Origin of the sequence: Rhizobium mongolense subsp. loessense, assembly GCF_900099775.1 — a bacterium.
Classification (GTDB): Bacteria; Pseudomonadota; Alphaproteobacteria; order Rhizobiales; family Rhizobiaceae; genus Rhizobium; species Rhizobium loessense.
This window is the reverse complement of record NZ_FMTM01000003.1, coordinates 496228-721461: the sequence shown is the minus strand read 5'-3', so window position 1 is coordinate 721461 and position 225234 is coordinate 496228. Positions and strand designations below refer to the sequence as shown.

Genomic DNA, 225234 nt, shown 5'->3' with positions numbered 1-225234 from the left:
TGCGCGCATATTCCAGCGCGTCGGCCAACGCATCGACCTCGGCACGTGTATTGTACATGCCGAAGGATGCACGGCATGTGGCGGTGACGCCGAAGCGTTTCAAGAGCGGCATGGCGCAATGCGTGCCGGCACGCACCGCAACGCCTTGCCGGTCGATGACCATCGAAACGTCGTGAGCGTGAAGACCGGCGAGTTCGAAGGCAAAGATGCTGCCTTTGCCGGGTGCCGTTCCGAAGACACGCAGCGAATTGATCGACCGCAGCCGCTCGGCAGCGTAGGCCGTCAGGTCGGCTTCATGACGCGAAATCGCCTCGCGGCCGACCTTCTCCATATAGTCCAGCGCATAACCGAGGCCGATCGCCTGAACGATCGGCGGCGTCCCGGCTTCGAAGCGGTGCGGCGGGTCGTTGTAGGTGATCGCATCCTCGGTCACCTCGAAGATCATCTCGCCGCCACCCTGGAATGGACGCATCTCGCGAAGCCGGTCCTTCTTGCCGTAGAGAACGCCGATGCCCGAGGGACCGTAGAGTTTGTGGCCGGTCATGACGTACCAGTCACAGTCGATATCCTGGACATCGACCGGCAGGTGCACTGCACCCTGCGAACCGTCGATCAAAACCGGAATGCCGCGCTCATGAGCAATACGGCAGACTTCCTTGACCGGAACGATCGTGCCGAGCGCATTCGACATATGCGTGATCGCTACAAGCTTGGTGCGCTCGGTCAGGCTCTTCTCGAAGTCCTCGATATGAAAGGCACCTTCGTCGTCCACCGGCACCCAGACCAGCTTGGCGCCCTGTCGTTCGCGGATGAAATGCCAAGGGACGATGTTGGAGTGGTGCTCCATGATCGAGACGACGATCTCGTCGCCCTCGCCAATCTTCGGCATGCCCCAGCCATGCGCGACCGTATTGATCGCCTCGGTCGAGGATTTCGTGAAGACAATGTCGTCGACCGACGGCGCATTCAGGAAACGGCGCACCTTTTCACGCGCGCCTTCATAGGCTTCGGTTGCGGCATTGGAGAGGTAATGCAGGCCACGGTGCACATTCGCATATTCGGTCGAATAGGTCCGCGAGATGGCGTCGATGACGGCATGCGGCTTCTGTGCGGACGCGCCGTTGTCGAGATAGACCAGTGGCTTGCCATAGACCTCCCGCGCAAGGATCGGAAAATCCTTGCGGATGGCTTCGACGTCGTAGGCGGCTGCCGGTACTATCTTGTCCATGGCGATTATCCGATCAGGTGTGCTTTTCGAGCCAGGCCGAGATGACGCCTTCCAGCGCCTCGACCAGGGCTTCGTCTTCCAGTTCTTCGACGATCTCCGCAACGAAGGCATTGACGAGCATCGCGCGCGCCTTGTTCTCCGGAACGCCGCGCGCCATCATGTAGAAGAGATGATTGTCATCGATGTCGGTAACGGTCGCGCCATGGCCGCACTGGACGTCGTCGGCGAAGATCTCAAGCTCCGGCTTTGTCGAAAAGTCGGCATCGTCCGACATCAGCAACGTGTTGCAGGACATCTTCGCATCGGTCTTCTGCGCGTCGGGCGCAACCCGGATCATGCCCTGGAAGACCCCCTTGGCGCGGTCGAAGACGACGTTGCGGATGATCTCCGTCGAACCGGTATGCGGAACGTTGTGACCAAGCACCATCGTCACGTCGGTATGCGTATCGCCGCCGAGCAGGTTGATGCCCCGGAGCGTCAAGTCCGCGCCCTCGCCCGTCACCTTGATATGCAGTTCCTGGCGCACCAGTTTGCCGCCAGCGTTGATGACAAAGAGCTTCAGCTTGGCATTGGCGCCGAGATCGATACGGATCTGACCGAGATGCGTATCCTCGCGGCCCTGCTGCTGCAGGATGATCCAGATAAGTTCCGTGCCCTCGCCGATCGTGATGTCACTGACATGAGACACAAATGCCGCATCTCCGGTCACCGACAGGTGACGCTCGATCACGGTCGCCTTGACGTTTTCGCCGAAGGATACCGGCAGGCGTGTATGGATCTGGCCGCCGGCGTGGACGACGTCGATCTCCAGCGGCTTATCGAACTCGGTCTTTGCAGGGATATCGACGACATAGCCGTCGCGCACGAAGCTGCCATTGATGCGGCCGACGGCGTCATCCGCGCCGAGCGCACCGAGCGCGGCGGCAGCCGAACCGTCGATCAGGCGCTGCGCATAGCTGGAAATTACGAGGTCCCCCGCTCTTGCGCTAGGATCCGCATGGCCCTGCACGATCGAAAGAACCGACGAACCTTCGATCAGCGGCTCGATCTCTTTCGATGCGGCGTCCCCGGCAGGTGCCGGCACCTCGCGCAGAAGGTTCTTAAGGTCGGTATAGTGCCAGGCCTCGATCCGCCGTGTCGGCAGGCCGCCCTTCTTCAGGTCGTCGAGCAGCCGGTCGCGGGTCGCCGTCACGGCCCCGTCGCCCGGCAGTTCGCCGAATTGATTGTTGAACGCCTCAACGAGCGCCGCTTCCGCGGCAGTCAGGCGGCTCGTCGTCTGCATGTTCATGAGACCCGTCCTTTCCGCCTGAATCAGGCTGCCGCTCCGATGATGTCGGCGTATCCGTTGGCTTCGAGCTCATACGCCAGCGTCTTGTCGCCGGACTTGATCACCTGGCCCTTGTAGAGGACGTGAACGGTGTCTGGAACGATGTAATCGAGCAGGCGCTGGTAATGGGTGATGACGACCACCGCGCGGTCCGGCGAGCGCAGTGCGTTGACGCCATCGGCGACGATCTTCAGCGCGTCGATGTCTAGGCCGGAATCGGTCTCGTCGAGCACGCAAAGCTGCGGCTGGAGCAGCGCCATCTGCAGGATCTCCGCGCGCTTCTTCTCGCCGCCGGAGAAGCCGACGTTCAGCGGACGCTTCAGCATTTCGGTATTGATCTGCAGCTTGCCGGCCGCGTCCTTGACGAGGCGCATGAAATCCGGCGTCTTCAGTTCTTCTTCGCCGCGCGCCTTGCGCTGCTCGTTCATCGCGACCTTCAAGAACTGCATGGTGGCGACACCCGGGATTTCAACCGGATACTGGAAGGCGAGGAAAATGCCCTTGGCGGCGCGCTCGGCAGCGTCCAGCTCGAGGATGCTCTCGCCGTTGTAAAGAATGTCGCCTTCGGTCACTTCATAGTCTTCGCGACCGGCGAGAATATAGGAGAGCGTCGACTTGCCAGAGCCGTTCGGGCCCATGATGGCAGCGACTTCGCCGGCTTTCACCGTAAGGTCCAGGCCGCGGATGATTTCGGTGCCGTCTTCGGCGATGCGGGCGTGCAGGTTTCTGATTTCAAGCATGGTTATGTCCCATAAAAAGCAATCGTAGAAAGGCGCGACGCGCGCGCCATTGCGTAGTCATATCGGTTGGCTCAGCCCACACTGCCTTCGAGCGAGATGCTGATCAGCTTCTGCGCCTCGACGGCGAACTCCATCGGCAGTTCCTGCAGGACTTCCTTGACGAAGCCGTTGACGATCAGCGCGATCGCTGCTTCTTCCGGAATGCCGCGCTGCAGGCAATAGAAGAGCTGATCTTCGGAGATCTTCGAGGTCGTCGCCTCATGCTCGAAATGAGCCGTCGAATTCTTCGCCTCGATGTAGGGCACCGTATGCGCGCCGCACTTGCCGCCGATCAGCAACGAGTCGCACTGCGTGAAGTTGCGCGCGTTCGAGGCCTTGCGGTGCGCCGACACCTGACCGCGATAGGTATTCTGTGACACGCCGGCGGCAATACCCTTGGAAATGATGCGGCTCGAGGTGTTTTTGCCGAGATGGATCATCTTGGTGCCGCTATCGACCTGCTGATGGCCGTTGGACACGGCGATCGAATAAAACTCGCCGCGGCTATCGTCGCCGCGCAGGATGCAGGACGGGTACTTCCAGGTAATGGCGGAGCCGGTCTCGACCTGCGTCCATGAGATCTTCGATCGGTGGCCGCGGCAATCGCCGCGCTTGGTGACGAAGTTGTAGATGCCGCCCTTGCCCTGGGCATCGCCCGGATACCAATTCTGGACGGTGGAATACTTGATTTCGGCATCGTCCATCGCGATCAGTTCGACGACGGCGGCGTGCAGCTGGTTTTCGTCACGCTGTGGCGCCGTGCAGCCTTCGAGGTAGGATACATAGGCGCCTTCCTCGGCGATGATCAGCGTGCGCTCGAACTGGCCGGTATTCTTCTCGTTGATGCGGAAATAGGTGGAGAGCTCCATCGGGCAGCGGACGCCCTTCGGCACGAAGACGAAGGAGCCATCCGTGAAGACCGCGGAGTTCAGCGTTGCGTAGTAATTGTCGGTTGGCGGAACGACAGAGCCGAGATATTTCTGCACGAGATCGGGATGTTCCCGGATCGCTTCGGAGATCGACATGAAGATCACGCCGGCCTTCTTCAGCTCTTCCTTGAAGGTCGTCACGACCGAAACGGAATCGAAGACGGCATCGACGGCGATCTTCGGCCTCTCAACGCCGGCAAGGATTTCCTGCTCGCGCAGCGGGATACCCAGCTTCTCGTAGACCTTCAGAAGCTCCGGATCGACTTCAGCCAGCGACGACGGGCCGGATGTGCTCTTCGGCGCAGCGTAGTAGTGGATTTCATTGAAGTCGATCTTCGGATAGTCGACGCGCGCCCAGGTGGGCTCGTCCATCGTCAGCCAGCGCTTGTAGGCCTCAAGGCGCCATTCGAGCATCCATTCAGGCTCCCGCTTCTTGGCGGAGATGAAGCGAATGATCTCTTCGGATAGGCCCTTGGGTGCCTTGTCCATCTCGATGATGGTTTCGAAACCGTATTTGTACTGGTCCACATCGATCTGGCGGACGCGTTCAACCGTTTCTTGGACGGCGGGCATGTCGTTCTCCAATCTCGCCGGGTAAAGGTCCGGCAGCTTGTCTTGGGGCAATTTTCCTTACCCCGTATGTAGGTGGCCAAAAGGCGCTTTTCAGCCCGATTGGCAAGCGGAAATTTGCGTTTCCGCAATTTAGTGAGGCCGTCAGGCCGCCTCTCCGGCCGGCCTGCACCGCCCGGCTATCTTCGCAAAGGCGGCGAGCGCCCTGTCGATTTCCTCTTCCGTCGTCGCAAAACCGAGCGATATGCGCAGAGCGCCCATTTTCGCGTCGCGGCCCATGGCCACAAGAACATGGCTTTCACCGACCTTGCCGGAGGAGCATGCAGAGCCTGCAGAAAGCGCAACGCCTTCGAGATCGAAGGCGATCTGGCCGGTCTCGGCCTTGAGGCCCGGAAGCGTGAAGAAGCTCGTATTCGATACCCGCGGCTCGTCCGCGCCATAAATCACCAAACCGGGCGCTGCGCGCCGCATTCCGGCCTCGAGACGGTCGCGAAGCCTTTCAAATCTGCTATTGCGCTCGTCGAACTCGGCAAGTGCCGCAGCTGCGGAGGCACCGAAGCCAATGATGGCGGTGGAATTTTCAGTCCCCGAACGGTGACCTTTTTCCTGGCCACCACCGCGGATGAGCGGCCTCGGCATCAGAGCCTCACCGCGCGAAACAAGCGCACCGGCTCCTTTCGGCCCGCCGAGCTTGTGTGAAGACACGATCAGAAAATCAGCACCGAGCTCGCTGATATCGAGCTTCAGGCGTCCTGCTGCCTGCACCGCATCCACTATGAGAAGTCCGCCATAGGTCTGTACGATCTTGGCGGCTTCGCGGACCGGCTGGACGATACCCGTCTCGTTGTTGACGAGCATGATCGCCACCATCGGCAAGCCCGAGGTCCTGTGGTGCCCGGCAAGCAGTCTCTCCAGCGCTGCCAGATCCACGACACCTGTCGACGTAACCGGAATCTCGGTCGTCTTCTCCCTAGGAAAGCGGCCGCCCTCGCGCACGGCCGGATGCTCGATCGCCGAATAGTAGAGATGGTCGATCGCAAGCGGCGTGCGCCCCATGCGGAAATCCGGCGTCAGCACCATATTGGCCGCTTCCGTCGCGCCGCTGGTGAAAATCACATGTGCCTGTTCGGCCCCGGTCAGCGCCGCAATCTGGCGGCGCGCACCCTCGATCGCAGTGCGTACGGCGCGCCCTTCGCCGTGAACAGAATTCGGATTTCCAAAGAGATCGAGCGCGCTTAGAACCGCCACGCGCGCTGCGGGATGCAGCGGCGATGTCGCGTTCCAATCAAGATAAAGGCGGGGCGGCGCCATGCTCTTTTGTCCTGCGCTTGATCCTGCTAGGCTGCCGCGGTTCATTTTCCTTGAAATTTCCGCCGGGCTTGCCTTATGACACGTCCACGATGCGTGGATCGCATGCAAGTTTCGAATTGTTCTAAACTGCGTTTTAGAAAAGCTGACAACGTTCGTCAAGTCTAAGCAGCAGGAACGCGAAAATAAAAACCCGGAGTACCGATGCCCGAAGTCATTTTCAACGGCCCAGCCGGCCGTCTTGAAGGCCGCTACCAGCCCTCCAAGGAGAAAAGCGCGCCGATCGCCCTTATCCTGCACCCGCACCCGCAGTTCGGCGGCACAATGAACAACCAGATCGTCTACCAGCTCTTCTACATGTTCCAGAAGCGCGGGTTTACGACATTGCGCTTCAACTTCCGCGGAATCGGCCGCAGCCAGGGCGAATTCGACCACGGCGCGGGCGAGCTTTCGGATGCCGCTTCCGCGCTCGATTGGGTGCAGAGCCTGCATCCCGATTCGAAGACCTGTTGGGTCGCTGGCTATTCCTTCGGCGCCTGGATCGGCATGCAACTACTGATGCGCCGCCCGGAAATCGAAGGTTTCATGTCGATTGCGCCGCAGCCGAACACCTACGACTTCTCGTTCCTGGCGCCCTGCCCGTCTTCCGGACTGATCATCAACGGCGAAGCCGACAAGGTCGCGCCGGAAAAGGATGTCAACGGTCTGGTCGAAAAGCTGAAGACCCAGAAGGGCATCCTCATCACTCACCGTACGGTGCCGAATGCCAATCACTTCTTCAACGGCCAGGTCGAAACACTGATGGCGGAATGCGAGGACTATCTCGACCGCCGCCTGAACGGCGAACTGGTGCCGGAACCGGCAGCGAAGCGCATTCGCTGACAATCAAATATCAGTGGCGCCGAGCTCGAATGTCGGCGCCACAAAGCCGTCGATCAGCCGCGGCGCGACCGGCCGCATTCCGATCTTCTTCAGTACATGCTGCGAGGCGAAGTTTTCCGGATGCGTGAAAGCGATGAACCGCGTAGCGAAGCCCTTGTCGAAGAACCACATCGCAAGCGCACTGGCCACTTCCGTCGCATAGCCCTTTCCCCATTCTTCCTCGCGAAGCGCATAACCGAGTTCGAATTCGTTCTCATCGCGGTCATGCATCGAAATCCCAGCGCGACCGATGAAGCGACCGTCATCTCTGCTCAGGAGTTTGTACTTTGTCGTACCGTCCCGTGCATTCTCTTTAAACCAGCTGGCAAGCCGCTCCTCGCACTTGTCGATGCTCCAAGGCGCGCCGCCGGACATATAACGCGTTGTGCCGATCGTCGAATGCAGCGTGAGGACAAGTCCCGCATCGCTTGCGTCCCACATCACCAGCCGCAGCCGCGACGTTTCGAGAATAAGCGTTCCCACCATCATGGCCTCGCAAGAATGCCGCCGCTGACTGGTTCCTTGACGCCGGTCGTACCCGGAAAAGTCAGCGGCAGTCCCTCCAGCGACCGGACTGCTAGGTAGGCCCAGGCTTCAGCTTCCATGGCATCGCCATTGAAGCCCGCAACCTCAGCCGAGATCACGTTGGAATTCTGGCGGGCAGCGAGATCAGCAAGATCGCGCATGATCGCGCGGTTCAGCCGTCCGCCGCCGCAGACGATGTAGAGCGTTGGCGTCACCGGCAGGTGACCGGCCGATTTGATGATCGAGGCGGCAGCCACATAGGCGAGCGTCCTTGCACCGTCCGCGAGCTCGGCATCCCTTCCGCTCGGCGGTAGGAAGTCATTGCGATCGAGCGAACGGCGTTTCCCGGCAGTAAAGAACGGGCTTTCCAGATACAGGTCGGCCAGTTCGGGGACGATCTTGCCTTCCGAAGCAATCATGCCGCCCTGGTCGAACGGAATTCCCGCATTTGTCTCGACCCATTGGTCGATCAAGGTATTTCCCGGCCCGCTGTCATAGGCGACGATCGAGCCGTCGGCGCCGATATAGGTGAGGTTCGAGATGCCGCCGATATTGACGAAGCAGACCGGCAGCTTGGCATCTCGAATAGTCCCCGAAAGCGCCGCATGATAGGCCGGCACGAGCGGCGCACCCTGCCCACCATGGACCATGTCGTTCGCCCGCATGTCGTAGACGATCGGGATGCCGGTCTCGCTCGCAAGCAACGGCCCGTCGCCAAGCTGGACGGTCAGCGCATCGTCCGGCCGGTGCAGCACGGTCTGGCCGTGGAATCCGACGACATCGATCGAGCTTCGATCCAGACCGCAACGATCGAGAAACTCCGTAACGGCAGATGCATGACGCAGCGTAAGCTCTCGCTCGATTGTGGCAAGTTCGCCGGGGCGTTCCTTGCGCCTGAGTATGGATTTTGCACCTTCAAGCGAAAGCTTCAGACGGTCGCGAAAGGCCGGATCGTAAGGCACACCCAGAAACGGCCCGCGCTCCACTCTGGCTTCACCGTCGGTCCGAACCAGGGCGACATCGATCCCGTCCATCGACGTTCCGCTCATCAGGCCGATTGCGGTTTTTATTTTACCCATCCATCCTCCAAAACATTCCGAACGGAATAGTGCACTTTCGGCAAAACAGTGCTAAACGCGCCGCGGCAGTTCAACAAGTATCAATCCGACACCCCCGAAGAGACGAAGTCATGTCCGAGTTCAAATCCGATTTCCTGCGCATCCTAAAAGAGCGCGGCTTCATTCATCAAATCTCCGATGAAGCAGGCCTCGACGATCTGTTCGCCAAGGAAACCGTGACTGCATATATCGGCTTCGATCCCACGGCGCCGAGCCTGCATGCAGGCTCGCTGATCCAGATCATGATGCTTCACTGGTTGCAGAAAACCGGCCACCGCGCGATTTCACTGATGGGCGGCGGCACCGGCATGGTGGGCGATCCATCCTTCAAGGAGGAAGCGCGCCAGCTGATGACCGTCGAAACGATCGAAAGCAACATCGCCTCGATCAAGCGTGTCTTCTCGAACTACCTGACCTACGGTGAGGGTCCGAAGGACGCCTTGATGATCAACAACGCCGAATGGCTGCGTTCGATCAACTACCTCGATTTCCTGCGCGATGTCGGTCGCCACTTCTCGGTCAATCGCATGCTGGCCTTCGACAGCGTGAAGACGCGTCTTGATCGCGAACAGTCGCTCTCGTTCCTCGAATTCAACTACATGATCCTGCAGGCCTACGATTTCGTCGAACTGGCAAAGCGCTACGGCTGCCAGCTGCAGATGGGCGGTTCCGACCAGTGGGGCAACATCATTAACGGCATCGACCTCGGTCACCGTATGGGGACTACGCAGCTCTATGCCCTGACCTCACCGCTTCTGACGACATCTTCCGGCGCCAAGATGGGCAAGTCGGCGACCGGTGCCGTCTGGCTGAACGCCGATATGTTTTCCGCCTATGACTTCTGGCAATACTGGCGCAATACCGAAGATGCGGACATTCCGCGCTTCCTCAAGCTTTACACCACCTTGCCCATGGACGAGGTCGCACGCTTGTCTGCGCTCGGTGGCTCGGAAATCAACGAGGTAAAGAAGATACTCGCAACCGAAGTAACGGCGATCCTGCATGGCCGCACCATTGCCGAAGAGGCCGCGGAAACGGCTCGCAAGACCTTCGAAGAAGGTGGAATTGCCGAGAACCTTCCCTCCGTCGATGTTCCCGCATCCGAACTCGACGCCGGTATCGGTCTGCTTTCGCTGATGGTCCGCGCCGGCCTTGCGGCCTCCAACGGCGAAGCCCGCCGTCACGTTCAGGGCGGAGCCGTGCGCATCAACGACCAAGCGGTCAGCGACGAGCGTAGGCTGATCGGCAGCCGTGAAATCACCGCCGATGGCGTCATTAAGCTTTCGCTCGGCAAGAAGAAGCACATCCTGATCCGCCGCGCGGCCTGAGCCCCGGTTCGAAACCAAAAAAAGCCGGCCTTCGCGCCGGCTTTTTTATTGGAACTCGAAGATGTTGCGGAAAACGCCCGGCGCAATGATCGACAGCGGATTGATCTGCATGGCCGGATGGTCGAACTTGCCGGTCAGCTTGAACGTGATGCCGATCAAACCACGATCCGAACCGTTCCCGAGAATGATGCCAATGACGGGCAGCTCGGCGAACAGCCGGTTCAAGCCATAGGCCGGCATGAAGGTGCCGGTCATATCCATATTGCCGCGCTGATCGCGGATCACGCCCTGGAACGTGGCCCCGATCTGATCGCCGCGCACCACGCCGTTTTCGATACCGACCACGCCGCCGCGGGACACGACGCGCGCGAAGCCGCGCTGGAAGCGCTGCGCGGAGGTGTCGATATTGCGTTTGACGGCGGAATTGAGGCTGCGCTGGTTCTCGCCGACCGGTGTTGAAACGATCGAGTGCAGGCGCTGTTCGTTGACGATGGCGAAGCGGCGTATGTCGACCGAGCCATCCCAATTGCCGCCGTTGCCGAGCCTGATCGACATGTTGAGCAGGCCGCCCTGCATATGCTGATAGAGATCGGCGAAGCGCGATACGGCACCGGCATCGCCGCTCGTGATGTTCAAGGCACGGCCTTCCCTTGTCTGACTGACGACCGCCTCGCCGCTGCCGGTGATGCCGGAAAAGTTCAGCGCTTGCAGCCGGCCGCCGCTCGATACGTATCTGGCCTCGAAATTGCCGATCTTTTCATCGTTGAAGCCAACGACGCTGTTGAGATTCGCACGGACCGAAACGCCGGCACTGCCACCACCATTCTCGTCGCTGTCGCCCTGTCCGCTCTTCAATCGTGCAAGGATTGGACGCGCATCGGCAGTGTTCCCCGATACCGAAACGTCGAAATTGCCCCTGTTGCGCCGGATCGATATCGCAAAGTCATCGAGGGACGAAAGTCTCACGCTGTCGAAATCGGCAGACTCGAGGTCTCCCTTGCTAAGGGCAAACGAGCCGCTGGCGCCAAAGCCGTCGCCCTTCAGACGGAAATTCCTGATCTGCGTTTTCTCGGGTGGTCCCGATACTTCGAATTCCGCCGTTGCGCCGATCCCGCTTCCCTTCGCCCAACCGATCCAGGGAAGCTGCAACGACGCCTTGTCGAGATCGATCTGAACATTCTGGCGTTCCTCATCGATTTTCGTCAGCTGCATCGTCAGGCTACCGTCGATGATCCCGGATAGGCCAGGAAGCACCTTTGCGCGCTGAGCGTTGTTCAGCGTCGCCGTGATGACGCGCTGCGGCTTGACACCGGACGACTTATCGGTCGGCTCGACAAGCTCTATTTCAGCGGGCACGCCGTCGATCTGCCCCTCGGCATCGAGCGCCACTTGCTGCGGATCGGCGTCGAGTGCGCCGTTCAGATTGGTAATCATCCGGCCCGACACCGGCTTGCCGACATCGACGCCGCTAAGCTGCATGGCCGCCTTCCATTCGGGCGGCGGAGGATCCTGCGACCTCAGAAGGCCGAGCCGCGCCTCGACGTCGGCGGTAATCTTGCCCTTCAGGTCCCCAGGTTCGAGGCCGGCGCGCTGCAGGACCTGGACCGGCTTGTAGGTCAGGAGTTCGCCCACCGCATCGGCATCGCCAGAGATCGCGAGCTTGATTTCCGCCATCAGTGGCTTCTGGTAAGTTGAGGGCAGTACGAACTGACCCTCTCCGAGGCTGACGGAACGGCCCGACGCGAAATATGACGTGCCGCTCTTGATCGAAATCGTCGCCCTCTGGCCGGTCAGATCGAAATGGGCGGACGTATCGCGGATCGGCGGAATATCGCCCGCCACATTCATGCGCGCATTCGCGATATCGAAATTGATACGGATTTGCTCGTCGCCGAGTCTCAGCCCCTTGCCGACGGCGTCGTCCAATTTCCCGGACGGAATGAATACCGAGATTGACGCGTTCGTGACCGTGCCGCCGAAGAGATTTCCCAGAACCCATTCGCGCGCCCTGGGCGCCATCCAAAAGGGCCAGAGCTGCTTGATCGCAGCCGTCTGAAGCTGCTGCGATTGTCCGACGAAGCTGATTTCCGGCGATTTGTCGCCGAATTTGACATGAAGCGATCCGAACAACTGCCCCAGAGGGCTGGAAACTGTCATGCCCGCGAACTGCAGCTCCCGTGAGGCGACAAGGTAGCGGCCCGTTGTCTGGATATCGAACGGGAGCGGCTGTTCGCCCGACCCCACCGGCGCAGCCGTGCCGCCGCTGATCAGCAGATCGATGCCAAAACCCTTGCCGACGGCCGGATCGAGCTTGTCGAGGTCGATTATTGCGCCGTTGAACGGGACGGCGGTGTTGCCGAACTGCGCTTGCGATCTTGCGATCTCAAGCGTCTGCTTCGTGAAGTCATAGCCGAGATTGATGCGGCCGCCGGAAAGCTGCTGCTCGTCTCCGTCGACATAAATCGACCCGGGCGCAAGATCCGCCCTGGCGGCCAGGGACGGCGCAACATCGCCCGCACCGCGCACGGCGGAAACGGCAACGTCTGCAAAACTGTTCACGCCCTGCCGAATTTCCCCGAGCCCGTTCCTCTTCAAGGTAAATGGCGTCAGATCGGCATGGGTGAGCTTTGCCGTGAACCGCGACGCTTTCCCGGCGCTCTTTTCAGCAAGCACGTCCAGCATCGCCACTTCGCCGTTGATCGCCACCTCGCCCGTCAAATGCAGCGAAGATGGGCCCGCATGCGCAAAGACCAGATTGTCGACCACGATCGAAAGCGGACCATTCGCGGTATCGGCGAGCTTGATGTCGATGCCGGAGAGACGCACGGTATCCGTACCCGCGCGCTCAACAAAATCGTCCAGGATATCGAGATGAGAAAATGCAGCTTCCATCGCGTGCGGAATTGCGTCGATGCGAAGCTTGCTTAAGTCCAGCGGGCCGCCTGACGGCAGAAGGGCCGTGTCGAGCGCAATATCGTCGGCTTCGATCGCCGTCACGGCCACACGGCCGCGAAAAAGCGCAAACGGATCGAGCGCCATGCGCATCGCGCCGGTCGTCGACAGATGCTGCCCGCTTTCCTGATCGACCATATTGACGTTACGGGCTTCAAGCGCGAGCTGTGCACCGGATGTGAAACGGATGACGGTGGACCCCACCTCTGCCCGGTAGCGGGGACCTATCGCCGAATTCAACGCGGTCTGCGCCTGGCGCGACAGCGTCGCGTCGAACATTCCGCTTTCGACAATGAAAATGATCGCTGCCAGAACAAAGAGACCGGCGGCAAAGCAACCAGCCGTCACATTGGCCGCACGCCGCATGCGTGAACGCTGCGGCGGCGGGCAATGCACGATGATGGGGTCTTCGGCCTGTGCGGAGGGAAGCTCATGCAGCGCGACGATGTCTTTTTTGCGAAACGTAACCTTTTCGCCGCGGATCACCGACATGCGCTTTGGATAACCCCGAGTTAGAATGTGGCCGCCCGGTCTAGCTGGACGATCTGAGCTTCAATATATATCCGCGGAACATAGTGTCATCCATAAACCCGGCAAAAGAAAGGTTTCCACATATGGCGGTTCTCGGCATCGGCGCCACGGCGCCGGATTTCAACCTCCCCCGCGATGGCGGCGGGCGGGTATCGCTTTCCGATTTCCGCGGAAAACCGCTGGTTCTGTTCTTCTATCCGAAGGACGATACGACCGGCTGCACCGCCGAATCGCTGGCTTTTACCGCTCTGGCCGACGAATTCGATGCCGCGGGAGCGGCCGTCGTCGGGATGTCTCCCGATTCGGTCAAATGCCACGAACGCTTCATCAAGAAGCACAGTCTTTCCGTTGCGCTCGCCTCGGACGAGGAGAAAACGACACTGCAGGCCTATGGCGTTTGGAAGGAAAAGAGCATGTACGGCCGCAATTTCATGGGCGTCGAGCGCACGACCTTTCTGATCCGCGCCGATGGTACGGTCGCGATGATCTGGCAGAAGGTCAAGGTACCCGGCCATGCCGAAGACGTTTTGAAGGCCCTCAGGAACCTTGCCGCGTGAGCACGCTTTCGATCACATCGCTGCGCGGTGGTGCGATCGAGGCCATCCGGTCCCCCGATCTCGATCGCAAGACAGCTCTGGCGCAGGAAGCTGCGACCCGCTGGTTCGCACGAAGGATTTCCCTACGTTCGCCGCGCGATGCGTCGCTGCCGGATAGGCCGGGCCGCCCGGAAAAGCCGGCACTGGTACCCCCGACGCAGGTCGAGAGACGCTCGCTGCATACCATCAACGGCCGCATCGCGCTGCTGCACGCAATCGCCCATATCGAGCTCAACGCCGTTGACCTGGCCCTCGATATCGTTGCGCGGTTTGCCACCGAAGCGGTCCCCAATTCTTTCTTCGACGGATGGATGCAGGTTGCCTTCGAGGAGGCGAAGCACTTCCGCCTGGTGCGCGGGCGGCTGCGCGATCTTGGCGGCGATTACGGCGATATGCCCGCGCATGACGGCCTTTGGCAGGCGGCGCACGCGACCAGAAACGATCTAACGGCGCGGCTTGCCGTCGTTCCCCTGATTCTCGAGGCCCGCGGCTTGGACGTCACGCCCTCGCTGCAGGCAAAGATGCGTGAATCCGGCGATCTCGAAAGTGCCGCCGTCCTCGATGTTATCTACCATGACGAAAAGGGGCATGTGGCAATCGGCGCCAAATGGTTCCGCTTTCTCTGCGCCCGCGAGCGCCGCGACCCGGCCCAGACCTTCAAGGAGCTGGTGCGTGCAAACTTCCGCGGTCCGCTGAAGCCGCCATTCAACGACCTGGCGCGCGCCGAAGCCGGCCTCACGCCTTCTTTCTATCGCTCGTTGACGTCGATGAGCAATAATTAAACGTATGCGTGCATTAACATGCACACTAAGGCATTTGTTAACCATAACAGTGTGTAATCATTCCTGATCGAAGCACGGGCGCATCAATTGGGAGATTCTCCGTGGCGCATGCACAGCATAATCGCGTATTCGGCAGGCGTTCGCAGGAACATATCCTCATTCTCGCTAGCGGCGACAAGGTCCGGCACGTAACCATAAAGCCGTGGATGGCAGCCCTCGGCTTCTGCTTTTCCGGCGTTTTCGTGATCGGCTATCTGCTTGCAACCTCCTATCTCGTCCTTCGCGACGACCTGATCGGTGCCACCATGGCGCGCCAAGCCCGCATGCAGCATGATTATGAAGATCGTATTGCGGCCCTTCGTGCCCAGGTCGATCGGGTCACCTCGCGTCAGCTGCTCGACCAGCAGCTGGTGGAAGACAAGGTGGACAAGCTCATGCAGCAGCAGATGGCGCTGACCTCACGCCACGGTAAGTTTGGCTCCCTCCTCGACCGTGCGGAAAATTCCGGCCTGACGAGGAAGGATGAGATGATACCGGCACAATCGCTCGTGCCCGAAGCCAAGGACAAGCGTGCGTCGCTTTCAGTCGGTGCCCGGGCGATCGACAGGCTCCTAGCAGGCGCCGACGAACCCGCCGACGCAACGCCCGACAATTCCACGCTCGCCTATGTCCCCGCACCCGAAACCGTCGGCGATCGTGCCGACCGCCTGTTCTCGAAGGTCACGCTTTCACTGAAAGGCGTCGAGGAAGAGCAACGCGCCCGCGTTGAGCAGCTGACCGTGGATGCGGGCGATGCCGCAAGCAATATCGAGAAAGTCCTGACCCGCTTCAGGATTGCCGTACCGGAGCAGGCAGCCGTCAAGCCCGATGATGACAGGGCCGTCGGCGGTCCCTATGTCGAGCCGGAAAACGGCGACAACTTCAACAATTCCCTCGCGCAGCTCGATACTGCCCTGACACGGCTCGAAGCCGTCCGCAGTACGGCGGAATCCCTGCCGTTCCGCAATCCGGCCATCGGCAAGGAAATCACCAGTCCCTTCGGCAATCGGCGCGATCCCTTCCTCGGACGTCTCGCCCTTCATTCCGGCGTCGACTTTCGTTTTGCTGCGGGCGAAAAGATCCGCCCAACAGCCCCCGGCAAGGTCGTCAATGCGGGCTGGACGGGCGGCTACGGCAACATGGTCGAGATCGATCACGGCAACGGCATTTCTACCCGTTACGGCCACATGTCGCAGATCCTGGTGGAGGCCGGCGACATGGTCGGCCGCTCGGATGTGATCGGTCTTGCCGGAAGCACCGGCCGCTCGACAGGCACGCATTTGCATTACGAGGTACGCCAGAACGGCCGCGCGGTCGATCCGGTGTATTTCTTGAACGCAGGCTTGAAACTCGCGACTTATATCAAATAACCAATTGCAGTAACCACAGTTTTACCTGTTCGACGGCTGCAGAGCCCGTATTCCTTGACTTACAAGCCGTTTGGGACTATGTCGCGCTGCATTGCGGCATGCAATCCCGCCGACTCAACCAGAGTATGGCCGAACCTGAACGGAAATAGTTTTCCCCTTGACGACATTCGCTGACCTTGGCCTGAGCCAAAAAGTGCTTTCCGCCGTTACCGACGCCGGCTACACGATCCCCACTCCTATTCAGGCAGGAGCAATCCCGTTCGCCCTGCAGCGCCGTGACATTTGCGGGATCGCGCAGACAGGAACGGGAAAGACGGCATCCTTCGTATTACCGATGTTGTCGCTGCTGGAAAAGGGCCGCGCCCGGGCCCGCATGCCACGAACGCTCATCCTCGAACCGACGCGCGAACTTGCCGCGCAAGTCGCGGAGAACTTCGAAAAATACGGTAAGAACCACCGCTTGAACGTCGCGCTGCTGATCGGCGGCGTTTCCTTCGAAGACCAGGACCGCAAGCTCGAGCGCGGTGCAGACGTTCTCATCTGCACACCAGGCCGCCTGCTGGACCATTTCGAGCGCGGCAAGCTTTTGATGAGCGCCGTCGAAATCTTCGTCATCGACGAAGCCGACCGCATGCTCGACATGGGCTTCATCCCCGATATCGAGCGCATTGCCAAGCTCATCCCCTTCACGCGTCAGACACTGTTCTTCTCGGCGACCATGCCGCCGGAAATCCAGAAGCTCGCCGACCGGTTCCTGCAAAATCCGGAGCGAATCGAAGTCGCAAAGCCGGCCTCCGCCGCCAAGAACATTACGCAGCGTTTCGTTGCTTCGCACGGCAAGGACTATGAGAAGCGCGCCGCACTGCGCGATCTGGTCCGCGCGCAGGAAGACTTGAAGAACGCCATCATCTTCTGCAACCGCAAGAAGGACGTGGCCGACCTCTTCCGATCCCTCGAACGCCATGGCTTTTCCGTCGGCGCGCTCCACGGCGACATGGACCAGCGCTCGCGCACGAATATGCTTCAAAGCTTCCGTGATGGACAGCTGCAACTGCTCGTCGCCTCCGACGTCGCGGCCCGCGGCCTCGACATTCCGGATGTCAGCCACGTCTTCAACTTCGATGTGCCGATTCATGCCGAGGATTACGTGCACCGCATCGGCCGTACCGGCCGTGCAGGCCGTTCCGGCGCTGCCTTCACCATTGTCACAGGCCGTGACCAGAAACATGCCGACGCGATCCAAAAGCTGATCGGCGAGAAGGTAGAGTGGCTGAATGGCGATCTTTCCACTCTCCCGCCTCCCGAACCCGGCCGCGAAGACGACCGTCCACGCCGCGCAGGTAGCCGGGATCGCGACAAGGGCCGTGGCCGCGTCAAGGAGCGCCGGGGTCATAAAACTGATATCGGCGCCGATGATAATGCCGCCGAAGCCATCGAAGCAGCAGCACCAGCAAAGGCCGAAAGCGTGAAGCACGAGCGCAAATCAGAAAACAAGCCGCAGAACAACGCGCGCAACTCTCGGCCCTATCCGGCAAACGACGATAATCGCGAGCGCCGCCGCTATCGCGACCACGACGACGGCCCGACGCCGGTCGGCTTCGGCGACGATATTCCCGCCTTCATGCTGATTGCGGCAAACGCTAAGGTTTGATCTTCCGATGGGCAAGCCTGGCGTTCATTTTCCAGGTCTCGGCGTCGGCCTGGTGATTTTGCGCGACGGCAAGATTCTGCTTTACAAGCGCATTCGTGTGCCTGAGGCTGGTCACTGGAGCATCGTCGGTGGCAAAGTAGATCATATGGAGCCGATAGCCGAAGCCGCGCGCCGCGAAGCCGAGGAAGAAACCGGATTGACGATTGGTCGAACCGAACTTCTCGGTCATGCCGAAGTGATTTCAGGCGCCGATGCGCAGCATTGGGTCTCGTTTCTCTACATAACTAGAGAAGTCAGCGGCGATCCGCAGTTGACTGAACCGGAAAAACTCTCGGATTTCGGCTGGTTTACGCGATCACAACTGCCGGCACCACTCTCCGACTTTGCCAAGGCCGCAATCGGTTATCTCGACAACGAAAACTTCCGCTGATCATTCAGCTCTGAGCGCCGCCTCATAGGCAAGCCGCACCCATCTCGCCATATCATCCGGATCGTCATAAGCCGCGTCCGGGATCGACCAGTAAGGCATTTTCACCGGATTGCCCTTCTTGCCCTCATAGAACCATTGGCTGGAGCCTGCTGCGGCAAACTCCGGCGAGCTCTTGTCATCGGCCTTGAGCAGCACCTCGCCCCCAACTTCGACCGCGACGATACGGCCGAGGTGATAGATGCCCTTGCCGCCGAACATGCGCTTGATCGTCACGGGGCCGAGCCCCTGAAACATTTCCTCTATACCGGCCGCGTCCATTGCTATCCCTTCAATATGCCGCCTGCTGCGACAATCGCCTCCGGCGTATCCACGTCAAGATGCGCACTCTCGCCGATATCGATATCGACGACAGGCAGCCGCGCCGTCTCAACGATGTGGCGCGCGCCGACATCGCCTTCGAGTGAAAGCACTGCATGATACAGTGATCGCGGCAGAATGACCGGATTTCCACGTTTGCCTCCACAGACCGCCCGAACGATCGCCCGGCCCTCGGCCTGCTCGAATGCGCTGATCAAAAGATCGAGGTCCGCCGTCGAGACCCCCGGCATATCAGCAAGCATGACAAGCACCCCATCGGCGCCGCTCGCGTGGACATGGGCGAAGCCGGCCGCGAGAGAGCTTGCCATGCCGGAAGCATAATCGGCGTTGAATACCGGCTGCACGCTCAAGCCTTCAAGGGCTGCTTCAATCTCAGCACGGCGATGCCCCGTTACAGCCGTAACCGATAAAGCCTTGCTGGCAACAGCAATGGATGCAGAGCGGCGCACCAGCGGCATGCCATCGAATTCCGCCAGCAGCTTATGCTGGCCGCCCTCGCCCATGCGGCGCGCCCTGCCGGCGGCAAGCAGGACGATCGCAACGGAAGCCTCGGCATGTTTCCTGGCGGGCACATCGCGTGGCTGCGGCCGCGATTGTATCTCCATCAGCAGGCCCCCGACACCCATTCCGGTCACCTCATGCGCGCCCGGCTCTTCACCGGCCAAAATGCGGTCGAGAACCCAGTCAAAACCGTTTTCCTTCGGACTGCGGGCGCAACCAGGCGCGCCGACGACATAAGTCTCACCGATGCTGCCGAGGACCATCAGGTTTCCCGGATCGACGGGCATGCCGACGCTCAAGATACGCCCGCCCGCCTCGCGTATTGCCTGCGGAATGACATCCGCTGCATCGATGACCGCCGAGGCACCGAAGACGATGACGAGCTTCGGCGCCTTCTCCGGAATCGTCATGATATCCTGGATCGAAGCAGCAAGAGCCTTGGTCTCATGCGGCACACGCCGCTCCCGCAGCAGACGATTGCCGCAAGCAGCCAACCGCCGCTCAAGGATGCGCGCCGTCTTGTCCATCACCGACACTTTCAGCGAAGGCAGTTCCGTGGCGATCAGCGAGACGGCATGATCGGCAAACGGCTTCACTTGAAATGGTCCAGTCGCGCGAAGCTCCGCACAGGCGGCATTTATCTTCGCGCCCGGAACCGCCAGGGGAATGATTTTGAAGGTCGCCACCATATCGCCGGCGCTGACATGTGTATGATCGGCAAGACAGGCGAGCGTGATCGCCGGATCGATGCGGTTCAGCCGATCGACGGCCTCCCTGTCAGCTACGAAAAGCCCGTCCGCGGCAGCATAGATGTTGACGCGGCCGGTCGCAGCCTCCGAAAAGCGGAGATGATCGGGCGCGATTGCCTCGCTCAGCCGTGCCGCCGCTTCGTCCTCGCCGAGATCGCCGTCCTCCAGGCGCGCCGCGGCAATCTTCTTGATGCCCGAGCTCTTCAATCGCTCCACGTCGGCAGCGTCAACCACATGCCCTTTGGGCAGAGTCCCATCCGGCATCTTGACGGAATGGGCGAGGACGAGCCCTTCCGCACCATCGACATCGAATTCGCCAAAGATCATGCCTTGTCACCTTTCGGAGACGCGACGTCGCGCGAGCGCAAGGCTTGGATGATCTGAGCAAGGATCGCAACGGCAATCTCCGCCGGACTGGAGGCGCCGATATCAAGCCCGATCGGGCCATTGATCCTCGCAAGTTCGCCGTCGGAAAAACCCTCCTTCTTCAGCCGGTCGAGACGCGAACCGTGGGTCTTGCGGCTTCCGAGCGCACCGACATAAAAACAGCCCGTTCGAAGCGCCTCGGCGATCGGGAAATCATCGATCTTCGGATCATGCGTGACCGCGACGACAGCCGTATAGGCATCGAGCGGACGGTCCTTCACCACATCGACGGGCCAGTCAGCGGTGAGATCCATGCCGGCGAAACGCTCCGGCGTTGCAAAGGCGGTTCGCGGATCGATGATGCGGACGTCGAAGCCGGCAAGCGTCGCCATCTGCGCCAGGACCTGGCTGATATGGACCGCGCCGATGATGACGATATGGGCTGGCGGCAGGTGCACGTTCAGAAAGTACCTACCGCCGTCGATGTCGCAAATGCCGGACTTGCCGGAGCGGAATGCCGCAGCGACGGTATCGTTCAGTGCGCTATCGACCGGCCCGCCTTCGACGATCACGCGATCCGTTCCATGCTCCAAGTTGGTGACGAGTATCACGGCCTTGCGTGCCCGGCGTGCGGCGTTCAGCCGCTCCAGATTGGCGGCGTCCATCAGGCAAGCCTTTCGACAAAGACGCGGATGCGCCCGCCGCAGGATAGTCCGACGCGCCAGGCGGTCTCGTCGGCAACCCCGAATTCCAGCATCTTCGCCTTGCCGTCGCCGATGACGTCCATCGCCTCCGCGATCACCGCACCTTCGACGCAACCGCCGGAGACCGAGCCCTCGAAATTGCCGTCACCGTCGATCACCAGATGGCTGCCGGCAGGACGGGGCGCCGAGCCCCAGGTCTCGATGACGGTCGCGATCGCCACACTGCGGCCGCTTTTCATCCACTCCTCCGCCGTCATCAGCGGATCGAGGCCGAAAGACGTCTCGCTCATCCAAAACCTCTCATTCTGTCGAGATAGCGCCGCGGATCGTGCGCCGGTGATCTGCCCGCGCCGAGCGCCGCAGCAAGGTCACTCAAGGATGATAGATTGTGAACCGGACGGAATTCGTCAACATGCGGCAACATGGCGCGAACGCCGCGAGCTCGCGGCTCGAAGCCCTCGAAGCGCAGAAGCGGGTTCAGCCAGATCAGCCGCCGACAGGATCGGTGCAGCCGGTCCATTTCTTCGGCCAGCAATTCGATGCCTTCCCGCTCCAGTCCGTCGGTGATCAGCAGCACCAACGCGCCCTGCCCGAGGACGCGGCGTCCCCACAGCCGGTTGAATTCCCTCACCGTTTCTCCGATACGGGTGCCGCCCGACCAGTCCTTCACCGCGGCTGCACATTCGTTCAGTGCCTCGTCCGGATCCTTGTGGCGCATCTGTCTTGTGACATTGGTGAGCCGCGTTCCGAAAAGGAACGTATGGACGCGGCGCCGGCTCTCCGTCAGCACGTGCAGGAAATGCAGGAATATGCGGGTGTACTGGCTCATCGAGCCCGAAATATCCGCAAGGACCACCAAAGGCGGCTGGATCTCTTTCTGTTCGCGATAACGCGGCAGGATCAGCGACCCGCCGGTGCGCAGCGCCGAGCGCATGGTCGCGCGCGGATCGACCTGCCGGTGAACATGCGATTGCCTGAAACGCCGAGTTGGAACGCTGTCGAGCGGCAGTTGCAGCCGGGTCAGTTCCTTTCTCGCCAGGGCAATTTCTGCCGCCGACATTTGCGCGAAATCCATCCGGCGAAAGACTTCGTTCCCGGAGGTGGTGAACCGCGCATCGATTTCGATATCCGGCTCATCGCGAGCGGGTCGACTGTCGCGCCGATCACCGAGAAGCGCATCGCTGGCGCGCGTTTCGCCCGCCTTCGCCTTTTCTCTTTCACGGTTATCCGGCGCCTGCGGCAACATCATCGCAATCATCTTCTCCACGAGATCGCGGGAGCGCCAGAAAAGCCGGAAGGCTTCGTCGAAGACAGGCTTGTCCTCGTGCCGTTTGACGAAGACCGAAAAGAGCGCCGCGTGGAATTCCTCGCGCGAACCCATACCGATCGCCTCGACGGCTTCGATAGCATCGGCAATGGATCCCGGACCGATCTTTAGCCCGGCGTTACGGAGCGCCCTGGCGAAGAAGACGATATTGTCGGCAAAGCGCCCCGCGGCCGGCGGCAGCGGCGGAACGACGATCCCATCCTGCACCGGTTGCGTTTTCATTTTTAACTCGCTGCCCTCAGCTCGTCCTTGACCTCGGTCAGGACACGAGCGCCTTCGCCGCCCTGAATGCGCGCAATGTCGTCCTGGTATTTCAAGAGCGTGCCGATCGTGTCGGAAATGGTCTGCGGATCGAGCGCCAGGCGGTCGAGTTCGGTCAGCGCCGTCGCCCAGTCGATCGTCTCTGCTACGCCGGGATTCTTGAAGAGATCGAGCGTGCGCAGCTTCTGCACATAGGCGATAATCTGCTGGGAGAGAGCCTCGTTGCAGCCGGGCACCTTTCGCCGGATGATCTCCAGTTCCTGCGCGGCCTCCGGATAATCGACCCAGTGATAGAGGCACCGGCGCTTCAACGCATCGTGCACTTCGCGCGTCCGGTTGGTCGTGATGATAACGATCGGCGGCTCGGCGGCCTTGATGGTCCCGAGCTCGGGGATCGTCACCTGGAAATCCGAGAGCACTTCCAGTAGGAAGGCTTCGAAGGCCTCGTCGGTACGATCGAGCTCATCAATCAGGAAGACCGGCGCACGGCCTTCCGCTGACGAAAGCGCCTGTAACACAGGGCGGCGGATAAGGTAGCGCTCGGAAAAGATATCGGATTCGATACGGTTGCGATCGGTCAATCCAGAGGCCTCCGCAAGCCGGATCTCCAGCATCTGCGCCGGATAATTCCACTCGTAGACGGCGGATGCGATATCAAGGCCTTCGTAACATTGCAGCCGGATCAGCGGCCGGTCGAGCGCCTTCGACAGCACCTTCGCGATCTCGGTCTTCCCGACACCGGCCTCTCCTTCGAGAAACAGCGGCCGCTTCATCTTCAGGGCGAGAAAGAGTACCGTCGCCAGGGAGCGGCCTGCGAGATAATCCTCTCTTGCCAGCATGGCGATCGTCTCGTCGATAGACGCGGGCGGCAGCGGATGATCGGGCATATCTCCTCCCTTTTTAGGGAGTTATAGCGTGTGGTAGTCCCGGTTCATATAGAGCAGCGCCGGTTTTGTTTCGTTGAACCGCACGGCCACGACCTCGCCGAAGATGATGTGGTGGGTCGACATCTCCTTAATCTCCATCACCCTGCAATCGAAGGAGGCAAGCGAATCCCAGAGCACGGGCGCACCGGTGATCAGCTTGTCGAATTTGCCGGTCGCAAACCGCGCGTCGTTGCTCATCGGCATGCGTCCGGAAAAGGCGTCGGCCAACGCCTGATGGTGCGCGCCGAGCGTGTTCAGCGCGAAAATGCCGCTCTGGAAGAAGATGTCGTTCTTCGGATTGCTGTTGTTGAGGCAGACGAGCACGCAGGCCGGATCGTCGGATACCGAACAGGCTGCGGTGATCGTCACCCCGCGGCGTGTCTCGCCAAGCACCGTCGTTACGAGCTGCACATGACCGCCGAAACGGCTCATGGCATCGCGATAAAGCTGCGGATCGATCGGCTGCCTGTTCAACAAATGCGGTCTCCTGCGGCCGCGCCGCCCATTCTTGTGCCGCTAATATGGATGCCATCGGTTACCTTTTCTACAATGAAGCCGACGAAATGCGGCGCATTCCGCCTGTTTTTCTTTGACGATTGCCGCCGGGCAGCTAAAAGGGCATGAAGGGCGACAGGAAAACGGCGATTTTCATGAATATTCTGCGTGGCATAGCGGCTTTTTCGATGCTGTTTCTTGCAGCAGCCGAAAGCCATGCCGCGGGGGTTACGATTGGCGTCGTCGCTCCCCAGGGCGGCAACCTGCAGCAGCTTGGCGCGCAGGTTTTCGCCGGAGCGACCTATCAGATCACCAAGGATGGTAATACCGTCGTCACAATCGACGAGCCTTGCGAGGAAAACAGTGGTGCGGCGATTGCCGATGCGCTGGTGAACGCCAAGGTGCAAGTCGCAATCGGCTTTCTTTGCAGCGAAACGCTGGAAAGTGCACTGCCGAAGCTCAAGGATGCGAACATTCCGGCGATCACCGTCTCGGTGCGCGCACGCATCGTGATGGAAGACGCGTTGAAGAACGGCTGGCCGCTGTTTCGTCTGGCGCCGGCCGATGGCGCCGAAGCCGCACGCATCATCGAAGCGATCCTCAACGACTGGGAAGCAGCGCCGATCGCCCTCATCGAGGACGGCACCATCCATGGCCGTGAACTGACCGAGGCCATCCGCAATGCGCTTGAGGAAAAAGGGCTGAAGCCCGTTTTTACGGACACCTATCGCCCGGGTCAGGACCAACAGATCGCCCTCGTCCGCCGCCTGAAGAAGGCCGGCGCCACCAAGGTTTTTATCGGCGGCGACCGCGCCGACGTCGCGGTCATCGCCCGAGATGCCGCAGCGGAGAAAATTCCGCTCGCTATTTTGGGCGGAGATGCAATGCGCGCAGCAAACCAGCCGCTGCCGCTTCCGGACGGCGTGCGTGCGGTCACCATGCCGGAATTCGACACTTTGCGGCCCGCGCAAGCCGCAGCGGCGGTATTGCGCGCACAAGGCATCGAGCCTGAAGGCTATGTCCTGCCGGCAGCCGCAGCAGCGGCCATCGCGCAGCAGGCGGCAACGGCCGCCACGGCAGAAGGAAAGGCTGTGGCGGAAAAACTCGTCGGCACGAGGTTCTACACGCCGATCGGCGATCTGACGTTTACGGCTGGCCACGAGCTTTCGGAGAACCCTTACCAGCTGCTGGAATGGCGCCGCGGCACCTTCGCCACGCCTGCCCCGCCTGGCGATTAGCCTGAGACGAGAATGCCGTTTACGCAGAGTTCACGAGTGCAGCGATGATGCAGTTGCCCGTTCGATTGAGCCCTGCTAAACCGCCGCGAGTTCCCCAAGGAGAGAGAAGAGTGCCATGACCCTGCCGATCCGGATTGCCCCCTCCATTCTGGCTGCGGACTTTGCCAAGCTCGGACAGGAAGTGCGCGATGTGACGGCGGCAGGCGCAGACTGGATCCATCTGGACATCATGGACGGCCATTTCGTGCCGAACATCTCCTTCGGCGCCGACGTCATCAAGTCGTTGCGCTCCTATACTGATGCGACCTTCGATTGCCACCTGATGATCTCACCGGCCGATCCTTATCTGGAGGCCTTCGCCAAGGCTGGCTGCGACCGCATCACGGTTCATGCTGAGGCAGGACCGCATCTCCACCGCTCGCTGCAGACGATCCGCAATCTCGGTAAGAAGGTCGGAGTGACGGTCAATCCGGCAACGCCGCTGTCGGCGATCGAGAACGTACTCGACGACATCGACCTCATCCTCATCATGTCGGTGAACCCCGGCTTCGGCGGCCAGAAATTCATTCCCGCGATGGCCGGGAAGATTGCGGCCGCGAAATCCCTGATCGGTGACAGGCCGATCGAGCTTGAGGTCGACGGCGGCGTCACCGTCGAGACCGCGCCGATCGTCGGCAAGGCGGGTGGCAATGTGCTCGTCGCCGGTTCGGCGATCTTCAAGGGCGCCTCCGTCGAAGCCTACCGCACCGCCATCAGCGACCTGCGAAGCGCTGCAGGGGCCGGGCGGTCATGACATTCGCGTGTCGTTGACGATGGACCGGATACGCGCTGCCAGACCACCCTATTTCGAGCTGTTTGGCGGCGCCGCGCTGTGGGGCCTCATGATGATGGCCTCGGCGATGTCGGCGCTTTACATGCGCAACCGCTTCGAGTCGGAACACACGGCCGAACTGGCGCTTCTCTATTTCGCCGGCGGCCTTTTCTCCTGGCCTTTCATGCTGCCGATCGGCCGCTTCTTCGCCTACCGGCGGCGGATCGAAACGCGCTTTGCCTCCTTCTTCGTCTGCTTGACGGCGGGCACGATGTTGATGACGGCATTTCTCTTTTCCATGGACTACCGCATTTTCTATTCGCGCTGGCATGCGCCGTTCGGCAGCCTCCTATGGACCTACCAGTTCATCTTCACCGGCGCCAACGCCGTCTATCAGTTCCTGGTCCTCGGTCTGAGGCTCTTCCTACCGTTCGGCCTCGTCTGCCTGCTTGCAACCAGCTACGCGCTTGCAAAACGCATGCGTTGAGATTAGCGCGCGTCTTTGCTACAGGGGCGCCAGAAAGTCTTCCTCGCAACGAAAGCAGTGAGCCATGATCCCGCGTTACTCCCGCCCAGAGATGGTCGCCATCTGGTCGCCCGAAACCAAGTTCCGCATCTGGTTCGAGATCGAAGCACATGCCTGCGACGCGCTTGCCGAACTCGGCGTCATTCCAAAGGAGGCAGCAAGGACGATCTGGGAAAAAGGAGGCGCGGCAGAGTTCGACGTTGCCAGGATCGACGAGATCGAAGCCGTCACAAAGCATGACGTCATCGCCTTCCTGACGCATCTTGCCGAATTCGTCGGACCGGACAGCCGTTTCGTGCACCAGGGCATGACATCGTCCGACGTGCTCGACACAACATTCAACATCCAGCTGGTGCGCGCCGCCGACATTCTGCTCGCCGACGTGGAGCGCGTACTCGCAGCGCTCAAGACACGCGCCTTCGAGCACAAGGACACGGTCCGCATCGGCCGCAGCCACGGCATCCACGCCGAGCCGACCACCATGGGGCTCACCCTCGCCCGCTTCTATGCCGAGATGGGCCGCAATCACGCCCGCCTCGTCGCCGCACGCGCCGAGATTGCCACCGGAGCGATCTCCGGCGCTGTCGGCACATTCGCCAATATCGACCCTCGCGTCGAAGAACATGTCTGCGCCAAGCTCGGCCTCACGCCTGAGCCGGTTTCGACCCAGGTCATTCCGCGCGACCGCCATGCGATGTTCTTCGCCACACTCGGCGTCATCGCTTCGTCGATCGAGAACATCGCGATCGAGATCCGCCACATGCAGCGCACCGAGGTTCTGGAGGCCGAGGAATTCTTCTCGCCGGGCCAAAAGGGCTCGTCTGCTATGCCGCACAAGCGTAACCCGGTGTTGACCGAAAACCTTACCGGCCTTTCCCGCCTGGTACGCATGTCGGTCGTTCCGGCACTGGAAAACGTGGCGCTGTGGCACGAGCGCGATATCAGCCACTCGAGCGTCGAGCGCGCCATCGGCCCGGATACGACGATTACGCTGGATTTTGCCCTGAACCGCCTGGCCGGCGTCATCGAAAAACTCGTGGTCTATCCCGAGAACATGGAGAAGAACCTCAACAAGTTCCGCGGCCTTGTGCATTCGCAGCGTGTTCTCCTTGCCCTCACCCAGGCAGGCGTTTCCCGCGAGGACGCCTATCGCCTCGTGCAACGCAACGCCATGAAGGTCTGGGAACAGGGCAAGGACTTCCTCGAAGAACTGCTCGCCGACCAAGAAGTCCGTGCGGCACTTTCGGAAGATGATATCCGGGAGAAGTTCGACCTCGGTTACCACACCAAACACGTCGACACGATCTTCAAGCGCGTTTTCGGCTAACCCTCGGCTGCATTCGAAAACGGCGCCGGAGCTACGGCGCCGTTGTCATTTCTGCTTGCGCGATTGAGATGGTGCAGCGCGTTTGCTTCCCTGCGATCTTTTGCGGCGTCCTTCTTCTGCCTGCGCTGCATTGCTCGCCTCCGTCTGGCCTTTCCCTCTGGCGGCTTTCGCCACCAGCCGGTCTAGATGTTTCAAATCCTCCTCGTCGAGGTTTTCGATACCGATGAAGCGGTTCTCGGCATGGCTGGTCAGGATGAGCTCATCGAGCTTGGCCTGGATGGCACGCGTGTCGCGCATCTGCGCGTTCTGCAGCACGAAAACCATAAGGAAGGTCACGATCGTCGTGCCTGTATTGATGATCAGCTGCCATGTTTCCGAATAGTCGAAAAACGGACCCAACACTGCCCAAACAAAGACGACCGCGACCGCGAGAACGAAGATAGCCGGCTTGCCCGCCCATTCCGACACGTTGGTGGCAAAGCGGGTAAAGACGTGCCTGGATGCTGGCATGGAAGCCTCCTTCAAAGACATCGCCAGATTAACTTTGAAGGAGGTTGCAGGTTCCGCTCGCTTAGCGCGCAGACTGCATCGTGCCCTATGCAGGCGTGACCAGTTTTCTATAGAGATGCCATGTTGCGTGGCCGAGGATAGGCATCACCAGTGCTAGCCCGACAAATAGCGGGATCGTGCCGATGACCAGCGCCGCAGCAATGATCAGGCCCCACAGCATGACCGGTACCGGATTGACGACAGTTGCGCGGATCGAAGCCGCCATGGCAGCCACTAGCCCTACATCGCGATCGAGAAGCAAGGGGAACGTGACGACGGTCGTCGCCAGAACCACGATGGCGAAGACCAGTCCCAAAAGATTGCCCCAGATCATCAGTTGCATGCCTTCGGGCGTACCGAAAATCTGCGAGGTGAACACTTCGACCGACCGCGGGAAAACATCGCCAAACAGGTTCGTGTAGAGCGTCTGCGCTGCGACGAGCCAGACGATGAAGAAGCCGAACAGCAGCAGCCCGCCGACGATGATCGACGGCAAGGCCGGCGATTGCCTGACTTCGAGCGCATGCGTCCACGACGTATCGAGACCCGCCTCGCGGCGCCGGCTGATCTCGTAGAGCCCGATGGCGGCAATCGGCCCGATCAGCGCAAACCCGGACATCAGCGGAAAGATCATCGGCAGAAGGTTTGCGTCCGATGATGCAAGGGCAAGGAAAATGCCGGCAATCGGATACATGAGGCATAAGAACACGTAATGGGAAGGCTTTTCGCGAAAATCGTCCAGCCCGCGACGTAACGCGTCGAATACGTCAGCCGTGCTGATCTTGTTGATAGCGAGACGTGCGTAGCGTTCGCCTGATCCTGTCATAACATGAAATGCCGACATGGCTTTCTCCTCCGTAAGCCGATCGGCCGGCGGCGGAAATGCATCGGCATTGACGCAGCCGACACGAGAAACCGCAACCGGCAATGGCGCGATCATAACGAATTTCACCGCCCTTGTCGCGCTTTCCCTTGACAGAACGGCCAAGCTTTCTCACATCGGCGGGATCATGAAAGCTTCTGACGTCGATATTCTCATCATCCCGGGCTACACGAATTCCGGTCCAGACCACTGGCAGACCCGCTGGGAAACCAAGCTCAGCACCGCGCGGCGCGTCGAACAGGCGGAATGGTCAAAGCCGGTCCGCGAAGATTGGGTTGCCCGCATTGCCGAGGAGGTGAACGCCTCGTCCCGCCCCGTCGTCCTTGTTGCCCACTCGCTCGGAATACCCTCGGCGATCCATGCGATCCCGCATTTCAGGAACAAGGTGGCCGGCGCTTTCTTCGTGGCACCGCCCGATGTCGCCAACCCGAAGATCCGCCCGAAGCATCTCATGACCTTCGGTCCCTACCCGCGCGACCCGCTGCCGTTCCCTGCGATCACAGTGGCAAGCCGCAACGATCCATTCGGCAGCTACGAGCATGCCGATGACGTTGCCGCAAGCTGGGGCTCGCTTCTGATCGACGCTGGTGAATCCGGCCATATCAACGCGGAGTCGGGTCACGGCCCCTGGCCCGAGGGAACGATGGTCTTCGCGCAGTTCTTGAGCCGCCTGAAGCCTTAGGCTCTGAAAAACCGAAAGTTTTCCACGTCTTTCAGGCACTGCTTAACAGTTATTTTATTCAATGACTTCAGACTGCCTGCACGCGAATTGGGCGAGTGCGCAGTGAAGCAGCGAAAACAGGTCAGCGCGATCAATACCGTCAACAAGTCTGCGATAAAGCAGGCACCGGATACCTCCGATCTTGCGGAGCGCGAGAGCCGTTGGAACTATGCGCTCGTCGGCTCTGGCCTCGGCGTCTGGGACCACAACAACCTAACCGGCACCAAATACTACTCCGATACTTGGAAAGAAATCCGCGGCATGGCTCCGCACGAGGAAGCCGACGGAGACTACGAGGCATGGCTCAAGCTTCTTCATCCCGATGACCGCGATTTCGTCATCCGGGCCATTGAGAAGCAAATCGCAGGCGACCCGGATTATCACGTCTTCGAATATCGGGAGCGTCACAAGGACGGCCGCTGGGTCTGGATCGAATGCCGCGGCGCCTGCGTGGAATGGGACGAAAACGGCGCCCCTGCCCGCATCGTCGGCACGGATACGGACATCACGGCCCGCAAGCGATCCGAGGAGATGCTCGAGCATCTGTCGCGCAGGCTGGATCTCGCTCTCGAAATCTCGCGCATAGGCGTTTTCGAGGCCGATCTCGATGCCGGAACCGTCGAGTGGGACGACCGCTTGCTGGCAATGTACGGGCTTGAAGGCACACCGCGCGTAAAGCTGAGCGAGGCATGGGAGCAGGCGCTGCACCCGGACGACCGCGAGCGCACGCTGAGGAACCTGGAAACAAGTCTCGAAAAAGACCGCGGCCTGCTGCAGGAGTTCCGTATCATCCGCGGCGATGGCGCCGAACGCGTCATTCGCTCCCGCTCGGCATTCTTCCTGGATGCCGACGGCAAGCGCAAGCTCATCGGCGCAAATTGGGATGTCACCGAAGAGGTCAGTCTTCGCAACGATCTGCAGAAGGCAAAGGATCTCGCAGAAGCGCGCAATCAGGAACTCGAAGCCGCCAGGGAAAGCATCGAGCATCTGGCGCTTCACGATTATCTCACGGAACTTCCCAACCGCCGCTATCTCGACCGCATGCTTGACGAGCGTTCCGCCGGATGCCGCGAGAATGGCTTGACGCTCGCGATCCTGCATATCGACCTCGATCGTTTCAAGCAGATCAACGACACGCTCGGCCATCGGGCCGGCGACGCCATGTTGAAACATGTGGCCAGGGTGCTGAAGGACAGCGTGCGCGCAAGCGATTTCGTTGCGCGCATCGGCGGCGACGAGTTCGTCGTACTTTGCACGATCGAGAGCGCTCCGAAGAAGCTTTCCAATATGGCAGCCCGCATCATCCGCGAACTCAGCAAGCCGGTCCGCTACGAGGGCCATGACTGTCGCTTCGGCGCCAGCATCGGCATTGCCGCGGAAAGCGGCAAGGATCTCGATGCAAAGCAGTTGTTGCTCAACGCCGATATCGCGCTTTACCGCGCCAAGGGCGCAGGCCGCAACCGCCATGAATTCTTCTCGAAGGATGCCCGCCGCACCATCATCGCGGCGAAGCGCCTGTCGGACGAAATGCTGCTGGGACTGGAGCGCAACGAATTCATTCCCTTCTATCAATTGCAGTTTCATGCCCAGACCCTGGAGGTTGCCGGCGTGGAGACTTTGGCGCGCTGGCGGCATCCGGAGCACGGATTGCTGACACCAGGCCACTTTCTGACGATTGCCGAAGATCTTGACGTCGTCTCAGCGATCGACGGCCTGATCCTCGAAAAAGGCCTGGCCGATCGCGCCGCCTGGGCGAGAGACGGTTTCGTCACACCGAAGCTTTCGGTGAATGTCTCCTCTAGGCGCTTGGCCGATCCCGGCCTCGCCAAGAAGCTGCGGGTGCAGAAGATCGAGCCGGGGATCCTCTCCTTCGAGCTCCTGGAATCCATATCGCTTGACGATTGCGATGATGCAGTCCTGACCAATCTCAGGCAATTCCGCAAGCTCGGGATCGATATTGAGATCGACGACTTTGGTACCGGTCACGCCTCGATCGTCAGCCTGCTCAAGCTTAGTCCGCGCACGCTAAAGATCGACCGGGAGCTGATCCGCATGCTGCCGCAGTCGGCCGAGCAGAGAAAGCTCGTCCGTTCCATCATCGATATCGGCCGTTCGCTGAATATCCTCGTCACGGCCGAGGGTGTCGAAAGCATGGATCATGTCCGCATCCTTAGCGATCTTGGCTGCGACATGCTGCAAGGCTATGCGCTGGCGCGGCCGATGCCGGCCATGCAGATTCCGGCTTTTATACGCAATGCGGCCTGGCGGCGGCACGACAGTGGCGCCCACGCCCTTCAGGGCGTTCTTCGCCAGCAGATGAAAGGCAACCGCAGCAAATAAAGCCTGCATAAGCGGCCGCGCTGGCGCCTTTGATTCCACCGCATCACAAAAAACTGTAAGCTTATCTCCAGAAAATCTTCGATTCTCTTGGGCCGCGTTCCTACATATCTGGAATCCGGGGAAGGAGTGACAGGCGCATTGTGAAACTCCTTCTTTTCCTTTATGGGGACGCCACGAGATCCATCCACTCGCGCTATCCCAAGAGCGCCAACGACAGAGAACACCTAAAATGAACCGTCGCCGCCGTATCTACGAGGGCAAGGCCAAGATTCTATACGAGGGACCGGAACCGGGGACGTTGATCCAGTTCTTCAAGGATGACGCCACTGCCTTCAATAAGAAGAAACACGAAGTCATCGATGGCAAGGGCGTTCTGAACAACCGCATTTCGGAATACATCTTCAGCCATCTGAACAAGATCGGCATCCCGACGCACTTCATCCGCCGGCTCAACATGCGCGAGCAGTTGATCCGGGAAGTGGAGATGATCCCCCTCGAGATCGTTGTGCGCAACGTCGCTGCCGGTTCGCTGGCCAAGCGCCTCGGCATCGAGGAAGGCGTGGTTTTGCCGCGCTCGATCATCGAATTCTATTACAAATCCGACGCTCTCGACGATCCGATGGTCTCGGAAGAACACATCACCGCCTTCGGCTGGGCAAACCCTGCCGAGCTCGACGACATCATGGCGCTCGCTATCCGCGTCAACGACTTCATGACCGGCCTCTTCCTTGGCGTCGGCATCCAGCTTGTCGATTTCAAGATCGAATGCGGCCGGCTGTTCGAAGGCGACATGATGCGCATCATCCTTGCCGACGAGATTTCGCCCGATTCTTGCCGCCTCTGGGACATCGAAACCCACGAGAAGATGGACAAGGACCGCTTCCGCCGCGATATGGGCGGGCTTCTTGAAGCCTATTCCGAAGTCGCCCGCCGGCTCGGCATCATCAACGAAAACGAGCCTGTGCGCGGCACCGGCCCGGTTTTGGTCAAGTAAGACGTTCTGGTCAAAGACAGGGAAGAAGAAGTGATCAAGGCTCGTGTAACCGTCACGCTGAAAAACGGCGTTCTCGATCCGCAGGGCAAGGCAATCGAAGGCGCGCTGAGCGGCCTCGGCTTCACAGGCATCGGCCATGTCCGCCAGGGCAAGGTCTTCGACCTCGAGCTCGAAAGCGCCGACAAGGCCAAGGCCGAAGCCGACCTCAAGGCCATGTGCGAAAAACTCCTCGCAAACACGGTGATCGAAAATTATAGTATTTCTCTCGACTGACGGTTGCGGAGAATGCGATGGCTGACCTGATATAGGAATTGCTGTTTGAAATCTTGAGGAAAAATTCAGTCCGATGTCTCTACATTGACGGAAGGACAGAGGGACTTTCGTCGAGATATCAACAGCTGCGCAACCATACCCACGCTATGCAGGGCGACATCAACAATCTGCATGGCACGATAAGCCAGGCACTTGATCGCCTGGACCGCATTGAAAATCGTCTCGAACTTCGAGAATTGGCAGAAGCACAAGCAAGGTTTGAACCGCACCCATGAAATCAGCCGTTGTTCAACTTCCGGGCCTCAACCGCGATCGCGACATGATCGCAGCGCTGACGAAAATTTCCGGCCACGCGCCGGTGACGATCTGGCAGACGGAAACCGACATTCCCGACGTCGATCTGATCGTCATTCCGGGCGGCTTTTCCTATGGCGATTATCTGCGCTGCGGCGCGATCGCGGCCCGCATGCCGGTAATGCAGGCAATCGTCGACAAGGCTCAAAAAGGCGTCAAGGTTCTTGGCGTCTGCAACGGCTTTCAGATCCTCGTGGAAGCCGGCCTGCTGCCGGGTGCGCTGATGCGCAACGCCTCGCTGAGGTTCGTCTGCCGCGAGATCAAGCTTGAGGTCGCCAACGCCGATACGGATTTCACCCGCGCCTATGCCAAGGGTCAGGTCATACGTTGCCCGGTCGCCCACCACGACGGCAACTATTTCGCGGATGAAGCGACGTTGGCTGAGATAGAAGGCAATGGCCAGGTGGTTTTCCGCTATGCGGAAGGCACCAACCCGAACGGTTCGATCAACGACATCGCCGCGGTGATGAACGCCAAGGGCAACGTTCTCGGCATGATGCCGCATCCGGAAAATCTGATCGAAGCAGCCCATGGCGGCTCCGACGGCCGCGGGCTGTTTGCTTCGGCTCTCGACGTAATCGCTGCTTAACCTTCGCCGCGTAAGACGCACTCAATAGGTCCACCGGAGCAAGATTGATGCGCCCTTCCACGAATATCGCAGCGGTTGCGGCGGCAAGCACGCTGTGCATTTTGATCGCGTCGTGCCAGTCCAGGGCACCCGCATCCGGCCCGGACCGCAGCGCGCTTTCCACCATGGAGCGCGTTGCCGTCGGAGCAAATTCGTGCTGGTTCAAATCCGGCGATGCTGCATTTTCAGCCTACCGCCTGGCGCCGGAACTCAATTCCTTTTCCGGGCGCCCGCGAATCCTGGTTGTCCACAAGAACAGCCCGGAAGGCAGGCCGCTGCTCGTCGTTCAGGCCGAAGGCAATCCTGCCCGCCTCCAGGCCTTCGGACCGATGATGTCCGAGCCGGTTTCCACCCGCATTGCTAGCGACGTGACCCGCTGGTCCGGCGGCGGCAAAACCTGCCGCTGATCAATCCCAAAAGCGCGACTTGCTGACTTCTTTCGCCGCATCGGCAGGCGAAAGCCCGATATCGCGCAGCTGCCAATCCGCCATCTCGCGCAGAGCTCGCCGCCCTGCGCGTTTTACGCTCCAGCAAGAGAGCACGTCCTTGATCTTGGCAAGCGGCCCCTGCGTCGGCCCGGGTTGCATTTTGTACCGTTCGCCAATGGGAACAATTGATACAATATGCTGATCGATCTTCTGATTGATAGACATCGTCATGAAGGTCCGCTTCGTTACTGACGATTGTTCATACTCTTGACAGACTAAGGGTGACAATCTATCAAATTGTTACCATGACAAATTGGCTCCCTGATCTTTCGCGCGGTTCCGGCCCGGTCTATATGCGTCTGGCGGACAGCATCGAGTCCGCCATCGCTAGCGGTGCCCTCCCCGCAGGCAGCAAACTGCCGCCGCAGCGCAACCTTGCCTACGATATCGGCGTGACGATCGGCACAATCGGCCGGGCCTATGCTTTGGTGCACGAACGTGGACTGGTGGCGGGCGAAGTCGGGCGTGGAACCTATGTGCTTGATCGCGCCGAGACGGCGCCGGGCGAACAGGCCGATCCGCTGACGATTTCGCTTGGCGGCACACGGGTTCTCGACGCGCCGCCAAACAAAATCCGCTTCGACACCACCGCGGCTCCCGATCTCGGCCAGGGCCGCATTATCGGTCAGATCCTCGCCGAAATCGGGGAGCAGAACATTTCGGAGATATCCTCCTACTCCCGCAATTTTCCGCGAAACTGGTTCCTCGCCGGGCAGAGGTGGCTGGCGCGAAATGGCTGGACGCCGGAAACGGAGAATATCGTTCCGACGCTGGGCGCCCATGCGGCCGCGGTGTCGATCATCTCGGCTGTGTCCTCGCCCGGCGATAAGATTGTCTTTGAGAACCTGAGCTACACGCAAGTGAGCCGCAGCGCGCGCCTACTGGGTCGACGGACGATCACGGTCGATTCCGACGAGAACGGCGTCCTTCCTGATGACTTCGAGCGGCTATGCCAGCAGCAGCATCCCAAGCTCGCCTTTCTGATGCCAACCGCGCACAACCCAACGCTTGCAACCATGCCCTATGAGCGCCGCGCCGCGATCGCTGCGACGGCCCGCAAGCATGGCGTCTGGCTAATCGAAGACGACCTTTATGGCGGTATGACGGGTGACGAAATCCCTTTGCTGGCGTCGCTGGCGCCCGACCGTACATTCCTCGTCAACGGGCTTTCCAAATCGGTCGCTGCCGGCGTCCGCGGCGGATGGGTCGCCTGCCCGCCGCATTTTGCCCAGCGGATCAAGGTCACCCACAAGATGATCACGGGCGGCTTGCCCTTCATTCTCGCGGAGACCTGCGCACGCCTCGTCGAAAGCGGCATCGCCCATGCCATGCGCAAGGCAAGTATCACCGAACTTGCCGCACGCGAGCAGCTCGTCCGCGAATTGCTGGACGGGTTCGATTTCGAATCACATCCCCATGTTCCCTTCCTCTGGCTGAAGCTTCCCGATCCCTGGATGTCCGGCACCTTCAAGAACGCCGCGTTTCGCGATGGCGTGCTCGTCGATGACGAGGATGAATTCAAGGCAGCCCGGGCCGACAAGGTCTATCACCGCGTGCGCATCGGCTTCTCATCGCCGAAGAGCAAGGACGCGCTCAAAAACGGCCTGATCATTTTGAGAAGCCTGCTGGAAGGCGGCGGCTCGGCCTATGTGGGGGAAATTTAACATCTTCCCCGCCGGAAAGGACGGGGACCTTCAGGGGCGGCTCAGGCCGCCCTTTGGCGTTCCCGGGAGACGGATTTAACCGCCTTCGATGGCCGTGTTCCAACCACCAGGATGTTGACCGCCGCGTTGACGTCGGCATGAACATAAGACAGCGTGCCGGCTTGGCTGCGACTCATGCTACCAATTCTCCTGTTCTGCCCATGGCGCGGAACAAGGAGGACACCGGATGACGACCCCTAGTCGCGGGTTGGTGCTGCGTTCCTTGAGTATTCTGCTGGCGTCATTGATCGCCGGCGTCTCGGACGTCTCGGCATCCGCTCATGCGGAGGAACGGATTTTCGATGAACTGCGTTTCGGCGCGTCGTCCTCGACGCAGGGCGGCGGCGAGCGCGAGGACGGCGTCTTCCCCGAAGTTACGGGTTTCTTCGATCCCTTCGGCGCCGATTCCGCCACCGATTGGAAGCAAAAGCTGTCGCGCCCCCGCATTCACTTTGGCACGTCGATCGGAACCGGCGGTGAAGCGAGCCAGGTCTTCACCGGCCTTTCCTGGACCGCAAACATCAATGACACGCTTTTTGCCGAAGCCGGTTTTGGCGGCCTTATCCACACTGGCGATCTCGATGACGACGGCAACGGACCGGCACTTGGCTGCCGACTGCTATTTCATGAATATATTGGCCTGGGGTACCGTTTCGACACCCACTGGAACGTCACGGCGCAAGTTGCCCATTCCTCGCACGCAGATCTTTGTGACGGTCCGAACCACGGCATGACGCGCGCAGGCGTCCAGATCGGGTATAAATTCTAGGCGAACGCCTGGCCTTAAAAGGCACTTCGTCCGCTCTTTGTTGACGGTAGGCATTTTCCTGTCGCGTGCCGCCCTTACATAGGTTAAAGACACCGCAAAACGCGCAACGGCAGGGACTTCCGAGAGCTCATGACCATTTCCAATACCCGTCCGATCACACCCGAACTCATCGCCAGCCACGGCCTGAAGCCGGATGAATATCAGCGGATACTGGACCTGATCGGCCGCGAGCCGACCTTTACCGAACTCGGCATCTTTTCGGCCATGTGGAACGAGCACTGCTCGTACAAATCTTCCAAGAAGTGGCTGCGCACACTGCCGACCAAGGGACCGCGTGTCATCCAGGGCCCAGGCGAGAACGCCGGGGTTGTCGATATCGACGACGGCGATTGTGTGGTCTTCAAGATGGAGAGCCACAACCACCCCTCCTATATCGAGCCGTATCAGGGTGCTGCGACTGGCGTCGGCGGCATCCTGCGCGACGTTTTCACCATGGGCGCCCGCCCGATCGCAGCGATGAACGCTCTTCGTTTCGGCGAGCCGGATCATCCGAAGACCCGCCATCTCGTCTCTGGCGTCGTCGCCGGCGTCGGCGGATATGGCAATTCCTTCGGCGTTCCAACGGTCGGCGGCGAGGTCGAGTTCGACGCCCGCTATAATGGCAACATCCTCGTCAACGCCTTTGCAGCGGGGCTCGCGAAATCGAACGCCATTTTCCTGTCGGAAGCCAAGGGCGTCGGCCTGCCGGTCGTCTATCTGGGCGCCAAGACCGGCCGCGACGGCGTCGGCGGCGCGACGATGGCCTCCGCCGAATTCGACGAGTCGATCGAGGAAAAGCGCCCGACCGTCCAGGTCGGCGACCCCTTCACCGAGAAGTGTCTGCTGGAAGCCTGCCTTGAACTGATGCAGACCGGCGCCGTCATCGCCATCCAGGACATGGGCGCGGCCGGCCTCACCTGCTCGGCAGTCGAAATGGGTGCCAAAGGCGATCTCGGCATCCTGCTAGAACTCGACAAGGTTCCAGTCCGCGAAGAGCAGATGACCGCTTACGAGATGATGCTCTCAGAGAGCCAGGAGCGTATGCTCATGGTCCTCGAGCCGGACAAGGAGGCGGTCGCCAAGGCGATCTTCGTCAAGTGGGGCCTCGATTTCGCGATCGTCGGCAAGACCACCGACGACTTGCGCTTCCGCGTCGTGCATCAGGGTGAGGAAGTCGCCAACCTGCCGATCAAGGACCTCGGCGACCAGGCGCCGGAATACGACCGCCCCTGGCGGGAATCCGGCAAGCGCGCTCCTCTCCCCGCCGAGCTCGTAGCAGCACCGGACGATTATGGTAAGGCGCTGCTGCAGCTCGTCGGCTCGCCGAACCAGTCCAGCCGCCGCTGGGTCTACGAACAATACGATACGTTGATCCAGGGCAATTCGCTGCAGCTTCCAGGCGGCGACGCCGGCGTTGTCCGCGTCGAAGGCCATCCGACCAAGGCGCTCGCCTTCTCGTCCGATGTCACGCCACGTTATGTCGAGGCCGATCCGTTCGAAGGCGGGAAGCAGGCGGTTGCCGAATGCTGGCGCAATATCACCGCGACGGGAGCCGAGCCGCTGGCTGCGACCGACAACCTCAATTTCGGCAATCCGGAGAAGCCGGAGATTATGGGCCAGTTCGTCGAAGCGGTAAAAGGCATCGGTGAAGCCTGCCGTGCCCTGGATTTCCCGATCGTTTCCGGCAACGTCTCGCTCTACAACGAGACGAACGGCATCGCGATCCTGCCAACCCCGACGATCGCAGGCGTCGGCCTGCTGCCAGACTGGCAGGCGATGGCGCGCATCGGCGGCGCATCCGAAGGCGATCAGCTGATCCTGATCGGCACCGACGGCAGCCATCTAGGCTCCTCGATCTACCTGCGCGATATCCTCGGCAGCATCGATGGTCCCGCGCCGGAAGTGGATCTCTTCGCCGAACGCCGCAACGGCGATTTCGTCCGTTCCGCAATCCGCAACGGCCAGGTCACCGCCTGCCACGATATCTCTTCCGGCGGCCTCGCTCTGGCGCTCGCGGAAATGGCGATGGCATCGGGCAAGGGCCTGATGGTGACGCTTGCCGAAGGTAAGGGCGCGCCGCACGCCCTCCTCTTCGGGGAAGACCAGGCACGCTACGTCATCGCGGTCAAACCCGACGTCGCCGATTTCGTCTGCGCCAATGCAGAAGGCGCCGGCGTGCCCTTCCGCCGCCTCGGCGCCCTTGCCGGCAGCGACCTCGTTGTCGATGATCTTTTGTCGCTCCCCATTCAGCAATTGCGCAACGCCCATGAATCGTGGTTCCCTGAGTTCATGGATAGCGCAGAGGCACTTGTCGCTGCGGAATGATGTGCAAGGAGTTACGATCATGGCCATGAAACCCGGCGATATCGAAGACATGATCAGGGCCGGGATACCCGGTGCCAAGGTGACGATCCGCGACCTTGCTGGCGACGGTGATCATTACGCCGCTGAAGTCGTGGCCGAAGCCTTCCGGGGCAAGAGCCGCGTCCAGCAGCATCAGATGGTGTATGAGGCCCTCAAAGGAAATATGGGCGGCATCCTGCACGCACTGGCGCTGCAGACATCGGCCCCGGAATGATGCGTCGATAATTGGGAATGCCCGGTCACAATCCGGGCATTTTTTGCAGTCCGCCGTCGGCGACACGAGCGGCGGGCAAAGGTCCGGCCGTCAGCAGCGTGAAATCGAAGGCTGCGCGCAAGTCCGGCCCCAGCACGTATTGTCGGTGCACCCGCAGGAAATCCAGCTTGATCTTCTTGTAGTGTTCCGGCGTCAGCATCTGCTTGACACGGATGAACTGCATTCTTGCCTGCGGCGCGTCCTGATGGCCCGCTGCGGCCACAACCGGCACCTTGTAGAAATGGATGGCGTCCGTCAGGCAGTGCACGTCGAGCCAGAAGACGGATCGGCAGCATGCGATCAGCCCGACACGGGCTCGCAGCGCTTTTGCGGGTGACAGCAGCGCGCATTGCAGCACAGCCGAACCAAGCGAAGCAAAGACGACCTTCTTGCCGTCGAAAAGTGCCGGCTCCTTCTCAAGCAGCAGACCGACGACATGCGCGGCAACGCTCGAGCCCATGCTGTGCGACGAGATCACATATTCATCAGCATCATCCAGCAGCGCCTCGCGCGCCGCAGTCGCACAGCGCTCGAGCCATGCGTCGACCTCGGGGCGATCCATGCGCCCGAGCGCAACCGCCATTTCCCAATCCGCGAAGAGATGCAGGGTGTAGAAGCGTTCGGCGAAAGGCAGGAAGAGATAGACGAAGAAGGCAGCCGCCGCCGGCAGGCTCCAGACGATATGCCAAACCCCGAGACCGAAGCCCATCGGCACCCAAGCGATCGTGGCCATCAGCATGAGGCCGAGCAGCATCAGCACGAACGGAAAGATGAAGAAAAGGCCGAAGCGCCAGGCATGGCGGAAATAGCCGACCAATCCTCCGTCCACGATGATGCGGCCGCAGGCGGCAAAGCCGGCGACTATCCGCTTTGCCGCCGGTTTGGCGCTAAGATGCTGTACCAGCACGTCATGATCGAAAACATGAACCCTGCTTGCGGTCTGCCAGAAATCGGAAGCGGCGAGTACGTCGAATTTCGCAAACTCGTGGCAATCGTCTATTTCGCCTAATTGGGCCTGGAAGCCCCAAACCTTTCCGCTTTGTCTGGCGGTTCGCTCGTAGCGCGCCCGGTGAGCCTTCCCATCCAGCGGTTCGAAACCCGGGAAGTGAAGCACCACCCTCTTCTTGATCAATTCCATAAATATCTTTCCGGCGATCTCGGCCCGCCAATTCGCAAAACGCGCATGCATGTGAAATGTGGCGGAAAAAGCTCTCGTGCTGTTGAAGAGCGCTTGCTAACCGAAAGCATCCGGAATTCAATAGCCACGAAGCGTTTCGAGTGCTGGAGGGCTGAATGGCTGATTTCGTGAAGGAACTCGTGAGCGGCGTTGTCGAGACCGTGCTCAAGGAAATCCTCAAGAAGACTGCGGTCCGAACCACCACCAAGCGAAAGAAGCGCCAGACGCGCTCTTCCTCGACGGGGCGCTTCACCCGCACTGCCTCAACGGCGAATAAGCCCGCCCGCAAGCAGGTCAGCAAACGCCGCACCGCCACTGCCCGCAGCAGGCAGCGCAGCCGCTAGGCGTTCCGGCATCGTGCCATTATCCACCGTAAGCATGCTTATCTTTTTTTGATTTTGGCGGCTGGAATTTGAGCCATCACATGCTATCTAAGGCTCACGATTGAAACGGCAGGCCTTTAACCTGCCTGTTGAAAGGATTAGGTCCCATGAGCGGTATCAACGAATTCATCGACAACGAAATCAAGACGAACGACGTCGTCCTTTTCATGAAGGGCACGCCGCAGTTTCCGCAGTGCGGTTTCTCCGGCCAGGTCGTCCAGATCCTCGATTACCTCGGTGTCGACTACAAGGGCATTGACGTGCTCGCCGATTCGGAAATCCGCCAGGGCATCAAGGACTATTCGAATTGGCCGACAATCCCGCAACTTTACGTGAAGGGCGAGTTTATCGGCGGCTGTGACATCGTGCGGGAAATGTTCCAGGCCGGCGAGTTGCAGCAGCACTTCCAGGAAAACGGTGTGACGGTCCGCGCCGCCTGACAGGTCACCGGGCGTCCGTCCGGTTTCCAAATCTGTTCTAATTCGAGTTCAAGGCGCTGTGCTCAACAGCGCCTTGACCTGTTTATGGGATTTTCATTGTGACAGATTCATCTCAAGCCGTGTCCGCGGGCCAGACGCCCATGGGCAAGCGTGAATTTATCGCCCTCGCCGCCTTTTTGATGGCAACCAATTCGCTGGCAATCGATATCATGCTGCCGGCTCTGCAGCAGATCGGCGCCAATCTGGGCGTCGAAAGCGAAAACCACCGGCAATTCGTCGTCTCGTCCTATCTTCTCGGCTTCGGCGGCGCTCAGCTCTTCTATGGCCCGATTTCCGACCGCTTCGGCCGTCGCCTGCCGCTTCTCGTCGGTCTGGCGATTTACATCACTTCGGCGATTGGGATTGCTTTCATACCCTCGTTTGCCGGCTTACTCGTTCTGCGTTTCATCCAGGGCATCGGCTCTGCCGCAACGCGCGTCATCACAATTTCGATCGTCCGCGACATCTACGGCGGCCGGCAGATGGCCGAAGTCATGTCGCTGATCATGATGGTGTTCATGATCGTACCCGTCGTCGCGCCCGGGAGCGGCCAGATCATCATGCTCTTTGCGAGTTGGCACATGATCTTCGTCTTCATCGCCGCAATGGGGGCGGCAATCGCCGCATGGACCTTCTATCGCCTGCCGGAGACGCTCGATCCACGCAACATGCGCCCCTTCACCGCACGCTCGATCCTCAGCGGCTTCCAGCTCGTTCTGACGAACCGCATCGCACTTTGCTATACGCTTGCAACCACCTTCATCTTCGGCTCGCTGTTCGGATTCATCAACTCCGCGCAGCAGATCTATGTCGGCATCTACGATCTCGGCGTCTATTTCCCTTTCGCCTTCGCCGCTGTCGCGGTCTTCATGTCCATTGCGTCGTTTCTCAACTCGCGCTTCGTCGGCAAGTTCGGAATGCGGCGGCTGTCACATGGATCGCTGCTCGGTTTCGTCGCCGTCAACACGCTCTGGATGATCGTGCAGGTCGTTGGCCCGCAGCCGATGCCTTTCTTCCTATTCATCGGCTTCTTCGGCATTGCGATGTTTCAGTTCGGCTGGATCGGCTCGAACTTCAACTCGCTCGCCATGGAGCCGCTCGGCCACGTGGCAGGCACCGCCTCCTCCGTCCTTGGCTTCATGAGTACGATCGGCGGCGCAATCATCGGCGCGGCTATCGGCCAGGCCTTCGATGGGACGGCGCTGCCGATGGTCTCCGGCTATTTCGCCGTGTCGATCATCGGACTCGTCTTCGTCCTGATCGCCGAGAAGGGCCGTCTGTTTCAGCCTCACAATCCGCGTCTGTGAGCGGGCCGTCTAACCATTTTACATTGACTGGATTTGAAGAATGATCCCGCAGCATAAACCGCACACTGAAAATCAGGGCTCCAGCCGAATCGGCATGGGCTTCACGGAATTTGTCATAACCATCGCGATCATGACCGCCAGCATCGCCATGGCAATCGACAGCATGCTGCCGGCGCTTCCCGCCATCGGCCGCTCGTTGAGCGTGACGAGCACTAACGATGCCCAACTCATCATCGGTGTCTTCTTCTTCGGCTTTGGTGTCTCGCAGATCATCTTCGGCAGCCTTTCTGACACCTTCGGCCGCCGCCGCATCCTGCTCGGCGGCCTCGCCGTCTACGTGCTGGCGATGTTCGGCGCGGCACTGACCGGCAGCTTCGAGATGCTGCTCGTCATGCGCTTCATCCAGGGTATTGGCGGTGCCGCGGTACGCATCACCACGATGGCGGTTGTCCGCGACTGCTTCGGCGGCCGCGAAATGGCCCGCGTCATGTCCTACGTGATGATCGTCTTCATGATCGTGCCGATCGTCGCGCCTTCCGTCGGCCAGCTGATCATCAGCTACGCCGACTGGCACTGGATCTTCATCCTGCTCGGCATCGTCGGCGCAGTCCTATTCCTCTGGGCACTGCTACGCTTGAAGGAGTCGCTGCCGGTCGATGAGCGCATCCCGCTCTCCGTTGGTTCGATCGTCGAAGGCTTCAGGACGGTTCTCACCAACCGCATCACCTGCGGCTATATGATCGGGCTCACGATGTTCACGGGCGTAATCAGCGCCTATGTGATCTCCGTCCAGCAGGTATTCGGTGAAGTCTACGGCCTCGGCGATTGGCTGCCGATAGCCTTTGCTGCAACGGCAGGCGGCATTGCCGTTGCCAACTTCGCCAACGGCTTCTTCGTGCGCACCTTCGGCATGCGCCGCATCTCGCACACAGCAATGATCCTCTTTACGGTGATTTCGGCATTCGGTTACGTCATGGCGCTCGATGCCAACGTCAATTTCGCGCTGGACTACGCCTTGTTCTCCATTCTGCTGATGATGTTTGCGGTCATCGCCACGAACTTCACGGCAATCAGCCTGGAACCGATGGGCAATCTTGCAGGGACGGCGACCGCCATCACCGGCTTCGTCTCGACCTCCGTCGGCGCGCTGCTGGGAGGAGGCGTCGGCCAGCTCTTCAACGGCACCGTCCAGCCGCTCTTCGCAGGCTTTGCGGTTTTCGGCGCGATCACCATCGTCGCCACGCTCTTTGCCGAAAAGGGCAAACTCTTCACCCACCCGGGCGACAGCCCGCAACTCGAACCGGGTGCTGCGCATTTGTGATGGTGTGCCATGTCAGCCTTCGCCTTGCGCCGGCAGCGGGAACTTCGATTTGGAGAATTTGCGATTGGCGCGCGATCAGATATCTGACCAGTTCGCGCCAGCCATGCGGATCAGTTCGTCTTCTTCCTTCGAAACTCCCTCTGCCAGCCGGGCCGCGGCAACAAAGGGCAACCAGGCGAAAATATCGCCAAGGGCAAGGCCGCCGGCTCTTGCATAGGTTTCGACATACCAAGCAGCTATTTCGGGCGCTTCATGACGTATTAGGACATAGGTGCGACAGACATCGGCGGCCGGGCTGCCGGCGCATGCGTCCAACCAATCCACGACCATCGCCTGACCAGGAGAGCCGAGGATGTTCCAGGGATGAAAATCTCCGTGACAGAGAACGTTCCCCTCCGGCAGGGTATCAAGCCCCGCCAGAAGCCTTTCACGATGTGCTCTATTTAATGATGGCGCATGCCAAATATTCGAGGCCAGTCTCGCCTTAAGCCCGGGAAGGGCGTGTGCGGATTGGCGGTGGATTTCCCTGTGCAGCCGCACCATTTCATCCAGGTATTTTGGAATCAGCGCGGGTTGTGAGATCATCGCGTTGGCAAATGGCTGACCGCAGGCCCGGGTCATCACCAGTCCCCAGCGGTCCCCGTACTGTCTGACGTCTGAAACCTTTGGCGCTGGCAGGCCAAATGGCTCGATGAGCGCCAAAACCGCGGCTTCTCTCAACGCAGCACTTTTGGACGCGGTGACCCTGTAGAGCTTAAGGACCAGCGCCCCGTGCTCATAGACCTCCGCCTCTTTACCGGTACCGAGCAGATTGCCAATATCAGTGGAGCTCATCACGCCGAATCAGACAACATATTCCAGGTGCGCCTCGCTTGCCGCGACCAGAAACTTCTTCCGCACCTCAGCGGCCGGCGTCGCATCGTTGAAGGCATCCAGACATGTAATCTCGGCGCGGTAGAGCGCCGGGCCATCATGGATCGGCCACTCGGTGACCATCAGCTTGTAGGCATCGTGAACCGTCCTGACGACGCGATAGCGTCCGCCGAGTTTGATCCTGACGGGCGGGAATTTCCGGATGTCCTCTTTCTCCATGACGCAATACCTCACGCAAAACATTCGACTCAACGAATCACCGGGCGACTCGTTCCAGCGCATTCGCTCGGGTACCGAGCAACCTGACGGCACGCCGCTTGCGACGATCAATAGGCTTTCCATGACGTTTTGTTCATCTGGCGTTCATATTTCTTGTGGCCATCGCCCTTTCGGGCTAATCTGCCCTGGCAACGATGGAGCAAGAGATGATCAAGACCACCGTCGCGGCTTCTGTATTTGCCGCTTATGCCTTTGCGATGTTCGCAATCGCATCCCTCCCGCAAAACTCGCCGGGCATCCCGGTCGATCAGGTGACGACAAGTTCGACGAACTAAGCCCGGCCTGACACGAAAAACCCCGCTTAGAAGCGGGGCGGATCTGATCAAAACAGCTTGGGAGGAAATATGCATTTCTCCCTATATGTCGGGCATGGATCGAGGCTTACGCCCTCAGTCCTCAGACCGTGAAAACCTCCCGCCGTAGCAACTCCCACGACGCCCTGTCCGGAGCGATCAGCAAGCCGCCGTCGACGTGGTGCGGCAGGTAGGCCGATCCGTCGAAACGGGCGGCATGGGCGCCCGCCTCCTGGCAGATCAGCGTTCCCGCCAGATGATCCCAGGGCATAAGCTTATTATACATCAGGTAATGCACGTGTCCTGCCGCGAATGTCCGGTATTCATGCGCGGCGCAGCGGTAGTTCACGAGGAATCGTACCTTTGCGAGATTTGCGAGAATTTCCGGACGCTTCTCCTTCGGCAGGTAGCCGGTCGAAGCCATTCCGACCATCTGTTCCAATGCCACCGGCGCTGCCACCGAAAGCCGCTCGGCCTCGCCTTCCGGCCGTCGCAGCCAGGCGCCGCCCCCCTTTTCCGCCATCACCCAATCGTCGCCCATCGGGTCGTAGATGACGCCGGCAACGGTTTCACCCTTCGACACGACCGAAGCCATGACGCCGAAGGCGGGAATGCCGGAAGCGAAATTGAAGGTGCCGTCGACCGGATCGACGACGATCGCAAGATCTGCTCCCTGCAGCTTGCCGAGCAGCGCAGGGTCGGCAGCAACCGACTCCTCGCCGACGAAGACTGCGTCCGGCCAGCGTTTTGCCGCCTCCACCTTCATCATCCGCTCAGCCTGCTCGTCGGCCTCCGTCACCAGGTCAGTCGCCTCGGTCTTGACCCGCACGTCGCCGCTGCCGAGCCGCCGGAAGCGCGGCAATATCTCGGCCTTCGCCGCCCGCCTGAGGAGATCGCAGAGCGTCGTCACATCAATTGTCGAAGTCATGGCATTTCCTTACTTTTGAGCGTTAACCCAGTTATGCGCTCTTCGGTGACGGCTCTGTGACCATCAGGCTGGAAAAATCGAAAAGCTGCGGATCGAGCAGGTGTGAGGGGTTCACATGCGCGAGCGCCCGCAGCATCGTGTCCTTGCGCCCCGGCATGCGCTGCTCGATATCCGCAAGCATATCCTTCATCGCATTGCGCTGAAGGCCGTCTTGCGAGCCGCATAGATCGCAGGGGATGATGGGAAACCGCATGGCCGCTGCAAACTTCGCCATGTCGTCCTCTGCGCAATATGCAAGCGGCCTGAGCACCATAAGGTCGCCTTCGTCGTTAAGCAGCTTCGCCGGCATAGAGGCGAGACGCCCGCCGTGGAAAAGGTTCATGAAGAAGGTCTCGAGGATATCCTCGCGGTGATGGCCGAGCACCAGAGCATCACAGCGCTCCTCCCGCGCGATGCGGTAAAGGTTGCCGCGGCGAAGACGGGAACAGAGCGAGCAGTAGGTCGCCCCCTCCGGCACCTTTTCCTTTACGATCGAATAGGTATCTCGATATTCGATGCGGTACTTCACGCCGATCTTCGTCAGATAGTCCGGCAGGATTTGTTTCGGAAAGTTCGGCTGGCCCTGGTCGAGATTGCAGGCGATCAGCTCGACAGGCAGCAATCCACGCCATTGCAAGTCGAGCAGCAGCGCCAGCAAACCATAGGAATCTTTGCCGCCGGAAATGCCGACCAGCCAGCGCTTCTGGCCCCTCAGCATGCCGAAATCGTCGAAGGCTTGGCGAACCTGCCGGAGCAGGCGCTTGCGCAGCTTGTTGAACGAGACGGAACGCGGGGCATCGGCAAAGAGCGCATGGCCGATCACGCCCCCTTCTGCAGCCTCCCCGAATGCCTCATCAATGTTGGCTGCGATATTCATCTTTCTACCAAATCCAATAACTCTGCCTTAGCAGAAAGCCGTGCGTGAACGAAGCATCAATCGCCGAAAACCGACCAGCCTGTGCGCGTTGCAAGCATCTCCAGCGCCACGGCCCCAAGCTGCGAATTGCCCACCTTGTTCAAACCCGGCGACCAGGCGGCGATCGAGGCGACTCCCGGGGCAACGGCGAAGATACCGCCGCCCACGCCGCTCTTGCCGGGAAGACCGACATGATAGGCGAAATCACCCGAACCGTCGTAATGGCCACAGGTGAGCATCAGTGCATTGATGCGCCGCGCGCGCTTCGGCGACACGACCGAATGGCCGGTCATGGGATTGCTGCCACGGGCTGCAAGAAACAGCCCCGCCCTTGCCAGTTGCTCGCAGCTCATAGACAGCGCGCATTGATGGAAATAGACGCCAAGCACATGTTCGACCGGATGATCGATGTTCTTATAGGCGCGCATGAAATTGGCGAGCGCGAAATTCCGGTATCCGGTCAGTGTCTCGGAGCGAGCCACCTTCTCATCGATCGTCACTGACTCGTCGTCCGCCAGATAGCGAACGAAGCGCAGCAGTTCGCCGATAGCCTCGCGCGGCGCATGACCGGCCATCACCACGTCGGTGACGGCGATTGCCCCGGCATTGATGAAGGGATTGCGCGGGATTCCGTGCTCATGCTCGAGCTGGACGATGGAATTGAAGGCTGACCCGGAGGGCTCGCGCCCGACGCGCTTCCAGAGTCCCTCGCCGACCTTGCCGAGCGCTAAGGTCAACATGAAGACCTTTGAAATGCTCTGAATGGAAAACGGCACATCGGCATCGCCGGCGCGATAGATCTTGCCGTCGACCGTCACGACCGCCATGCCGAACTGGTTCGGATCGATCTTTGCAAGCTCAGGGATATAGTCCGCGACCTTGCCCTCGCCGATGCGCGGCGTCAGCTCCTTGTAGATGCTGTCGAGGACGGCCTGCAAATCCACCATGGCTTCTCTCCAGTGAACAAAAAAGCCGCCCAGGAGGCGGCTTTTCCGTATGCGAAAACGCCTCGCGTTGATTAACGCGAATAGAATTCGACCACCAGATGCGGCTCCATGACGACCGGATACGGAACGTCGGAGAGCGAAGGAACGCGTGCGAAGGTCGCAACCATCTTGTTGTGATCAACTTCGATGTATTCCGGAACGTCACGCTCAGCGAGACCGATGGATTCCAGAACGATTACGAGCTGCTTCGACTTCTGGCGAACTTCGATGACGTCGCCGGCCTTGCAACGGTAGGAACCGATGTTGACGCGGACGCCGTTCACGGTCACGTGGCCGTGGTTCACGAACTGGCGGGCAGCGAAAACGGTCGGAACGAACTTGGCGCGATAGACGATCGCGTCGAGACGGGACTCCAGAAGACCGATCAGGTTTTCCGAGGTGTCACCCTTGCGGCGGTTAGCTTCGTCGAAGATCGCACGGAACTGCTTCTCGCGCAGGTCACCATAGTAACCCTTCAGCTTCTGCTTGGCGCGCAGCTGCACACCGAAGTCGGAAAGCTTGCCCTTGCGGCGCTGACCATGCTGGCCCGGGCCGTATTCGCGGCGGTTCACCGGGGATTTAGGACGGCCCCAGATGTTTTCGCCCATACGGCGGTCAATCTTGTACTTGGACGATTCGCGCTTGCTCATCGTATTTCCTTTCAGTATGTTAGGACGGTTTGTTATCAAACCGCGCGAAGGAAACACGCCCTCCTTTGGCTTTCTTCCGAAAGCCCGACAGGACTATCCCATTACGCGAACAGGACAAATCCACGGGACATGTCAAATGAAACACCGGACATTGCTGCCCGGTGCTCACGCGCTCTTTAGGGGCTCGTCATGGAAATGTCAACAGCGGAGCGCGTGGAGGAATATCGCGTTTATGGATGTATTCAGCTGCTCGTTGATCGCAAGTGCGAACATCACAAAATTCTCAGGTTGGTTGGCACATTCTGGCAACGTTCGACCGAGGCATCAGACCGATGCCGTCATCGGCGGTGGCGAAGCTCTCCATCGGATTGAAGCCTAGCTGTCCATCATTCCGCCGCTTGTCGCGCATCATCAGGCGCATTCGCATCGCCTGGCGCAGTCTGGCAGTTCATATCTGGGAAAGCCACGATGCGTTTGCCCGCGAAATCGGTGTGCACGACGATCGTACCCTGCTCCTCGAAATAGCCGAGGAGACGCCTTGCCCGGCGAGCCGAATGCGTGCCGTAGGCGCGCGCTATCCGGGCGTCGGAGGGGCAAGGCTCGCCGCAGACCGCGGCCTTGGCCAACATCAGGAACACGCCCTGCAGATCGTCGGTCACGCCGGTGGAAAGCGACAGCGCCGTCGCCCAGGCTTCCGTGCCGGCCGTCGCGGCATCGACGCCCGACCGCGAGATTGCCACGTGCCGGCGGAACTCCGGCAGCGACATCGGCGGTCCGGGCAGGCGGCGCATGCGCAGCCGCACCAGGAATTCCTGATAGAGTACCGAATCCGTCCGGAAACTCGAAGCCGGATCGTCGAGGATTTCCAAAAGCACAGCCGAAAGCCGTTCCTCGCGTTCCTCCGTGGAGAGATCCGGATGGTTTGCACGCGGCTCGGCCGGCGTCGCCGTCGCAGCGGGCGCCGAGCGCGAAAGTTCTGCCAGAATGTCCGTCGTCGGCCGTGGTGCCGGAGCCGTTCGGCGCATGATTGGCCGCTGGAATTCCTCAGGGTCAGGCGTGAAGATCAGATCCTCGACATCCCGCGGCGCATTCGGCAGCGGCATGAGCTTCGGGCTCGACGAGCGCGCTGAGGTTTCTACGGCACCGATCTGGATCGGCAGCGGACGGCGCGACAATGCCGGACCGAGGGCCACGAAGTTACCACGCTTCAGATCGCGGAACATTTCAGCCTGGCGACGGTCCATGCCCAGAAGGTCGGCGGCACGCGCCATGTCGATGTCGAGGAAGGTGCGGCCCATCAGGAAGTTCGAGGCTTCCGCGGCAACGTTCTTCGCAAGTTTCGCGAGGCGCTGCGTGGCGATCACGCCCGCCAGTCCGCGTTTGCGGCCGCGGCACATCAGGTTCGTCATGGCGCCTAGCGACATCTTGCGGGCGTCTTCGGAAACATCGCCACCGACCGACGGGGCAAACATCTGTGCCTCGTCGACGACGACGAGCACCGGGTACCAGTATTCGCGATCGGCATCGAACATACCGTTAAGAAAGGCGGCCGCAGCCCGCATCTGCTGCTCGATGTCGAGACCTTCCAGCGTCAGGACGCAGGATACGCGATGCTGGCGGATACGGTTGGCGATGCCTGCAAGCTCAGCCTCGGTCCGTTCGCCATCGACGACGACATGGCCGAATCGGTCCCTGAGCGTGACGAAGTCGCCTTCCGGATCGATGATGACCTGCTGGACCCACTGCGCGGACTGTTCAAGCAGCCGTCGCAGCAGATGCGACTTGCCGGAGCCGGAATTGCCCTGGACGAGAAGACGGGTCGCCAGAAGCTCCTCGATATCGAGCGTCGCCGGGGTGTTCCCTGACGCCATTCCCATATCGATACCAACCTGCAATGCAATGACCTATTCAGATGAGACTCAATGATACGAACGCCATTGTCCTGAAACGGCGCGCTTCCGTCTATCAAAGATTTCAAGGCATTTCGCCCACGCGTTTGCACAACCCACAGCGAATGCGAATATTCCGCCTACGCGGTCTGGCGTTCATCGCCGGGCCGGCTTTCCAGGCTGCGCATGCATCCACGCCATGCGCAATGCATTCTCGAGATCCTCCTCGCCTAGCCGCGACAGATCGGTGGCCGTCCAGCCCCGCCTGCCCCAGGCATTCGGTACCGGCGAGAAGGCATCGGGCAACATCATGCATTTGAATTGCTGTTCGTCGGGCGTGAAATTGAAGTTTGCCATGCGGCCGTCGGCGGCGAGTGTGACGTAGATCCGCGCGACCTTGAATGCCATTCGGTCGAAATGCGGGGCCACAACCGTACCCTCAAGTGATAGCGCGATGCGCCGCAAGTCATCGCCCGTTGCCATTGCACGCCCACCTTCGACGTTGATCCGATCGTGCACAGTATCCTATCACGACTGAGCGCCAGAATCGTCACCTGACTGTCAGCCCGAAGCCTTGCATCAAGCGCGTTGTGGCGAAATCCGGATTACCAGAAGTGAAGACCGCAAAGTCGAAATTGTCGGGGTGAACGCCATCGGCCACCTGCGGCACAAGGCTGCGCGCCCGCCGAGCGATTGCCTCCGCCGGATCAAGCCAATCCACGGGCCATGGCGCCAGCCTCCGGAAAAGGTTCGCCATGAAGGGATAATGCGTGCATGCAAGCACGACGATGTCCGTCTTGCGGCCGTCCTTTTCGACGAAGCACTGGTCGATTTCCGTCATGATCGCCTCGTCCGAGACGGCATCACCGCGGATATAGACCTCCGCCATGCGCGCCAGGTTTTCCGAGCCCACGAGGCGTACGTGGCATTGCTGCGCGAAGGATTGGATCAGATCCCGGGTATAGGCGCGTTTAACCGTGCCAGGGGTGGCAAGCACGGAGACGAGGCCGGAGCGCGTCCGCTCGGCGGCGGGCTTGATCGCGGGCACCGTGCCGACGAAGGTCTTCTGCGGAAAGGCGGCGCGCAGGTCGGCACCGACCAGGGTGAATGCCGTATTGCAGGCGATGACGCAGACTTCCGGATCGTATTCCCCGAGCAGTTTGCCAAAGAGCGTGATGATACGCTCCTTCAGCGCCTGCTCTTCCCAGCCTCCATAAGGAAATCCCGCATCGTCGGCGATGTAGATGAAGCCACGTTCCGGCATCAGCACGCGGGCTTCGCGCAGCACAGTCAGCCCCCCGATACCGGAATCGAAGATCAAGACCGGTTTCAGCTCATTGGCCGCTGATGTCATCGTTTGGCTGTTCCTTGGCGTCTGCAGGCGGCCGGCTTCCGCGCGGATACTTGCGCGAGAAGCGGTCAAGGGAGGATATCACACCGCGCAGCACGCTGATTTCCTGTTCCGTGAACGCGCGGCGGGAAAGGACTGCACGCAGATTGTCCACCATTTTCGGCTTTTTCCCGGCAGGATGGAAATAATTGCGCGCCTCTAGCGCCTCTTCCAACTGGTCGAAAAGGCCGAAGAGCTGCTCCTTCGTCGATTGCGTCTGCGACGTCGCCTGGAACGGCACGGCACCTGTATCCTCCATGCCGGATTTCATCCATTCGTAGGACATCAGAAGCACAGCCTGCGCGATGTTCAACGAGGCAAAGGCGGGATTGACCGGGAAGGTCACGATCTCGTCGGCGAGCGCTACTTCCTCGTTGGTCAGACCCCAGCGTTCACGGCCGAAAAGGATGCCAGTGCCCTCGCCCGAGCGAAATTTCGCCCGCAGCGTTTCGGCGGCTACCACCGGGGAACGCACCGGCTTGAAGCCATCGCGTTCGCGCGCCGTCGTCGCATAGACGAAATTGAGGTCGGCCACCGCCTGCTCCAGCGTCTCGAAGACCTTAGTGCCTTCGATGACGTGATCGGCTTTCGAGGCGGCGGCCTGTGCCTTCTCGTTCGGCCAACCGTCGCGCGGATTGACGAGGCGCAGTTCGGCAAGGCCGAAATTCGCCATCGCGCGCGCCACCATGCCGATATTCTCGCCCATCTGCGGCTCGACCAGAATGATGACCGGTCCTTCGGTTAAAAGTTTACGCTCGCTGTTCGTGCCTGCCATGAATGCTGTCCTTGCTTTCATGCGGGGAATAGCTTTGCACAACCGAAACGGCAAGGCCCATGCCGCAGGATAGACCTGTTTGGGGTACCGCCGATCAAATCGGGCGTCGCCGTTACTCGCCCTTTGCGATGGTCACCATTTCCGCCTTGAGCGAGCGCATTTCCTTTGTCTCGGCACTCTCCATCACGATGTCGTCGATCAGTGGCTTACCGCCGTCAGTGACCATTTCGAAACGCACGGTCGAGATCGTCTGCGCCTCCGGGCCATCGCCGCAGGCCATTTTGCGGAAGCTGACGACGACCTCTCCCTTGCCGTCCGCAGCTACCTGAGGTGTCAACATCAGGTCCTGGAGCGGGCATGCGTCCTGGGCGTTGACGATCACGTCGTAGTCGAAGGGCGAGATGCCGTCCTCCATCGCCGGGTGCTTCTCAGCCTCGTGATACTTCGCGATAAAATTCTTGCTGTAGAGTTTGTCGAGCGTTTCGGGGCCGAAGATGTCGATCCATTCGGTGTCGTTGCCCGACCAGTTCTTGACGGTCGCATCCATGATTTCCTGCACCGGCGCCGGAATCTCCGCTCCATCGCAGATGGTCGGAAGACCAGCAAAAGCGAGAAACACAAGGGCGATCGTCTTCATGTTGAAATATCCGGTTCGAAGTGCAAGAGCGACGGACACTAGCCGAATCTTCAGACTTGGCAAAGCACGCCAAAATGCGCTTTGAATGGCGCTTGCGGCTTTGCGTTCCCGGCTCGCAATGCTATAGCGCTCGGGATTTTTTCGTCACCCACCCGGGACACGCGTCCCCATCCAGCTTACGAGGCAGATACATGAAGAAGATCAAGGTCGCCAATCCCGTCGCCGATCTCGACGGCGATGAAATGACTCGCATCATTTGGCAGCTCATCAAGGATAAGCTGATCCATCCGTATCTCGACCTCGACATCGACTACTACGATCTCTCGGTCGAAAACCGCGACGCGACCAACGATCAGGTCACGGTGGACGCCGCCAACGCCATCAAGAAATACGGCGTCGGCATCAAGTGCGCGACGATCACGCCGGACGAAGCCCGCGTGAAGGAATTCAGCCTCAAGGAAATGTGGAAGAGCCCGAACGGCACGATCCGCAACATCCTGGGCGGCGTCATCTTTCGCGAACCGATCATCTGCAAGAACGTTCCGCGCCTCGTTCCGGGCTGGACTCAGCCGATCGTCGTCGGCCGTCATGCCTTCGGCGATCAGTACCGCGCAACCGACTTCAAGTTCCCGGGCAAGGGCAAGCTCACCATCAAGTTCGTCGGCGAAGACGGCCATGTCATCGAGAGGGAAGTGTTCAACGCGCCGGGCGCCGGCGTTGCCATGGCCATGTACAACCTCGATGAATCGATCCGCGAATTCGCCCGCGCCTCGATGATGTACGGCCTGATGCGCAAGTGGCCGGTCTACCTCTCGACGAAGAATACCATTCTCAAGGCCTATGACGGCCGGTTCAAAGATATCTTTGAGGAAGTCTACGAGGCCGAGTTCAAGGATCAGTTCAAGGAAGCCGGCATCACCTACGAGCACCGCCTGATCGACGACATGGTCGCTTCGGCACTGAAGTGGTCCGGCGGCTACGTCTGGGCGTGCAAAAACTATGATGGCGACGTTCAGTCCGACACCGTTGCCCAGGGCTTCGGTTCGCTCGGCCTGATGACCTCGGTTCTGCTCACGCCGGACGGCAAGACGGTCGAAGCCGAAGCCGCACACGGCACGGTCACCCGCCACTACCGCCAGCACCAGAAGGGCCAGGAGACGTCGACGAACTCGATCGCCTCGATCTTCGCCTGGACCCGCGGCCTCGCGCACCGCGCTAAGCTCGACGACAATGCCGAGCTCGCCCGCTTCGCCTCGACGCTGGAAAAGGTCTGCGTCGACACCGTCGAAGCCGGTTTCATGACGAAGGACCTGGCACTGCTGATCGGCCCTGACCAGCCGTGGCTCTCAACCACTGCCTTCCTCGACAAGATCGACTCCAATCTGCAGAAAGCCATGGGCGCCTGAGGCACCCGAAGACATCGAACAACAAAACGGCGGGTTCTTCCCGCCGTTTTCATTTCAGCGACAGAATGGGGAGCACGAGAATGACCACGACCATCCGCCCGCTGCAGCCGTCTGACCGCGCCGCCTGGGAGCCTCTGTGGGCCGCCTACCAGCGCTTCTACGAAGTCGTTATTCCGCTGGAGACCACCGACCTGACCTGGAGCCGCTTCCACGACCGGGCCGAAGAGATGTACGCGCTGGGCGCCTTCGATGGCCATGGCCGCCTCACCGGCATCGTGCACGCCATCTTCCACCGCTCCTGCTGGCTGCCGCAATGGACCTGCTATCTACAGGACCTCTATGTCGAAGCCGACCAGCGAGGCCTTGGAACTGGAGCGGCCTTGATCGAGGCAGTTGCCGACCTTGCGCGCAAAAATGGCGCCGGACGCCTCTACTGGATGACACATGAGACCAATGCGGCGGCGCGGCGCCTCTACGACCAGATCGCTGAGCGCTCCGGCTTCATCCAGTACCGCAAGGCGCTTTGAGCGGAAGGCTTGATTTTGCTTAGGCGCACGCTAAACCGGAATTAGAATAAGAGGAGGAGAACATGGCGGAAGAACTGATATTCTATACGAACCCGATGTCGCGTGGCCGCATCGTCCGCTGGATGCTGGAGGAGACCGGCGTTCCCTACCGCACGGAAATCATGACCTTCGACGGCACGATGAAGGCACCGGAATACCTGACCGTGAACCCGATGGGCAAGGTGCCGGCGATCCGGCATGGCGATACGGTCGTCACCGAATGCGCCGCGATCTGCGCCTATCTTGCCGACACCTTTCCGCAAAAGGAGCTCGCTCCAAAGCCGAATGAACGCGGCAGCTATTACCGATGGATGTTCTTCGCCGCCGGCCCACTTGAGGCCGCTGCCACGAACCGTGCACTCGGTTTTGTGACACCCGCCGAAAAAAGCAGGATGGCTGGTTACGGCAGCTTCGGCGACGTCATGGATACCCTCGAAAAAGCTGTCAGCGCCTCGCCGTATATCGCCGGCGACCGCTTCACGGCCGCCGATGTCTACGTCGGTTCGCATATCGGCTGGGGGATGGGCTTCGGCACGTTCGAAAAGCGCCAGGCCTTTGCGGATTATCTTGGCCGCGTGACCAACCGCGAAGGCTACAGGCGAGCCACCGCACTGGACGATGAAGTCATGAAGCAGATGCAATAGGCTTCATGCGAGCGGCATGTAGATATCGGTCAGCAATTCGGTCGGCGGAACGTCGCGAGGATTGTTAAGATATTCCTCGAACATCAAGCTATCCTTGATCTGCCTGCCAGATTTCGGAAGCCATTGCGCGTAGAGCCATTGATAGGCCTTGTGCATATCGGCGTAGGGACCTTTATGGCGGAGAACGGCATATTCGCCGCCCTCGATCGTCTGCCGTTCGAACGGCGAGTCTATCGGAACGCCTGACCCGCCAGTCGCACAGGCGATGGAGCGCAGCTTTTCCGCCGGCACGATATCCGGATCGTCGAAATAGACACCGATCATCCGCATCTCCGGCTTTGCCAGGTCGCGGGCATGGAGCGCGCCGAAGAGCGTCTCGAACGCCTTGCCGATCTGCATATAGGAACCGGTATGGCGTACGCCAATCAATTCGATCGGCTCTATCTTCCGTAAGGTTATGTCGAACATGGACGCTGTCTTTCCGTTAGGTGAGGGTTCAAAGGCTTTATGGCTTCCCTCTTTCCGGTAGCGCGCCGGCGGCATGCCGTAGACCGACTTGAAGATGCGGTTAAAGGATTGGAGATTGGGATAGCCGGATCGCTTCGCAATCTCGCCGACAGTGAGATTCGTCCGGACGATATCGCCCGCCGCACGATGCAGCCGCAGCCGCTTGACGGTCGCCGCCAGCGTCTCGCCGTAAATCGCGCGATAAATCTTATGCCAGTGATAGCTCGACATGCAGGCAATTTCGGCAAGGCGCTCCATGTCCAGATCCTCATCGAGATGATCGTGGATATAGGCCGAAACCCGCCGCAGGCGGTTTTCATAGAGTGCCCATGCCGTTTCGCCATTCATGTCAAAGCCTCGTGCAAATCGATCGGCTACAGAAAACCATGACCCGATTTGACAAATCCTGCGCAATTGCGTGGATCAGGGGCACGCACACAAAGGCGGAGGACTAGCCCCCGCCTTCAAACTCATCGGCAGAGATGAAATCAGCTTGCAAGTGCTGCCGCCACCGCCTCGATCGCCTCGTCGGCCTTGGAACCGTCTGGGCCGCCCGCCTGCGCCATGTCCGGCCGGCCGCCACCGCCCTTGCCGCCAAGGGCAGCAGATGCGACGCGCACAAGATCGACGGCGCTGAACCGCGCCGTCAGGTCCGACGTTACGGCAACGACTGCGCTCGCCTTGCCGTCGTCGGAAACGCCGATCAGCGTTACGACGCCCGAACCGATGCTGGATTTGCCATCATCGGCAAGGCCCTTAAGATCCTTCGGATCGACGCCAGTAACCGCCTTGCCGAGGAATTTCACGCCGGCAACCTCACGCGCCGCGTCCGTCGAGCCGCCCTGCCCGCCACCCATGGCAAGCTTGCGCTTGGCATCGGCGAGTTCCCGCTCGAGCTTGCGACGCTCGTCCATCAGCGCTTCGACGCGCGAAAGCACGTCGGCAGGCTGAACCCTCAGCGACGAAGCAAGCGCTTTCACGCGCTCGTCCTGTTCGGCCAGATATTCGCGGGCGTTCTCACCGGTGACCGCCTCGATGCGGCGGACACCCGCGCCGACGGCACTTTCTCCGAGGATGCGCACAAGCCCGATCTGACCGGTCGCGGCGACATGCGTGCCGCCGCAGAGTTCGATCGAATAAGGCTTGCCGGCCTTCGTGCCGCGCACGCCCTGCCCCATAGCGACGACGCGCACTTCATCGCCGTATTTCTCGCCGAACAGCGCCATGGCGCCTTCGGCAATCGCGTCGTCGACGCTCATCAGCCGCGTCGTTACCGCCGCGTTCTGCAGCACGATCTCGTTTGCCATATCCTCGACGACTTTGAGCTCTTCGGCGGACATCGGCTTCGGGTGCGAAACATCGAAACGGAGGCGTTCGGGTGCGACCAGCGAACCCTTCTGCGCCACGTGCGTACCCAGCACTTCGCGGAGCGCCTCATGCAGCAAGTGCGTTGCGGAGTGATTGGCGCGCAGCCGCGACCGGCGGGCATGATCGACGGTCAGCGCGACGGCCTCGTCGGCCTTCAGCGAACCTTCGACAACAGTCCCTGAATGCACGAACAGGCCTTCGCCCTTCTTCTGCGTATCGGTGATCTCCACTTTCGCATGGTCCGAGCTGATGATGCCTGTGTCGCCCATCTGGCCGCCCGATTCGCCGTAGAACGGCGTCTGGTTAACGACGATCTGCACCTTGTCGCCGGTCGAGGCGGATGCGACTGCGGCACCGTCCCTGACGATCGCCTGGACGACGCCTTCAGCGGTCTCCGTGTCGTAGCCCAGGAATTCGGTCGCGCCATGCTTCTCCTTGAGTTCGAACCAGATGGTCTCGGTCGCCTTGTCGCCTGAGCCGGCCCAATGAGAGCGGGCTTCGGCTTTCTGACGCTCCATGGCATCGGTAAAGCCGGCGAGATCGACACCGATCTCGCGGGCGCGCAGCGCATCCTGCGTCAGGTCGAGCGGAAAGCCGTAGGTGTCATAGAGCTTGAATGCCGTCTCGCCGTCGAGCATATCGCCCTTGCCGAGCGAGGTCGTCGCGTCGGAAAGCAGCGACAGGCCGCGCTCCAGCGTCTTGCGGAAACGGGTTTCCTCGAGCTTCAGCGTCTCGGAAATCAGTGCTTCGGCGCGTGCGAGTTCCGGATAGGCTCGGCCCATCTGCTGGACGAGCGCCGGCAGCAGCTTGAAGATCAGCGGCTCCTTGGCGCCCAGAAGCTGCGCATGGCGCATGGCCCGGCGCATGATGCGGCGCAGCACGTAGCCGCGGCCTTCGTTCGACGGCAGCACGCCATCGGCAATGAGGAATGCGGACGAGCGCAGATGGTCGGCGATGACGCGGTGGCTCGCCCGGCGCTCACCATCGGCCCTGACGCCCGTTGCCTCCTCCGAAGCTTCGATCAGCGCGCGAAACAGATCGATATCGTAATTGTCGTGCTTGCCCTGCAGCACCGCCGCCACGCGTTCCAGTCCCATGCCGGTATCGATCGAAGGACGCGGCAGGTCGACGCGCTCTTCTTTCGTCAACTGCTCATACTGCATGAAGACGAGGTTCCAGATCTCGATGAAGCGGTCGCCGTCTTCCTCCGCAGAGCCGGGAGGGCCGCCCCAGATCTGATCGCCGTGATCGTAGAAGATTTCCGAACAGGGACCGCACGGGCCGGTATCGCCCATCGCCCAAAAATTATCGTTGGTCGGAATGCGGATGATCTTGTCGTCCGAAAGCCCGGCGATCTTCTTCCAGAGGTCAAAGGCTTCGTCGTCCGTGTGATAGACGGTCACCAGCAGGCGCTTGGCGTCGAGACCGAATTCCTTGGTGATCAGGTTCCAGGCAAGCTCGATCGCCCGTTCCTTGAAATAATCGCCGAAGGAGAAATTGCCGAGCATCTCGAAAAAGGTATGGTGGCGCGCGGTATAGCCGACATTGTCGAGGTCATTGTGCTTGCCGCCGGCGCGGACGCACTTCTGCGCCGTCGATGCCGTTTTGTAGGGACGCTGTTCCAAGCCGGTGAAGACGTTCTTGAACTGTACCATGCCGGCATTGGTGAACATCAGCGTCGGGTCGTTGCGCGGCACGAGCGGGCTCGACGACACGATCTCGTGGCCGTTCGTCTTGAAATAGTCGAGGAAGGTCGACCGGATATCGTTCACGCCGCTCATGCTATGCCCTTCAATGCTGCCCAAGGCAGGTCAAACTCAAATCCAGTGGCTTTTATCGTCCGCATTAACCACTGTCCAGCAGACAAAGAGAACCGGCCGCATTCTGATCAAGGAATGCGGCCGGTTTCGACACATCAAAACTAAAGCTGCAAATTACATGTCTGCGTCTGTATCGCCATCGTTGGCGTCCGGCCCACCATTCTGCAGGAAGCGGTCGGCAATCAGCCCCGCATTCTGCCGAAGCGCCATCTCGATCTCGCGGCCGAGATCCGGGTTGTCGCGGATGAAGAGCTTGGCATTCTCGCGGCCTTGGCCGAGGCGCTGGCTGTTATAGGAGAACCAGGCACCGGACTTCTCGACGATGCCGGCCTTGACGCCGAGATCGATCAGTTCGCCAGTCTTCGAGACACCCTCGCCATACATGATATCGAATTCCACCTGCTTGAAAGGAGGCGCCATCTTGTTCTTGACGACCTTGACGCGGGTCTGGTTGCCGACAACCTCTTCGCGCTCCTTGACCGCGCCGATACGGCGGATGTCGAGGCGGACGGAGGCGTAGAACTTCAGCGCGTTGCCGCCTGTCGTCGTTTCGGGCGAGCCGAACATGACGCCGATCTTCATACGGATCTGGTTGATGAAGATGACCATGGTGTTCGACTTGGAGATCGACGCCGTGAGCTTGCGCAGCGCCTGGCTCATCAGGCGCGCTTGAAGGCCCGGAAGGCTGTCGCCCATCTCGCCCTCGATTTCGGCGCGTGGTGTCAACGCTGCAACGGAGTCGACGACGAGAACGTCGACGGCGCCGGAGCGCACCAGCGTGTCGGTAATTTCGAGCGCCTGTTCGCCGGTATCCGGCTGCGAGATCAGGAGGTTCTGGAGATCGACGCCGAGCTTGCGGGCATAGACCGGATCGAGCGCATGTTCTGCATCGACGAACGCGCAGATGCCGCCCTTCTTCTGCGCTTCGGCGATCGTCTGCAACGCAAGCGTCGTCTTGCCGGAGCTTTCCGGTCCGTAGATCTCGATGATGCGGCCCTTGGGCAAACCGCCGATGCCGAGCGCGATATCGAGGCTGAGAGAACCGGTCGAAATAGTTTCGATCTCGACAACATTCTCGTTGGAGCCGAGTTTCATGATCGAGCCCTTGCCGAACGACCGCTCAATCTGTGAGAGTGCCGCTTCAAGCGCCTTGCTTTTGTCCACCGATTTGTCCTCTACGAGCCGCAATGAATTTTGAGACATCCGATCCACCTTTAGGTTATTGAAGCCGCTTGAGCAATGTCTGGTTTGTACCCTATTTGTTCCAGGCGCGCAATAGGTGCCCAAACAATTGAAAGAAAAAGGTAAAACAGCCCGTGTTCTATATATGTTTTATCAATGCAAAGCAACGCCTTAGGAGGCGAAACGCCAAGGCTGTCGCATCCGGCGCCCTGCTACGATTCGTTTCTTCCATCGGCTGGGAGCATTCAGGGCGATGAAAAGAATCCTCGTTCTTGGCGGCGCGCATATCGATCGGCGCGGGCGCATTTCCGGCGAGACGGCGCCCGGCGCCAGCAACCCGGGCGCTTGGTTCGAGGAACCGGGCGGCGGCGGCTTCAATGCTGCGAGAAACCTCGCACGGCTCGGCCTGGACGTCACCATGATCTCGCCGCGTGGCGGCGATCCGGCGGGCGAGATGGTGACGGAGGCGGCATATGCAGCCGGCATCAACGACCGGCCGTTCGTCTTTCTCGATCGCAAAACGCCGAGCTACACGGCCATTCTGGAGCGGGACGGCAACCTGGTGATCGCGCTGGCGGACATGGAGCTTTACCGCTACTTCCTCCCGCGCCGGCTGGCGATCCGCTGGGTGCGCGAAGCCTTCGCGGCAAACGATCTGATCCTTTTCGATGCGAACCTGCCGGAAGAGACGATCGCGGCAATCGTCAGCCGCGCCAATGCGCTCGCCGTACCCGTGGCCGCGATTGCCATATCGCCGGCAAAGGTGGTCAAGCTCAAGCCCTGCATCAGCGGGATCGACCATCTCTTCCTCAACGAGGCGGAGGCCGCAGCCCTGACCGGCCAATGCCCGGACAAGCCGGAGGATTGGGTGTCACTGCTCGGTGATATCGGCCTAAAGAGCGGCGTCGTCACACGCGGGCAGCGCGAACTGATCGCCTTCGGCAAGGGCGGCACCTTCTGCCTGCGGCCGCCCGTGGTCGAGACCATCGCCGACGTAACGGGCGCCGGAGATTCGCTCGCAGCCGGCATCCTCTCAGCCTTGATGCAGGATCTGCCGCTCGAGGAAGCCCTGAGGCACGGCGTGGCCGCTGCTGCCCTCACGGTCCAGTCGCCCTATGCCGTCAACGAAAAACTCTCCGCGGAACTGCTTGCGGAAACACTTGCCCTTGTTCAGCGTGCCAGAATTCTGCATTGAAGCGGCAACATCGATGAAACGGAAGAGACAATGACGAAACCGATCTCCCCCCTCCTGCCGGTCTCCTATTCCAAGGAGGTTGCCGCCGCAAAGCAGCGCGGTGCGCCGCTGGTGGCGCTTGAATCGACGATCATCACTCACGGCATGCCCTACCCAGGCAATATCGAAATGGCTCGCAGTGTCGAGGCGATAATCCGCGAGCAGGGTGCCGTTCCGGCAACGATTGCCGTCATTCACGGCGTCCTGCATATCGGTTTGGAGCCGGAACAGCTTGAGAAGCTTGCGAAGGAAAAGGACGTGATGAAAGTCTCGCGCGCCGACCTCGCCTTCGCGATCGCCGAGCGCCGCACCGGTGCCACGACGGTTGCTGCCACGATGATCGCCGCTGCCCGTGCCGGCATCAAGGTCTTTGCGACGGGCGGCATCGGCGGCGTGCATCGCGGTGCCGAAGAGAGCTTCGACATCTCGGCCGACCTGCAAGAACTTGCCCGCACCGGCGTCATTGTCGTCTGCGCCGGCGCAAAGGCGATCCTGGATATTCCAAAGACGCTGGAAGTGCTGGAGACCAGCGGCGTTCCTGTCGTCACCTACGAGAGTGCCGAGTTCCCGGCCTTCTGGTCCCGTTCCTCGGGCCTGCGCAGCCCGCTGACGTTGAACAGCCCGGCCGCCATCGCCAATTTCCAGATCACCCGCGAACAGCTTGGCATCGAGGGCGGCATGCTGATCGCCAACCCAGTTCCGGAAGAAGATGAAATTCCGCGCGAGGAGATGGAGATCTATATCGAGCGGGCACTCGACAGCGCCGAGCGCGACGAAATCAGCGGCAAGACCGTGACACCTTATCTTCTCAGCACGATATTCGATCTTACCGACGGACGGAGCCTCCAGACGAATATCGCGCTAGTCGAGAACAATGCCCGGCTGGCGGCAGAAATTGCCGTGGCGCTCGACGATTGAGATTTTGACGGGAGGCGCTTGCCGCCTCCCTATTCGCCTTCCAGGGTTTCCTTGACGACGACGGCGAGCTGCTTCAGCGAGAAGGGCTTCGGCAGGAACCCAAACTTGGCGTCCGGCGGCAGGTTGCGGGCGAAAGCGTCTTCCGCATATCCGGAAACGAAGATGAATTTCAGGTCCGGATACCGCTTGCGCAATTCGCGCAGCAGCGACGGCCCGTCCATTTCCGGCATGACGACGTCAGAAACGACGATGTCCACCTTGCCGTCCAGCTCGTCCATGATGTCGAGCGCTTCCACGCCTGAGCCGGCCTCGTGCACGGTGTAGCCGCGGGTTTCCAGCATGCGTTTGCCGCCGCGGCGCACCGCTTCCTCGTCCTCAACGAGCAGAATGACGGCGTTGCCCGTCAGATCTTCCGATTGTTCCGGCTGAGCTGCGGCCGGCATTTGTGGAGCCGCACCGGCCTCGGCTGCGGCAACAGCGTCCGCCTCGGCGGCGACAGCCGGGTCGATGGCATGGCGCGGCAGGAAGACCCGGAAGGTCGTTCCCTTCCCGACTTCGGATTCCGGCTGAATATAGCCGCCGGACTGTTTGACGATGCCGTAGACCATCGCCAGCCCGAGACCTGTGCCCTTGCCCACCTCCTTGGTCGTAAAGAAGGGCTCGAATATCTTGTCCATTATGTCGGGCGCAATGCCGGTGCCGGTATCGGCCACCTCGATCAGCACCATGTCCTCATGGGGCATGTAGGAATAATTGAAACCGGCCACTTCCGCCGCCGTCACGTTGCGGGTGCGCAGCGTCAGCTTGCCGCCTTCGGGCATCGCGTCGCGCGCATTGACGCAAAGATTGATCAGCACCTGCTCGAACTGCGACAGGTCAGTCTTCACCGGCCAGAGATCACGGCCGTATTCGACATCGAGCTTGACGTTGGTGCCGGATAACAGCCGGTCGACAAGCATGCGCAGATCGCCGACGACATCCGTAAGGTTCAATACCGTCGGACGCATCGTCTGCTTGCGCGAGAAGGCAAGCAGCTGGCGGACGAGAACCGCGGCGCGATTCGCATTGCGCTTGATTTCCATCAGGTCGGCAAAGCTTGCATCGGATGGCCGCGCTTGCAGCAGCAGATGGTCGGACGACAACAGGATCGCCGTCAGCACGTTGTTGAAGTCGTGGGCGATTCCGCCGGCAAGCGTGCCGACCGCATTCATCTTTTGCGTCTGCGCCATCTGCGCTTCCAGCGCCTTCTGCTCCGTCATCTCGACGGCATAAACGATCGCGGCCTCTTCCGGCGCCTCGTCGCTCTGGTCGATGACAGCGTTGACGTAGAAACGGAAATGACGCGCTTCATCGTTCGGCATGCGCGAGTCGATCGGCGGGATATCGCCCTGGCGATCCTTTGCCGCCACCAGGGCATCCTTCAGCCTTTGTCGATCGCTTTCCTGAAGGATGACTTCGAGCGCTGCGCCATTTTCGACGTCATCGCGCGAAACGATGCCGGAGAAGAGCTTGAGGAATGGCGCATTCGTGCGCAGGATCCGACCGTCGCCGTCGACAGAGGCGATCGCCATCGGCGTGTTGTTGAAGAAGCGCGTGAAGCGCATTGCCGCGGCGGAAGCGGACTGCTCGTTCTCGTCGCCACCCGATTGCCGCCTGAGCACGATCGTCCGGCTCTCGCCCGGTGCGCCGTCGCGCATGGACGTCACGCTATGTATGATCTGCACCGGCAGGCTCTGTCCGTTCGCCTTCTTGAGGTCGAGGTCGAGCGTATCGGTTTTCTTGAGGCCGGGCTCGGCCTGCACCGATTGGATCAGTGCCAGGCCGCCGCCCGCCACGAGATCTCCGATCGTCATCGAGCCGGGCACGAACTTCGTGAGATCGAGGCCCAGCCATTCGGCAAGTGTTGCGTTCAGGTAGAAAATCTCGCCCTTGCGCCCTGCCGAGAAGAAACCTGCCGGCGCATGGTCGAGGTAATCGATCGCGTTCTGCAATTCCTTGAAGAAGCGCTCCTGGTCATCGCGTTCGGCGGTGATGTCGCTGATTTGCCAGATATGCAGCGGCTTGCCGGCACCTTCCTCGGTTCGCAGGGTTCGCGCCTTGAGACGGTACCAATGAGCGCCAGAATTGTTCGTTGCCGGGCCAAGGCTGCGCAGCAGACGGAACTCCTCCTGGCCTTCCTTGCCCTCGCGCAGCCCGTTCGACAGACGATAAAGCGCCTCGTTCGATTCCCGGTGGCGCGAAAGCAGTGCTTCGAGCGTCTGCACTTCGGTCGGTTTGCGGGCGCCGGTCAGCTTTCCATAGGCCGCGTTGGCATAAATGATCCGGCCCTTCCCATCGGTAATCAGCGAACCGTCCGGATGGCTGTTGAGAAATGACCTGGCGAGACTATCCGATTGCCGCTGGGGCATGACCTCGATGAAGCCGATGACCGAGGAAACGAGGAAGAAGATGCCGACCATGGCAAGCACGCCCAGCACGCCGAGGACCATTTCGTTTTCGAGAGAATCCTTGAAGTACACAAAGCTGCCTGCGGCTGCGACAAGCACAAGCGCGAGAAGAATGATGCGAACAGCCGTTCCCGAGCGTCCTCCGCGATCCACGATCGGGGCATTGTAGTCATCAGCCTGACGTGGTGTCGTCATCTATTCCTCACATAAGCCTGTCCAACATTCGCTTATAATCTCAAGACAAAGCAGGAATCAGGCGTTCGTTCCTTCTTAGCAAGTTGCTGCGTCCGCAAAAACACTGTGAAGAGCCAAGAATGGTTGAATTCACAACGAACGGCGCCACTTTCGACAACCATGCGCCGCAGAAACATATCCTGGCGTTCGGACATGACTGGACAATCAGGCTGCCTATTGCCTAAGGAACTGAAAAGCCGTCATGTTATGGCGAACGCGGCAACCGGAGTAGAAGATCATGTTCGACGAAGTAATGGGCGCCTATGGCAGCCGTTTCCTCCTCGCAGCGGGCGGCGTCGGCATCGCGCTGGTGCTCCTGATCGGTATCTTGTGGATCCTCCGCAGCCGAGCGCCCTCGCCCTTTGTACGCGGCGGCAAGAACCGTCAGCCGCGATTGCAGGTGCTGGATGCCGCAGCCGTCGATACCCGCCGTCGGCTGGTGCTTGTGCGCCGTGACGACGTCGAGCATCTGATCATGATCGGTGGTCCGACCGACATCGTTATCGAAAGCCGCATCCTGCAGGAGAAAGATGAAGGGTCCGACCACGCCTTCATACCCACCACGCTCCCGCCGGCGCCTCGGCCGGAGCCTGTCGTTTCGACGCCCGTCGAGCCGGCAAGACCCGTCACAGCTTTCGAGCGCGAACCGGAACCTGACGAACCCTATGCTCCGGCTCCGGCCCCCGCGCCTGTCGTCGAGCCGCGTCTGCATCCTGTAGCAACCGCTCCTGCCGCAGCGCCCGCAGAACAAGCGCCCGCAGCGCCGTCTGCGGCAACATCGGCCGTGGCGACAAAAATAGAGCGGGAGCCCGCCAGCCCTGCTGCTTTGTCGCCGATCATTCCAAGGCCTGCGGAGCGGGCCGCCGCCCCGGTGATCGAGGCAGCCAGCGCCGCCGACATCCTCGACGCGGCGCGCCAGCGCGTTCTGCCTCAGCAGCGGATGGAGCCGCAGGTCTCGACGCCGCCAGCACAGAGCCTTCCGACCGTAGCCGAAGGCATACCTGTCGTGACGGGCGACGCGGCCGCCCCCTCGAAGGCAGCACCCAGCGACTTCGAGCGCATTCTCCAGGAAGAGATGAACAATACGCTTGCGGCGCAGCGCATTGTTCCCGCTGCGAGCGCCCCTGCCCGCCCGGTTCCGCCGCAGCCCGGCAACCCGCAGCGCCGCGATCCGGAAATGGCACCGATCACCGGCGCCGATGCCGACCTTCAAAAGGAAGTGGCCCGCATCTTTGGCGAAATGAGCGTCAATCGCGAAAAGTAAGCCGCCCTGCCTGCAGGAAAGCTCTCGCAAGAAAAAAGGCACCGTAGACTGCGGTGCCTTTAATTTCTACGAAGAACTTTGAAAGCTCACTCGTCGCGGTAAACCTTCTCCCGCCGCTCGTGGCGCTCCTGCGCCTCGATCGACAGCGTTGCGATCGGACGAGCGTCGAGACGCTTGATGCCGATCGGCTCGCCGGTTTCCTCGCAGTAGCCGTAGGTGCCGTCTTCGATCCGCTGCAATGCAGCATCGATCTTGGAAATCAGCTTTCTCTGGCGATCGCGGGCGCGAAGCTCGATTGCCCGATCCGTTTCGGAAGAAGCTCGGTCCGCGAGGTCCGGATGGTTGGCGCTTTCTTCTGCGAGATGATCAAGTGTCTCGCGCGCTTCTCTAAGGATATCGTTTCTCCAGGCAACAAGTTTGGCTCTGAAGTAGGCCCGCTGGTTTGCGTTCATGAATTCCTCGTCTTCCGAGGGAACGTAGCTGCTAAGATCGATCTTCTCACTCAACGCGATTCTCCTGAAGAACATCTCATATGGCGGGGTGTATATCCCAAGCGCTATCGCGGGTTCAAGCCAAATACGACAGGTAAACAGATTTTTAAATCTGTCATATTTTTAAGCTAACAGTCTATTTTCGCACCGCTATTAGGAATGCTGGTTTTTGCTTCCCGTTCAAGAACGCGTGTTGAGCTTACTGTTTTGAGCCATCGCTATGCCGATGCGGTTGACGGCGGTGATCCGCGGACGCTACTGAAAAGGCTCCTTCGATCGTGGAATCTTCTATGGCCGCAACCTTGCCTTCGCCCTCACGAATCTATCTGTTGCGGCATGCAGAAGCCGCCTGGGCGCAGCCCGGCGAACGGGATTTTGACCGGCCTTTGAATGAACAGGGCTATGACGACGCGGAACTCGTGGCAGACCGCGCAGCCGACAAAGGCTACCGGCCGGAGCTTTTGATAAGCTCCACTGCGAGGCGCTGCCGCGAGACCACGGACGCTGTGCATCGCGCTATGGGATTGTCGCTCGACATCCGCTACGTCGACCAACTCTACAACGCGACCCCTGAGGTCTATCTCGATATCATCGACAGCCAGACCGTTGGCTCCGTCATGCTTGTCGGTCACAACCCGACAACCGAGCAGACGCTTGAAGCGCTCATCGGTCACGATGCCCTGCTCCGTGCATTGCCGGACGGCTTTCCCACGGCGGGCCTTGCAGTCCTTGATTTCGACGGCGCGTCCGCAGGGTGGAAGCTTATCGACTTCGTGCACGACTGACGTCTTTCGCGCCGCTTCTTTTTCGGACAGCATCCGCGTCCTATATGCTTGAGCACTGACAATCGGAAATCCGCCTTGCCGCCAAGCCTGACATCCCTTACCGGCGACGCGCGTATCGCGCTCGACAACCTCGCAGACCGCGCCTCGAGTCTCGTCAAACCGACTATCCGCCTCGGCGTCACCGGGCTTTCCCGGTCCGGTAAGACGGTCTTCATCTCGTCCCTCGTGCATAACCTGCTGCATGGCGGACGCCTGCCGCTTTTCGAGCCGGTTCAGTCCGGCCGGGTGTCGGCCGTGCGACTGGAACATCAGCCCGATGACGCTGTGCCGCGCTTCCAGTACGAGGATCATATCCGGGCGTTGGTGAAGGACCGTGTCTGGCCGGATTCGACCCGCGCCATATCCGAACTGCGCATCACGCTGGATTATCAGAGCGCCAGTGGCTGGAACCGTCTGTTCTCGCCCGGCCGTCTCTCGATCGATATCGTCGATTATCCCGGCGAGTGGCTGCTTGATCTACCGCTGCTGGCCAAGGACTACCGGACCTTCAGCGGGGAGACGCTGTCGCTCGCCCGCAGCGGCATCCGCGCGAAACTTTCTCGCGGCTGGTTGGCACTGACCGGAGCCACCGATGTCAAGGCGCCCGCCGATGAGATGCAGGCGCGCGATCTCGCGACGGCCTTCACCGCTTACCTGAAAGCCTGCAAGGCCGACGAGCGCTCGCTGTCGACATTGCCGCCCGGCCGCTTCCTGCTTCCCGGCGACCTTGAAGGTTCTCCCGCGCTCACCTTCGCGCCGCTCGCTTTGCCGTCCGAAGGCAAAGCGCCCAAAGGTTCGCTCTGGGCAATGATGGAGCGCCGCTACGAGGCCTACAAATCCGTCGTCGTCAAACCCTTCTTCCGCGAACATTTTGCCCGGCTCGACCGCCAGATCGTTCTCGTCGACGCGCTGCAGGCGATGAACCGCGGCCCGGAGGCGATCCAGGATCTGGAGCGCGCGTTGACGGATGTGCTTGCCTGCTTCCGTCCCGGTACGAACTCGCTGCTTTCTTCGCTCCTTGGCCGCCGGATCGACCGCGTTCTCGTGGCCGCCACGAAAGCCGATCATCTACACCACGAAAGCCACGACCGTCTCGATGCGCTGACGCGCCGCCTTGTCGAGCGCGCCGTCCACCGGATCGGCATGGCAGGCGCCGGCATCGACGTCATGGCGCTTGCCTCGGTGCGCGCCACGCGGGAGGCGACCGTCAAGCGCGACGGCCACGATCTGCCGGTGATCGTCGGCACGCCGATCGATGGCGAAACGATTGCTGGCGAACGCTTCGACGGCATAAGGAAGACGGCGGTTTTCCCGGGCGACCTTCCGGAAGACCCCGAAAGCCTGTTCGACGGCATTGAATCTGCCAGCCGCGATGTCCAATTGCCGGATGTGAACATTGTGCGCTTCCGGCCGCCGCAACTCGAGGAAACAGGCGGCGGCATCAAGCTTTCGGTCCCGCATATCCGGCTCGACCGGGCCATGCAGTTTCTGTTTGGAGACCGCCTCGCATGAGCAAACCCGCTTCTGGAGATTCGGACCGGCCGCGCCGCACCCCGGCGGCCTTTGCCTATGAGGACGATCCGCGCCCCGTCGAGACGGACAGGAAGCAGGATGCCCGCAAGCCGGCAAGCTTCGGCGGCGAAGTCGTCCTCACACCGGACGAAGACGACCCCTTCATCACTTCGGACAAGGATATTTCCCCTTTGCCGGTCGCAGTGCCGCGCAAACGGGGCACCTCCTTTGCCAAGATCGCACTAACTGCTTTCGGCGTTCTGCTTTCGCTCGCCTTCGGCCTGTGGACCGACAGCCTGATCCGCGACCTCTTTTCCCGCGCCGACTGGCTTGGTTACACGGCGTTGGCGGCGCTCGCGATCGGCATACTAGCCGTCGTCGCCATCGTGATCCGCGAAACGGCGGGTATAATGCGCCTCGCGGCGGTGCAGACGATCAAGGCCGAGGCGGAGGCCGCCATCCTGGAGACGAAGCCCGCAAAGGCACGCACCCTTGTGAAGAGCCTTTCAAACCTGCTTGCCGGCAAGCCAGAAACCGCCAAGGGCCGGGCAACGTTGAAAGCCGCCGAAGGCGACATCATCGACGCGCCGCATCTCGTCGCGCTCGCCGAACGCGAATTACTGGCGCCGCTGGACCGCCAGGCAAGAGCGCTGATCGTCAATTCATCGAAGCGCGTTTCGATCGTCACCGCTGTCAGCCCGCGCGCGATCGTCGATCTGCTCTACGTGCTTTTCGAAGCTTCGCGCCTGATCCGCGCCATGGCGGAGCTCTATGGCGGCAGGCCGGGCACGCTTGGCATGATCCGCCTGATGCGGGACGTTCTGGCGCATCTCGCCGTCACCGGCTCGATCGCCGTCGGCGACAGCCTCGTGCAACAGGTCCTGGGCCACGGCCTTGCCTCCAAGCTCTCGGCCAGGTTCGGTGAAGGCATTATCAACGGGTTGATGACAGCCCGTATCGGCATAGCTGCGATGGATCTGTGCCGTCCGCTTGCGTTCCGCGCATTGAAGCGGCCGGGAATCGGCGACTTCATCGGCGATCTGGCGCCCTCCGTAGTGCCCCGCACCGGTCGCAAGTAAACATTTTCGCACCCGGGCGCCTTCCGTAACGGAGGGAATTACAGAACGCAGGAAATTCATGGCACTGGCACTATGAATTGAATTTGGAGAACCTTCCGAAAGCCCTTCGTTTCCGTGCATTTCGGCACATTGGAAACCAAGCATTAACCATTATTCGGCAAGACTGCTGGCCAGTAACGGGTGGTGTTTGCCAAGGAAAATCCATGTATTCGCGCAAAGTTCTCTTCGTATGCGGGCTCGTCGCCGCGGCATTATCTCCGGCGGCCGATGTTGTCCCTGCTGCAACCGCCGCCACACGCGACAAGGCTTTCTTCGAGTCTGTTGCGGGCAACTGGAGAGGTCCGGGCGAAATCGTCGCCGGCAAATACAAGGGCACGAAATTTAGCTGCAACCTCATCGGTTCTGCCGTGAGCGACGGCGGCGCCGGCATCAAGCTCGACGGCTCTTGCCGCGTCGGCGTCTTCAAACAGCCGATGTCCGCCCTCATCACCCAGTCGCGCGGCGGTTATAAAGGCAAATTCCTTGATGGCGCCGCCGGTAAGGGTCTCGATGTTGTCTCGGGAACCGTGACACAGGACACCGTTGTCGTCGGCCTGAACCGCGCCAAGCTGAACGGCGCGATGATCGCCCGCGTCCGCGACGACAAGACGATGAACGTCACCGTGTCGGTAAAGGTCGAGGATCGCATGGTCCCTGTGATCGGCCTGACGCTGACCCGCCAGATCGATGAAATGACGGTCGGCTCCGTCGAGTAAGAGCTGTACGGTAGCAGACACCCCTAAGCGGCGGATTTTCCGCCGCTTTTTCATTTCAGGCGCGGTGCCACCACTCGCGATCGGCATCGGCGATCTCGATGCCTTGGATATCTGCTCGGGAAAGCCAATCAGCGACGGTGCGGCCCTTGACGATGACGTCCGCGGCAAAATCCGCAAGCGGCATCAGAACGAAGCCTCGCTCGGTCATGCGCGGATGCGGCAGTTCCAGCCTCGGCGCTCCCTGTTCGATGTCGTCGAATGTTAGCAGATCGATGTCCAGCGTGCGCGGTCCCCAACGCTCGATGCGCTCGCGCTTCATGTCGCGCTCGATGCCGAGACAGACGTCGAGCAACACCTCCGGTTCGAGCAACGTATCGAGTGCCGCGCATGCATTAAAGAAGAAGGACTGGTCCGTCTTGCCCCAGGGCGGCGTGCGGTAGAGCCGCGACACGGCGATGACCCGGCAATCGTCACGGCCGTCGAGCTCCCGCAGGGCGGCAGCCATCGATTTCACGGGATCGCCTAGATTGCCGCCCAGACCGAGCGTGGCGGGCCTGAAATGATCAACCGGCAAAGTGTTCAACGCTCACCTGTACGAAATCGAGGACGCCGGGTACTGGCGCGTTCGGCTTGCGCACCGTGATTTTGGCGCGCCTGACCTGATGAAACTTTTCGCAAAGGCCCTTGGCGATATCGAGCGCCAGCGCTTCGATCAGATTGCGCCGTTTGCCGGTGACGATCTCCTCGATCATGGTGAAGGCAATCCCGTAATTCACGGTATCGTCGATCGAGTCGCTTTCGAGCGCACCCGCTGCGATGACGTCGAGCTCGGCATCGACGAAGAACCGCTGGCCGAGAAACTCCTCTTCATCGTGAACCCCGTGACGCGCAAAGAAGGCGCAATTCTGCAGCGTGATTGTATATTTCATACCCATCAGCCTTCTCTTTGCTCGAAATCTCGGCGCGCCGCCAGCATAGCATCCGCGACCGCCAGCGCATCCCTGTTGATTGCGACATTGTGCACCCGGAAAATCGCAGCACCCTGTAGCCTGAGCAGTGCGCTGCTCGCCGCCGTCGCAACGTCGCGCTCAGCCGCATCCCGTCCTGTGACCGCACCGACGAAGCGCTTTCGCGACGTGCCGGCCAGCAGCGGCAATCCGAAACGTTGCAATTCGGCAAACCGAGCCATCAGCTCCAGGTTCTCGTCGGCATCCTTGGCAAAGCCGAATCCCGGATCAAGCACGATCCGCTCGCGCATGACGCCTGCCTTAGCGGCGATCTCCAGGGAGCGAACCAAGAAATGATATTGGTCCGCAATCACGTCCGGAAGCTTCTCGCGTTCGCGACCCGTATGCATGAGGCAGAGTCCGGCACCGGTATCGGTCGAGACCTTCGCGATCTCCGCCTCTTTCTGCAAGCCGAAGACGTCGTTGATGATATGCGCGCCGGCCCCGACGGCGAGCCGTGCTGTCTCCGCCCGGTAGGTGTCGATCGAGATCAGCGCATCGCTCCTGCCGCGCAGAGCCTCGATCACCGGCAGCACGCGGGACTGCTCTTCCGCACGGCTGACTTCGGCAGCACCGGGGCGTGTCGACTCCCCGCCGATGTCGATGATCGCGGCCCCCTCGCTGACGGACTGAAGGGCATGCTCTACGGCGGCATCCACGCTTTCGTAGCGTCCGCCATCCGAAAAGGAATCGGGCGTCACATTGATGATCGCCATGATTACGCCGCGCGGCCCGAGTTCTATTTCGCGGCCATGCGCCACACGCCAGAAACTGTTTCGAAGCTGTAGCATCGGGGTTTATCCCATTGATAATAAAAAAAGCCGACGCCCTATATTGCGCTCGCGGTGGCTATGCCCCAAGCTCCGCCGAACTTCAACACAGGTAGCGTCAAGAATGCCTTCCGCATCGGGTAATATGCGTTTCGTCCTTGCTTTTTCCATGACGGCTGCCCTCTGCATTCCCGCCTCGGCTCAAGTCGTTGCGACCAAAAGCTACTCCTATTTCGACATCCGCGGAAAGAGCGCCGGCGAGCTCGATGAGGAATTGAGCCGCCGCGGGCCGACGGCGAGCGGCTCGTCCGCGCGCCACCCCGGCGCCACGAAAATCCGCTTCGGCGGCGAGGCCACCTACGTGCAGAGCAACGGCCGCTGCCGCATAGCCAGCGCAAAGGTGACCGTTCACACGCAGATCATCTTGCCACGCTGGCGAAACCGCAACGGCGCCAGCAAACAGCTGTCGACGATCTGGGATGCACTCTCGAGCGACATCAAGAGGCATGAGGAGCGGCACGCGGAGATCGCCCGCACACAAGCACGTGTCATGGAACGACGGATCCTCGCACTGCCCGCCCAGCGCAGCTGTGGAGCTATGCAAGAGCTCGTCACGGAAGAATCAAATCGCGGAATAGACGAACACGACAGGTTGCAGGCGCGTTTCGACCGCATCGAGGCGGTCAACTTTCAGAGCAGGATGATGCGCTTGCTTAACAAGCGAATCAGCTCGTCCGGCAGCGTAAGGTAGTCCAATTTTCGGAATAAGCACGCGATATCGTTAGCTGAGCAACGGAACTCACGCGAAGCTTTCCTCCTCCAAAGCCTGTTAATGATGAAAATTAGCGATATGCGACTCAACCCGCACGCGCTAATATGAACACATTCGGAAGTTCAGGTGGGATTGACCTGATCTTTTGTTACTGGGTTCTCCTGGCGCGTTCTAAGCCGCGGGCGGTCCTCCCTCGCCCGATGGTTATGCGCCCGCCTCGCCTCGCACGTCAGCCGGCGCGCGAGGCTTTTTTTGCGCAGATCAGGCCTGGCGCTCGGGAACCTGGACGATAAGTCCGTCGAGCGCCGCCTTCATTCTGATCTGGCATGAAAGCCGCGAAGTCGGGCGGACATCGAAGGCGAAGTCGAGCATGTCTTCTTCCATCGCTTCCGGAGGGCCAACGCGCTCGGCCCATTCTTCGTCGACATAGACATGACAGGTCGCACAGGCGCATGCGCCGCCGCACTCGGCTTCTATGCCTGGCACCGAGTTGCGCACGGCATTCTCCATCACGGTGGAGCCTTGATCGACATCCAGATCGAAGCGCGTGCCGTCGAAGGCGACGATAGTCAGTTTGGGCATGATGCTTTCCGGTATTACATGAAGAGGGAGGATCGAAATTTTTCTTCCAACAAATCCGATGGGCAGTCAACATCGACGGCCTTCACGGTTACATTCCATATTTAAAAGCGACGGGCTTTTCCATTTGCGTCATACCGCTGGCCACAAAAAGACCCGCTGTTCCGGAATGGAGCAGCGGGCCGAGTGCCTCAAAATGCCCGGCTCTAGCGGCTGAGCTTGAGAATGAAATTTTCGGCTTCGACGACGGCGGCTCCGACCGCGGCCATGCACGCTGCATCGCCGCAATTGTTCTCGAGCATGTCTGCCGCTTCGGATACCTGGAAGGCCCCAACCGCGCTCGCCGCCCCTTTCAGCCGATGGGCAGCGGCTTGCATCTTCTTTGCATCGCCCGAAGAAACCTCCTGCAGGCAGGCGCGTGCCTGGCGCGCAAATATCTTCAGGACCTCGACTTCAAGCGCCTTGTCGCCCATCGTCTGCTTTGCCAGATGAACAAGGTCGATCGGGCGACCCTTCGAGGGGCAAGGCCCGTTTGAATTATCCGGCGCCTCGAACGCAATACTGACTGCTGCCATGTGCCAATTCTCCCGTCTTCACCCCGCAGGTGGATTCACAGTGCGGTTGGAGAGTGGCGATCGCGTTAAATTCTGGCACATTGAGGGCGGAATTCTATCGCTATGGTTAACAACCGCTTAACGCCCCTAAATTATTGGTTTTTCGACGTCCGCCTGCGTTAAATTATGTTAACAACGGATTAATGGATGGTGATTAGCAAGGCTTCATTAATTGTCTCGGAAGCCCGGATGTGTCACTACGATACTAGTAGACTAGGTTTATGGTACGCGCCTTTGCTGGCCAATTGGATAGTGGTAATGTTTTGATACCGTCCGTTTGAAAAAGCGGCTATCTACTCTGAAATGACATGCTTATCCGTCCGTCGGCTCGGATGGGAAGGTCAGAGGCAAAGGTTGGCATCCGGACGCGGCACTGTCCGGGTAATGCGGCTGAACCGGCTGAGATGTAACGAGGCGTAACCGAATGGCGAACAACAAGTACAGCGAGTCGATCGAGGACAAGGCGTTCAAAGCATTGGACGAAGCTCTCCAGATCGACTTCAGCCAGCAGAAGGCGCCGTCTCGCGGCGCTAAAACGCCTGACGCCCCGGAGGCCAAAGTGTCCGATACGCCATCTGCCCGCAGCAATCAGCAGGACCAGGATGAGAGTCAGCGCCGCCGCGGCCGCGGCGCCAGGGCGGAGCAGGTGGCCCGCGCCCCGGCACTGGCTGCGGCGAACGATGCAAACCGCATGACGGCGGCCTCCATTCTGAAATCGCTGGACGGCGGGTCGACGCGTTCGGCTGTGCGCAACGCCACGCTCTTCTCGCTGCTGTGGATCGTCGGCGGCGTCGGCCTGATGGCCCTGCTCTACTCGCCGCAGATCTGGCAGATCCGTTCCGTCACCGATGTCGTTGCCCTCCCCGGCGTCATTGCCGGCATCATCGGCATCATCGTGCCGGTGCTTCTGTTCTATGCCTTTGCAATCATGATCTCGCGCGCTCAGGACATGCGCAACGCCGCCCGCTCCATGGCGGAAGTGGCATTGCGTCTCTCCGAACCGGAAACGATCGCATCCGAACGCATCATGACGGTCGGCCAAGCCGTTCGCCGTGAAGTCTCCGCCATGAACGAAGGCATCGAGCGCACGATCGCGCGCGCTTCCGAGCTTGAAACCCTGGTTCACTCTGAAGTCAACGCGCTTGAGCGCAGCTATGCCGATAATGAACTGCGCGTGCGGGGCCTGGTTCATGAACTCGGCTCCGAACGCGAAGCGATCGTCAATCACGCGGAGCGCATCCGCAGCTCGATCGTCGGCGTCCATGACCAGCTGAAGGAAGACCTTTCGCTCGCGACGGAAGAGATCGCCGTGCGCCTTGCGACGTCAGGCGAAGCCTTCGCATCGATGATCGACACCCGGGCTGCGACGCTGACGGAAAAATCGGAAACCGCAATCCAGTCGCTCGGTTCGCTTCTCGCAGCCAAGACCGACTCGCTGCTGCAGACGCTGACCTCCTCCGGTTTTGCACTGGCGCACGAATTCGACACGCGCCTGGAATCGCTTACCTCCAACCTCAATGATCGCGGTGAGCAGCTGCTCAGCCAGTTCGAAACGCGTGCGTCCACTATGGACAGCAGCGCCGAGAAGCTGAATGCGGCGCTGAACGACCGTGCCCGCCAGCTGAACGAGATCCTGATTGCCCGCACCCGCGAAATCAACGAAAGTCTGACCGGCGGCGAACGCGAAATCACCGGCACGCTCGACGACGTGCTTGCCAAGCTCAACGCGTCGCTCGACGATAAGAGCGCAAGCTTCCGTCAGAGCCTGCAGTCCAGCGCCGACGACGCCATCATGGACCTCGACCTGCGCTCCGGCTTCTTCGACGAGCGCCTGCAGGCAACCGTCGCCCAGATGTCGACCGCGTTCGATGAGCGCGTGGCGGAATTCGCAAACGCTTTCGACAAGCGCGCTGGTTCGCTCGATACCAAGCTGATGGAAAGCCTCGCGCGCATCAACGAGACGCTAGCCGGCGGCTCGGAATCGATCGACGGCATCCTCAATTCCAGCATCGAGCGCCTTGGCGCCTCGATGACCGACCAGTCCTTCGCCCTGGCGACTGCGCTGAGTACGGGTCAGGAGGTTCTCGAAAGCTCTCTCGGCAGCAAGGTCGACGAAATCTCCAACGCCCTTTCGGCCCGCACCAGCGAGATCACCTCTGCCCTTCAGTCTGCGAGCGGCGGGATTTCCGAGGCGCTCGCCACCGGCGTTTCCGAGCTGCATGGCAGCCTTTCGGCCCGCAGCAGCGAGATCACGTCTGCCTTGCAGTCCGCAAGCGGCGAGATTTCCGAGGCGCTCGCCTCGGGCGTCTCCGAGCTGCATGGCAGCCTTTCAGGCCGCACGAGCGAGCTCACCTTCGCGCTGCAGAGCGCAAAGGATGAAATTGCTGAGACTCTGGCGTCCGGTACCACCGATCTGCGGACGAACCTTTCGAGCCACACCGGCAAACTGACCTCCGCGCTGAAGAATGCTAAAGGCGAGCTCTCCGAGGCTCTCACAACCGGCACTTCCGAGCTGCAGGCGAGTCTTTCGGGCCGCACCAGCGAATTGGCATCTGCTCTGCAGAACGCCACGGGTGAAATTTCGCTAGCGCTCGCAACAGGTACGTCCGAACTCCACAACAATCTCGCGGCACGTTCGACGGAATTCCGCGAAACCCTGCTGTCGACCACGTCCGACCTTACGGCTGCCGTCTCGGCCGGCACGGAGCAGATAACCTCCGCATTCGGCCGCGCTGACGAACTCAACAACGTAATCTCCCAGCGCGCCGCTGCGATCACTCAAGCCCTGGATTCCGCCCATGAACGCATCGATGGTGTCATGGCGGAACGCAGCAGCGCACTCGTGAGCGCGCTCTCCAGCAATCACGACCGCCTGGCCGACGCCCTTGACGAAAAGACGATGGCACTCGCCATATCGCTCGACGATAGCCAGAGTCGCTTCGACAGCGCACTTGAAGCCCGCACCAACGCACTCCTCGATACCGTTGCAGGTGCTGAGGCCCGAGTTGCCGGCGCCTTCACCGACAAGGCAGAGGGGATCCGCAGCGCTTATACCGACAATCAGGAACGGCTCGAACGGTCGCTCAGCGAACACGTCGCAACGCTCTCCTCGACACTGTCCAGCAGCAACAACCGCCTTGAGACGTTGACGGGCGAAGCAGCCGCACGCATGGAATCGCTTACCAGCGAAGCTGCCGCCCGCATCGACGGCGGCCTTGCCTCTGCCCATGATCGCATCCGCGCAACGCTGGACGACCGTGCTAATGCGATCAGCCTTTCGCTTAGCGACGCGCATGCGCAGCTCAGTAATACGCTGTCCGAGCAGGCGACGACCATCGGCGCCTCGGTCGCCGCAAGCGCCAGCATGCTCGAAATGTCGCTGGAAGATCATGAAGCCTCCATCCGCCAGACGATCGACGGCAGCGCCAGATCCCTCGAAGAGCGCCTGCGTGAAGGCGCCGGCCAGATCGCCGGCCGCTTCCAGGATGCGGCAAGCGAAATCTCGCGCTCGGCCGAAACTTTCTCCACGCACCTCGATCAGTCGATCGACGGTATGACCGGCCGTTTTGCTGAAACCGGTTCGCGCGTCGAAGCGGGCCTTGCCGCTCTAGAAAACCGCATCCGCGACGGCGTCGGCGGTGTCGCAACGCAGGTGGATGCCGCAGGCAGCCGCCTTGCGGAAACACTTAACGACAGCATTTCGCAACTGCGCGAACTCGGTGATGATGCCGCATTGCGCGTTACGACAGTCCTGGAAAGCACGAGCGATACGCTTACCGGCGCCATCGATGAGCGCGCGGCAAGCCTCGCCGGCGCAATCGATGAGCGCACAGCACGTCTCGCGGCTGCGATTGGCGAGCGGACCTCGGCTCTGACTGCCGCTGTCGACGAACGCGCTGCAAATCTCACGATGACGATCGACGATCGTGCCGCAAATCTCGCGACGTCCATCGACCACCGTACGGCAAATCTTGCGCAGGCAATGCATCGCGGCAGCGAGCATATCGACGAACGCCTGTCCACCATGGACCGGGCGCTCACCCTTGGACTCAACGCCGTCAATCAGACGATCGAAGGCAAGGCCGCCGGCCTCGCCTCGACGCTGCGCAGCGCCGTCGCCGATGCTGCCCAGGGCATGGATGCCGAAGCCGCACGTACGGCCGAACTGATGGCCCGCACCGGCCAGCAGTTCACCGAAGGCCTTGACCAGAAGAGCGGCGAGTTCGCGCGTGCCATGGACGAGCGCTCCGAACAGATCGTCGGCCGGGTTTCCGAGGCGCAGAACCGCCTCGCGAGCCAGGCAGCCGCCGTCGCCCAGACCTTCTCCGAGGCGGGCAATGCGATCGTGAACAAGGTCGCCGAAGCCGAAACGCTCGTCAGCGGCCAGGTGAATGCCATTTCGCAGGCTCTCTCTGAAGCCCAATCTTCGCTGGAGAGCCGCGGCGACGCAATCCGCTCGACGATCGCAAGCGCCAGCGAAGGCATCGCCACGACCATGTCGGACGTCGACAGGGCTCTCGAAGCCCGCAGCAGCGCGATCCGTTCCGGTCTGGAAGAGCGCGCACGCGAAATCGATGCGACCTTGACCGACGTCGAAAAGGCGCTCGAAGCCCGCGGCCAGACGATCCGCTCGACGCTCGACGAGCGCACCCGCGAGCTCAACTCCATGCTCGCCGGCCGCTCGTCCGAGCTCTCGCGCCTGATCGACGAAACCGCGCATCCGATGATCGAGCGCTACACTGAAGCCGGCAAGGAGGCTGCGGCCCGCATCGCCGCCGCCGCCGAACAGAGTGCGGACCGCCTGCGCGCCGAAAACGCAGTCCTGGCGAATGCGATCGCGGCCCGCACCGAAAGCGCTTCCACGGCGGTCAATGCTATTGAAACGAGCCTGCTTGCCAACGTCAACGCCCTCATCGAGCGCCTATCCGAAAACAGCGCCTCGATGGCGATGATGATGAACAGTGCGGCGGAAGATCTTGCAAATGTCGACGGCCGCCTCGGCGAGACCACCTCGCGCTTCACTGACTCGGCGTCGAAGGCGGCGGAGATGGTTTCCGCCTCGACCCGACTTCTCGAAGGCAAGGTGGACCGCCTCTCCGACATATCGGGCCAAACCCTAGCGCAGGTCGGCGGCATCATCGGCCGCTTCGACGAGCACTCGAAGGTTCTAAGCCAGGCTTCAAACCTGCTCGCAGCTGCGCAGTCGAATCTCGTCTCGACACTCGAGGAACGCGAAGGCGCCCTGCAGAACCTCTCCGTTGGCCTCGTCCAACGTTCCGAAGAGATCGAAAAGACCATGCGTGCCCTCTCCAGTATGGTCGAGAATGCCTTCGAGCGTGCCGAGGAGCGCTCCAACCAGGTCACCGGAAATCTGCGGCAGGGCGTGCAATCCTCCTTCGCCGATATCGGCCGCGTGCTTTCGGAGACGGAAAAGCGCGCCGAGGAAGCCGCCGAGGCGATGCGCAGCTCGATCGTCAAGGCTGGCGAAGAAGCGAACGCAACGATCGAAGGCACCTTCGACAATGCCGAACGTCGCTCGAACGACCTGGTGAACCGCCTACGCGGCGGTCTGACCGCGTCGCTTTCTGATGTCGAGCGAATGCTCGGCGAGGCGGGCCGCGCATCGGACGGTGCTGCCCAGCAGCTGCGCGAATCGCTTCGCGAAGCCGTCGAGGAAGCGGTTACCCGCTTCTCCGGCGCCACCGACGAAATCCGCCGTTCGGCCGGCGATATCCGCAAGGAACTCGACATGACGCGCAGCGAATTGAAGCGCGGCGCATTCGACCTTCCGGAAGAAGCCAAGGAGAGTGCGGCCGCCATGCGCCGTGCCGTTGCCGAGCAGATCAAGGCGCTGCAGGATATTTCGCAGATCGTCAGCCGCTCCACGCAGCAGCTTGAAGTCTCCGAGCCGGTCGTGCGCGCCGCCCAACAGGCCCAACCCGCGCCGCGCCCGGCGCCCGCGCCCCCCCAGCAGCCTGCCCCAGCGCCCGCCCGCCAGCCCGTCGTCGAAGACGGCTTTGCGCTCCGCGGCACGATCGCTCCGCCGGCGGCCCCTGCGCCGCAGCGCGCCGCGCCTGTACCGGGCACGCCTGCCCGCCAGGAAACCGGCGGCTGGATTAGCGACCTGCTGCGCGGCGCCTCGCGCGATGAAGCCGCCGAGGAAGCGCCGACTGCACGCACGCCGGCCCCGAGCGCCCAGCCCGCGCCGGCACCGCGCAGCGCCGATACCCGCAATCCGCGCCACGTCGTCGAATCGCTGAATTCGCTCTCGGTCGATATCGCCCGCGCGATCGATCACGACGCCTCGGTCGATCTGTGGCGCCGTTATCAGCGGGGTGAACGCGACGTCTTCACCCGCCGCCTCTACACGCTGAAGGGCCAGCAAACCTTCGACGAGATCAAGCGCAAATACGATCGCGAGCCGGAATTCCGCACCGCTGTCGACCGCTACATCGCCGATTTCGAGAAATTGCTTGCCGACGTCGCCCGCACAGACCGCGACCGGACGATCACGCAATCCTACCTGACGTCGGACACCGGCAAGGTCTATACGATGTTGGCCCACGCCGCGGGGCGCCTGAGCTAACGGAAGCAAAGCAGAAGATTGCTGCACGAGGGCCGCCCAAAGGCGGCCCATTTCATGTGTTTTCTGCCAGACGGAAAGGACCGTTCTGTAGCAAAGCGGATATCTGATCGTCCAGTCCCCCGGCCTGATGGCTGAATGTGATGGGAGGAAAGAGGCGCGTCCCACTCGTCGTATTTGCCGCCGCCGCGTTGACAACCAGCATGGCGCAGGCAGGAAGCCAATCGTCGAACACGAGCTCGAACAGATCATCCAAAAGCGGCGGCGTGCGCGAGCGGATTGTCGATACCTACTGCGAAGACGGCGTTTGCCAGCGCTACGTCCGGCACAGTGTATATCGCGACGACTAGCAGAGTGGCCACGAACGCGAACGGCGCCACTATCGCGGACCCTGTTATGACGATGATGACGATAGAGCTCACTTGAAACAGCATGATCGTTCCAGGCGAGCACGTCCATGCTTCCGAGGAAAAGATCGCTCCGCTCAGCAAGGATATCCCGCAATCTTCACCAACTCGGCGAACTCCTCTCCAGCTTTGAGAATACCGACGGCCTCATGCAGGTTGAGATATGTCGCGCCAGCAGCGACTTAATGGAGCGGGTCGACCACGACATGGAGCATCTTCGTCGACTCGAAGGCTAATTGGGCGGCCCCCCCTGAACCGGCTCGGTCAGATCGATCGCAGCGTCCAATCGACGATTTCGCCAGTCACCGCTGCAAATGCGCGGTCGAGCGCCTTGACGTAACCCTGGCTCGATCCGCCGGCGGCGGGAACGGCCGCGCGAAAAACCTTCTGGGCACGGACCGTACCATTGCGATCGTTGAGGATATTCGCGGAGATTTCGACGACGGCCTGGCCGCCGGCGCTGTTGTCGATCTCGAAGGAGCGGATATCGGTCACGACCTGATAGTCGATCGCAAGGCCCTGCCCCGGCTTGCCGACGCCACCGAGCTTGCCGGAGTTTTCGAAGGCCTCGACCAGCTTCGACTGCACGATGCGGGGCAGCCTGTCGCTCCATTGGGAACGCGACAGATACTGGATTTCGGAGGGCGAAACGCGGACAACGATCTGTTCGCTGTCCAGCGCCTTCAGTGCCGTCGGCGCCGGCACGAGGATCTGGCTGCGCTTCGCAGCCGGGCCGTCAACGCTGACGGAGGCGGAAAGATCAAAGGTATCGTTTTTGGCCGCCGTGCCGCAACCGGTCACTGCCAGCGCCATAAGCGGCAAAAGGAACGCCGTCCTTGCCAGCAATGAACGGCGTGCCAACACATGCGATACGGCCATATTTTATTACCCCTGCTTCTCAAATATACATGTCAACGGCGCGTCCGGCCGTCATATTGCTTCACCGTATCGCCACCAAAAATCAGCCGCTGCGGATTTTGATCGAAATTACTGATCGCACTGTTGAGATTCTGCATGGTCCTGCGGGTATCCTCGACGAGCGACTGCACGTCGCGCAAGCCGCCGCTCGAGAATCGCTGCAGATTGTCCGCGATCGGACCGATGCGGGCGTTGAGGTTGTCCGCCATCTTCTTGAAGGATTCGAGCGTCGCGCGCGCTTCGGTAAAGAGCGACTGCGAATTGTCGGTGCCGAACAGCGCGTCGAGCTTGATCAGGATGCCATCGACGCGCGTGGAAGCCGAGTTCAGCTTATTGGCCATCTGCGAGACGTCTTGGATCGTCTGGTCGATATCCTTCTGGCGCGCCGAAACCGTATTGGCGACGTCCCGAATGGAGGCGACCGCGACGCGCGCATCCTTCGTCGCCTGCGCAATATCGTCGACCGACCCCTTCACCTTGGCGGGATCGATTTGCGCCACCAGCGTATCGACGCGATCGAGCGTCGTCTGTGCCTTTTTCCCGAAATCGTTGAAAGTCGTCGCCGTGTCGTTGAATCTCTGGATCGCACCCTTCAGGTCGCCGGAGGCATTCGCGATATCGCGGCTCACCTTCTCGGCATTGCTGAGGATAGTATCGATCTTCTTCGCATCGACCGCACGTACCAGCGCCTCGACGGCTCCCAGCGTAGAATCGACTTTGCCGGAAACATTGCGCACTGTTTCGGAAAGCTGGCCAACGCTCTGTAGGAAGGAATCGATGTTACCGGAATTCTTCGCCAGAGCGTCGGAGAAGGTCTCGGCATTCTGCAGCGTCTTCGTCAGCGGTCCGCGCGCGTCGCGGACAAAACCCTGAACCTCTCCCACCGCATCGTTCGCCCGGTCGAGGATCCTGTCGGCCGTCGCCAGGAGGTTCGTCACGCTCGATTGATCCGCGACGATGACCGCGCGCTTGCCGGTCTCGATGGCCTTCTGCAAGATGTTCTCCTCACCCACCTTGCCGCCCGAAAGCTCAATATAGGCCGCACCCGTCAGGCCCTGGATTTCAAGGATGGCCCTGGTGGAAGGATAGATCGGCGCATCCACGCGCACCTCGGTGAAAGCCAGCGAATATTGCGGGTCGTCGGCATCGATCGACAGGGACGTCACCGAACCCACCTGGATGCCGTTGAAACGCACCGGCGAGCCGACGCTGAGACCGTTTGCCGAGCCCGGAATGCGCACGACGAGTTCCGCCATGGGACCGCTGCGTCCGTACTCGGCCATCCAGTAGACGAAGCCGAATGCGGCTGCGATCACCAGAACAGTGAAAAAGCCGACGATCGTGTAGTTCGCTTTGGTTTCCATCGTTTCCGGTCACTTCCCGCGGCTGTCGCCAGTGCTTTCCGCACGACCGGCAGCTGTTTCTTCTTGCGGCACGATCGAGCGCGCGCGCTTGCCCTTGAAATAGGCCTGAACCCACGGGTCATCATAGGCCAGCATGTCGTCGATCGTTCCCTCAACCATTACTCGCTTGTGTCCAAGTACGGCAATACGGTCGCAGACGGAAAACAGGCTGTCGAGGTCGTGGGTTACCATGTAGACGGTCAGCCCCAGCGTATCGCGCAGCCGGGCGATCAGTTCATCGAATTCGGCAGCCCCGATCGGGTCGAGACCTGATGTCGGCTCGTCCAGGAACACCAGTTCCGGATCGAGCGCCAAAGCCCGCGCAAGAGCAGCGCGCTTGATCATGCCACCGGAAAGCTCGGAGGGATACTTGTCTGCCGCATCGGCAGCAAGACCCACAAGCCGGATCTTCAGGTGCGCCAACTCGTCCATCAGCGATTTCGGCAGATCCAGATATTCGCGCATCGGCACCTGGATATTCTCCCTCACCGTCAGCGAGGAAAACAGTGCGCCCTGCTGGAAAAGCACCCCGAGCCGCATGTCGAGCGCGTTGCGCTGGTTTTCATCGAGCTTATCGAAATTCTGGCCCAGGATCTCGATCGTGCCGGAGCGGCGCGGCAAAAGGCGCAAAATGGTCCTCATCAGCACCGATTTGCCGGTACCCGACGCCCCGACGAAGCCCAGGATCTCGCCGCGGTAGATATTCAGGTTAAGCTTATCGAGCACAATCTTCGGGCCGAAACCGACGGTCACGTCCCGCGCCGAAAGCACGATGTCCCGCTCCTTCTTCTCACCCGGCTCTGACTGCTGACCGTCCACGCTGAACCCTTAAAAATTGATGGCCGCATAGAACATGGCGAACAGCCCGTCCATGAGGATCACGACGAAAATCGACTTTACCACGGAAGCCGTCACGTGCTGGCCGAGCGATTCGGCGCTTCCACCGACCTTAAGGCCTTCCACGGCCGCGACAATACCGATGACGAGCGCCATGAACGGCGCCTTGATCATGCCGGAGAGCACCGTCGACAGCGTGATCGCCTCGTGCAGGCGCGAAAGGAAGGTCGCGAAGGTGATGCCGGAATAGGCCCAGGCGACCGCGGCCGCGCCGAACAGCGAGGCGAAGTTCGCCAGCACCGTCAGAAGCGGCAGCGCCACCGTCAGCGCCACAAGCCGCGGGAAGATCAGCACGCCCACCGGATTGAGGCCCATGACCTTCAACGCGTCGACTTCCTCACGCATCTTCATCGAGCCGATTTCGGCCGTGATCGCGCTGCCTGAACGGCCGGCGATCATGATTGCCGTCAGGAGCACGCCGATTTCGCGGAGCTGCAGGATGCCGACGAGGTCGACGACAAAGACTTCGGCCCCGAAATAGCGGAGCTGGAAGGCACCCTGTTGCGCGATGATGGCGCCGATCAGGAACGACATCAAAAGGATGATCGGAACGGCGCGCACGCCCATGTGGTCGATCTGGTTGACGATCGATGCCGGAGAAACACCGCTGCCGCGCCCGAACTTCATCTGCGCGCCGCGCACCGCCGAGCCCAGGATATACATCGCGGCCGTGAGGTCATTCCACAGGTCCATGGTCATCTTGCCGACCGGCGCGAAGATGCGCTCGGCAATGCCGCTTTTCATCGCAGCCTCAGTCACTTCCTCCTCCGGTTTCTCGGAGAATTCTTCGATCATCTCGTCGATGTGGGGATTGGTGCCTTCAAAACGAACCTGACGCCCGGCCGCCTCTTCCTGCAGCTTGAGCCGGCACAGCAGCCAGACACCGGCCGTGTCGATATCCGTGACGCCCGACAGGTCGAGCGTCAGATCACCTTTAGCACGGGAAATCTTCTCGAAGTCGTGGAGGACGAGGTGGATGTTCGCGCTGCGCCAATTGCCTTCGAGATGAACGCGGCGTCCTCCACCATCGGCTTGGTCGTCCACGTGCAGTGAGGCGGCTTTGCGGGTGTCGGGCTTCAAAATGCTTGTGTCTTTCAAGGCTTGCGGCGACATTGCCGACTCGCGAACATATCGCTCACGCCCGGCGCGTTAATATACCGAAGACACATAGAATTTCCATGCTCGCAGGATTGCAATTATGCCACGCTCGCTCGAAATCCAGAGGAACTCCTTCCCCATTGCGGGCACTTTCACGATCTCGCGTGGTGCAAAGACATCGGCGGATGTCATCACCTGCATTCTGACGGAAAACGGCAGGCGCGGCTGGGGCGAATGCGTCCCCTACCGACGCTATGGTGAAACGATGGAAAGCGTCGCCGCGCAGATCGAAGCCGCCCGGCCGCTGATCGAACAAGGCATTTCAGGCCAAGAGCTGCTTTCCGCCATGCCGCCGGGCGCAGCGAGGAATGCCGTCGATTGCGCGATATGGGACCTCGAAGCCAAGCTCGGCGGAAAGAGCGTTGCTGAACGTATTGGGCTTGCGTCCGCAAAGCCGCTCACGACCGCTTACACGATCTCGCTCGGCGAACCGGAGGTCATGAAAGCGCAAGCGCGCGAATATTCTGCAAGGGCACTGCTCAAGGTCAAGGTCGGCACCGGCAACGATGAGCGCCGCATACGCGCCGTGCGCGAAGGCGCGCCTGACAGCACCATCATCCTCGATGCAAACGAGGGCTGGCCCGAGGAAACGCTGGAACATCACTTGCGCATCGCCGCCGAGATGAACATCGCCCTCGTCGAGCAGCCCCTGCCCGCGGGCCGGGACGAAATGCTCGCCGGCATCGCGCGGCCGGTCCTCGTCTGTGCCGACGAGAGCGTCCATCATACCGGCGATCTTGCAAGCCTGCGCGACCGCTACGACGCGATCAACATCAAGCTCGACAAGACCGGCGGCCTGACGGAGGCACTAGTGATGAAACGGGAGGCGCAGCGCCTCGGCTTCCAGATCATGCTCGGCTGTATGGTGGGCACATCGCTCGCAATGGCGCCCGCCGTGCTCTTGGCGCAGGACGCGGAATTCGTCGATCTCGACGGCCCGCTGCTTCTTGCCCGCGACCGGGAATGCGGCCTGCGCTACACCGCTTCCCTTGTCTGGCCGCCCGAGACCAGCCTTTGGGGCTGAAGGTAGTAGGCGACGAAGACAAGAGACATCCCCAGCACCGCGACGAGTGCCATGACATAGAAACTTGCGAGGCCGAGCCAGGCATAGATGTAGCCGGAGGCGAGCGTCATCAGCGCCATGAACATACCGTTATAGAAGAAATAGGCGCCCTGAGCCGACGATTCCTGGGTCTCCTGTACCGTTGCCACGATCCGCCTCTGCACGCCGGTATGCACGAAGGCGAAGCTGCAGGAATGGAAACATTGCAGCACGAAAAAACCAACGAATCCCCAGTCCATCGGGAACAGGATCCAGCGGCAGATGCAGACCGCACAGCCGATGCGGATGAGCGTCCAGGCGTTGAAGCGGCGGTTCAAATGCTTCGAGACGAAGAACACCATGACTTCGGAAGCGACGCCTGCACTCCATAGAATACCGACCTCCGTTCCCGAAAAGCCGAGGTGATGCCAGTAAATCGAGGCGAAGGCATAAAGTAGCGCATGGCTCGACTGCTGGATTGCCACGCCCCAAAGCAGCACCAGCAGATGCGGCTGCCGCAGCGAACTGCCGGTGGCAGCCGGTATGTCGACCGGGGTACCGCGTCGGCGCGTCGGCCCGATGCGCGGACAGTAGATCGCCATCAGCATCGTCGTGACGAACCCGAAAATCATCACCGGCAGCACCATCGAGCCACCCCAATAGCCGATCATCTCGCCGCCGATCAGGGTGGATGCGATGAAGGCGATCGAGCCCCAGACGCGCATCGATCCGTAGTCGAGTCCCCATCGGCGAACGCCGGAAATGACGATCGATTCGACGACCGGCAGATAGGGCGCAAAGGTCGCTCCCTGCATGCTGAAAACGATCAGGACCGGCCAGAAACTTGTCGTCCAGCAGAGCGCGACCGCCGTCAGCAACGACAGCCCACCGGACCACAACAACACGTCGGCGCGCTCCTTCATTCGGTCGGCATACATGGCGACGATCGGCGCGACGAGGACGCGCACCACCATCGGCACCGCCAGGATGATGCCGATTTCATGATCGGTGAATTCGTGGAACGCCAGCCAGACGGGAAAGAAGGGAAGGACGACACCGTTGACAGTCAGCGGAGCGCAATAGGACAGGGCGCTGAGCAGCCGAAAGCGCGGTGGCGCCCCCTCTGTCGGGGCATTCTGGGCGGGAATCATCGGTGGACCTGCAGGAAACTGGACGTTGCCTAGCACATCAACCCAAGGGCGACTATGGCCAGAAATAGCCTTTCTGAAACGTTTTAAGAAAAAGCTTATCCCTTTGGCTCACAACCCATCGTAATTAAAGCCACTAACCTTCCCGTCGATTCCACCAAGTGCGGGGCCGCGCACGGTGTCGATGATTTTCAGCCAAGCGTCATGCGGCCGTTACCGTTACGTGGTTCGGTCGCCCTTCCAAAGAGAAAGAGGAAATACCGGTGTGCCCATACAAGATTCGCCGTCTCGACCGGAATGATGCGAAGTCTTTTAGGGAAATTCGCCTGGAGGCTCTCGCGAACCATCCAGATGCATTTGGCGCGTCATGGGAAGAAGAGCAGAGTCAATCGGAGGCCCAATTCGCTGACAGGCTCGAGAACGGTCTTGTGATCGGAGGGCTATCCGATGACGGAATGCTTGCCGGAACGATCGGTGTGTCGAAATCCAAAGGCATCAAGACGCAACATATTGGATCGATCTGGGGAATGTATGTCCGCCAAACGGTACGGGGCACAGGACTCTCACGCTTATTGCTGAGTGCTGCCGTCAACGAAGTTGGCACGATCTTACGCTCGCTCCGGCTTAGCGTCGTGTCGTCAAACGCTCCGGCCGTCCGGCTTTACAAATCCGTAGGCCTTGTAGAATGGGCCGTCGAGGTCGAAGCTCTAAAGGTGGGCAATACTTACTACGATGAAATTCTCATGCGGCTGGAACTAGGCCCACGATAATCGACGCCACGAGCCCGCTCGCTGATCGTACTAGGGTCCGTGCTATATCGCTTCAGTATTCACAGCAGAAAATCAGGCGGCCTGCGGCTCGAGTTCGCTGTCGCGGTGCTCGATCGCCAGCGGGATGGCTTGAGCGTCGGCTATCGTGCTCCAGGTGATGAGCTCGAACGTGCCGTCCTCATGCTCGGCGATCGCCGTACAGCTCTCCACCCAGTCGCCGGTGTTGATATAGCGTACGCCGTCCATGTCCTCGATCACGGCATGGTGGATATGGCCGCAGATGACGCCGTCGGCGCCATGCTTGCGGGCTTCGTCGACCACGACGCGCTGGAACTCGCCGATGAAATTGACGGCATGCTTCACCTGCAGCTTCGCCCAGGCGGAGAAAGACCAATAGGGCATGCCCATGCGGCGGCGGATCGCGGCCAGCACGACGTTGATCTTGATCGCCGTATCGTAGGCCCAGTCCCCGAGATAGGCGAGCAGGCGGGCATTGCGGACGACGACGTCGAACTCGTCTCCATGCAGGATCAGGTATTTCTTGCCGTCAGCGCCGTCATGCATCATTCGCTCGGCGACTTCGATGCCGCCGAAATGCATTCCGGGGAAGTCGCGCAGGAATTCGTCGTGATTGCCCGGGATATAGACGACCCGCGTGCCCTTGCGCGCCTTGCGCAGCAGCTTCTGCACAACGTCGTTGCAGACCTGCGGCCAGTACCAACTGCGTTTCAGTCGCCAGCCGTCGACGATGTCGCCGACAAGGAATATCGTATCGGCGTCGTGGTAGCGGAGAAAATCGAGGAGGAAGTCCGCCTTCGCCGCCTTCGAGCCGAGATGCACATCGGAAATGAACAGAGTACGGAAGTGTCGAGTATCCATATGTCTTTCACAAGCATCTTGCCTGCGTCCTATCGTTCATCTCGTCTTCCAAAATCAGACTCGTGTTTCAGGAAGATGACAGATGCGCGAATTGGCGCATCGCAGCGCTTATGAGTTTTCCGCCCGGATGCGAATTTCTGACTGTCCCTGCCAGCCGATTGATGTATGGAGAAGTCTTCAAAAGATGTGAGTGCGGCAGCGGAGACGGCAATGGATCATCAGGAAAAATCCAAGACGGAGAAGAACGAGACAGGCGGAAACCTCGACGAGCAGGCGCTTTTCTTCCATCGTTATCCCCGTCCCGGCAAACTTGAAATCCAGGCGATTAAGCCGCTCGGCAACCAGCGCGACCTGGCACTCGCCTATTCGCCCGGCGTCGCAGCGCCTTGCCTTGCGATCCGTGACAATCCGGAGACGGCGGCCGATTATACCTCGCGCGCCAATCTCGTCGCCGTCATCTCCAACGGCACGGCGGTTCTCGGCCTCGGCAACATCGGCCCGCTCGCCTCCAAGCCCGTCATGGAAGGCAAGGCAGTTCTTTTCAAGAAGTTTGCAGGCATCGACGTATTCGACGTCGAAATCGAGGCCCCCACCGTCGACCAGATGGTCTCCACCATCGCCTCGCTCGAGCCGACCTTCGGCGGCATCAATCTCGAGGACATCAAGGCGCCGGAATGCTTCGAGGTCGAGCGCCAGCTTCGTGGGAAGATGAAGATCCCGGTCTTCCATGACGACCAGCACGGCACGGCCATCATCGTCGCCGCCGCGATCCTTAACGGCCTGGAACTTGCCGGCAAGAAGATCGAGGATGTGAAGATCGTCGCCTCCGGCGCGGGTGCCGCAGCACTCGCCTGCCTCAACCTCCTGGTGACGCTCGGCGCGAAGCGCGAAAACATCTGGGTCCACGATATCGAAGGCCTTGTCTATGAAGGCCGCACCGAACTGATGGACGAATGGAAGGCTGTCTATGCACAGAAAAGTAAGATGCGTACGCTCGCCGATAATATCGGCGGCGCCGATGTTTTCCTTGGCCTTTCGGCTGCCGGTGTCCTGAAGCCGGACCTCCTGTCACAGATGGCGGACAAGCCGCTCATCATGGCTCTCGCCAATCCGACCCCTGAAATCATGCCGGACCTCGCGCGTGCCGCCCGCCCGGACGCAATGATCTGCACCGGCCGCTCGGACTTCCCGAACCAGGTGAACAACGTCCTCTGCTTCCCCTATATCTTCCGCGGCGCGCTCGATTGCGGCGCCACCGCCATCAACGAAGAAATGAAGATGGCGGCCGTCAAGGCCATCGCAGGGCTTGCCCGCGAGGAAGTGTCGGACGTCGCGGCCCGCGCCTATTCGGGCGAGACACCTGTCTTCGGTCCGAACTACCTCATTCCCTCGCCCTTCGATCCGCGTCTCATCCTGCGCATCGCCCCGGCTGTCGCCAGGGCCGCCGCCGAGACGGGCGTCGCGTCGCGGCCGATCGCCGATTTCGACGCCTATCTCGATCAGTTGAACCGCTTCGTTTGGCGTTCTGGCTTCGTCATGAAGCCGATCTTTACCAGCGCGAAGCTTTCGGAGAAGAAACGCGTCATATTCGCGGAGGGAGAAGACGAGCGCGTCCTGCGCGCGGCACAGGTTCTGCTGGAGGAAAAGACCGGCGAGCCGATTCTGATCGGCCGCCCCTCGGTCATCGAGGCACGTCTCAAGCGGTTTGGCATCCGCATTCGCCCGAACATCGATTTCGCCGTGGTGAATCCCGAAGACGACCCGCGCTACCGCGACTATGTCGAAGACTACTTCGCCCTCGTCGGCCGCGCCGGCATCAATCCGGAAGCCGCCCGCACGATCGTGCGCACCAACAACACGGTTATCGGCGCCTTGTCGGTGAAGCGCGGCGAGGCGGATGCCCTCATCTGCGGCGTGGAGGGCCGCTTCGACCGCCACCTGAAAGACGTCGGCCAAATCATCGGCAAGCGGCCAGGTGCCTGCACCTTCGCCGGTCTCAGCCTATTGATCACCCAGAAAGGGCCGGTCTTTTTTGCCGATACCTTCGTGAACTACAATCCGACACATGAGGAGATCGCCGAGATCGCCGTTCTGGCGGCCCAGGAGGTTCGCCGCTTCGGCATTACGCCGAAGGCCGCGCTGATCTGCCATTCGAATTTCGGCTCCCGAAACTCCGAGAGCGCGCGCAAGATGCGCGATGCCCTGCAGCTCGTGCGCCAACAAGCCCCCGATCTGGAGGTCGATGGTGAAATGCAAGCCGGTTCTGCATTGTCCGAAGCGCTGCGCAAACGCGCCATGCCCGATAGCTCGCTTGCCGGCGAAGCCAACCTATTGCTCTTCCCGAACCTCGATGCCGCCAACATCTCGCTCGGCCTCGTCCGCACCATGATGGATGCGCTTCATGTCGGCCCGATTCTGCTGGGAACCGCACAGCCTGCGCATATCCTGTCGACCTCGGTCACCTCGCGCGGCGTGGTCAACATGGCGGCGCTTGCCGTCGTCGAGGCTTCTCAGCCGGCGTAAGTTGTCGCAAAATGCGAAAATGCGTTACAATTGCGTCGCCAGCTTGTTAACGGAAGCAGGCTAGAAAGCCGGGATGCGGCGAATGTCACGCCGCGCTCTGGCCTGACTTTGCTGCGGATGATGCCGTGAAACGCCGAAACCTGACCCTTGCGATCCTGCTTGCTTTGGCCGCGCCTGCTGCCGCGCAGACGCATGCGATATGCGACGACCTGCGCGGCCGGATCGCCGATCTGCCCCATGTCATCGGCAACGGCCCCGAAGTCCGCCAATATGCAAGCGCGATCGCCGAGCAGAACCTCGAGCTTCGTAAAGTCCGCAACGACCTGCGCGGCTACGGCTGCTCGATGGACAGCATGGTCGTGATCGGCGGCGAGAATGCGGATTATTGCAGCGAGCTGCAGCAATCCGAGGCGCGCATGGTCGACAACATTCGATACCTGCAGGAGCGGCGTAACGAACTGCGCGATCAGGGCGGTGCCGATTATCGCGTGCGCCGCGAGCTGATGGCGGCGCTCGAAGACAACAGCTGCAACGACGAGCTCGACTATGCGCCGGAGGATCCGCAGGCCTATGCGCCGGCGCCAAGTCCCGAAGAACAGGCGATGCGGAGCGATACCTTCATTCCGCTTGGAGAAGACGAACAGGGCGACATGCAATATGGCGTGCCGCGCGGCGAGCTGATGTCGCATGTCAGCACCATGTGCGTGCGCACCTGCGACGGCGGCTTCTTCCCGATCACCACGAATGCAACGTCGATCGATTTCAACCGCGACGCAGCGACATGTTCGAAAATGTGCCCCGGTATCGAGACGGAGCTTTTCTATCAAGACATCTCGAATACCGAAGCCGCAAATATGATCTCGGCCTCGACCGGCGCGCCATACAGTGCCATGCAGAATGCCTTTGCCTACAAGAACCGCCCGCCCGGCCAAAAGTCCTCCTGTTCGTGCAATCTCCCCGCCTATTACGAGAATATGCGCAAGAACCAGGCGATCAGCGAACCCCCGAGGAAAGGCTCGATCACCAATATCAAGACGAAGCCGCCATCGGGCGCCGCCTCCACGCCTGTCCCGCAGCCGCAGGTGCCGGACCGCACCTATGACCCGGCAAACAGCAAAGTCCGCCAGGTCGGTCCGCAGTTCCTCGCCGGCGACCAGGGCGCGATCGATCTCAAGAACCCCGCAACGCCCGGACCGCAGCCGCAGCAGAACTGACGCGGCGTTACTGGCTTCCCCATCGGTCGGAGAAGACCAGTTCTTCCAGCGGCAGGCGCTGGCGCCAGCCTTTCACGGCCAGTTCCGGCGCGGTGTAAAGCTGATCGACGTAACCGACGCAAAGCCAGGCGACGATCTCGATCCGTTCCGGAATGCCGAGCAGTTCTCGAATGTCCGCATCGTGGAAGATGCTGACCCAACCGACCCCGATACCTTCGGCCCGGGCTGCAAGCCACAGGTTCTGCACGGCACAGACGGTCGAATAGACATCCGTGCGCGGATTGTGGGTCCGGCCGATGACCACCGGCCCTGCCCTGTCCGGATCGCAGGTGACGCAGATGCTAAGCGGTGCCTTGCGGATGCCTTCGAGCTTCAGGCTTCTGTACTTTTCCCGCCGCTCACCTTCAAACATCTCGGCCGCTTGCTTGTTGGCGCGCGAAAACGCCTGCCACGCGGCTTGGAGCACCTCCGAATCGCGGATCACGATGAAATTCCAGGGCTGCATGAAACCGACCGACGGCGCGGCATGCGCCGCGCCAAGCAGCCGCGACACCAGATCGTCAGGCACGGGATCGGGCAGAAACTGGTCGCGCACATCGCGGCGCGTTTCGATGGCTCTATAGACCGAGGCCCGGTCCTGTTCGGAAAACTCGCCGGCCGGCACCAGGGCGCGGGCGAAAGGATCAAGTTGCATCGTTAAATCCCCAACAATGCTTGAGCACCCGCGCCGCAGCGCGTGAAGCGTTAAAACCCCCCCGCCGTCCGCGCGGTTCAGTCTATCTTGCCAGGCCGGTCTTCTGACTTGGCGTCACCCGCTTTCTGCGGCCTTCCCGGCAGCGGCCAGTGACCATTGTTGCAGCAAGCGTCAGCCTCACAGCGTTGGGCACGTTCCGGTCCTTCACCGGATTCCCGATTCTCCTGCTGGATGCAGGCACCTGACGGCAGTCTCTATCTCCTAAGTCGGCTCCTCGTTCAAGTCTCCGCGAAATAACGCACATAGGCAAATTCGTCGCCATCGGGTGACCAGCAGGGAACATTGATCGTGCCCTGCCCGCCGAAGAGTTCGAACAGCGTAGTCAGGTTGCCGCCGTCTATATCCATCAGCCGCAGCCGCACATCAAGATCGCGCGGATGATCGAAGACCTCCGGATCGTAGGAAAGGATCAGCACCTTGTCGTTTTTCGGTGAAGGATGCGCAAACCAGTTGCCGTAATTGTCGTGCGTCACTTGCTCCAGGCCGGTTCCATCCGGATGGATGCGCCAGATCTGCATGAGACCGGTACGGCTGGAGTTGAAGTAGATCCAATTCCCGTCGGCCGAATAATCCGGCCCGTCGTTTCGCCCCTCGCCATGCGTCAGCCGCTTCTCGGGGCCACCATCGACGGAAATCGTATAAATGTCGAAGACATCGTCGCGAATGCCGCAATAGGCGAGCTCCTTCCCGTTCGGTGACCAGCCGTGCCAATAGGAGGGCAGATTGTCGGTGATCAGCCGCGGCGTCCCGCCAGCCGCCGGCAGAATATAGATCGCCGACTTGCCGAATTCCGTCTTGTCGGAAATGACGATTTGTGTCCCGTCCGGCGAAATGCCGTGATCGTTATTGCACTTTGTCGCAAAATCCGTATCGACCTGCTGGAGGCCGCCGGAGCCATCCGGCCGCAGTCGGTAAAGCAAGCCGTCGCCATTCAACAGCATATAGGTCCCATCGGGCGAAAAATTCGGCGCCTCGATCAGCTTTTCAGTCTGGACGACAATCCGGCTTTCGCCGGTGCGGATGTTGTAGATCTCGACCGAACTGCGCATTCATCCTCACGGGTTTTGATTACCGGTCGCGGAACCGGTTGGTGATCGGGTAGCGGCGATCGCGCCCAAAGTTCTTCTTGGTGATCTTCACGCCCGGAGCCGACTGCCGGCGCTTGTATTCGGCGAGGTAGAGCAAATGCTCGACGCGGTGGACGGTCGCCACATCATGCCCACGCGCGAGGATCTCCTCGACCGCCATCTCCTTCTCGACGAGGCATTCGAGGATGTCGTCGAGCACCGGATAAGGCGGCAGCGAATCCTGGTCCGTCTGGTCTGGGCGAAGCTCGGCGGACGGCGCCTTGTCTATGATGTTCTGCGGGATCACCTCGCCCGACGGCCCCAGCGCGTCCGGGGGCACGTGACCATTGCGCCAGCGCGACAGCGCATAGACCTGCATCTTGTAGAGGTCCTTGATCGGATTGAAACCGCCGTTCATGTCGCCGTAGAGCGTCGCATATCCAACCGACATTTCCGACTTGTTGCCGGTCGTGACCACCATGGAACCGAACTTGTTGGAAATCGCCATCAGGATCGTGCCGCGCGCCCGGCTCTGCAGGTTCTCCTCGGTAATCCCGCTATCGGTTCCTTCGAATAGCGAAGAGAGCGCCGAGGTGAAGCCCATCACCGGCTCCTCGATCGGCACGATGTCGTAGCGGCATCCGAGCGCCTTGGCGCAATCGGCCGCATCCTTCAGCGAATCGGTTGACGTGTAGCGATACGGCAGCATCACCGTTCGGACGCGCTCCTCGCCGAGCGCATCGACGGCGATCGCCGCGCAGATCGCCGAGTCGATGCCGCCAGAGAGGCCGAGGACGACATTCTTGAAGCCGTTCTTGTTCACATAATCGCGGAAACCGACCAGGCAGGCGCGATAGTCGGCCTCGTCGGGCTCGGGAATACGTGACATCGGGCCTTCGCTACAGCGCCAGCCGTTTTCGCCGCGCTTCCAGGTCGTCACCGCCAGCGCGGTTTCGAACTGGCTCATCTGGAAGGCCAGCGATTTGTCGCCGTTGAAGGCGAAACTCGCACCGTCGAAGACGAGTTCATCCTGGCCGCCGAGCTGATTGGCGAAGATTAGCGGCAGGCCGGTTTCGATCACCTGCTTAAGCGCCACCTGATGGCGCACGTCGACCTTGCCGCGATAATAGGGTGAACCGTTCGGCACGAGCAGGATTTCGGCGCCACTTTCGGCGAGTGTCTCGCAGACGCCGAGATCGTTCCAGATCTCTTCGCAAATCGGCACGCCGATCCGCACGCCGCGGAAATTCACCGGCCCCGGCATCGATCCTTCGGAAAAGACGCGCTTCTCGTCGAACTCGCCGTAGTTGGGCAGGTCGATCTTGTCACGCAGCACCAGGATCTGGCCGGCGTCGAGAACTGCAACCGAGTTATGCCGCCCCGTCTTTCCCTGCCGCGGGAATCCGACTATGACGCCGGGGCCGCCGTCTGCGGTATCGCCCGCAAGGTCCTCGACCGCCTTCAGGCAGGCCCTCAGAAAGGCCGGTTTCAGCACGAGGTCTTCCGGCGGATAACCGGAAATGAAAAGCTCCGTCAGAAGCAGCAGATCCGCGCCTTGGCGGGCCGCATCGGCGCGTGCTTCACGAGCTTTGGCAAGGTTTCCGGCGACATCGCCGACTGTCGGGTTCAACTGGGCAACGGCAATCTGGAGCGTATTCAAAGGAGCGTTTTCCTGTGTCATGTCATCCATTTAGCGCGGGCTGCCCGCCGCTTCAATTGCCCGCGCCATGAAAAGCCGCGGATCTGCCGGGCGATAAACTCAAACCATAGGGAAAAGCCAGGAAACCGCGAGGTTCATCTAGCGTTCATGACAGGCATGTGACACTTCGGTGAAGATTTTATGACGTCGGAGTATGCCGTTGATCGCGTTGATAATGAAGTCCGTACCGGCCGGAAAAGCAGCACTGCTTTCCGCCGGTTTCGGGTCGAGTGTACAGTCTCCGGCAGCGCGCGCGGCAATCGGCATCGTATTTTCGTTTTCTTTCGCGCTCCTCAGCGTTATCGCCGTCGAGTGGATTGCGCGCGGCACGTTGACCGATGTCGGCGAGTTCCTGACATCGACGGTCAGGCCCGGCATGACCACCGTCGCCATGCTGACGATCGTGATGCTGACTCTCGATGCCGTTTTTGGACGGCGCTACCAGTCGGCATTTGTATTGATCCCGCTTTTCCTGATCCCGGCCTTTGTCTCCAATCAGAAACAGCACTTTCTCTCCGACCCCTTCTATCCGTCCGACGTACTCTTTACCCGTCAGATCATGGAGCTGCTGCCGGTCATGGTGCGAGACAGGCCGTGGACGGCTGCAGCGCTTCTCGTCGGCATCGTGCTTTTCACCGCAGGCATCGTCTTCGCATGGCGTTATGCCTGGCAGAACTTCCCGAAACTCTCCCGCCAGGCGCGCCTCCGCCACCTCTGCCTTGGGCTTCCGGTAATAGCGGCCTTCGCCTCGCTCATGGACTATTCGCAATATTCCTACATTCGCGACCGCCTGCAGGTGGTACCGATGATGTGGGACCAGAAGGAGAACTACCGCAGCAACGGCTTCATACTGGCCTTCCTCTTCAATATCCCGATGGCCGATGTCGCAGCGCCCGCCGGTCTCAACGCCGATGCCCTCGACGCGATCCCCTCGCGCAACTACGGCTATCTAACAGGCCCGGAAGAAAAGCCGGACATCATCATGCTGATGAGCGAGTCCTTTTGGGATCCGATGAGGTTGAGAAACCTCTCCTTCAGCGCCGATCCGATGCCGAATGTCCGCGCCGCGCAGTCCGGCTACGTCTTCTCGCCGGAATTCGGCGGAATGACCGCCAATGTCGAATTCGAGGCACTGACCGGCTTCTCGAACGCCTTCCTGCCTTATGGCAGCATTCCCTACCAGCAATATGTCCGCAGCGACGTGCCCTCGCTTGCCACCTTCTTCCGCGGCGAAGGCTATATCGCCCGCGCCTTGCACCCCTTCAGCGGCTGGTTCTGGAATCGAAACCAGGTCTATAAGGATTTCGGTTTCGAGGAGTTCCGGACCGAAGAAACGATGCCACCGATGGAAAAGCGCGGCATCTTCGCCTCCGACGATTCCCTGATGAAGGAGATCATGCGCGAGGGCGACGGCCTCGATAAGCCGTTCTTCTTTTTCGCTGTCACCTTGCAGGGTCATGGTCCCTACGAGCCGTATCGCTACGCACGCAATACGATCGGCATCCGCGGCAACATTCCCGAGGCCGACCGTGCGACGCTTGCGACCTACACGCAGGGCGTCAAGGAAGCTGACGACAGTCTCAAGATGCTGATGGATTGGGCCTCGAAGCGTGAGCGCGAAACGATCATCGTACTGTGGGGCGATCACCTGCCGCCGCTCGGCAACGTCTATATGAGCGCCGGCTACATGGCGGACCAGGTCGCGACCCGCAGGGCGCCGCTCGACGTGATGAAGCGCGAGCATGAAACGCCGCTGGTCATCTGGTCGAACAAGAAAGGCGTGAAGGAGAACGTCGGCACGATTAGCCCGTCGCTGATCTCCTACAACCTCCTCAAGTTCGCCGGTTTCGAGCATCCCTTCTACACCGGCTTCCTCGGCCGCGTGCAGAAGAAATACGACATCATCGACCGTTACCAACTGGCGGCGCGCAACAACAAGGCGACGCCGGACTGGATGCGCGACCGGAAAAAGCTCGATCCTCTTGTGCGTGACTACGGCTACCTGCAGCACGACATCATGTTCGGCAAGGCGCGGACGCTAGAGCGCTTTTTCCCAAGGCACGACCTGCTAGCCGAGGGCTACCAAGGCCATTGATGACAGTCGGCGACTGCGTCCCACAGTCGCAGACGCTTGCCGCCCGTTGGTGGTGTGGAGCTTGACATTCCACCGCGTGAGCCGATCCGCGACCCACCGGATTTCGCCAAGTGATCGTTCTCGATACCAATGTCATTTCGGAACTGGTAATGCCGTCACCGAGCATGGACATCGTGACTGGCTCTCGGGATGCATCAGATGTCTTTGCGACCAATACCACGAACCGTCGCAAAGCCGGTCGACCGATCAGCCAATTCGACGCTCAGATTCCATTGCCATCTCCCGAGGCCCCACTTGCAACCCGCAACATGACCACTTCGATGGAATTGGCCTTGATGTTATCAATCCCTGGAGAATTCGGTGACGGTGGCAAAGGCGCAAGCTGAGCGCACCGTTCGCTGACGAAAATTCCGCCCGTGGTGCCAGATATCGGAGCCAGTCATGTATAATATCTCGAATTTCGTTCACCTGCATTTCGACAGGCCGACCGATGAACTCGGCGACATCGAAAAACGCGTCCTCAGAAGGACACACGAGCGCAAGGTCATCTCGACCGACGTCAACGAAGCCTTTGCCGCCGAGGCAACTTTCGGCGCGCGCATCGCTGACGGTCTCGCAAGGGTCGGCGGCTCCTGGTCCTTCATCATCGCCTTCCTCGCTTTCCTCGCGATCTGGGCGGTAGTCAATACGATTGTCCTTGCGACGCGCGCCTTCGACCCCTACCCCTTCGTCTTCCTGAACTTGATCCTCTCCATGCTCGCCGCAATCCAGGCGCCGATCATCATGATGTCGCAAAACCGGCAGGCCGAGCGCGACCGCTTCGAAGCAGCCAAGGATTACGAAGTAAATCTCAAGGCCGAGCTCGAGGTCCTGTCGCTGCACCAGAAAATCGACATGCACGTCGTGACCGAACTCGCTGCACTGCGCGAAGAGGTCGGGCGCCTGAACGCTTCGCTGGCCGCGAAAGGGGCTTAAACACCTTTGGCGTATTGCGGCGCGCCATCGTTGATCTCATAGAAATCGCCCTTGTCGGCGCAGTAGATATGATAACCGAAGGAAAGCCCGCTCGGCAGGTCGAAGGCGCCGGCCATCACGGAAACTTCTGGCGATCCCTTCCGCTGCCAAAAGAGCGCCGAGCCGCAGTTTGCGCAGAAGCCACGCTCAGCAGTCTCGCTTGACCGGTACCAGCGGATCGAGCTTTTGCCTTCGATCGTCAGGCTATCCAGAGAGACGTCGCAAGACGCGTAGTAGAGCCCTGTCTGCCGTCGGCACTGCGAGCAATGACATGCGACGATCGGACCGGGTTTGCTCTTGCTCATAAACCTCACCGCCCCGCAGGCGCAGCCGCCCGTATATTCCTTCGTCATTAGGCCCCCCGTTCTTGATGGACTGCGAGATTGGCCGCTCGCCTGGCGCTGCGTCAAATCGAATTCCTTGAGCAGAGCGTCAGAAATTTTGATGCCGAGCTTCTTGAAACGTCACGACCGGCAATCGGTGCATGCAATAAAAAAGCCCGGCGCAGGGCCGGGCTCTCGATGTCAGTCTTTCGGCTAGATCAGCCGTTGACGGCCATGCGCTTCTCGTCGCGGCCGCCCTTCATGCGCTCGGCGAGCAGGAAGGCAAGCTCGAGCGCCTGGTCGGCATTGAGGCGCGGATCGCAATGCGTGTGATAGCGGTCCTGCAGATCCTCGGCGGAAACAGCGCGCGCACCGCCTGTGCATTCCGTCACGTCCTTGCCGGTCATCTCGATATGAATACCGCCCGGATGCGTGCCTTCGGCACGGTGGATCTGGAAGAAGCTTTCAACTTCCGACAGGATGCGCTCGAACGGACGCGTCTTGTAGTTGTTGAGCGTGATCGTATTGCCGTGCATCGGATCGCAGGACCAGACGACCTTGCGGCCTTCGCGCTCGACCGCACGGATGAGACGCGGCAGGTGGTCGGCGACCTTTTCGTGACCGAAACGGCAGATCAGCGTCAAGCGGCCGGCTTCGTTTGCCGGGTTCAAGATGTCGATCAGGCTCAAGAGATCGTCCGCCTGCAGAGACGGACCGCACTTCAGGCCGATCGGGTTCTTGATCCCGCGGCAGTATTCGACATGCGCGTGATCGGCCTGGCGCGTGCGGTCGCCGATCCAGATCATGTGACCGGAGGTCGCGTACCAGTCGCCGGAAGTAGAATCGACGCGCGTCAGCGCTTCTTCGTAGCCAAGCAGGAGCGCCTCATGGCTGGTGAAGAAGTCCGTCTCGCGCAGGCTCGGGTGGTTCTCGGAGGTGATGCCGATCGCCTTCATGAAGTCCATGGTTTCGCTGATTCGGTCGGCAAGTTTGCGGTAGCGCTCGCCCTGCGGGCTGTCCTTGACGAAGCCGAGCATCCATTGATGCACATTCTCGAGATTGGCATAACCGCCCATCGCGAAGGCGCGCAGAAGGTTCAGCGTCGCCGCCGACTGGCGGTAAGCCATGGCCTGGCGTTCCGGGTTCGGAATGCGCGCTTCCTCGGTGAATTCGATACCGTTGATGATATCACCACGGTAGCTCGGGAGCGAGACGCCGTTCTGCGATTCGATGCCCGACGAGCGCGGCTTGGCGAACTGGCCGGCAATACGGCCCACCTTTACTACCGGCAGCTGTGCGCCGAAGGTCAGCACGACGGCCATCTGCAGGAAGGCACGGAAGAAGTCGCGGATCGTGTCGGCGCCATGCTCGGCGAAGCTCTCGGCGCAGTCCCCGCCCTGCAGCAGGAAACCGTTGCCTTCGGAGACATTGGCGAGATGCTTCTTCAGCCGGCGCGCCTCGCCCGCAAAGACGAGCGGCGGATAGGTAGAGAGCTGGGCTTCCGTTGCCGCCAAAGCGGCCTGGTCCGGATAATCCGGGACCTGCTGGATCGGCTTTTGCCTCCAACTGTTCGGGGTCCAAGTCTCTGCCATTTTAGTCACCTTTGTCTCGCCGGGATCACTGCCGGCGCCTGTCGTCCACAATAACGGCGGCTTATAAACCTTTAGCATCCGCTTGCCTAGCGCCGTTCGACACGTTCTGAACGGGTCGCGATGCCTGCCGCGCTTATAGGGAAAGCCTCTGATGGGCCTTCAATCCCGCCCTCCGATTTACGCTACGTATACCATGAATTTTGGGGGGTAATTCAGCAATTTGTGTCAAACCCGAAGCTGAAACTGCCCGCCATGAAGAGCGCGCTTTGTCTTCGCCGATGATCGGCCCGATCCTGGGGAATGGTATGAAGAAGCTGGCGCGCCGCCTTGTGGGCGATCGTTCGGGAAACTTTGGAATAATGACAGCATTGCTTGCCGTGCCGGTCCTCGGAGCGGCGGGCATGGCAGTCGATTTTGCCCACGCGCTCAGCCTCAGGACCCAGCTCTATGCGGCCGCGGACGCAGCGGCTGTGGGTGCCATTTCCGAGAAATCGCCGGCAGTGGCAAAAGCCATGACCATGCAGGGTGATGGGACCATCACCGTAGGCTCTGAAGACGCACAAACGATGTTCATGGGCCAGATGGCAGGCGAATCGAGCAAGTTACCGATCAACCTTGAGATCAACGTTACGAAGACCGGCAGCGTCATCGCATCACGCGTGGCCTTCAGTGCTGCTATGCCGACCACCTTCATGCAGCTTCTGGGCCGCGAAAGCGTCACGATCGGCGGCACGGCGACAGCGCAATACCAGACGCCGTCCTACATGGACTTCTACATGCTGCTCGATAACACTCCTTCGATGGGCGTCGCCGCGACACCGGATGATATCGAGCGAATGAAATATGCCACCCGATTTGGCAACGCTAAGGGCAAGGACGCTAAGTGCGCTTTTGCCTGCCATATCGTCTCCGAGAAAGGTGTCGAAGACAAAACCAGCTACTACAATGTCGCACTGAACAACAACATTCCAATCCGGATCGATGTGGTTGCGCAGGCGACAAAGGCACTTATGGAAACGGCAGAACAAACCCAGACGGTTAAGGGGCAGTTCCGCATGGCCGCTTACACCTTTGGCAAGACAGCCCAGGATGCGCAGCTTTTCAAGGTCGCAGAACTGGACGAGAATCTGTCGACAGTCGGCGAAGCGACCAAAAATATCAAGCTTATGAGCATCCCCTTTCAGAACTATAACCAAGATCAGCAGACAAGCTTCGACGATGCGCTGACCAAAATCGAAAAAGAGATCAAAGAAATTCCCGGCCAAGGCACAAGTAGCGCGGACCGCCAGAAGATCGTCTTCTTCGTCTCAGATGGTGTGGGTGACCACGCCAAGCCCACAGGCTGCACCAGCCCGAAAGGCCGGGTCAACAGCACTCGCTGCATCGAACCTATCGATACGAAGTTCTGCGAATATCTGAAGAATAAGAATATCAAGATAGCCGTTCTTTATACGACCTATCTGCCCCTGGAGGATAACGGCTTCTGGAAGGACTGGGTTAAACCGTTCGACGGCAGCATCGCCACCCGAATGCAAGAATGTGCGAGCCCCGGCTACTTTTTCCAGGTGTCCCTGACGCAAGGCATTACCGAGGCTATGGACACCCTCTTCCACAAGATCGTCAGCACGCCGCGCCTCACCGGTTGATGCGCGGCGCCACCCAACGCGAACCTCAAACCCGCTCACCACCCCGAATTCGATAGCTCGGCACATACATCGTCACGAGCTCTTCCGCCGCCGTCGGGTGCACCGCCATGGTGCGGTCGAAATCATCCTTGGTGCACCCCGCCTTCAGCGTAATCCCGAGAATCTGCGCCATCTCGCCGGCATCGTGCCCGAGGATATGGGCGCCGACGACCTTGCGGCTTTGTGCATCGACGATCAGCTTCATCAGCATCTTTTCGGACCGCCCGGAAAGCGTCGCCTTGAGCGGCCGGAACTGCGCCCGGTAGACCTCGAGCTCCCTGTAGCGTTTTGCCGCCTCCTCTTCCGAAAGGCCGACCGTGCCGATCTCGGGCTGGGAGAAGACAGCGGTTGCGATCTGCTCGTGATCTGGCTTCGTGGGATTGTTCTTGTATTCCGTCTCGATGAAGCACATCGCCTCGTGGATCGCGACTGGCGTGAGTTGTACCCTGTCGGTGACATCGCCGAGCGCGTAGATGTTGTCGGCGCTCGTCCGCGAATATCCGTCGACGACGATCGCGCCGCGCTCGTTCGTTTTCACACCGGCTGCATCCAGCCCAAGCCCGGAGGTATTCGGATCGCGCCCGAGTGCGAGCAACACGGCGCCGGCATTCAGCGTACCATTATTCAAAGTCTCGACGGCAAGCCCTTGCTCGCCCTTCGACACCATTTCCAGGGTGTCGCGGCACAGGATACGGATACCCTTGGCAACCATCGCCTCATGCAGGCCGCGGCGCAGATCCTGGTCGAAGCGCGAGAGGATTTCCGCCCCGCGGTAGACCAGCGTCGTCTCGACGCCCAGTCCATGGAAGATATTGGCAAATTCCACGGCAATATAGCCGCCCCCCGCAATCACGATCGCCTTCGGCAGGTCCTCGAGATCGAACGCCTCGTTGGAGGAAATGCAAAGCTCGTGCCCCGGCAGGGCCGCATGCGGGTTCGGCCGGCCGCCGGTTGCGATGACGATGGTCTTAGCGGTCACGGTCTCGCCGGTCTTCACCAGCCGGATCGTATGCGCATCGATTAGCTCGGCGCGCGTCTCGAGGATTTCCGCATTCGCGCCGGAAAGCCCCTTCTTATAGAGTCCCTCCAGCCGCGCGATTTCGGCGTCCTTGGCAGCGATCAGCTTCTTCCAGTCAAAAGTGCTTTCCCCGACCGTCCAGCCGAAGCCGGCGGCATCCTCGAAATGCTCCTGATATTGCGACGCATAGACGAACAGCTTCTTGGGCACGCAGCCGCGGATGACGCAGGTGCCGCCGTAGCGGTATTCCTCCGCGATCGCGACCTTCTTGCCGAGCGACGCGGCAACACGCGCGCTTCTCACGCCCCCCGAACCGCCGCCGATGACGAAGAGGTCGTAATCATAGGAAGACATGGAAGGTGCTCCGTTGGGAATCGGCGGGAATGGTTCGATGGATATAGTATCTATGCCTGCAAAAACAAAAGCCCGGACGATGCCGGGCTCTTGCGATCACATCAGCCCCTGTCAGGGCTTTGCAGCCGGAGCAGGCGCACCTGCCGGCTTGTCGCCAGCCGGCGGAGTTTCCGGCACAGGCTGTACCTTGATGACCTTGCTGAGTTCCGTATTGGCATTCTTCTGGAGGTCGCGGGCAATGCCCTGCGCCCAGATATCGGCTGCCCTGTTCGTCTCGCGCGAAGCGATGGGGCCGTCCTTCAGAAGCTTCTTGCCGACCGGCGAGTTGTAGAAGTCGGCGATGGCCTTCAGCTCTTCAACCGTGAATGCCTTCGCATAGTTCGTTGCGGCTTCCTTCTCGAGATCGGAGCGGCGCGGTGCGAGCGCCAGAGCCTGCGCGTCGACCGTGGCGCTGATTACGTCTTCGTAGTTCGGCGAATCCTGAATGAGGCCGGCCTTCAGGCGTTCGGCGAGGCCGGGCAGGATATTGTCGAACTGCGCCGTTGCACCGATGGCGGCAACGGCTGCACGCGCGGCCTTCAACTGCTCGTCGGAAATTTCCTGCGCCTGCGCAGCTGAGCCGAGAGCGATGCCGGAGAGAATAACCGTCGCGGCGGCAAAACGGCCAAGACCTGCAAATTTCTTCATGAGTTTCTATGCTCCTATTATCTGTTCGCCTGCAGCGTGCGCGCACCCGCTGGACCCGCGATGATCGCAAGTGACGCCATATTGAGAAAAAGCCCGTGCTCAACGACGCCGGGTATCGAATTCAGCTCGCTCGAAAGCGCGTCTGCATCAGGAATGCGGCCAAAAGATGCGTCGATGATGTAGTGGCCGCCGTCCGTGGTAAATTCTCCGTCACCGGATTGGCGAAGTGTCAGGCTGCCGGTCAGGCCGAGCCTGGCAGCCTTCCTTTCGATCGCGATGCGTGTGGAAACCAGACCGAAGGCATTGACTTCGATCGGCAGCGGAAACCTGCCGAGCGTCTCGACCAGCTTGCTCTCGTCGGCAATCACGATCACGCGGTCCGAAGCCGCCGCGACGATCTTTTCGCGCAGCAACGCCCCGCCGCCGCCCTTGACCAGGCGCAGGCTCGCATCGATTTCGTCGGCGCCGTCGACGGTCAGGTCGAGTTCCGGGAGTTCGTCGAGAGATTTCAGCGGCACGCCGAGCTCGACGCAAAGCCGCGCCGTGCGCTCCGACGTCGGAACGCCCTCGACCCTGAAGCCACCGGCAACCTTCTCCGCTAGCAGGCGAACGAACTCCTCTGCCGTACTTCCTGTTCCGATCCCGAGGCGCATTCCACTCTCGACGTGCGTAAGAGCCGCCTCGGCCGCCTTGATCTTCATTTCGCGGGCGTCCATGCGCCGCCTACTCCGGTTGTTTCGTTGGATGTGCTGTTTACACGGCTCGTATGGCAAACGAAAGCCAAAATAATAACACGAAATCGAAATGCGTAAGCATCGCCCTGCGGCGTTACGGCCATAGTCTTGGCGTTGCTTTTTCAATGCCCATCACCTACTCCGGGAAGACCGGATTTCATGAAGAGGCGATTTCCTTGACCCCTGCTCTTGTCGTATTCGATCTCGACGGCACGCTGCTCGATACCCATGCCGATCTCGTCGAGAGCCTGAATCTCACGATCGCCGCGCTGGATCTCGCGCCCGTGACTTATGCCGATCTGACCCATCTTGTGGGCCACGGCGCCAAGGTGATGATTGAGCGCGCCTGCGCGCTGCGCGGCCACCCGCTTTCGGAGACCGAGCTGCCACCGCTGCTGGAACGCTTCATCGCCCATTACACCGATACGATGCCCGGCCATACACAGCCATATCCCGGCTTGATGGCCGCCATGGATACCCTAAAAATCAAGGGGTACAAGCTCGCCGTCTGCACCAACAAGCTGGAATCGCTGACGCTCACGCTTCTGCGAAAACTCGATCTCACCGGTTATTTCGACGCCATCACCGGCGGCGACACCTTTCCGGTCCGCAAACCGAATGCGCAGCACCTGACCGGCACGATCGAACGCGCCGGCGGCACACTGGCACGCAGCATTATGATCGGCGACAGCCTCAACGACATCGCCGTCGCTAGAAACGCCAACGTCCCGTCGATCGCCGTCCCCTTCGGCTATTCCGACGTGCCGGTCGAAACACTGCGGCCGGACCGGATCATCCTGCATTACGACGAACTGACGCCCGAACTCGTCGAAACCGTCATCCGCGATTTTGCGCGGTCGAACGCGGTGGCTGCTTCTCGCTGAAATTCGCAATCAAGCGCGCGGCAAACTCATTTGGAACGCTCCAATATTTGCCGAATGGCGGCGATCCCGAAGACCGCCGCCGCCCATTCCGGATCGAAAACACTCAGATCTGTGCGTCCCGCGCCTTCGTCGTCGCCTCGAATGCCTTCTCGACATAGGCATCTCTGCCATAGACATCGTTGAAATATTCCACGACGCCGTCCTTGTTCGGCCATGCCGTGAAGTAGGACACGTAGACCGGAACTTTCTGCGGAACCGAGACCGCCTTGTTCTGGCCAACGGCGATCTGCCTTGCCACATCGGCGACGCTCGTGTTGAGCACGGCCGCCGCCATTGCGCGCGGATCGGCAAGACGCACGCAGCCATGGCTCAGCGCCCGCATGTCGCGCTTGAAGAAGCTCTTCGACGGCGTGTCATGCATGTAGATCGCATGGCTGTTCGGGAACAGTATCTTCAATTCGCCCAGGGCATTGTCGCCGCTCGGCGGTTGGCGCACGGAGACATTGGAGGTCGAGCCGTACCAATCGACGCTGGAAGACGGAACGGCATGGCCGTTGATCGCCACTTCATAGCCGAGGCGATCGAGATAATTCGGATCGGCGCGCAGCTTCGGCAGCATCTCGTTGATGATGATCGACTGCGGAACACCCCAGAACGGATTGAACTCGACGGTCTCGATCTCGTCCTGGAAGAAATAGGTCTGGTTGGACTTCTGGCCGACCACAACGCGCATCGACAACTGTTCCTTGTTGTCGTTGTGGTAGTAGACCATAAAGGCCGGCTGGTTGATGAAGACGTAGCGCGAGCCGAGATCTTCCGGCAGCCAGCGCGCCTGCTCCATCGCGACGGTGAGCTTCTCGATCTTCGAAGCGTTGCTGTCGCCGCCGGTCATGATGCGGATGGTCGCTTGGCCGATTACGCCGTCCGGCTTTAGATTGTGTTCCTTCTGGAAATCCTCGACCAACGAAACCAGCTCGGGCGAGTAGACGAAGCCGCCGCTATAGGAGGCGAGCGTTGCCGCATGCTGCGCCTTCAGCGCTTCCGAGCCATGCTTGCCGATGGCCTTGACGATATTGGCGACTTCCGGCGAGCTGTCGCCCGGGCGCAGCAACCGATCGAGCGAGATCGTGATCGGCTCGTCGCCAGCCGTCTCGACCTTAAGCTTGGCTAGCTCCTCCTTGAGTGCTGCAAATTGCGGGCCATCCGGCGTGCGGCTGGTAAGATAGGCGCCGATATCAGGGCTCATGCGTGCAAGCTTGAGAACCGGACCGAGGTTGACCTGCTTGCGCCTGAAATCGTGGTAGCCCGAAATCTTGTTCGGATCGATGCGTCCGCGCACCGTATCCTGGACATAGGCGAGCACCTTCGAGGAAAGCTGCAGCTCGAACTGGGTAAGAGCGCGATCGCGGGCGGCCGGATCCGGTTTGGCCGGGTCGACGGCCGGCAGGTCGACGGCGTAGTCGGCCGGGTCTAGGCCGACGGCACCGACACCGGAAAGGAAACTCATCGCCGCCTTGGCACGATCGTTTACCTCTGCGCCGGTCAGCCAGACAAAGGGGTTCTGGGAGCTGCCGTAATAGGTTTCGAGAGCCTTTGCGACATTTACGTCGGCGCGAACCTTCGCTTCGGCGAGGAACTGGCGTTCGACGACGACCGGCGCCATGGCCGCTTCACCGGACGCAGACGCGATCGCGCCCGTCACCGTCGGTTCGCCAAACTTGGCGATATTGACGTAGCGCATCGCGTCCGGCTTGTAGGTATAGTAGCGCGGACCGCTGACCTTCGGCAGCGGCATGGCCGGCATTTCGCCGAAATCTCCTGGATTGGCGGGATTGATGATCGGGGTCCGCTCGCGGTGGCCGCGGATCATGTCCATCAGCGTATAAGCATGCGCCGGCGCGGCCATCGCCGCAAATCCGCAGGAAAGTGCCAGTGCGGAGACCGCACCCTTGAAAAACGATGTCATGCTTTTTTCCAGTCTCAGTATCACGCTGTCCTTGGCATGGGCCAAGCCCATCTCAAAATTCAAATAGTCTGGCTTTCCCGGTCCATTGGCAGAAACCGGCTCCGAGCGCCAGAAGCACCGGCACAACTTGTGTGACCCCGTCAAAGCGTGCCGCCGGCATGCAGTTCACACAAAATTATGAAATTATTAGTTAATTTTTTACCGAATTTCGCGCGATTGCCACAGTGGTCAAACGCGCCCTCCGGGCATAAAGTTTCAAGCGTGTCCTAAAAACCACGAAGAACACCCTAAAACATGAATAACGCTCTCATATTCCGTCTCCGGCCCGGTTTTCTTGAGGTCCGTTCGGACCTATAAGACCGACCTGAAACGAACGCGCTTCGGCGCATGCGACAGGAAGGCATGGCTATGATCTCGACCCGTACCGAAACAGATACCTTTGGCCCGATTGACGTGGCGGACGACCGCTATTGGGGCGCCCAGGCGCAGCGCTCGCTCGGCAATTTCAAGATCGGTTGGGAAAAGCAGCCGCTATCGATCGTGCGCGCCCTCGGCATCGTCAAGCAGGCAGCCGCCAGGGTGAACATGGAACTCGGCCAGCTCGATCCGGCAATCGGCAAGGCGATCGTCGCCGCCGCTCAAGAGGTCATCGACGGCAAGCTCAACGACCATTTCCCGCTCGTCGTCTGGCAGACAGGCTCGGGCACGCAGTCGAACATGAACGCCAACGAGGTGATCTCCAACCGGGCGATCGAAATGCTCGGCGGTGTCATGGGGTCCAAGAAGCCGGTGCATCCGAACGACCACGTCAACATGAGCCAATCTTCGAACGATACATACCCGACGGCCATGCACATCGCCTGCGCCGAACAGATCGCCCACCACCTGTTACCGGCCCTGAAGCACCTGCATGCGGCCCTCGACATGAAGGTCGTCGAGTTCAACCACATCATCAAAATCGGCCGCACGCATACCCAAGACGCGACCCCGCTGACGCTTGGGCAGGAATTCTCCGGCTATGCGGCACAGGCAGGCTCCGCCATCAAGCGCATCGAGATGACGCTTCCCGGCCTTTGCGAACTGGCGCAGGGCGGCACCGCCGTCGGCACCGGGCTGAACGCGCCGGCCGGCTTTGCGGAAAAGGTGGCGGAGGAGATCGCGAAGATTACCGATATGCCGTTTGTCACCGCGCCCAACAAGTTCGAGGCGCTTGCCTCGCATGACAGCATGGTTTTCAGCCACGGCGCCATCAATGCCGCAGCAGCCGCCCTGTTCAAGATCGCCAACGACATCCGCCTGCTCGGCTCCGGCCCGCGTGCCGGCCTCGGCGAGCTGTCGCTGCCGGAAAACGAACCCGGCTCATCGATCATGCCGGGCAAGGTCAACCCGACGCAGTGCGAGGCGCTGACGCAGGTCTGCGCCCACGTCTTCGGCAATCACGCCGCCCTCACCTTCGCAGGCAGCCAGGGTCATTTCGAGCTCAACGTCTATAACCCGATGATGGCCTACAATTTCCTGCAGTCCGTCCAGCTTCTCGGCGATGCGGCTATTTCCTTCACCGACAATTGCGTCGTCGGCATCGAGGCCCGCGAGGACAATATCAAGGCCGGCCTGGAGCGTTCGCTGATGCTCGTCACCGCGCTTGCCCCAACGATCGGCTACGACAACGCCGCCAAGATCGCCAAGATGGCGCACAAGAACGGCACGACTTTGAAGGAAGAAGCACTCGCAAGCGGGCTCGTCACCTCCGAACAGTACGACGAGATCGTCCGCCCCGAACAGATGATCGGCCCGAAGTAAGCCGGCGCGAACTCGTCCACCTCCCAAACCTGTCCGGCAGACGAAGCTGATGGGCGGCTCGCTTGAAACCGGCTGCACGAAATAAAACAAAAAAGGCTCGCAGAGATCGCGAGCTTTTCGCCTTGTGATCGGTGTTGCGCTCGAGTGCAAGATCGTGGACAACCTTCCGACGAAGCTGACCGCCACCTACGTCAGCCGTGATCACGAAGCCGCTGAAGACATCGACTTCGTGGAGCGCTTGTTCCGCCTGCAGCGTGCGGTCCAGTCTGATTTGACAAGATTCGCCCGGCTGCGGTCCGGACGGGTTTTTACTGACGTGCTGCCGGAAGCTCCGGCCTCTTCAGGGAACCGGCATAGAAAACCCTGGCAGGATTAAGCCTTGCAAGGATTTCCGTGGGGAAGGCGCCGGTCAGAGAACCGCTGTTTTTGCTGAGGGCGTTTCCAGCGCCGCTGAGGATGACGAGAGCCACCGCCAGAAATGACGATGCTGAGATCTTTGCATCGTTGTATCTCTTTGCTCGGCCCGTTCGGCGTTCTGCCAGGCCCGCTTGCTGATATCTGTGCTCGCTTAAGTCCGGTTAGAAGCCGGTATAATTCACCATCCATGAACGCCGAATAATCACGCTGTGGTCGTCATGCGATGGGGGCAACGATGCCTGCTTGACGATTGCATTTGCCGTTCGGCCGATTTAGATCGGTTCCAAACTGTGCGATGCCAATTCTCAAGAAAGGTCACTTCGATGGCTGACGATCTCTTCCCGCTCGGCAAGGACACTACCCCTTACCGCAAGATCAGCAGCGGCCACGTCTCTGTCGACAGCTTCAGGGGACAAGAGATCCTGACGGTAGAACCAGAGGGCATGCGCCTGCTTGCCGAAACTGCCTTTGCCGACATCAATCATCTGCTGCGACCCGGCCACCTGAAGCAACTGGCCGCCATACTCGACGATCCGCAAGCAACCGAAAACGACCGTTTCGTCGCCTACGACCTTCTGAAGAACGCCAATATCGCTGCAAGCGGCATCCTCCCCATGTGCCAGGACACCGGTACTGCGATCATCATGGGCAAAAAGGGCCGCCGGGTGTGGACCGAAGGCGGGGATTACGCAGCACTCGCAAAGGGCGTAATGGACGCCTACGAAAAGAAGAACCTGCGCTATTCCCAGCTCGCGCCTCTCAAGATGTTCGAGGAGAAAAACACCAAAAATAACCTGCCCGCCCAGATCGACATTTATGAGGAAGGCACGGATTCCTACGATTTCCTCTTCGTCGCCAAGGGCGGCGGTTCGGCCAACAAGACCTTCCTCTATCAAGGCACGCCTTCGCTTCTGACGCATGACCGCATGATCGACTTCCTCAAGGAAAAGATCCTGACGCTGGGGACGGCAGCCTGCCCCCCCTACCATCTGGCGATCGTCATCGGCGGCACCTCGGCCGAAATGAACCTCAAGACCGTCAAGCTCGCCTCGACACGGTACCTCGACAACCTGCCGAGGGAAGGCTCCGAGAGCGGCCACGCCTTCCGCGATGTCGAGATGGAAATGGAAATCCACAAGCTGACGCAGCAAATGGGCGTCGGCGCCCAGTTCGGCGGCAAATATTTCTGTCACGACGTGCGCGTCATCCGCCTGCCCCGCCACGGCGCATCGCTTCCGATCGGCCTCGGCGTCTCCTGTTCTGCCGATCGTCAGGCCAAGGGAAGGATCACACGCGACGGCATTTTCGTCGAACAGCTGGAAACCGACCCGTCGAAGTATATGCCGGAGATCGACGAGACGAAGCTGTCGGAATCGATGGTCCGCATCGATCTCAACCAGTCGATGACTAACATCCTTGCCGAATTGACCAAGCATCCGGTCAAGACCCGCCTGTCGCTGACGGGAACGATCATCGTCGCGCGCGACCTCGCCCATGCGAAAATCCGCGAACGCCTCGAAAAGGGTGAAGGCATGCCCGACTACATGAAGAACCACCCGGTTTATTATGCCGGCCCGGCAAAGACGCCCGCCGGCTACGCCTCGGGTTCCTTCGGCCCGACCACCGCCGGCCGTATGGACAGCTATGTCGACCAGTTCCAGTCCTTCAGCGGCTCGATGGTGATGCTTGCCAAGGGTAACCGTTCCCGCGCCGTGCGCGAAGCGTGCAAGGCCCATGGCGGCTTCTATCTCGGCTCGATCGGCGGTCCGGCCGCTCGCCTGGCGCAGGATTGCATCAAGAAGGTAGACGTCCTGGAATATCCAGAACTCGGAATGGAGGCTGTCTGGAAAATCGAGGTCGTGGATTTCCCGGCCTTCATCGTCATCGACGACAAAGGCAACGACTTCTTCCAGGAGCTCAATCTCGGCTGAGTGCCATCAGTGAGCCGCCGCGGTCTTGCGCGGATCGATCCGCTGGGTGCTGGCCAGACCATTCAACGCCTGAAAATCGGCAGCGCCCAGCGATTCCTCGGCCCTTACGCTGGCGAGGATATCGGTGCGGAACGCGCCGTCAAGAAGCCGCTGTCCTGCAACAACAATGCCGAGCCGGCGACGATGGCGGCCGCAAGAATGACCGGGGACGTACGACGAGAGGTTTCCATAATCTCATGCCTTCTGTTGAACCGCTCCAGGTCCATTGAGAAGGAATGTGCACCTCGTCTACCGTTTACAACAGAGCACGTTTTCGACACCAATTGTCAACAAATCGAAGACGACTAAAGTCGTCGGAAATGCCCGCATAATTTGGGGTGTTTTTTGCGGCAAAATGCGCCAAAATATGAGAAAGACTCAGATTTTCGCCTGATTTCAATTGCCTAGTATTTCATCGTCGAGGAACCAGAATACTCACATCTAATCTTTAGTATATGTGCCTTTAATCCTTTCCCAACGAATTTAAGCTATTCAATAGAAGATTGCCTTCGAAATCTCATTGAGGAGTATGCCGAATGACTGCGGCTGCAGCGCCAAAGGCGCAGGTTCCCGACGTGGCAGGTCAGATCACCTATGCCATGCGCTCGATGGGGGTCGCGCCAATCCCGCGCAATTACGAGCTCTTCTATGAGGCTTACATCGGCTCCAACCCCGCCTTGACGCGCGATCTTGCTGCGCTTGGCAGCCAGGCGACGCAGCAAGAACTCGACGCGCTCGGCGAGCAGCACTTCACCCATTCGCCTGCCCGCGTCTTCGATGACGCTCATACGCGCATCGCCGCTGAGCTCGAAGGGCTCCTGCGCGTCCTGCGCCAGGAGCAGACCTCCCTGGAAAGCTACAACAAGCTGCTCGGCGAAACCTACAAGCGCATCAATTCCAAGAGTGCCGCGAGCGTTGAACTCATCGAAAACGCCATCACGATTCTGACCGAGGCGACCGGCGATACGATGGCGCATGGCGAAAGGACTGTCGAGAACTTCGCCCAGCGCTCGCAGGAGATGGATCGGGTCCGCAAGGAACTCGATGAATACAAGCGCATAGCCAATACCGACTCGCTGACGCGTCTTTCCAACCGCCGGGCCTTCGACGATCGCCTCGCCGCCGTCTTCGACAATCCGGCACTGAAGCCCATCACCGCGCTGGTACTTGCCGATATCGACAATTTCAAGAAGATCAACGACACCTACGGCCATCCGGTCGGCGACAAGATCCTCGCGACCGTCGCCTCCGTCATCCGCGCCAATGTCCGCCGCGATATCTTCGTCGCCCGCACCGGCGGTGAGGAGTTTGCGCTGATCGTCGACGGCAATACGCCGGAGGAAGTGATGAGCATGGCGGAGCGCATCCGCCGCACGCTCGAGGCAACCCCCTTCAAGAATTCCCGCACCCGCGTGAATTATGGCCCCGTGACCGTCTCCATGGGTGTCTGCATGGCATCGAACGCCGATGATCCGGGCGAGCTTTACTACAAGACCGACATCGCTCTTTACGGAGCAAAGAATGCCGGGCGCAACTGCTGCACCCTCTACCAGGACGGTATGCAGAAAGACTTCAGCAAGAGCTGGCTGATCTACAAGTCGTAGAAGTCACCATTCGGTGACAGCTGCCTACCACATCGTCTTTGCCGCACGGCCCGCCCACTCACGGTCATAGGTTTCGTGATCGAAATCTTCCGCCGCCGCCTTGAGCATCAGGCCGGGCGTCGGCAGCCTCGCCGGATCGGCAAAATTCTCCGGATTCCAAAGCTGAGCTCGTATAAGAGCGCGGGCGCACTGGAAATAGACCTCGTCGATTGTGATCACCACGATGGTGCGCGGATGCTTACCATCCATCTCGAAACTTTCGAGCAGCGCCTCGTCGTCCGACACCACCCCACGGCCGTTGATGCGCATCGTCGTGTTCGAACCCGGCACCAGGAACATGAGCGCAAGGCGCGGATCGCGCACGATGTTCGAAAGCGAATCAACGCGGTTGTTACCGCGCCAGTCGGGCAGATGCAGCGTCTTTTCGTCGATCACCCGCACGACACCGCCGATGTCGCCGCGCGGCGAGCAGTCGAGCCCTTCGGGCCCGACGGTCGCCAGCGCCATGAAGGGCGCAGCTTCGATCATCTGGCGGTAGAGCGGCGTCAGCACCTTGGTCACCTTGGCAAGGGACGCCTGCGTCAGGCCCCCCGCATAGATCTTGCCGAGTTCCTCAACCGTCCTGATGACTTTCATGATCGTCCTGCCCGTTCCAAAGACCGCCAATTAGCTGCCCGAAATAACGCTACAATGACGCCCGTTTGCCCGGAAGCTCAAAAAGCGGAATGATCTCAGCATCTTTTTTGATGGGATCATCGGCAAGGAAACGCCGGATCTCCGCAAGCACCGGCTCGGCGCTGACGATCCGCCGGTGGCCGAAGCCGTTGGCCCAGAAGAGCCGCACGCTCCCGCCCGAGGCGGCGTAGCGCCGCGCATGATTAGCGCTGACTTCCTTGTCGTCTTCCGCGTGGATCACCAGCATCGGGCGCGCCATTGTTGCAGCCGCCCCCCCCGCATCGAAATCCTCCAGTCTCCGGCCGGTCAGCCGGTGCACCTCACCCTCAAGCGCCGCCTGAGCCGCCTTTTGGAGGCCGACCATCCGGCCGAAGCCGGCAAACAGCCATTTCATCTCGCTCGGCGAGCCGATCGTGACGATCTTTCCGGCCGACAGCGCTTCGATTTCAGGCAGCAGGCCCGCCGCTGAAACCATCAGGGCCGCGCCGCCGAAGGAATGGCCGACTGTCGCGTCGAATGGCCCAAACCGCGCCTCGGCTGCGGCGATCGTCTGTACGGCAAGCCCCATATGCAGGAAGCGTCCGCCTGCCCGTCCGTGGCCCGGAAAATCAACGCCGATCACCTCCGAGCCGCTTGCGGCAAGCGCACCGATCAGATCGGTCATGTATTCCATGCTCGATCCCCACCCGTGCGTCACGAGGAAACGCTGCCGCCTGCCGGCAGCACCGCCGTTTATCCGGTAGGCATGCGCCCGCCGCCCACCCGCAAGGCGAAGCTCGATTCGCTCCGCCGATTGCAGGAATGCCCGGCCAGCCGCATGTGCCGCCCTCGCCTTTGCGCCCTTTGGCTTTGCGGACGGCGTCAGGCAGAACAGCCGGAATGCCGTCTTGCCCGCAAGAAGCGGTGAAACTGCCTGCAACAGCGAAAATCCGAGGCGGGTGACCTTCAGTGCAAAGTTTGGCATAGTGGGAATCCAATAATGTTCAACACTGAACAATAAAGTACAACGATGAACAAAAATCAATCCCTTCCTTGGGATCATCCGCGTTTTCGCAGCTGGATCGCCGTCGCCCGCGCCTGCCAGTTGATGCAGCAATCCTTGGGCCGCTCGCTGGCAGAGCTCGATATCAAGACCCCGCATCTCGATATTCTGATCAATCTTTATCGCTTCGAGGGCATCTCGCAGCAGGAGCTTGCCCGCAAGCTCCTCGTCGGCCGCTCGAATATGAGCATGCTGCTGCCACAGATGGAAAAACGCGGCCTGATTGAGCGCCGCGGCGACGACAAGGACAAGCGCGTGCTGCGGCTTTACCTGACACCCGAGGGCCGTAGCGTCACCGAGCGCGCCATGGTGATCCAGACCGACCTGATCGAGCGGGTGCTGTCCCCCGAGCCGATCGAGCAGTGCATGGCCATGGCAAGCTCGATGGAACGCATCATCGGCGTGCTGCAGCAGGATCTGCGCGACGAGGATTGATGTCAGTGCAGCGTGCGCCCGGCCGGCCGGCCGGCAAGCGATCTGTATTCCCATGCGGCAACGACGATCAGCACCAGCGTCGCCAGAATGCCCATCACATAGACTTCCAGCACAGGTGCCAGGAACGCCAATAGGACTAGCAGCACAAGGCCCGCGATGTGCGAAAGCGGCGCTCGCCCGCTCGTCGCGCCCTTGAACCAGAGATTGCCGACAAGGAAAAGTCCCGAGCCACCGAGGATCGCAGCCATCACGCCGACATCGCCGCTGTCGTGCGGATGCGAGAACATGAACTCGACGGCCACCGCATGCACGATGATGCCGGCCAGAATCGGAATATGCGCATAGGTGAAAGCCTGCCGCGCAAGGCGGCCCGGCGTCTCGTCATGCTCGATCCGGTGTGCGGCCCGCTGATGCCCGAACCGGAAATAGAGCCACCACATCGCGACGGTTCCGACAAAACCCGTGACGAAAACGACGGTCGTTAGACCGGAAAACGGCAGCTCCGAAAAGGTGCGGCCGGAAACGAGGATCGCTTCGCCGAGGCAGATGATGATGAACAGCGCGCAACGCTCCGCCATATGGGCGCCCGAGACATCCCAGTCCGCCGCCGTCGACTTGCCAAGCCCCGGCACGAAGAAACCTGAGGCCGGGCCTGCGTAATCGATGAGGAGCGCGATAATCCATGTAATCAGCCGCCCCTCATGGTCCAGAAAACCGCCGGCGATCCAGAAAACGCCGGCAACCGCAAGCCATGTGCTGATGCGGATGAAGTTCAGATAGTTCGAGCGACCGGCATCCTTCATCGCATAGAGCGCAAAGAACGAGCGTCCGACCTGCATCAGCACGTAGGCAGCGGCAAAAAGCAGTCCCTTGTCGCCGAAAGCTTCGGGAATCGAGGCCGAAAGCACCAATCCGAGCAGCATCAGAGCAACGAGCATGCCGCGCACCGGCATCTTTTCCGGATCGAGCCAGTTCGTTACCCAGGCGGTAAAGACCCAGACCCACCAGACGGCAAAGGTCATCAGCGCCGCTTCGACTGCGCCGAGCGGCGTGTAGTGGGCCGCCAGCGCGTGGGAAAGCTGGGAAATGGAAAAGACGAACACCAGGTCGAAGAACAGCTCGAGAAAGCTGACCTTGCTGTCGGCCGGACTTCCCTTCGAACGCAGCCAGTTTTTACCTGTGGTCCCCGCCATTTCCCCCCCCCTTTATGGCTGTTGATCGCTCAGCGCGGCTTTTCCGCGACGTCGCGGCTCATGCCCTTTTCGCCGAGTTCCTTCTCGTATTCTGCAAACAGCTCTTGCCCACGCTCGCCGAGCTCGCGCAGATAGATCCAGGTGAAGATGCCCGTATCGTGCATGTCGTCGAAGCCGATGCGCACGGCATAATTGCCGGTCGGCGTCATCGAGATGATCGCAACGTTGCGCTTGCCGGGAACCGTCAACTTCTGCCCCGGCCCATGACCCTGGACTTCTGCCGAGGGCGAAAGCACGCGTAACATTTCGGCCGAAAGATCAAAGCTCTGGCCGTCGTTGAAGGTCACGGTCAAACGCTGCCGGTCCTTCGAGACACGCAGTTCAGTAGGCCAGATATCGCTCATCGCTCCCTCCAATTGTCACAGAGCAGTAGGCAATCGAGCATTTCGAGGCAAGCTCAATTTACCGTGCGTCCCCCGCCTTTCCCTTGACGGTGCAGCTACATCTGTCCACATTACCATGACGACGGAGGTATTGGTGAACAGCAACGTTGGAACGATAGCAAGCGCATCGCCGCTAGTGGCAGATGCGGCCCCGATGATCGACCCCTTTGGACGGGCGGTCACTTATCTGCGCGTCTCCGTCACCGACCGCTGCGATTTCCGCTGCACCTACTGCATGGCGGAAAACATGACATTCCTGCCGAAGAAGGACCTTCTGACGCTGGAAGAGCTGAACCGGCTCTGTTGCGCCTTCATCGCCAAGGGCGTGCGCAAGATCAGGCTGACCGGCGGCGAGCCGCTGGTGCGCAAGAACATCATGTTCCTCGTCCGCGAGCTCGGAAAGAGGATCGGCTCCGGCCTCGAGGAACTGACGCTGACGACCAACGGCTCCCAGCTTGCCCGCCATGCGGAGGAGCTCTACGACTGCGGCGTGCGCCGCATCAACGTCTCGCTCGATACGCTCGACCCCGACAAGTTCCGCAAGATCACCCGCTGGGGCGACTTTGCCAAGGTCATGGAAGGCATCGACGCGGCGCAGAAGGCCGGCTTGAAGATCAAGCTCAATGCGGTCGCGCTCAAGGATTTCAACCAAGCCGAGATACCGGACATGCTGCGTTTCGCCCATGGCCGCGGCATGGACCTCACCGTCATCGAAACCATGCCCATGGGCGAAATCGACGAGGATAGAACCGACCAGTATCTGCCGCTCTCCGAGCTTCGCGCCGATCTCGAACGGCAGTTCACGCTAACCGATATCGGCTACAAGACCGGCGGTCCGGCACGCTATGTCGAAGTCACTGAGACCGCCGGCCGTCTCGGCTTCATAACGCCGATGACGCATAATTTCTGCGAAAGCTGCAACCGGGTCCGCCTCACCTGCACGGGCACGCTCTATATGTGCCTCGGACAGAACGATGCCGCCGACCTCCGCTCTGCATTGCGCGCCACGGACGACGACGGCCTGGTCTGCGCCGCGATCGACGAAGCGATCACCCGCAAGCCGAAAGGCCACGACTTCATCATCGACCGGACCCACAACCGCCCGGCGGTCTCCCGCCACATGAGCGTCACCGGCGGGTGACTGCTTCCATTAGAACGCCTCAAGCAGCGCCGGCAGGATCGCCGATCGGCAACAGTGCCGGATCCACAGGCGACGGATCGTCGGGAGTCTTGTCGTCTGAGGGGGCATGATCCGGTTTTAACGGCGGCTTTTCCTGAACGCGGTCGGGCGCGTCCGGGGTCGGTGCGGGACCACGCGGCGGTTCAGTGGAATCTGGAACATCTTCCGGCATGATGTGTCTTCTTTTTCTTGAGGGAAGCCCGGCGAGAGCCGGGCTAATGCTCAATGCCAGGTCTGACGCTCATACCAGTCGTCGACCTCGCGATGGATGCGATCCTTGGCAATGCCGTAGCGCTCCTGAATCTTGCCTTCAAGCTGCTCGCGGCGGCCCGCAATCTGGTCGAGATCGTCGTCAGTGAGCTTGCCCCACTGTTCCTTGATCTTACCTTTCATCTGCTTCCAGTTTCCTTCGACACGATTCCAATCCATCTTCCTTCTCCTCTTTACCTGGACATGAATGGAAAACGCCAACAGCTCGGGTTTGTTCAAATTTTTAGACAGGAAGCCGCTACGTGCGATTGATCGAAACGCCGCCGTCGGCGAGCATTGTCGAACCGGTGACGAAGCTCGCCATATCCGAGCCCAGGAAAAGCGCCACCTTGGCGATTTCTTCGGGCTGGGCGACCCGCTTCAGCGCGTGCAAAGCTTTGACGAAGGCGATCGTCTCCGGCGTGGCGTCGGGAAAGTTGATCGGATTTGCCTGCGTGTCGACGCCACCGGGAAGCAGTGCGTTCACCCGCACATTCTTTGGGCCCAATTCAACCGCGAGCACCTGCACGAGCCCCACCAGCCCCGCCTTCGCCGCCGCATAGGCGCCCATGCCGGGCATGCCCACCGTATGACCAACGAAGGTCGAGGTAAAAATGATCGACCCGCCGCCGCGCTTAGTCATCGCCGGCGCCTGATGCTTGGCGGCAAGAAATCCGCTTGTCAGGTTGAGATCGACGGTATCGCGCCAATCGCCGAGCGAGATATCGGCAAGCGAGCCATAGGCGCCGGTGCCGCCCGCATTGTTGAAGGCGATGTCGAGGCCCCCGAAACGCCTTGACGCCGTTTCCACAAGGGCTCGATGCAGTTCCTCGTCGCGTATATCGCCTGCAACGGCAACCGCCTCTCCGCCGTCTGCCTCGATCTCCGCGACGAGCATCTCCAATTCTGCCTTACGCCGTGCCGTGACGACGAGTTTCGCGCCCTTAGCGGCAAAGAGTTTGGCCGCGGCGCGGCCGATACCGGCGCTGGCGCCGCTGACGATTGCGATCTTTCCATTCAGGCTGTTCATGCCGGACTCCGTTTATTGCTGAAGATCAAGTTCGGCACTCAGATCGCAAAACCGTGCGGCTGCATCCACCCGTTTCCTGCGCCCGGAAGAAACAAAAAACCACGGACGGTCGAGGGCGGGTTCCAATTCTGCCGGTGGCGGCACTATCAGGCGACCCACCCGCGTTCCCAGCCACCTCTCCCTCCGGCTCACGCCTGTGGAACCGCTCGATCTTGTCCGAAAGCATGTCGAGGCGCTGGCGCAGGCGTGGATCGAGGCATTGGTTTCGCCGACCATCGCCGAGTTCTGCTATCGTGACGAGTTCGACGTCGTGCACCGCCCGGCTCACGTCCTGGATACCGTTCGATCGTCGCCGAGCCCCGCGATCAGGACGACCCGCGGAACGACGAACAGAAGCACTTTCGTGACAATGCGGGTGGCGAAGGCCGTGGCAACAGAAAGGATTTGCCTTGCAAAACCGGGGCTTGCGCCACCAAACTCGGCATCGCGCTGCTTATGGTGCACCGCGCAATCGATTTATTTTGGATGTGACTTTCATTCGATTCCCTTGATGCGCGATCCCCTCTAAAAGGACGGCACGAAAATCAGGAATCTCTTTTCATGCCGCGGTCTCGCAATACCCAGGGCGCAATCTTCATGAGCTTGGCCATGGCCGGCTTTTCCTCTAGCGACGCCCTCTCCAAGTCGGTCATCAGCTATATGAACGCTGGCGAAATCATTTTTATCCGTGGCGTCTTCACCAGCATTCTCGTCTATCTGATCGCCCGCCATCTAGGGGCGCTGCGCTCCTGGCGCGTCGTGCTGAAGCCGATTATCATCGTGCGCGTCATCTGCGAAGTTCTTGCCGCGGTCTTCTACATCACGGCACTGGGCATGATGCCGATCGCCAATGCCTCGGCCATCCTGCAGTCCCTGCCGCTCGTCGTGACATTCGGAGCAGCACTCTTCTTCCGCGAGCCAGTCGGCTGGCGGCGCTGGTCGGCGATCCTGGTGGGCCTTTTCGGCGTCATGATCATCATCCGTCCCGGTCCCGAAGGCTTCACACCCGCAGCTCTTCTTTGCGTCGCCAGCGTGCTGGTGACGGCGGGGCGCGATCTTGCAACCCGCTCCATCGATCCTGAAATTCCCTCGCTAATGGTGACCGTCGTCACCGCGATGTCGGTCGCCTTCTTCGGCGCACTCCTCATGCCGGCGCTCGGCGGCTGGCGGCCCGTCAGCCTCACTTCGCTTTCGCACCTGCTGCTCGCTTCCGTCCTGGTGCTGATCGGCTATCAATCCGTGATCCTCGCAATGCGCACCGGCGAAGTCTCCTTCGTCGCGCCCTTCCGCTATACGAGCCTGATCTTCTCCGCACTTCTCGGCGTGTTCTTCTTCGCCGAGGTGCCGGATTTCTGGACGCTCTGCGGGGCTGCGGTTGTCATCGCGTCCGGCCTTTATACTTTCTATCGCGAGGCCAAACGCCGCGTGCCGCCGATGGCGCAGGAATCCGAGCCGAGAAGCCCCGTCTGAGAACCACCATGGCCGATTTTTCCCTGCATAATACCAATATTCCCGGCGTCATCCTCGCCGGCGGCCGCTCGACGCGCATGGGGCAGGACAAAGCCTCCGTCATGCTCGGTGGCCGCTCACTGCTTGATCATGCCATCTCGCGGCTTGCCCCGCAGGTCTCGACAATTGCGGTGAATGCCGACAGCGAGCCGCAATGCGGCCTGCGCTTCATTCCGGATATCGTCCCCGGCAAGGTGGGACCGATGGCCGGCATCCATGCCGCAATGGCGCATGCGGCCACGCTTCCGGGCGTCAGCCATGTCGTGACCGTTTCGATCGACAGTCCTTTCTTCCCGGCAGAGCTGGTCGCAGATTTCGCCGCCGCAATCGATTCCCCGGCAAAAATCGCGATCGCCGCCTCCGAAGGCCGCCCCCATCCCGTCTTCGGCCTTTGGCCGGTTTCACTGCGGGACGAACTCGCCGGCTGGATCGCAACGGACGAAAAGCGGCGCGTGCGCGACTTCCTGTTACGGCATAACGTTGCGGAAGTTGCCTACCCGCTGCATCCGACGCGAGCCAGCCTGCTCGACCCTTTCTTCAACATCAACACGCCGGACGACTTGGTGGAAGCCGAGCGCTGGCTGCAGGTGCTGTCATGACTGGACCACGTATATTCGGAATCGCCGGCTGGAAGAATTCGGGCAAGACGGGCCTTGCCGTACGTCTCGTCGAGGAGTTCACCCGCCGCGGCTACCGTATCTCTACGATCAAGCACGCCCACCACGATTTCGATATCGACAAGGTCGGCGCCGACAGCTACCGCCACCGGCAGGCTGGTGCGCATGAGGTGACGATCGTCTCCGGCACCCGTTACGCCATCATGCATGAGTTGCGCGGAGCCCCCGAGCCCGCCTTCGAGGAAATCCTCGCACGCCTCGCTCCCTGCGACCTGGTACTGATCGAAGGCTACAAGCGCGAACCGATCCCGAAGATCGAAGCCCGCCGCCTGGAAGCGGCCAGGCGCGATCTGCTGGCGCCGACCGATCCACATATCTGCGCCATCGCCGCGGACCATCCCATCACGGACACGGACCTGCCGGTCTTCAATCTCGATGACACGACAACGATTGCCGATTTCATCGCCGCCAAGATCGGACTTTCTCCGGCTTGCAAATAGAAAAAGCCGCCGCGCTAGCGACGGCATTTTCTCCTCGATCTGATTATATTACTGGTTCGACGCGACCGGGCGAACCAGAGCCGTGACGCGACGGATGGTCACGCGGCGGTTTTCCTGTTCCGGGCCATCCACATTGACCTTCAGATAGCGCTCGCCATAACCCTGCGTCGCAAGGTTTTCCGGCGGAATGCCATAGACATCCGTCAGCACGTTGGCGACCGATTCGGCACGCTGGTCCGAAAGGACGAGATTGCTCTCGTCCGAGCCGACAGCATCGGTATGGCCTTCGATCAGGAAGGTCTCGCTCTGATCCTTTTGAAGCACCTCGTTCATTGCATCCGCAACCTTGCGCAGGCTCCGGGCCTGGCTCATCGGGATCTCGGCGCTACCCGTCGCGAAAGTAATCGTATCGAGGTCGATACGACGGACCTTGTCGCGGATACGGGCCGAATACTTCACTTCGTTCAGCGAATAGACGCGCTCAACGGGTTCCACGGGCGGCTCGCTCAGGAACTCGTAGTAATCGCGATCCGGATTGCTGCTTGTGTCGATGATGTAGTCGCGGACCGGGATTCCCAGCCGCATCGGCGGCAAATCCGCGCCCGGATCCTCGAAGTAGCCGCGGTCCGGATCATCGTAGAGCTCCGGCGAATAGTAGAGAACATATTCGCGGCCGGAGCTGTCGATGCGCGAACGCTGAATGATATCACCATAGCGGTTGCGGATGGTCACGATGCGATAACCTTCCGGGCGCTCGATCGTCTCCCGGTAACGGTCCCGCGAAAGCTGCTCGTAAAGCGGCCGTTCGCCGTCCCTGAGGAAGCGGCGGTCGTCATCGCTGCGCACCACAATCCGGTTGTTGTACTGTATGATGGTGCGGTTGTCGTCACCCTCGTAACGCTCGACGCGCGCACCTTCCGGGCTCATGAACTCGGGCCTGCGGTCAAGCCTGCGGCCCTCTTCACTCGTCACCGCCTCGAACTTCACCGGTGGACGGCGCTGGCCTTCCGGCGCGAGCTGCGCATCGGCATCGGATTTCGGGGCGGCGATGACCTGCTGCTCTGCGGCGCGCAGGCGATCACGTTCACGCCGTCCGCCGCGGCCGGAAGTCCGGTCCGCATCCTTGTCGCTGTCGAGCACGGCGGCACCGTTCTCGACCGGCAGGACAACGGTCTCGTTGCTCTTGCTCGGATCCTCGGCGATCTGCTTGCGGCGATCGAGCTCTTCCGGCGTCACCTTCTCAGGAGCAGGAATTGCCTGTTCTGTCGGTTGCGCATCACCGGTCGGCTGTTCGCCAGTCGGCGCTACGGGCTGGACAGGAACCTGCTCGCCCTGCTGTTGCAACGGCTCGCCACCTTCGGCAGGCTTCTGTGCCTCGCCCGGCTCTGCGGGAACAGGCGGTTTTTTGGGTGCCGGAGATTCTGCGGGCACAGGAGCCTTCTCGGGTGCCGGCGATTCCTGCGGAACGGCTGCCTTGTCTTCGGCCGGCTGCTGCTTGGGCTGAGCTTCTTTCACGGGCTTGCGGCCGGGTTTTGCCGCGGGCTGCTGCTCACCTTCGGTTGCTTGCTGCTGCCGCTTGCGCGGACGCTGCTGCTCGGGCTGCGCCTCTTCGGTCTGCTGTTGAAGCTCGTCAGCCTGCGGCTGGGCTTCACCCTGCTGGGGCGCTGTTTCCTCCTGTGCAGGCTGCTGCTCGCGCTGCTTGCGTCGCGGCCGCTCTCGATTCTGCGCTGGCTGTTGTTCCGGCGCAGCCTCAGGCGCTACCTGCTCCTGCTGTGGCTCGGGCGCGGCCTGTTCCGGTGCGGCTTGACGCTTCTTGCGTCGGGGCTGTTCCTCGCTCGGCTGAGCCTGCTGTGCTTCGGGAGCCTGCTCGGCTTCGGATGCTGCCTTGCGCTGCTTGCGGCGCGGCGCTTCCTCTTCAGCCTGCGGCGCCTCCTGCTGGGGTTCTGCCTCAGGCTGCTCTGCAGGCCGCTTGCGTTTTTTCTTCAGAAGTTCTTCATCGGAAGGCGCGGCGTCTTGCGCGACCTCGTAGCTGCCGCTGATCACCTGTGGAGTGGGTCGCATGCCACTTCCACCGGCTGCGGTCGCTGCATGGGCCGGCGACATAGCCAGCGACAGCGAAAGCAGCGGGAAAGCGGCGCTGGCAAACAATCTTGATTTCATGCCCATAGGGTTCCTCGTCTTCTTGTTGAGCCTTTTGGAACACCCGCAGGGCGTCCCGGCGCTTGTGGGCGGACTCAGGATCAAATCGTCCAAATCCGAATTTGTTCCCCTCGTTTTAGGAAGCCGGTTATTAACCCGGTATGAATGCTGCGGTTCGGTTCCGTTCATCTTTGCCACAGTTTGCACCGCACCATTGCGCTGCGATTCCAGTTGCAATTTGCAGCAAAAAGGTTTGATTATCGCGCCAAGGCGGTGCCCCGTGCCCGCCGCATTCAGGTCGCTGGCGGATAAGAAGAAGACGCAGCGGCCAACCAACAGAGAGGATCCTTATGCGTATCTCCACCCGCTTTCTCGCAGCTGCTTCACTCGCAGCGCTGTCGCTTTTCGCAGGTTCGGCAATGGCCGACGGCGAGAAGTACGTGATCGGCACCGACTCAACCTACCCGCCCTTCGAATTCGTTGACGCGAGCGGCGAGATCAAGGGCTTCGACATCGACATCGCCAAGGCGCTCTGCGCTGAAATGAAGGCCGAATGCACCTTCGTCAGCGCCGACTGGGACGGCATCATTCCGGCGCTGCAGGCCAAGAAGTACGATATGATCGTTTCGTCCATGTCGATCACGCCGGAGCGTCTGAAGCTCGTCGACTTCACCAACAAGTACTACAACACGCCGCCGGCTATCGCCGTGCCGAAGGACTCGACGATCACCGACGTCGCCGGCCTGAAAGGCAAGACGATCGGCGCACAGACCTCGACGACGCACGCCAACTACGCCGAAAAGCATCTTGCCGACACGGAGCTCAAGCTCTATCCGACCGCCGACGAGTATAAGCTCGACATCTCGAGCGGCCGTATCGACGCCGCCATCGACGACGTCGTCGTTCTCTCCGAATGGATCAAGTCGGAAGCCGGCGCCTGCTGCAAGATCCTGACGACGCTTCCCGTCGACAAGGAAATCAACGGCGAGGGCGCCGGCATCGCCGTGCGCCAAGGTGACCCGCTCAAGGACAAGCTGAACACCGCGATCGCAGCGATCCGCGCCAACGGCAAGTACAAGGAAATTCAGGACAAGTACTTCGACTTCGATGTTTACGGCGAATAAGAAAACTTGTAACTGACCGGCAAAGATGGTGGCGGAAGGCTTGCTCTTCCGCCATTTTTGTTTGACAACCATGGAAAGATCAAAACGGCATAAGCCGTGAGGGGAAACTTGGCATGGGCGGATCGTTTTCCGCGCCGGGCTCGTTCTGGGCCTGGATAGGATATATCTTTGATCCGCTCTGCGGACCTGCCGGCGTTTTCACCTGGTTCGGGCAATCGACCATCCTCGCCTGTGGCGATGCAGGCTGGGGCGACGAAATCGCGCTCGGCCTGAAGACCACCGTCAGCGTGGCGCTTCTGACGCTTCCCGTCGGCCTCATCATCGGCTTCTTCATCGCGCTTGGCCAGCAATCGGAAGAAAGGTCGGTGCGCCTTGCGTCGGGCATCTACACCACGATCTTCCGCGGCCTGCCCGAGCTCCTGACACTCTTCATTATCTATTACGGCCTGCAGATCCTGATCCAGTCGGTGCTCACCTCCTTCGGTTACGAGCAGCGGGTGGAGATCAACGCCTTTGTCGCCGGCATGATCGCTCTCTCGGTGGTCTTTTCCGCCTATTGCGCGGAAGTGCTGCTGTCGGCTTTCCGCGCCATTCCGAGGGGCCAGTACGAAGCCGGCTATGCGCTAGGCCTCCATCACGGCCGCACGCTGGGCCTGATCGTGCTGCCGCAGTTGATCCGCATCGCCCTGCCCGGCCTCACGAACCTTTGGATGATCCTGCTCAAGGACACCTCCTACGTCTCGATCATTGGCCTTGCCGACATCCTGCGCCAGACCGGCGTCGCCGTCCGCGTCACCAAGCAGGCTTTCTTCTTCTACATCATCGCCTGCGGCCTCTATCTCGCGCTTGCGATCATCTCGTCGATCGGTCTCAGCTATATCGAACGCTGGGCGAAGCGCTCTGAGGCCCGCCGATGAGCTATGCGCAAACCCTCATCCCGCCGCAGCCGGCGCCGAAGGAAATCGTCAAGCCGATAACGGCCACGCGCGTCGTCGGCTCGCTCCTCGTCCTTCTGTGGGCGCTGCTTGCCGCAAGCCTCATCTACATGGTGATCGCCGGCTGGGACGTGGACAAGTTCACGCACTACGGTCCGCGCTACCTGCACGGACTGATGACGACGATCGTCCTGGTGACGATCTCCGTCATCTTTGGCGCAGCACTTTCCCTGCCGCTCGCCTTTGCGCGCATGTCGAAGAACAGGATCATCGGCACGCTTGCCTATTGCTACGTCTACGTCTTCCGCGGCACGCCGCTCTTGGCACAGCTCTTTCTGATCTACTACGGCCTCGGCGGCTTCCGCGCGCAGCTCGAAGCCGCCGGCCTCTGGTGGTTCTTCCGCGACGCCTGGTATTGCGGCCTTTTCTCGATGACGATCAATACCGCCGCCTATCAGGCCGAAATCCTGCGCGGCGCCATCGAAAGCGTGCCGCGCGGCCAGCATGAGGCCGCGTCAGCACTCGGCATTCACAAGGCCGTCGCCTTCCGCAAGATCGTTTTGCCGCAGGCGCTCATCGTGGCGCTGCGCCCCTATGGCAATGAAATCATCCTGCTGATCAAGGGCTCTGCCGTCGTCGCCATCATCACCGTTCTCGATCTGATGGGCGAAACCCGCTACGCCTTCTCGCGCACATTCGACTACCAGACCTATCTCTGGGCGGCGATCTTCTATCTTTCGATGGTCGAAGCGCTCCGGCATTTCTGGAACTGGATCGAGCGCCGCCTGACACGGCATCTGAAGCGCTGACCACTTGGCAGCACTCCCATACGAGCGCTGCCAAGTCATTGAAATCAAAAACGAATAGCCTTTTCTTTCCACATCTGTCAAGCTTGCGTTAATCGAGGCGTGTTTCCATTCGTGCAAACGTGACATGGGAACGAAACCGAGGCTGAGATGAACAAGGATTTCGAAAAGCAGATTCAGGGATATGGGCTGACGACCGCCCACATTCTCTATCACCTGCCGGATCACCCGGCGATCCTCCAGACCTACATCTGGCAGGAATACGATCTTGCTCCAGATTTTCCCGAAATGCGCGGCTTTCTGAAGTTCTGGCAGGAAAAACTGGACGGCCCGCTGCATTCGGTGCGCTACATCCACCGCAAGCTGATTTCGGCAACGGAATGGCGCGCCCTCAAGGGCGAGTTCATTTTGCATTGAGGCGGCTAGACATGCGCCTCACCATGAATGAACTCGCCTCTGTCGGGTTCCCGGCGTAACACGCCGTAGAGGATGGCGAGATAGAAGGCCACCACGAAGGCAATCACCACGAGCCCCGGAAGCGGCCCGAGCACGGCATTGTCGATCACATAAGTCCAGGAGTGTGCCTGTGCCAGCGCGCTGCCCGCGGTCTGCAGTTTCGGCGTCGTGATCTTCAGCGCCCAGGCAAGCAGCATAATGAGATACATCCAGCTGTAATTGCGCCGTAGCCGGCGCTGGACGGCATCCGCATAGGTCAGCAGGAACGTCGGCTTGCGCAGGCTGCTTGCGACCACCGGGCCCCAATCGCGCGCGGAATTCGCCTCCGGCGACAGGATCTGCGCGAAATAGTTTTTCTCGACCTGCCGGACGCGGGCCCGGTAGATATCAAAGAACCGGTAGCGCCTCGCCTCGATCAGCAAGAGCAGCGAGATCAGCATTATTCCGAAGAGAAGCACGCCATGATGGGCAGTCGGCGTCGACAGCGAGAGGGAGAGCAATGCCGCGACCACCGTGATCGCCCAGTTCGACGTCCGGTCGATGCGATCCCGCCAACTCGTCATGCGTCCGAGTTCGCCGCGATAATAATGCGCGAGCGTATTGGTGATTTCGACCGGCGTCAGCGGCAGCGGCGGCGTCGCCTCCTTCCGGGCGCTCTCGTCAAGGCCGGGTTTGCTGATGTCCGTCGTCATGGCATTCCTCCCTTTCCTTCTTACTGAGATCTCCATTTCGCATTCTGCGCCTCCAAGGCCGCCATTGCAAAAGGCGGCCAGCCGCCTTAGAGCCTTGCCTGAACTTAAAAAGGTGGTGACGGTAATGGCAAAGAAGATCGACGAGGATGCGCTTGCGGAAGCCTATAACCGCGCCCTTGCCCTTGAGAAGGCCGGTGACATCGACGCTGCCGTGAAGGCCTATGAGGAAGTGCTGGCGATCGACCCCGAAGACCACGGCGGCGCGGCCGTCCGCATCGCCTCTATGGGCCGCGGCGAAACGCCGGTCAGGGCGCCCGATGCCTATGTCGAAACCCTTTTCGACCAGCATGCCGAAGTTTTCGAGGACGTGCTTGTAGAGCAGCTCAGCTACCACGTCCCCATGCTGGTCCGCCAGCGCCTGCAGGAACTGAAGCTCCATCCTTTCAAGCGCATGCTCGACCTCGGCTGCGGCACGGGGCTCACGGGCGGCACGCTGCGCGACCTGTGCGAGGAGATGACGGGCATCGATATTTCCGAAAACATGGTCGAGATCGCCCATGAGAAGGATGTCTACGAGACCCTCTTCGTCGCCGAGGTCGAGGACTTCCTCGACGACAACGACGAAGACCCCTTCGACCTCATCACCGCAACCGACGTGCTGCCCTATCTCGGCGCCCTGGAGGCGCTCTTCTTCGGCGCCGCCGAAAACCTGACGCCCGGTGGCCTTTTCGTCTTCTCGTCCGAGACGCTCCAGCCAACCGACGGCCGCCTTTACGCCGTCGGTCCGCACCAGCGCTTCCTGCACGCCGAGGCCTATATCCGCGACCGCCTGACTGCGACCGGCTTCGACCTCGTGGAGATGACCGAAATCAACGTCCGCATGCAGGAAGGTCAGCCCAGTCCGGGACATCTGGTGATCGCACGGTTGGCCGGCTGAGCGCACCATCCTTCAAGGTAACTGCGTTCGCTTTATGAGCATCTAGCGCTGCATCGGATACTTACCCAACCAGGAAACCATTTCTTGCGGCCCACCCCGCAACCTGATACTTAGCCATTCAGTAAACTTTCCGATCACTGAAGGCTCGATCCATGTCGCTCGTTCTTTACGGACATCCCCTCGCCTCCTTCTGCCACAAGGTGTTGATCGCGCTTTACGAGAACGGCACGCCTTTCGAAAACCGCACCGTCGATCTGGCCGATGAAACGTCGAGCGCCGATCTCTTCCGCTTTTGGCCGGTCGGCAAGATGCCGGTCCTGCGCGACGAGGCGCTGGACAGCACGATCCCCGAGACGAGCATCATCATCGAATATCTCGATCGACATTACCCCGGCCCTATCCGCCTGTTGCCGGACGATATCGACCGGGCGCTTCGCGTCCGCCTCTGGGACCGCTTCTTCGATCTCTATGTGCAGACGCCGATGCAGAAGATCGTCACCGATACGCTGCGGCCGGACGGCGGCAAGGATCCGCATGGCGTGGAAGAGGCACGCGGCATGCACGCAACGGCCTACGGCATGATCGAGCAGCAGCTTGGCAGCAACCAGTGGATCACCGGCGACAGCTTCACGATGGCCGATTGCGCAGCGGCACCAGCCCTCTTCTATGCCGAAACGCTCGTTCCCTTCGGCGACGACCAGCCGAAGCTCCGCGCCTATTACGAACGCCTGCTCGAGCGGCCGTCCTTTGCGCGGGTGCTGAAGGAGGCGCTGCCTTACTTCAAGTTCTATCCGTACAGTCACCAGCTCCCCGAGCGCATCCGCAGCGAAATGCCCTCCGAATGATCATGGAACCCGCCGCCCTCGACCGGATTTTTCACGCTTTGTCCGACCGCAGCCGTCGCGGCATGGTCGATCGCCTCGGCCGCGGCCCTGCCTCCGTCATGGAGCTGGCAAAGCCTCTCTCCATGACGCTGCCGACAGTCATGAAGCATCTGAGCGTGCTGGAATCGAGCGGTCTCGTGCTGTCCGAAAAGGCCGGCCGCGTCCGCACTTACCACCTGCAGCAGGAGGCGCTTGGCCACCTCGATCGCTGGATTTCCGAGCGAAATCGACAAAGCTAATCTAACGCGCCGCTTGCTTGCCGAGGATTGCCGAAAGCAGCTTGCCCTCCAGTTCGGCGAGTTCGGCATCGCCGTGCCTGCGCGGATGCGGATAAGGGATCGCCAGATCGAGCGCGATCCGCCCTTCATCGAGCACGATCACCCGGTCGGCCAGATGCACCGCCTCGCTGACGTCATGCGTCACCAGTACGGCTGTGAAGCCGAGTTCGCGCCAAACGCGATTGACGAGTTCCTGCATGCTGATGCGTGTCAGCGCATCCAATGCCCCGAGCGGTTCGTCAAGCGCCAGCACGCCGGGCTTACTCACCAGCGCCCGGGCCAGCGCTACGCGCTGCCGCTGGCCGCCAGAAAGCCGTGACGGCCATTCCGAGGCCTTCTCGGCAAGCTGCACTTCGGAGAGCACCGCCGCTGCTTTTGCCAGTGCCAACCGCTTCTCCACCTTGTCGCCGAGCCCCACGGCGACATTCTCCGCCACGCTCAGCCACGGCAGCAGGCGCGGCTCCTGGAAGACGATGCGCGCGTTCGCCTGGCCCTCGGCACCGGCGGTATTTTCGAAGACCAACTCACCGGCCGTCGGCTGATCGAGCCCCATGAGGATCCGAAGCAGCGTGCTCTTGCCGCAACCGCTCTTGCCGATCACCGCGATGAACTGGCCCGCCGGAATGTGGAGGTTGATGCCGCGCAAAACCCGGTTGCCGCTGAAACTCTTCTCAAGGCCCGTCAGCGTGATCGAAGCGGCACCGGCTGGCGCAACGGCCGCTTCCGTCCCGTATCGCGGCTCAAAAGCCCCCTGGAAGCGCTCATGCGTGATGACGGTCATTGCGTTCTCCTATTTCTGATAAACAGGGTTCCAGGTCAGCGCCCGCCGCTCCAGCGCCCGCGCCACGACATCCGCCAGCTTGCCGAGCACGGCATAGATCACCAGCGCCAGCACCACGACATCCGTCATCATGAACTCGCGGGCATTGTTCGCCATGTGGCCGATGCCGGAAGACGCGGCGATCGATTCCGAAACGATCAGCGTCAGCCACATGATACCGAGCGCATAGCGTAGCCCGACGAAGATCGAGGGTAGCGCGCCTGGAAAGATTACCTTGCGAAACAGAGTCCAGCCGCCCATGCCGTAGACCCTGCCCATCTCGATCAGGTCGCGGTCGACGTTGCGCACGCCGTGATAGGTATTGAGATAGACCGGGAAAAGCACGCCGAGCGAAGTGAGGAAAAGCTTCGATCCCTCGCCGATCCCGAACCAGAGAATGACAAGCGGGATCATCGCCAAATGAGGAATGGTGCGCAACATCTGCAATGTCGTATCCGTCAGCTGCTCGGAAATTTTCGAAACGCCGTTCGCAATACCGAGCAGGAAGCCGATTGACCCGCCGACGATGAGCCCCGCAAAAGCCCGGCCCGCACTGACGAGAACGTCATGCGGCAACTGCCCAGATAACGTGGTCGACCAGAAGGCGACAGCCACATCCGCCGGTGAGGGCATGACACGTGAGGAGATAAGCCCTGCCGACGATGACGCCTGCCAGGCGAGAATGATCGCGAGCGGTACCAGATAGGGCAGCAGCGCTTCGCGGCTCGGAAGCGAAAGTCGAGAGCGCACGTTGCGGCTCTCTTGCCCGGCGATCGCTCGCGTGAACGGCGTTTCGAAAACCGACATGCTTACCTCCTTGCGTGCTTTGAAATCAGGAGCCGGAAACGACCTTCAGGTTGCCGCCATGGCTGCCGCCGCCGAAGACCCGGTGACGGCCAAAATCGCTCTTGAGGCCGTGGTGCTGCTCCTCGCGCTCGAGCCCGAGTTCGGGAAACAGCAGTTCGGCGACGCGGTAGGCCTCTTCCAGATGCGGATATCCGGAGCCGATCACGGTCTCGATGCCGAGGTCCTGGTATTCGCGAAGCCGAGCGGCGACCGTCTTCGGCGAGCCGACCAGTGCTGTCCCGGCGCCGGCGCGCACAAGGCCGACGCCGGCCCAAAGGTTCGGCGAGACCTCCAGATTGTCCCGGCGACCGCCGTGAAGGGCCGCCATGCGCGCCTGGCCGACGGAGTCCGACTCCTTGGCGAAACGCTGCTGCGCTTCCTCGATCGTCGCATCGTCGAGCTTGGAGATCAGCCGGTCGGCCGCCGCCCATGCTTCCTCATCCGTTTCGCGGACGATGAAATGCAGGCGGATGCCGAAGCTCACCTCACGGCCTTTCTTGGCCGCGGCAGCGCGCACGCGCTCGATCTTCTCGCCAACCTGTGCCGGCGGCTCGCCCCAGGTTAGATACTTGTCGACCCGGCCCACCGAGAAATCGATCCCCGCATCCGACGAGCCGCCGAAATAGAGCGGCGGGCGCGGGGTCTGGACTGACGGAAAGCCGAGCTGCGCATTGGTTGCCTTGATATATTTGCCGTCGAAGCTCGCGACACCGTTTTCCAGCAGCTCTTCCCAAACAGTGAAAAACTCGTCGGCATGCGCATAGCGCTCGTCATGCTCCAGATGGATTCCGTCGCCGGCAAGCTCGCCCGGGCTGCCGCCGACGACGATGTTGAGCAGCACGCGGCCGTTCGAGATGCGGTCGAGCGTCGTCGTCAGCCGCGCATAATAGGCGGGTGACGCGGTGCCCGGACGGATCGCGACGAGGAACCTCAGCTTCTCGGTCTTGGCCGAAAGGGCTGCGGCCGTCACGAAGGACTCCTCGCAGGCGACGCCCGTCGGCAAAAGCACGCCGGAATAGCCGAGCCGGTCGGCGGCCTGCGCGATCTGAGTCATGTAGCCGATATCCGGCGCGCGGGTCAGCTCGCCGGAGCCGAGATAGGCCCCGTCGCCGGAGGTCGGGATGAACCAGAGGAAATCGATAGGCTTGGATGAAGCGCTCATGGGTCGGAAATCTCCATTGAAAACCGGAAACAGAAATCAACTCGCCTTCGGCCGCCAAACGATGTCGCCGGTGGTCAACTGCTTCGGCACGATGCCGAGCTGGTAGAATTCATCGGCAAGCGCCTGCTGGTATGCCACTGCATCGTCGGTGATGGTCGTCACGGCGCCGAGATCGGCGCCCGGCCGCGACAGCGTGACGCGCGTCACCTCAGCCGGCACGCCGGTGATTTCGGAGAGCTCCTTGACCGTATCGTCGAGCTTGCCCTGCGCCGATTTGCCGACCTTGCCGAGTTCATCGATCACGTCGACAATCACCTGACCGTTGGCATCGGTGAATTCCTGGTATGCGAGGAAATAGCTGTATGAGGGAACGATGCCCTCGGCCGTCGTCAGGATACGGGTCTCCGGATCAGCCTCGGCGATTGCAAGGTAAGGATCCCAGATCGACCAGGCATCGATGCTGCCGTTCTTGAATGCAGGGGCCGCATCCGGCGGCGCAAGGTCCAGTGGCTGGACATCATCAATCGTCAACCCCGCCTTGCGTAAGGCTTTTACCGCAACGTTATGCGCGCTCGACCCGCGCTTAAACGCAACCGTCTTGCCCTTCAGATCTTCGAGAGTCTTGATCGGAGAATCCTTGCGCACGAGGATCGCCGAACCCGCCGGGCTGCCACGATAGGTGCCGACATAATAGAGATGGCCGCCTGCAGCCTGCGCAAAGAGGGGCGGCACGTCGCCGGTCGCGCCGAAGTCGAGCGCGCCGGCACCGAGCGCTTCAAGCAACGGCGGGCCGGAGGTGAACTCCGACCAGCTGACCGATATGCCACGATCGGCAAGCCGGCTCTCCAGCGCCCCGCGGCGCTTGGCGAGCGCCAGCACGCCGTTCTTCTGCCAGCCGATCCGGAATTCGGTGGCTGCAGCGCGTGTGGGTTTGATGGCCGGCAGAACGGCAGCCGCAGCCGCAGCACCGAAAAGTCCGAGCGTCTGGCGTCGAGAAATCATGGCAATCCCCTTTCCTTCGAGGCAGCATCCTTATCTGCCGGTCGTTGCGATGGCTTGATAATGATAATCTCTATATATTATATCGACAATTTTATTTGTAAGTTTTGCCGCTCCGGCAATTTTCCTGACCGGGATGTGCCCGTTCCGCGAAATTTTATTCCAAAGCACGCTGCCGAGGATTTTCGCAGGCAAACCGGACCTGTGTCACTTTGGCTTTCCTGCCGTGGCACTTTCGGCTAATCATGCCCCGAATTCAGGAGAAGGATCTGGCATATGGCAAAAGTCGCGTTCATCGGTCTTGGCGTCATGGGCTTCCCCATGGCAGGTCACTTGAAGACGAAGGGCGGCCACGACGTCACGGTCTATAACCGCACGGCATCCAAGGCCGCGGACTGGGCCGCCAAGTTCGGCGGCAAATCCGCCTCGACGCCTGCAGAAGCTGCTGCAGATGCCGATTTCGTCTTCACCTGCGTCGGCAATGACGACGACCTGCGTTCGGTCACCATCGGCAAGGGCGGCGTGTTGGAAAGCATGAAAAAGGGCGCCGTGCTCATCGACAACACCACCGCCAGCGCCGAAGTCGCCCGCGACCTTTATGACGCCGCCAAGGCGAAAGGGAGCGATTTCATTGACGCGCCGGTTTCCGGCGGCCAGGCGGGTGCGGAAAACGGTGTGCTCACCGTCATGTGCGGCGGCGATGAGGCCGTCTTCGAAAAGGCAAGGCCGGTCATCGACGCCTATGCACGAATGGTCGGCCTCATGGGTCCTGCCGGTTCCGGCCAGCTCACCAAGATGATCAACCAGATCTGCATCGCCGGCATCGTCCAGGGGCTCGCCGAAGGCATCCATTTCGGCAAGCGAGCCGGCCTTGACATCGAGAAGGTTATCGATGTCATCTCCAAGGGTGCCGCGGGCTCCTGGCAGATGGAAAACCGCCACAAGACGATGAACCAGGGTAAATACGATTTCGGTTTCGCCGTCGACTGGATGCGCAAAGATCTCGGCATCGTGCTCACCGAAGCACGCGCCAACGGCGCGAAACTGCCCCTCACTGCCCTCGTCGACCAGTTCTACGGCGACGTCCAGGCGATCGGCGGCAACCGGTGGGATACGTCCTCCCTGCTCGCGCGCCTGGAAAAATGATCGGCCCCTCGGCGAGCGCAGCCGAGCTGATCGCGCATCTGCAGGCGCTGCGCTCGGAGGACAACATTGCCGGCATGACGCGCTTCGGCATCGTTACCGGTACCGCGCTCGGCATCTCCAATCCCGATCTCCAGAAAATCGCCCGCCTTGCGGGGAAGGACCACGCCCGCGCACAGGAGCTCTGGCGAAGCGATATCCGCGAGGCACGCATGCTGGCGCTCTACACTGCCGAGCCGAAGAAGCTCACGCCCGCGCAAGCCTGCCTCTGGGTGGGGGATTTCAACTCCTGGGAAATTGTCGATTGCGCCGCGGACCTCTTCGTCGAGGCGAGGCTCGACGACGTGATTTTGCAATTCGCCGCCGACGATCGCGAATTCGTCCGCCGCACCGCCTTCGCCATGATCGCCGGTGCTGCTGTCCACCGCAAGCAGGACCCGGACGAAACTCTCCTCGCCTGGCTCCCGCTGATCGAGGCGCATTCCGCCGACCCGCGCAACTTCGTGCGCAAGGCCGTCAACTGGGCGCTGCGCAACATCGGCAAGCGCAGCCGCGTCTGCCACGCCCCGGCTCTGGCCCTCGCCGAGCGCCTCGCCGCAAGCCCCGACAAGATCGCCCGCTGGATCGGCAAGGACGCCGTCCGGGAGTTGACCAATGAGAAGGTGATCGGGCGACTGACGTAGGAGCCCGCCGAGCGAGCATGGGGAAATGCAACAGCACACGCGACGTTCGCTATTTGCAGCATCATTGCCCCCAAACTCCCTCATTTGTGCCTGTCACAGGAATCCATTTACGGCGCGTCTGTGCCGTAAATGACTGATGGACGTTTAAGGGTCTTGCGCGCCCAAGGAGTTGGGCGCACTGGATGCCTTTAACAAGCACAAGGCATGAGGCGGGGCAATGACAGCGCAAAAACAGCAATGTCGCCGGTGCGGCTACTTGGCCGCGATACTAGGCGGCACGTGCCATCCTTGCTCTTCCCGCAGAATGGCTAGAACTCAATCCTCGCTGGACTTCGCATTATCCAAGACCATGTAATCAAGCGGCAGCTGCGTCGAATACTTGATCTGCTCCATGGCGAAAGCCGAGGAAACGTCACGGATTTCGATCTTGGCGATCAGCCGCTTGTAGAAGGCATCGTAGGCGGCGATATCCGGCACGACGACGCGCAGCAGATAATCGACATCGCCGCTCATGCGGTAGAATTCGACCACTTCGGGAAAGTCCGAGACGACTTCGGAAAAACGCCTCAGCCACTCGATCGAATGCGTCGCCGTGCGAATCGAGACGAAAACCGTGACCTTCGTGTTGACCTTCTCGGGGTCGAGGATGGCGACGCGGCGCTTGATCACGCCGTCCTCTTCCATCTTCTGGATACGGCGCCAGCACGGCGTTGTCGAAAGCCCCACCTTCTTGGCGAGATCGGCTACAGCCAAAGTCGAATCTTCTTGCAAAAGACGCAGTATCTTGCGGTCGAGACGGTCCATATGCGAAAGCCCTTTTCGAATTATTTTCTCTATATAACGCGATTCCGGCGCCAGAGAAGAATTTTGTTTCAGGAAATGAGCAATTTTACTCTGTCCCGCAACACCGGAAGCAGTTCCTCTTCGAACCAGGGATTGCGCTTCAGCCAGCCGCTGTTACGCCAGCTCGGATGCGGCAGCGGCAAGACCGCCGGACTGCGGTTTGAAAACAGCGTCTCGCGCCACGCCTTCACCGTTTCGGACATGGTCGCCTTGCGCAATCCGCTCATATGCCATGCCTGGGCATATTGGCCCACGGTGAGCACAAGCTCGATCTGCGGCATTCGATCGATGACCCTCTGGCGCCAGAGCGGCGCGCATTCGCGTCGCGGTGGCAGGTCGCTGCCCTTGGCGTCGTAGCCGGGAAAACAGAAGCCCATCGGCACGATCGCGAACCGCTCCGCATCGTAGAATGTCTCGCGCTCCACCTGCAGCCAGTCGCGCAGACGGTCGCCGGAGGCATCGTTGAAGGGAATGCCGCTTTCATGCACCCTGAGGCCTGGCGCCTGGCCGGCAATCAGGATGCGCGCGGTGGACGACATCACGACGACCGGCCGCGGCTCGTGCGGCAGCCGATCGTCGGCCCGCAGCGGCCGATCGCGGCAGATGCGACAGTGCGCAATTTCGCTGTGCAGCGCGGCAAGCGCCGCTTCGCCCGTCACTGCCATACCGTCACCTGCCCGACAAGCCGCCTCGCATCCTCGAATCCCGATTGCCTGCGCTCATGGTCGCGCACGTCGCGCGGCCGCTCGAATGTCCCCGCCCAGAGACCTGCCCTTTCCGCCCGCGCCCTCTCCTCTTCCCGCTCGTAGTTCCCATAGGAGACGGCCATGCCCCTGGCCACCATCTCTCCGTTAATATCGATGCCGCCGCTCCGGCAGACGACGAGCAGCCGGTCGTACTGGTCCCGTCCGGCGCCGCCGCATCGGGTATCGGGTCCAGCCACCAGCCCCTGCAATGCCTCTTTTGCCTCCCGGCCGCAGGCCCAGCGCCTTCCGGCGCGCTCGCAGCTCTGGTTGAGCTCCGGCGCATCGATGCCCTTCAGCCGCATGCGTTCGGCACCGATCGTCAGGCTATCTCCGTCTGCTGCATGAAATTGGCCGTGGACAGTATCGGGCTTGTCGTCGAGCTTTACGGCGATCAGCCAGATCACCGCAAGCATTGCGAAAGCGGTGACACCGTCGCGTATCGTTCTGAAACCACGCGCCACGCTTTCGCCTCCTTGAAAAACAAACCGTTGGCAAAAATGGCAAACAACTTCTTAAGAATTGCGGGTTACGGTGGAACCATCCGCGGATCAAGTATCATTGTGCACATGAGTACCGGCGTTAGCACATCGACCGATAAGATTATCGTCGACAAATCCCGCAGTCACCGCAACAAGCCTGTCTCCAAGGCTGTGCGGCAGACGCGCGAGCGGCTGCAATCCGGCCATTCCTCCGCCGCCGCCTTCGATCGGGACGCGCTCAGGATGTATATGAGCGCCTTTGTTCAGGGCGCGTCGATCATGCCGCTCTTCGTCATCATCATTGCGGCCCTTGGCATCTATTTCACCGGCAACACACAAATCTTCCTCTGGGCCGTCATGACGCTGACTGCCTATGCGGCAAACATCTTTCTCGTGCGCCGCGGCCGCAAAAAGGAGATAACTGTGGAATCGGCGCGCAAATGGCGCCGCGTCTTGCTTTTCGGCCAGCTGATGATCGGCAGTTGCTGGGCCGTCTTTGCGCTTCAGGACTGCGACGCCTGCGATCCCTCCGGCTTCATCCTTTTTAAGGGCGCGACGCTTCTCATCGCGCTTTCCGTTACGGCAATGTCGAATTTCATGCTGACGCCCGCCGTACTCGTTGCCTTCGCACCCTCCGTCGTAGCACTCGCTGCAAAGGCCGGCATCTCGCGCGACCTGCTTGAGCTGAGCCTCACTGCCGTTTTCACGACGACCGTCATTTTCTTCAACTACATCAGCGACCGCCTCTTCCAGTCGAACCTCAAGATCCTCTCCTTCCAGTCGGAAAAGGACGACTTGATCGCCGAACTCGAAGTCGCCAAATCCATGTCCGACGAAGCGCGCCGGCGGGCGGAAGAGGCAAACCTTGCCAAATCGCGCTTCCTCGCCTCCATGTCACATGAGCTGCGCACGCCGCTGAACGCCATCCTCGGCTTCTCCGAGGTGATGTCGGCCGAGGTCATGGGCCCGCTGAACAACCCGACCTACAAGGAATACACGAACGACATCCACCGCTCCGGCCAGCATCTGCTGAACCTCATCAACGAGATCCTCGACCTATCGCGCATCGAGGCCGGGAAATACGAGCTCATCGAAGAAGCGATCTCGCTCCTTGATATCGCGGAAGATTGCATTGGCATGGTGCAGTTGCGTGCCAGGGGCAAGAACATTTCCATCACCCAGCAGTTCGAACCGGAGCTGCCGTCTGTCTGGGCCGACGAGAAGTCGTTGCGCCAGGTGGTGCTGAACCTGCTCTCAAACGCAGTGAAGTTCACGCCGCAAGGCGGTGAAATCCATGTCAAGGTCGGCTGGACGGCAGGCGGCGGCCAATACATCTCCATCAAGGACAACGGCCCTGGCATTCCCGAGGACGAAATCCCCGTCGTGCTCTCCGCTTTCGGCCAGGGCTCGATCGCCATCAAGAGCGCCGAACAGGGCACCGGCCTCGGCCTGCCGATCGTCCAGGCGATCCTTGCCAAGCATGACGGCCAGTTCGTCCTGAAATCAAAGCTGCGCGAAGGCACCGAAGTGATCGCCATCCTGCCTGCCAGGCGTGTGCTGCAAAGCCTGCCGGCCGTCGAGGAAGCGCAGCCCGTTTCTCGCAAGCGGAAGAGCTTCGCTTAATCTCGGCAATCTGCATGAAACCAGGATGACGGATCAGTGCAAACGATGTTGAGCGTCAAAGAAGAAAGCCCGAGGCAAGATGACGTGGCGTCGCTTCTCTTGCTGTCCGATACGGTTGCAGCTTCGCTCTATCCCGGCGAGTATCGCAGGCCGCTCAATCCGGAAACATTGTCCGCCCCACATATTTCAGTCTTTGTCGCACGCACTGGCGATCTTTCCGCAGCAGGGTGCTGCGCGCTCTTCGACGATCATGATGGCACGGCGGAACTCAAGCGGATGATCGTTGATCAGACATTCAGACAGCGGGGCGTTGGAAGAGCACTGTTGCAAGCCGTGGAAGCAGCGGCGTTGTCCAAAGGAATTCGCCTTATCAAAATGGAAGTTGGTATCAGGAATACGGCTGGACAGAACCTGTATCGTTGGGCCGGATACAAGGAGCGCGGCCCCTTCGGCGCCTACAGGCCGTCACCGGTCAGCCTTTTTTTCGAGAAAGCGATAAGAGAAAATCCTGATGCCTGACGCCATCCGCCTCAGGCAAAGACGATCGCAATGAGGTGCGTGCCGATCGTGACGAGAAGGTAGAGCCCGCACGCGGCAATCGCGCAGAGGACGGCAAAGGAGCCAAGATCCTTCGCATGTTTGCCGACCATTGAGATTTCCGGCGAGATGCGGTCGATCACCTCCTCGATCGCCGTATTCAGCGCCTCGACGGCAAAGAGCACCAGAAACAGCACGACGGCAATCATCATTTCCCACAGCGATACACCGACAGCGGCAAGCAGGATCAGCGAAACGGCGGCAAAAAGCAGCTCCTGCCGGAAAGCCGATTCCTTGATCAGGCGCTGGAAGCCCGCCCAGGAATAGACGGCGGCAGCGAAGAAATGGCTCACACCCGTCAGTTTGCCTATGGCAGGTTTGGTCAAAGCACGCCCTCGTCTTGCAGTCGGCGGCGGCCGCAGCCGCCGTCCATCGGTCAAAATGCGAATACCGGTTCCAGGCTTCCGCCGCAAGCACCCGTCATCCGTCTGACACAGAGCTGCAGCGCTCAGTGTTTGTTGGTAACGCCCGCCTGCGAGAATGTCGCCATTCCGGAATGGCAGGCCGCGGCGGCTCTCACGATGCCGGCGGCAAGTGCCGCACCCGTCCCCTCGCCAAGCCGCATGCCGAGCGCCAGAAGCGGCGTTTTGCCAAGCATCTCGATCGCCCTGAGATGCCCCGGTTCGCCCGAGACATGACCGATCATGCAGTGGTCGAGCGCCGACGGATTGGCCGCCTGCAGGATGGCTCCTGCCGCCGTCGCCACATAGCCGTCGATCAGTACCGGTATCTTTTCGACGCGCGCGGCAAGAATGGCGCCAGCCATTGCCGCAATCTCGCGGCCGCCGAGGCGGCGCATGATTTCCAGCGGATCGTTCAGATGGTCACGGTGCAGCTCGACAGCGCGCTCGACGGCTGCCACCTTGCGCTCCAGCATCTCGCCCTCAGAACCCGTTCCGGGGCCGACCCAGTCGCGCGCCGAGCCGCCGTAAAGCGCGTAATTTATGGCCGCAGCGATCGTCGTGTTGCCGATGCCCATCTCGCCGATGCAGAGCAGGTCGGTGCCGCCCGCAATTGCCTCCATGCCGAAGGCCATGGTCGCAGCGCAGTCGCGCTCGGAAAGTGCTGCCTCTTCGGTGATGTCGCCGGTCGGATAGTCGAGCGCCAGATCGAAGACCTTCAACCCAAGATCGTAGGCGACGCAGATCTGGTTGATCGCGGCACCACCGGCGGCGAAATTCTCCACCATCTGCTGTGTCACCGCCGGCGGAAAGGGCGTGATGCCCTGTTTCGCCACGCCGTGATTGCCGGCGAAGATCGCAACCAGCGGCCGGTTGACGGCCGGCGCCCTGCCCGTCCAGGCCGCCAGCCAGAAAGCGATCTCCTCGAGCCGCCCGAGCGCGCCCGGCGGCTTCGTCAACTGCGCGTCGCGCTCGCGCGCTGCCACCAGCGCCCGGGTATCCGGTCCCGGCAGATCGCGCAGCAGCGCACGGAAATCGTCGAACGGCAGGCCTGAAACGCTCATGAATGCGGCTTCCTTGTATTTGCTTCTGTCCGGAGATCCGGGGCCAACTTGTCTTTTGCCGACAAATCGGCTTCTTTCGTCGCGACTCTATTAAAGGCAGCGGCCAGGCGTCACAACTCCCAAAGCGTCGCACCTTTCATGCTTGAAGTTGGGGACATGAACATCAAGGCCTATGCGCTCGACACTGCCCGCGCCGTCGCTTTCCTGAGCCGGCTTCCCGTGCCGCAATGGGTCTTTTCCGCAGACGACGGCAAGCTTAGCCGCACGGTACGCGCCTTCCCGCTTGCCGGCATTCTGATCGGCCTCCTTCCGGCCCTCGTCTTTCTCATTCTCCTTGGCCTGCGCGCAGACCGTCTGATGGCGGCGTTCGTCGCATTCGCCGTCCAGACGCTCATCGGCGGCGCGCTGCATGAGGACGGGCTCTCCGACACTGCCGACGGCATCGGCGGCGGACGCGACCGCGAGCACGCGCTGGCGATCATGAAGGACAGCCGCATCGGCAGCTACGGCGCGATTGCCCTCGTCTTCTCGCTAGCACTTCGCGCAGCAGCGCTTGCCGCCATCGCCCGCGAGGTCGCCCCGCTTGCCGCCGCCTTCGCTATCCCCGCGGCCGCCTGCCTCAGCCGTGGCGCCCTCGTCTGGCACTGGCACCGTCTTCCGCCAGCAAAGACGGACGGCATCGCCGCCTCCTCGGGCCAGCCCGGCGAAAGCGCAATGCATGTCGCGGTCGTGTCCGCCTGCCTCTTTTCGGCCCTTCTCGTCTGGCCGGCGCTCGGCCTGCTGGCCCTTGTCTGCAGCCTGCTTGCAACGGGCATCGCGGTCATCGCCTTCACGCTCTATATCCGCCGCAAGCTTGCGGGCCATACGGGGGACACGCTCGGCGCCGCCCAGCAGATTTCCGAAATCGCAGCCTTCTGCGCCCTTGCCACGGCCTTGTGAAATCACGATATTCCGCTCATGCAAACGCCCTGCATCCACGTATGCTCGATCGATCCAGCAACCGGCTTTTGCACGGGTTGCTGCCGCACGCTTCAGGAGATCGGCAACTGGATGTCTTATTCAGATGAGGAAAGGCAGCGCATAATGACTGTCCTTTCCGCGCGCCTCTTTGCCGAACCGGCGGCCCTGGTCCGCGAGGCGGCCGCAATGCCGGAGCACCGTTCATGAATCGGCTCGGGCTATTCCTTCTGATCCTCGGGATCGGCCTTGCGGTGCTCGTCTACAACCACGACAGCGACCGCGTGCTCGGCATGAACATCGACGATTTCGGGCGCATGGTCTATCTCCTGCCGATCGTGCTGATGCTGTCTGCCGGCATTTGGGCAAGCCGCCGCAGCGCCGGCGAAACCATGCGCAACCTGATGATCTGGCTGGTCATCATCCTGGCCCTCGCAACCGTATATCTCTACCGCCAGGACCTGTTTGGCGTTGGCAACCGCCTGCTTGCCGGCCTCGTGCCCGGCCGTGCCGTCGTCGTCACCACCAGCGAGGGCAGCAGCGAGATTATCCTGCACAAGCTGCTGAACGGGCATTTCGAAGCCGACGTCTCCGTCAACGGCCAGACGATCCCGATGCTTGTCGATACCGGCGCCAGCATGGTGGCCTTGTCGCATACGGATGCCGAGCGGATCGGCATCATCCCTGAAAACCTCACTTATTCGATGACCGTCATGACGGCGAACGGCCGCGCCCGCGCCGCGCCCGTGACGCTTGACCGCATCGCCATCGGCCCCATCGTGCGCACCGACGTCGCCGCTAGCGTCGCCGAAGACGGCGCGCTCGACCAGAGCCTGCTCGGCATGAGCTTCCTGCAAACGCTGGGTTCCCTGCAGATGCAGACGGATGAGCTCAGGATGCGCGACTAGACTGCGCAATAGCAGCAACGGGACCCGCTTCGCCTCATTGGCACGGCCATTTATCATCGGTGGCAACATTGCACCACGCATAGCCAACGGGGTATGGTAAATTCGCGGATGCCCATTCGGCGACGGAACCCCGTTAGCGTTCGGCTTGACTCACTCATACCTATGCGGCTATACGTTCATCAATAGTCAACGGGTATGGATCCCGAATGTCGAACGCTCCCGATATGCTCTTCAGAACGCTCGCCGATCCGACCCGGCGGGCTCTCTTCGAGCGGCTGTGCCGCGAGGGAGAAAAGACGGTCGGGGCCCTGACGGCCCGGGCCGGGGTCTCCCAGCCGGTCGTCTCAAAGCATCTGGGCGTCCTAAAGCAGGCCGGGTTGGTGCGCGACCGCCATGAAGGCCGCCATACGCATTATAGCGCGCAGCTCAGTGCCTTGGCCCCGCTGATCGATTGGACAAGCCAGATGGCGGGCTTCTGGCAGAGCCGGTTCAACGATCTCGAAGATCTGCTCAAAAGGATGGACCAATGAACAAAGCCGCGACCGAATCGCTTTCCGTCATTGTCGAACGGGAGATTCCCTTTCCGCCGGAAAAGATCTGGCGCGCGCTCACGCAGCCACACCTGATCGAGGAGTGGCTCATGAAGAACGACTTCAAGCCTGACGTGGGCCACCGTTTCAATCTTCGCGGTGACTGGGGCGGCGTGCTGGACTGCGAGGTCCTCGCCGTCGAGCCGAACAGAACGTTGTCTTACACTTGGAATTTTGCGCACAACGATGCGGCCTATAATCTGCAGAGCGTGGTGACCTTTACGCTCACTCCAACGAGCACGGGAACCCACCTGCGCATGGAGCAGTCGGGCTTCCGGCCGGATCAGAAGCAGGCTTACGGGGGCGCAAAAGCAGGGTGGCAGCAGTTCTTTGCAAACCTGGAACAGGTCTTGGCGCGGGCAGACTGATGTCTTGGGCGCGTTGTGCTTCGGCTGATACTCGGAGGAGGTTCCATTGAACTGGCATAATTGGATACGGCAATTCCACCGCTGGCTGTCTATCGCCTTTACCGCGACCGTCTTTGCCAATTTCGTCGCTATGGGATTGGGAGAATCTCCCGGCTGGGTCGTCTACGCGCCCCTGCTGCCGCTGTTCTTGCTCCTGTTCACCGGTCTCTACATGTTCGTGCTGCCGTACGCCACGAAGTGGCGCAGCACGCGAAGTGTCAGCGCAAAGGCATGAACGATGGACCGCAAGACGCCCGGGAAGTCAGCGAAGGCCGCAAAGGAGGCCACAACCAAACCGGCCTCCACAGAACCAGTCCTCCTCTCAGGCGGCAACCCTCAGATCGCCAAGGGTTACGGCGATGCCCCCGTGCAGGCCTACGTCGCGGCCATGCCGGGCTGGAAGAGCGATGTCGGGCGTCGCCTCGACGCGCTCATCGAGCGCACCGTCCCCGGCGTGCGCAAGGCTGTCAAATGGAACTCGCCCTTCTATGGTGTCGAGGACGATATCTGGTTCCTCAGCTTTCATTGCTTCACGAAATACGTGAAAGTGACGTTCTTCCGCGGCGCATCGCTGTGCCCTCTTCCGCTCGGCCAATCCAAGCACAAGGATGTGCGCTATCTCGACATCCATGAGGACGAACTGGACGAAGCCCAGTTCGCCGACTGGGTGAAGCAAGCCAGCCAGTTGCCCGGCGAACGACTGTGAGGGTACGATGATGAAAGCGACAACCACGATGAAGAAGAATGCCGCGAAGGAAGCAGAAGCCTCTCCGTCTCAGCTGATCGATGCGAAAGTAGCGGCGCTTGGCGATTGGCGGGGCATGACGCTCGCCCGGCTCCGAAGCCTCATCAAGGAAACCGACCCCGAAGTGGTCGAGGAGGTAAAATGGAGAAAGCCCTCGAACATTTTCGGGGTTCCCGTGTGGGAGCATGCTGGCATCATCTGCACCGGCGAGACTTATAAGAATGCAGTGAAGTTGACCTTCGCCAAGGGCGCCTCGTTGGAGGATCCTTCAGGCCTCTTCAACTCCAGCCTCGAAGGCAACACGAGGCGTGCCATCGATTTCCATGAGGGCGACGAGATCGATGAAAACGCGTTGAAGGCGCTCGTTCGCGCCGCCGTGGCACTGAACACCTCGCAGAAGCACCCAAAGGGCGCTTGAGGAGCCGCGCATAGCGCCAAGGCCCGGCTCTATATTCTTCAACCCATGGAACCTTGCGTCCCGCATCCGGGTTGAAAGGATTGAAAGGAGGCGCTGTCCATGGATAATCCCTCGAAGCAACTCGCGGACGAATATTTACGCCTGGGTGGCCATCGCCGCGCGGTGATCGACGATAACATCGTATCCACCCGCTGCTGGGAAAAAGATACGCCCGAGGCCGCACAATTCTGGAAAGACCGCATCGACACGCTGGATCCCGCCCACCGCAGGCAGGTCGTATCCTTCCTGCCGACAATCAACAGGATCTGATTGCCGGCCGGCGCATTCTTGCAAAGGACGCCGCTTCGGTAACTCGGTCGAAAGCCAAGCGCAGATCGATGATGCTGCGAAGGAAGCTTCCGCAGCGGGCGATGGCAAAGCGGCCAATGCCTATCGCCGGGTCCCGGTGGCCGGCGCCAACGATCTAGGCAAAATTCACCCTCGCAGGGCGGGGTCGTGGTCGTAGCCCGCACGACAGGCGATGCCCGCATCGTCGCCGCAAGCTGAACTCGATTTCATGGAGGTCGAGCGCCCCCCGCCGAAGACCTCACCGCGATGAGCGCCAGCGCCTTCCGGAATGACAAGCTCATACCGTCATCGAGATCGAGTACGGAAGGCCGTGACCCGGAGCGCAGCGTTAGCGAAGGCGAAGTCACCGTCAATACCATCTGCCCGGCGCGGGTCCGGACTCAGTTCCGCAGCCGGTATCCCGTCTTGAAGATCCAGCCAAGTGTCGCAAGGCAGATCGCCAGGAACATGGTGATCATCCCAAGGCTGAGCAGCGGATTGACGTCGGCGATGCCGTAGAAGCTCCAACGGAAACCGCTGACCAGATAGAGCACCGGATTGAAGTGGCTGACGGCCTGCCAGAAGGGCGGCAGCATGTTGATCGAATAGAAGCTGCCGCCGAGGAAGGTCAGCGGCGGCACCACGAGCATCGGGATCAGGTTCAATTGCTCGAAGTTGCCTGCCCATATGCCGATCATGAATCCGAACAGGCTGAAAGTGACCGCCGTCAGAAGGAAGAACAGGATCATCATGAAGGGATGCTCGATCCTGATGTCCACGAAGGCATTGGCCGTCAGGAGGATAATGAGCCCGATCAGCAGTCCCTTGGTGGCCGCAGCTCCCACATAGCCTAGCAAGATCTCCGTCATCGCAACCGGCGCCGACAGCACCTCGTAGATCGTTCCGGTGAATTTCGGAAAATAGATGCCGAAGGAACCGTTGCCGATGCATTGCCCGAGCAGCGTCAACATGATGAGCCCCGGCGTGATGAAGGCGCCGTAGGAAACGCCCTCCACCTCTTGGATGCGCGAGCCGATCGCCGCGCCGAAGACGATAAAATAGAGCGAGGTGGAAATCACCGGCGAGAAGACACTCTGCAGCAGCGTGCGGCGCGTGCGCGCCATTTCGAAGAAATAGATCGACTTGATGGCTTCGAAGTTCATTTCGTGCCTCCCACGAGCGCCACGAAGATATCCTCGAGCGAACTTTGCCGCGTCGAAAGATCCTTGAAGTGGATGTTCTGCGCCGCAAGCCGGGTGAGCAGCGCGGCGATGCTCTCCTGCTCGCTATGCGCATCGAAATCGTAGATCAGCCGATTTCCGTCGGGCTCCAGCGACAGGCCGTTTCCGGAGAAACAGTCGGGCAGCGCGTCCAGCGGTTCGGCAAGCTCGAGGATCAGCTGCTTGCGGCCGAGCTTCGTCATCAGCGCGGTCTTGTCTTCGACCAGCAGCAGTTTGCCGCCGTTGATCACGCCGACGCGGTCGGCGATCTCTTCGGCCTCTTCGATGTAATGCGTCGTCAGGATGATGGTAACGCCGGACTCGCGCAGCCTTTCCACGACCCGCCACATATCCTTGCGCAGCGTCACGTCGACGCCTGCCGTCGGCTCGTCGAGGAAGAGTATCTCCGGCTCGTGGCTCAGCGCCTTGGCGATCAGCACGCGCCGCTTCATGCCGCCGGAAAGCTCCCGAAGCATATTGTCCTTCTTGTTCCACAGCGAAAGGTCACGCAAGACCTTCTCGATATGGGCCGGGTTCGGCTTCTTGCCGTGCAGGCCGCGCGAAAAGCTCACCGTATTCCAGACGGTCTCGAACTGATCCGTCGTCAGTTCCTGCGGTACCAGCCCGATCATCGTCCGCGTCGCCCGAAAATCCTTGACGACATCGTGACCGGCGACCAGCACTTGGCCGCTGCTCGGATTGACGATGCCGCAGACGATCGAAATCATCGTCGTCTTGCCCGCGCCGTTCGGCCCGAGCAGGGCAAGGATCTCGCCCTTCTCGACATCAAGATCGATGCCTTTCAGCGCCTCGAACCCGTTGGCGTAGCTTTTTTTGAGATTTCGGATGGAAATGATGGGTGCCATTGCGGATTTCTTGAGTATTTCCTCTTTTTCGTCCGCTATATAACCCCTTTGTTACACTTTGACATCCTGCCGGCGCTGAACAGACTATTCAGCGAAAGCATCTTTATCCGTAGATGCTGATGAGGAACCGCGCGGCAGTAACGATCAGGAAGATGCCGAAGCCGATCTCCAATTGACGCTTGCTCATCCGGTGGGCAAGCCGCGCGCCGATCGGCGCGATATACATCGTCAGCGGTATGATGAACGCCACAGCGATCCAGTTGATGAAGCCGGTCGAAAACGGCGGCAGGCCCGATACACCCCAACCGGCCCAGACATAGCCGAACAATCCGGGCAGCGAGATCAGCACGCCAACGCCCGCGGACGTCGCCACCGCCTGGTGCATCGGCCGCGAATATAGCGTCATGAAGGTATTGTTGAGAACGCCGCCGCCGATCCCCATCAGGCCGGAAAGAATTCCGATGCCCGTCCCGACAAGGAACTTGAATGGATTACCCGGCAGATCGCTGCCGAGCCGCCAGCTCGCGCGATTGAACATCATGCGGAAGGCGACGAGCAGTGCGACTGCTGCAAAGATGAATCGCAAGGTCACGCTCGACGCTTCAGAGGCAATCACCGCCGCGATGATTGCCCCAAGCGGCACGGCGATGATCCAGCCGCTCAAGAGCTTCTGGTCGACCGCCCGGTGACTGGCATGCGCCATGTAAGACCTGAGCGACGTCGGAACGATAATCGCAAGCGAGGTGCCGACCGAGAGGTGCATGCGCACCGCCTCCGGCACATCAAGCCAGCCGAACACCTGATAAAAGACCGGAACGAGGATCGCGCCGCCGCCGATGCCGAAGAGACCGGCAAGTAGGCCCGCAACCGCGCCCGCGGCCGCCAGCATCAGCGCAAAAAGGGCAAGCTCCGAAACAGCCGGCATCGCGATCTCCCCCACTTCCAAGCAGGCCGGATCACGGAAAAGAAAATCAGCCGCAGGTTTTATTTGTCATCAAGCGGTGATCTTCTTCGCAGATAAGAAGTGTCGAGGCAAGCAACGGCTTCCGCGCCGCCGCCCACCCTTTGCGGAACCGTTTCCAGGGCGCTCGTTACGTCCGATTTTCGCTGCCTCGCGTATAGTAAGCAGTCATTGCCAGTCACGAAATCCTAAGAATCCGGCCTCGCGTTCCCCTGCCCGGCCGGCCCAGCTTGAGCCGGCTCCAAAGCCGGCTTTCTTTTTTCCGCTGGAACAGCATCCGATTCCTGCAATACCGCAGGGAGATTACACGTGCCCCAGGATATTCACCAGGCGGCCGAAAGGGTCGCGCAGGTAAAACCGCCGCACCCCCCAAGGCTCGCTCGCCGGACCATATTCCACCGCGATAGCTTCGCGGACGACCCGCTGATAGACCTCATCAAGATTGTCGACTTCGATAGAGAGGTCAGGCACCGGCGTCCCGGAGCCGCCTTCGGTCGCAAAGCTGACCTGCGGCCTCGCGCTCGCATCAGCCGCATAAGTTACGATCCATCCATGATCCATGATAACATCCATGCCGAGGATGCCCTGATAGAACGCCCTGGCGGCTTCTATATCGGAAACCGCGATGTTCGCGACAATGCGTTTGACGGTCATGTTGTCCCTCCTGGTAGGAGCGCAGCATAGCCTGCGCACGATGTCTAGTGTATCACTTGGGCAGCTTCCGGCCGCCAAGCGGCCACTGTCCAAGAGAAGGGTTTGGCTTTTGAAAAAAATCAGCCACGGCTAAACTGCAAACCCAAGCGCGGCTCCAGGGATTTTCCTGCTGGAACTGACCTGACCTCATCGCCTCGTCCTTGTCGATCTGATTCCCTATAGGTGAGGTCTGAGTAATTTTTACCTCAATAACAGATCGATCCGGTGTCGGATTGGCAAAGCCTCGTTCGTCCTTAGGATCGTCAATTCCATCAATTCAAAAGGATCACGACCATGCCGAACACCATACGCTTGCATCGCGTCCTGGCAACCAGCCCGGAGAAGGTCTATCGCGCGTTTGTCGAAGCGGATGCGCTTGCCAAGTGGCTTCCCCCTAACGGCTTTACCTGCACTGTGCATGACTTTGCACCGACAGTGGGAGGAAAGTTCAAAATGTCCTTCCGGAACTTTACAACGGGCAGAAGCCACGCGTTTGGCGGCGAATATGTCGAGCTCATCCCAGGCGAACGCTTGCGCTACACGGACAAATTCGACGACCCCAACCTGCCTGGCGAAATGGAAGTCGCTGTGATCTTGAAGAAAGTTTCGGTCGGGACCGAGCTGGAGATAACGCAGGCAGGTGTCCCCGACGTTATTCCACCTGAGGCTTGCTACCTCGGTTGGCAGGAGTCGCTGCGAAATCTGGCACGGCTCGTCGAGCCGGAGATCAATGAATAGCACTCAGGATCGAGCAGCTGTCGGGATCGGATTGCGTTGGCGATCTTTGCGATCCGGTCTGAGATTACGCTCGAGTTGGCATTGCCAATGCGAGCGGTCCACCTGGCGCTCGGCGCCAAACTGCCATTCGCTAGCAACCGGTCCCGCACCAGGCTCAACTGCAATAAACCCTGCCGCCTTTGCGGGATCTGAGGTCGAAGTGAAAATGGTTCCAGTGCTCCGGGTTGCTGCCGGGGCCGAGCACGGTGTTAAAATACCGGCAGCTGTCGGAGCGCACGGCCTTGAGTAGCCTGCCCTCGCGGAAGGAGAAGAGGCCCTTCCTGCGCACGTCGATCTGGTGGCCGTTCTTCAGCACGAACTTGCCGACGTCGATCGCGTTGCCGCGTGCGTGTTCGGACATCGGATTGTATCTCTGGCGGCTGTTGTTCATGCGCCGGCAGGAATAGCCGCCGAGCGGCTGGATCGTCTTGACGCCAGACCAATAGCGAAAGCGGGCCGATGGCGCGAGTTCGTTCTTCACCCATTTGGCGAAGGCAAGCGTCACCTGGCAGTTCAGCGTCACCGCAGGCCTCACCCCGATATTGCCAGAGAGCCCCTGCAGCGAGACTGGATAAGGCACCTGGCAGGACGGGCCGTCGTTGATCGCCGGCTTATCGGTGAAGATCACGCCCATGCGCTTCAGCTCACGGCGGCAGGCAAGCTCGGAGGCCGGCATCACGTTCGGGTCCGGGACGACCGGCCGGCTCATCATCGGGTCGTTCGGCCTGAGCATCGCCACTTCCTCGCTCTCGTCCTCTTCGGGAACGCGCGACGGCTCGATCACCGAACTGCCGTCGTTCCACACGGGGGCACGGCTCATTTCGGCCTGCGCGGCGGGCCGCGGCATTGCCGTCCGGTTCAATTGCGTGGGATTGTCGGTGCCGATCCCGTCGACCACAGGTTCAGCCGAATTTCCTTCGGCGATCTGCATCTGCTGTTCCTGCGCCAGCCCGACGACGGGTTCCGCGCCAAGCTCCGCATCCATGTTGACGCCACCGGAAGGCACTGCAAGCTGCTGGGTGCCGCCCCAGTTCTGCGGCTGCCCCTGCCCTTGCGCCAGCCCCTCATCGCTGTCGATCATCGGCAGCTTGTTCGGCATCGGCTGGCTGCCCGCGCGCGCTGAATGCCCAGCGCCTGCAAGGTTCGGCGTGTCGAGATAATCGATCGAGCCTTCCGTGTTTGAAACCGGTGCGTTGGAAACAGGATAGGACGGCTGCGTGTCGGCGGGCGCCATGCGCATCGCGCCTTGCCCCGGCATAGGCGAGATCGAACTCACCTTCGTGCCCCGGTCGACGCTTGCCGGCGGTATCATGCCATCGCTGATGGAACAGGTCGCAAGGCTGGTGGATATCAGGACCGGCAGCGCGACACGTCGGAAAAGGGAGGTAGACACAATACTCTCCATCGCTCCCGCAGCCCTGTTTGCATTGAAGAATTTGACTCGAATTTAGCTAAAAACGATGAATGAAAGCTTACCCCTGGGAGCAGAGGATCCCGGCTCCGCAGCTGATCAAGCTGCGTGCCGTGCGTAATGCTGGGACGGGCGCGAGCCGAGGCGGAACTTGGCGAGAAGTGTCCGAAGCTGGCTGCTCTCTTCAGCAAGCGTCTGGCTCGCCGCCGTCGTCTCTTCCACCATGGCAGCGTTCTGCTGGGTCATCTGATCCATGTGGTTGACCGAGGTGTTGATCTCGTGGAGGCCCGTTGCCTGCTCGCGCGCCGCGGTGGCAATTGTATTCACGTGGTCGTTGACCTTGTTCACCAGCGTCTCGATCTCGACCAGAGCATCGCCCGTCGAGCGAACCAGCGCCACGCCGGATTCGACTTCCGCCGCCGAGTTGCTGATCAGCGTCTTGATCTCCTTGGCGGCATTTGCCGAACGTTGCGCGAGTTCGCGAACCTCTTGCGCCACGACCGCAAAGCCCCGGCCGGCCTCGCCCGCGCGTGCAGCCTCGACACCGGCATTCAGCGCCAAAAGGTTGGTCTGGAAGGCGATCTCGTCAATCACGCCGATGATCTGGCCGATCCGGCTCGAGGAGTCCTCAATCCGGCTCATCGCGCTTACGGCATTCCGCACGATTTCGCCGGATTTTCCAGCACTCGCCTTGGTCTCAGCGACCATCTCGCGGGCTTCGGTCGCCCGTTCGGACGCGGTCCGCACCGTTGCGGTAATCTCGTCGAGTGCGGCTGCGGTCTGTTCGAGCGCAGCAGCCTGCTGCTCGGTGCGCTTCGACAGATTGCTGGTAGCCTCGCTGATACCCGATGCGTTGTCGTTCACGACATTGCTCGATTCGGCGATCGCCTGGATGACGTCGTTGAGCGCGCCGACGGCGGCATTGAAGTCGGAGCGCAGTTTTGAATAGTCCTCGCCGAGATCGCCGATCGAGACCGTGAGATCGCCGGCTGCAAGCTTCTCGAGGCCGGCGCCCAGCGTCTGCATCGCGTGGTTCTGTCGCTCGGCGGCCGCACGCAGGCTCTCTTCATTGCCGCGGCGTTCGCCGTCGATCTCGCGCTGGCGCTCGTCTTCACGGGCGCGCATCTTGCTGCGGTCGAGCATCGAGTCGCGCAATACCAGCAGGGCCTTTGCCATGTGGCCGATCTCGTCACGCCGATCGCTGTCGGAGACTTCGACCGCCTCGTTCTCGCCTGCGATCTCATGCATCGCCGCGCCGATCCGTGCGACAGGTGCGGTAACGCTCTTGACGATCGCATAGGCAACGGAAACGATGATCCCAGCCCCGATCGCGCAAAGGATCGCCGTCCAGATCGCATTCTGCCAGTAGAGCGCTGCAAGGTCGTCGGAATAGACGCCGGTGCCGACGATCCAGCCCCAGGGCTCGAAGCCAGCGACGTGCGAGTATTTCAGGACGGGCTGTTCAGCACCCGGCTTCGGCCAATAGTAGTCGACAAAACCCTCGCCATGGGCCTTCACGACATTGACGAATTCCATGAAAAGGAATTTGCCGGCCGGATCTTTGTTCTGCGAAAGATCGGTGCCGTTCAGCTCCGGCTTGATCGGGTGCATCACCATGACCGGGTGCATGTCGTTGATCCAGAAGTAGCCGCTGCCGCCGTAGCGCATCGCAGCGATCACATCTTTCGCCGCGGCTTGCGCTTCATCGCGTGTCAGCGTGCCGGCTTGTTCCATCTTGAAGTATTTCTGCAGGATGTTGACCGCCGTCGCGTCCATCTGCGCAAGACCGGATTTTCTTTCCATTTCCAGTTCGGAATAAGAATAGTTCAGAAAGAAAACCATCGTCGCCACAAAGATCGCCAGCGTCAGGCCGACGAGACAATAGAGACGCGTTGATATCTTGATGTTACGCATGAATTCCCCCGGCATTCCCATGCAGAATCGATCTTTGAATGATGAGGGGGATCCATTACTGGACGGTGAACTAATATTAGAGTGAGGCGACATAACGTTACGGAAGGGGCGGATGCCGGCGGTCGGGCTCCCGTTGCAACAAACTGAATTATCTTAGAATTTTATATTAAAGAGATTTATTTCAGTACCGGTGGCACCTAGCGCGCAAACACCGGCCGTTTGCATGTTCATTTCGCTTGCGCTTTGCATTACCGTGCGGGCGTAATCGAAAACGCAAACATCGCGAAGGAGAACCATGACCGAGACCCCGAAGCCGAGAGGCGAATTGACGCTCCGCACGCTTGCCATGCCTGGTGACGCCAACCCCGCAGGTGATATCTTCGGCGGATGGGTCATGGCTCAGATGGATCTGGCAAGCGGCATCCGCGCCGCCGAACGCGCCAGGGGCCGCGTGGTCACCGCAGCGGTCAAGGAAATGGCCTTCCAGTTGCCGGTGAAGATCGGCGACACACTTTCGGTCTTTACCGACATCGACCGCGTCGGCCGCACCTCCATCACTCTTTGCGTCGAGGCCTGGGCGCACCGTTCGCGCTACAACAAGATGGAAAAGGTCACGGCCGGCACCTTCATCATGGTGGCGCTCGACGAAAACGGCGCGCCGAAGCCGGTGCCTGAGGTGTGACGTCATGCAGGCGGCGGCGACACCGGAGGTCTTCGTTTATATCCGCGCCATAATGGCAATGGTCATCGGCCTCAGCCTCACCCGCCTGCTCACGGGTCTCGCCGGCATCGTCCAGTCGCCTAAGAAACACCGCGTCTACCACGTCCACCTCGGCTGGGTCGCGTCGATGTTCCTCTTCATCATCCATTTCTGGTGGTGGGAGTATCGCCTCGGCTCGCTCGTCGTCATCACCTTCGGCGTTTACCTCTTCCTCATCAGCTTCTGCTGCCTGTTCTATTTCATTAGCGTCCTGCTCTTCCCGACATCGATCGAGGAGTATGGCGACTACGAGGACTATTTCATCTCCCGGCGCATATGGTTCTTCGGCATGCTGGCGCTGACCTATGCCGTGGACCTCGGCGATACCTGGCTCAAGGGCCAGACCTATCTCCATGCGCTCGGCCGGGAATATCTCATCCGCAACCTCGCCTATATCGTCCTCTGCGTCGTCGCGGCTTGGACGCGGAACCGCCGCTTCCATATCGCCTTCGTCAGCCTCGGCCTGCTCTATCAGATCAGCTGGATCTTCCGGCTCTATGATGTGCTTGGGTGAGGCATGCTTAGCTCTGCATCGGCCCGAGGCGTTGCCTTCGCTGATAGCAATGTGCAAGCGCGAATATCCATGCACTCGCTTCGGCTTGTGAACAGCAGCTGTTCGGGTTGCGATAATCAAGTAGCGATGACTGCAACTGGCGCATTCCCCAAGGCCGACCTTTCGCTATCGGGCCGGAGCAGTCCGAAGCACTCGTCATCAACATGGATGGGAAGCATTGGGCCGCCGCCTACGCTGCCGGTGGACGATAGCGAATCGACTTCGCCCTTTCCAAGGCTTCGATCGTATCCTCGACGCTGAGAAGGACAGTGGTCTCAATAGCGCTGAGCGCACCACCTGCGCCGATAGCAAGCGCGACAGCCGCCATCGATACGTTATCAGGCGCCTCCCATAGATTCCAACCATCATGCTCGCCAAAGGCGTACCAGAACCCATGGAGCTTTCCGCCCACGGATTCAATGTACGTACGTGCCGCCTCCCGGCGATCTTCGGGGTTCTCGATCATGCGCGCCCATGTCTCGGGCGTGTAGCTGAAGCGCGTGAGATACATGGCCATGGTTTACCTCCTCCGTCAGAACAACAGTTAACGCTCAAGCCGGGGAGAACGCGAGTCATTTCCAAGGAGCGGGGACAGGCCTTCCTGCCGGTTTCGTTCGCAAAGAGGCAAAGACCGATGGCACGTGTTGCGAGAGTGAGGGCAGGATGTCGCGGGAAGCCACCTTACATTCATTGAGGACGTAACAACTACGGGAGGAGCTATACCGGACGCCTCCGGATGGCCGCCGAAGAAAGGGCTCAAGTTCTTGCAGTTGTCTTGCCAGGCGTAGTGAAGGTGCCCCCAGATCAGTGATGTGCCCGCACCTTCCCTATTCTCGGCAGACACGCATGCCGACTTGGAAATTGGGCAATGTTGCTTGGTGTCCCGGAGCCTTGGAAGGTCGAAGCGGCGACTGCCTCATTTTTTTCGACAAGCCCTCCGATGCCATGTTCGACACTGGCATCATGAAACCTTTTGATTTTTAAGCCGTTGTCGTGCTTATGACCGACGCAAAATTCAATCCGAAATCGGTCGACGGCACCAACTCGCACGGTGCCGAGAAGTCGCGCCAAGAGAAGGCATCGACTGTCGAGGTCGCGCCGCCCCCAAATGGAATCGAACCCGATACCGAGTTGACGCCTGAGGAGGCCGAGCAGGCGCGCAAGAGGTATTTGCTGACGCGTTTCTGGATCAGCGCGCGCGGTTACTGGGGCCGCACCGGCGACAGGCTCGCTTGGCCGTTCTCAATCGGGCTATTGACCCTGATCGGCATCAATGTCGGCTTCCAGTACGGAATCAATGTCTGGAATCGCGCAATTTTTGACGCCATAGAGCAGCACGATGCCCGCACCGTATATTTTCTGAGCGGCGTATTCCTGCCACTGGTGCTCGGAACGATCGTCCTTGTCGTTGTACAAGTCTCTCTTCGTATGGCGATTCAGCGCCGCTGGCGTTGCTGGCTCACTACCGCCGTCATAGCGCGCTGGCTCGCAAACGGCCGTTACTATCAGTTGAACCTCATTGGCGGCGACCACAAAAACCCCGAAGCGCGCGTCGCGGAAGATTTGCGGATTGCCACCGAATCGCCCGTCGATTTTATCGCGGGTGTCATTTCCGCATTTCTGTCGGCCTCGACCTTCATTGTGGTGCTTTGGACGATCGGCGGAGCCCTCAGCCTGACAATCGCAGGTTCGACCGTCACTGTTCCTGGCTTCCTCGTCATTACCGCGGTCCTTTACGCCACGATCACGTCGAGCTCAATGGCGGTCATCGGCCGCCATTTCGTCCACGTCTCTGAGGTCAAAAATCAAGCGGAAGCCGAATTTCGCTACACGCTGACGCATGTGCGGGAAAACGGCGAGAGCATCGCATTGCTCGGCGGTGAAGAGGAGGAGCGTAACGACGTCGAGAAGACGTTCGCCAAGGTGCTCAGGCAATGGGCGCTCCTTGCGCGCCAACACATGCGCACAGCGCTTGTGTCGCAGGGGTCGAGCTTGTTTGCGCCAGTCGTGCCGGTTTTGCTTTGCGCTCCAAAGTTTCTCGAAGGCAGCATGACCCTTGGACAGGTGATGCAGGCGGCCTCAGCCTTCGCCATCGTCCAAAGCGCGTTCGGATGGCTGGTCGACAACTATCCCCGCCTCGCCGATTGGAACGCCTGTGCACGCCGCATCGCTTCGCTGATGATGTCGCTCGACGGGCTCGAGCGCGCGGAACAGAGCAACGCCTTGGGACGCATAAAGCGCGGTGAAACTGAAGGCGATACGATGCTCAGCCTAAACGATCTCTCCGTGTCGCTTGACGACGGTACCGCCGTTGTCAAAGAAACCCAGGTCGTGATCGAACCAGGCGAGCGGGTGCTCGTAGCCGGAGAATCCGGTTCAGGCAAGAGCACGCTGGTGCGGGCCATCGCAGGTCTTTGGCCGTGGGGTGACGGCAGCGTCAATTTCCACCCCGACAGACGACTCTTCATGTTACCGCAACGGCCTTATATCCCTTCCGGCACGCTTCGCCGTGCAGTCGCCTATCCCCGCGCCGCCGATAGCTGGACGCTGGATAAGATTGAGGCGGCCCTCAAAAAGGTGGGACTCGACTATCTGAACGACAAGGTGGAGGACGACGCGCCATGGGACCAGACGTTGTCGGGTGGCGAAAAGCAGCGGCTCGCGTTTGCGCGTCTCCTGCTACACACTCCCGATATCATCGTGCTGGATGAAGCAACGTCAGCACTCGATGAAAAGAGTCAGGACAAGATGATGGAGATGTTGATCCATGAATTGCCGAAGGTCACCATCATAAGCGTAGCGCATCGAGCTGAGCTGGAGGCCTTCCATAGCCGCAAGATCACATTGGAGCGGCGCGAGGGCGGCGCAAAGCTCGTCAGTGATATTGATCTTGTCCAGCGCAAGAGAAAACGGAACTTGCTTTTGCGCCTTTTGGAGAACCGGCGCTCCCCACCCAAAGGGCGCACGACCTCGAGTAACGCGGCGATGCCCCAGAATAGAAATTGAAGTCCGCCTGGCCGGGGTTTCCGGAAGGACCTGGTCGAGCCTGCCTTGGGAAGGAGGTCGTGTCGCAAGCACCACCACCGGCAGTGATCAGGCAAGCGTAACTCCGTGGGCATCGATTAACAACGTAGGAGCAAGGGACCTAACAACCTAACGCCCAGCCTTCATCACGCCTTCAAAAACTGCGAGCCCTTGTCGAAGCTCAAGCCGGGGAAAATCTTGCCCGTCAGGTCCCCCGCCTTCACGTCGAACTGCCGGTAGAGCATCGCGGCAGCAATCTCGCGCACGTCGGCCGTCGGCATCAGATCGCGGTCGTCGAGCAGTTGGCCGTCGCCAATGCCGGGCCATTTACCGAGAATGCGTCCCCCATTGATTGCCCCATACGACGAAGCGCACCCTGCCCCAGCAACCGCGCCGTCTGGAAAGCCTTGCGCCGCTTGGACTTGCCGTCGTTGGCAGGATCGGGCCATTGCGTCCGCATCGCCGCCCATTGTCCTGTCCCGCCATGTCCTTCGGCGGCGCCACAACTTCGTCGTCGTCTTCCTGATTTCCCTTCATGAGGTCGCCCGCAATACCGTTGCCGCTGCCGGCGTTCAGTGCCCTCAAGCCCGCCACTATATAGTCGAACGGCTGGCGCGCCTTCGCGCCCTCGTCGCGCCACGCTGCGGGATGGTCGAGCATCGCGCCATAAACGGCCGTCAGGTCGCCGTCCGTCCTTTTCCAAACATGCGCCATCGCCGTCACCATCTCCTCCGCGGTTGATCGGAGACGAAGTGAGCCGCGAGCCCACTGGAAAGGTTGCGTTCATGCGCGGAAGATGAAGGAGGCTCCGATGGCGATCAGGGCAAAGCCGATAGCGTGATTCCAGGTCAGGTTCTCGCCGAGCCAGAAAACCGAAAAACCGGCGAAGACCATCAGCGTGATCACCTCCTGCATCGTCTTCAACTGCGCCGTCGTATAGACCGCCGATCCGATACGGTTCGCCGGCACCGCGAGGCAGTATTCAAAGAAGGCAATTCCCCAACTCGCGACGATGGCAAGGGCGATCGCACTGCCCTTGTGCTTCAGGTGCCCGTACCAGGCAAAGGTCATGAAGATATTGGAGGCGAAAAGCATGACGACCGGCCAGATGGCGGCGGGGCTGAGCGAAAAATACATGGGCGAATCCGATGGGAGAGAACTGGCGCCAGCTTGTATCTCCAAATAGTCAGGCTTCAAGGGGCCATGGCGACGTGCCGCAGCCCTTCCCCATCGAAAACACCAGTATAGCGGTGCGATGCCACCGCCGACAGCTCGCGCCCTAACCTTCATCCCTCGATGCCAGTGGCGCACCAGGAAGATAAAGCGAGATCGGCCGGATTTCATAGACTGCGGAGGGATTGGCGCGGCGCAGGTCGCGCGCTGCTGCAACGGCTGCCTCAAGCGTTGGATAATCCACGACGTAGAAGCCGAGCAATTGCTCCTTGGTTTCAGCAAAGGGGCCGTCGGTGATCATGCCGGCACCCATCCCCCGCAAGGTCACGGCGCGCCCCGTCGGGCCAAGCCGCGCGGCCGGTCCCAAATGCTTCTCCTCGACGAGGCGATCATTGACCTGGAGCAGTTCGCTCATCAGTGCCCTATCCTCCTCTTTGGTCCAGGATTCGACCACTTTCTCGTCGTGATAGGCCAGGATGGCGTAAAGCATGGATTGTCCCTCCTCGTGCGTCCGTCATTTTCCGCCACTCGAACGTCATCGCACAATCCTCACAGTCCAAGCGGATTCGACTGAAGCCAGAAACTGAATGCATGCGGTTGATTGCATAGGTCTGATAACTGGCGAGCAAGTTCGCCCGGGTCAAATACTGCTGTTTCCTGTGGCGCAAAAACCCGCCCCGTCGCAGGCCACTCAACAACATCACAATGCACCAAAAGGTTGCGGTCGATTTATTTCAAATCGCCGTGAGATACAGATTCATATGTCCGCTTGGAGGGAAAGACAATGCCCAGATTTTCGAACGTTGGCCGCGGCCAGCGGTTGCGAACGGCAGGAAAACTGCTGAATTCGTCGCCTATCTGATGCTCGGGGTCATCGTGTCATGACGGTACCTGAGGCGTCCTTCAACCCTGCCACCACACGCTCGAAGCCGCGGCGGTTCAAGAGGCCGGTCAGCGGATCCCGATCCGCAACGATCCGAACCCGGCGACGATCAGGAAGGTGCAGCCGAACGTCAGCATCATGACCGGCAGCAGAAAAGCGAAATTGTCGGTGGAACCATCAAACCCTCGCGGCGGGACGCAATACCTGACCTCCGCGGGAAATACATTAGCGTCGGGTGGTTAAGAAAGGCCTACGGCAAGACGATGAGGAACCCGGCGCAGGTCGCGCCGGTCCCTCGCCCTTCAGCTGTGCAAAACGCCCTGCGGCGTTTCGGCCCCCTCCGTGCCGAAACGCACGTCCTTCTTCTCGTAGCCGAAGCCGGAAAGAAGTGCCACGGCTACCGCCACCGCGCTGGCGACGATCAGCAGCGCCGTTGCATAGTCGCCGTTCCAGCGCTCCGCGAGCCCCGCCTGCATCGTGGCGTTGCCGGAGGCAAGCAGATTGCCGAGCTGGTAGGCGAAGCCCGGGAAGGTGCCGCGCACCTCATCGGGCGACAGCTCGTTGAGATGCACCGGCACGATGCCCCAGGCGCCCTGCACGAAGAACTGCATCACGAACGCGCCGACGGCGAGCAGCACCGGCCCCGGCGCATGGACCCAGATCGGCGCAACGGGCACGGCAAGCAGCGCGGCGATGACGATCGCACGCTTCCGTCCGATCCGCTGGGATAGCTGGCCGAAGAACAGCCCGCCACAGATCGCGCCGATATTGTAGACGATGGCGATTGCGCCCGTCGTGTAGCTATCGTAGTTGCGCTGCGTTTCCAGGAAGGTCGGATAGATGTCCTGCGTGCCGTGGCTCAAAAAGTTGAATGCGGTCATCAGCAGCACCGACCAGACGAGCAGCGGAATGTTTTCCCTAAGGATGGTGAGGAACGGCCGCCTTCCCTGCGCCTGCCGCTTCAAGAAGACCGGGCTTTCGGCGACATTGCGGCGGATATAGAGCACGAGGAGCGCCGGCAGCGCGCCGACGAAGAACATGCCGCGCCAACCGATCACCGGAAAGAGCAGGAAGAAGACGATCGAGGCGACGAGATAGCCGGAGGGATAGCCCGCCTGAAGGATGCCGGAAACGATGCCCCGGCTCTTCTCAGGCACGGTCTCCATGACCAGCGAGGCGCCGACGCCCCATTCCCCGCCCATAGCGATGCCGTAGAATGCGCGCAGCACGAGGAACATGGTCAGGCCCGTCGAGAATCCGGTCAGGAATTCGAACAGCGAATAGAGTAGCACGTCGGCCATCAGCGTCACGCGCCGCCCGAACCTGTCGGCTGCAAGCCCGAAAATCAGCGCGCCCACCGCCCGCATCGCAAGCGTCAGGAAGATCGCCACCGAAACAGCCGGGACGTCGGTGTGGAACTCCTCGGCAATATGCTTGAGAACGAAAACGAGAATGAAGAAATCGAAGGCATCGAGCGTCCAGCCGAGATAGCTGGCAATGACGGTGTTGCGTTGCTGCTGGCTGAGCGCGCGCAGGCTTTCCAATGCGGACATTATGCTTCCTCCGTCCGAAAGCGGCGGCGAGGCGGGCAATATCCGGATGCCGTCGAAGAGAGTTTGGCCCGAAACCGGGGTTGCCGGACGGCAACGCCGGACAACGGCAGCACTCCTGCCCTTGTTCCGCGCCTGCGACAGTTTGACCGCCACAAAGCACCGGCCTGGTCGGCCGCGCCCGTTCACCTCAGCTCAGGTTCCTGCGCCGCTCAAGCTCCGCCGCGGTCGGCTTTTCGAATTCGAATGAGCCGGTGACGACGTCGCCGTCGCGGATGTATTTGTTGATCGTGACACCGGATCCGGAGACCTTCGATCCGACGAGTTTCAGCGCGCCCGGAAAGGCACCGTCGCCGAACAATTTCTTGCCCTTCCCGAGCACAACCGGAAAGATGAAAACATTGATTTCATCGACCAGGTCGTTTCTGAACAGGGTTTGCAGTAAGTCGGTCGAGCCCTGAGTCAGCAGATCCGGCCCTCCCCGCCTTTAAGCGTCCTGAGTGCGCCGACCACGTCGGCCCCGAGCACCTGGCTGTTCTGCCAGCTGAGCTTGAAGTCCGGATTGCGGGTCGCGACATATTTGGTGATGCGGTCGAACAGCGGGCCGATCGGGTCGTCGGCAGCGACATAGGGCCAGTGCGCGGCGAAAATTTCGTAGGTCTTGCGGCCGAGCAGAAGGTCGAACGGCCGGTCGAACATCTCGCCAACGGCCTTTCCCATCGCCTCGTCGAAGTAAGGAGCAACCCAGCCGCCATACTTGAAGCCCCCGACGGGATCTTCGTCCGGGCCGCCCGGGGCCTGCATGACGCCGTCGAGACTGACAAATGCACCCGTGATGATCTTTCTCATATCTGCACTCCTTCGTGGAGCCCCGTGGCCCGTTACATGTCAAGGACGTGGGGCAGCCGTGCGCACCGACAACAGCGGGAAAAAATTGGGCCGGAAAAACTTGATCGGCACTATTCACCAAATCCGAACGATTCATTCGTTTCCCTTTTGTACTCTTTGCCTCTTCCCTTTAGCGCTGACTCTCTCCATATTCCGCGCATGGCCAAATCGACGAAGAAATCCCCCGCCCCGAACGGCTTCGAGGAAGCCCCGCAGTCGTCCTTTGAAGGCGCTCCATTGGAGGGCTCCGTCGCCGACTGGGTGAAGCAGCTCGAGGCCGATGCGGAGGCGTCGAGCGTCGAGACGCAGCGCGAGATAGCCTCCAAGGCCGGCAAGCACCGCAAGAAGGTGGAGATCGCCGCCTCGAAATCGGCGCGCGGCACCTCGATGGGCGGCTCGACCGATCCGAAGACTCGCGCTGCCGCCGGCCTCAATCCGGTCTCCGGCATGGATACGACGCTGGAGGAGGCCTCGCAGCTTTCGGCCGGCACCGCCGTCACGGCCACTGTCGAGGCGCTTTCGGCGCTCATCGAGTCCGGCAATCCGCTGCACAAGAATGGCAAGATCTGGACGCCGCACCGCCCGGCCCGGCCGGAGAAATCCGAAGGCGGAATCACCATCCGCATGGCTTCGGACTACCAGCCCGCCGGCGACCAGCCGACTGCCATCAAGGACCTCGTCGAGGGTCTTGTAAACGGCGATCGCTCGCAGGTGTTGCTCGGCGTCACCGGCTCGGGCAAGACCTTCACCATGGCCAAGGTAATCGAGGCGACACAGCGCCCCGCCGTCATCCTGGCCCCGAACAAGACGCTCGCCGCCCAGCTCTATTCCGAGTTCAAGAACTTCTTCCCGGACAACGCCGTCGAATATTTCGTCTCCTATTACGACTACTACCAGCCGGAGGCCTACGTCCCGCGCTCCGACACCTATATCGAGAAGGAATCCTCGATCAACGAACAGATCGACCGCATGCGCCACTCGGCGACGCGCTCGCTGCTGGAACGCGACGACTGCATCATCGTCGCCTCCGTCTCCTGCATCTACGGTATCGGCTCGGTCGAGACCTACACCGCCATGACCTTTCAGATGTCGGTCGGCGACCGCCTCGACCAGCGCCAGCTGCTCGCCGATCTCGTCGCCCAGCAATACAAGCGCCGCGACATGGATTTCCAGCGCGGCTCGTTCCGCGTCCGCGGCGACACGATCGAGCTCTTCCCGGCGCACCTCGAAGATGCCGCCTGGCGCATAAGCATGTTCGGCGACGAGATCGACGCCATCACCGAGTTCGACCCGCTGACTGGCCAGAAGACCGGCGACCTGAAATCGGTCAAGATCTACGCCAATTCGCACTATGTCACACCACGCCCCACCCTCAACGGCGCCATCAAGGCGATCAAGGAGGAGCTGAGGCTCCGCCTTGCCGAGTTGGAAAAGGCCGGCCGCCTGCTGGAGGCCCAGCGGCTGGAGCAACGCACCCGCTACGACATCGAGATGCTGGAGGCCACCGGCTCCTGCGCCGGCATCGAGAACTATTCGCGCTATCTGACCGGCCGCGCCCCCGGCGAGCCGCCGCCTACCCTCTTCGAATACATTCCCGACAACGCCCTGCTCTTCATCGACGAGAGCCACGTCACCGTGCCGCAGATCGGCGGCATGTACCGCGGCGACTTCCGCCGCAAGGCGACGCTCGCCGAATACGGCTTCCGCCTGCCGTCCTGCATGGACAACCGCCCGCTGCGCTTCGAGGAATGGGATGCGATGCGCCCGGACACCGTCGCCGTCTCCGCCACGCCGGGCGGCTGGGAGATGGAGCAGGCCGGCGGTGTCTTCGCCGAACAGGTCATCCGCCCGACCGGCCTCATTGACCCACCGGTGGAAGTCCGCTCCGCCCGCTCCCAGGTCGACGACGTGCTCGGCGAAATCCGCGAGACTGCCGCCAAGGGCTACCGCACCCTCGTTACCGTGCTCACCAAGCGCATGGCCGAGGACCTCACCGAATACCTGCATGAGCAGGGCGTGCGCGTCCGCTACATGCATTCCGACATCGACACGCTTGAGCGCATCGAGATCATCCGCGACCTGCGCCTCGGCGCCTTCGACGTGCTAGTCGGCATCAACCTTTTGCGCGAGGGCCTCGATATCCCCGAATGCGGCTTCGTCGCCATTCTCGACGCTGACAAGGAGGGCTTTCTGCGCTCCGAAACCTCGCTGATCCAGACGATCGGCCGCGCCGCGCGCAACGTCGACGGCAAGGTCATCCTCTATGCCGACACCGTCACCGGCTCGATGAAGCGCGCCATGGAAGAAACCAGCCGCCGCCGCGAAAAGCAGGTGGCCTACAACGAGGAACACGGCATCACCCCGGAATCGGTGAAGGCCCGCATCTCCGATATCCTCGATTCGGTCTACGAACGCGACCACGTCCGCGCCGACATCTCCGGCGTCTCCGGCAAGGGTTTTGCCGACGGCGGCAACCTCGTCGGCAACAACTTGGCTGCTCATCTCAGCGCGCTGGAAAAACAGATGCGCGACGCTGCCGCCGACCTCGATTTCGAAAAAGCCGCCCGCCTCCGCGACGAAATCAAGCGCCTCAAGGCCGCCGAGCTGGCGGTCATGGACGACCCGATGGCCCGCGAGGAGTCGAGGGCGATGGAGGGCGGACGCAAGGATGCTTCGAAGCTCCGGTCTTCGACTGCCGCAACTGGCGCCAGCAGGAGCCCTCATGATGAGGAGGCTCAAAGGACGGTCTCGAACCAAGAGGGCGGGCGTGGAACCTCCTCCTTCGCCAAACCCAGCCTCGACGACATGGGACCCGGCACCGACACCGCAATACCGCTCTTCCGCAAGCCCGATCTGGATGAAATGGGCCGCGACGTCGCCGAACCCGCGAGGAAGCCGCTCTTCCGCAAAAACACCCTCGACGAAATGACCGTCGGCCGCACCGAAAAACCGGTCACCGGCAAGCTGCCGGTAAAGCCGGACGCTGCGAAGAGCACGAAGCCATTCTCACCGCTGCAAGAAGGCCAGCCGGAACGCGCCGACGCGCCATCCTCTCCGTCATCTTCGGGCTTGACCCGAGGATCCAGTGAGGACCCTCGCCCCCTCGTCCGCGGCAAGACGGGCGCCGGCTCCTACGAGGACCCTGTGGATCAGAAGCGCAAGGGCCGGACGAAGGGCAAGACCGGGCGTCCGGGCCACTGAACTTCCTCCCCATCCCGGGTTGGGTTCGATCCGGGATGCAGCCAGGGGGCGTCGGCGCAGCCTTCGGTCAAACCGCTGATCGACGTGCAGCACCTCGTCGGAAATCACGTTGTCGATCACGACATGCGAAAGCAGCTTCGGCCCCATGGCCCATAATGCGCGCATGATCCGTATCCTCATTCCTGCGATGCGCCGGCGCGGACCGATATCCAGAATTCGACGTTAGCATGCATCCTTGGATCAAGCCCGAGGATGACCGGGAGGCGTGGACCGCCCCCTACTCCGCAGCCTCCCCCCGCCGCTCCGTCACGGCCACCATCGCCACCATTTCCACCTCATAGGAGTACCCCTCGAGCATCTGATAGGCATGCTCGATCGCCTCGATCTGGCCTTCCGCCTTGCGGATGGCGTCGGTGATCGACTGGCTGCGGGCCCGCAGCATGGAGCCGAGCACGTCGGTTTCCGGGCGACGGCCGAGGCGGTCGATGTGCTGGCGCACCCGATTGCGGTGGCGCTCCAGCTCCAGGATGTGGAAGCGGTTCTTGACGATGTCGTCGGAGAGTTTTCTGCGCATGGCCGCCACCGCGTCGAAGCTGCCGGGCTCGCGCTCGTCGAGGATGACGTCGTTGACGAGTTTTTCCAGCATCAACACGCCTTCGAGGTCCTTGGGGTCTGCAAGCTGCGGATCGTAGCCGGTGTCGTCGTAGACGCGGCGGCGCACCGGGTCCTTCAAGAGTTCGTAGGCGGTCTGCAGGCGGCCGAAATGCTCCGCATCGCCGCCCGAGTCGGGATGCGCGGTCTTGGCGGCCTTGCGCCAGGCGCTGCGGATCGCCTGCTCGCCGGCGTCGCGGTCAAGTCCGAGCAAAATATAGGGATCAATCAAACCGCCCACCTGTCCTTTAGCATTCACCTGTCCCCACTCCCGTGACCTAACCCCTCGGCCCTCCGGCATCAAGCCCGAAGCACCCGCGCCCGCCATATTCGGTTCCAGTCGGGACGAAATTGTGGAGCGGCATGTGAATTCGCTTGGGCGCGAGCACTTCGATGAACCGACTTCAGCGGCCATTCGTCGTCCATATGCTTGTCACGGGGATCCAGCAGCACCATGTCCATGGCGCGGGGAGGCTCATTCAACACTGAAGAGAGCCAATCACTCTACCGACACGGCCTCGACGTAAATCGCTGCAGAGAACGGGCGGCGCGGTCCCGTTCCGGTACGGAATCCGCAAATGATACAGGCTGCACTGTGAAAGGTAACATTTCGTCAAGTGTTTGAATCTTTGGCGTTTCCGGGCTCGTATCAGCGCATGCCACAATATTGCCGCTTGCTTTTTTCCCGAAATGCTGTCACCAATTGCAGCACTCGGGCATTAGCATGCCGGTGACTGGACAGATGTGGTAAAGCCTTCCATTACGGAAGGCGGCGCGGGTAACCCCCGCCTGCGTAGACGTTCTTTCCCCGTACGTGACTTCTCCGACTGACCCTTCGTTCCGGTCTAACGGGACGAAAGCTAAAGCCGTCCGCTTCCTCTCGGGGGCGCGGATACCAGACAGACTAAGGGAAAAGGACTATCCCACATGGCCACCAAAGGCGTCGTAAAATTCTTCAACCAGGACAAGGGTTTTGGTTTCATCACTCCTGACGGCGGTGCAAAGGACGTATTCGTCCACATCTCCGCTCTCCAGGCATCCGGCATCCAGTCGCTGCGCGAAGGCCAGCAGGTCACCTTCGACACCGAGCCGGACCGCATGGGCAAGGGTCCGAAGGCCGTCAACATCTCGGCCAACTGATTTTAGTTTCTGCCACGGCAGGAATGAGAACGGCGCCTCCCAGGCGCCGTTTTGCTTTGGGTGTCAGGCGCTCAGCGCCTCCTTGGCACCGGAAAAATCCACCGCCGCAAACGCCGCTGCGATCACCTCCGGCCCGGCGCCTGCCTTTGCCGCATCGCTCGACAGAATCTGCCGGTAACGCCTGGCGCCTGGCAGCCCGGTGAAGAGCCCGACCATATGCCGCGCCACATGCTGCAGCCGCCCGCCGCTTTCGATATGCCGCGCGGCATAGGCCATCATGCGGTCGCGCAGCCCGTCCCAGTCCGGCTCGGCCGCCGGCGCGCCGAAGAAGCGGTGATCGAGATCCGCCAGGATCCCCGCATTCTGATAGGCCGCCCGCCCCAGCATCACGCCGTCGACATGCTCGAGATGCGCGGCTGCCTCGTCCAGCGTCTGGATGCCGCCGTTGATACCGATAAAGACCTCCGGCCACCGCTCCTTCATGCGGTAGACGATGCCGTAGTCGAGCGGCGGGATCTCGCGGTTCTCCTTCGGGCTCAGCCCTTTGAGCCAGGCCTTGCGCGCATGGATCCACACGCCATCGGCGCCTGCGTCCACCACCCGCGCCAACAGTTCCGGCAGTGCCTCTTCCGGCTCCTGCTCGTCCACGCCGATCCGGCACTTTACCGTGACGGGTACGTTGGAGACTGCCTTCATGGCCTTAACGCAATCCGCCACCACCTCCGGTGTCAGCATCAGGCAGGCCCCGAAGGTTCCCGACTGCACCCGGTCCGAAGGGCAGCCGACATTGAGGTTGAACTCGTCGTAGCCGTAGGGCCCGGCGATCCGCAGCGCCTCGGCAAGTTTCACCGGATCCGATCCGCCGAGCTGCAGCGCCACCGGATGCTCGTCGCTATCAAACGACAACAGCCTCTCCCGCGGCCCGTGAATGATCGCGTCCGCGACGACCATTTCGGTATAGAGCAAAGCATTCCGGCTGATCTGCCGGTGGAAATACCGGCAATGGCGATCGGTCCAGTCGATCATCGGCGCAACGGCGAACACGGGGCCATTGGAATACTGCCCCTTGCCGTCCGCCAAAGACATCTTGCCGCCTTGCGTCATGATAAACTCGATCTCGTTTCGCTGCCGTCCCGCTGCTCCGAACCGGAGCATGGTGAGCTTAGCTCACGCGGGACGAGGGCTTATAGCGAAGAAATAGGTCCAAGGCCAGCTTGCGCCGCAGCTGCATCGCTTAAGCCGCAATCAGTAGGAGCACATAGGCGATGACGGTCACCATCAGCCCGCGGAAGGCAAAGGTCACGCAGCGGTACTTTCCACGCGCGATAGCCGAGAGGATATCGGCATTGTTCAGGTACTCGTTGAAAAGATAGACCTCGTCCCGGCGCTGCGCCGCATCCCAGAAGCGATGGCGATGCTTGCCCCAGGAGCCCCAGAACAGGGAAGTCGACTTGTTCACGTGGCGGGGCAGCACTACGAGGATGGCCGATATGATTGAAAAGACCGAGGCCGCAGCAAGCAATCCGGAGAAAAGCATGCTTTGCTGATAACCGTTCACGTAGCGCTCCAATGTAAATACGCTGCGCACATCGCTTGAGCTGACCAAGAAGGCGAGCATAAAAGTAAAGATATACGCAGCTTTCTGGTCAGAAATCTTGATCTGATCGTAAAAGATATCGTTGATTTTCTTTATGTGATCAAAATACTCCGCACCAATATCCTCCGTCGAAGGCCCACTCCTCATAAGCTCAGCCGCACTTTCAAAATCCGTCACGTTCTCAACTCCAGCCCAAAAGTGTTTCCGTGATATTACACTTCACAGTCAAAGCAATAGCGCGGATGCAACGCATCTTGACTTTTCAACTTCATATAGACACACGCTTTAGACATGAGGGGTAGATTCATCAGTTCCATGTCCGCCGTTACGGCGTTGAGCGTGGCGGCGTGCTGTCTTGCGCGGCCGGCAGCCGCTGAACCCGTACAGCGCGCGGCACCGGCCGCAGGCTCCGTCATCGACCGCAAGGTGGGCGAGGAAGTCCGCTTCGTCGACCTGTCGAATTGGCAGAATGTCGACCTGCACCAGGAATTGCTGGGCGGCGACGTGCTTCGGACCAATGCCACCGGCCAGCTCGCGGTCCTATTCGCGGACCACACGCAGGTACGCCTCGGCCGGAATTCGTCGTTGCAGGTCAAGCAGATGGCGCCGGCGGGCGATACGATACTCAACCTCCAATCCGGCACGATGTGGGCCCGCGCCCAGCGCGGCGGCTCGCGCCTGACCGTTCAGACACCGGCCGCGGCAGCCGCCATCCGCGGCACCGACTGGACGCTGACGGTCAAGGGTGACCAGACCTCCCTGATCGTGCTGGAAGGCAGCGTCGAGCTGAAGAACGAGCACGGCAGCGTCGAGGTCGCGCAAGGTGAAGCGGCCGTTGCCACCATCGGCCAGGCGCCGCGCAAGCTCGTCATCGTTACGCCGGACGACCGCGAGCAGATGCTATTCTACCTGACGCTGCGCGGCGGCTTCACCTTCATGCCCGCCTCGCCGCTTCCGGTGCAAAAGATGCGCAACGAACGCGGCCGCATCGAAGGCAAGGCACCTGAGGCAAGAAGTGCGGAGGACTGGCTGACGCTAGCCGAGGTGCAACTGTCGCTCGACGGCCGGCACAAGGCGCTGGAATCGCTGGCGAATGCGCGCACGCTCAAGCTTACTGCCGCCCAACGGGCCCGGGCCGACCTGATTGACGCCCTGATTGCCGGCGCCGAGAAGCGATACGACGAGGCAGCAAAATTGTTCTCGCGGGCCGAACGGGTGCTCGATCCGCAGCGTCGGAGCATCGCGGCCTATGGCAGCTACTATTCGCGTTCGCTGCGCGATCCGGGTCATGTCGAAAAGCCGCCGGCAAACATCACAGGACCCTATGCTGCCGTGATGAAGGCCTACACGGCAGGGTTCCTTGAGGATATCCCTGCCGCGATAGCGACGATGAAGCAGGCGGAAGCGCGATATCCGAGCGATTCCACCCTGCCCGCCTTACGCGCGCAGCTCGCGATGCTGATCAACGACCGCATCCAGATGAAGGAGGCGATCGATCGATCGATATCGATTGATCCCGCCGACCCCAATGCGCTCGAGGCCCGCGCGCGCATGCGCGCCGACTATGAAGGCGATCTCGATGGTGCGCTGGAGGACCTGAACAATGCGATCAAGGTCGCGCCCGGCTCGTCTACGGCCTGGAACGACCTCGGCCTGCTCCAAGATGCCAGGGGTGCGACGCGTGAAGCCGAAACAGCGCTCAAGAAGTCCATCGAGCTCGATCCAGACGATCCGGTTGGCCATGCAAATCTCGCGATCCTCTATCTCGACCAGTCGCGCATGAGAGAGGCCAAGCGCGAGATCGATTTGGCGCTCGCCGCCGACCCGGCCTTCAACATCGCCATATTGGCACGCGGCCGCTACTATCTGCAGATGGGCGAGAGGGAGAAGGCGGTCGATGACCTGCTCGCCTCCTCAACTGCCAACCCGGGCTATTCGCAGGCCCAGCTGATGCTCGCCGCCGGCCACTACGAGAATGGCAACCGCGAAGCATCCAGCCAGTCGCTCGACAATGCCGATCGGCTCGACAAGAACGATCCTTCTGTCGCAGCATTCCGCGCAGCCGTCGCAATTGACGAGTATGATTCTGATGGCGCGATGAAGAGTGCCCGTGAATACCTCAAGCGATCGCGCGCGCGGGGCGGGTATTACGCCTCGCTTGGAGCCAATCAAAACGGCGGCTCGACTCTTAATGCAGCTTTCCGCCTCCAAGGTTTGGACGCCTGGGGCCAATATTACGGGGATGCGGTTTTCGATCCGTTTTCGGGCAGTAGCTATTTCGACCAGACTTTTCGTGGAAGCGTGAACCCGCTCGCCAATTCATTCCTTTATGGCGGGAACGTGGTCACCAACACCGCAAACGCGTCATCCTATTCGTCCTTTATTCAAGGATTATTGTTTGATCCACATATGCTTTCAGGTCGTTCGCGGTCGGCAAATCTTGCGCGCATGCCCTTCCTGGAAGGCTCGATTGGCGCCGGAACAACGCTGACGCAAGAAAATGCGGGATCGTTGGGTGAGGCTGAAATTCAGGGCTTTTCCAACGAACCCCGGCCCATTAGCTTTTTCGCAAATTTTCAATGGGAAAAGACCTCGGACACGACCCGCGAATACAATAACGGCACACTTGATTTAAACACCGACACCAAGCTCGTCGCCGGCAATGGCTACGTGACGGCCTCGATCACTCCGGACGATCGTTTCGTCGCTTTCGTCAATCATTCAGATTCAAAATACGATCTCGACATTCCATCCAGAGCATTTCTGCCGCTGGTGCCGGGCCTCTACTATGGGCTTGATAACGAATTTACCATTGCCGGAGTCGGCTTGAGCCACACGTTCGGATATCGAAACGTATTAAATTCAGCTTTCTTCTATTCATCGATTGATACTTCGATGGATCAAAACATTCTCGTTCCGCCACTAATTCCCGGTCTCTTCTCAAGCCTGATACACACTAAGCAGGAAAATTACGTTGGCGCGATAAATCACACCTACGGAATGGATGACCTGACCTGGCGCTATGGTGTCGAAGGAGGATGGATCGACACAGAAACGACCACGGGCGTTTCCTTGGTTGGTGTTCCTCTCGGTGAGGTCGAGGAACATACCGGTACACGCTATGGCAAGGTGTACATCGATCTCCTTCATGAGATAACGCCCGATTTGAAGGCGGAGTACGGGCTTTTCGGTACCTCTTACCAAGGCGACGACGTAGACATTCAACGTCTCGAGCCCCGTATAGGAGTCGCGTGGTCGCCGGCGGAAGGCCATTGGCTGCGAGCCGGTTATTTGCGACAAGCCACGAATGGCACCACGCCAACCCTTGCCCCGGTCGGCATCGTTGGCCTGCAGCCTAACACATTCGGTATCGATCTTTCAGGGTATGCGGATACGTTCACTGTTCGGTGGGATGCTGAATGGAATGACTGGTTGTTTACGGCTGTTGACTTCCAGCATCAGGAATTTCGCGATCTCTCAATCGACAACATCATCGCGCTGGAGAGCTTCGACACCCGCAAAGCGCGCGCAGATCGTGCTTCGTTTACAGCAAACATTGCTTTGGGATATGGGTTTGGCTTGGCTGCGACATACGCCCTCAGCGATTCCGAAGATAACGACCCGTCAAGCGACGGTTATGGCCAAGAATTGCCATTCCTACCAAAGCACTCCGGACAAATTGCCCTCACGTGGGTGAACGAAGCCAATGTGAAAGCTACGCTTGCCGCCAACTATGTCGGTGAACGGCACAGCGATCAATCCGATGAGATCCTCGACGATCACTGGACGCTCGATGCGAACCTTGTCTGGGAGCCACTTGATAAACGGTTCGCACTCGAAGCCGCAGCTTACAATCTGCTTGATGAGGATTTTGAGGTCGCCTCAGGGTTCAACGGCTGGGGCCGCGTGTTCAAAGGCACGCTTGAAATCCGCTTCTGATGATCGCGGTCGCGGATACCGGGCAAAAAATGCGCAAGCCAGGCTGGCCGTTCAGCAGCCGGCCGGTGCGGCTGGCGGTACTAGTGCTTTTGACGCTGATTACCATTTCGCTGCTCTCGCGTCTGCCCGCCTGGTCGCTGCTGGAACTGCGGAGCTTCGACTATCTTTCGACCGTCGATGACCCACTGCCGCCTGCCGATGCGCCGGTGATCGTGGCGATCGACGAGCCGTCGCTGGCGGAGATGAATGAGCAATGGCCCTGGCCGCGCAGCCTGCATGCCCGGCTGATCCGGCAGCTGCGCGCAGCGGGCGCAAAGGCGATCGGTCTCGATATCATCATGGCCGAACAGTCTTCGCGAGAGGACGATGCGGCAATAACGGCGGCCGTCGGGCCGGACATTGTGCTTGCCGGCGACGAGACGCTGATCCAGACGCCGCAGGCCGACCAGTTGATTCGCGCCACGCCGATGCCGCAACTGACAGAAGCCGGCGCGAGAACCGGCATCGCCTCGATCGATCTCGGCGGCGACGGCGTCTTCCGCAACATCCCGTCCTATCAGGACGGCTTTGCCATCACCCTTGCGCAGGCAGCCGGGAAGGCACCGGGCCGCCTTCCCGCCCACGCGCTCATTCAGTCCTTCGGACCATCACGCAGTTATCCGACGGTTTCCTATTATCAGGCGCTGGACCCAGAGAACTTTCTGCCGAAGGATTTCTTCAAGGACCGCGTGGTGTTCGTCGGCCTCAGCCTGCAGAATGCGCCGGAAATCGACAAAGGCGGTGCCGATGCCTTTGCGACGCCTTACACGGTCCATACGGGCAGACTGGTCGCCGGCGTCGAAATCCAGGCGACGATCTACGACAATATTGTGCACCGCTATTCAATCGAGCTGGCGCGCCTTCCAGTGGTTGCCCTCGCCATCCTGTTTGCCGCCATTCTCGCTGCTGCGACCGTCTGGAAATCCACGGGCTGGCGGACATTCGTCGCCACGGTTATCTTCATCGGCGTGGCGGCGGCGCTGAGCTATGCCGGCATCCGCCTCGGCAACCTGTTCGTCTCGCCGCTGGGGCCGGTCGTGGCTTATGTGTCCGTCGCCTTCGGCCAGGCGGCATTCGATTTTGCCGAAGAGCGGCGAAAGAAGAAGCAGATCACCCTCGCCTTCTCGCAATATATATCGCCCGATCTCGTCAAACGGCTTTCCGAGGATCCATCACAGCTGAAGCTCGGCGGCGAGCGGCGGACGCTCTCGGTCCTGTTTTCGGACGTGCGGGGCTTCACGACGATTGCCGAAACTCTGAAGGACGATCCGGAGCAGCTCACCGGCCTCATTAACCGCCTGCTGACGCCGCTTTCCGATGTGGTCATGGATCACGCCGGGACGATCGACAAGTATATGGGCGACTGCATCATGGCGTTCTGGAACGCGCCGCTCGACGATGCGGATCATGCACTGCATGCCGTTGCCGCCTCGCTCGCGATGCAGGAAGCGATCGCGAGCCTGAACAGGCAGCTCGAGATAGAGGCCAGAATAAACGGAACGCCGCTGCATGCGCTGAAAATGGGCGTCGGCATCAATACCGGCGAGTGCGTTGTGGGCAACATGGGCTCGAACAGGCGTTTCGATTATTCCTGTCTTGGGGACGCGGTCAATCTCGCCTCGCGCCTGGAGGGAGCCTCGAAGAATTATGGCGTCGCTCTGCTTCTCGGCGAGCAGACTGCGAAGCTTGTGGCGGGCACCTATACAGTCGCCGAGCTCGACCGTGTCCTCGTTAAAGGCAAGACGCTCCCCACCCCGGTTTTCACGGTGCTGCATCACGCGGATGCTGCGGCGCTGGCAGCGCACCAGGCCTTCGTGGAAATGAAATATGCCGGCAAGCTTTCGCCCGACGATACCGTATTCGAGACGCTGCCGCAGATGATCCCCGAACTTGCTGCCTATTATGCGATCGTTCGCAGCGACGTCTCGGGCACGGAAGGATAATCGTCCCGTTGTGCTTTCCCCGCTCGCGATTTTCCGTTTAAGATCGCCGGACTCGATAACAGCAAGAGCATCTCAATGTCCGCAACAAGCCCCGCCACCGTCATCCCACTTCCGCAGCCGGTTCTGCTTGCCATCGAAGGCACCAGCGACGTCTTTCCGGTGCGCCGCGTCTATTGCGTCGGGCGCAACTATGCGGATCACGCGATCGAGATGGGGCACGACCCGAGCCGCGAGCCGCCATTCTTCTTCCAGAAGAACGCCGACAACCTACTGCCTCCCGGCAAGCCGTTTCCCTATCCGTCCCTTTCGACTGACGTGCATTACGAGGCAGAATGCGTGATTGCGCTGAAATCCGGGGGCGGAAACATTCCCCTCGGCAACGCGCTTGACTGCATCTACGGCTACGCCGTCGGTATCGATTTCACCCGCCGCGATCTGCAGGCCGAGGCAAAGAAGCTCGGCCGTCCATGGGAAGTTGCGAAAGCGTTCGAATATTCGGCACCGGTTTCGGCAATCGTGCCCGCAAGCCGCCTCGGCCATCCGGACGCGGGCCGCATCTGGCTCGATCATAACGGCAAGCGCGTTCAGGACGGCGATCTGAAGCAGATGATCTGGAAGATACCGGAAATCATCGCTGAGCTCTCCAAGCTCTTCGTCCTGGCGCCGGGCGATGTCATCATGACCGGCACGCCGGCCGGTGTCGGCGCCGTCAAAATAGGCGATCGCGTCGAATGCGGCATCGACGGTATCGCGACGCTTTCCATAACCGTCGCCTGAGGAGATTGCCATGCCCGTTTACGCGCTTGGGGGATTGTCGCCGAAACTGCCGCCGAGCGGGCTCTACTGGATTGCGCCGGACGCGCGTGTCATCGGGCAGACGGAGCTTGGCGAAGGCGTCGGCATCTGGTTCGGCGCCGTGCTTCGCGGCGACAACGAGCCGGTCACCGTCGGCAACAACACCAATATCCAGGAAGGCGCGATGCTGCACACCGATCCGGGCTTTCCGGTGACGATCGGCGAAGGTTGCACCATCGGCCATCACGCGATTATCCACGGCTGCACGATCGGCTACAACTCGCTGATCGGCATGGGCGCAACCGTCTTGAACGGCGCAAAGATCGGCAACAACTGCCTTGTCGGAGCCAATGCCCTGGTGACGGAAGGCAAGGAATTTCCCGACGCTTCACTGATCGTCGGTTCGCCTGCCCGCGCCATACGGACGCTCGATGAAGAGGCGATCGAGGGGCTTAGGCGCTCGGCGGAAAAATATGTCGCCAACTGGCAGCGTTTCGCCCGCGACATGAAGCGTATCGACTAGCCTCCCGCAATCGCGCTACGCGGCGCAGGTCTCGCAAAGACCGCGGATTTCGATCGTCGTCTTCTCCGCCTTGAATTTCTTGCCGCGCGTCCAGTCCATCAGTCGATGATCGACCTCGTGATCGTGGAATTCCATGACATGACCGCAGCTTTCGCAAATCGCGAAGGCAACGGTCCCGTGGCTGTGGCAATTCTCGTTCGGATGGGCGCAGACGACGAAGGAATTGATACTCTCCAGCCGATGCACGACGCCATATTCGAGCAGCTTCTCCAACGCCCGGTAGACCTGAAGCGGCGCGCGGAACCCGTGGTCGCGCAGCTTGTCGAGGATCGTATAGGCGCTGAGCGGGCCGTCGGCCTTTTCCAGCACGTCGAAGACCAGCGCCTGGTTCTTGGTCAGTTGCGGTGCGTTCATGAGCCTTGTCCTTGCGGTTCCTTGCGTCCAAGCCTCGGCAGCAGGCTGAGGATGAAGAGAATGAGTGCGGCAACCACGATCGACGGGCCTGACGGCGTGTCGTAAGTGAGCGATCCGAACAGGCCGCCGACGACGGCGGCAGCACCGATCAGCGATGCGAGTGCGGCCATGACCTCCGGTGTCGACGAGAAGCGGCGGGCCGCGGCCGCCGGGATGATCAGCAGCGACGTGATCAGCATGATGCCGACGATCTTCATGGCGATGGCGATGACGACCGCCATCAGAAGCATGAAAAAGAGTCGCGCCCGCTCTGGCTGCAGCCCCTCGGCCTCGGCAAGCTCGGGGTTCACGGTCGATGCCAACAGTGGACGCCAGAGCCAGGCGATCGCAGCGACGACAAAGAGGCCGCCACCCCAGATCAACGCGATGTCGGTTTTCGAGACGGCGAGGATATCGCCGAAAAGGAAGGCGATGAGGTCGATGCGTACCCAGCTCATGAAGGCGACCATGACGAGCCCGATCGCCAGCGTCGCGTGCGACAAGATGCCGAGCAGCGCATCGGCCGACAGCGCCTGCCGCTTTTGCAGGAAGAGCAGCAGGATCGAAACCGTCGCCGCAACGGCGAAGACGGCAAGCGTCAGATTGAATTCAAAGAGCAGCGACAGCGCGACGCCGAGCAGCGCGGAATGGGCAATCGTATCGCCGAAATAGGCCATGCGCCGCCAGATGATGAAACAGCCGAGCGGCCCGGTGGTAAGCGCCAGACCGACACCGGCAAGGATCGCGCGGACGAAGAAGTCGTCAAGCATGGCGCTCTCCCGCATGATGGTGGTGCTCATGATCTGAGTGGTCGTGATCGTGGTGATGACCGTCGCCCGGATGGCAATGATCCGTCACCGAACCATCCGAATGCAGCACGCGGCCGTCCGGCAGATGCGTGTGGTCGTGGTGGTGGCTGTAGACGGCGAGCGTCTTTGCCGCGCGGCTGCCGAAGAGACGCACATATTCCGGGCTCTGGCTGACCGTCTCCGGCGTGCCACGGCAGCAGACATGGCCGTTGAGGCAGATCACCGTATCGGTCTCCGCCATGACGACATGGAGATCATGCGAGATCAAGAGGATGCCGCAGCCGGTGGAATTACGGATCTGCTTGATGAGATCGTAAAGCGCGATCTCGCCGGAGAAATCGACGCCCTGCACCGGTTCATCCAGCACGAGGAGATCGGGCTTGCGGGCAATCGCACGCGCCATCAGCGCCCGCTGGAACTCGCCGCCGGAAAGGTGCTGCACCTCGGCATTCAGCATATGAGCCATGCCAGCGGCCTCGAGCGCGGCCATCATCTCGCGTTCGGGAAGCCGGCCGGTGAGCGTCATGAGGCGCCGGACGGTGAGCGGAAGCGTCCAGTCGATCGCAAGCTTCTGTGGCACGTAGCCGACCTTGAGGCCGCTTGCTCGCTCCACCCTGCCCTCATCGGGCTTCAAAACGCCGATCGCTGCCTTGGCGCTTGTCGATTTTCCGGAGCCGTTCGGACCGATCAGGGTTACGATCTCGCCGCGTGAAATCGAAAAATCCACGCCCCTGACGAGCCAGCGGCCATCCCGCCGGACACCCACATTGTGGAGGGAAACCAGCGGCTTCGAGGCAGGGTTTGCGGGAGATAACATCATTTTTCCGACAGTGCTGTTGCGTCATGCTATCGCACACGTTATAGCATTACGCAATTGATGTAATAACATTACAATTGCTATTCAAGCGGAGCGTGAACATGAATCTGGCTATGAGCCTTTCCCTCGCGATCCCGGCGATCCTGCTTGCCGGGGCATCCAAGGCGGCGGATGCACCGGCAGTCGTTGCTTCGATTAAGCCGGTCCATTCGCTGGTTTCGGCGATCATGCAGGGCGTCGGCACGCCGGAACTGATCATCGATGGCGCTGCCTCCCCGCATACCTACAATCTCAAGCCGTCGGATGCGAGCGCGCTACAGAGCGCCAAGATGATTTTCTGGGTAGGTCCCGGCCTCGAGGCATTCCTCGAAAAGCCGCTGGAATCGCTAGGCTCCGGCGCCAGCATTGCCGAGCTGGAGGATGCGCCGGGCGTCGTGAAGCTGAAGTTTCGCGAAGGCGGCGCCTTCGAACCGCACGATGACGGCGAAGAGGCGAAAGCCGGACATGAGCACGAAGTGGCCGGGCAGGATCATGACGCGCATGCGGAAGGCGATCACGATCACGGCGCATTCGACACGCATCTGTGGCTCGACCCGATGAATGCCAAGGCCATGGCTGCGGAAATCACCACGACGCTGGTGGCCGCCGATCCCGCCAACGCGCTGACCTACCAGGCCAATGCCAAGGCGCTCGACGAAAAGATCGATGCGCTCGACAAGGAAATCACCGGCATCGTCGCCGCGGTAAAAGACAAGCCTTTCATTGTCTTCCATGACGCCTACCAGTATTTCGAGCACCGCTATGCCGTCCGCGTCGCTGGCTCCATCACGGTGAGCCCGGAAAACTTGCCCGGCGCCGAGCGCGTTTCGGAGATCACCAAGAAGGTTGCCGACCTCGGCGCCACCTGCGTCTTCGCCGAACCGCAGTTCGAGCCGCGCCTGGTCAATGTCGTCATCGAAGGCACCGATGCGAAGGCCGGCGTACTCGACCCGGAGGCGGCAACGCTGGAAGCAGGCCCTGATCTCTATTTCACCCTAATGCGCGGCATCGCCAACAGCATCAAGGATTGCCTTTCGCGCGAAAGCTGAGCCGGAAAGGCGAGAGCCGGAAAGGCGAGCGCTTATGCTCGCTTTCTTTGCGCAAAAACGTAATGATATAACATTAATATGGAAAAGACCATGGATAAGAGACTTCCCGTCACCGTGTTGTCCGGCTTCCTCGGGGCGCCGCATCGATATTCACCTCGCTCATGTCATTTACAATTACGGCAACGCACAGGCCTTCGCGGTTGCCGAGTACATGGTTGAGCAGCGTCGTCTTTCCTGCATGGCCGCGCGAACCGGGCTTCCGAAAGGCGATCGCCCCTTATCTCGATCCTGTCTGGGGCGACCGTCGGCAGGAGATCGTCTTCATCGGCGCCGATCCGATGAACGAGGACTGGATCCGAAGTGAACTCGACGCCTGTCAGATAAAATCGGAACGCTTCACGCCCGAGAAATGGCGGAATCTCCCCGACCCCTGCGCAAGCTGGGCACTGCGCGCGCCATGACGGCGGTTGCAATCACGCCGTTTCGCTGTATCTGCGAGGAATGTGAGCCGCTGCCGCCGATCGAAGGACTGAGCGAGCCCGCTGAGAATGGGGCTGCGTCCCGCGGAGTCTCGCCAAGGGAAATTCTGCTATCTGCAGCCCAAAAGCTGCGTTGGAAACGGAAAGCCGCCTGAGTAAACGAAAGCCCGGTCCGGCCCTAAATGTGCGGTATTCAAGCGACCCGGCATTCAATGGTGCTCAGATCGAGTAAAGCTCAATCGGCTTCTCAAAGCCCTTCAGGCGGTATGCCCGACCTTTGCTGTCGGCCGTTTGGCCCTGCGCCCGCTCGCAAACAGCCTTGGTGACGAGAATCCGCCCTGCGTCAGCAACTGACTGCGCGCGAGCGGCAGTATTTACAACCGTTCCAATCGCAGTCAGGTCGCGATGCGATCGGCCGAACTCTCCGAAGCTGGCCTCGCCGGTGTCGATGCCGATACCAATGCCGAGTTCACTTCCGTCCAGCCCAGCACCCTCAGCCATGTGACGTTCACGACGCAACTGGCAGCGGCGCTGAATCTCCCGCGCAGCCAGCACAGCACGTTCAGCATGGTCCTGGTGGTGGATCGGAAAGTTGAATATTGCCATAATGGCGTCCCCGACCGTCTTGTTGAGAAGGCCGTCGTATTCCCAAATGGCTGTCGCACATTCATCGTAGAAATCATCCAGCAGCGACGAAACAGTATCTGCCGAAAGCGACTGCGAAAGCGTCGTATAGCCTCTCAGATCCGCAAAGAGCACGGATACATCAACAGTGATCTTGCGGGCTTTCATCACGCGTGTGAACATGAGTTCGCAAATCGTGCAGGTGTTCGGATTCATCCGGCTCGGGCGGATGCCGAAGGCGCGGAAAGGAATGGACGCCGGTCCGCGCAGAGGCACCGGAAGGCGCATCTGCTGCCAGCAGCCCTTGCAGATCCTGGATTGAGAAAACGACATCTTGCCGCCGCCCTGTTTGCGTGCCGTTTCGCGATTTTCGCACATCCGGGCCGGAAAATCTTCAAAAAAGCCTGCCGTTGCTTTGCAACCGGGACCGCGTCGTCAGAAGTTCCATCCCACGATTTGCGACAATACAAACTGGAGCGAAAGAAATTCATGGATGAAGGGCGATCGCAGACATGGGGTGTCGGAATCTCGTTTAGCCGCTCGTCTTCAAGACAGACGTGCCCTGGAGAACAGCGATGACGATCACTATTACCGCCTTTGAACGGTCGCCTGATGGCGGCAAGGGTCTAGCGCGTGACATGCGCGTTCGCTGGGCATTCGAAGAAGTTGGCCAGCCTTACGAAGTTCGTCTTGTCTCGTTTAAAGCGATGAAGGAGCCCGCGCATCTCGCGCTTCATCCTTTCGGACAGATTCCGACCTATGAAGAAGGCGATCTCGCCCTTTTTGAGTCGGGGGCAATCGTGTTCCATATCGCGGAGCGCCATGCCGGCCTGCTGCCGGACGATCCGAATGCCCGGGCGCGGGCGATCACATGGATGTTTGCAGCGCTCAACACGATGGAACCGACGATCGTCGATCGCGAAGTCGCCAGGCTCCTGGAGGGCGATGAGATTTGGTACGAGCGGCGACTGTGTGTCGTCGAGGAACGCATCCGTAAGCGGCTGAGCGAACTTTCCGATCGCCTTGGCGATGCCGACTGGCTAGACGGCGAATTCAACGCCGGTGACCTTCTGATGGTGTCGGTGCTGCTCAGGTTGAAAGGATCGGGCATACTGGACGAATATCCGAACCTCTCCGCCTATGTCGCCCGCGGTGAAGCGCGGCCCGCATACAAGCGTGCTTTCGACGCTCAGTTGGCGGTATTCATCACCGCATCGAACGGCTGACAAAGGTTCCGCTCTGGGCGGCTCGAAGCGGTCATGCGAGTCTTTTTCTCAATTGTGGATCCTGACCCCGGGAATTTGCGCGGCGGAGCGGTGTCGTGATCGGGCAGTGAGTGGACTTCAGATGATGCCGTGTCTCCTTAAAAGCGCCTGCTCGTCGCCTGACACCCAGCCGAAAACTCCTGGACAAAGTAGTGAACATCAAAATCTATCGCTACGTCCGGTTGATCCTTGCGGACATAGGTTGCCCTCCAAGCGACATGGGCCACGCAATGATGTTCATCTATGGCGAGAGGCGGACATTGCGTATCCGAATTTCCTTCGTCCCCATCGCCCGATAGTGCGCATAACCTCGCGCCATGACTTGCTTGAGTTGATCATCGTTCTTTCCAGTCACCACTCCAGCGGGCGAGGCAGCTATGAAGTCGGGAGCATGCAAAGATGCGACCTCATCCATGTCTATGTCACCGCCGAGAGACTGCTTGAAACAGCGTTCGTATCGCTCGAAGAGCTTCCTTACGCTGGCCTCCATGGTTTCCTCTCCGACTGCAGCTAGTTCTGAGTGTGGTGGGTCGAAAAGACCCTGTCGCGCAGTTCCCGATGCAGGCGCCAGATTTGCAGCTGTTACACCGTCACATAAATTGGACTTCTGACAGCAAAAGCATTCACCAGGGCCTCGTGAAAATATCTTCAATAAGCGGAGTCGCCCCTAGCGTCTTGCTGCGAGCGACTTTAGAGCCCAAAGGTGGCGTTTTTAAAAACGCCCGATCAGCGGGCAGCGATGATGCTCGAGACAATCCCGCTCGTAACGCCGATCAGCAGGAACTCGTTGTCGACCCTGACCCAGCGGTAGCCGCGCGGCGGCGCCGACAGGCGGTAGCGGCGGTAGTCGCGGACTTCGGCCAGGTGGCGGCGTTCGGCAGCTGTCACGCGATGCCCCTTCGTCCAGCGGTACTTGTGGACTACGACCTTCTTTTCGACAACGATCGGACGGCGGTGCTCGGCAGCACTTGCCTCTGATGCGAAAGCAATCGGCGTAATCAGGAAAGAAACGGAAAGCAGGGTTGTGATTATGTTTTTCATCGGGGGATCCTCGTGTTGAACACGCCCGAAACTAGGTCCATGAAGGTGAACCGAATCTGAAAATTGAATTAAACTTTTGTAATATAAACTGACACTTATAAGCATAATCTTATATTTTAGTTTCGCCGTTTAACGCGGCCGCATTCAAGTCCGGCTGAAGATCAACGCCATGTTGACGACGTCGAGATAGCGGCCATCGATACGAGCGGCGTCCTTGCTCACGCCCTCGCTGACGAAGCCGGCTTTCTCGTAAAGGCGGATTGCGCGGGCATTGTCGGCATGGACGCTAAGCTCGACCCGTATGATGTCGCATTGCCTTGCCTCCTTCAGCGTCGTCTCCATGAGACGCAAGCCGAGGCCCTGTCCGCGGCAGGCAGGGATGATGCCCATTCCAAGCGATCCCCGGTGCGCATGCGACGGAAAGAAATGCCGGCGGATATCGCACCACCCCACCACTTCACCGTCCTTCACGGCGACAAATTGCGGATGCTTGTTGTCGATCATGTCGAGAACGAATTTCCGTGTGTCTTCGAGCGGCGGAGCCTCAAGGAAGGTGAGATACCTGCGTTCGCGCGCAACGACATCGAGAGCCTGGTGATAGCTCTCGATGTGCCGGACGGCGATCGGTTCGATGGCGATATCGGGTGCCATTTTCAAAGCTCTTCGTAATTGAACCAGTCGAAATCGGCGGTCTTGGCGCGGCCCGATGTGTCGAAGGCGAAGACGCCGGCGAAGGCGCCGGTGAAGGAGCCGTGCTCGCCGCGGCCACCCTCGTCGGAGACGACGCCGCCATCGAGAAGCGGGCCGATCGGCTGCCAGGCGCCCTTTCCTTCCGTCTGCCAGAAGAACTGCAGGTCGTTGTCGCGGATTTCCATCGAAAGCTGGACGCGGCCTTCCGCCGGAAGGGCGACGCCGCTGCCAGCCGGGAAGCTGAGACGGCCGTTCGGATAATCCCCATTGCAGGAAAGGATGGTGACGCAACGGCCGAGCTTCTCGTGCAGCGTCACGGCTACGGCGTGAAACTTGTGGCGATTGTAGTAATGCGTCAGGCCGGCGACCTGCTGGTAGGTGTCCGGGTCAAACTCTACGACAGTCTCGGCGCGGAAACTGTGATGCTCCTGGCGGCGGGCGACGAGCGCCTGCTCGAACCACGAGCCGATGCTTTCGCGGGCGATGAGGCGCAGATGGCCGGGACGTCCGGTCAGATCGAAGATGCGCTCCGGCTGCGGCGTGCGCAGCCACTGGAAATCCGCAGGCAACTTGCCGCCATCGAAGCTATATTCGGTGCGAACCGGTTTTTCGGCGCGAACCGCGCCCGCGAGGCCAGGGACGTCGACATCCGGCACCGTCGTGCCGTTTTCGAGGTAGAGCCAGCCGTCCGTCTTCCAGACGCATTTCTGCAGGCTGGTTTCGCGGCCAAGCGTGCAGCGGCGCTTCGGCGGCAGCGGCCGTCCGCAGAGATGCGTGTGATAGACTTGCCCGTCCGGCGTCTCGACATATTGCCCGTGCCCTGCCCGCTGCAGAACGGCTTCCGGATTGTCCTTGGAGGTGATGAGATGGATGTTCGGATGCATCTCGTAGGAACCGTCGATGTTGCGCGAACGCGCCATGGTGACCGCGTGATCATAGCCCGTGCCGCCTTCGGCAGTCGTTAGATAATAGTAGCCGTTGCGCTTGAAGAGATGCGGGCCTTCGACAAGTCCGAGCGGGCTGCCGGCGAAGATGTTCCTGATCGGACCTTTCAGCGCCTTCGTAACCGGATCCCATTCCTGCAGCAGGATGCCATCGAAGGCCGGATGCTTGGGCGCGCCGCCATAACTTTCCGTGCGGTGGTTCCACTGCATGTTGACGAACCACTTGCGGCCGTCATCGTCATGGAAGAGCGACGGGTCGAAACCCGAGGAGTTGACGTAGACCGGGTTAGACCACTCGCCCTCGATAGTCGGCGAGGTGACGATGTAGTTGTGTGCGTCCTTGAAGTTGCCGTCGAAGCGCTTGACGTCGGTATAGACCAGCCAGAACTGTCCATCGGCATAGGAAAGACACGGCGCCCATACGCCGCAGCTATCGGGATTGCCGCGCATGTCGAGCTGCGATTGGCGCTCCAGCGGACGGCGCACCAGTGTCCAGTTCACCAGATCGCGCGAATGGTGAATCTGCACACCCGGATACCATTCGAAGGTCGAGGTCGCGATGTAATAGTCGTCGCCCAAGCGGCAGATAGAAGGATCGGGATTGAAACCCGGCAGAACGGGGTTGCGGATCATGACGGCTGCTCCTCCGGATAGCCGCAGACTGCGGCACGTACATCAGACTGAATGAGAAACGCCCGGCAGTTTCCGGCCGGGCGTTGCTTGCACTTATTCTCGCTCTGCGGATTTCGCCCAGAGATTGACGTCGGCCTCGCGGGCGTAGACATCGATCTCCTTCAGCTCTTCCACAGTGAACTCAAGATTGTCGAGAGCCTTGACGCAATCGACGATCTGCGACGAACGGCTGGCGCCGATCAGCGCCGACGTCACCCGGCCGCCGCGCAATACCCAGGCGATCGCCATCTGCGCCAGCGTCTGGCCGCGGCGTTCGGCAATGCTATTGAGCTTACGGATGTTGTCGATGATCGACGGGCGGATGAAATCACGCTTCAGGAAGTGGTTCCGAGCCGCACGGCTGTCTTCCGGGATGCCGGCGAGATATTTGGTCGTGAGCATGCCCTGCGCCAGCGGTGAGAAGACGATCGAGCCGATGCCGACCTCTTCCAGCGTATCGAGCAACTTGTCGTCCTCAACCCAGCGGTTGAGCATGGAATAGCTCGGCTGGTGGATGAGGCATGGCGTGCCGAGATCCTTGAGGATCGCGGCTGCTTCTCGCGTACGCTGCGAATTATAAGAGGAAATGCCGACATAGAGCGCGCGGCCGGAGCGGACGATATAGTCGAGCGCGCCGCAGGTCTCTTCGAGAGGCGTATCCGGATCGAACCGGTGCGAATAGAATATATCGACGTAGCCGAGGCCCATGCGCTTCAGGCTCTGGTCGCAGGAAGCGATCAGATATTTGCGGCTGCCCCACTCCCCATAGGGGCCTGGCCACATTTCGTAGCCGGCCTTCGACGAGATGATAAGTTCATCGCGCAAGCCCGCGAATTCGGCACGAAGGATTTCGCCGAAGGCGGTTTCGGCCGAACCTGGAGGCGGGCCGTAATTATTGGCAAGGTCGAAATGGGTGATGCCGAGATCGAAGGCAGTGCGGCACATCTCGATCTTGCGTTCATGCGGCGTGTCGCCGCCGAAATTGTGCCAGAGACCGAGGGAAACGGCAGGAAGCTTCAGGCCGGATCGGCCCGTGCGGTTATACTTCATCTTCGAATAGCGGTCGGAAGCCGGTTGCCAGCTCATGGTCCTGATCCTTTGGAAAAAGTGCGCGCGGGCCGGAAAAGCCCGCGCGGAAAATAACCCTTTAGGGGCCTACTTCAAGAGCGCCTGAGCCTCTTCGATGCCAAGCGCGGCGGGCTGCGTGCAGGTCGTCGTGAGCTCCACGAACCTGCCTTCCTCGCCCGATTTCAGGATCGAGGTCATGACGTCGACGCCATGCAGCGTGCGCTCCAGCGAGCAGCGGGCATCGCGGCCGTCGATCAGCGCCGCGACCATGTCAGCAAGACCTGCCGTGCGGTAGTTGGCGCGCGGACCTTGCGGGCTTTCCTGGTTGAACCTGCCGAAGGGATGCTCCCAGGCTTCAAGCGGCTTGATGTCCTTGTCGCGGCCGCTGGCCTCGACGAGGCCGCCGAAGAAGTTCGGGTCCGGAACGAAAAGGGTGCCATCGGTGCCGTAGAGCTCCATATTGGCGTGGCGATGCGACCAGACATCCCAGCTCGCCGTCAGCGTCACCGTCGCACCGCTGACGAATTCCAGCAGTGCCTGGACCGTCGTCGGCGTCTTGACCGGAATCGTTTCACCGTGGCGTGGCTGGCTGGTGATTGTGCGTGTCTCCGACGCCATCGAGGTGATCGCGCCGACGCGCTTCACCGGGCCGATCAAATTGATCAGGTTGGCAATGTAATACGGACCCATGTCGAGGATGGGGCCACCGCCCGGCAGGAAGAAGAAGTCCGGGTTCGGATGCCACATCTCCATGCCCGGCCCCATGACATAGCAGGCGCCGGAGGTAATGCGCCCGATGCCGCCCTCGTCGACATATTTGCGGGCAAGCTGGTGCGCACCGCCGAGGAAGGTGTCCGGCGCGCAGCCGACGGATAGGTTCTTCTCCTTGGCGATGCGGCGCAGGTCCTCACCCTGTTCCAGCGTCAGCACGAGCGGCTTTTCAGAGAAGACGTGCTTGCCGGCCTCGAGCGCGGCCTTCGAGACCGGATAATGCGCATCGGGGATGGTGAGGTTGACGACGACGTCGATCTCGTCATTGGCAAGTAGCTGCTCGATGGTCTGAGCCGTGACGTCGTATTCCTCGGCGCGAAGTTCGGCTGCCCGTACATTGATGTCCGCGCAGGCCAGAATTTTCAGCCCTTTGAAGAGGGGCGCGAGCGAAAGGTAAGTGGTCGAGATGTTGCCGCATCCGATGATGCCGACCCCAAGTTCCTTGGTCATGGTTTGCCCTCAGTAGGTCTTGAAGGATGCGATCGAGCGGGTGATCAGGCGATCGATGTCGCTCGGATTGTCGTGCTCGACGACGTAGTGCTTCGCCCTGGTACCCTTGAGCGCGGCGATCAGCTTCGGCCAGGCAAGTGTACCGTGACCGACATCGGCCCAGCCGTCCTCGTCCTTGTTCTCGCCGACCGGCGCGATGTCCTTGACGTGTACGGCAGTGATGCGTGAGCCGAGCCTCTCGATCCAGGCGAACGGATCCGCCCCGCCGCGCACAACCCAGGCGATATCCGCTTCCCACGAAATGTCGGGCGCGCCCTCGAAGATGCGCTCGATCGGCAGCGAGCCGTCGGCAAGCTTCACGAATTCGAAGTCGTGATTGTGCCAGCCAAATTCATAGCCGGCGTCCTTATAGGGCTTGGCCATTTCCTGCAGGCGCTTGCCGAACGCAAGCCAGCCGGCGCCGTCCGCCGGACGCTGGTCGGCGGCAAGATGCGGCGCGTAGATCGAATCCATGCCGAGTGTCTTTGCGATGTTCAGCGATTTCTTGACTTCGCCGTCTAAGAAATCCGGGCTGAAATGGCCGGTTGCCATCGTGAGACCATTCTTGTCGAGATCGGCGCGCAGGCCCTTCAAATCAGCGTCGTCGAGATCGGTATAGATGCCGCCGAAGCCTTCGACCTCCGTGTAACCGGCCTTGCCAAGCTTTTCGAAGATTGCCGAATAGGGCTGGAAATTGCGTGCGCTATAAAGCTGGAAACTCAGTTTCGTCATCATTTTCTCCTCGGGCCTCGTGCCCTTTCTCAAAATCAATCTACCGACTGGCAGGAATGCAGGTCGTAGAAACGGAAGTCCGGAAGCTCGCCGTCTTGGAGCGGCTTTGCCGGGGTAAAGAGGATGCGGCGGGTCTCGCCAGCTGCCAGATCGAAGGCATTGTCGGAATATTTGCCGTCGGTCTCGGTCTCGATCATCACGAACAGCGCCAGTCCCTTGGCGGTGACATTGAGGCAAACCGAGCCATCTTCCTCGACATATTCGCGGGTCACCTGGAGACCGGCAGGCTCCAATTCGAGTGCCTTGTAGGTGCCGTGGATGTAGTGCCCCTCACCGCCCATTCCGTTCGACGCCGTGAAGCGCCAGCCAAGCAGCGTGCCCTCGGGGATATCCGAGACATTGATCGCCGTTGCCGTCACGGCAGCATCCGGCGTGCAGACGGCTTGGATATCCTTCAGGTGCCTGCGCTCGCCCTTCACCGTCAGAATGGAAATCGATAGGTCAGCGCTGACTTCCGAAAGCGTATCGTTGACCAGCGAGAATCGGATCGTTTTGCCGTCCTCCGATGGCAGGGCGGCCACGGCGACCGGCTGGAAGAACCGCTTGACAAGATAGTGCATCGCCTTCCAGCGCCCGCCGTAGTCGAGGCTCGACCAGGACGCGACCGGCCAAGTGTCGTTGAGCTGCCAGTAGATCGTGCCCATGCAATGGGGTTTGAGCGATCGCCAATATTCCACCGCCGTCTTGATCGCCAGCCCCTGCTGGATCTGGCTGAGATAGACGAAGTTCGGAAAGTCCTTGGGGAAGCGGAAGTAGCGGAACATCGTGCCCGCGATCCGCTCATTGCCGCCGGCATTCTTCTGATGCAACTCCATCACCGGCGACGCGACGTTCAGGTCTCTTTTGTCGGCATAAGTCTTGATGACCGGCAGCGAGGTATAGGACTGGAAACCGAATTCGGAGCAGAAACGCGGCCGTACCGAGCGGTAATTGTCGAACGACTTGTTCTCATGCCAGACCGACCAGTAGTGCATGTCGCCGGAGCCATCGGCGTGCCAGGCGTCGCCGAAATCCAGATAGCCGGAGGCCGGGCTCGACGGCCACCAGATCGCACCTGGCGCCGCCTTCCTCAGCGCCTGCTCGATCGAGCGGTTCAGCCGATCATAGGAGACGAGATAGCGGTCGCGGTCCCTCTTCGGCTCGTCGAACCAGGTGAGCGCACCGACCAGTTCGTTATCGCCGCACCAGAGCGCGATCGAGGGATGCGAGGCGAGGCGTTTGACCTGATAGTCGACTTCGAGGGCGACATTGTCGAGGAAGTCTTCTGTCGAGGGATAGAGGTTGCAGGCAAACATGAAATCCTGCCAGACCATGAGGCCGAGCCGGTCGCACAGGTCATAAAACCAGTCGTGCTCGTAAAAGCCGCCACCCCAGACGCGGATCATGTTCATGTTCGCAGCTTTTGCCGACTGCAGCAGGTCCTCCGTCTTCTCCGCCGACGACCGCGAATACAGCGCATCCGCCGGAATCCAGTTCGCACCTCGGCAGAAGATCTCGCGGCCGTTCACCTTGAAAGCGAAGCGGCTGCCGGCCGCATCCGGCGTAGTGACGAGTTCGACGGTGCGAAGGCCGATCTGCTTCGTCACCACATCTGACGGCAGATCGACGGTCAGCGCATAAAGCGCCTGCTCGCCGCTGCCGGAAGGCCACCAGAGGCGCGGTTTCTCGACATAGAATATATGATTGACCACCGTTTCGCCGGCATTGACACCGACATCGAGTCGGACACGTTCGCCGTCGAGCGCGAAATGCACCGGTACGATGCCCGGGTCCTTCGCGAAAAGCGTTGCTGTGACCTGTAGTTCGACGCTGCCGTCGATGCTATGCCTCTGGCGCGTTGTGACGTGCTCGATGCGCGCCGTCTCGAGCTTCTTCAGCGCGATCGTGCCATAAAGCCCGAGAGGCGCGATCGCGATGTTCCAGTCCCAGCCGAAATGACATTGCGGCTTGCGCAGCATATTGCCGTTGGCGATCGGCGAGTTGCCCGGATGATAGGGTACGTAGAAAGGCTGCCTGCCCTGCCGTTCTGCTCCGGCGGCAATACTCGAATGCAGCACGATGCGGATCGTGTTTTCGCCTGCCTTCAACATGCTCGAAACATCCGGCCGGTAGCGGCGAAAGCAATTGTCGGCCGCGAGCACGACGAAGCCGTTGATAAATACCGAGGCAACGGTGTCGAGGTAATCGATGTCGAGATACCAGTCGCCTTCGGCACCATCGAGCTGGAAGCTTCGCTCAAGTACCCAATCCCGATGTGCGACCCACTGCACCTGCTCTTCGTTGCGGCCGAAATAGGGATCCGGAATGAGCTCTGCCACGTGCAGCGCTGTATGGACGTCGCCCGGAAGCGCGATCGATGTGGTGACTTCACCTTCAGCGGAGGCGAGTTGCCAGGAACCGGAAAGATCGATGGACGAAGTGTTGGACGTGGTCATTATCTGATCTCGAAACATTGGAACGAGGGGATGCCCTCACTCGCCAGGAGCACGTGACTGCCCCCACCCTGGCCCTCTCCCCGCCTGCGGGAAGAGGGAACTTGCCGAAGACAATATTGCGATCGGGGAAGGCGCTGTGGCATATCTCCTTCTCCCCGTCGGCGGGAAGAAGGTCCCAGGCAGGCGAATGAGGGACTGGTTTACCGCCCTCGCCCACCGCACCCTCGCCGCCTCCTAGATTCTCTCCTCCGTCTCAGCATCGAAGAGCGATGCCAGCGACATGTCGAAACTGAGCTTCACCGGTGTTCCCACCTTGAAGCGGCGCGCGCCGTTGATGCGCACCGACATGGTGTGACCGGCGTGCTTCAGCCAGAGGAGGTTGTCGGCGCCCATCGGCTCCTCGATGTCGACGGTGGCATCATGCACTTCGGGGCCGAGATTTTCGTCGACCTTGATGTGCTCCGGACGCACGCCGAGCACCACCTTGCGGCCCGATTGCAGCGGTTGAGCCGCATCATAACCATCGAGCGAGAAGCTGACGCCGTTTGATCTGAACACCGTCTTGTCGCTGTTTTTGGTCAACTCGCCGTGCAGGAAGTTCATTGACGGCGAGCCGATGAAGCCTGCGACAAAAAGATTGCGCGGCCTGTTGTAGATGGTCGTCGGATCGTCGAGCTGCTGAATGATGCCGCTTTTCATGATCGCAATGCGGTCTGCCAGCGTCAGCGCCTCGATCTGGTCGTGGGTGACGTAGATCATCGTGTTTTTTAGCGACTGGTGGAGGCGTTTGATCTCGACGCGCAGTTCCGAACGCAGCTTGGCATCGAGGTTGGACAGCGGCTCGTCGAACAGGAACACATCGACATCGCGCACGAGAGCGCGGCCGATCGCCACGCGCTGGCGCTGGCCGCCGGACAGTTCGGCGGGCTTGCGCTTCAGAAGCGATTGGATCTGCAGGATTTCAGAGGCGCGCGCCACACGTTTGTCGATCTCGGGCTGCGGCACCTTTGCAACGCGAAGTCCGAAGGACAGATTCTTCTCGACACTCATCTGCGGATAGAGCGCATAGGACTGGAACACCATGCCAATGCCGCGGTCCTTGGGCTCTTCCCAGGTGACGTTCTTGCCCTTGATGAAGATTTGTCCCGCGGATGCATCAAGCAGCCCGGCGATGCAGTTGAGCAGCGTGGACTTGCCGCAGCCGGACGAGCCGAGCAGGACCAGGAATTCGCCGTCGTTGATGTCGAGGTTCAGGTCCTTGAGGACGCTGACGGCGCCGAAATTCAGCGACAGATCTTTGATGGAAACGCTTGTGTTCATGATCAACCTTTCACTGCGCCAGCGGCGATACCGCGGACGAAGAGACGTCCGGACACGAAGTAGACGATAAGTGGCACCGCGCCGGTGAGCAGCGTTGCGGCCATGTTGACGTTGTATTCCTTCACGCCCTGGACGGCGTTGACGATATTGTTGAGCTGCACCGTCATCGGGAAATTCTGGTTGCCGGCAAAGATCACGCCGAACAGGAAGTCGTTCCAGATACCGGTGATCTGGATAATCATCGACACGACGAAGATCGGCAGCGACATTGGCAGCATGATGCGGAAGAACACCTGCCAGAACCCTGCCCCATCCACACGCGCAGCCTTGAATAGTTCGGGAGGCAGAGATGCGAAATAATTTCGGAAGAGCAGCGTGTTGATCGGCATGCCGAAGATCGTGTGCACCAGGACGACAGCCCAGATGGTCGAGAAGATGCCGAGCTCGCGCATGATGATGACGAGCGGATAGAGCATCACCTGATAGGGGATGAAAGCGCCGAAAAGCAGAATCGTAAAGAAGACTTCCGACCCCTTGAAGCGCCAGTAGGACAGGCCGTAGCCATTCACCGAGGCGATCGCCACGGAGATAATGACGCTCGGAATGGTGATCTTGACCGACTTCCAGAAGCCCACGCTGATGCCGGAGCAATCAAGGCCCGTACAGGCCTGGCTCCATGCCTTGACCCAAGGCTCGAAGGTGATCTGCACCGGAGGTGCGAAGATGTTGCCCATGCGGATTTCTGTCATGTCCTTGAGGGAGGTCACGACCATCACATAGAGCGGCAAAAGATAGTAAAGCGCGGCGACTGTCAGGATGCTGTAGAGGATGATGGTCGAGGGCGCGAACATGCGACGCGGCCTTGCGCCTGCCGGCTCAACGACGCTGGCGATGTTGTTGGTGGTGGTGGCTATGGCCATGATCGTGGTCCTTCAGGATCGCTTCTGGCGGAACTCGGCGAGAGCCCACGGAACCAGGATGATGAAGACGGTGACGAGCATCACGGTCGACGCCGCAAGGCCCTGCCCGAGATTGGCGCGCTCGAACATGAACGAATAGACGTATTTGGCCGGCACTTCCGATGCGAATCCGGGTCCGCCCTGCGTCATTGCGACGACGAGGTCATAGACGCGTACGATGCCGGAGGCGACGATCACCAGCGTGGTGACGAAGACGCCGCGCATCATCGGAATGATGATGAAGAGGTATGTGCGCCACGCCGGAATGCCGTCGACGCGCGCCGCCTTCCAAATTTCGGAATCGATACCGCGCAGACCGGCAAGCATCAACACCATGACCAGCCCCGTCCCCTGCCAGAGCCCGGCGATGACGAGCGCATAGATGACGGTATTCTTGTCGCCGAGCAGCGCGAGGCTGCCCCCCGGAAGGCCAAGATCGTTCAAAACCTTCGGCACGCCGAGGCCTGGATCGAGAATCCACTGCCAGACGAGCCCCGTCACGATGAACGACAGGGCGAACGGGTAGAGAAAGATCGTGCGGAATGTGTTTTCGAACCTGATCTTCTGGTCGATGAGAACAGCCAGCAGGAAGCCGATGATGAAGACGAATGTCAGCACGCAGACGCCGTAGGTGGCAAGATTGAGAACCGACTGGTTCCAGCGCGAATTGCCGAAAAGCCGGCTGTACTGATCAAAGCCCACGAAATCGCTCGTCGGTAGCAGCCGCGACGACGTGAACGAGTAAAAAACGGTCCAAAGCGTGCAACCGATGAAAATCACGATCACGGTCAGCATCATAGGGATTGCTGCGACCTTCGCATTGAGGTTGCGCAATAGGCCAAACGGCCGGCCGGCATGAGCCATCAATACCTCCTGTTGGCGGTCAGGGGCGCAACCAGACTAAAAAGCCGTCCGCTCGCGCCCCATAAAACCGTCTCAAGTTATGAGAGCGTCTGTGGCCTTACTGGGCCTGCGAGATGATGTCTGCCTGCCGATCGATTGCATCGTCCACAGACATCTTGGAGCTGAAGAATTCGAGCGCGAGATCCTGCAGCTGGCCCTGCGTATCGGAATCGAGCATCTGCTCGGTCGAAGGCAGAACGTTGTTGAGGTCCGCCAGGATTTCGATGCCCTTCTTCATGCAGGCGTTTGCGGCTTCGAGATCGACGTCGCCGCGAACCGGCAGCGAACCCTTGACCAGATTGAACTTGACCTGAACTTCCTTGGACAGAAGCATCTTGGCGAGTTCAAGCTGCGCCTTGGTGATTTCCGGATTGCTGTTCTTCGGGAAATAGAAGGCGTCGCCGCCCGTATCGAGCTGCGCATTGAAGCCGAGACCGGGCAGGCAATCGTAGTCTGTGCCGGCAACCTTCTTCGCGACGCCGAATTCACCCTGCGCCCAATCGCCCATGATCTGAGCGGCAGCCTTGCCTTCGATCACCATGTTGGTGGCAACGTTCCAGTCGCGGCCGGAATAAGCCGGATCGACCATATCGCGGGCCTGGGCGAATGCGGTCCAGACCTTCTTGTTCTGATCGCTGCGAACGGCCTCTTCGCTCTTCTTGTCGTTGATCTGCAAGTAGAGGTCTTTGCCGCCGATGCCGGCCTGCATGACGTTGCGGATGCCTTCGACCTGCCACGGAGCGCCGGTGGCGAGCGGCGTGATACCCTTCTCCTTCAGCTTCGGAGCGTCGGCTGCGAGCTCGTCCCAGTTTTTTGGAACTGCCATGCCGTTGTCTTCGAAGACGTGACGGTTGAGCCACATCCACTGCCAGGAGTGGATGTTGATCGGCACGCAATAAATCTTGCCCTCATAGACGCAGGCGTCGAGCAACTTGGCCGGACGGATGACGTCCTTCCAATGTTCCTCCTCGGCAAGTGGCGTCAGATCCGTCATGAGGCCGGCCTTGATGAGTTCCTCGGCGTCGCGGCCGGTGTTCATCTGAGTAGCGCCCATCGGGTTGCCACCGAGAATTCGGCTAATGATGATCGGGTTGGCGGTGGTGCCGGAACCGGCAATAGCGCCGTCGACCCACTTGTTGCTGCCACTCGCATTGAAGCTGTCGGCAAGGACCTTGACGGCGGCCGCTTCACCGCCGGATGTCCACCAATGAGTGACTTCGAGATCGGTCGCATTGGCCGCGCCAAGCGGCAGCACGACGGAAGCGGCAAGCACGGCCGCCATCGAACGAAAATTCATGAGTTCTCCTCCCTCACTGAAACGTTGCCGGAAAAACTTAGTGCAATCGACATTTTGGCGCAACAGCCCGCTGTCAAAATTTTTTGCGAAACTCGCCATTGCTACCTGTGCCTGTTCTTGCTCCACAACTTCGCGACATATGTCGTTGGGTTGAGCATTCAAGGTTGCGTGATGAGCAATAAATCAACTCATTGATATTAAATAAGAATTCTAATCTAGGCGCATGTCGTCTGAGGAAATCGCCTTCGCAAGTGCAAAAGAACCGCGCATAAAAGCGCAATTCAACCTGAGCGTCTAGCGATGATGCGAACATCATAAAAAGTGCTCGACATTTTTACTGTATCGTTACAGATTTAATGACCCAAGGGGGAGTGTTGTTCAGCGGCGAATGTGCTTACGGCTTTGCGAAAAACATTCTATAAGCGGACCGAAATCGCGCGAAGGTGACATAAAGGGATGGAAAACAAGGGAAATTCCGGGGGAGCGGCAGCGGCCATCCAGCGCGAGCGGCCGACGCTGAAGACAATCGCCTTCATGACGGGCCTGGGCATCACCACGGTTTCGCGCGCACTCAAGGACGCACCGGATATTGGCGCGGAGACCAAGGAGCGCGTGCGTATGGTCGCCCGCCAGCTCGGCTACCAGCCGAACCGCGCTGGGGTACGCCTTAGGACCGGCAAGACCAATGTCATCGCGCTCGTTCTTTCCATCGACGAAGAGATCATGGGGTTCTCGAGCCAGATGGTCTTCGGCATTTCTGAGGTGCTGACCGGCACGCCGTACCACATCGTCGTGACACCGCACTCGCACAGCAAGGACCCGATGCTGCCGGTGCGCTACATCCTGGACACCGGCTCTGCCGACGGCGTCATCATTTCCCGCATCGAGCCCGACGATCCGCGCGTGCGGCTGCTCGCTGAGCAGAACATGCCCTTCGCGACGCATGGCCGGACCGATGCGGGACTGGTCCACCCCTATCACGATTTCGACAACGAGTCCTTCGCGCACGAGGCGGTGAAGAGGCTCGTCGAGCGCGGCCGTAGGCGCATCGCTCTGCTCCAGCCGGCAAGCAAGCTCACTTACTATGCCCATACGAGGATCGGCTTCCAAACCGGCCTTCACGACTATGGCGCCGAGGAGATCCCCCTGCGCGTCAACACCGATACGCCGCTGGAGGAGGTCAAGACCGCGGTCGAAGCCATGATGCGCATGCCGAACGCGCCCGACGGCATCGTCTGCTCGGCCGGAAGTGCCGCCATTGCCGTTAACGCCGGCATCGAGGCGACAAGTAAGCGCGTCGGCTACGATATCGACATGGTTTCCAAGCAGTCCGCGCCGATCCTGAACTGGATCCGGCCGGAGATCATCACCGCCAATGAAGACGTCCGCCACGCGGGCCGCGAACTGGCCAAGGCCGTCATCGCCCGCATCGATGGCATTGAGCCGGAACTGCTGCAGAGCATCAGTAAGCCGGTCTGGCCGGACGATCGCGGATAGGCGGTCACGTTTCATGTGCAGAGGGCTGCACTATCCTGCTTCGGTGAACGCTGCTCGCGGCGACTTGGAGTGTGTTGAGACGGTGAACACTCTCTGGCGATCAAGCTCACCTAAGGCGCAAGATCGCGCGGCGCAGCCCTCAAGGGTGATGGAATGTCGCATTTTCTCGCTCCTCACCGACTGACTTGATGAGGCCGCAGGAAAGCAAATGTGGAAGAAACCATGGGAAGCGGAGAAGCCAGTGCGCAGGATCTTTCATCCTGCTTCGGTATGTTCAAAATAAAATAAGCCCGTTCGAAACCGGGCTTTTTTCTTGTTCGAATGACACCTCAGAACGTCGAAGCGCCGCTGCCCCATGGGCCATGGTGGAAATCCTTGCCGTCTAGGCGGTCGAAGCCGTGGGCGCCGAAGAAGTCGCGCTGAGCCTGGATGAGGTTCGCAGTGCCGCGGCCTTGGCGGTAAGCGTCGAAATAGGTGAGCGCCGAGGTGAGCGCCGGAACCGGCAGGCCGGCGGCAAGCGCTGCCGCAACGACGCGGCGAAGCGACGGGATCGATTCCTTGACCATTTCCGAGAAGGCCGGCGTAACGATGAGGTTTGCCGCATTCGGCGCCTTGGTGAAAGCGCTGGTGATTTCGTCAAGGAACTGCGAGCGGATGATGCAGCCGGCCCGCCATATCTTGGCGATCACTGGCATCGGCAGAGACCAGTTGAACTCGCGTGAAGCTTCGGCCATCACGGCAAAGCCCTGCGCATATGCACCGATCTTGGCGGCAAACAACGCCAGTTCCAGATCTTTGTCGAGGTCCTGGCCGTAGGCGATCGGGAAATCGTATTTCGGCTTGCCGAAGATCCTCTCGGCGGCTTCGCGCTGGTCCTTCATCGAGGAAATGCTGCGGGCCGCAACGGCAGCTTCGATAGCGGTCGCGGGAATGCCCATGTTCTGTGCTTCGATCGCCGACCACTTGCCGGTGCCCTTCTGGCCGGCCTTGTCGAGGATCATGTCAACCATCGGGCCGCCGGACACGGGATCGGTCGCAGCCAGCACCTTTTCGGAGATTTCGATGAGATAGGAATTCAGGCGGCCCTTGTTCCATTCGCCGAATATCTTGCTGATCTCGCCGGCGCTCTTGCCGAGGCCGTCGCGCAGGATGCCGTAGATTTCGGCGATCATCTGCATGTCGGCATATTCGATGCCATTGTGGATCGTCTTGACGAAGTGACCGGCACCATCGTTGCCGAGCCAGGCGACGCAGGGATCGCCGTTGTACTTGGCGGCAATCGAGGTCAGTACCTTCTCGACGCGCTTCCAGGAGTCTTCGGTACCGCCGACCATGATCGACGGGCCGTGGCGGGCGCCTTCTTCGCCGCCGGATACCCCCATGCCGATGAAGGTCAGGTCAGTATCCTTGAGGCGGTCGAAACGGGCAATCGTGTCACGGAAATTGGCGTTGCCGGCATCGATCATGATGTCGCCTTTGGAAAGGTGCGGCCGCAGCGCTTCCATCTGCTGGTCGACAGCCTCGCCCGCCTTGATCATGATGATGATCGGACGCGGCGGGCGGATGGCCTCGACGAATTCCTCGATGGTCTTGCAGGGGACGATCTGCTTCTTGAGATCACCGGCGCTTTCGTAGAATTCGTCCGTCTTTTCGGGAGTGCGGTTGAAGACTGCAATCTTGTTGCCTTTTTCCGCAATGTTGAGCGCCAGGTTGGAACCCATGACGGCAAGACCGATCAGCCCGATTTCTGCCTTTTCCACGATACACCTCCGATGAGTCATTTTGGACCGGTGTTGTGGCACTCTCCGGGAAAAACGGCAAGTCTGGAAGGACGCCGATCAGTTCGGCAGCGCACAGTTCGGAGCTGTGCGGCCGTTTCCTTCAATACGCCGCTTCCTGTCTGCTATTATCGGCGGAGGAAACACCAAGGAAAAACCGATGAGCACCCTGCCTGCCAAAGTTGTTCACTGCTCGATCAATCGGTACTGGAAGGAGGTCTACGACTTTGCCGGAAAGCCGGAAAACATGCCGCTCTGGGCCTCGGGGCTGGCCTCCGGCCTCGAACCGGAGGGAAGTGACTGGATCGCGCATGGTCCTCTCGGAACGGTGCGTGTGAGCTTCGTCCCGCACAACGAGTTCGGCGTCATCGACCATACGGTAACAATCGAAAGCGGCCTACGGGTCTACAACGCGCTGCGAATCGTGCCGAACGGCGACGGCTGCGAGGTGATGTTCACGCTGTTGAAACAGCCGGGCATGACGGACGACCAGTTCGCCGCTGATGCCGCCCATGTGCAGAAGGACCTCGGCGCCTTGAAATCACTGATGGAGATGTAACGGATGGAAAAAAGCGCAAACGATCTGAAGATCGACTACATTGAATTCAACGTCGCCGACATAGCGGCGGCAAAGGCCTTCTACGGTAACGCATTTGGATGGAATTTCACCGACTACGGCCCCAGCTATTGCGAATTCAATGACGGCCGCCTGACGGGCGGTTTCACAAATATCCAACCACCGCGCCGGGGCGGTGGCCCGCTTGTGATCCTATACGCCGACAAACTCGAAGAAGCGCTGGAGAAAGTCGAACGGGCCGGAGGTAAGATCGTAAAGCCAATCAGCGCCTTTCCAGGCGGCCGGCGGTTTCACTTCCTTGACAAGGATGCCTACGAACTGGCCGTGTGGAGCAAGACTTAAAGCGGGAAGCTAAGCAGCGATTGTCGAGATCGCTGCCGCATCGGCAGATTCCAGCACGACAAGCGCACCTAGAACTTGTCCGGACAGGTCGCGCAACGGCGACATGCGGCAACGCGTGCGCCTGCTTTCACCGCGCTGTTCGTAGTTGTACTCGACATGCGCCCCCGCGAAGCAGGCGTCGAGATTGGCTTTCGCTTGTGCCACGAACTGTTCCTCGCCAATGAATTCCATCACATGGCGGCCGATCATGTCGACCGGCCTTCGTCCGAGATATGCACAGTTCACCGGATTGGAATAAAGATAGCGGTAGTCGCGCGTAAGCACCGCGACACGATCCGGCAGCGTCTCGAGAATCGCCGAATTCAGAAAATTCCCGTTGTCGACATTTGGCACATAGGCCTTCGGTGCAGGTAGCGGCAATTCCCGCGGCAACGGGAAATCCGCACGCGGCGGCGCGCCGAAATAGCGCTCCAAAAGGGATATGAGCATGGCTGAGTGATGGGTGACGCTGGCAGCGTCATCGGCATCCTGCTGCAGCATATAGCCGATAAACTGAAGCTGCATGTACATCTCCATCAGGTTGGCCGCCTGATGGTCCACAATCACCTGAATCAAACGATCGAGACCACCATCAAGAGTTGCAACACGCCGATCGTCGCCGAGACGAATCGCCGCTTCGATCTGCGAGCAGCGTGATGAGAAAGCTTGCAAAAGTTCGAGCAAGGCGCCTCCAGATCCCTTATTCTTCAAAGGGATTCATATTCTCCCCGCTTTGGCAGAATTCAACGCATATGACATGAACATGAATCCCGCTACTCGCCCTAGTAGCGACGGATAACATGATTGGGATTCACGTTCAACGTGGACCTCACATGGGTTTTAATGGATGAGATATGAGAGGTTGAGAGCCCTTCACTTAAGAACTTCGTGCTTTACCTTCCAACGGTCGTGGTACCAGAGCCATTGGGCCGGGTACTCCCGCACCCAGCTTTCGACCTTGTCGTTCAGCATCTGAGCGGTCGCCGTCAGGTCGAGATTGCCCTTCTCGTCGCGCGGCATGTCCAGTTTCGGCTCGATCTCTAGCCGATAGCGATTGCCGGGAAGCCGAATGCAGCGCGCGGGATAAACCTCGCAGTTGAACTGACGGACGAGTTTCGGCAAGAGCGGGTTCGTCTTCGCGTCCAGGCCGAAGAAGGTGGTCTTCAGCCCTTTGCGGAACTTCTGGTCGACGAGAACGCCGACACCCTGCCCGGCTTCGAGCTGACGCGCCAGCGCAAAGGACGAGCCGGCATGCGACGGCACGAGCTTGCCCATGCGGGCGCTGCGAAAATCGAAGACCTTCTGGGCGACATAAGGATTATTCGGCGGACGAAAGAGAACCGTCACATGCAGACCGAAGGCAGCGCCGCTGACGGGCAGGAGTTCGAAGTTGCCCGTATGCGCCGTAAAGACGATGAACGGCCGGGGATTGTCCCGCAGGTCGAGGAAGATCGGGATCCCTGAGACCTCCACCCTGCCCGGTCCGGTTCTTTCCGGATCGAAATCGAACAAACGGTCCAGAAAGACATATTCGGCGGCGAGCCTTCCCATATTGCCCCAGCTCGCCAAGGCGATCTCTTCTAGCTCCGCCTCACCCTTTTCGGGGAAGGCATTGCGCAGGTTGAAGAGCATCAGCTTGTGGCGCGACGTGTGCGGACCGATCTTGCGGGTCAGCCAATCAGCAAACCGGATCGCGCTATCTTCCGGAAACAGCTTCAGGAAATTCATGAAGCCAAAGGCAAGCTGAGCGATCAGCCATTGGCGGAAATGCTCGAGCTTCAGAACGATCCGGGTGAGGAAGAGCTTCACCGCTTCAGTCCATCTTCAGGATGATCTTGCCGAAGATCTGGCGGGATTCCATGCGTTCGAGCGCGCGGTCGATATCGTCGAAGCTGACTTCGGTGTCGATGACCGGATGAACGAGGCCGCGGCCCATCTTCTGCATGGCATTCGCCATATTCTCCATGCGGCAGCCGAAGGAACCGAGCAGCTTCAACTGCTGCTGGAAGAGCATCATCAGGTTCATGTCGGTGGAAACGCCTGACGTCGAACCGCAGGTGACGAGGCGTCCGCCGCGCTTCATGCACAGCATCGAGCCCGCCCAGGTGTCCTTGCCCACGTGTTCGAAGACGACATCGACGCCCTTCTTTTTCGTGAGCTTGCGCACGACGCCCTCGAAGCGATCCGTGCGGTAATTGATGACGTGATCGGCGCCGAGCGCCTTGGCTTTCTCGATCTTGTCGTCCGAGCCGACGGTGGTGATCACCGTGCAGCCGATCTTCTTGGCAAGCTGGATCGCCGCCGTGCCGATGCCCGAACCGCCGGCATGCACGAGGATCGTCTCGCCGGGCTCGAGCTTGGCATTGTCGAAGAGCATGTGTTCGACGGTCCCGAAGGTGACGGGCGCAAGAGCCGCGCCGATGGCATCGACGCCGGACGGTGCCGGAACGAGCAGACGGGCCGGAAGATTCACCTTCTCCTGCGCAAAGCCGTCAAGATGGAAGCCATGGACGCCGGAGACGTGTTCGCAAAGATTGTCGCGGCCTTCGCGGCATGGACGGCACAGACCGCAGGTGCGCGCGCCGTAGATTGCGACCAACTGGCCGGGCAGGACATTCGCGACGCCCGGGCCGATCGCCTCCACGACGCCCGAGGCCTCCGCGCCGATGACAAGCGGCATCTTGCGCTTGGCGAATGCCATGCCGCGCCAGCCCCAGACGTCGATATGGTTGAGGGCGACTGCCTTGACCCGCAGCGTCACCTCGCCGGCAGCCGGAGCATCCGGTTCCGGCAGATCGGTGATCTCAAGCTTGCGGTCATCGATCAGTTGCAAAGCGCGCATAAAAACCTCTCGCCTCGAAGGCGTCTTCTCTCTCTTATTTTGTCGGCAACCGATTAAGCCGGTTCGAGCGCCATGACAAGGCTGGCGTTCTGCCCGCCGAAGCCGAAAGAGTTCGAAAGCACGGCGGAGACCTGCTGTTCGCGCTTCTTGTTCGGTACGACATCGAGAACGATAGATGGATCCGGGTTGTTGTAGTTAATCGTCGGCGGCAGCGTGCCGGTGAGCATGGTCTGCAGCGAGAACACCGCTTCGACCGCGCCAGCCGCCGTCAGCGTATGGCCGATCATCGACTTGTTGGAGGACAGCGCAATGGAGGCCATGCGCTCGCCGAAGACGGCAAGCATCGAGCCATATTCCATCTTGTCGTTTTCCGGCGTCGAGGTGCCGTGAGCATTGATGTAGCCGATACCGCTTTCATCGATGCCGGCATCGGCAAGCGCGGCACGGATCGTCGCGATCGCCGGGCCGCCATCGGGCGACGAACGGGTGCGATGGAAGGAATCGGCCTTTTCACCGGCGCCCTTCATGATGCCGAGCACCTTGGCGCCACGCGCGACAGCCGCTTCCAGCGATTCGAGAACCAGCGTCGCTGCACCTTCGGCGATGACGAAACCGTCGCGATCCTTGCTGAAGGGCTTGGAAGCCTTGGTCGGCGGATCGTTCTGCGTCGACAGCGCGGAAAGCAGCGAAAAGCGGATGAGCGCTTCGGCGCTCAGCGAACCATCGGTCGCAACCGCAAGGGCGCGATCGGTACGACCCTGGCGGATCGCCTCGATGCCGAGCTGGATCGCGGTGGCGCCAGAAGCACATGCGGTCGAAAGCGTCACCGGCAGCCCGCGCGTGCCGAAACGGTCGGCCAGACGTTCGGAGATCGCGCCGAAGAGTGCTGCTTCATGGAAAGCGGCATCCGTGCGCTGGCGCATCGCGGCCAAGAACCGCTCGTAGGCATCGCCCGGATGGCCGGACGGCGGCGAACGGTCGGCAAGATCGAAGCGGGCGCTCCATTCCGGCTCGATCGGCGGCGCGGCGAGAAAGAGCGGACCGTTGAAATCGCCGGAGATCCCGGCATCGGAGAGCGCTTCGATCGTCGTTTCGCGGGCGAAGGCGTAAGAGCGCTCAACGGCGTTCGGCACCGGGATGTCGATGAAATCAACAGTGCCGGCAATGCGGGTCGAAAGCCCGTCGGTCGGAAAGCGCGTGATCCCGTGGATCCCGGAAGTGCCGGAGGTCAGCGCCGCCCAGTTGTCCTTGAGCCCCTGGCCGAGCGAGGTGATGATTCCCATACCCGTGACCGCGACGATCGGGCGGCCGAGATGATCCTTGTAAGTCGCTTCTGTCATTTGATCACTCCTCACGCATCCGCGGAAAGAACGGCGACACCCTCGCCGCGCTGGTGGCCGACTGCGGTGACGACAGCGGCCGTGGCACCCGCACTCATCGGCTTTTCGTGCGCGGAGTCGAAAGGCGGAACCTTGGCTTTGCTGTCGACGGCGAGTGCGGCAAAAGCAAGTCCAAGTGTAAACTGCGCTTCGATGGCATGGCCGGCCACGCCGCCGAAGCCGCGGACGGCCGCGCCCGGAAGCTGATGCTCCAGAACCGCCTTCTCGCGCTCTGCCAGATCGTGCATGCCGGTCGAGCCCGAAAAGATCGCAGTCGTTTCCGGTGCAAGCTTCTTGGCCGGTTGAAGCAGGCGCTCGAGACGAACCTCAAGGTTTCCGGCATTCCGGTTACCGCGGTCGCCCTCGATGGAATCGATCGTCGCATAGATATGCGCCCCACGCGCTTCCGCATGCTTGCGCGATTCCAGAACGAGAAACGCCCCGGCCGAACCCAGGATCATGCCGCCGCCTTCGGTATCCTTGCGCGACCAAAGCGGCGCCCATTTGCCCTGAAGGTGAGCGCCGATCGCTTCGGGCAGCAGGATCATGTCCTGCCGCTCGGCGACGAAAGCGCCGCCGACGAGCGCATGCGAGGATTCACCCGACTTGATCCGGTAAAATGCAGTTTCGACGGCGGAGATGCCTGCAGCCTCCTCGCCCATGAACGTCCGCGAGGAACCGGTGACCTTATGGACGATCGAAATATTGCCGGCAAGGAGATTGGATAACTGCGCCAGGAAGAGCGTCGGGCGTAGTTCGGTGGTCAGCTTCTCGTTGAGTAAGAGCTCGCGATCATTGCGCTTCAGGCCCTCGTCGACGATCAGGGTATCGACATTGATGTCACGCTCGCCGCCGCCGGCGGCCACGATCATGTCCATCCTGCCGCAAGTTTCCGCATCCTCCTTGAAGCCGGCGTCATCGAGCGCCAGCCCGGCGGCAAAGACGCCAATGCGCTGCCAGTTCTCCATCTGGCGCTGATCGCCGCGCTTGGCAATCTGCTGCGACCAGTCGATTTCCGGCAGCGGATGCACCGGATAAGGCTTGAATTTCTCGGCCTCGATGATCGGCTCTGGGGCTCGGCCTGCCGTCAGGAGCGCGACATGCGCATCCTTGCCGACGCCCTGACAAGTGACGATACCGACGCCGGTGATGACGACATCATTTTGAGCCTTGCTCATCCCTTTACTCCCTGCGCGGCGATCGCATCCATCAGGCCGACCTCGCCCGCGCGCTTTTTCACGATATCGCCGAGCGGAACCTCGCTGAAGGGCATGGTACGCAACTTCAGTTGCGCATCGCAGACCTTCTTGCCGCCGCTCGTGATCTTTGCCTTGGTCACGGCAAAACCGGACCCGTCATGCTCCAGAAACGCCTCGATGTCGAGAACCGCCTCTGGCTCAACGAAGGTGCGCATCTTGGCGCCATCCACCGACATCAGGAACGGCATCGCGGCAAAATCAGTCGCGGCCAGCACCAGCATGCCCGAGGCCTGCGCCATGGTTTCAATGAGAAGCACGCCCGGAACGAGCGGCATACCCGGAAAATGGCCTTCGAAGACGGGACTTTTCGCCGGCACAACGGAACGCGCCTTGAGCACACCTTTTTCGAGGTCAACCGCTTCCACGCGGTCAATCATCTGGAAATATTCCAGCAGCATCGGATCCTCCGGCCCGGCGAGAAAGCGAGCGCCGGATACGCCTAGTTAGGAACAAAACCGCCCGGCCGCTACGGGTCGCAGAGGCAGGGCGGAGAAAAAAGATAGTTATGTCGCTCAGGCCTTGGCGGCGCGAAGCTCATCGATCTTGGCACAGAGGTTCTTCAGCACGAAATATTCCTCGGTGGAAACCTTCCCCTCGTTGACTTCCTGCGTCCACTTTTCGAGCGGGATCTTGATGCCGAATTCCTTGTCGATGGCGAAAACGATATCGAGGAAGTCGAGGCTATCGATACCGAGGTCGTCGATCGTATGGCTCTCCGGCGTGATCGTCTCGCGATCAATCTCGCTGGTTTCTGCAATGATGTCGGCAACTTTATCGAATGTAGCGGTCACGCGCTGTACCTCTTTCAATGACGAATTTATCCCCCTCATAGGCAAATCCATTTCAAAAGCCAATGCTTTCGCATGATCTGCTTTCAAATTTGACGGGCAACTGTTGCCGAAACAGCAATTCGTGTAGAAGCTCGAAGCACCAGGCCAGCATTCTTATCCGGATAGCGCCGAAACTACCCCTTTGAAGCACAGTCAAAGCAGAACGACGAATGCCAGAAACACCGCGATCGCCAGTATCATGCAACTTGCATTGAATACCGCGATCCCGTCCTCGACGTCCTTGACGGTGGCGGTGCCGCGGCCTGCGCCGTTGATCATCGGTTCGCTGACGACAATGCCGGAATAGACGCGCGGACCTGCCAATTGAACATCAAGGGCGCCGGCCATGGCCGCTTCCGGCCGGCCGGAATTCGGTGAGCGATGTAGACCGCCGTCGCGGATCGCAACCTGGAAGGCCTCGCGGCTGGCGCTTGCGCCACGACGAAGCCAGGCACCAGCGGCGATCAGTAGGATGGCAAGACGGGCGGCCGGCCAATTCGCTAGATCGTCGAGGCGAGCCGAGGCCCAGCCGAAATCGATGTACTTGTCCGACTTGTGTCCGATCATCGAGTCGGCGGTATTAAGCATCTTGTAGATGAAGAGGCCGGGCAGGCCGAGGACGACATACCAGAGCGCCGGTGCAACGACGCCGTCGGAGAAGTTTTCGGCGAGGCTTTCGATCGCCGCACGGCAAATACCGGGCTCGTCCAGTGTTTGCGGATCGCGGCCGACAATGCGGGAGACGGCCTTGCGGCCGCCGACGATCCCCTCGCCACGCAAGGCTTCCGCCACTGCAGAAACGTGATCCGCAAGGCTTTTCTGCGCCAAGAAGATCGCAACGCAGGCGACTTCGAGCAGAATTCCCACAAAGCCGAACAGCCCGAAGAACCAGTGCAGCACGAGCCCGGCAACGGCGCTGAACGCCAAAAGCACCGTGATCGAGACGGTGCCGTTCAGCCGCCGCTCGGCCTTCGTCAGCGTCTCGCTGTTGAACTGCCGGTCGAAATTGGAAATCGCCTTGCCGAAGAGGACGACGGGATGCGACAGCCGCGACCATAGCCAATCGGGATCGCCGACGATCCGGTCGAGAAGGAGCGCCAGCAACAGCACCAGGAGATTTTCGTCGATCGTCATCCGTCAAAACTTTCCAAAGCAACCACAAGCCTGTTGTCGGCGGCGAAATCGGGCGCGAGACCGAAACGCAACCATTCCGGCGCATAGTCGAACTTGCGGACGAGAATATGGTGGCGGCAGAGATGGGTGTGAATACGGCCAGCGCGGCTGTCCTCGACGAGCGAAAAGAGCCGCGTACCGCCTGTCATTGCCAAACCGGCGCCTTTCAACACGCCCTCCAAGGCATCCTGGCGCTCGGCGATCCTACGGATAATCGCAGCCGTATCCGACCGCAGCAAGGACGCGGCAATCGACAGCGCCGGGCCGGACACCGCCCACGGGCCGAGCCAATCCTCGAAACGCTCGCGGAAATCACTTGCAGTCACGACGAAGCCGAGCCGCAGACCTGCGAGTCCGAAGAACTTTCCGAACGAACGGAAGATGACGAGATTTGAAAGCCGCGATGCCAGAGGCACAAGACTCGAATCCGGTTCAGCATCGCCGAAGGCTTCGTCGACGACGAGACAGCCGCCCTGCCCTTTCAGCCGGTCATGCAGCGAGGCCAGCTCGTTCGGCCTATAGCTTTGGCCATCGGGATTGTTCGGATTGACGACAACGGCAAGCGCGTGCCGATCGTCGATAGCCCCGATCCCATCGACCTCATCCACGATAAATCCGGCTGACCGGAACGCCTTCCCGTATTCGCCATAGGTCGGCGAGACGATCGCGATTCGCTTGCCGGGCTCAACCAGTCTGGGCAAAAGCTGGATCACGGATTGCGTGCCCGGAACAGGCAACGGCAGCAGATCGCCGCTGCGGTAATAGTCGCGGGCAGCCGCAACGGCGGATTGCATCAGATACTTGTCCGGCAGGCGATGCCAAGATTCAGCAGGAATGTCTGGCAGCGCCGCCGGGCACGGATTGATGCCGGTCGATAGATCAAGCCAATCCTCCGGCCTTCCGCCAAAGGCAGCCGCGGCGGCCGTGATCCCGCCGCCATGCACGATCGGGACACTCATGCGGCGGTTCCAGCAAGGTCGATCAGATGCATATAAGACCCAGCGATCTGGCCGCGGCGAAGGCCGGCTTCACCGAGACCGATGCCGAGAGCATCGCTCACCCTGAAGAGCCTGTCGGCCTCGCCTTCGTGAACGACAGTGGAGTAATGATATTCATGGGCCGTCATGGCATGGTCGAAGAATGCCCCGTCGACCGGCTGGACACGGCGATAGCCGAGATGCCGGCTCCGCTCTTCATAGCTGGTGACAAGCGGCAGCAGGCCGAGCATCTCGTGCCGCGTGCCGCCGACATCGATCAGCCCTTCGCCAATGACCATGTAGCCGCCGCACTCGCCGTAAATGCGCGTTCCGCGTCCTGCAGCCTCGATCATCGCGCGGCGGAAATTCTGCGCGCCCGCGATCTCTCCGGCATGCAGTTCCGGATAGCCGCCCGGCAGATAGATCGCATCGGCATCGGCGGCGGGTGCTTCGTCGGCCAGCGGCGAGAAGAAAGAGATCGTTGCCCCGCGGCGGCGCCAGCCGAGCAGCATATGTTCGTAGGAAAAGGCAAAGGCGATGTCGCGGGCAACGGCAATACGGCTTCCGAGGGGCGTCAGCCGATGGATATTCGCCGCCGAGGGAACGTTGAGACCCTGGCGCGCGGTGCGCAGAAGAAACTCGAAATTGCACTCGTCGGAAACGGCCTCGGCAGCATGCTCGATAAAGTCCTCCAGCCCCTGATGCTCGCCCGCCTGGACGAGGCCCAGATGCCGCTCCGGAAGCGCCAGTGTCTTGTCGCTGCGGATGACCGCTATGACCGGCATGCGGATCGCATCGAGGGCATGGCGCAGCATCGTCTCGTGCCGCTCGCTGCCGACCTTGTTGAGAATGACCCCGGCGATGCGGACATCGGCGCGGAAGCTAGCAAAGCCGCTGACGAGCGGCGCGACCGAATGCGACATGCGCGAGGCGTCGACAACGAGCACGACGGATAGGCGAAGCATGGCGGCGAGATCGGCCGCGGTCCCCCTGCCGTCGGCCGCACCGTCGAAGAGCCCCATCATCGCCTCAATGACCAGAATGCGATCGCCGGAGCGGTGCAACGCGGCATTGGCGGAAATCAACTCGGGCCGCATGGCCCAGGCGTCGAAATTCAGGCAGGGCGTGCCGCTGGCGGCGGAATGAAAGGCAGGATCGATATAGTCCGGGCCGGCCTTGCCGGGAGCGACCGCAACACCGCGGTTGCGAAGCGCCCGAAGCAGGCCGAGTGTGATCGTAGTCTTGCCGGAGCCGGAGGACGGCGCAGCGATCAGCAACCCGCTCATGCCGTCACCTTCCCGCCGGTGCTGCGAAACGGATCGGGCTGTAGCCTGCGCCCGGCCAAAGCACCCAGCCAATCGAGCGACGGGCGCAATCTCACGACCTCGCCGACGACGACAATTGCAGGCGGCTCCAAGCCTGAGGCCGCGACGGCGGCGGGTGCTTCACCAAGCGTCGTTTCCAGAACCTGCTGCCCGCTGGTTGCGGCATTGCAGACGAAGGCGACCGGCTCCGACGGATTGCGGCCCGCCGCGATGAGGTTGGAGCTGATCTGGGCGATATGCTTCATCGCCATATAGATGACGATCACCGGCGAACCGCGACCGATCGCCTCCCAATTGATCGCATCCGGCACGATGCCGGAAGAATCATGGCCGGTGAGAAACGTGACCGCATGGTTGATGTCGCGATGGGTGACCGGAATGCCAGCATAGGCGAGCCCGCCGATACCGGCCGTAATGCCCGGCACGATGCGGAACGGGATGTTGTGCTCGACGAGCGTCAGCGCCTCCTCGCCGCCACGGCCGAAGACGAAGGGATCGCCGCCCTTCAGCCGCAGCACGCGTTTGCCGGAGCACGCAAGTTCGACCAGGCGAAGCGAGATATCCCGCTGATTCGCGGAAGGCTTGCCGCCTCGCTTGCCGGCATATTCGAGAACGGCATCGGCCCGCGCGAGCCTCAAGCATTCCTCATTCACCAGAGCGTCGTGAATGATCAAATCGGCTTCCGCCATCGCCTTAGCGGCAAGCAGCGTCAACAGGCCAGGGTCGCCCGGCCCGGCGCCGACGAGCCAGACGCTGCCCGGCTCCAGCGCCGGCAGATGGGAGAATGCGCTTTCGATCATTCAGGTGATCTATGCCCGGCAGCAGGCAAGGTCAACGGCAACGGTGAAAGCCGACCACAGGCTGCCGGGTGGAAACTGACTCAATTTTGGAAAGGGTTGAATCCGAACTTAAGGAAAGCAAGCCATCCCATTGATCGGATTCAGCAAGAACGGCCAGAGGCAACCCCGGCCCGCAGCAGCGTCTCGCGAACGAGGCCGATCACCATTTCCGACTCGACGCCGGTGCAGACGATCTGGCTCGGCAGGCCGTCCCAATCACCAGGCGGGAAGCGGCGGCCATCCGGCTTCACGATCGTCTGGCCGTCGGCAATACCGCCACATACGACGCGAACAGAACCTGTGATGGTCGAAAAGAGTTCCGGCGCCACGACATAGACGCAGGCGCAGCTGTCATGCACCATCATTCCGTCATCGACCGCGTGCGCGTAGAAATCGATGTAGAACTGGGAGAGCTCGTTCAGCAGTTTGACGGCTCTGTCGCCCTCTGCGGCGGCAGCGGCGAGATAGCGCCGGCTCATGGTCGTGGCCGCGGTCACGTCGAGGCCGATGACTACAACTTTCCAGGGAGCGGTCAGGACGATGTCGGCAGCTTCTGGATCGCCGTGAATATTGGCTTCCGCGACCGGCGAGACATTGCCCGGCACATAGAAATTGCCGCCCATGATGACGACGGCCTTCACGAGCTTGGCGATCTCCGGATCTTCCTTCAGCGCCAGCGCAAGATTCGTCATGCGGCCGACGGCAACGAGCGTCACCTCGCCCGGATTGGCGCGCACGGTGTCGACGATGAACCGGTAAGCCGGGCGCGGATCGAGCGGCACGTCGACGGTTTCCGGCAGGTCGATATTGCCGAGCCCATTGTCGCCATGCACGACGGTCGGCCACTCGATCTCCTTGCGCGACGGATCGATCGTCGTACCCGTACCCTTGGCGACTGGGGCCGGAATATCCCATTCGCGCTTCAAAAACAGCGCGTTGCGCGTCGTCGTTTCGATCGAGGCATTGCCGAAAACGGTCGTGATGCCGATCAGGTCGACGTCGGGGTGACGATGCAGGAAGAGGAGCGCCATGGCGTCATCGACGCCCGGGTCCGTGTCATAAATGACCTTGTGCATGAGATTTCCTTTTATGCTGTTCGCCGCGTGCCGGAAAACGCCTCGCGAAGTGGCGACACCATAGCGCCCGTTATTCTTTCTGCAACCGCATGCAGGCGATCGCCGCGGTTGCGCGCGCAGATTTGATCTTGGGCACCGCAAGCTCTGCGTTGCGGCCGCAAGCGGCAAGCGCCGCCGACTCGGCAACGCCGTGGCAGCCGACCCGGGCAAAGACGATGTCGGATGGATTTTTAAGGCGCGGCGTCTCTTCCTCAAGGCGTGCGGCACTGAAAAGCAGCATCGGCACGCCGAAATGCCTGGCGGCCTCGATAAAAGCAGGCTCCCCGGCCCGGCCGTCGATAGATGCGATCGCTGCGAGTTCACCGGGCACCAGACCGCCCAGCCACAAAGCCTCGGCCGCAAGCGCCACGACTTCGTCGGGCGGCGTGCCGCGCTCGCAACCGAGGCCGAGGACATGGCGGCGTGAAATATCGAAGGTGATTCCGGTCATCGGCCCTATTTTGAAATGCATGAGTGTCCTTCCAGCCATTGCAGCCGAAAGCCGGAAATGCAACATGGCGTTGACTTCAGTCCTGCCTTCGAGTTCCTCCTTGTCCGATATCGCTCCCCACCTGCTTCTACTCCTCTGCCTTGCCGGCTTTTTTGCCGGCTTTGTCGATGCCATCGCCGGCGGCGGCGGGCTCATCACCGTCCCGGCGATGCTGATCGCAGGGATTCCGCCGCTCCAGACGCTCGGCACGAACAAGGTGCAATCCGTTTTCGGAGCAGCGTCTGCGACGATCGCCTATGCGCGCAAGGGCCATGTGAACCTTCGAGAACAACTGCCGATGGCCATGATGGCGGCTATGGGCGGAGCGCTCGGAGCAGCCCTTGCGACGATCGTGCCCGGCGATGTCTTGCGCGCCGTCATGCCGGTGCTGCTGATCGCGATTGCGCTCTATTTCGCCTTCAAGCCAAACCTTAACGACCTCGATACCCACCGCCGCGTCACGCCTTTCGTCTTTGGCATGACTTTCGTACCGCTCATCGGCTTTTACGACGGAGTTTTCGGTCCGGGCACGGGCTCCTTCTTCATGCTGTCCTTCGTGACGCTTGCCGGTTTCGGCATGCTGAAGGCAACGGCGCATACCAAGCTTCTGAATCTCGGCTCGAACATCGGCGCGCTCATCGTCTTCGCCTCCTTCGGAGCAACGCTCTGGATGGTCGGGCTGATGATGGGTCTCTGCCAGTTCCTCGGCGCGCAGGTCGGCTCACGGCTTGCGATGCGCACCGGCGCCAAGCTCATCAAGCCGCTGCTCGTGACGGTTTGCATAGCGTTCACGATCAAGCTTCTGTCCGACCCGACGAACCCTCTGCGCCTCTGGAGCCTGGCAATGGCCTTCGATTACCTGCCGGGAAATTGATCCGCCATCAGAACTCCACGCCGGGCTGTCCCTTGATACCAGAGCGGAACGGATGCTTGATCAGCTCCATTTCCGTGACCAGATCGGCGATCTCGATCAGCTCGTCCTTGGCGTTCCGGCCGGTCAGCACGACGTGTGTCATATAAGGTTTCTCGGCCTTGAGAAATGCGATCACCTCGTTGAGGTCGAGATAGTCATAGCGGAGCGCGATGTTGATCTCGTCGAGCAACACCATGGAATTGCGCTCGTCGCGGATCAGTTCCTTCGCCTTTTCCCAGGCAGCCTTCGCCGCTGCGACATCGCGCGCGCGGTCCTGCGTTTCCCAGGTGAAGCCCTCGCCCATCGTATGAAACTGGCAAACGTCGGAGAAATGTTTCTCGATCAGGTCGCGCTCGCCGGTCCACATCGCGCCCTTGATGAACTGCACGACGGCTGACGGTTTGCGGTGGGCGATATGTCGGAAGATCATCCCGAAGGCGGCAGACGACTTGCCCTTGCCTTTTCCGGTGTGAACGATGATCAGGCCTTTCTCGTCGGTTTTCGTGGCCATGATCTTGTCACGTGCGGCCTTCTTCTTGGCCATCTTTTCGGCGTGACGTGCATCGTCCTTCTCGCCGCTTTCCACTGGTTCTTCGCTCATTGTTCTTCCCTACAAGGCTTATGCCGTTCCTGTGTGACGTGGCGGCGCGAGATCGAAGCTCGCCGAATTGCTGCGCGGCGTCCAGAGCCTGCGGTCGATCGCTTCGAGCAGCCGCTCCTTCATGTCCGCAAGCGCCGCCGGGTTCTTCTCCGCCATGAAATCGCGAACTCTCGGATCGGCGACGAAGGCCTGGTAGACGGCCTCGAAATGGTGGTTGCCGACGGCACCCGTCGTCGCTGCAAATGCGAAGAGGTAATCGACCGTCGCGGCGATCTCGAAGGCGCCCTTGTAGCCATGACGCATGACGCCATCGATCCATTTCGGATTGACCGCACGCCCGCGCACGACGCGACCGATCTCCTCCTCCAGCGAGCGGATCACCGGCTTTTCCGGCCGCGAGTGATCGTTGTGATAGATCGCGGGACGTACTCCACCCAGTTGTTCGGCCGCGGCCGCCATGCCGCCTTCGAACTGGTAGTAATCGTCGCTGTCGAGCAGGTCATGCTCGCGGTTGTCCTGGTTCTGCACTACGGCCTGGATGGAGCGCAGGCGCTCCTCGAAGAGGCCGCGTTCGGCCCTGCCTTCCTCAGCCGCGCCGTAAGCATAGCTGCCCCAGACAAGATAGGATTCCGCCAGATCGGCACGCCGCTCCCAGCCCTTTTCGTCGATCAATGCCTGCAGGCCCGCACCATAGGCACCGGGTTTGGAGCCAAAGATGCGGTAGCCCGCGCGCTTTTGTGCTGATGCCTCATCGAGGCCGGCTGCGGCAAGGCGCGCGGCTTCGACGCGCATGCGGGCGGCGATCGGGTTGTCTGCGGCGTCTTCATCCAGAGCGCCTACAGAGCGGATTGCCCTGTCAAATAGCGCGATCTGCTCGGGAAAGGCATCCCGGAAGAAGCCGGAGATACGCAGCGTCACGTCGACGCGCGGGCGCCCCAGCAGCGCGGGCGGAATGATCTCGTAGCCGGTGACGCGCCGCGATGTCATGTCCCAGACCGGCTTGACGCCGATCAGCGCCAGCGCTTGCGCGATATCGTCGCCGCCGGTACGCATGTTCGATGTGCCCCAGGCCGTCAGCCCGAACGAGACCGGCCAGTCGCCATGGTCTTGCACGTAGCGCCGGACGAGCAATTCGGCGGATTTTTTGCCGAGTTCGAAGGCTGCAGGCGTCGGAACGGCGCGGCTATCGACTGAGTAGAAATTTCGCCCTGTCGGCAGCACGTCCGGCCGCCCCCGCGTCGGCGCGCCGGACGGACCTGGAGTGACGAAGCGGCCGTCGAGACCGCGAAGAAGGCCTGCGATTTCAGCCTTGCCGCAGGCGAGGATGGAAGGCTTCAGGTGGGTTTCGATCTCGGTCAGAACCGATTGGGTTGCAGGCCAGTCAGGCGGGCACTGAATTTCACCGGAGACCAGTTCTGCGGCAAGCAATTCGATGCGCTCGACGGTGTCGCCGTTGGTGCGCCAGGGGGTATTGGAGGTCTCTACCAACAGCGATGGCCGCGGGCCGAGCCAGGGCGTCGACATATCGCAATCGAGGGGGTCGAAGGCTGGCAACTGTCCCTTCTCCCCAACGGAGAGAACCTGGCCCTTCTCCGCGTTCAGGAGAAGAGGGAACCCAAGGAACGCATCTGCCGCGATCGCCCGGTGCAGGCTGGCATCGCCCCGCTCGCCCAAACTGCGCGGAACGCGGGCCAGTGCCACCGTGAGATCAGTCAGCAACCGGCCCTGCGGCGCAACACCGAAGACATGCAGGCCATCGCGAATCTGCATTTCCTTCAGATCGCAAAGATAGGCGTCGAGCTTCTTCAGCGCCTCGTCCCCGCTCTCGCCTTTGGCGATCCCCGCATCCCGGTCGAGACCAATATCGGCGACGAGATCAAGGATCTGCTTGCCGAGCAGCCGAATACGCCGCGGGTCGCCGCCGGAGGCCTCGTAATATTCGTCGACCAGTGCTTCCAGGTCTTTCAACGGGCCATAGCTCTCGGCCCGCGTCAGCGGCGGCGTGAGGTGATCGATGATGACGGCGCTGGAGCGCCGCTTGGCCTGCGTGCCTTCGCCCGGGTCGTTGATGATGAAGGGATAGAGATGCGGCAGCGGGCCGAGGATCGCTTCCGGATAACATTCCGAAGACAGCGCCATCGCCTTGCCCGGCAGCCATTCCAGATTGCCGTGCTTGCCCATATGAATCACGGCATCGGCGCCGAATTCCTCGCGGAGGAAGGCATAAAAGGCAAGATAGCCATGCGGCGGCACGAGGTCCGGCGAATGGTAGCTTTCCTTCGGATCGATGTTGTAGCCGCGTGCAGGCTGGATGCCGATGAGAAGATTTCCGAAGCGGGTGAAAGGCAGGGCGAAACTGCCGTCCGTGAAATAGGGATCGGACGCCGGATCCCCCCAGTGGGCGGCAATCTCGTCTTGAATCTTTTTCGGAAGAGATGCAAAGAACGCTTTGTACCCACTCAAGGAAAGCGTCTCGCGGATCACCTTGCAATCGTGTCCGGAATTGGTCGGCCCCTCGGCGAGGTGCCGCATCAGCGCATCGCCATCGGCCGGGAAACCGGAAACAGCGTAACCCGCATCCCGCATCGCCTTCAGCACTTCGATCGTGCCGGCTGGCGTATCGAGGCCGACGCCGTTTCCGAGACGTCCGTCACGGCTTGGGTAGTTTGCAAGCACCAGCGCGATCCGCCGGCCCGCAAGCTGCCTGTTTCGGAGGCGCGCCCAGTTGGCGGCGAGTTGCGCCGTATAACGCATACGACCGGTATCCGGCTCGCTAGCGACGATATTGGCTTCGACAGCAGCGTCGTAACGGGCGGCAGACTTGAACGAAACGGCCCGCGCCAGCACGCGGCCATCGACCTCCGGCAGCGCGACGTTCATGCCGAGATCGCGCGCGGAAAGGCCTTGCGATGACGAGGCCCACGCCTCCTTGGATGTGGCGGAGAAAATCGCCTGGAGAACGACGGCGCCGTTTGATTCAAGCACGCTCGGCGCGCGATCGGCGCCGGGCGCAGACACGGCAAAGCCGGTGGTGTTGATCACCACATCGGGCGGCGCCTCTGCAAAGATACGCTCGAGAATGCCGGTAGATAGCGGATCCTTGAGACTATAAGCGAAGATCGGCAGAGGGCGCAGACCTTCCGCCGCCAGCGCTTCGATGAGCGCCTCAACGGGGGCCGTTTCGCCGCTTTGCACGAGCGCGCGGTAGAAGCTGATGGCGACGGTGGGCTTGAATCCGGCCTCTTCCTTCGAGTTTGGAATACCGGAGGCGGAAACAGCTTTCCACTCCTCAACTCCAATCACGCCTCGACCCGGCCACCAGATACCCGCTTTCATCAGGGGCGCAGCCGCGCCTGGCTTTTCATCGCCCGAGAGCATCGCCGTCGCGTAATCGAGAAAGCTTCGCGAATTCCCGTCGCCGCCTTCGATCAGATAAGCCCAGAGCGCGTTGAGATCGTCGAGCGGCACGTTCGAAAATGGCGTCAATCCCGCATCCGGCTTCGAATCCCCGGGCAGTACCGCAATCATTGCACCATGCCGCGCTGCGCAGGCATGCAGCGCCTCCAGCGCGTAATGGAAGTAACTCGCGCCCCCAAGCGCCCGGACGATGATCAGCTTTGCGCACCTCGCCGTGCGTTCGATATAGGCATCGACGGACATTGGGTGTTTGAGGCTCATCAGGCTGGCGAGGCGGAGCGTGAAAGGCCTTTTGCCTTGCGCGTGAGCCGCGGCGATCGCCGCAAGCTCCGTATCCGCCGCAGACAGGAACAGGATATCGGCGGGCGATTGGCCGAGGTCGATCGCCTCGTCGCCGTCGCTGATCGTTCCTCTGTGGGCAAGAAGCAGATGCATGGCCGAGCCTTAGACGAGTGCCTGGATGGCCTTGCGGACGGTGATCTGATCCATCTCGTGCAGGCCGATCACCACAAGCCGTGTGCCGCGCGCTTCGCCCGGCGCCCAGGCGCGGTCGAAATAGTGGTCGATACGGCTTCCAACGGCCTGGACCTGCAACCGCATCTGCTTGCCCGCGACATCGGCAAAACCCTTCAGGCGCAGAACATCGTGCTCGGCGATCACGCCTTTCAGCTTCTCGGCGAAGCCTGCCGGATCGTGGATCGGCCCAAGCTCGACCACGAAGCTGTCGAACTCGTCGTGATCGTGCGGCGTGCCGGCCTCATGCTCCAGCTCGTGATGAGACTTGCGGTTGCCGATGTCCTCTTCAGTACCTATGCCAAGGCCGAGCAGCACGCTTGCCGGAACCTCGCCGTTCCTCGCCTCGATCAACGCCGGCTTGCGGGCGATGCGGGAAGCCACTTCGTGGCGTACGCGGCTGAGGCCTTCGCCGTCGAGGAGATCGGTCTTGTTGAGCACGATGAGGTCGGCGCAGGTCAGTTGGTCCTCGAAGAGTTCTTCGATCGGGCTTTCATGATCGAGCGAGGCGTCGTCTGCGCGGCGCGCATCCACCGCATCGTGATCGTCAGCAAAACGGCCGGCCGCGACGGCCGCGCTGTCGACGACGGTGATGACGCCATCGACGGTCACTTCGCTGCGGATATCCGGCCAGTTGAAGGCGGCAACGAGCGGCTGCGGCAGGGCAAGGCCGGAAGTTTCGATGACGATATGATCCGGACGCTGCGCGCGCTCGAGAAGCTTCGTCATCGTCGGAATGAAATCGTCGGCAACGGTGCAGCAGATGCAGCCGTTGGTCAGTTCGATGATATCGTCCTCAGTGCAGTTTTCCGCGCCGCAGCCTTTCAATACATCGCCATCGACGCCGAGATCGCCGAACTCGTTGATGATCAGCGCAATCTTCTTGCCGCCAGTGTTGGAAAGCAGGTTGCGGATCATCGTCGTCTTGCCGGCGCCGAGGAATCCGGTAATGACGGTTGCGGGGATCTTCTGCTGGCTCATAGGTTCAACCCTTCATTTTCAGCGGCAAACCGGCCGCGACGAAATACACTTCCGCGGCTTCCGCCGCTATCATCTGGTGCAGCCGTCCCGCATGATCGCGGAAATCCCGCGCCATGCGGTTTTCCGGCACGATGCCGAGGCCGACTTCATTGGAAACGACGACGAGCCGCGCTCTTGCCCTCGGCAACCACGCGGCAAGTGCCGCGAATTCCGCTGCCATGTCGCGCTCCTCCATGATCAGATTTGTGACCCAGAGCGTCAGACAATCGACGAGGATCGCCCGGCCCTCGCGGTCGATAATGGAGAGACGGGGGACGAGCTCCAGCGGCTCCTCATGCGTCGTCCAGAGCGGTCCGCGAGCGTTTTTGTGGCTCTCGATCCGCTGACGCATTTCCTCGTCCCAGGCCCGGCCCGTCGCGACGTAGTGGCGCTCAAGGCCGCTATCGGCAATCACCTGCTCAGCAAAACGGGATTTGCCGGAACGCGCGCCGCCGAGGACGAAGGCGGTGCCGCATGTGGAATGCGTCATCTGGAGGCCTGCGGCGTCAGGAACGGCGCTGCCGAGGTATAGCGCAGCCAACCCTCATTCCTGTGCTTGTCACAGGAATCCAGTGCCCCCAAGACCTTCGGCGCGGAAAACACCTTCGAGATGGCTGTTTCATTCACGGCGCGGACGCGCCGTGGCTGGATTCTTGTGACAATCCTCGCGTTAAACCCGAGGACAGCAATGCGGAACGTCGAAAGTGCTGTGTCCCGCAAAGACGCCACAAAATGCAGCATGGAATTCCATCGTTGAGCCATGACAACCTCCGTGCTGGCAGCGGGGAACATGCCCCAGAACGGGCTCTTTGCCCGGCACGCATGGCAGGTCTCCTGGCTCGCGGGTATCGGCGACCGGGGCGACCATCTAAGGTCGCCCCTGATCGCGCCAGTGGATCTTCCTTGCCTTCCCGGCTGCATTCTCGTGAAAAGGCGGACGATTCGTAGAAATAGAGGCGTCCTGCCCCGGCTGATCACAATGCATTTCCAGTGGCTTTTCCGGCGCCCCAGCCACTTCAGCTGATCCGCACATGCGAAACAGCCGTGAATTGGCCTGAATGCCGGACAGAAGACCCTGACCGCTCTACAGTCGCGGGGTCGGCTGTGATAAAGACGCCCGGCTTGGGTCCGTCCCTTCACATTCCCTTTTCATCCGCAACGGCATCTGCCGCCCCGGAACCATCCGTAAGAAATCCATCGTTAGGCAAGCCGCCATCCGAAGTCAATTGCGAGGACCCAAATGAGACCGGCGGCGAACAGCTTCCAATTCGCGGTGCCTTTCGCGCCGGGCTTTCGCCATATTTCGGGAGCAAGCGCCGCTATCGCCCTTGACGCTGTTGGCCGCCACCTAGTTCTTTGCATATGCTCACGAAATTGAATTTCCCGCGCCTCTACCGGCTCTACCGCCTGCTCGACGCCGGGCGGCTTCGTGCGCTTGCCCGCCGCAGTGAAATGGGTATGGTGTTCGCAGGGATCGCCGTCGGCGTGACGTCGGGCCTGGCTGTCACCGGCATGAGCCTCCTGTCGCGCGAGCTGCACCGCTTGATCTTCGGCATCAGCGACATCGAACGGCTGAGTTCTTCGCAGACAAACGACAAATTCCTGCTTCTGATGGCGCCGGTCTGCGGCGGGATTCTGCTCGGCCTTCTATTTTTCATTCTCGCGCGAACCCGCAAGAAGCCCATGGTCGATCCCATCGAAGCAAACGCTTTGCATGGTGGACGGCTGTCGCTGACGGACAGCATCATCGTCGCCGTGCAGAATCTGGTTTCGAACGGCTTCGGCGCCTCCGTCGGCCTCGAGGCCGGCTATGTTCAGCTCGCGGCGGGTATCGCCTCCAAGCTCGGACTGAAGCTGCAGCTCCGCCGTGCAGATCTGCGCGTCCTTGTCGGCTGCGGCGCAGCGGGGGCGATCGCGGCGGCCTTCAACGCACCACTGACAGGCGCCTTCTATGCGTTCGAGCTCATCATCGGCACCTACACGATCGTTGCGCTGACGCCGGTCGTCGTTTCCGCGCTCGTCTCGACGCTCGTCGCGCGCCTGCTGGCGGGAAGCGATTTCATGATCGATGTCGGTGAATTCGGCACCGTGGTTCCGGCTGATTATGTCCCTGCCCTGTTGCTTGGCGCCTTCTGCGCCGGCGTCGGCGTCCTGATCATGCAGGGCGTAGCCTTTATCGAGGAGCTGGCGCGCAAAAGTTCCGTTCCGACGCCGCTTCGTCCGGCGCTCGGCGGCATCGTCGTCGGCCTTCTGGCGATGATTACGCCGCAGGTGCTTTCGGCGGGCCATGGCGCGCTGCATCTGAACCTTGGGCGTGATGTTGCCGTCCCGGTCCTGATCGGTCTTCTCCTGCTGAAATCCTTCGCATCAGCGATCTCCATCGGTTCCGGCTTCAGGGGCGGCCTCTTCTTCGCCTCACTCTTCATGGGCGCGCTGCTCGGCAAGCTTTTCGCCTATTCTGCCCCCTATTTCGCCCATGCGACGCTGACGCCCGTGATCTATGCCGTGGTCGGTATGAGTTCGCTCGCCGTTGCGGTCATCGGAGGACCGCTGACGATGACGTTCCTGGCCCTTGAGATAACCGGAGACTTTCCGATCACCGCGCTGGTACTTGCGGCCGTCATCACCTCGTCGCTCGTCGTGCGCAACACGTTCGGCTACTCCTTCGCGACATGGCGTTTCCATCTTCGTGGCGAAAG

General features: G+C 60.7%; 216 protein-coding genes, 6 pseudogenes and 2 riboswitches (2 of these 224 cut by a window edge). Of the genes and pseudogenes, 95 read left to right on the top strand and 127 right to left on the bottom strand.

Annotated features, from left to right (window positions below):
• The 5 genes from BLP23_RS14790 to BLP23_RS14770 form a co-directional block, all read right to left on the bottom strand.
• Positions 1-1228, bottom strand: the 5' portion of a protein-coding gene (locus BLP23_RS14790; RefSeq protein WP_092585532.1) for a cysteine desulfurase. The gene continues 14 nt to the left of window position 1, outside the view; the window shows 1228 of its 1242 coding nt (coding positions 1-1228); the start codon lies at positions 1226-1228; the stop codon falls past the left edge of the window.
• Between the two features lie 13 nt (positions 1229-1241).
• Positions 1242-2516: a Fe-S cluster assembly protein SufD gene (gene sufD, locus BLP23_RS14785; RefSeq protein ID WP_092585531.1), complete on the bottom strand. Its 1275-nt coding sequence runs from the start codon at positions 2514-2516 to the stop codon at positions 1242-1244.
• Positions 2517-2539: 23 nt separating this feature from the next.
• On the bottom strand, positions 2540-3295 hold the full coding sequence (sufC, locus tag BLP23_RS14780; protein WP_022715290.1) for a Fe-S cluster assembly ATPase SufC: 756 nt from the start codon (positions 3293-3295) through the stop codon (positions 2540-2542).
• A gap of 71 nt (positions 3296-3366) precedes the next feature.
• A complete protein-coding gene (gene sufB / locus BLP23_RS14775) occupies positions 3367-4836 on the bottom strand; it encodes a Fe-S cluster assembly protein SufB (RefSeq protein WP_092585530.1) in 1470 nt (489 codons plus the stop codon).
• A gap of 141 nt (positions 4837-4977) precedes the next feature.
• Positions 4978-6144, bottom strand: coding sequence for a cysteine desulfurase family protein (locus BLP23_RS14770; RefSeq protein ID WP_092585600.1), 1167 nt, complete (start codon positions 6142-6144; stop codon positions 4978-4980).
• A gap of 201 nt (positions 6145-6345) precedes the next feature.
• Here BLP23_RS14770 and BLP23_RS14765 point away from each other — a divergent pair, with 201 nt between their 5' ends.
• The gene (locus BLP23_RS14765) at positions 6346-7023 is read left to right on the top strand and encodes an alpha/beta hydrolase (protein ID WP_022715287.1); all 678 of its coding nucleotides are present in this window, start codon (positions 6346-6348) and stop codon (positions 7021-7023) included.
• A 3-nt stretch (positions 7024-7026) separates the two neighbouring features.
• Here BLP23_RS14765 and BLP23_RS14760 read toward each other — a convergent pair whose 3' ends face one another.
• Both BLP23_RS14760 and BLP23_RS14755 read right to left on the bottom strand, forming a co-directional pair.
• Positions 7027-7548, bottom strand: a complete 522-nt coding sequence (locus BLP23_RS14760) for a GNAT family N-acetyltransferase (RefSeq protein ID WP_092585529.1) — start codon at positions 7546-7548, stop codon at positions 7027-7029.
• Positions 7548-8666 (bottom strand): anhydro-N-acetylmuramic acid kinase, encoded by a 1119-nt coding sequence (locus BLP23_RS14755; RefSeq protein WP_092585528.1) that lies wholly within the window; start codon positions 8664-8666, stop codon positions 7548-7550. Before BLP23_RS14755 ends, BLP23_RS14760 begins: the two co-directional genes overlap by 1 nt.
• 110 nt (positions 8667-8776) lie before the next feature.
• Between BLP23_RS14755 and tyrS the strand changes: the two genes are divergently transcribed.
• Entirely contained in the window at positions 8777-10033 is a 1257-nt protein-coding gene (gene tyrS / locus BLP23_RS14750; RefSeq protein ID WP_092585527.1) for a tyrosine--tRNA ligase, read from the top strand.
• Positions 10034-10078: 45 nt separating this feature from the next.
• Here tyrS and BLP23_RS14745 read toward each other — a convergent pair whose 3' ends face one another.
• Entirely contained in the window at positions 10079-13477 is a 3399-nt protein-coding gene (locus BLP23_RS14745) for a YhdP family protein (protein WP_092585526.1), read from the bottom strand.
• A gap of 122 nt (positions 13478-13599) precedes the next feature.
• On the opposite strand from BLP23_RS14745, the gene BLP23_RS14740 reads away from it, so the two are divergent.
• The 5 genes from BLP23_RS14740 (at position 13600) to BLP23_RS14720 (ending at position 18384) form a co-directional block, all read left to right on the top strand.
• Positions 13600-14073 (top strand): peroxiredoxin, encoded by a 474-nt coding sequence (locus BLP23_RS14740; protein WP_092585525.1) that lies wholly within the window; start codon positions 13600-13602, stop codon positions 14071-14073.
• A complete protein-coding gene (locus tag BLP23_RS14735) occupies positions 14070-14894 on the top strand; it encodes a ferritin-like domain-containing protein (RefSeq protein ID WP_092585524.1) in 825 nt (274 codons plus the stop codon). Before BLP23_RS14740 ends, BLP23_RS14735 begins: the two co-directional genes overlap by 4 nt.
• Before the next feature lie 101 nt (positions 14895-14995).
• Positions 14996-16303: a M23 family metallopeptidase gene (locus BLP23_RS14730; RefSeq protein WP_092585523.1), complete on the top strand. Its 1308-nt coding sequence runs from the start codon at positions 14996-14998 to the stop codon at positions 16301-16303.
• Positions 16304-16460: 157 nt separating this feature from the next.
• Positions 16461-17954 carry a DEAD/DEAH box helicase gene (locus tag BLP23_RS14725; protein ID WP_092585522.1) on the top strand — a complete coding sequence of 498 codons (1494 nt, stop codon included), beginning with the start codon at positions 16461-16463 and terminating at the stop codon, positions 17952-17954.
• Between the two features lie 7 nt (positions 17955-17961).
• Complete coding sequence (locus BLP23_RS14720; protein ID WP_092585521.1) at positions 17962-18384, top strand: NUDIX domain-containing protein; 423 nt, start codon at positions 17962-17964, stop codon at positions 18382-18384.
• On the opposite strand, the gene BLP23_RS14715 is transcribed toward BLP23_RS14720, so the two are convergent.
• Genes BLP23_RS14715 through BLP23_RS14685 form a run of 7 tightly spaced genes read right to left on the bottom strand, consistent with a single transcriptional unit; the run spans position 18385 to position 24073 of the window.
• The gene (locus BLP23_RS14715) at positions 18385-18702 is read right to left on the bottom strand and encodes a TfoX/Sxy family protein (RefSeq protein WP_092585520.1); all 318 of its coding nucleotides are present in this window, start codon (positions 18700-18702) and stop codon (positions 18385-18387) included.
• Positions 18703-18704: 2 nt separating this feature from the next.
• A complete protein-coding gene (locus tag BLP23_RS14710; RefSeq protein WP_092585519.1) occupies positions 18705-20339 on the bottom strand; it encodes an NTP transferase domain-containing protein in 1635 nt (544 codons plus the stop codon).
• Positions 20336-21043, bottom strand: a complete 708-nt coding sequence (locus BLP23_RS14705) for an XdhC family protein (protein ID WP_092585518.1) — start codon at positions 21041-21043, stop codon at positions 20336-20338. The genes BLP23_RS14710 and BLP23_RS14705 overlap by 4 nt, the downstream gene beginning before the upstream one ends.
• Positions 21043-21372: an XdhC family protein gene (locus tag BLP23_RS14700; protein ID WP_092585517.1), complete on the bottom strand. Its 330-nt coding sequence runs from the start codon at positions 21370-21372 to the stop codon at positions 21043-21045. Before BLP23_RS14700 ends, BLP23_RS14705 begins: the two co-directional genes overlap by 1 nt.
• On the bottom strand, positions 21369-22631 hold the full coding sequence (locus BLP23_RS14695) for a vWA domain-containing protein (RefSeq protein WP_092585516.1): 1263 nt from the start codon (positions 22629-22631) through the stop codon (positions 21369-21371). Before BLP23_RS14695 ends, BLP23_RS14700 begins: the two co-directional genes overlap by 4 nt.
• A gap of 2 nt (positions 22632-22633) precedes the next feature.
• Positions 22634-23557 (bottom strand): AAA family ATPase, encoded by a 924-nt coding sequence (locus BLP23_RS14690; RefSeq protein ID WP_092585515.1) that lies wholly within the window; start codon positions 23555-23557, stop codon positions 22634-22636.
• A 21-nt stretch (positions 23558-23578) separates the two neighbouring features.
• Positions 23579-24073 (bottom strand): flavin reductase, encoded by a 495-nt coding sequence (locus tag BLP23_RS14685; protein WP_092585514.1) that lies wholly within the window; start codon positions 24071-24073, stop codon positions 23579-23581.
• A 173-nt stretch (positions 24074-24246) separates the two neighbouring features.
• Between BLP23_RS14685 and BLP23_RS14680 the strand changes: the two genes are divergently transcribed.
• The 4 genes from BLP23_RS14680 (at position 24247) to purB (ending at position 27993) form a co-directional block, all read left to right on the top strand.
• Positions 24247-25329 (top strand): ABC transporter substrate-binding protein, encoded by a 1083-nt coding sequence (locus tag BLP23_RS14680; protein ID WP_092585599.1) that lies wholly within the window; start codon positions 24247-24249, stop codon positions 25327-25329.
• Positions 25330-25444: 115 nt separating this feature from the next.
• Positions 25445-26122 carry a ribulose-phosphate 3-epimerase gene (rpe, locus tag BLP23_RS14675; RefSeq protein WP_092585513.1) on the top strand — a complete coding sequence of 226 codons (678 nt, stop codon included), beginning with the start codon at positions 25445-25447 and terminating at the stop codon, positions 26120-26122.
• A gap of 19 nt (positions 26123-26141) precedes the next feature.
• Complete coding sequence (locus BLP23_RS14670) at positions 26142-26627, top strand: hypothetical protein (protein WP_092585512.1); 486 nt, start codon at positions 26142-26144, stop codon at positions 26625-26627.
• A 64-nt stretch (positions 26628-26691) separates the two neighbouring features.
• Positions 26692-27993 carry an adenylosuccinate lyase gene (gene purB / locus BLP23_RS14665; RefSeq protein ID WP_092585511.1) on the top strand — a complete coding sequence of 434 codons (1302 nt, stop codon included), beginning with the start codon at positions 26692-26694 and terminating at the stop codon, positions 27991-27993.
• 45 nt (positions 27994-28038) lie between these two features.
• On the opposite strand, the gene BLP23_RS14660 is transcribed toward purB, so the two are convergent.
• Both BLP23_RS14660 and BLP23_RS14655 read right to left on the bottom strand, forming a co-directional pair.
• Positions 28039-28503, bottom strand: a complete 465-nt coding sequence (locus BLP23_RS14660) for a low affinity iron permease family protein (protein ID WP_092585510.1) — start codon at positions 28501-28503, stop codon at positions 28039-28041.
• Positions 28504-28588: 85 nt separating this feature from the next.
• Entirely contained in the window at positions 28589-29386 is a 798-nt protein-coding gene (locus BLP23_RS14655; protein ID WP_092585509.1) for a DUF2189 domain-containing protein, read from the bottom strand.
• 166 nt (positions 29387-29552) lie between these two features.
• Here BLP23_RS14655 and BLP23_RS14650 point away from each other — a divergent pair, with 166 nt between their 5' ends.
• The 6 genes from BLP23_RS14650 (at position 29553) to BLP23_RS14620 (ending at position 35142) form a co-directional block, all read left to right on the top strand.
• Positions 29553-30107: an RBBP9/YdeN family alpha/beta hydrolase gene (locus BLP23_RS14650; RefSeq protein WP_092585598.1), complete on the top strand. Its 555-nt coding sequence runs from the start codon at positions 29553-29555 to the stop codon at positions 30105-30107.
• A 129-nt stretch (positions 30108-30236) separates the two neighbouring features.
• The gene (locus BLP23_RS14645) at positions 30237-32486 is read left to right on the top strand and encodes a putative bifunctional diguanylate cyclase/phosphodiesterase (RefSeq protein ID WP_233426706.1); all 2250 of its coding nucleotides are present in this window, start codon (positions 30237-30239) and stop codon (positions 32484-32486) included.
• Positions 32487-32715: 229 nt separating this feature from the next.
• A complete protein-coding gene (gene purC / locus BLP23_RS14640) occupies positions 32716-33480 on the top strand; it encodes a phosphoribosylaminoimidazolesuccinocarboxamide synthase (protein ID WP_022715264.1) in 765 nt (254 codons plus the stop codon).
• A gap of 30 nt (positions 33481-33510) precedes the next feature.
• Positions 33511-33753, top strand: a complete 243-nt coding sequence (purS, locus tag BLP23_RS14635) for a phosphoribosylformylglycinamidine synthase subunit PurS (protein WP_022715263.1) — start codon at positions 33511-33513, stop codon at positions 33751-33753.
• Positions 33754-34024: 271 nt separating this feature from the next.
• Positions 34025-34696, top strand: a complete 672-nt coding sequence (gene purQ, locus BLP23_RS14625) for a phosphoribosylformylglycinamidine synthase subunit PurQ (RefSeq protein ID WP_092585507.1) — start codon at positions 34025-34027, stop codon at positions 34694-34696.
• Positions 34697-34743: 47 nt separating this feature from the next.
• Positions 34744-35142, top strand: coding sequence for a carbohydrate kinase family protein (locus BLP23_RS14620; protein ID WP_092585506.1), 399 nt, complete (start codon positions 34744-34746; stop codon positions 35140-35142).
• On the opposite strand, the gene BLP23_RS14615 is transcribed toward BLP23_RS14620, so the two are convergent.
• Positions 35143-35394 (bottom strand): DUF1127 domain-containing protein, encoded by a 252-nt coding sequence (locus BLP23_RS14615; protein ID WP_092585505.1) that lies wholly within the window; start codon positions 35392-35394, stop codon positions 35143-35145.
• Between the two features lie 74 nt (positions 35395-35468).
• Here BLP23_RS14615 and BLP23_RS14610 point away from each other — a divergent pair, with 74 nt between their 5' ends.
• A complete protein-coding gene (locus BLP23_RS14610; protein WP_092585504.1) occupies positions 35469-36887 on the top strand; it encodes an aminotransferase-like domain-containing protein in 1419 nt (472 codons plus the stop codon).
• A gap of 41 nt (positions 36888-36928) precedes the next feature.
• Here BLP23_RS14610 and BLP23_RS34955 read toward each other — a convergent pair whose 3' ends face one another.
• A complete protein-coding gene (locus BLP23_RS34955; protein WP_267890082.1) occupies positions 36929-37063 on the bottom strand; it encodes a hypothetical protein in 135 nt (44 codons plus the stop codon).
• A 50-nt stretch (positions 37064-37113) separates the two neighbouring features.
• Here BLP23_RS34955 and BLP23_RS14605 point away from each other — a divergent pair, with 50 nt between their 5' ends.
• The 3 genes from BLP23_RS14605 (at position 37114) to BLP23_RS14595 (ending at position 40312) form a co-directional block, all read left to right on the top strand.
• On the top strand, positions 37114-37695 hold the full coding sequence (locus BLP23_RS14605; protein ID WP_092585503.1) for an acyloxyacyl hydrolase: 582 nt from the start codon (positions 37114-37116) through the stop codon (positions 37693-37695).
• Between the two features lie 129 nt (positions 37696-37824).
• On the top strand, positions 37825-40059 hold the full coding sequence (gene purL, locus BLP23_RS14600) for a phosphoribosylformylglycinamidine synthase subunit PurL (protein WP_092585502.1): 2235 nt from the start codon (positions 37825-37827) through the stop codon (positions 40057-40059).
• A 19-nt stretch (positions 40060-40078) separates the two neighbouring features.
• Positions 40079-40312 (top strand): BolA/IbaG family iron-sulfur metabolism protein, encoded by a 234-nt coding sequence (locus BLP23_RS14595; protein ID WP_039845020.1) that lies wholly within the window; start codon positions 40079-40081, stop codon positions 40310-40312.
• A gap of 25 nt (positions 40313-40337) precedes the next feature.
• Here BLP23_RS14595 and BLP23_RS14590 read toward each other — a convergent pair whose 3' ends face one another.
• The gene (locus tag BLP23_RS14590) at positions 40338-41489 is read right to left on the bottom strand and encodes a hypothetical protein (RefSeq protein ID WP_092585597.1); all 1152 of its coding nucleotides are present in this window, start codon (positions 41487-41489) and stop codon (positions 40338-40340) included.
• A 155-nt stretch (positions 41490-41644) separates the two neighbouring features.
• Between BLP23_RS14590 and BLP23_RS14585 the strand changes: the two genes are divergently transcribed.
• From BLP23_RS14585 to BLP23_RS14570, 4 genes are all read left to right on the top strand, one after another.
• Positions 41645-41872, top strand: coding sequence for a hypothetical protein (locus BLP23_RS14585; protein ID WP_022715235.1), 228 nt, complete (start codon positions 41645-41647; stop codon positions 41870-41872).
• Between the two features lie 146 nt (positions 41873-42018).
• Positions 42019-42351, top strand: coding sequence for a Grx4 family monothiol glutaredoxin (grxD, locus tag BLP23_RS14580; protein ID WP_022715234.1), 333 nt, complete (start codon positions 42019-42021; stop codon positions 42349-42351).
• Positions 42352-42491: 140 nt separating this feature from the next.
• On the top strand, positions 42492-43697 hold the full coding sequence (locus BLP23_RS14575) for a multidrug effflux MFS transporter (protein WP_092585501.1): 1206 nt from the start codon (positions 42492-42494) through the stop codon (positions 43695-43697).
• 40 nt (positions 43698-43737) lie between these two features.
• Complete coding sequence (locus BLP23_RS14570; RefSeq protein ID WP_092585500.1) at positions 43738-45018, top strand: multidrug effflux MFS transporter; 1281 nt, start codon at positions 43738-43740, stop codon at positions 45016-45018.
• Between the two features lie 75 nt (positions 45019-45093).
• On the opposite strand, the gene BLP23_RS14565 is transcribed toward BLP23_RS14570, so the two are convergent.
• Together BLP23_RS14565 and BLP23_RS14560 are read right to left on the bottom strand one after the other, a co-directional pair.
• Positions 45094-45852 (bottom strand): aminoglycoside phosphotransferase family protein, encoded by a 759-nt coding sequence (locus BLP23_RS14565; protein ID WP_092585499.1) that lies wholly within the window; start codon positions 45850-45852, stop codon positions 45094-45096.
• A gap of 9 nt (positions 45853-45861) precedes the next feature.
• On the bottom strand, positions 45862-46110 hold the full coding sequence (locus BLP23_RS14560; RefSeq protein ID WP_167363890.1) for a DUF982 domain-containing protein: 249 nt from the start codon (positions 46108-46110) through the stop codon (positions 45862-45864).
• A 206-nt stretch (positions 46111-46316) separates the two neighbouring features.
• On the opposite strand from BLP23_RS14560, the gene BLP23_RS34950 reads away from it, so the two are divergent.
• Positions 46317-46445 (top strand): hypothetical protein, encoded by a 129-nt coding sequence (locus BLP23_RS34950; RefSeq protein WP_257788081.1) that lies wholly within the window; start codon positions 46317-46319, stop codon positions 46443-46445.
• A 121-nt stretch (positions 46446-46566) separates the two neighbouring features.
• Here BLP23_RS34950 and BLP23_RS14555 read toward each other — a convergent pair whose 3' ends face one another.
• The 9 genes from BLP23_RS14555 to BLP23_RS14515 form a co-directional block, all read right to left on the bottom strand.
• Positions 46567-47391 (bottom strand): inositol monophosphatase family protein, encoded by an 825-nt coding sequence (locus BLP23_RS14555; RefSeq protein ID WP_092585497.1) that lies wholly within the window; start codon positions 47389-47391, stop codon positions 46567-46569.
• Positions 47392-47422: 31 nt separating this feature from the next.
• A complete protein-coding gene (ttcA, locus tag BLP23_RS14550; RefSeq protein ID WP_092585496.1) occupies positions 47423-48307 on the bottom strand; it encodes a tRNA 2-thiocytidine(32) synthetase TtcA in 885 nt (294 codons plus the stop codon).
• Between the two features lie 56 nt (positions 48308-48363).
• Positions 48364-49293 (bottom strand): glutaminase, encoded by a 930-nt coding sequence (locus BLP23_RS14545; protein ID WP_092585495.1) that lies wholly within the window; start codon positions 49291-49293, stop codon positions 48364-48366.
• Positions 49294-49364: 71 nt separating this feature from the next.
• Complete coding sequence (rpsD, locus tag BLP23_RS14540) at positions 49365-49982, bottom strand: 30S ribosomal protein S4 (protein WP_092585494.1); 618 nt, start codon at positions 49980-49982, stop codon at positions 49365-49367.
• Positions 49983-50368: 386 nt separating this feature from the next.
• Positions 50369-51877, bottom strand: a complete 1509-nt coding sequence (locus tag BLP23_RS14535; RefSeq protein ID WP_092585493.1) for a helicase HerA domain-containing protein — start codon at positions 51875-51877, stop codon at positions 50369-50371.
• 150 nt (positions 51878-52027) lie between these two features.
• Positions 52028-52354, bottom strand: coding sequence for an MmcQ/YjbR family DNA-binding protein (locus BLP23_RS14530; protein ID WP_092585492.1), 327 nt, complete (start codon positions 52352-52354; stop codon positions 52028-52030).
• 67 nt (positions 52355-52421) lie between these two features.
• On the bottom strand, positions 52422-53225 hold the full coding sequence (murI, locus tag BLP23_RS14525) for a glutamate racemase (RefSeq protein ID WP_092585491.1): 804 nt from the start codon (positions 53223-53225) through the stop codon (positions 52422-52424).
• Positions 53206-54036 carry an RNA methyltransferase gene (locus BLP23_RS14520; RefSeq protein ID WP_092585490.1) on the bottom strand — a complete coding sequence of 277 codons (831 nt, stop codon included), beginning with the start codon at positions 54034-54036 and terminating at the stop codon, positions 53206-53208. Before BLP23_RS14520 ends, murI begins: the two co-directional genes overlap by 20 nt.
• 112 nt (positions 54037-54148) lie before the next feature.
• Entirely contained in the window at positions 54149-54673 is a 525-nt protein-coding gene (locus tag BLP23_RS14515; protein WP_092585596.1) for a hypothetical protein, read from the bottom strand.
• A gap of 191 nt (positions 54674-54864) precedes the next feature.
• On the opposite strand from BLP23_RS14515, the gene BLP23_RS14510 reads away from it, so the two are divergent.
• The 3 genes from BLP23_RS14510 to BLP23_RS14500 all read left to right on the top strand — a co-directional run bounded on the left by BLP23_RS14510 (position 54865) and on the right by BLP23_RS14500 (position 57289).
• Positions 54865-56079, top strand: a complete 1215-nt coding sequence (locus tag BLP23_RS14510; protein WP_092585489.1) for an NADP-dependent isocitrate dehydrogenase — start codon at positions 54865-54867, stop codon at positions 56077-56079.
• Between the two features lie 80 nt (positions 56080-56159).
• Entirely contained in the window at positions 56160-56606 is a 447-nt protein-coding gene (locus BLP23_RS14505) for a GNAT family N-acetyltransferase (RefSeq protein ID WP_092585488.1), read from the top strand.
• A 62-nt stretch (positions 56607-56668) separates the two neighbouring features.
• On the top strand, positions 56669-57289 hold the full coding sequence (locus BLP23_RS14500; RefSeq protein WP_092585487.1) for a glutathione S-transferase family protein: 621 nt from the start codon (positions 56669-56671) through the stop codon (positions 57287-57289).
• A gap of 3 nt (positions 57290-57292) precedes the next feature.
• On the opposite strand, the gene BLP23_RS14495 is transcribed toward BLP23_RS14500, so the two are convergent.
• From BLP23_RS14495 to recA, 3 genes are all read right to left on the bottom strand, one after another.
• Positions 57293-58144, bottom strand: coding sequence for an AraC family transcriptional regulator (locus BLP23_RS14495; RefSeq protein ID WP_092585486.1), 852 nt, complete (start codon positions 58142-58144; stop codon positions 57293-57295).
• 140 nt (positions 58145-58284) lie between these two features.
• Positions 58285-60945, bottom strand: a complete 2661-nt coding sequence (alaS, locus tag BLP23_RS14490; protein WP_092585485.1) for an alanine--tRNA ligase — start codon at positions 60943-60945, stop codon at positions 58285-58287.
• A 153-nt stretch (positions 60946-61098) separates the two neighbouring features.
• Positions 61099-62187 carry a recombinase RecA gene (recA, locus tag BLP23_RS14485; RefSeq protein ID WP_092585484.1) on the bottom strand — a complete coding sequence of 363 codons (1089 nt, stop codon included), beginning with the start codon at positions 62185-62187 and terminating at the stop codon, positions 61099-61101.
• Positions 62188-62419: 232 nt separating this feature from the next.
• On the opposite strand from recA, the gene BLP23_RS14480 reads away from it, so the two are divergent.
• Both BLP23_RS14480 and BLP23_RS14475 read left to right on the top strand, forming a co-directional pair.
• Complete coding sequence (locus tag BLP23_RS14480; protein ID WP_092585483.1) at positions 62420-63361, top strand: carbohydrate kinase family protein; 942 nt, start codon at positions 62420-62422, stop codon at positions 63359-63361.
• Between the two features lie 30 nt (positions 63362-63391).
• Entirely contained in the window at positions 63392-64318 is a 927-nt protein-coding gene (locus tag BLP23_RS14475; protein ID WP_092585482.1) for a pseudouridine-5'-phosphate glycosidase, read from the top strand.
• Between the two features lie 29 nt (positions 64319-64347).
• Here the strand turns inward: BLP23_RS14475 and cckA are convergent, their stop codons facing one another.
• Positions 64348-66960 (bottom strand): cell cycle histidine kinase CckA, encoded by a 2613-nt coding sequence (cckA, locus tag BLP23_RS14470; RefSeq protein ID WP_092585481.1) that lies wholly within the window; start codon positions 66958-66960, stop codon positions 64348-64350.
• A gap of 277 nt (positions 66961-67237) precedes the next feature.
• On the opposite strand from cckA, the gene BLP23_RS14465 reads away from it, so the two are divergent.
• Positions 67238-68263, top strand: a complete 1026-nt coding sequence (locus tag BLP23_RS14465) for a flagellar biosynthetic protein FliO (RefSeq protein ID WP_092585480.1) — start codon at positions 67238-67240, stop codon at positions 68261-68263.
• Between the two features lie 86 nt (positions 68264-68349).
• Here BLP23_RS14465 and dksA read toward each other — a convergent pair whose 3' ends face one another.
• Positions 68350-68769, bottom strand: a complete 420-nt coding sequence (dksA, locus tag BLP23_RS14460; RefSeq protein WP_028739636.1) for an RNA polymerase-binding protein DksA — start codon at positions 68767-68769, stop codon at positions 68350-68352.
• A 275-nt stretch (positions 68770-69044) separates the two neighbouring features.
• Here dksA and BLP23_RS14455 point away from each other — a divergent pair, with 275 nt between their 5' ends.
• From BLP23_RS14455 to BLP23_RS14440, 4 genes are all read left to right on the top strand, one after another.
• On the top strand, positions 69045-69539 hold the full coding sequence (locus BLP23_RS14455; protein WP_092585479.1) for a SixA phosphatase family protein: 495 nt from the start codon (positions 69045-69047) through the stop codon (positions 69537-69539).
• Positions 69540-69614: 75 nt separating this feature from the next.
• Positions 69615-71090: a YcjX family GTP-binding protein gene (locus BLP23_RS14450; RefSeq protein ID WP_092585478.1), complete on the top strand. Its 1476-nt coding sequence runs from the start codon at positions 69615-69617 to the stop codon at positions 71088-71090.
• Complete coding sequence (locus tag BLP23_RS14445) at positions 71087-72169, top strand: YcjF family protein (protein ID WP_092585477.1); 1083 nt, start codon at positions 71087-71089, stop codon at positions 72167-72169. The genes BLP23_RS14450 and BLP23_RS14445 overlap by 4 nt, the downstream gene beginning before the upstream one ends.
• A gap of 203 nt (positions 72170-72372) precedes the next feature.
• The gene (locus BLP23_RS14440; RefSeq protein ID WP_022715203.1) at positions 72373-72924 is read left to right on the top strand and encodes a hypothetical protein; all 552 of its coding nucleotides are present in this window, start codon (positions 72373-72375) and stop codon (positions 72922-72924) included.
• A gap of 55 nt (positions 72925-72979) precedes the next feature.
• Here the strand turns inward: BLP23_RS14440 and folK are convergent, their stop codons facing one another.
• The 3 genes from folK to folP are packed head-to-tail and all read right to left on the bottom strand — an operon-like array spanning position 72980 to position 74722.
• Positions 72980-73507, bottom strand: a complete 528-nt coding sequence (gene folK / locus BLP23_RS14435; protein ID WP_092585476.1) for a 2-amino-4-hydroxy-6-hydroxymethyldihydropteridine diphosphokinase — start codon at positions 73505-73507, stop codon at positions 72980-72982.
• Positions 73488-73859: a dihydroneopterin aldolase gene (folB, locus tag BLP23_RS14430; protein ID WP_092585475.1), complete on the bottom strand. Its 372-nt coding sequence runs from the start codon at positions 73857-73859 to the stop codon at positions 73488-73490. The genes folK and folB overlap by 20 nt, the downstream gene beginning before the upstream one ends.
• Positions 73859-74722 (bottom strand): dihydropteroate synthase, encoded by an 864-nt coding sequence (folP, locus tag BLP23_RS14425; RefSeq protein WP_092585474.1) that lies wholly within the window; start codon positions 74720-74722, stop codon positions 73859-73861. Before folP ends, folB begins: the two co-directional genes overlap by 1 nt.
• A 103-nt stretch (positions 74723-74825) precedes the next feature.
• Between folP and BLP23_RS14420 the strand changes: the two genes are divergently transcribed.
• Positions 74826-75452 (top strand): DUF922 domain-containing Zn-dependent protease, encoded by a 627-nt coding sequence (locus BLP23_RS14420; RefSeq protein WP_092585473.1) that lies wholly within the window; start codon positions 74826-74828, stop codon positions 75450-75452.
• A gap of 282 nt (positions 75453-75734) precedes the next feature.
• On the opposite strand, the gene BLP23_RS14415 is transcribed toward BLP23_RS14420, so the two are convergent.
• Both BLP23_RS14415 and BLP23_RS14410 read right to left on the bottom strand, forming a co-directional pair.
• Entirely contained in the window at positions 75735-76055 is a 321-nt protein-coding gene (locus BLP23_RS14415) for a 2Fe-2S iron-sulfur cluster-binding protein (protein WP_022715198.1), read from the bottom strand.
• A 203-nt stretch (positions 76056-76258) separates the two neighbouring features.
• Complete coding sequence (locus BLP23_RS14410; RefSeq protein WP_022715197.1) at positions 76259-76627, bottom strand: Hpt domain-containing protein; 369 nt, start codon at positions 76625-76627, stop codon at positions 76259-76261.
• A gap of 463 nt (positions 76628-77090) precedes the next feature.
• Here BLP23_RS14410 and BLP23_RS14405 point away from each other — a divergent pair, with 463 nt between their 5' ends.
• The gene (locus BLP23_RS14405) at positions 77091-83252 is read left to right on the top strand and encodes an apolipoprotein A-IV repeat region-like domain-containing protein (RefSeq protein ID WP_092585472.1); all 6162 of its coding nucleotides are present in this window, start codon (positions 77091-77093) and stop codon (positions 83250-83252) included.
• Between the two features lie 245 nt (positions 83253-83497).
• Here BLP23_RS14405 and BLP23_RS33695 read toward each other — a convergent pair whose 3' ends face one another.
• The 5 genes from BLP23_RS33695 to BLP23_RS14375 all read right to left on the bottom strand — a co-directional run bounded on the left by BLP23_RS33695 (position 83498) and on the right by BLP23_RS14375 (position 87972).
• Positions 83498-83683 carry a hypothetical protein gene (locus tag BLP23_RS33695; RefSeq protein ID WP_167363889.1) on the bottom strand — a complete coding sequence of 62 codons (186 nt, stop codon included), beginning with the start codon at positions 83681-83683 and terminating at the stop codon, positions 83498-83500.
• A 237-nt stretch (positions 83684-83920) separates the two neighbouring features.
• The gene (locus tag BLP23_RS14390) at positions 83921-84535 is read right to left on the bottom strand and encodes an ABC-type transport auxiliary lipoprotein family protein (protein WP_092585469.1); all 615 of its coding nucleotides are present in this window, start codon (positions 84533-84535) and stop codon (positions 83921-83923) included.
• A gap of 32 nt (positions 84536-84567) precedes the next feature.
• Positions 84568-85938 (bottom strand): MlaD family protein, encoded by a 1371-nt coding sequence (locus BLP23_RS14385; protein ID WP_092585468.1) that lies wholly within the window; start codon positions 85936-85938, stop codon positions 84568-84570.
• Between the two features lie 9 nt (positions 85939-85947).
• Positions 85948-86796: an ABC transporter ATP-binding protein gene (locus BLP23_RS14380; protein ID WP_092585467.1), complete on the bottom strand. Its 849-nt coding sequence runs from the start codon at positions 86794-86796 to the stop codon at positions 85948-85950.
• 9 nt (positions 86797-86805) lie between these two features.
• Entirely contained in the window at positions 86806-87972 is a 1167-nt protein-coding gene (locus tag BLP23_RS14375) for an ABC transporter permease (protein ID WP_233426704.1), read from the bottom strand.
• Between the two features lie 100 nt (positions 87973-88072).
• Here BLP23_RS14375 and dgcA point away from each other — a divergent pair, with 100 nt between their 5' ends.
• On the top strand, positions 88073-89056 hold the full coding sequence (dgcA, locus tag BLP23_RS14370) for an N-acetyl-D-Glu racemase DgcA (RefSeq protein ID WP_092585465.1): 984 nt from the start codon (positions 88073-88075) through the stop codon (positions 89054-89056).
• On the opposite strand, the gene BLP23_RS14365 is transcribed toward dgcA, so the two are convergent.
• Positions 89008-90225 (bottom strand): MFS transporter, encoded by a 1218-nt coding sequence (locus tag BLP23_RS14365; protein ID WP_092585464.1) that lies wholly within the window; start codon positions 90223-90225, stop codon positions 89008-89010. The two genes, dgcA and BLP23_RS14365, sit on opposite strands and share 49 nt — an antisense overlap.
• Before the next feature lie 260 nt (positions 90226-90485).
• Between BLP23_RS14365 and BLP23_RS14360 the strand changes: the two genes are divergently transcribed.
• The gene (locus BLP23_RS14360) at positions 90486-90992 is read left to right on the top strand and encodes a GNAT family N-acetyltransferase (RefSeq protein ID WP_167363888.1); all 507 of its coding nucleotides are present in this window, start codon (positions 90486-90488) and stop codon (positions 90990-90992) included.
• 72 nt (positions 90993-91064) lie between these two features.
• Here the strand turns inward: BLP23_RS14360 and BLP23_RS14355 are convergent, their stop codons facing one another.
• Entirely contained in the window at positions 91065-91871 is an 807-nt protein-coding gene (locus BLP23_RS14355; protein WP_028739633.1) for a UDP-2,3-diacylglucosamine diphosphatase, read from the bottom strand.
• A 210-nt stretch (positions 91872-92081) separates the two neighbouring features.
• On the opposite strand from BLP23_RS14355, the gene BLP23_RS14350 reads away from it, so the two are divergent.
• Together BLP23_RS14350 and BLP23_RS14345 are read left to right on the top strand one after the other, a co-directional pair.
• Positions 92082-94394, top strand: coding sequence for an NADP-dependent malic enzyme (locus BLP23_RS14350; RefSeq protein WP_092585462.1), 2313 nt, complete (start codon positions 92082-92084; stop codon positions 94392-94394).
• A 125-nt stretch (positions 94395-94519) separates the two neighbouring features.
• The gene (locus BLP23_RS14345; protein ID WP_092585461.1) at positions 94520-95608 is read left to right on the top strand and encodes a DUF2865 domain-containing protein; all 1089 of its coding nucleotides are present in this window, start codon (positions 94520-94522) and stop codon (positions 95606-95608) included.
• 7 nt (positions 95609-95615) lie between these two features.
• Here the strand turns inward: BLP23_RS14345 and bluB are convergent, their stop codons facing one another.
• The 3 genes from bluB to BLP23_RS14330 all read right to left on the bottom strand — a co-directional run bounded on the left by bluB (position 95616) and on the right by BLP23_RS14330 (position 99110).
• On the bottom strand, positions 95616-96302 hold the full coding sequence (gene bluB, locus BLP23_RS14340; RefSeq protein ID WP_092585460.1) for a 5,6-dimethylbenzimidazole synthase: 687 nt from the start codon (positions 96300-96302) through the stop codon (positions 95616-95618).
• A gap of 76 nt (positions 96303-96378) precedes the next feature.
• Positions 96379-96562: riboswitch (cobalamin riboswitch) on the bottom strand.
• A gap of 18 nt (positions 96563-96580) precedes the next feature.
• Positions 96581-97411 (bottom strand): TolB family protein, encoded by an 831-nt coding sequence (locus BLP23_RS14335; RefSeq protein WP_092585459.1) that lies wholly within the window; start codon positions 97409-97411, stop codon positions 96581-96583.
• A gap of 19 nt (positions 97412-97430) precedes the next feature.
• Complete coding sequence (locus BLP23_RS14330) at positions 97431-99110, bottom strand: NAD+ synthase (RefSeq protein ID WP_092585595.1); 1680 nt, start codon at positions 99108-99110, stop codon at positions 97431-97433.
• 178 nt (positions 99111-99288) lie between these two features.
• On the opposite strand from BLP23_RS14330, the gene BLP23_RS14325 reads away from it, so the two are divergent.
• The 3 genes from BLP23_RS14325 to BLP23_RS14310 all read left to right on the top strand — a co-directional run bounded on the left by BLP23_RS14325 (position 99289) and on the right by BLP23_RS14310 (position 102198).
• On the top strand, positions 99289-101223 hold the full coding sequence (locus BLP23_RS14325) for an LTA synthase family protein (protein ID WP_092585594.1): 1935 nt from the start codon (positions 99289-99291) through the stop codon (positions 101221-101223).
• Positions 101224-101333: 110 nt separating this feature from the next.
• Complete coding sequence (locus BLP23_RS14315) at positions 101334-101609, top strand: PIN domain-containing protein (protein WP_233426698.1); 276 nt, start codon at positions 101334-101336, stop codon at positions 101607-101609.
• 55 nt (positions 101610-101664) lie between these two features.
• Complete coding sequence (locus BLP23_RS14310) at positions 101665-102198, top strand: DUF1003 domain-containing protein (protein ID WP_092585458.1); 534 nt, start codon at positions 101665-101667, stop codon at positions 102196-102198.
• Here the strand turns inward: BLP23_RS14310 and BLP23_RS14305 are convergent.
• Positions 102195-102590: a GFA family protein gene (locus BLP23_RS14305; RefSeq protein ID WP_092585457.1), complete on the bottom strand. Its 396-nt coding sequence runs from the start codon at positions 102588-102590 to the stop codon at positions 102195-102197. The two genes, BLP23_RS14310 and BLP23_RS14305, sit on opposite strands and share 4 nt — an antisense overlap.
• Positions 102591-102778: 188 nt before the next feature.
• A complete protein-coding gene (locus BLP23_RS14300) occupies positions 102779-104152 on the bottom strand; it encodes a class II 3-deoxy-7-phosphoheptulonate synthase (RefSeq protein WP_092585456.1) in 1374 nt (457 codons plus the stop codon).
• Positions 104153-104457: 305 nt separating this feature from the next.
• On the opposite strand from BLP23_RS14300, the gene BLP23_RS14295 reads away from it, so the two are divergent.
• Positions 104458-105798, top strand: a complete 1341-nt coding sequence (locus BLP23_RS14295; protein ID WP_092585593.1) for a TadE/TadG family type IV pilus assembly protein — start codon at positions 104458-104460, stop codon at positions 105796-105798.
• Positions 105799-105823: 25 nt separating this feature from the next.
• Here BLP23_RS14295 and gor read toward each other — a convergent pair whose 3' ends face one another.
• The 3 genes from gor to rpiA all read right to left on the bottom strand — a co-directional run bounded on the left by gor (position 105824) and on the right by rpiA (position 108612).
• Complete coding sequence (gor, locus tag BLP23_RS14290) at positions 105824-107209, bottom strand: glutathione-disulfide reductase (RefSeq protein ID WP_092585455.1); 1386 nt, start codon at positions 107207-107209, stop codon at positions 105824-105826.
• A 111-nt stretch (positions 107210-107320) separates the two neighbouring features.
• Positions 107321-107896, bottom strand: coding sequence for a DUF2059 domain-containing protein (locus BLP23_RS14285; protein WP_092585454.1), 576 nt, complete (start codon positions 107894-107896; stop codon positions 107321-107323).
• Positions 107897-107913: 17 nt separating this feature from the next.
• The gene (gene rpiA, locus BLP23_RS14280; protein WP_092585453.1) at positions 107914-108612 is read right to left on the bottom strand and encodes a ribose-5-phosphate isomerase RpiA; all 699 of its coding nucleotides are present in this window, start codon (positions 108610-108612) and stop codon (positions 107914-107916) included.
• A gap of 143 nt (positions 108613-108755) precedes the next feature.
• On the opposite strand from rpiA, the gene BLP23_RS14275 reads away from it, so the two are divergent.
• The gene (locus tag BLP23_RS14275) at positions 108756-109514 is read left to right on the top strand and encodes an HAD family hydrolase (RefSeq protein WP_092585592.1); all 759 of its coding nucleotides are present in this window, start codon (positions 108756-108758) and stop codon (positions 109512-109514) included.
• Between the two features lie 103 nt (positions 109515-109617).
• On the opposite strand, the gene BLP23_RS14270 is transcribed toward BLP23_RS14275, so the two are convergent.
• Positions 109618-111480, bottom strand: a complete 1863-nt coding sequence (locus BLP23_RS14270; protein WP_092585591.1) for a L,D-transpeptidase family protein — start codon at positions 111478-111480, stop codon at positions 109618-109620.
• 408 nt (positions 111481-111888) lie between these two features.
• On the opposite strand from BLP23_RS14270, the gene fumC reads away from it, so the two are divergent.
• The 5 genes from fumC to BLP23_RS14250 all read left to right on the top strand — a co-directional run bounded on the left by fumC (position 111889) and on the right by BLP23_RS14250 (position 117271).
• Positions 111889-113280 (top strand): class II fumarate hydratase, encoded by a 1392-nt coding sequence (gene fumC / locus BLP23_RS14265; protein ID WP_092585452.1) that lies wholly within the window; start codon positions 111889-111891, stop codon positions 113278-113280.
• Between the two features lie 154 nt (positions 113281-113434).
• A complete protein-coding gene (locus BLP23_RS14260) occupies positions 113435-113656 on the top strand; it encodes a hypothetical protein (RefSeq protein WP_139187062.1) in 222 nt (73 codons plus the stop codon).
• Positions 113657-114020: 364 nt separating this feature from the next.
• Positions 114021-115628, top strand: coding sequence for a fumarate hydratase (locus BLP23_RS14255; RefSeq protein ID WP_092585450.1), 1608 nt, complete (start codon positions 114021-114023; stop codon positions 115626-115628).
• A 9-nt stretch (positions 115629-115637) separates the two neighbouring features.
• Entirely contained in the window at positions 115638-115976 is a 339-nt protein-coding gene (locus tag BLP23_RS33690) for a hypothetical protein (protein ID WP_167363887.1), read from the top strand.
• Positions 115977-116203: 227 nt separating this feature from the next.
• Entirely contained in the window at positions 116204-117271 is a 1068-nt protein-coding gene (locus BLP23_RS14250) for a GGDEF domain-containing protein (protein WP_092585449.1), read from the top strand.
• Between the two features lie 24 nt (positions 117272-117295).
• Here BLP23_RS14250 and BLP23_RS14245 read toward each other — a convergent pair whose 3' ends face one another.
• Together BLP23_RS14245 and BLP23_RS14240 are read right to left on the bottom strand one after the other, a co-directional pair.
• The gene (locus BLP23_RS14245) at positions 117296-117907 is read right to left on the bottom strand and encodes a pyridoxamine 5'-phosphate oxidase family protein (RefSeq protein ID WP_092585448.1); all 612 of its coding nucleotides are present in this window, start codon (positions 117905-117907) and stop codon (positions 117296-117298) included.
• A 49-nt stretch (positions 117908-117956) separates the two neighbouring features.
• Positions 117957-118910, bottom strand: a complete 954-nt coding sequence (locus BLP23_RS14240; protein ID WP_092585447.1) for an alpha/beta hydrolase — start codon at positions 118908-118910, stop codon at positions 117957-117959.
• Positions 118911-118955: 45 nt separating this feature from the next.
• On the opposite strand from BLP23_RS14240, the gene BLP23_RS14235 reads away from it, so the two are divergent.
• Complete coding sequence (locus BLP23_RS14235; protein ID WP_092585446.1) at positions 118956-119423, top strand: MarR family winged helix-turn-helix transcriptional regulator; 468 nt, start codon at positions 118956-118958, stop codon at positions 119421-119423.
• Between the two features lie 2 nt (positions 119424-119425).
• On the opposite strand, the gene BLP23_RS14230 is transcribed toward BLP23_RS14235, so the two are convergent.
• The gene (locus BLP23_RS14230) at positions 119426-120616 is read right to left on the bottom strand and encodes a low temperature requirement protein A (protein ID WP_092585445.1); all 1191 of its coding nucleotides are present in this window, start codon (positions 120614-120616) and stop codon (positions 119426-119428) included.
• 29 nt (positions 120617-120645) lie between these two features.
• A complete protein-coding gene (locus BLP23_RS14225; protein WP_092585444.1) occupies positions 120646-121020 on the bottom strand; it encodes a gamma-butyrobetaine hydroxylase family protein in 375 nt (124 codons plus the stop codon).
• A 115-nt stretch (positions 121021-121135) separates the two neighbouring features.
• Between BLP23_RS14225 and moaA the strand changes: the two genes are divergently transcribed.
• The gene (moaA, locus tag BLP23_RS14220) at positions 121136-122200 is read left to right on the top strand and encodes a GTP 3',8-cyclase MoaA (protein WP_407691789.1); all 1065 of its coding nucleotides are present in this window, start codon (positions 121136-121138) and stop codon (positions 122198-122200) included.
• Between the two features lie 19 nt (positions 122201-122219).
• Here the strand turns inward: moaA and BLP23_RS14215 are convergent, their stop codons facing one another.
• The 4 genes from BLP23_RS14215 to BLP23_RS33135 form a co-directional block, all read right to left on the bottom strand.
• On the bottom strand, positions 122220-122411 hold the full coding sequence (locus tag BLP23_RS14215; protein ID WP_092585442.1) for a hypothetical protein: 192 nt from the start codon (positions 122409-122411) through the stop codon (positions 122220-122222).
• Positions 122412-122461: 50 nt separating this feature from the next.
• Positions 122462-122668, bottom strand: coding sequence for a CsbD family protein (locus tag BLP23_RS14210; RefSeq protein WP_039845079.1), 207 nt, complete (start codon positions 122666-122668; stop codon positions 122462-122464).
• Positions 122669-122747: 79 nt separating this feature from the next.
• Complete coding sequence (locus BLP23_RS14205; protein ID WP_092585441.1) at positions 122748-123518, bottom strand: SDR family oxidoreductase; 771 nt, start codon at positions 123516-123518, stop codon at positions 122748-122750.
• A 324-nt stretch (positions 123519-123842) separates the two neighbouring features.
• Entirely contained in the window at positions 123843-124022 is a 180-nt protein-coding gene (locus tag BLP23_RS33135) for a hypothetical protein (RefSeq protein ID WP_139187061.1), read from the bottom strand.
• Positions 124023-124118: 96 nt separating this feature from the next.
• Between BLP23_RS33135 and BLP23_RS14195 the strand changes: the two genes are divergently transcribed.
• From BLP23_RS14195 to mobB, 3 genes are read left to right on the top strand one after another with little or no spacing between them, the layout of a single operon-like run.
• Positions 124119-125027 carry a DMT family transporter gene (locus tag BLP23_RS14195; protein WP_092585439.1) on the top strand — a complete coding sequence of 303 codons (909 nt, stop codon included), beginning with the start codon at positions 124119-124121 and terminating at the stop codon, positions 125025-125027.
• Positions 125028-125035: 8 nt separating this feature from the next.
• Positions 125036-125665 (top strand): molybdenum cofactor guanylyltransferase MobA, encoded by a 630-nt coding sequence (gene mobA / locus BLP23_RS14190; RefSeq protein WP_092585438.1) that lies wholly within the window; start codon positions 125036-125038, stop codon positions 125663-125665.
• Positions 125662-126183 (top strand): molybdopterin-guanine dinucleotide biosynthesis protein B, encoded by a 522-nt coding sequence (gene mobB / locus BLP23_RS14185; protein ID WP_092585437.1) that lies wholly within the window; start codon positions 125662-125664, stop codon positions 126181-126183. Before mobA ends, mobB begins: the two co-directional genes overlap by 4 nt.
• 48 nt (positions 126184-126231) lie before the next feature.
• Here the strand turns inward: mobB and BLP23_RS14180 are convergent, their stop codons facing one another.
• On the bottom strand, positions 126232-128349 hold the full coding sequence (locus BLP23_RS14180; protein ID WP_092585436.1) for an OmpA family protein: 2118 nt from the start codon (positions 128347-128349) through the stop codon (positions 126232-126234).
• Positions 128350-128672: 323 nt separating this feature from the next.
• On the opposite strand from BLP23_RS14180, the gene BLP23_RS14175 reads away from it, so the two are divergent.
• The 4 genes from BLP23_RS14175 to BLP23_RS14160 all read left to right on the top strand — a co-directional run bounded on the left by BLP23_RS14175 (position 128673) and on the right by BLP23_RS14160 (position 131604).
• Positions 128673-129446, top strand: coding sequence for an ABC transporter substrate-binding protein (locus tag BLP23_RS14175; RefSeq protein ID WP_092585435.1), 774 nt, complete (start codon positions 128673-128675; stop codon positions 129444-129446).
• A 113-nt stretch (positions 129447-129559) separates the two neighbouring features.
• Complete coding sequence (locus BLP23_RS14170) at positions 129560-130363, top strand: ABC transporter permease (RefSeq protein WP_092585434.1); 804 nt, start codon at positions 129560-129562, stop codon at positions 130361-130363.
• A complete protein-coding gene (locus BLP23_RS14165) occupies positions 130360-131190 on the top strand; it encodes an ABC transporter permease (protein WP_092585433.1) in 831 nt (276 codons plus the stop codon). Before BLP23_RS14170 ends, BLP23_RS14165 begins: the two co-directional genes overlap by 4 nt.
• A 147-nt stretch (positions 131191-131337) precedes the next feature.
• A complete protein-coding gene (locus BLP23_RS14160; protein ID WP_022715149.1) occupies positions 131338-131604 on the top strand; it encodes an usg protein in 267 nt (88 codons plus the stop codon).
• Between the two features lie 5 nt (positions 131605-131609).
• Here the strand turns inward: BLP23_RS14160 and BLP23_RS14155 are convergent, their stop codons facing one another.
• A complete protein-coding gene (locus BLP23_RS14155) occupies positions 131610-132335 on the bottom strand; it encodes a DUF2270 domain-containing protein (RefSeq protein WP_092585432.1) in 726 nt (241 codons plus the stop codon).
• A gap of 124 nt (positions 132336-132459) precedes the next feature.
• Here BLP23_RS14155 and BLP23_RS14150 point away from each other — a divergent pair, with 124 nt between their 5' ends.
• The 3 genes from BLP23_RS14150 (at position 132460) to BLP23_RS14140 (ending at position 134395) form a co-directional block, all read left to right on the top strand.
• The gene (locus BLP23_RS14150; RefSeq protein ID WP_092585431.1) at positions 132460-133272 is read left to right on the top strand and encodes a class I SAM-dependent methyltransferase; all 813 of its coding nucleotides are present in this window, start codon (positions 132460-132462) and stop codon (positions 133270-133272) included.
• Between the two features lie 152 nt (positions 133273-133424).
• Positions 133425-134117: a glutathione S-transferase family protein gene (locus BLP23_RS14145; RefSeq protein ID WP_092585430.1), complete on the top strand. Its 693-nt coding sequence runs from the start codon at positions 133425-133427 to the stop codon at positions 134115-134117.
• On the top strand, positions 134114-134395 hold the full coding sequence (locus BLP23_RS14140) for an ArsR/SmtB family transcription factor (protein WP_092585429.1): 282 nt from the start codon (positions 134114-134116) through the stop codon (positions 134393-134395). The genes BLP23_RS14145 and BLP23_RS14140 overlap by 4 nt, the downstream gene beginning before the upstream one ends.
• Before the next feature lies 1 nt (position 134396).
• On the opposite strand, the gene BLP23_RS14135 is transcribed toward BLP23_RS14140, so the two are convergent.
• The 4 genes from BLP23_RS14135 to BLP23_RS14120 are packed head-to-tail and all read right to left on the bottom strand — an operon-like array spanning position 134397 to position 138264.
• Positions 134397-135215, bottom strand: coding sequence for an ATP-binding cassette domain-containing protein (locus BLP23_RS14135; protein WP_092585428.1), 819 nt, complete (start codon positions 135213-135215; stop codon positions 134397-134399).
• A 9-nt stretch (positions 135216-135224) separates the two neighbouring features.
• On the bottom strand, positions 135225-136061 hold the full coding sequence (locus tag BLP23_RS14130) for an ABC transporter permease subunit (protein WP_092585427.1): 837 nt from the start codon (positions 136059-136061) through the stop codon (positions 135225-135227).
• A 25-nt stretch (positions 136062-136086) separates the two neighbouring features.
• A complete protein-coding gene (gene ssuD / locus BLP23_RS14125) occupies positions 136087-137262 on the bottom strand; it encodes an FMNH2-dependent alkanesulfonate monooxygenase (protein WP_092585426.1) in 1176 nt (391 codons plus the stop codon).
• 36 nt (positions 137263-137298) lie between these two features.
• Positions 137299-138264 (bottom strand): aliphatic sulfonate ABC transporter substrate-binding protein, encoded by a 966-nt coding sequence (locus BLP23_RS14120; protein ID WP_092585425.1) that lies wholly within the window; start codon positions 138262-138264, stop codon positions 137299-137301.
• 273 nt (positions 138265-138537) lie between these two features.
• Here BLP23_RS14120 and BLP23_RS14115 point away from each other — a divergent pair, with 273 nt between their 5' ends.
• Entirely contained in the window at positions 138538-139407 is an 870-nt protein-coding gene (locus BLP23_RS14115) for an NAD(P)-dependent oxidoreductase (RefSeq protein ID WP_092585424.1), read from the top strand.
• A complete protein-coding gene (locus BLP23_RS14110) occupies positions 139404-140087 on the top strand; it encodes a DNA alkylation repair protein (RefSeq protein WP_092585423.1) in 684 nt (227 codons plus the stop codon). The genes BLP23_RS14115 and BLP23_RS14110 overlap by 4 nt, the downstream gene beginning before the upstream one ends.
• Positions 140088-140402: 315 nt before the next feature.
• On the opposite strand, the gene BLP23_RS14105 is transcribed toward BLP23_RS14110, so the two are convergent.
• From BLP23_RS14105 to BLP23_RS14095, 3 genes are all read right to left on the bottom strand, one after another.
• A complete protein-coding gene (locus BLP23_RS14105) occupies positions 140403-140891 on the bottom strand; it encodes an Lrp/AsnC family transcriptional regulator (protein WP_074061474.1) in 489 nt (162 codons plus the stop codon).
• Positions 140892-140959: 68 nt separating this feature from the next.
• A complete protein-coding gene (locus BLP23_RS14100; protein ID WP_092585590.1) occupies positions 140960-141589 on the bottom strand; it encodes a uracil-DNA glycosylase family protein in 630 nt (209 codons plus the stop codon).
• Positions 141586-142137: a thermonuclease family protein gene (locus tag BLP23_RS14095; RefSeq protein WP_092585422.1), complete on the bottom strand. Its 552-nt coding sequence runs from the start codon at positions 142135-142137 to the stop codon at positions 141586-141588. The genes BLP23_RS14100 and BLP23_RS14095 overlap by 4 nt, the downstream gene beginning before the upstream one ends.
• A 105-nt stretch (positions 142138-142242) precedes the next feature.
• Here BLP23_RS14095 and BLP23_RS14090 point away from each other — a divergent pair, with 105 nt between their 5' ends.
• Together BLP23_RS14090 and BLP23_RS14085 are read left to right on the top strand one after the other, a co-directional pair.
• A complete protein-coding gene (locus BLP23_RS14090; RefSeq protein ID WP_092585589.1) occupies positions 142243-143778 on the top strand; it encodes an MFS domain-containing histidine kinase in 1536 nt (511 codons plus the stop codon).
• 45 nt (positions 143779-143823) lie between these two features.
• Positions 143824-144297 (top strand): GNAT family N-acetyltransferase, encoded by a 474-nt coding sequence (locus BLP23_RS14085; protein ID WP_092585421.1) that lies wholly within the window; start codon positions 143824-143826, stop codon positions 144295-144297.
• An 11-nt stretch (positions 144298-144308) separates the two neighbouring features.
• Here the strand turns inward: BLP23_RS14085 and BLP23_RS14080 are convergent, their stop codons facing one another.
• Together BLP23_RS14080 and cobT are read right to left on the bottom strand one after the other, a co-directional pair.
• Positions 144309-144701 carry a diacylglycerol kinase gene (locus tag BLP23_RS14080; RefSeq protein WP_092585420.1) on the bottom strand — a complete coding sequence of 131 codons (393 nt, stop codon included), beginning with the start codon at positions 144699-144701 and terminating at the stop codon, positions 144309-144311.
• Positions 144702-144823: 122 nt separating this feature from the next.
• Positions 144824-145840 (bottom strand): nicotinate-nucleotide--dimethylbenzimidazole phosphoribosyltransferase, encoded by a 1017-nt coding sequence (gene cobT / locus BLP23_RS14075; protein ID WP_092585419.1) that lies wholly within the window; start codon positions 145838-145840, stop codon positions 144824-144826.
• Positions 145841-145996: 156 nt separating this feature from the next.
• On the opposite strand from cobT, the gene BLP23_RS14070 reads away from it, so the two are divergent.
• The 9 genes from BLP23_RS14070 (at position 145997) to BLP23_RS14030 (ending at position 150174) form a co-directional block, all read left to right on the top strand.
• Positions 145997-146779: an adenosylcobinamide-GDP ribazoletransferase gene (locus BLP23_RS14070; protein WP_092585418.1), complete on the top strand. Its 783-nt coding sequence runs from the start codon at positions 145997-145999 to the stop codon at positions 146777-146779.
• Between the two features lie 18 nt (positions 146780-146797).
• Positions 146798-147007: a DUF1289 domain-containing protein gene (locus tag BLP23_RS14065; protein ID WP_092585417.1), complete on the top strand. Its 210-nt coding sequence runs from the start codon at positions 146798-146800 to the stop codon at positions 147005-147007.
• Positions 147004-147705, top strand: coding sequence for a TIGR02281 family clan AA aspartic protease (locus BLP23_RS14060; protein WP_092585416.1), 702 nt, complete (start codon positions 147004-147006; stop codon positions 147703-147705). The genes BLP23_RS14065 and BLP23_RS14060 overlap by 4 nt, the downstream gene beginning before the upstream one ends.
• 206 nt (positions 147706-147911) lie before the next feature.
• Entirely contained in the window at positions 147912-148235 is a 324-nt protein-coding gene (locus BLP23_RS14055; protein WP_022715128.1) for an ArsR/SmtB family transcription factor, read from the top strand.
• Positions 148232-148663 carry an SRPBCC family protein gene (locus BLP23_RS14050; RefSeq protein ID WP_092585415.1) on the top strand — a complete coding sequence of 144 codons (432 nt, stop codon included), beginning with the start codon at positions 148232-148234 and terminating at the stop codon, positions 148661-148663. The genes BLP23_RS14055 and BLP23_RS14050 overlap by 4 nt, the downstream gene beginning before the upstream one ends.
• Positions 148664-148709: 46 nt before the next feature.
• Positions 148710-148937, top strand: a complete 228-nt coding sequence (locus tag BLP23_RS14045) for a hypothetical protein (protein ID WP_092585414.1) — start codon at positions 148710-148712, stop codon at positions 148935-148937.
• Between the two features lie 3 nt (positions 148938-148940).
• The gene (locus tag BLP23_RS14040) at positions 148941-149408 is read left to right on the top strand and encodes a DUF1801 domain-containing protein (RefSeq protein ID WP_092585413.1); all 468 of its coding nucleotides are present in this window, start codon (positions 148941-148943) and stop codon (positions 149406-149408) included.
• A gap of 7 nt (positions 149409-149415) precedes the next feature.
• Positions 149416-149865, top strand: a complete 450-nt coding sequence (locus BLP23_RS14035) for a DUF1801 domain-containing protein (protein ID WP_092585412.1) — start codon at positions 149416-149418, stop codon at positions 149863-149865.
• Between the two features lie 99 nt (positions 149866-149964).
• Complete coding sequence (locus tag BLP23_RS14030; protein ID WP_092585411.1) at positions 149965-150174, top strand: hypothetical protein; 210 nt, start codon at positions 149965-149967, stop codon at positions 150172-150174.
• Positions 150175-150593: 419 nt separating this feature from the next.
• On the opposite strand, the gene BLP23_RS14020 is transcribed toward BLP23_RS14030, so the two are convergent.
• The 4 genes from BLP23_RS14020 to BLP23_RS14005 all read right to left on the bottom strand — a co-directional run bounded on the left by BLP23_RS14020 (position 150594) and on the right by BLP23_RS14005 (position 153893).
• On the bottom strand, positions 150594-151355 hold the full coding sequence (locus BLP23_RS14020; RefSeq protein ID WP_092585410.1) for an ABC transporter permease: 762 nt from the start codon (positions 151353-151355) through the stop codon (positions 150594-150596).
• A complete protein-coding gene (locus tag BLP23_RS14015) occupies positions 151352-152278 on the bottom strand; it encodes an ABC transporter ATP-binding protein (protein ID WP_092585409.1) in 927 nt (308 codons plus the stop codon). Before BLP23_RS14015 ends, BLP23_RS14020 begins: the two co-directional genes overlap by 4 nt.
• 103 nt (positions 152279-152381) lie before the next feature.
• A complete protein-coding gene (locus tag BLP23_RS14010; RefSeq protein WP_092585408.1) occupies positions 152382-153203 on the bottom strand; it encodes a sulfite exporter TauE/SafE family protein in 822 nt (273 codons plus the stop codon).
• 339 nt (positions 153204-153542) lie between these two features.
• Complete coding sequence (locus BLP23_RS14005) at positions 153543-153893, bottom strand: VOC family protein (RefSeq protein WP_092585407.1); 351 nt, start codon at positions 153891-153893, stop codon at positions 153543-153545.
• A gap of 333 nt (positions 153894-154226) precedes the next feature.
• On the opposite strand from BLP23_RS14005, the gene BLP23_RS14000 reads away from it, so the two are divergent.
• Positions 154227-154670: an SRPBCC family protein gene (locus BLP23_RS14000; protein WP_092585406.1), complete on the top strand. Its 444-nt coding sequence runs from the start codon at positions 154227-154229 to the stop codon at positions 154668-154670.
• A 154-nt stretch (positions 154671-154824) separates the two neighbouring features.
• Here the strand turns inward: BLP23_RS14000 and BLP23_RS13995 are convergent, their stop codons facing one another.
• Both BLP23_RS13995 and BLP23_RS13990 read right to left on the bottom strand, forming a co-directional pair.
• Positions 154825-156021, bottom strand: coding sequence for an extensin-like domain-containing protein (locus tag BLP23_RS13995; RefSeq protein WP_407691791.1), 1197 nt, complete (start codon positions 156019-156021; stop codon positions 154825-154827).
• Between the two features lie 198 nt (positions 156022-156219).
• The gene (locus BLP23_RS13990) at positions 156220-158034 is read right to left on the bottom strand and encodes a methyl-accepting chemotaxis protein (RefSeq protein ID WP_092585404.1); all 1815 of its coding nucleotides are present in this window, start codon (positions 158032-158034) and stop codon (positions 156220-156222) included.
• 295 nt (positions 158035-158329) lie between these two features.
• Between BLP23_RS13990 and BLP23_RS13985 the strand changes: the two genes are divergently transcribed.
• Entirely contained in the window at positions 158330-158716 is a 387-nt protein-coding gene (locus BLP23_RS13985) for an acyl-CoA thioesterase (protein WP_092585403.1), read from the top strand.
• A 4-nt stretch (positions 158717-158720) separates the two neighbouring features.
• Positions 158721-159308: a hypothetical protein gene (locus tag BLP23_RS13980; protein WP_092585402.1), complete on the top strand. Its 588-nt coding sequence runs from the start codon at positions 158721-158723 to the stop codon at positions 159306-159308.
• A gap of 229 nt (positions 159309-159537) precedes the next feature.
• On the opposite strand, the gene BLP23_RS13975 is transcribed toward BLP23_RS13980, so the two are convergent.
• Complete coding sequence (locus BLP23_RS13975) at positions 159538-159864, bottom strand: GYD domain-containing protein (protein WP_167363886.1); 327 nt, start codon at positions 159862-159864, stop codon at positions 159538-159540.
• Between the two features lie 482 nt (positions 159865-160346).
• Here BLP23_RS13975 and BLP23_RS13970 point away from each other — a divergent pair, with 482 nt between their 5' ends.
• Complete coding sequence (locus tag BLP23_RS13970; protein ID WP_092585401.1) at positions 160347-162353, top strand: ABC transporter ATP-binding protein/permease; 2007 nt, start codon at positions 160347-160349, stop codon at positions 162351-162353.
• Between the two features lie 164 nt (positions 162354-162517).
• Here the strand turns inward: BLP23_RS13970 and BLP23_RS13965 are convergent.
• From BLP23_RS13965 to BLP23_RS13935, 6 genes and pseudogenes are all read right to left on the bottom strand, one after another.
• Positions 162518-162748 (bottom strand): annotated as a pseudogene (locus tag BLP23_RS13965) (DUF1501 domain-containing protein); the annotation flags it as partial.
• Positions 162724-163174, bottom strand: a pseudogene (locus BLP23_RS13960) (DUF1800 family protein); the annotation flags it as partial. The pseudogenes BLP23_RS13960 and BLP23_RS13965, both read right to left, overlap by 25 nt.
• Positions 163155-163508, bottom strand: coding sequence for a DMT family protein (locus tag BLP23_RS13955; protein ID WP_092585400.1), 354 nt, complete (start codon positions 163506-163508; stop codon positions 163155-163157). The gene BLP23_RS13955 and the pseudogene BLP23_RS13960, both read right to left, overlap by 20 nt.
• Before the next feature lie 142 nt (positions 163509-163650).
• The gene (locus BLP23_RS13950) at positions 163651-164034 is read right to left on the bottom strand and encodes a YciI family protein (protein WP_092585399.1); all 384 of its coding nucleotides are present in this window, start codon (positions 164032-164034) and stop codon (positions 163651-163653) included.
• A gap of 695 nt (positions 164035-164729) precedes the next feature.
• Complete coding sequence (locus BLP23_RS13940) at positions 164730-165980, bottom strand: MFS transporter (RefSeq protein ID WP_092585397.1); 1251 nt, start codon at positions 165978-165980, stop codon at positions 164730-164732.
• 187 nt (positions 165981-166167) lie between these two features.
• Positions 166168-166826: pseudogene (locus BLP23_RS13935) on the bottom strand (dihydrofolate reductase family protein).
• A 198-nt stretch (positions 166827-167024) separates the two neighbouring features.
• On the opposite strand from BLP23_RS13935, the gene uvrB reads away from it, so the two are divergent.
• Positions 167025-170066 carry an excinuclease ABC subunit UvrB gene (gene uvrB / locus BLP23_RS13930; RefSeq protein ID WP_092585396.1) on the top strand — a complete coding sequence of 1014 codons (3042 nt, stop codon included), beginning with the start codon at positions 167025-167027 and terminating at the stop codon, positions 170064-170066.
• A gap of 277 nt (positions 170067-170343) precedes the next feature.
• On the opposite strand, the gene BLP23_RS13920 is transcribed toward uvrB, so the two are convergent.
• Complete coding sequence (locus BLP23_RS13920; RefSeq protein ID WP_167363885.1) at positions 170344-170949, bottom strand: J domain-containing protein; 606 nt, start codon at positions 170947-170949, stop codon at positions 170344-170346.
• Between the two features lie 695 nt (positions 170950-171644).
• Between BLP23_RS13920 and BLP23_RS13915 the strand changes: the two genes are divergently transcribed.
• Entirely contained in the window at positions 171645-171857 is a 213-nt protein-coding gene (locus tag BLP23_RS13915; protein WP_018900054.1) for a cold-shock protein, read from the top strand.
• Positions 171858-171920: 63 nt separating this feature from the next.
• Here BLP23_RS13915 and dusA read toward each other — a convergent pair whose 3' ends face one another.
• Together dusA and BLP23_RS13905 are read right to left on the bottom strand one after the other, a co-directional pair.
• Positions 171921-172943, bottom strand: coding sequence for a tRNA dihydrouridine(20/20a) synthase DusA (dusA, locus tag BLP23_RS13910; protein ID WP_092585586.1), 1023 nt, complete (start codon positions 172941-172943; stop codon positions 171921-171923).
• A 148-nt stretch (positions 172944-173091) separates the two neighbouring features.
• Positions 173092-173631, bottom strand: a complete 540-nt coding sequence (locus BLP23_RS13905; RefSeq protein ID WP_074068568.1) for a Pycsar system effector family protein — start codon at positions 173629-173631, stop codon at positions 173092-173094.
• Positions 173632-173745: 114 nt separating this feature from the next.
• On the opposite strand from BLP23_RS13905, the gene BLP23_RS13900 reads away from it, so the two are divergent.
• The 4 genes from BLP23_RS13900 (at position 173746) to BLP23_RS13885 (ending at position 180693) form a co-directional block, all read left to right on the top strand.
• On the top strand, positions 173746-177393 hold the full coding sequence (locus BLP23_RS13900; protein ID WP_092585395.1) for a FecR domain-containing protein: 3648 nt from the start codon (positions 173746-173748) through the stop codon (positions 177391-177393).
• 29 nt (positions 177394-177422) lie between these two features.
• Entirely contained in the window at positions 177423-179375 is a 1953-nt protein-coding gene (locus BLP23_RS13895; protein ID WP_092585585.1) for an adenylate/guanylate cyclase domain-containing protein, read from the top strand.
• 75 nt (positions 179376-179450) lie between these two features.
• The gene (locus BLP23_RS13890; protein ID WP_092585394.1) at positions 179451-180152 is read left to right on the top strand and encodes a fumarylacetoacetate hydrolase family protein; all 702 of its coding nucleotides are present in this window, start codon (positions 179451-179453) and stop codon (positions 180150-180152) included.
• A 10-nt stretch (positions 180153-180162) separates the two neighbouring features.
• Positions 180163-180693 (top strand): gamma carbonic anhydrase family protein, encoded by a 531-nt coding sequence (locus tag BLP23_RS13885; RefSeq protein ID WP_092585393.1) that lies wholly within the window; start codon positions 180163-180165, stop codon positions 180691-180693.
• Between the two features lie 15 nt (positions 180694-180708).
• Here the strand turns inward: BLP23_RS13885 and BLP23_RS13880 are convergent, their stop codons facing one another.
• Genes BLP23_RS13880 through BLP23_RS13870 form a run of 3 tightly spaced genes read right to left on the bottom strand, consistent with a single transcriptional unit; the run spans position 180709 to position 182772 of the window.
• The gene (locus tag BLP23_RS13880; RefSeq protein ID WP_074068577.1) at positions 180709-181107 is read right to left on the bottom strand and encodes a Fur family transcriptional regulator; all 399 of its coding nucleotides are present in this window, start codon (positions 181105-181107) and stop codon (positions 180709-180711) included.
• Entirely contained in the window at positions 181104-181916 is an 813-nt protein-coding gene (znuB, locus tag BLP23_RS13875; RefSeq protein ID WP_092585392.1) for a zinc ABC transporter permease subunit ZnuB, read from the bottom strand. Before znuB ends, BLP23_RS13880 begins: the two co-directional genes overlap by 4 nt.
• Positions 181909-182772, bottom strand: a complete 864-nt coding sequence (locus tag BLP23_RS13870) for an ATP-binding cassette domain-containing protein (protein ID WP_092585391.1) — start codon at positions 182770-182772, stop codon at positions 181909-181911. The genes znuB and BLP23_RS13870 overlap by 8 nt, the downstream gene beginning before the upstream one ends.
• A 101-nt stretch (positions 182773-182873) precedes the next feature.
• On the opposite strand from BLP23_RS13870, the gene BLP23_RS13865 reads away from it, so the two are divergent.
• On the top strand, positions 182874-183860 hold the full coding sequence (locus tag BLP23_RS13865) for a zinc ABC transporter substrate-binding protein (RefSeq protein WP_092585390.1): 987 nt from the start codon (positions 182874-182876) through the stop codon (positions 183858-183860).
• 139 nt (positions 183861-183999) lie between these two features.
• Here the strand turns inward: BLP23_RS13865 and BLP23_RS33685 are convergent.
• Positions 184000-184131, bottom strand: a pseudogene (locus BLP23_RS33685) (GTP-binding protein); the annotation flags it as partial.
• Here BLP23_RS33685 and BLP23_RS13860 point away from each other — a divergent pair.
• Positions 184100-184321, top strand: a pseudogene (locus BLP23_RS13860) (GTP-binding protein); the annotation flags it as partial. The pseudogenes BLP23_RS33685 and BLP23_RS13860 overlap by 32 nt on opposite strands.
• Before the next feature lie 237 nt (positions 184322-184558).
• Here BLP23_RS13860 and BLP23_RS13855 read toward each other — a convergent pair.
• Positions 184559-185296 carry an adenylate/guanylate cyclase domain-containing protein gene (locus tag BLP23_RS13855; protein ID WP_167363884.1) on the bottom strand — a complete coding sequence of 246 codons (738 nt, stop codon included), beginning with the start codon at positions 185294-185296 and terminating at the stop codon, positions 184559-184561.
• Positions 185297-185538: 242 nt separating this feature from the next.
• On the opposite strand from BLP23_RS13855, the gene BLP23_RS13850 reads away from it, so the two are divergent.
• Positions 185539-186189, top strand: coding sequence for a glutathione S-transferase family protein (locus tag BLP23_RS13850; RefSeq protein WP_092585388.1), 651 nt, complete (start codon positions 185539-185541; stop codon positions 186187-186189).
• Positions 186190-186306: 117 nt separating this feature from the next.
• Here BLP23_RS13850 and BLP23_RS13845 read toward each other — a convergent pair.
• The 12 genes and pseudogenes from BLP23_RS13845 to BLP23_RS13790 all read right to left on the bottom strand — a co-directional run bounded on the left by BLP23_RS13845 (position 186307) and on the right by BLP23_RS13790 (position 199609).
• Positions 186307-186718: pseudogene (locus tag BLP23_RS13845) on the bottom strand (nuclear transport factor 2 family protein).
• A 236-nt stretch (positions 186719-186954) separates the two neighbouring features.
• Positions 186955-187269 (bottom strand): RcnB family protein, encoded by a 315-nt coding sequence (locus BLP23_RS13840; RefSeq protein WP_092585387.1) that lies wholly within the window; start codon positions 187267-187269, stop codon positions 186955-186957.
• Between the two features lie 144 nt (positions 187270-187413).
• Complete coding sequence (locus BLP23_RS13835) at positions 187414-187920, bottom strand: GNAT family N-acetyltransferase (RefSeq protein WP_092585386.1); 507 nt, start codon at positions 187918-187920, stop codon at positions 187414-187416.
• A gap of 2 nt (positions 187921-187922) precedes the next feature.
• Positions 187923-189536, bottom strand: a complete 1614-nt coding sequence (locus BLP23_RS13830; protein ID WP_092585385.1) for a glycoside hydrolase family 43 protein — start codon at positions 189534-189536, stop codon at positions 187923-187925.
• 93 nt (positions 189537-189629) lie between these two features.
• Positions 189630-190661 carry an L-glyceraldehyde 3-phosphate reductase gene (gene mgrA / locus BLP23_RS13825; RefSeq protein ID WP_092585384.1) on the bottom strand — a complete coding sequence of 344 codons (1032 nt, stop codon included), beginning with the start codon at positions 190659-190661 and terminating at the stop codon, positions 189630-189632.
• Between the two features lie 69 nt (positions 190662-190730).
• Positions 190731-191864 carry a Gfo/Idh/MocA family protein gene (locus BLP23_RS13820; protein WP_092585383.1) on the bottom strand — a complete coding sequence of 378 codons (1134 nt, stop codon included), beginning with the start codon at positions 191862-191864 and terminating at the stop codon, positions 190731-190733.
• A gap of 9 nt (positions 191865-191873) precedes the next feature.
• On the bottom strand, positions 191874-192635 hold the full coding sequence (locus BLP23_RS13815; RefSeq protein ID WP_092585382.1) for a sugar phosphate isomerase/epimerase family protein: 762 nt from the start codon (positions 192633-192635) through the stop codon (positions 191874-191876).
• 35 nt (positions 192636-192670) lie between these two features.
• Complete coding sequence (locus tag BLP23_RS13810; protein ID WP_092585381.1) at positions 192671-195130, bottom strand: beta-mannosidase; 2460 nt, start codon at positions 195128-195130, stop codon at positions 192671-192673.
• A 234-nt stretch (positions 195131-195364) separates the two neighbouring features.
• Positions 195365-196450 carry an ABC transporter ATP-binding protein gene (locus BLP23_RS13805; RefSeq protein WP_092585380.1) on the bottom strand — a complete coding sequence of 362 codons (1086 nt, stop codon included), beginning with the start codon at positions 196448-196450 and terminating at the stop codon, positions 195365-195367.
• 2 nt (positions 196451-196452) lie between these two features.
• Positions 196453-197370 (bottom strand): carbohydrate ABC transporter permease, encoded by a 918-nt coding sequence (locus BLP23_RS13800; protein WP_092585379.1) that lies wholly within the window; start codon positions 197368-197370, stop codon positions 196453-196455.
• Positions 197371-197382: 12 nt separating this feature from the next.
• A complete protein-coding gene (locus BLP23_RS13795) occupies positions 197383-198273 on the bottom strand; it encodes a carbohydrate ABC transporter permease (protein ID WP_022715039.1) in 891 nt (296 codons plus the stop codon).
• Positions 198274-198370: 97 nt separating this feature from the next.
• Entirely contained in the window at positions 198371-199609 is a 1239-nt protein-coding gene (locus BLP23_RS13790; RefSeq protein WP_092585378.1) for an ABC transporter substrate-binding protein, read from the bottom strand.
• 456 nt (positions 199610-200065) lie between these two features.
• Between BLP23_RS13790 and BLP23_RS13785 the strand changes: the two genes are divergently transcribed.
• Positions 200066-201106, top strand: a complete 1041-nt coding sequence (locus BLP23_RS13785) for a LacI family transcriptional regulator (RefSeq protein WP_092585377.1) — start codon at positions 200066-200068, stop codon at positions 201104-201106.
• Between the two features lie 329 nt (positions 201107-201435).
• Here BLP23_RS13785 and gndA read toward each other — a convergent pair whose 3' ends face one another.
• Positions 201436-202887 (bottom strand): NADP-dependent phosphogluconate dehydrogenase, encoded by a 1452-nt coding sequence (gndA, locus tag BLP23_RS13780; protein WP_208603150.1) that lies wholly within the window; start codon positions 202885-202887, stop codon positions 201436-201438.
• Positions 202888-203044: 157 nt separating this feature from the next.
• Here gndA and BLP23_RS13775 point away from each other — a divergent pair, with 157 nt between their 5' ends.
• Positions 203045-203443: an SRPBCC family protein gene (locus BLP23_RS13775; RefSeq protein ID WP_092585375.1), complete on the top strand. Its 399-nt coding sequence runs from the start codon at positions 203045-203047 to the stop codon at positions 203441-203443.
• A gap of 3 nt (positions 203444-203446) precedes the next feature.
• Positions 203447-203803, top strand: a complete 357-nt coding sequence (locus BLP23_RS13770) for a VOC family protein (RefSeq protein ID WP_092585374.1) — start codon at positions 203447-203449, stop codon at positions 203801-203803.
• Between the two features lie 9 nt (positions 203804-203812).
• On the opposite strand, the gene BLP23_RS13765 is transcribed toward BLP23_RS13770, so the two are convergent.
• The 13 genes from BLP23_RS13765 to BLP23_RS13705 form a co-directional block, all read right to left on the bottom strand.
• Positions 203813-204526, bottom strand: a complete 714-nt coding sequence (locus BLP23_RS13765) for a PAS domain-containing protein (RefSeq protein ID WP_092585583.1) — start codon at positions 204524-204526, stop codon at positions 203813-203815.
• A gap of 189 nt (positions 204527-204715) precedes the next feature.
• The gene (locus BLP23_RS13760) at positions 204716-205651 is read right to left on the bottom strand and encodes a lipid A biosynthesis lauroyl acyltransferase (protein ID WP_092585373.1); all 936 of its coding nucleotides are present in this window, start codon (positions 205649-205651) and stop codon (positions 204716-204718) included.
• Between the two features lie 4 nt (positions 205652-205655).
• On the bottom strand, positions 205656-206684 hold the full coding sequence (locus tag BLP23_RS13755; RefSeq protein WP_092585372.1) for a zinc-binding dehydrogenase: 1029 nt from the start codon (positions 206682-206684) through the stop codon (positions 205656-205658).
• 53 nt (positions 206685-206737) lie between these two features.
• Entirely contained in the window at positions 206738-208024 is a 1287-nt protein-coding gene (locus BLP23_RS13750) for a beta-ketoacyl-ACP synthase (RefSeq protein ID WP_092585371.1), read from the bottom strand.
• Positions 208025-208035: 11 nt separating this feature from the next.
• Entirely contained in the window at positions 208036-209241 is a 1206-nt protein-coding gene (locus BLP23_RS13745) for a beta-ketoacyl-ACP synthase (protein WP_092585370.1), read from the bottom strand.
• Positions 209238-209720, bottom strand: coding sequence for a 3-hydroxyacyl-ACP dehydratase FabZ family protein (locus tag BLP23_RS13740; RefSeq protein WP_092585369.1), 483 nt, complete (start codon positions 209718-209720; stop codon positions 209238-209240). Before BLP23_RS13740 ends, BLP23_RS13745 begins: the two co-directional genes overlap by 4 nt.
• A 114-nt stretch (positions 209721-209834) precedes the next feature.
• Positions 209835-210152: an acyl carrier protein gene (locus BLP23_RS13735; protein WP_022715027.1), complete on the bottom strand. Its 318-nt coding sequence runs from the start codon at positions 210150-210152 to the stop codon at positions 209835-209837.
• 153 nt (positions 210153-210305) lie between these two features.
• Complete coding sequence (cbiB, locus tag BLP23_RS13730; protein WP_092585368.1) at positions 210306-211286, bottom strand: adenosylcobinamide-phosphate synthase CbiB; 981 nt, start codon at positions 211284-211286, stop codon at positions 210306-210308.
• A complete protein-coding gene (gene cobD / locus BLP23_RS13725) occupies positions 211283-212284 on the bottom strand; it encodes a threonine-phosphate decarboxylase CobD (protein ID WP_092585367.1) in 1002 nt (333 codons plus the stop codon). Before cobD ends, cbiB begins: the two co-directional genes overlap by 4 nt.
• Positions 212281-213588: a cobyrinic acid a,c-diamide synthase CobB gene (locus BLP23_RS13720; protein ID WP_092585366.1), complete on the bottom strand. Its 1308-nt coding sequence runs from the start codon at positions 213586-213588 to the stop codon at positions 212281-212283. The genes cobD and BLP23_RS13720 overlap by 4 nt, the downstream gene beginning before the upstream one ends.
• Positions 213585-214427 (bottom strand): uroporphyrinogen-III C-methyltransferase, encoded by an 843-nt coding sequence (cobA, locus tag BLP23_RS13715; RefSeq protein ID WP_092585365.1) that lies wholly within the window; start codon positions 214425-214427, stop codon positions 213585-213587. The genes BLP23_RS13720 and cobA overlap by 4 nt, the downstream gene beginning before the upstream one ends.
• 140 nt (positions 214428-214567) lie before the next feature.
• Positions 214568-215542 carry a nucleoside hydrolase gene (locus BLP23_RS13710; protein WP_092585364.1) on the bottom strand — a complete coding sequence of 325 codons (975 nt, stop codon included), beginning with the start codon at positions 215540-215542 and terminating at the stop codon, positions 214568-214570.
• 70 nt (positions 215543-215612) lie between these two features.
• Entirely contained in the window at positions 215613-216032 is a 420-nt protein-coding gene (locus BLP23_RS13705) for a cobalamin biosynthesis protein (protein ID WP_092585582.1), read from the bottom strand.
• A 100-nt stretch (positions 216033-216132) separates the two neighbouring features.
• Here BLP23_RS13705 and BLP23_RS13700 point away from each other — a divergent pair, with 100 nt between their 5' ends.
• On the top strand, positions 216133-216945 hold the full coding sequence (locus BLP23_RS13700; protein ID WP_092585581.1) for a TSUP family transporter: 813 nt from the start codon (positions 216133-216135) through the stop codon (positions 216943-216945).
• A 7-nt stretch (positions 216946-216952) separates the two neighbouring features.
• On the opposite strand, the gene cobO is transcribed toward BLP23_RS13700, so the two are convergent.
• Genes cobO through cobU form a run of 4 tightly spaced genes read right to left on the bottom strand, consistent with a single transcriptional unit; the run spans position 216953 to position 223025 of the window.
• On the bottom strand, positions 216953-217585 hold the full coding sequence (gene cobO, locus BLP23_RS13695; RefSeq protein WP_092585363.1) for a cob(I)yrinic acid a,c-diamide adenosyltransferase: 633 nt from the start codon (positions 217583-217585) through the stop codon (positions 216953-216955).
• Positions 217586-217603: 18 nt separating this feature from the next.
• A complete protein-coding gene (gene cobN, locus BLP23_RS13690) occupies positions 217604-221437 on the bottom strand; it encodes a cobaltochelatase subunit CobN (RefSeq protein ID WP_092585362.1) in 3834 nt (1277 codons plus the stop codon).
• Positions 221438-221446: 9 nt separating this feature from the next.
• A complete protein-coding gene (cobW, locus tag BLP23_RS13685; RefSeq protein WP_092585361.1) occupies positions 221447-222496 on the bottom strand; it encodes a cobalamin biosynthesis protein CobW in 1050 nt (349 codons plus the stop codon).
• A 4-nt stretch (positions 222497-222500) separates the two neighbouring features.
• A complete protein-coding gene (cobU, locus tag BLP23_RS13680) occupies positions 222501-223025 on the bottom strand; it encodes a bifunctional adenosylcobinamide kinase/adenosylcobinamide-phosphate guanylyltransferase (RefSeq protein WP_092585360.1) in 525 nt (174 codons plus the stop codon).
• A 317-nt stretch (positions 223026-223342) separates the two neighbouring features.
• Positions 223343-223734, bottom strand: a riboswitch (cobalamin riboswitch).
• A 163-nt stretch (positions 223735-223897) separates the two neighbouring features.
• Between cobU and BLP23_RS13670 the strand changes: the two genes are divergently transcribed.
• On the top strand, positions 223898-225234 hold the 5' portion of the coding sequence (locus BLP23_RS13670) for a chloride channel protein (protein ID WP_092585358.1). Its footprint extends 454 nt past the window's final position; the window shows 1337 of its 1791 coding nt (coding positions 1-1337); the start codon lies at positions 223898-223900; its stop codon lies off the right edge, out of view.

Bases quoted from the DNA above. Each gene is read 5' to 3' on its own strand.
- BLP23_RS13855 (WP_167363884.1), bottom strand. From the start codon at position 185,296: ATGTCGTTTTCTCAATCCAGGATCTGCAAGGGCTGCTGGCAGCAGATG.
- cobT (WP_092585419.1), bottom strand. From the start codon at position 145,840: ATGAGCGTTTCAGGCCTGCCGTTCGACGATTTCCGTGCGCTGCTGCGC.
- purC (WP_022715264.1), top strand. From the start codon at position 32,716: ATGAACCGTCGCCGCCGTATCTACGAGGGCAAGGCCAAGATTCTATAC.
- BLP23_RS14365 (WP_092585464.1), bottom strand. From the start codon at position 90,225: ATGATTCCCGCCCAGAATGCCCCGACAGAGGGGGCGCCACCGCGCTTT.
- folP (WP_092585474.1), bottom strand. From the start codon at position 74,722: ATGCTACAGCTTCGAAACAGTTTCTGGCGTGTGGCGCATGGCCGCGAA.
- BLP23_RS14240 (WP_092585447.1), bottom strand. From the start codon at position 118,910: ATGCCAAACTTTGCACTGAAGGTCACCCGCCTCGGATTTTCGCTGTTG.
- BLP23_RS14130 (WP_092585427.1), bottom strand. From the start codon at position 136,061: ATGTCGGTTTTCGAAACGCCGTTCACGCGAGCGATCGCCGGGCAAGAG.
- BLP23_RS14230 (WP_092585445.1), bottom strand. From the start codon at position 120,616: ATGGCGGGGACCACAGGTAAAAACTGGCTGCGTTCGAAGGGAAGTCCG.
- BLP23_RS14165 (WP_092585433.1), top strand. From the start codon at position 130,360: ATGAGCTATGCGCAAACCCTCATCCCGCCGCAGCCGGCGCCGAAGGAA.
- purQ (WP_092585507.1), top strand. From the start codon at position 34,025: ATGAAATCAGCCGTTGTTCAACTTCCGGGCCTCAACCGCGATCGCGAC.
- sufC (WP_022715290.1), bottom strand. From the start codon at position 3,295: ATGCTTGAAATCAGAAACCTGCACGCCCGCATCGCCGAAGACGGCACC.
- BLP23_RS13790 (WP_092585378.1), bottom strand. From the start codon at position 199,609: ATGAATTTTCGTTCGATGGCGGCCGTGCTTGCCGCTTCCGTCGTGCTG.
- ttcA (WP_092585496.1), bottom strand. From the start codon at position 48,307: ATGAATATCGCAGCCAACATTGATGAGGCATTCGGGGAGGCTGCAGAA.
- BLP23_RS14225 (WP_092585444.1), bottom strand. From the start codon at position 121,020: ATGAGCGATATCTGGCCTACTGAACTGCGTGTCTCGAAGGACCGGCAG.
- BLP23_RS13865 (WP_092585390.1), top strand. From the start codon at position 182,874: ATGAATCTGGCTATGAGCCTTTCCCTCGCGATCCCGGCGATCCTGCTT.
- BLP23_RS13835 (WP_092585386.1), bottom strand. From the start codon at position 187,920: ATGGCACCCGATATCGCCATCGAACCGATCGCCGTCCGGCACATCGAG.
- BLP23_RS13880 (WP_074068577.1), bottom strand. From the start codon at position 181,107: ATGAACGCACCGCAACTGACCAAGAACCAGGCGCTGGTCTTCGACGTG.
- cobW (WP_092585361.1), bottom strand. From the start codon at position 222,496: ATGAGCCAGCAGAAGATCCCCGCAACCGTCATTACCGGATTCCTCGGC.
- cckA (WP_092585481.1), bottom strand. From the start codon at position 66,960: ATGACGACACCACGTCAGGCTGATGACTACAATGCCCCGATCGTGGAT.
- BLP23_RS14385 (WP_092585468.1), bottom strand. From the start codon at position 85,938: ATGGAAACCAAAGCGAACTACACGATCGTCGGCTTTTTCACTGTTCTG.
- BLP23_RS14300 (WP_092585456.1), bottom strand. From the start codon at position 104,152: ATGGCAGAGACTTGGACCCCGAACAGTTGGAGGCAAAAGCCGATCCAG.
- BLP23_RS13985 (WP_092585403.1), top strand. From the start codon at position 158,330: ATGACCGAGACCCCGAAGCCGAGAGGCGAATTGACGCTCCGCACGCTT.
- BLP23_RS14295 (WP_092585593.1), top strand. From the start codon at position 104,458: ATGAAGAAGCTGGCGCGCCGCCTTGTGGGCGATCGTTCGGGAAACTTT.
- BLP23_RS14070 (WP_092585418.1), top strand. From the start codon at position 145,997: ATGAACATCAAGGCCTATGCGCTCGACACTGCCCGCGCCGTCGCTTTC.
- BLP23_RS13800 (WP_092585379.1), bottom strand. From the start codon at position 197,370: ATGGCCATAGCCACCACCACCAACAACATCGCCAGCGTCGTTGAGCCG.
- mobA (WP_092585438.1), top strand. From the start codon at position 125,036: ATGGCCGATTTTTCCCTGCATAATACCAATATTCCCGGCGTCATCCTC.
- bluB (WP_092585460.1), bottom strand. From the start codon at position 96,302: ATGCAACTTGATCCTTTCGCCCGCGCCCTGGTGCCGGCCGGCGAGTTT.
- BLP23_RS14245 (WP_092585448.1), bottom strand. From the start codon at position 117,907: ATGAAAGTCATCAGGACGGTTGAGGAACTCGGCAAGATCTATGCGGGG.
- BLP23_RS13990 (WP_092585404.1), bottom strand. From the start codon at position 158,034: ATGCGTAACATCAAGATATCAACGCGTCTCTATTGTCTCGTCGGCCTG.
- BLP23_RS13975 (WP_167363886.1), bottom strand. From the start codon at position 159,864: ATGGCCATGTATCTCACGCGCTTCAGCTACACGCCCGAGACATGGGCG.
- BLP23_RS13995 (WP_407691791.1), bottom strand. From the start codon at position 156,021: ATGATACCGCCGGCAAGCGTCGACCGGGGCACGAAGGTGAGTTCGATC.
- BLP23_RS14710 (WP_092585519.1), bottom strand. From the start codon at position 20,339: ATGATCTTTGGCGAATTCGATGTCGATGGTGCGGAAGGGCTCGTCCTC.
- BLP23_RS13785 (WP_092585377.1), top strand. From the start codon at position 200,066: ATGGAAAACAAGGGAAATTCCGGGGGAGCGGCAGCGGCCATCCAGCGC.
- BLP23_RS14765 (WP_022715287.1), top strand. From the start codon at position 6,346: ATGCCCGAAGTCATTTTCAACGGCCCAGCCGGCCGTCTTGAAGGCCGC.
- BLP23_RS14010 (WP_092585408.1), bottom strand. From the start codon at position 153,203: ATGCCGGCTGTTTCGGAGCTTGCCCTTTTTGCGCTGATGCTGGCGGCC.
- cobN (WP_092585362.1), bottom strand. From the start codon at position 221,437: ATGCATCTGCTTCTTGCCCACAGAGGAACGATCAGCGACGGCGACGAG.
- BLP23_RS13970 (WP_092585401.1), top strand. From the start codon at position 160,347: ATGACCGACGCAAAATTCAATCCGAAATCGGTCGACGGCACCAACTCG.
- BLP23_RS14680 (WP_092585599.1), top strand. From the start codon at position 24,247: ATGAATATTCTGCGTGGCATAGCGGCTTTTTCGATGCTGTTTCTTGCA.
- dusA (WP_092585586.1), bottom strand. From the start codon at position 172,943: ATGTCTTTGGCGGACGGCAAGGGGCAGTATTCCAATGGCCCCGTGTTC.
- BLP23_RS14090 (WP_092585589.1), top strand. From the start codon at position 142,243: ATGAGTACCGGCGTTAGCACATCGACCGATAAGATTATCGTCGACAAA.
- BLP23_RS14020 (WP_092585410.1), bottom strand. From the start codon at position 151,355: ATGAACTTCGAAGCCATCAAGTCGATCTATTTCTTCGAAATGGCGCGC.
- BLP23_RS13885 (WP_092585393.1), top strand. From the start codon at position 180,163: ATGCCCGTTTACGCGCTTGGGGGATTGTCGCCGAAACTGCCGCCGAGC.
- BLP23_RS14760 (WP_092585529.1), bottom strand. From the start codon at position 7,548: ATGGTGGGAACGCTTATTCTCGAAACGTCGCGGCTGCGGCTGGTGATG.
- BLP23_RS13755 (WP_092585372.1), bottom strand. From the start codon at position 206,684: ATGCGCGCTTTGCAACTGATCGATGACCGCAAGCTTGAGATCACCGAT.
- BLP23_RS14410 (WP_022715197.1), bottom strand. From the start codon at position 76,627: ATGGCAGCAGTCAGTATTGCGTTCGAGGCGCCGGATAATTCAAACGGG.
- moaA (WP_407691789.1), top strand. From the start codon at position 121,136: ATGACGACGGAGGTATTGGTGAACAGCAACGTTGGAACGATAGCAAGC.
- BLP23_RS14445 (WP_092585477.1), top strand. From the start codon at position 71,087: ATGAGCAAACCCGCTTCTGGAGATTCGGACCGGCCGCGCCGCACCCCG.
- BLP23_RS14720 (WP_092585521.1), top strand. From the start codon at position 17,962: ATGGGCAAGCCTGGCGTTCATTTTCCAGGTCTCGGCGTCGGCCTGGTG.
- BLP23_RS14285 (WP_092585454.1), bottom strand. From the start codon at position 107,896: ATGAAGAAATTTGCAGGTCTTGGCCGTTTTGCCGCCGCGACGGTTATT.
- BLP23_RS14440 (WP_022715203.1), top strand. From the start codon at position 72,373: ATGTATTCGCGCAAAGTTCTCTTCGTATGCGGGCTCGTCGCCGCGGCA.
- BLP23_RS13815 (WP_092585382.1), bottom strand. From the start codon at position 192,635: ATGACGAAACTGAGTTTCCAGCTTTATAGCGCACGCAATTTCCAGCCC.
- BLP23_RS14055 (WP_022715128.1), top strand. From the start codon at position 147,912: ATGTCGAACGCTCCCGATATGCTCTTCAGAACGCTCGCCGATCCGACC.
- BLP23_RS14660 (WP_092585510.1), bottom strand. From the start codon at position 28,503: ATGCCAGCATCCAGGCACGTCTTTACCCGCTTTGCCACCAACGTGTCG.
- gor (WP_092585455.1), bottom strand. From the start codon at position 107,209: ATGTCTTCCTATGATTACGACCTCTTCGTCATCGGCGGCGGTTCGGGG.
- BLP23_RS14575 (WP_092585501.1), top strand. From the start codon at position 42,492: ATGGGCAAGCGTGAATTTATCGCCCTCGCCGCCTTTTTGATGGCAACC.
- BLP23_RS13870 (WP_092585391.1), bottom strand. From the start codon at position 182,772: ATGTTATCTCCCGCAAACCCTGCCTCGAAGCCGCTGGTTTCCCTCCAC.
- BLP23_RS13890 (WP_092585394.1), top strand. From the start codon at position 179,451: ATGTCCGCAACAAGCCCCGCCACCGTCATCCCACTTCCGCAGCCGGTT.
- BLP23_RS13850 (WP_092585388.1), top strand. From the start codon at position 185,539: ATGACGATCACTATTACCGCCTTTGAACGGTCGCCTGATGGCGGCAAG.
- BLP23_RS14705 (WP_092585518.1), bottom strand. From the start codon at position 21,043: ATGGACGCCGCCAATCTGGAGCGGCTGAACGCCGCACGCCGGGCACGC.
- BLP23_RS14030 (WP_092585411.1), top strand. From the start codon at position 149,965: ATGGATAATCCCTCGAAGCAACTCGCGGACGAATATTTACGCCTGGGT.
- BLP23_RS14145 (WP_092585430.1), top strand. From the start codon at position 133,425: ATGTCGCTCGTTCTTTACGGACATCCCCTCGCCTCCTTCTGCCACAAG.
- cobD (WP_092585367.1), bottom strand. From the start codon at position 212,284: ATGAGTGTCCCGATCGTGCATGGCGGCGGGATCACGGCCGCCGCGGCT.
- BLP23_RS14650 (WP_092585598.1), top strand. From the start codon at position 29,553: ATGAAAGCTTCTGACGTCGATATTCTCATCATCCCGGGCTACACGAAT.
- rpiA (WP_092585453.1), bottom strand. From the start codon at position 108,612: ATGGACGCCCGCGAAATGAAGATCAAGGCGGCCGAGGCGGCTCTTACG.
- BLP23_RS14235 (WP_092585446.1), top strand. From the start codon at position 118,956: ATGAACAAAAATCAATCCCTTCCTTGGGATCATCCGCGTTTTCGCAGC.
- BLP23_RS13735 (WP_022715027.1), bottom strand. From the start codon at position 210,152: ATGAGGGGGATAAATTCGTCATTGAAAGAGGTACAGCGCGTGACCGCT.
- BLP23_RS14180 (WP_092585436.1), bottom strand. From the start codon at position 128,349: ATGGGCATGAAATCAAGATTGTTTGCCAGCGCCGCTTTCCCGCTGCTT.
- BLP23_RS14570 (WP_092585500.1), top strand. From the start codon at position 43,738: ATGATCCCGCAGCATAAACCGCACACTGAAAATCAGGGCTCCAGCCGA.
- BLP23_RS14740 (WP_092585525.1), top strand. From the start codon at position 13,600: ATGGCGGTTCTCGGCATCGGCGCCACGGCGCCGGATTTCAACCTCCCC.
- BLP23_RS14040 (WP_092585413.1), top strand. From the start codon at position 148,941: ATGGACCGCAAGACGCCCGGGAAGTCAGCGAAGGCCGCAAAGGAGGCC.
- BLP23_RS14175 (WP_092585435.1), top strand. From the start codon at position 128,673: ATGCGTATCTCCACCCGCTTTCTCGCAGCTGCTTCACTCGCAGCGCTG.
- dgcA (WP_092585465.1), top strand. From the start codon at position 88,073: ATGCCACGCTCGCTCGAAATCCAGAGGAACTCCTTCCCCATTGCGGGC.
- BLP23_RS13915 (WP_018900054.1), top strand. From the start codon at position 171,645: ATGGCCACCAAAGGCGTCGTAAAATTCTTCAACCAGGACAAGGGTTTT.
- BLP23_RS13980 (WP_092585402.1), top strand. From the start codon at position 158,721: ATGCAGGCGGCGGCGACACCGGAGGTCTTCGTTTATATCCGCGCCATA.
- BLP23_RS34950 (WP_257788081.1), top strand. From the start codon at position 46,317: ATGATCAAGACCACCGTCGCGGCTTCTGTATTTGCCGCTTATGCCTTT.
- BLP23_RS14115 (WP_092585424.1), top strand. From the start codon at position 138,538: ATGGCAAAAGTCGCGTTCATCGGTCTTGGCGTCATGGGCTTCCCCATG.
- BLP23_RS14415 (WP_022715198.1), bottom strand. From the start codon at position 76,055: ATGCCCAAACTGACTATCGTCGCCTTCGACGGCACGCGCTTCGATCTG.
- BLP23_RS13840 (WP_092585387.1), bottom strand. From the start codon at position 187,269: ATGAAAAACATAATCACAACCCTGCTTTCCGTTTCTTTCCTGATTACG.
- BLP23_RS13745 (WP_092585370.1), bottom strand. From the start codon at position 209,241: ATGAGCAAGGCTCAAAATGATGTCGTCATCACCGGCGTCGGTATCGTC.
- BLP23_RS14255 (WP_092585450.1), top strand. From the start codon at position 114,021: ATGGCTGACGATCTCTTCCCGCTCGGCAAGGACACTACCCCTTACCGC.
- cobA (WP_092585365.1), bottom strand. From the start codon at position 214,427: ATGATCGAAAGCGCATTCTCCCATCTGCCGGCGCTGGAGCCGGGCAGC.
- folB (WP_092585475.1), bottom strand. From the start codon at position 73,859: ATGGGTATGAAATATACAATCACGCTGCAGAATTGCGCCTTCTTTGCG.
- BLP23_RS14690 (WP_092585515.1), bottom strand. From the start codon at position 23,557: ATGCCCGATCATCCGCTGCCGCCCGCGTCTATCGACGAGACGATCGCC.
- sufD (WP_092585531.1), bottom strand. From the start codon at position 2,516: ATGAACATGCAGACGACGAGCCGCCTGACTGCCGCGGAAGCGGCGCTC.
- BLP23_RS14170 (WP_092585434.1), top strand. From the start codon at position 129,560: ATGGGCGGATCGTTTTCCGCGCCGGGCTCGTTCTGGGCCTGGATAGGA.
- BLP23_RS14275 (WP_092585592.1), top strand. From the start codon at position 108,756: ATGCCCATCACCTACTCCGGGAAGACCGGATTTCATGAAGAGGCGATT.
- BLP23_RS14595 (WP_039845020.1), top strand. From the start codon at position 40,079: ATGGCCATGAAACCCGGCGATATCGAAGACATGATCAGGGCCGGGATA.
- BLP23_RS14510 (WP_092585489.1), top strand. From the start codon at position 54,865: ATGAAGAAGATCAAGGTCGCCAATCCCGTCGCCGATCTCGACGGCGAT.
- BLP23_RS14215 (WP_092585442.1), bottom strand. From the start codon at position 122,411: ATGCCGGAAGATGTTCCAGATTCCACTGAACCGCCGCGTGGTCCCGCA.
- BLP23_RS14405 (WP_092585472.1), top strand. From the start codon at position 77,091: ATGGCGAACAACAAGTACAGCGAGTCGATCGAGGACAAGGCGTTCAAA.
- BLP23_RS14050 (WP_092585415.1), top strand. From the start codon at position 148,232: ATGAACAAAGCCGCGACCGAATCGCTTTCCGTCATTGTCGAACGGGAG.
- BLP23_RS14455 (WP_092585479.1), top strand. From the start codon at position 69,045: ATGGCCGCAACCTTGCCTTCGCCCTCACGAATCTATCTGTTGCGGCAT.
- BLP23_RS13740 (WP_092585369.1), bottom strand. From the start codon at position 209,720: ATGCTGCTGGAATATTTCCAGATGATTGACCGCGTGGAAGCGGTTGAC.
- BLP23_RS14205 (WP_092585441.1), bottom strand. From the start codon at position 123,518: ATGAACAGCCTGAATGGAAAGATCGCAATCGTCAGCGGCGCCAGCGCC.
- BLP23_RS14615 (WP_092585505.1), bottom strand. From the start codon at position 35,394: ATGACGATGTCTATCAATCAGAAGATCGATCAGCATATTGTATCAATT.
- BLP23_RS14135 (WP_092585428.1), bottom strand. From the start codon at position 135,215: ATGACCGTCATCACGCATGAGCGCTTCCAGGGGGCTTTTGAGCCGCGA.
- BLP23_RS14555 (WP_092585497.1), bottom strand. From the start codon at position 47,391: ATGACTTCGACAATTGATGTGACGACGCTCTGCGATCTCCTCAGGCGG.
- BLP23_RS13830 (WP_092585385.1), bottom strand. From the start codon at position 189,536: ATGATCCGCAACCCCGTTCTGCCGGGTTTCAATCCCGATCCTTCTATC.
- BLP23_RS14610 (WP_092585504.1), top strand. From the start codon at position 35,469: ATGACAAATTGGCTCCCTGATCTTTCGCGCGGTTCCGGCCCGGTCTAT.
- BLP23_RS14310 (WP_092585458.1), top strand. From the start codon at position 101,665: ATGTATAATATCTCGAATTTCGTTCACCTGCATTTCGACAGGCCGACC.
- BLP23_RS14745 (WP_092585526.1), bottom strand. From the start codon at position 13,477: ATGTCGGTGATCCGCGGCGAAAAGGTTACGTTTCGCAAAAAAGACATC.
- purL (WP_092585502.1), top strand. From the start codon at position 37,825: ATGACCATTTCCAATACCCGTCCGATCACACCCGAACTCATCGCCAGC.
- gndA (WP_208603150.1), bottom strand. From the start codon at position 202,887: ATGACTCATCGGAGGTGTATCGTGGAAAAGGCAGAAATCGGGCTGATC.
- BLP23_RS14335 (WP_092585459.1), bottom strand. From the start codon at position 97,411: ATGCGCAGTTCGGTCGAGATCTACAACATCCGCACCGGCGAAAGCCGG.
- murI (WP_092585491.1), bottom strand. From the start codon at position 53,225: ATGACATCAGCGGCCAATGAGCTGAAACCGGTCTTGATCTTCGATTCC.
- purB (WP_092585511.1), top strand. From the start codon at position 26,692: ATGATCCCGCGTTACTCCCGCCCAGAGATGGTCGCCATCTGGTCGCCC.
- BLP23_RS14505 (WP_092585488.1), top strand. From the start codon at position 56,160: ATGACCACGACCATCCGCCCGCTGCAGCCGTCTGACCGCGCCGCCTGG.
- BLP23_RS34955 (WP_267890082.1), bottom strand. From the start codon at position 37,063: ATGAGTCGCAGCCAAGCCGGCACGCTGTCTTATGTTCATGCCGACGTC.
- BLP23_RS14420 (WP_092585473.1), top strand. From the start codon at position 74,826: ATGCCTTCCGCATCGGGTAATATGCGTTTCGTCCTTGCTTTTTCCATG.
- BLP23_RS13900 (WP_092585395.1), top strand. From the start codon at position 173,746: ATGAGGGGTAGATTCATCAGTTCCATGTCCGCCGTTACGGCGTTGAGC.
- BLP23_RS14035 (WP_092585412.1), top strand. From the start codon at position 149,416: ATGATGAAAGCGACAACCACGATGAAGAAGAATGCCGCGAAGGAAGCA.
- BLP23_RS13820 (WP_092585383.1), bottom strand. From the start codon at position 191,864: ATGACCAAGGAACTTGGGGTCGGCATCATCGGATGCGGCAACATCTCG.
- BLP23_RS14465 (WP_092585480.1), top strand. From the start codon at position 67,238: ATGTTCGACGAAGTAATGGGCGCCTATGGCAGCCGTTTCCTCCTCGCA.
- BLP23_RS14620 (WP_092585506.1), top strand. From the start codon at position 34,744: ATGCGCCCTTCCACGAATATCGCAGCGGTTGCGGCGGCAAGCACGCTG.
- alaS (WP_092585485.1), bottom strand. From the start codon at position 60,945: ATGAGCGGCGTGAACGATATCCGGTCGACCTTCCTCGACTATTTCAAG.
- BLP23_RS13895 (WP_092585585.1), top strand. From the start codon at position 177,423: ATGCGCAAGCCAGGCTGGCCGTTCAGCAGCCGGCCGGTGCGGCTGGCG.
- BLP23_RS14500 (WP_092585487.1), top strand. From the start codon at position 56,669: ATGGCGGAAGAACTGATATTCTATACGAACCCGATGTCGCGTGGCCGC.
- cbiB (WP_092585368.1), bottom strand. From the start codon at position 211,286: ATGACGATCGACGAAAATCTCCTGGTGCTGTTGCTGGCGCTCCTTCTC.
- BLP23_RS14110 (WP_092585423.1), top strand. From the start codon at position 139,404: ATGATCGGCCCCTCGGCGAGCGCAGCCGAGCTGATCGCGCATCTGCAG.
- znuB (WP_092585392.1), bottom strand. From the start codon at position 181,916: ATGCTTGACGACTTCTTCGTCCGCGCGATCCTTGCCGGTGTCGGTCTG.
- BLP23_RS14160 (WP_022715149.1), top strand. From the start codon at position 131,338: ATGAACAAGGATTTCGAAAAGCAGATTCAGGGATATGGGCTGACGACC.
- rpsD (WP_092585494.1), bottom strand. From the start codon at position 49,982: ATGAGCAAGCGCGAATCGTCCAAGTACAAGATTGACCGCCGTATGGGC.
- BLP23_RS14210 (WP_039845079.1), bottom strand. From the start codon at position 122,668: ATGGATTGGAATCGTGTCGAAGGAAACTGGAAGCAGATGAAAGGTAAG.
- BLP23_RS14140 (WP_092585429.1), top strand. From the start codon at position 134,114: ATGATCATGGAACCCGCCGCCCTCGACCGGATTTTTCACGCTTTGTCC.
- BLP23_RS14195 (WP_092585439.1), top strand. From the start codon at position 124,119: ATGCCGCGGTCTCGCAATACCCAGGGCGCAATCTTCATGAGCTTGGCC.
- BLP23_RS14005 (WP_092585407.1), bottom strand. From the start codon at position 153,893: ATGACCGTCAAACGCATTGTCGCGAACATCGCGGTTTCCGATATAGAA.
- BLP23_RS14565 (WP_092585499.1), bottom strand. From the start codon at position 45,852: ATGAGCTCCACTGATATTGGCAATCTGCTCGGTACCGGTAAAGAGGCG.
- BLP23_RS14305 (WP_092585457.1), bottom strand. From the start codon at position 102,590: ATGACGAAGGAATATACGGGCGGCTGCGCCTGCGGGGCGGTGAGGTTT.
- BLP23_RS13795 (WP_022715039.1), bottom strand. From the start codon at position 198,273: ATGGCTCATGCCGGCCGGCCGTTTGGCCTATTGCGCAACCTCAATGCG.
- BLP23_RS14545 (WP_092585495.1), bottom strand. From the start codon at position 49,293: ATGGTGGATTTGCAGGCCGTCCTCGACAGCATCTACAAGGAGCTGACG.
- BLP23_RS14330 (WP_092585595.1), bottom strand. From the start codon at position 99,110: ATGACACAGGAAAACGCTCCTTTGAATACGCTCCAGATTGCCGTTGCC.
- sufB (WP_092585530.1), bottom strand. From the start codon at position 4,836: ATGCCCGCCGTCCAAGAAACGGTTGAACGCGTCCGCCAGATCGATGTG.
- mgrA (WP_092585384.1), bottom strand. From the start codon at position 190,661: ATGAGCTGGCAACCGGCTTCCGACCGCTATTCGAAGATGAAGTATAAC.
- BLP23_RS14250 (WP_092585449.1), top strand. From the start codon at position 116,204: ATGACTGCGGCTGCAGCGCCAAAGGCGCAGGTTCCCGACGTGGCAGGT.
- BLP23_RS14715 (WP_092585520.1), bottom strand. From the start codon at position 18,702: ATGGACGCGGCCGGTATAGAGGAAATGTTTCAGGGGCTCGGCCCCGTG.
- recA (WP_092585484.1), bottom strand. From the start codon at position 62,187: ATGTCTCAAAATTCATTGCGGCTCGTAGAGGACAAATCGGTGGACAAA.
- cobO (WP_092585363.1), bottom strand. From the start codon at position 217,585: ATGAGCGAAGAACCAGTGGAAAGCGGCGAGAAGGACGATGCACGTCAC.
- BLP23_RS14520 (WP_092585490.1), bottom strand. From the start codon at position 54,036: ATGGCAGGCACGAACAGCGAGCGTAAACTTTTAACCGAAGGACCGGTC.
- BLP23_RS14585 (WP_022715235.1), top strand. From the start codon at position 41,645: ATGGCTGATTTCGTGAAGGAACTCGTGAGCGGCGTTGTCGAGACCGTG.
- fumC (WP_092585452.1), top strand. From the start codon at position 111,889: ATGATCTCGACCCGTACCGAAACAGATACCTTTGGCCCGATTGACGTG.
- BLP23_RS13950 (WP_092585399.1), bottom strand. From the start codon at position 164,034: ATGCTTTACGCCATCCTGGCCTATCACGACGAGAAAGTGGTCGAATCC.
- BLP23_RS14150 (WP_092585431.1), top strand. From the start codon at position 132,460: ATGGCAAAGAAGATCGACGAGGATGCGCTTGCGGAAGCCTATAACCGC.
- BLP23_RS14390 (WP_092585469.1), bottom strand. From the start codon at position 84,535: ATGGCCGTATCGCATGTGTTGGCACGCCGTTCATTGCTGGCAAGGACG.
- mobB (WP_092585437.1), top strand. From the start codon at position 125,662: ATGACTGGACCACGTATATTCGGAATCGCCGGCTGGAAGAATTCGGGC.
- uvrB (WP_092585396.1), top strand. From the start codon at position 167,025: ATGGCCAAATCGACGAAGAAATCCCCCGCCCCGAACGGCTTCGAGGAA.
- BLP23_RS13770 (WP_092585374.1), top strand. From the start codon at position 203,447: ATGGAAAAAAGCGCAAACGATCTGAAGATCGACTACATTGAATTCAAC.
- tyrS (WP_092585527.1), top strand. From the start codon at position 8,777: ATGTCCGAGTTCAAATCCGATTTCCTGCGCATCCTAAAAGAGCGCGGC.
- BLP23_RS14655 (WP_092585509.1), bottom strand. From the start codon at position 29,386: ATGTCGGCATTTCATGTTATGACAGGATCAGGCGAACGCTACGCACGT.
- BLP23_RS14590 (WP_092585597.1), bottom strand. From the start codon at position 41,489: ATGGAATTGATCAAGAAGAGGGTGGTGCTTCACTTCCCGGGTTTCGAA.
- BLP23_RS14120 (WP_092585425.1), bottom strand. From the start codon at position 138,264: ATGATTTCTCGACGCCAGACGCTCGGACTTTTCGGTGCTGCGGCTGCG.
- BLP23_RS14495 (WP_092585486.1), bottom strand. From the start codon at position 58,144: ATGAATGGCGAAACGGCATGGGCACTCTATGAAAACCGCCTGCGGCGG.
- ssuD (WP_092585426.1), bottom strand. From the start codon at position 137,262: ATGAGCGCTTCATCCAAGCCTATCGATTTCCTCTGGTTCATCCCGACC.
- BLP23_RS14085 (WP_092585421.1), top strand. From the start codon at position 143,824: ATGTTGAGCGTCAAAGAAGAAAGCCCGAGGCAAGATGACGTGGCGTCG.
- BLP23_RS13750 (WP_092585371.1), bottom strand. From the start codon at position 208,024: ATGACAGAAGCGACTTACAAGGATCATCTCGGCCGCCCGATCGTCGCG.
- BLP23_RS14355 (WP_028739633.1), bottom strand. From the start codon at position 91,871: ATGGATACTCGACACTTCCGTACTCTGTTCATTTCCGATGTGCATCTC.
- grxD (WP_022715234.1), top strand. From the start codon at position 42,019: ATGAGCGGTATCAACGAATTCATCGACAACGAAATCAAGACGAACGAC.
- BLP23_RS13720 (WP_092585366.1), bottom strand. From the start codon at position 213,588: ATGAGCGGGTTGCTGATCGCTGCGCCGTCCTCCGGCTCCGGCAAGACT.
- BLP23_RS14700 (WP_092585517.1), bottom strand. From the start codon at position 21,372: ATGAGCGAGACGTCTTTCGGCCTCGATCCGCTGATGACGGCGGAGGAG.
- cobU (WP_092585360.1), bottom strand. From the start codon at position 223,025: ATGACGCATTCCACATGCGGCACCGCCTTCGTCCTCGGCGGCGCGCGT.
- BLP23_RS13810 (WP_092585381.1), bottom strand. From the start codon at position 195,130: ATGACCACGTCCAACACTTCGTCCATCGATCTTTCCGGTTCCTGGCAA.
- BLP23_RS14270 (WP_092585591.1), bottom strand. From the start codon at position 111,480: ATGACATCGTTTTTCAAGGGTGCGGTCTCCGCACTGGCACTTTCCTGC.
- BLP23_RS14065 (WP_092585417.1), top strand. From the start codon at position 146,798: ATGCAAACGCCCTGCATCCACGTATGCTCGATCGATCCAGCAACCGGC.
- BLP23_RS14670 (WP_092585512.1), top strand. From the start codon at position 26,142: ATGGACCGGATACGCGCTGCCAGACCACCCTATTTCGAGCTGTTTGGC.
- BLP23_RS14695 (WP_092585516.1), bottom strand. From the start codon at position 22,631: ATGAAAACGCAACCGGTGCAGGATGGGATCGTCGTTCCGCCGCTGCCG.
- BLP23_RS13955 (WP_092585400.1), bottom strand. From the start codon at position 163,508: ATGTATTTTTCGCTCAGCCCCGCCGCCATCTGGCCGGTCGTCATGCTT.
- BLP23_RS14060 (WP_092585416.1), top strand. From the start codon at position 147,004: ATGAATCGGCTCGGGCTATTCCTTCTGATCCTCGGGATCGGCCTTGCG.
- BLP23_RS14000 (WP_092585406.1), top strand. From the start codon at position 154,227: ATGCCGAACACCATACGCTTGCATCGCGTCCTGGCAACCAGCCCGGAG.
- BLP23_RS14105 (WP_074061474.1), bottom strand. From the start codon at position 140,891: ATGGACCGTCTCGACCGCAAGATACTGCGTCTTTTGCAAGAAGATTCG.
- BLP23_RS14015 (WP_092585409.1), bottom strand. From the start codon at position 152,278: ATGGCACCCATCATTTCCATCCGAAATCTCAAAAAAAGCTACGCCAAC.
- BLP23_RS14350 (WP_092585462.1), top strand. From the start codon at position 92,082: ATGGATCATCAGGAAAAATCCAAGACGGAGAAGAACGAGACAGGCGGA.
- BLP23_RS13940 (WP_092585397.1), bottom strand. From the start codon at position 165,980: ATGTCCGCATTGGAAAGCCTGCGCGCGCTCAGCCAGCAGCAACGCAAC.
- BLP23_RS13775 (WP_092585375.1), top strand. From the start codon at position 203,045: ATGAGCACCCTGCCTGCCAAAGTTGTTCACTGCTCGATCAATCGGTAC.
- rpe (WP_092585513.1), top strand. From the start codon at position 25,445: ATGACCCTGCCGATCCGGATTGCCCCCTCCATTCTGGCTGCGGACTTT.
- BLP23_RS13805 (WP_092585380.1), bottom strand. From the start codon at position 196,450: ATGAACACAAGCGTTTCCATCAAAGATCTGTCGCTGAATTTCGGCGCC.
- BLP23_RS14480 (WP_092585483.1), top strand. From the start codon at position 62,420: ATGAAAAGAATCCTCGTTCTTGGCGGCGCGCATATCGATCGGCGCGGG.
- BLP23_RS33695 (WP_167363889.1), bottom strand. From the start codon at position 83,683: ATGCTGTTTCAAGTGAGCTCTATCGTCATCATCGTCATAACAGGGTCC.
- BLP23_RS14605 (WP_092585503.1), top strand. From the start codon at position 37,114: ATGACGACCCCTAGTCGCGGGTTGGTGCTGCGTTCCTTGAGTATTCTG.
- BLP23_RS14515 (WP_092585596.1), bottom strand. From the start codon at position 54,673: ATGAAGACGATCGCCCTTGTGTTTCTCGCTTTTGCTGGTCTTCCGACC.
- BLP23_RS14560 (WP_167363890.1), bottom strand. From the start codon at position 46,110: ATGGAGAAAGAGGACATCCGGAAATTCCCGCCCGTCAGGATCAAACTC.
- BLP23_RS14770 (WP_092585600.1), bottom strand. From the start codon at position 6,144: ATGGCGCCGCCCCGCCTTTATCTTGATTGGAACGCGACATCGCCGCTG.
- BLP23_RS14755 (WP_092585528.1), bottom strand. From the start codon at position 8,666: ATGGGTAAAATAAAAACCGCAATCGGCCTGATGAGCGGAACGTCGATG.
- BLP23_RS14475 (WP_092585482.1), top strand. From the start codon at position 63,392: ATGACGAAACCGATCTCCCCCCTCCTGCCGGTCTCCTATTCCAAGGAG.
- BLP23_RS14155 (WP_092585432.1), bottom strand. From the start codon at position 132,335: ATGACGACGGACATCAGCAAACCCGGCCTTGACGAGAGCGCCCGGAAG.
- BLP23_RS13705 (WP_092585582.1), bottom strand. From the start codon at position 216,032: ATGACCGGAATCACCTTCGATATTTCACGCCGCCATGTCCTCGGCCTC.
- BLP23_RS13710 (WP_092585364.1), bottom strand. From the start codon at position 215,542: ATGCACAAGGTCATTTATGACACGGACCCGGGCGTCGATGACGCCATG.
- BLP23_RS14530 (WP_092585492.1), bottom strand. From the start codon at position 52,354: ATGGCAACGGGCGATGACTTGCGGCGCATCGCGCTATCACTTGAGGGT.